At 63.0% G+C, this 230,686-nt stretch carries 204 protein-coding genes, 1 tRNA gene, 1 other RNA gene, 4 pseudogenes and 2 riboswitches (1 of these 212 cut by a window edge); of the genes and pseudogenes, 59 read left to right on the top strand and 151 right to left on the bottom strand.

Going from position 1 to position 230,686, the window contains the following annotated elements; all coding sequences use genetic code 11:
* On the bottom strand, positions 1–543 hold the 5' portion of the coding sequence (locus JM946_RS27275) for a class I SAM-dependent rRNA methyltransferase (RefSeq protein WP_203170605.1). It extends 687 nt beyond the left edge of the window; 543 of the gene's 1,230 nt are visible here — the first part of the coding sequence; its start codon is at positions 541–543; its stop codon lies beyond the left edge, outside the window.
* Positions 544–561: 18 nt separating this feature from the next.
* On the opposite strand from JM946_RS27275, the gene JM946_RS27270 reads away from it, so the two are divergent.
* On the top strand, positions 562–2,646 hold the full coding sequence (locus JM946_RS27270) for a thioredoxin domain-containing protein (protein ID WP_203170604.1): 2,085 nt from the start codon (positions 562–564) through the stop codon (positions 2,644–2,646).
* Positions 2,647–2,652: 6 nt separating this feature from the next.
* Here JM946_RS27270 and JM946_RS27265 read toward each other — a convergent pair whose 3' ends face one another.
* From JM946_RS27265 to JM946_RS27245, 5 genes are all read right to left on the bottom strand, one after another.
* The gene (locus tag JM946_RS27265; RefSeq protein WP_203170603.1) at positions 2,653–3,057 is read right to left on the bottom strand and encodes a TfoX/Sxy family protein; all 405 of its coding nucleotides are present in this window, start codon (positions 3,055–3,057) and stop codon (positions 2,653–2,655) included.
* Between the two features lie 274 nt (positions 3,058–3,331).
* Positions 3,332–3,781, bottom strand: a complete 450-nt coding sequence (locus JM946_RS27260) for an HIT family protein (RefSeq protein WP_203170602.1) — start codon at positions 3,779–3,781, stop codon at positions 3,332–3,334.
* Positions 3,778–4,122: a DMT family protein gene (locus tag JM946_RS27255; protein WP_322110989.1), complete on the bottom strand. Its 345-nt coding sequence runs from the start codon at positions 4,120–4,122 to the stop codon at positions 3,778–3,780. Before JM946_RS27255 ends, JM946_RS27260 begins: the two co-directional genes overlap by 4 nt.
* Before the next feature lie 94 nt (positions 4,123–4,216).
* Positions 4,217–4,933, bottom strand: a complete 717-nt coding sequence (locus tag JM946_RS27250; protein ID WP_203170601.1) for a 2-phosphosulfolactate phosphatase — start codon at positions 4,931–4,933, stop codon at positions 4,217–4,219.
* Positions 4,934–4,963: 30 nt separating this feature from the next.
* Positions 4,964–6,205, bottom strand: coding sequence for a type III PLP-dependent enzyme (locus tag JM946_RS27245; protein ID WP_230980040.1), 1,242 nt, complete (start codon positions 6,203–6,205; stop codon positions 4,964–4,966).
* A gap of 294 nt (positions 6,206–6,499) precedes the next feature.
* On the opposite strand from JM946_RS27245, the gene JM946_RS27240 reads away from it, so the two are divergent.
* On the top strand, positions 6,500–7,996 hold the full coding sequence (locus tag JM946_RS27240) for an AAA family ATPase (protein ID WP_203170599.1): 1,497 nt from the start codon (positions 6,500–6,502) through the stop codon (positions 7,994–7,996).
* Here JM946_RS27240 and JM946_RS27235 read toward each other — a convergent pair.
* From JM946_RS27235 to gcvT, 7 genes are all read right to left on the bottom strand, one after another.
* Positions 7,993–9,036: an L-threonylcarbamoyladenylate synthase gene (locus JM946_RS27235; protein WP_203170598.1), complete on the bottom strand. Its 1,044-nt coding sequence runs from the start codon at positions 9,034–9,036 to the stop codon at positions 7,993–7,995. The two genes, JM946_RS27240 and JM946_RS27235, sit on opposite strands and share 4 nt — an antisense overlap.
* Before the next feature lie 72 nt (positions 9,037–9,108).
* Positions 9,109–11,961, bottom strand: a complete 2,853-nt coding sequence (locus JM946_RS27230) for a trypsin-like peptidase domain-containing protein (protein WP_203170597.1) — start codon at positions 11,959–11,961, stop codon at positions 9,109–9,111.
* A 46-nt stretch (positions 11,962–12,007) separates the two neighbouring features.
* Positions 12,008–12,382: a diacylglycerol kinase gene (locus JM946_RS27225; RefSeq protein WP_203170596.1), complete on the bottom strand. Its 375-nt coding sequence runs from the start codon at positions 12,380–12,382 to the stop codon at positions 12,008–12,010.
* The gene (gene gcvPB, locus JM946_RS27220) at positions 12,379–13,839 is read right to left on the bottom strand and encodes an aminomethyl-transferring glycine dehydrogenase subunit GcvPB (protein ID WP_407700608.1); all 1,461 of its coding nucleotides are present in this window, start codon (positions 13,837–13,839) and stop codon (positions 12,379–12,381) included. The genes JM946_RS27225 and gcvPB overlap by 4 nt, the downstream gene beginning before the upstream one ends.
* 5 nt (positions 13,840–13,844) lie before the next feature.
* Positions 13,845–15,212, bottom strand: a complete 1,368-nt coding sequence (gene gcvPA, locus JM946_RS27215; RefSeq protein ID WP_203170594.1) for an aminomethyl-transferring glycine dehydrogenase subunit GcvPA — start codon at positions 15,210–15,212, stop codon at positions 13,845–13,847.
* Positions 15,213–15,220: 8 nt separating this feature from the next.
* The gene (gcvH, locus tag JM946_RS27210) at positions 15,221–15,613 is read right to left on the bottom strand and encodes a glycine cleavage system protein GcvH (protein WP_203170593.1); all 393 of its coding nucleotides are present in this window, start codon (positions 15,611–15,613) and stop codon (positions 15,221–15,223) included.
* Between the two features lie 50 nt (positions 15,614–15,663).
* Positions 15,664–16,746 (bottom strand): glycine cleavage system aminomethyltransferase GcvT, encoded by a 1,083-nt coding sequence (gene gcvT, locus JM946_RS27205; RefSeq protein WP_203170592.1) that lies wholly within the window; start codon positions 16,744–16,746, stop codon positions 15,664–15,666.
* A gap of 61 nt (positions 16,747–16,807) precedes the next feature.
* A riboswitch (glycine riboswitch) is annotated at positions 16,808–16,924 on the bottom strand.
* A 32-nt stretch (positions 16,925–16,956) separates the two neighbouring features.
* Positions 16,957–17,044, bottom strand: a riboswitch (glycine riboswitch).
* Between the two features lie 80 nt (positions 17,045–17,124).
* Between gcvT and ispG the strand changes: the two genes are divergently transcribed.
* The 3 genes from ispG to JM946_RS27190 are packed head-to-tail and all read left to right on the top strand — an operon-like array spanning position 17,125 to position 19,161.
* Positions 17,125–18,351: a flavodoxin-dependent (E)-4-hydroxy-3-methylbut-2-enyl-diphosphate synthase gene (gene ispG, locus JM946_RS27200; protein ID WP_203170591.1), complete on the top strand. Its 1,227-nt coding sequence runs from the start codon at positions 17,125–17,127 to the stop codon at positions 18,349–18,351.
* Positions 18,348–18,689, top strand: coding sequence for a 4a-hydroxytetrahydrobiopterin dehydratase (locus tag JM946_RS27195; protein ID WP_203170590.1), 342 nt, complete (start codon positions 18,348–18,350; stop codon positions 18,687–18,689). The genes ispG and JM946_RS27195 overlap by 4 nt, the downstream gene beginning before the upstream one ends.
* A 46-nt stretch (positions 18,690–18,735) precedes the next feature.
* Positions 18,736–19,161, top strand: coding sequence for a hypothetical protein (locus JM946_RS27190; RefSeq protein WP_203170589.1), 426 nt, complete (start codon positions 18,736–18,738; stop codon positions 19,159–19,161).
* A 15-nt stretch (positions 19,162–19,176) separates the two neighbouring features.
* Here JM946_RS27190 and JM946_RS27185 read toward each other — a convergent pair whose 3' ends face one another.
* Genes JM946_RS27185 through JM946_RS27155 form a run of 7 tightly spaced genes read right to left on the bottom strand, consistent with a single transcriptional unit; the run spans position 19,177 to position 27,882 of the window.
* Positions 19,177–20,163 (bottom strand): alpha-L-glutamate ligase-like protein, encoded by a 987-nt coding sequence (locus JM946_RS27185; RefSeq protein WP_203170588.1) that lies wholly within the window; start codon positions 20,161–20,163, stop codon positions 19,177–19,179.
* Positions 20,163–21,695 (bottom strand): inactive transglutaminase family protein, encoded by a 1,533-nt coding sequence (locus JM946_RS27180; protein WP_203170587.1) that lies wholly within the window; start codon positions 21,693–21,695, stop codon positions 20,163–20,165. Before JM946_RS27180 ends, JM946_RS27185 begins: the two co-directional genes overlap by 1 nt.
* The gene (locus tag JM946_RS27175) at positions 21,692–23,365 is read right to left on the bottom strand and encodes an acyl-CoA dehydrogenase family protein (protein WP_203170586.1); all 1,674 of its coding nucleotides are present in this window, start codon (positions 23,363–23,365) and stop codon (positions 21,692–21,694) included. Before JM946_RS27175 ends, JM946_RS27180 begins: the two co-directional genes overlap by 4 nt.
* Before the next feature lie 42 nt (positions 23,366–23,407).
* Positions 23,408–24,661, bottom strand: coding sequence for a UbiH/UbiF/VisC/COQ6 family ubiquinone biosynthesis hydroxylase (locus JM946_RS27170; protein ID WP_203170585.1), 1,254 nt, complete (start codon positions 24,659–24,661; stop codon positions 23,408–23,410).
* Complete coding sequence (ubiH, locus tag JM946_RS27165) at positions 24,658–25,938, bottom strand: 2-octaprenyl-6-methoxyphenyl hydroxylase (protein ID WP_203170584.1); 1,281 nt, start codon at positions 25,936–25,938, stop codon at positions 24,658–24,660. The genes JM946_RS27170 and ubiH overlap by 4 nt, the downstream gene beginning before the upstream one ends.
* On the bottom strand, positions 25,935–27,239 hold the full coding sequence (gene pepP, locus JM946_RS27160) for a Xaa-Pro aminopeptidase (protein WP_203170583.1): 1,305 nt from the start codon (positions 27,237–27,239) through the stop codon (positions 25,935–25,937). Before pepP ends, ubiH begins: the two co-directional genes overlap by 4 nt.
* A gap of 25 nt (positions 27,240–27,264) precedes the next feature.
* Positions 27,265–27,882: a UPF0149 family protein gene (locus JM946_RS27155; RefSeq protein ID WP_203170582.1), complete on the bottom strand. Its 618-nt coding sequence runs from the start codon at positions 27,880–27,882 to the stop codon at positions 27,265–27,267.
* Between the two features lie 293 nt (positions 27,883–28,175).
* Here JM946_RS27155 and JM946_RS27150 point away from each other — a divergent pair, with 293 nt between their 5' ends.
* The 6 genes from JM946_RS27150 to rpiA all read left to right on the top strand — a co-directional run bounded on the left by JM946_RS27150 (position 28,176) and on the right by rpiA (position 31,194).
* Entirely contained in the window at positions 28,176–28,409 is a 234-nt protein-coding gene (locus JM946_RS27150; RefSeq protein ID WP_203170581.1) for a TIGR02449 family protein, read from the top strand.
* Positions 28,406–28,717, top strand: a complete 312-nt coding sequence (locus JM946_RS27145; RefSeq protein ID WP_230980008.1) for a cell division protein ZapA — start codon at positions 28,406–28,408, stop codon at positions 28,715–28,717. Before JM946_RS27150 ends, JM946_RS27145 begins: the two co-directional genes overlap by 4 nt.
* 202 nt (positions 28,718–28,919) lie before the next feature.
* A non-coding RNA gene (ssrS, locus tag JM946_RS27140) (6S RNA) lies at positions 28,920–29,106 on the top strand.
* A 19-nt stretch (positions 29,107–29,125) separates the two neighbouring features.
* Positions 29,126–29,746 carry a 5-formyltetrahydrofolate cyclo-ligase gene (locus tag JM946_RS27135; RefSeq protein ID WP_322110994.1) on the top strand — a complete coding sequence of 207 codons (621 nt, stop codon included), beginning with the start codon at positions 29,126–29,128 and terminating at the stop codon, positions 29,744–29,746.
* A 10-nt stretch (positions 29,747–29,756) separates the two neighbouring features.
* Positions 29,757–30,218 carry an EVE domain-containing protein gene (locus JM946_RS27130; protein ID WP_203170579.1) on the top strand — a complete coding sequence of 154 codons (462 nt, stop codon included), beginning with the start codon at positions 29,757–29,759 and terminating at the stop codon, positions 30,216–30,218.
* 322 nt (positions 30,219–30,540) lie between these two features.
* Positions 30,541–31,194: a ribose-5-phosphate isomerase RpiA gene (rpiA, locus tag JM946_RS27125; RefSeq protein ID WP_203170578.1), complete on the top strand. Its 654-nt coding sequence runs from the start codon at positions 30,541–30,543 to the stop codon at positions 31,192–31,194.
* On the opposite strand, the gene JM946_RS27120 is transcribed toward rpiA, so the two are convergent.
* From JM946_RS27120 to rplM, 4 genes are all read right to left on the bottom strand, one after another.
* Positions 31,157–32,215, bottom strand: a complete 1,059-nt coding sequence (locus JM946_RS27120; RefSeq protein ID WP_230980007.1) for a quinone-dependent dihydroorotate dehydrogenase — start codon at positions 32,213–32,215, stop codon at positions 31,157–31,159. The two genes, rpiA and JM946_RS27120, sit on opposite strands and share 38 nt — an antisense overlap.
* A 789-nt stretch (positions 32,216–33,004) precedes the next feature.
* Positions 33,005–33,078: transfer RNA gene (locus JM946_RS27115), tRNA-Gln, on the bottom strand.
* A 9-nt stretch (positions 33,079–33,087) separates the two neighbouring features.
* Positions 33,088–33,480 (bottom strand): 30S ribosomal protein S9, encoded by a 393-nt coding sequence (rpsI, locus tag JM946_RS27110; RefSeq protein ID WP_203170577.1) that lies wholly within the window; start codon positions 33,478–33,480, stop codon positions 33,088–33,090.
* 23 nt (positions 33,481–33,503) lie between these two features.
* Entirely contained in the window at positions 33,504–33,932 is a 429-nt protein-coding gene (gene rplM, locus JM946_RS27105) for a 50S ribosomal protein L13 (protein ID WP_203170576.1), read from the bottom strand.
* Positions 33,933–34,180: 248 nt separating this feature from the next.
* Here rplM and coq7 point away from each other — a divergent pair, with 248 nt between their 5' ends.
* Both coq7 and crp read left to right on the top strand, forming a co-directional pair.
* Positions 34,181–34,810, top strand: a complete 630-nt coding sequence (gene coq7 / locus JM946_RS27100; protein WP_407700607.1) for a 2-polyprenyl-3-methyl-6-methoxy-1,4-benzoquinone monooxygenase — start codon at positions 34,181–34,183, stop codon at positions 34,808–34,810.
* A gap of 187 nt (positions 34,811–34,997) precedes the next feature.
* Positions 34,998–35,633: pseudogene (gene crp / locus JM946_RS27095) on the top strand (cAMP-activated global transcriptional regulator CRP); the annotation flags it as partial.
* A gap of 242 nt (positions 35,634–35,875) precedes the next feature.
* On the opposite strand, the gene rpe reads toward crp, so the two are convergent.
* Positions 35,876–36,559 (bottom strand): ribulose-phosphate 3-epimerase, encoded by a 684-nt coding sequence (gene rpe / locus JM946_RS27090; RefSeq protein WP_203170573.1) that lies wholly within the window; start codon positions 36,557–36,559, stop codon positions 35,876–35,878.
* An 18-nt stretch (positions 36,560–36,577) separates the two neighbouring features.
* The gene (gene djlA, locus JM946_RS27085) at positions 36,578–37,417 is read right to left on the bottom strand and encodes a co-chaperone DjlA (protein ID WP_203170572.1); all 840 of its coding nucleotides are present in this window, start codon (positions 37,415–37,417) and stop codon (positions 36,578–36,580) included.
* A 174-nt stretch (positions 37,418–37,591) separates the two neighbouring features.
* Here djlA and JM946_RS27080 point away from each other — a divergent pair, with 174 nt between their 5' ends.
* Together JM946_RS27080 and JM946_RS27075 are read left to right on the top strand one after the other, a co-directional pair.
* Positions 37,592–38,485 (top strand): phosphoribosylaminoimidazolesuccinocarboxamide synthase, encoded by an 894-nt coding sequence (locus JM946_RS27080; RefSeq protein ID WP_322110988.1) that lies wholly within the window; start codon positions 37,592–37,594, stop codon positions 38,483–38,485.
* A 32-nt stretch (positions 38,486–38,517) separates the two neighbouring features.
* Entirely contained in the window at positions 38,518–39,510 is a 993-nt protein-coding gene (locus tag JM946_RS27075) for a sensor histidine kinase (RefSeq protein ID WP_203170571.1), read from the top strand.
* On the opposite strand, the gene JM946_RS27070 is transcribed toward JM946_RS27075, so the two are convergent.
* On the bottom strand, positions 39,470–40,294 hold the full coding sequence (locus tag JM946_RS27070; protein ID WP_203170570.1) for a cobalamin-binding protein: 825 nt from the start codon (positions 40,292–40,294) through the stop codon (positions 39,470–39,472). The two genes, JM946_RS27075 and JM946_RS27070, sit on opposite strands and share 41 nt — an antisense overlap.
* Positions 40,295–40,321: 27 nt before the next feature.
* Here JM946_RS27070 and JM946_RS27065 point away from each other — a divergent pair, with 27 nt between their 5' ends.
* Entirely contained in the window at positions 40,322–41,725 is a 1,404-nt protein-coding gene (locus JM946_RS27065; RefSeq protein WP_203170569.1) for a YihY/virulence factor BrkB family protein, read from the top strand.
* A gap of 15 nt (positions 41,726–41,740) precedes the next feature.
* Here JM946_RS27065 and pmbA read toward each other — a convergent pair whose 3' ends face one another.
* Positions 41,741–43,099 carry a metalloprotease PmbA gene (gene pmbA / locus JM946_RS27060; RefSeq protein ID WP_203170568.1) on the bottom strand — a complete coding sequence of 453 codons (1,359 nt, stop codon included), beginning with the start codon at positions 43,097–43,099 and terminating at the stop codon, positions 41,741–41,743.
* A gap of 80 nt (positions 43,100–43,179) precedes the next feature.
* Here pmbA and yjgA point away from each other — a divergent pair, with 80 nt between their 5' ends.
* The 4 genes from yjgA (at position 43,180) to JM946_RS27040 (ending at position 46,839) form a co-directional block, all read left to right on the top strand.
* On the top strand, positions 43,180–43,704 hold the full coding sequence (gene yjgA, locus JM946_RS27055; protein ID WP_203170567.1) for a ribosome biogenesis factor YjgA: 525 nt from the start codon (positions 43,180–43,182) through the stop codon (positions 43,702–43,704).
* Positions 43,705–43,718: 14 nt separating this feature from the next.
* Positions 43,719–44,225, top strand: a complete 507-nt coding sequence (purE, locus tag JM946_RS27050) for a 5-(carboxyamino)imidazole ribonucleotide mutase (RefSeq protein ID WP_203170566.1) — start codon at positions 43,719–43,721, stop codon at positions 44,223–44,225.
* The gene (locus JM946_RS27045; RefSeq protein ID WP_203170565.1) at positions 44,222–45,304 is read left to right on the top strand and encodes a 5-(carboxyamino)imidazole ribonucleotide synthase; all 1,083 of its coding nucleotides are present in this window, start codon (positions 44,222–44,224) and stop codon (positions 45,302–45,304) included. Before purE ends, JM946_RS27045 begins: the two co-directional genes overlap by 4 nt.
* Positions 45,305–45,447: 143 nt before the next feature.
* Positions 45,448–46,839, top strand: coding sequence for an AAA family ATPase (locus tag JM946_RS27040; RefSeq protein WP_203170564.1), 1,392 nt, complete (start codon positions 45,448–45,450; stop codon positions 46,837–46,839).
* Positions 46,840–47,218: 379 nt separating this feature from the next.
* Here the strand turns inward: JM946_RS27040 and JM946_RS27035 are convergent, their stop codons facing one another.
* From JM946_RS27035 to JM946_RS30770, 7 genes are all read right to left on the bottom strand, one after another.
* Entirely contained in the window at positions 47,219–47,446 is a 228-nt protein-coding gene (locus JM946_RS27035; protein ID WP_203170563.1) for a hypothetical protein, read from the bottom strand.
* A gap of 95 nt (positions 47,447–47,541) precedes the next feature.
* Complete coding sequence (tldD, locus tag JM946_RS27030; RefSeq protein ID WP_203170562.1) at positions 47,542–49,050, bottom strand: metalloprotease TldD; 1,509 nt, start codon at positions 49,048–49,050, stop codon at positions 47,542–47,544.
* Positions 49,051–49,103: 53 nt separating this feature from the next.
* Complete coding sequence (locus tag JM946_RS27025) at positions 49,104–49,952, bottom strand: carbon-nitrogen hydrolase family protein (protein ID WP_203170751.1); 849 nt, start codon at positions 49,950–49,952, stop codon at positions 49,104–49,106.
* Between the two features lie 9 nt (positions 49,953–49,961).
* Complete coding sequence (locus JM946_RS27020) at positions 49,962–53,954, bottom strand: YhdP family protein (RefSeq protein ID WP_203170561.1); 3,993 nt, start codon at positions 53,952–53,954, stop codon at positions 49,962–49,964.
* Between the two features lie 48 nt (positions 53,955–54,002).
* The gene (gene rng / locus JM946_RS27015; RefSeq protein ID WP_203170560.1) at positions 54,003–55,487 is read right to left on the bottom strand and encodes a ribonuclease G; all 1,485 of its coding nucleotides are present in this window, start codon (positions 55,485–55,487) and stop codon (positions 54,003–54,005) included.
* Positions 55,484–56,098: a Maf family protein gene (locus tag JM946_RS27010; RefSeq protein WP_203170559.1), complete on the bottom strand. Its 615-nt coding sequence runs from the start codon at positions 56,096–56,098 to the stop codon at positions 55,484–55,486. Before JM946_RS27010 ends, rng begins: the two co-directional genes overlap by 4 nt.
* Before the next feature lie 91 nt (positions 56,099–56,189).
* Positions 56,190–57,131 (bottom strand): O-acetyl-ADP-ribose deacetylase, encoded by a 942-nt coding sequence (locus JM946_RS30770; RefSeq protein ID WP_230980006.1) that lies wholly within the window; start codon positions 57,129–57,131, stop codon positions 56,190–56,192.
* 135 nt (positions 57,132–57,266) lie between these two features.
* On the opposite strand from JM946_RS30770, the gene JM946_RS27000 reads away from it, so the two are divergent.
* Positions 57,267–58,073, top strand: coding sequence for a serine/threonine protein kinase (locus tag JM946_RS27000; RefSeq protein WP_203170558.1), 807 nt, complete (start codon positions 57,267–57,269; stop codon positions 58,071–58,073).
* Between the two features lie 2 nt (positions 58,074–58,075).
* Here JM946_RS27000 and rlmH read toward each other — a convergent pair whose 3' ends face one another.
* Genes rlmH through holA form a run of 4 tightly spaced genes read right to left on the bottom strand, consistent with a single transcriptional unit; the run spans position 58,076 to position 60,791 of the window.
* A complete protein-coding gene (rlmH, locus tag JM946_RS26995) occupies positions 58,076–58,546 on the bottom strand; it encodes a 23S rRNA (pseudouridine(1915)-N(3))-methyltransferase RlmH (RefSeq protein ID WP_203170557.1) in 471 nt (156 codons plus the stop codon).
* A gap of 22 nt (positions 58,547–58,568) precedes the next feature.
* Complete coding sequence (gene rsfS, locus JM946_RS26990; RefSeq protein WP_230980005.1) at positions 58,569–59,102, bottom strand: ribosome silencing factor; 534 nt, start codon at positions 59,100–59,102, stop codon at positions 58,569–58,571.
* 2 nt (positions 59,103–59,104) lie between these two features.
* Complete coding sequence (nadD, locus tag JM946_RS26985; RefSeq protein ID WP_203170556.1) at positions 59,105–59,752, bottom strand: nicotinate-nucleotide adenylyltransferase; 648 nt, start codon at positions 59,750–59,752, stop codon at positions 59,105–59,107.
* A 16-nt stretch (positions 59,753–59,768) separates the two neighbouring features.
* A complete protein-coding gene (holA, locus tag JM946_RS26980) occupies positions 59,769–60,791 on the bottom strand; it encodes a DNA polymerase III subunit delta (protein ID WP_203170555.1) in 1,023 nt (340 codons plus the stop codon).
* A gap of 265 nt (positions 60,792–61,056) precedes the next feature.
* Between holA and JM946_RS26975 the strand changes: the two genes are divergently transcribed.
* Positions 61,057–61,371 (top strand): hypothetical protein, encoded by a 315-nt coding sequence (locus tag JM946_RS26975; protein ID WP_203170554.1) that lies wholly within the window; start codon positions 61,057–61,059, stop codon positions 61,369–61,371.
* A 92-nt stretch (positions 61,372–61,463) separates the two neighbouring features.
* A complete protein-coding gene (locus JM946_RS26970) occupies positions 61,464–63,464 on the top strand; it encodes a TonB-dependent receptor (protein ID WP_203170553.1) in 2,001 nt (666 codons plus the stop codon).
* Between the two features lie 99 nt (positions 63,465–63,563).
* Here JM946_RS26970 and JM946_RS26965 read toward each other — a convergent pair whose 3' ends face one another.
* Positions 63,564–65,195, bottom strand: coding sequence for a methyl-accepting chemotaxis protein (locus JM946_RS26965; protein ID WP_218043133.1), 1,632 nt, complete (start codon positions 65,193–65,195; stop codon positions 63,564–63,566).
* Positions 65,196–65,400: 205 nt separating this feature from the next.
* Here JM946_RS26965 and JM946_RS26960 point away from each other — a divergent pair, with 205 nt between their 5' ends.
* The 3 genes and pseudogenes from JM946_RS26960 to JM946_RS26945 all read left to right on the top strand — a co-directional run bounded on the left by JM946_RS26960 (position 65,401) and on the right by JM946_RS26945 (position 69,052).
* The gene (locus tag JM946_RS26960; protein WP_203170551.1) at positions 65,401–66,747 is read left to right on the top strand and encodes a transaminase; all 1,347 of its coding nucleotides are present in this window, start codon (positions 65,401–65,403) and stop codon (positions 66,745–66,747) included.
* 8 nt (positions 66,748–66,755) lie between these two features.
* Positions 66,756–68,116: pseudogene (locus tag JM946_RS31815) on the top strand (glutamine synthetase family protein).
* 9 nt (positions 68,117–68,125) lie between these two features.
* A complete protein-coding gene (locus tag JM946_RS26945; RefSeq protein ID WP_203170548.1) occupies positions 68,126–69,052 on the top strand; it encodes a LysR family transcriptional regulator in 927 nt (308 codons plus the stop codon).
* Between the two features lies 1 nt (position 69,053).
* On the opposite strand, the gene JM946_RS26940 is transcribed toward JM946_RS26945, so the two are convergent.
* Complete coding sequence (locus JM946_RS26940) at positions 69,054–69,965, bottom strand: DMT family transporter (RefSeq protein WP_203170547.1); 912 nt, start codon at positions 69,963–69,965, stop codon at positions 69,054–69,056.
* Positions 69,966–70,150: 185 nt separating this feature from the next.
* Between JM946_RS26940 and pip the strand changes: the two genes are divergently transcribed.
* Positions 70,151–71,224 (top strand): prolyl aminopeptidase, encoded by a 1,074-nt coding sequence (pip, locus tag JM946_RS26935; RefSeq protein ID WP_230980004.1) that lies wholly within the window; start codon positions 70,151–70,153, stop codon positions 71,222–71,224.
* A gap of 13 nt (positions 71,225–71,237) precedes the next feature.
* Here the strand turns inward: pip and JM946_RS26930 are convergent, their stop codons facing one another.
* From JM946_RS26930 to JM946_RS31420, 18 genes are all read right to left on the bottom strand, one after another.
* Positions 71,238–71,726 carry a hypothetical protein gene (locus tag JM946_RS26930; protein WP_203170546.1) on the bottom strand — a complete coding sequence of 163 codons (489 nt, stop codon included), beginning with the start codon at positions 71,724–71,726 and terminating at the stop codon, positions 71,238–71,240.
* Entirely contained in the window at positions 71,726–72,226 is a 501-nt protein-coding gene (locus tag JM946_RS26925) for an LPS-assembly lipoprotein LptE (RefSeq protein ID WP_203170545.1), read from the bottom strand. The genes JM946_RS26930 and JM946_RS26925 overlap by 1 nt, the downstream gene beginning before the upstream one ends.
* 55 nt (positions 72,227–72,281) lie before the next feature.
* Entirely contained in the window at positions 72,282–73,379 is a 1,098-nt protein-coding gene (locus JM946_RS26920; protein WP_203170544.1) for a GGDEF domain-containing response regulator, read from the bottom strand.
* Positions 73,380–73,514: 135 nt separating this feature from the next.
* A complete protein-coding gene (locus JM946_RS26915) occupies positions 73,515–74,288 on the bottom strand; it encodes a class II aldolase/adducin family protein (protein WP_203170543.1) in 774 nt (257 codons plus the stop codon).
* A 77-nt stretch (positions 74,289–74,365) separates the two neighbouring features.
* The gene (gene leuS, locus JM946_RS26910; RefSeq protein ID WP_203170542.1) at positions 74,366–76,981 is read right to left on the bottom strand and encodes a leucine--tRNA ligase; all 2,616 of its coding nucleotides are present in this window, start codon (positions 76,979–76,981) and stop codon (positions 74,366–74,368) included.
* A 191-nt stretch (positions 76,982–77,172) separates the two neighbouring features.
* Entirely contained in the window at positions 77,173–78,900 is a 1,728-nt protein-coding gene (locus tag JM946_RS26905; RefSeq protein WP_203170541.1) for an ATP-binding protein, read from the bottom strand.
* Positions 78,901–79,039: 139 nt separating this feature from the next.
* On the bottom strand, positions 79,040–80,755 hold the full coding sequence (locus JM946_RS31430) for a methyl-accepting chemotaxis protein (protein ID WP_203170540.1): 1,716 nt from the start codon (positions 80,753–80,755) through the stop codon (positions 79,040–79,042).
* A gap of 241 nt (positions 80,756–80,996) precedes the next feature.
* Positions 80,997–82,643 (bottom strand): carboxylesterase/lipase family protein, encoded by a 1,647-nt coding sequence (locus JM946_RS26895; RefSeq protein WP_203170539.1) that lies wholly within the window; start codon positions 82,641–82,643, stop codon positions 80,997–80,999.
* A 128-nt stretch (positions 82,644–82,771) separates the two neighbouring features.
* Complete coding sequence (locus tag JM946_RS26890) at positions 82,772–85,012, bottom strand: TonB-dependent receptor (protein WP_203170538.1); 2,241 nt, start codon at positions 85,010–85,012, stop codon at positions 82,772–82,774.
* 265 nt (positions 85,013–85,277) lie between these two features.
* Complete coding sequence (locus JM946_RS26885) at positions 85,278–86,165, bottom strand: HDOD domain-containing protein (RefSeq protein ID WP_203170537.1); 888 nt, start codon at positions 86,163–86,165, stop codon at positions 85,278–85,280.
* Positions 86,166–86,274: 109 nt separating this feature from the next.
* Positions 86,275–87,390 carry a protein-glutamate methylesterase/protein-glutamine glutaminase gene (locus tag JM946_RS26880; protein ID WP_203170536.1) on the bottom strand — a complete coding sequence of 372 codons (1,116 nt, stop codon included), beginning with the start codon at positions 87,388–87,390 and terminating at the stop codon, positions 86,275–86,277.
* 18 nt (positions 87,391–87,408) lie between these two features.
* Positions 87,409–88,032 (bottom strand): chemoreceptor glutamine deamidase CheD, encoded by a 624-nt coding sequence (locus tag JM946_RS26875; RefSeq protein ID WP_203170535.1) that lies wholly within the window; start codon positions 88,030–88,032, stop codon positions 87,409–87,411.
* A complete protein-coding gene (locus JM946_RS26870; RefSeq protein WP_203170534.1) occupies positions 88,025–88,906 on the bottom strand; it encodes a CheR family methyltransferase in 882 nt (293 codons plus the stop codon). The genes JM946_RS26875 and JM946_RS26870 overlap by 8 nt, the downstream gene beginning before the upstream one ends.
* A 73-nt stretch (positions 88,907–88,979) precedes the next feature.
* Positions 88,980–89,486 (bottom strand): chemotaxis protein CheW, encoded by a 507-nt coding sequence (locus tag JM946_RS26865; RefSeq protein WP_203170533.1) that lies wholly within the window; start codon positions 89,484–89,486, stop codon positions 88,980–88,982.
* A 167-nt stretch (positions 89,487–89,653) separates the two neighbouring features.
* A complete protein-coding gene (locus tag JM946_RS31090) occupies positions 89,654–91,387 on the bottom strand; it encodes a methyl-accepting chemotaxis protein (protein ID WP_203170532.1) in 1,734 nt (577 codons plus the stop codon).
* 146 nt (positions 91,388–91,533) lie between these two features.
* Positions 91,534–93,618 (bottom strand): chemotaxis protein CheA, encoded by a 2,085-nt coding sequence (locus tag JM946_RS31425; RefSeq protein ID WP_203170531.1) that lies wholly within the window; start codon positions 93,616–93,618, stop codon positions 91,534–91,536.
* A gap of 7 nt (positions 93,619–93,625) precedes the next feature.
* Positions 93,626–93,988, bottom strand: a complete 363-nt coding sequence (locus tag JM946_RS26850) for a response regulator (RefSeq protein WP_203170530.1) — start codon at positions 93,986–93,988, stop codon at positions 93,626–93,628.
* Entirely contained in the window at positions 93,985–95,604 is a 1,620-nt protein-coding gene (locus JM946_RS31420; protein WP_203170529.1) for an STAS domain-containing protein, read from the bottom strand. Before JM946_RS31420 ends, JM946_RS26850 begins: the two co-directional genes overlap by 4 nt.
* A 230-nt stretch (positions 95,605–95,834) precedes the next feature.
* Here JM946_RS31420 and fliK point away from each other — a divergent pair, with 230 nt between their 5' ends.
* Entirely contained in the window at positions 95,835–97,085 is a 1,251-nt protein-coding gene (gene fliK, locus JM946_RS31415) for a flagellar hook-length control protein FliK (RefSeq protein ID WP_203170528.1), read from the top strand.
* Positions 97,082–97,429, top strand: a complete 348-nt coding sequence (locus JM946_RS26835; protein WP_203170527.1) for an EscU/YscU/HrcU family type III secretion system export apparatus switch protein — start codon at positions 97,082–97,084, stop codon at positions 97,427–97,429. Before fliK ends, JM946_RS26835 begins: the two co-directional genes overlap by 4 nt.
* Before the next feature lie 56 nt (positions 97,430–97,485).
* Here JM946_RS26835 and JM946_RS26830 read toward each other — a convergent pair whose 3' ends face one another.
* From JM946_RS26830 to flhA, 15 genes are all read right to left on the bottom strand, one after another.
* A complete protein-coding gene (locus JM946_RS26830) occupies positions 97,486–98,049 on the bottom strand; it encodes a DUF2802 domain-containing protein (RefSeq protein WP_203170526.1) in 564 nt (187 codons plus the stop codon).
* A 182-nt stretch (positions 98,050–98,231) separates the two neighbouring features.
* Positions 98,232–98,591, bottom strand: a complete 360-nt coding sequence (locus JM946_RS26825; protein ID WP_218043132.1) for an Hpt domain-containing protein — start codon at positions 98,589–98,591, stop codon at positions 98,232–98,234.
* A gap of 82 nt (positions 98,592–98,673) precedes the next feature.
* Positions 98,674–101,256 (bottom strand): serine/threonine-protein kinase, encoded by a 2,583-nt coding sequence (locus tag JM946_RS26820; RefSeq protein ID WP_203170524.1) that lies wholly within the window; start codon positions 101,254–101,256, stop codon positions 98,674–98,676.
* Positions 101,257–101,439: 183 nt separating this feature from the next.
* Positions 101,440–101,952, bottom strand: a complete 513-nt coding sequence (locus JM946_RS26815; protein ID WP_203170523.1) for a GNAT family N-acetyltransferase — start codon at positions 101,950–101,952, stop codon at positions 101,440–101,442.
* Between the two features lie 31 nt (positions 101,953–101,983).
* On the bottom strand, positions 101,984–103,087 hold the full coding sequence (locus JM946_RS26810; RefSeq protein ID WP_203170522.1) for a glycosyltransferase family 4 protein: 1,104 nt from the start codon (positions 103,085–103,087) through the stop codon (positions 101,984–101,986).
* Positions 103,088–103,119: 32 nt separating this feature from the next.
* Complete coding sequence (locus JM946_RS26805; protein WP_203170521.1) at positions 103,120–103,947, bottom strand: PIG-L deacetylase family protein; 828 nt, start codon at positions 103,945–103,947, stop codon at positions 103,120–103,122.
* On the bottom strand, positions 103,944–105,224 hold the full coding sequence (locus tag JM946_RS26800) for an oligosaccharide flippase family protein (RefSeq protein WP_203170520.1): 1,281 nt from the start codon (positions 105,222–105,224) through the stop codon (positions 103,944–103,946). The genes JM946_RS26805 and JM946_RS26800 overlap by 4 nt, the downstream gene beginning before the upstream one ends.
* A gap of 139 nt (positions 105,225–105,363) precedes the next feature.
* Entirely contained in the window at positions 105,364–106,347 is a 984-nt protein-coding gene (gene motD / locus JM946_RS26795) for a flagellar motor protein MotD (protein WP_203170519.1), read from the bottom strand.
* Between the two features lie 115 nt (positions 106,348–106,462).
* Entirely contained in the window at positions 106,463–107,203 is a 741-nt protein-coding gene (locus JM946_RS26790) for a flagellar motor protein (protein WP_203170518.1), read from the bottom strand.
* A gap of 80 nt (positions 107,204–107,283) precedes the next feature.
* Positions 107,284–108,024 (bottom strand): protein phosphatase CheZ, encoded by a 741-nt coding sequence (locus JM946_RS26785; RefSeq protein ID WP_203170517.1) that lies wholly within the window; start codon positions 108,022–108,024, stop codon positions 107,284–107,286.
* 43 nt (positions 108,025–108,067) lie between these two features.
* On the bottom strand, positions 108,068–108,454 hold the full coding sequence (gene cheY / locus JM946_RS26780) for a chemotaxis response regulator CheY (RefSeq protein WP_322110986.1): 387 nt from the start codon (positions 108,452–108,454) through the stop codon (positions 108,068–108,070).
* 18 nt (positions 108,455–108,472) lie between these two features.
* Positions 108,473–109,216 carry an RNA polymerase sigma factor FliA gene (locus tag JM946_RS26775; RefSeq protein WP_203170516.1) on the bottom strand — a complete coding sequence of 248 codons (744 nt, stop codon included), beginning with the start codon at positions 109,214–109,216 and terminating at the stop codon, positions 108,473–108,475.
* Positions 109,213–110,085, bottom strand: coding sequence for a MinD/ParA family protein (locus JM946_RS26770; RefSeq protein ID WP_203170515.1), 873 nt, complete (start codon positions 110,083–110,085; stop codon positions 109,213–109,215). Before JM946_RS26770 ends, JM946_RS26775 begins: the two co-directional genes overlap by 4 nt.
* A 57-nt stretch (positions 110,086–110,142) precedes the next feature.
* A complete protein-coding gene (gene flhF / locus JM946_RS26765; RefSeq protein ID WP_203170514.1) occupies positions 110,143–111,582 on the bottom strand; it encodes a flagellar biosynthesis protein FlhF in 1,440 nt (479 codons plus the stop codon).
* A gap of 13 nt (positions 111,583–111,595) precedes the next feature.
* Positions 111,596–113,695: a flagellar biosynthesis protein FlhA gene (gene flhA, locus JM946_RS26760; protein ID WP_230980003.1), complete on the bottom strand. Its 2,100-nt coding sequence runs from the start codon at positions 113,693–113,695 to the stop codon at positions 111,596–111,598.
* Positions 113,696–114,790: 1,095 nt separating this feature from the next.
* Between flhA and JM946_RS26755 the strand changes: the two genes are divergently transcribed.
* On the top strand, positions 114,791–116,038 hold the full coding sequence (locus tag JM946_RS26755) for an MORN repeat-containing protein (protein WP_203170513.1): 1,248 nt from the start codon (positions 114,791–114,793) through the stop codon (positions 116,036–116,038).
* Between the two features lie 3 nt (positions 116,039–116,041).
* Here the strand turns inward: JM946_RS26755 and flhB are convergent, their stop codons facing one another.
* The 13 genes and pseudogenes from flhB to JM946_RS26690 all read right to left on the bottom strand — a co-directional run bounded on the left by flhB (position 116,042) and on the right by JM946_RS26690 (position 126,663).
* Positions 116,042–117,157 (bottom strand): flagellar biosynthesis protein FlhB, encoded by a 1,116-nt coding sequence (gene flhB, locus JM946_RS26750; protein ID WP_203170512.1) that lies wholly within the window; start codon positions 117,155–117,157, stop codon positions 116,042–116,044.
* Positions 117,158–117,169: 12 nt separating this feature from the next.
* Complete coding sequence (fliR, locus tag JM946_RS26745; RefSeq protein WP_203170511.1) at positions 117,170–117,952, bottom strand: flagellar biosynthetic protein FliR; 783 nt, start codon at positions 117,950–117,952, stop codon at positions 117,170–117,172.
* A 10-nt stretch (positions 117,953–117,962) separates the two neighbouring features.
* Positions 117,963–118,232 (bottom strand): flagellar biosynthesis protein FliQ, encoded by a 270-nt coding sequence (gene fliQ, locus JM946_RS26740; protein WP_203170510.1) that lies wholly within the window; start codon positions 118,230–118,232, stop codon positions 117,963–117,965.
* Positions 118,229–118,996, bottom strand: coding sequence for a flagellar type III secretion system pore protein FliP (gene fliP / locus JM946_RS26735; protein WP_203170509.1), 768 nt, complete (start codon positions 118,994–118,996; stop codon positions 118,229–118,231). The genes fliQ and fliP overlap by 4 nt, the downstream gene beginning before the upstream one ends.
* Entirely contained in the window at positions 118,996–119,517 is a 522-nt protein-coding gene (gene fliO / locus JM946_RS31410) for a flagellar biosynthetic protein FliO (RefSeq protein WP_218043130.1), read from the bottom strand. The genes fliP and fliO overlap by 1 nt, the downstream gene beginning before the upstream one ends.
* A 12-nt stretch (positions 119,518–119,529) precedes the next feature.
* A pseudogene (gene fliN / locus JM946_RS26725) lies at positions 119,530–119,790 on the bottom strand (flagellar motor switch protein FliN); the annotation flags it as partial.
* A gap of 127 nt (positions 119,791–119,917) precedes the next feature.
* Positions 119,918–120,922, bottom strand: a complete 1,005-nt coding sequence (fliM, locus tag JM946_RS26720) for a flagellar motor switch protein FliM (protein ID WP_203170507.1) — start codon at positions 120,920–120,922, stop codon at positions 119,918–119,920.
* Between the two features lie 22 nt (positions 120,923–120,944).
* On the bottom strand, positions 120,945–121,436 hold the full coding sequence (locus tag JM946_RS26715; protein WP_203170506.1) for a flagellar basal body-associated FliL family protein: 492 nt from the start codon (positions 121,434–121,436) through the stop codon (positions 120,945–120,947).
* Between the two features lie 237 nt (positions 121,437–121,673).
* On the bottom strand, positions 121,674–122,195 hold the full coding sequence (locus JM946_RS26710) for a GNAT family N-acetyltransferase (protein WP_203170505.1): 522 nt from the start codon (positions 122,193–122,195) through the stop codon (positions 121,674–121,676).
* 12 nt (positions 122,196–122,207) lie between these two features.
* On the bottom strand, positions 122,208–122,588 hold the full coding sequence (gene crcB / locus JM946_RS26705) for a fluoride efflux transporter CrcB (RefSeq protein ID WP_203170503.1): 381 nt from the start codon (positions 122,586–122,588) through the stop codon (positions 122,208–122,210).
* A gap of 153 nt (positions 122,589–122,741) precedes the next feature.
* Positions 122,742–124,385 (bottom strand): family 43 glycosylhydrolase, encoded by a 1,644-nt coding sequence (locus JM946_RS26700; protein WP_203170501.1) that lies wholly within the window; start codon positions 124,383–124,385, stop codon positions 122,742–122,744.
* A gap of 140 nt (positions 124,386–124,525) precedes the next feature.
* Positions 124,526–125,122, bottom strand: coding sequence for a 2-hydroxychromene-2-carboxylate isomerase (locus JM946_RS26695; RefSeq protein ID WP_203170500.1), 597 nt, complete (start codon positions 125,120–125,122; stop codon positions 124,526–124,528).
* An 80-nt stretch (positions 125,123–125,202) separates the two neighbouring features.
* On the bottom strand, positions 125,203–126,663 hold the full coding sequence (locus JM946_RS26690; protein ID WP_203170498.1) for an FAD-binding oxidoreductase: 1,461 nt from the start codon (positions 126,661–126,663) through the stop codon (positions 125,203–125,205).
* A gap of 126 nt (positions 126,664–126,789) precedes the next feature.
* On the opposite strand from JM946_RS26690, the gene JM946_RS26685 reads away from it, so the two are divergent.
* The 3 genes from JM946_RS26685 to JM946_RS26675 all read left to right on the top strand — a co-directional run bounded on the left by JM946_RS26685 (position 126,790) and on the right by JM946_RS26675 (position 129,407).
* Positions 126,790–127,530: a helix-turn-helix domain-containing protein gene (locus JM946_RS26685; protein ID WP_203170497.1), complete on the top strand. Its 741-nt coding sequence runs from the start codon at positions 126,790–126,792 to the stop codon at positions 127,528–127,530.
* Between the two features lie 117 nt (positions 127,531–127,647).
* Positions 127,648–128,493 carry an alpha/beta fold hydrolase gene (locus JM946_RS26680; RefSeq protein ID WP_203170496.1) on the top strand — a complete coding sequence of 282 codons (846 nt, stop codon included), beginning with the start codon at positions 127,648–127,650 and terminating at the stop codon, positions 128,491–128,493.
* Between the two features lie 146 nt (positions 128,494–128,639).
* Positions 128,640–129,407: a hypothetical protein gene (locus JM946_RS26675; protein WP_203170495.1), complete on the top strand. Its 768-nt coding sequence runs from the start codon at positions 128,640–128,642 to the stop codon at positions 129,405–129,407.
* A 4-nt stretch (positions 129,408–129,411) separates the two neighbouring features.
* Here JM946_RS26675 and JM946_RS26670 read toward each other — a convergent pair whose 3' ends face one another.
* The 26 genes from JM946_RS26670 to flgB all read right to left on the bottom strand — a co-directional run bounded on the left by JM946_RS26670 (position 129,412) and on the right by flgB (position 154,447).
* Entirely contained in the window at positions 129,412–130,302 is an 891-nt protein-coding gene (locus JM946_RS26670) for a flagellar hook-length control protein FliK (RefSeq protein WP_203170494.1), read from the bottom strand.
* 44 nt (positions 130,303–130,346) lie between these two features.
* Entirely contained in the window at positions 130,347–130,784 is a 438-nt protein-coding gene (fliJ, locus tag JM946_RS26665) for a flagellar export protein FliJ (protein ID WP_203170493.1), read from the bottom strand.
* Positions 130,785–130,789: 5 nt separating this feature from the next.
* On the bottom strand, positions 130,790–132,148 hold the full coding sequence (fliI, locus tag JM946_RS26660) for a flagellar protein export ATPase FliI (protein ID WP_322110984.1): 1,359 nt from the start codon (positions 132,146–132,148) through the stop codon (positions 130,790–130,792).
* Positions 132,145–132,846 (bottom strand): flagellar assembly protein FliH, encoded by a 702-nt coding sequence (locus JM946_RS26655; RefSeq protein ID WP_203170492.1) that lies wholly within the window; start codon positions 132,844–132,846, stop codon positions 132,145–132,147. The genes fliI and JM946_RS26655 overlap by 4 nt, the downstream gene beginning before the upstream one ends.
* Positions 132,843–133,859, bottom strand: coding sequence for a flagellar motor switch protein FliG (gene fliG / locus JM946_RS26650; protein WP_203170490.1), 1,017 nt, complete (start codon positions 133,857–133,859; stop codon positions 132,843–132,845). Before fliG ends, JM946_RS26655 begins: the two co-directional genes overlap by 4 nt.
* On the bottom strand, positions 133,852–135,570 hold the full coding sequence (fliF, locus tag JM946_RS26645; protein ID WP_203170488.1) for a flagellar basal-body MS-ring/collar protein FliF: 1,719 nt from the start codon (positions 135,568–135,570) through the stop codon (positions 133,852–133,854). Before fliF ends, fliG begins: the two co-directional genes overlap by 8 nt.
* Before the next feature lie 74 nt (positions 135,571–135,644).
* A complete protein-coding gene (gene fliE, locus JM946_RS26640; protein WP_203170486.1) occupies positions 135,645–136,001 on the bottom strand; it encodes a flagellar hook-basal body complex protein FliE in 357 nt (118 codons plus the stop codon).
* Between the two features lie 11 nt (positions 136,002–136,012).
* Positions 136,013–137,149 (bottom strand): sigma-54 interaction domain-containing protein, encoded by a 1,137-nt coding sequence (locus JM946_RS26635; RefSeq protein WP_322110983.1) that lies wholly within the window; start codon positions 137,147–137,149, stop codon positions 136,013–136,015.
* A 190-nt stretch (positions 137,150–137,339) separates the two neighbouring features.
* Positions 137,340–138,845, bottom strand: coding sequence for a sigma-54 interaction domain-containing protein (locus tag JM946_RS26630; RefSeq protein WP_203170484.1), 1,506 nt, complete (start codon positions 138,843–138,845; stop codon positions 137,340–137,342).
* Between the two features lie 313 nt (positions 138,846–139,158).
* Entirely contained in the window at positions 139,159–139,725 is a 567-nt protein-coding gene (locus JM946_RS26625; protein ID WP_203170482.1) for a PilZ domain-containing protein, read from the bottom strand.
* A 5-nt stretch (positions 139,726–139,730) separates the two neighbouring features.
* Positions 139,731–140,072, bottom strand: a complete 342-nt coding sequence (locus tag JM946_RS26620) for a hypothetical protein (RefSeq protein ID WP_203170480.1) — start codon at positions 140,070–140,072, stop codon at positions 139,731–139,733.
* On the bottom strand, positions 140,069–140,473 hold the full coding sequence (gene fliS, locus JM946_RS26615) for a flagellar export chaperone FliS (RefSeq protein ID WP_203170478.1): 405 nt from the start codon (positions 140,471–140,473) through the stop codon (positions 140,069–140,071). The genes JM946_RS26620 and fliS overlap by 4 nt, the downstream gene beginning before the upstream one ends.
* Before the next feature lie 86 nt (positions 140,474–140,559).
* Positions 140,560–141,927 carry a flagellar filament capping protein FliD gene (gene fliD / locus JM946_RS26610; protein WP_203170476.1) on the bottom strand — a complete coding sequence of 456 codons (1,368 nt, stop codon included), beginning with the start codon at positions 141,925–141,927 and terminating at the stop codon, positions 140,560–140,562.
* A gap of 16 nt (positions 141,928–141,943) precedes the next feature.
* Entirely contained in the window at positions 141,944–142,318 is a 375-nt protein-coding gene (locus tag JM946_RS26605) for a flagellar protein FlaG (protein ID WP_203170475.1), read from the bottom strand.
* 6 nt (positions 142,319–142,324) lie between these two features.
* Positions 142,325–143,767 (bottom strand): flagellin N-terminal helical domain-containing protein, encoded by a 1,443-nt coding sequence (locus JM946_RS31405; protein WP_203170474.1) that lies wholly within the window; start codon positions 143,765–143,767, stop codon positions 142,325–142,327.
* A 233-nt stretch (positions 143,768–144,000) separates the two neighbouring features.
* The gene (gene flgL, locus JM946_RS26595; RefSeq protein WP_203170473.1) at positions 144,001–145,209 is read right to left on the bottom strand and encodes a flagellar hook-associated protein FlgL; all 1,209 of its coding nucleotides are present in this window, start codon (positions 145,207–145,209) and stop codon (positions 144,001–144,003) included.
* A 6-nt stretch (positions 145,210–145,215) separates the two neighbouring features.
* A complete protein-coding gene (gene flgK / locus JM946_RS26590) occupies positions 145,216–147,105 on the bottom strand; it encodes a flagellar hook-associated protein FlgK (protein WP_203170472.1) in 1,890 nt (629 codons plus the stop codon).
* Between the two features lie 40 nt (positions 147,106–147,145).
* Positions 147,146–148,102, bottom strand: a complete 957-nt coding sequence (flgJ, locus tag JM946_RS26585) for a flagellar assembly peptidoglycan hydrolase FlgJ (protein ID WP_203170471.1) — start codon at positions 148,100–148,102, stop codon at positions 147,146–147,148.
* A gap of 12 nt (positions 148,103–148,114) precedes the next feature.
* Complete coding sequence (locus JM946_RS26580) at positions 148,115–149,239, bottom strand: flagellar basal body P-ring protein FlgI (RefSeq protein WP_230980002.1); 1,125 nt, start codon at positions 149,237–149,239, stop codon at positions 148,115–148,117.
* A gap of 30 nt (positions 149,240–149,269) precedes the next feature.
* Positions 149,270–149,935 carry a flagellar basal body L-ring protein FlgH gene (gene flgH, locus JM946_RS26575; protein ID WP_203170470.1) on the bottom strand — a complete coding sequence of 222 codons (666 nt, stop codon included), beginning with the start codon at positions 149,933–149,935 and terminating at the stop codon, positions 149,270–149,272.
* Between the two features lie 18 nt (positions 149,936–149,953).
* Entirely contained in the window at positions 149,954–150,739 is a 786-nt protein-coding gene (gene flgG / locus JM946_RS26570) for a flagellar basal-body rod protein FlgG (protein ID WP_203170469.1), read from the bottom strand.
* A gap of 36 nt (positions 150,740–150,775) precedes the next feature.
* The gene (flgF, locus tag JM946_RS26565; RefSeq protein WP_203170468.1) at positions 150,776–151,519 is read right to left on the bottom strand and encodes a flagellar basal-body rod protein FlgF; all 744 of its coding nucleotides are present in this window, start codon (positions 151,517–151,519) and stop codon (positions 150,776–150,778) included.
* Positions 151,520–151,558: 39 nt separating this feature from the next.
* Positions 151,559–152,782, bottom strand: a complete 1,224-nt coding sequence (flgE, locus tag JM946_RS26560; RefSeq protein ID WP_203170466.1) for a flagellar hook protein FlgE — start codon at positions 152,780–152,782, stop codon at positions 151,559–151,561.
* Between the two features lie 123 nt (positions 152,783–152,905).
* Positions 152,906–153,580: a flagellar hook assembly protein FlgD gene (locus tag JM946_RS26555; protein ID WP_203170464.1), complete on the bottom strand. Its 675-nt coding sequence runs from the start codon at positions 153,578–153,580 to the stop codon at positions 152,906–152,908.
* A gap of 24 nt (positions 153,581–153,604) precedes the next feature.
* A complete protein-coding gene (gene flgC / locus JM946_RS26550) occupies positions 153,605–154,018 on the bottom strand; it encodes a flagellar basal body rod protein FlgC (RefSeq protein WP_203170462.1) in 414 nt (137 codons plus the stop codon).
* A gap of 18 nt (positions 154,019–154,036) precedes the next feature.
* The gene (flgB, locus tag JM946_RS26545; RefSeq protein WP_203170460.1) at positions 154,037–154,447 is read right to left on the bottom strand and encodes a flagellar basal body rod protein FlgB; all 411 of its coding nucleotides are present in this window, start codon (positions 154,445–154,447) and stop codon (positions 154,037–154,039) included.
* A gap of 614 nt (positions 154,448–155,061) precedes the next feature.
* Here flgB and flgA point away from each other — a divergent pair.
* From flgA to JM946_RS26530, 3 genes are all read left to right on the top strand, one after another.
* Positions 155,062–155,682: a flagellar basal body P-ring formation chaperone FlgA gene (gene flgA, locus JM946_RS26540; RefSeq protein WP_269141126.1), complete on the top strand. Its 621-nt coding sequence runs from the start codon at positions 155,062–155,064 to the stop codon at positions 155,680–155,682.
* Between the two features lie 292 nt (positions 155,683–155,974).
* Positions 155,975–156,286: a flagellar biosynthesis anti-sigma factor FlgM gene (flgM, locus tag JM946_RS26535; protein WP_203170456.1), complete on the top strand. Its 312-nt coding sequence runs from the start codon at positions 155,975–155,977 to the stop codon at positions 156,284–156,286.
* An 18-nt stretch (positions 156,287–156,304) separates the two neighbouring features.
* A complete protein-coding gene (locus JM946_RS26530) occupies positions 156,305–156,790 on the top strand; it encodes a flagella synthesis protein FlgN (protein ID WP_203170455.1) in 486 nt (161 codons plus the stop codon).
* A 9-nt stretch (positions 156,791–156,799) separates the two neighbouring features.
* Here the strand turns inward: JM946_RS26530 and JM946_RS26525 are convergent, their stop codons facing one another.
* The 5 genes from JM946_RS26525 to JM946_RS26505 all read right to left on the bottom strand — a co-directional run bounded on the left by JM946_RS26525 (position 156,800) and on the right by JM946_RS26505 (position 160,347).
* Complete coding sequence (locus tag JM946_RS26525) at positions 156,800–157,102, bottom strand: hypothetical protein (protein ID WP_203170453.1); 303 nt, start codon at positions 157,100–157,102, stop codon at positions 156,800–156,802.
* A 14-nt stretch (positions 157,103–157,116) separates the two neighbouring features.
* On the bottom strand, positions 157,117–157,311 hold the full coding sequence (locus JM946_RS26520) for a hypothetical protein (protein ID WP_203170452.1): 195 nt from the start codon (positions 157,309–157,311) through the stop codon (positions 157,117–157,119).
* 108 nt (positions 157,312–157,419) lie between these two features.
* Positions 157,420–157,620: a hemin uptake protein HemP gene (gene hemP / locus JM946_RS26515; protein WP_203170450.1), complete on the bottom strand. Its 201-nt coding sequence runs from the start codon at positions 157,618–157,620 to the stop codon at positions 157,420–157,422.
* A gap of 90 nt (positions 157,621–157,710) precedes the next feature.
* Positions 157,711–158,856, bottom strand: a complete 1,146-nt coding sequence (locus JM946_RS26510) for a DUF6607 family protein (RefSeq protein ID WP_203170449.1) — start codon at positions 158,854–158,856, stop codon at positions 157,711–157,713.
* A gap of 105 nt (positions 158,857–158,961) precedes the next feature.
* Complete coding sequence (locus JM946_RS26505; protein WP_269141125.1) at positions 158,962–160,347, bottom strand: L-serine ammonia-lyase; 1,386 nt, start codon at positions 160,345–160,347, stop codon at positions 158,962–158,964.
* Between the two features lie 204 nt (positions 160,348–160,551).
* Between JM946_RS26505 and JM946_RS26500 the strand changes: the two genes are divergently transcribed.
* The 4 genes from JM946_RS26500 to JM946_RS26485 are packed head-to-tail and all read left to right on the top strand — an operon-like array spanning position 160,552 to position 163,937.
* Positions 160,552–161,178, top strand: coding sequence for a PepSY-associated TM helix domain-containing protein (locus JM946_RS26500; protein WP_407700606.1), 627 nt, complete (start codon positions 160,552–160,554; stop codon positions 161,176–161,178).
* Positions 161,179–161,186: 8 nt separating this feature from the next.
* Positions 161,187–161,705, top strand: coding sequence for a DUF2271 domain-containing protein (locus JM946_RS26495; RefSeq protein WP_203170446.1), 519 nt, complete (start codon positions 161,187–161,189; stop codon positions 161,703–161,705).
* A gap of 21 nt (positions 161,706–161,726) precedes the next feature.
* Complete coding sequence (locus JM946_RS26490) at positions 161,727–162,533, top strand: DUF4198 domain-containing protein (RefSeq protein ID WP_203170444.1); 807 nt, start codon at positions 161,727–161,729, stop codon at positions 162,531–162,533.
* A 21-nt stretch (positions 162,534–162,554) separates the two neighbouring features.
* Complete coding sequence (locus JM946_RS26485) at positions 162,555–163,937, top strand: sulfite reductase subunit alpha (protein WP_203170442.1); 1,383 nt, start codon at positions 162,555–162,557, stop codon at positions 163,935–163,937.
* Here JM946_RS26485 and JM946_RS26480 read toward each other — a convergent pair.
* The gene (locus JM946_RS26480; RefSeq protein WP_203170441.1) at positions 163,934–164,284 is read right to left on the bottom strand and encodes a DUF4870 family protein; all 351 of its coding nucleotides are present in this window, start codon (positions 164,282–164,284) and stop codon (positions 163,934–163,936) included. The genes JM946_RS26485 and JM946_RS26480 overlap by 4 nt on opposite strands.
* 206 nt (positions 164,285–164,490) lie before the next feature.
* Between JM946_RS26480 and JM946_RS26475 the strand changes: the two genes are divergently transcribed.
* Positions 164,491–164,682 (top strand): hypothetical protein, encoded by a 192-nt coding sequence (locus JM946_RS26475; protein ID WP_203170440.1) that lies wholly within the window; start codon positions 164,491–164,493, stop codon positions 164,680–164,682.
* 7 nt (positions 164,683–164,689) lie between these two features.
* Here the strand turns inward: JM946_RS26475 and moeB are convergent, their stop codons facing one another.
* Entirely contained in the window at positions 164,690–165,826 is a 1,137-nt protein-coding gene (gene moeB, locus JM946_RS26470) for a molybdopterin-synthase adenylyltransferase MoeB (protein ID WP_203170439.1), read from the bottom strand.
* Positions 165,827–166,131: 305 nt separating this feature from the next.
* On the opposite strand from moeB, the pseudogene JM946_RS31400 reads away from it, so the two are divergent.
* Positions 166,132–166,893: pseudogene (locus JM946_RS31400) on the top strand (helix-turn-helix domain-containing protein); the annotation flags it as partial.
* 138 nt (positions 166,894–167,031) lie between these two features.
* On the opposite strand, the gene JM946_RS30705 reads toward JM946_RS31400, so the two are convergent.
* Positions 167,032–167,535, bottom strand: a complete 504-nt coding sequence (locus JM946_RS30705; protein WP_203170438.1) for an asparaginase domain-containing protein — start codon at positions 167,533–167,535, stop codon at positions 167,032–167,034.
* A 285-nt stretch (positions 167,536–167,820) separates the two neighbouring features.
* Between JM946_RS30705 and JM946_RS26460 the strand changes: the two genes are divergently transcribed.
* Complete coding sequence (locus tag JM946_RS26460; protein ID WP_203170437.1) at positions 167,821–168,852, top strand: aldo/keto reductase; 1,032 nt, start codon at positions 167,821–167,823, stop codon at positions 168,850–168,852.
* A gap of 57 nt (positions 168,853–168,909) precedes the next feature.
* On the opposite strand, the gene JM946_RS26455 is transcribed toward JM946_RS26460, so the two are convergent.
* The 3 genes from JM946_RS26455 to JM946_RS26445 form a co-directional block, all read right to left on the bottom strand.
* Complete coding sequence (locus JM946_RS26455; protein ID WP_203170436.1) at positions 168,910–170,613, bottom strand: N-acyl-D-amino-acid deacylase family protein; 1,704 nt, start codon at positions 170,611–170,613, stop codon at positions 168,910–168,912.
* Positions 170,614–170,688: 75 nt separating this feature from the next.
* On the bottom strand, positions 170,689–172,563 hold the full coding sequence (locus JM946_RS26450; RefSeq protein WP_203170435.1) for a hybrid sensor histidine kinase/response regulator: 1,875 nt from the start codon (positions 172,561–172,563) through the stop codon (positions 170,689–170,691).
* 288 nt (positions 172,564–172,851) lie between these two features.
* Positions 172,852–173,184 carry a thioredoxin family protein gene (locus tag JM946_RS26445; RefSeq protein ID WP_203170433.1) on the bottom strand — a complete coding sequence of 111 codons (333 nt, stop codon included), beginning with the start codon at positions 173,182–173,184 and terminating at the stop codon, positions 172,852–172,854.
* Positions 173,185–173,335: 151 nt separating this feature from the next.
* Between JM946_RS26445 and JM946_RS26440 the strand changes: the two genes are divergently transcribed.
* Positions 173,336–174,178, top strand: a complete 843-nt coding sequence (locus JM946_RS26440; RefSeq protein WP_203170432.1) for a polysaccharide deacetylase family protein — start codon at positions 173,336–173,338, stop codon at positions 174,176–174,178.
* Here the strand turns inward: JM946_RS26440 and JM946_RS26435 are convergent.
* The 6 genes from JM946_RS26435 to JM946_RS26410 all read right to left on the bottom strand — a co-directional run bounded on the left by JM946_RS26435 (position 174,096) and on the right by JM946_RS26410 (position 180,417).
* Positions 174,096–175,052 (bottom strand): GlxA family transcriptional regulator, encoded by a 957-nt coding sequence (locus JM946_RS26435; RefSeq protein WP_203170430.1) that lies wholly within the window; start codon positions 175,050–175,052, stop codon positions 174,096–174,098. The two genes, JM946_RS26440 and JM946_RS26435, sit on opposite strands and share 83 nt — an antisense overlap.
* A 79-nt stretch (positions 175,053–175,131) precedes the next feature.
* Entirely contained in the window at positions 175,132–175,689 is a 558-nt protein-coding gene (locus JM946_RS26430) for an isochorismatase family protein (RefSeq protein WP_203170429.1), read from the bottom strand.
* A gap of 118 nt (positions 175,690–175,807) precedes the next feature.
* Complete coding sequence (locus tag JM946_RS26425; protein WP_203170428.1) at positions 175,808–177,049, bottom strand: sugar phosphate isomerase/epimerase family protein; 1,242 nt, start codon at positions 177,047–177,049, stop codon at positions 175,808–175,810.
* Between the two features lie 48 nt (positions 177,050–177,097).
* Positions 177,098–177,442 (bottom strand): ArsC family reductase, encoded by a 345-nt coding sequence (locus JM946_RS26420; RefSeq protein WP_203170427.1) that lies wholly within the window; start codon positions 177,440–177,442, stop codon positions 177,098–177,100.
* A gap of 15 nt (positions 177,443–177,457) precedes the next feature.
* Entirely contained in the window at positions 177,458–179,257 is a 1,800-nt protein-coding gene (locus tag JM946_RS26415; RefSeq protein WP_203170426.1) for a DUF885 domain-containing protein, read from the bottom strand.
* 83 nt (positions 179,258–179,340) lie between these two features.
* Positions 179,341–180,417: a cyclic nucleotide-binding domain-containing protein gene (locus JM946_RS26410; protein WP_203170425.1), complete on the bottom strand. Its 1,077-nt coding sequence runs from the start codon at positions 180,415–180,417 to the stop codon at positions 179,341–179,343.
* A gap of 253 nt (positions 180,418–180,670) precedes the next feature.
* Between JM946_RS26410 and JM946_RS26405 the strand changes: the two genes are divergently transcribed.
* Together JM946_RS26405 and JM946_RS26400 are read left to right on the top strand one after the other, a co-directional pair.
* Entirely contained in the window at positions 180,671–182,848 is a 2,178-nt protein-coding gene (locus JM946_RS26405) for a DUF6600 domain-containing protein (RefSeq protein WP_203170424.1), read from the top strand.
* Between the two features lie 218 nt (positions 182,849–183,066).
* Complete coding sequence (locus JM946_RS26400) at positions 183,067–184,965, top strand: DUF3413 domain-containing protein (RefSeq protein ID WP_203170423.1); 1,899 nt, start codon at positions 183,067–183,069, stop codon at positions 184,963–184,965.
* Here the strand turns inward: JM946_RS26400 and JM946_RS26395 are convergent.
* Positions 184,909–187,275 (bottom strand): Tex family protein, encoded by a 2,367-nt coding sequence (locus JM946_RS26395; RefSeq protein ID WP_203170422.1) that lies wholly within the window; start codon positions 187,273–187,275, stop codon positions 184,909–184,911. The two genes, JM946_RS26400 and JM946_RS26395, sit on opposite strands and share 57 nt — an antisense overlap.
* Positions 187,276–187,468: 193 nt before the next feature.
* On the opposite strand from JM946_RS26395, the gene JM946_RS26390 reads away from it, so the two are divergent.
* On the top strand, positions 187,469–188,791 hold the full coding sequence (locus JM946_RS26390; RefSeq protein WP_203170421.1) for a serine hydrolase domain-containing protein: 1,323 nt from the start codon (positions 187,469–187,471) through the stop codon (positions 188,789–188,791).
* A 162-nt stretch (positions 188,792–188,953) separates the two neighbouring features.
* On the opposite strand, the gene JM946_RS26385 is transcribed toward JM946_RS26390, so the two are convergent.
* Positions 188,954–191,320, bottom strand: a complete 2,367-nt coding sequence (locus JM946_RS26385; RefSeq protein ID WP_203170420.1) for a TonB-dependent receptor — start codon at positions 191,318–191,320, stop codon at positions 188,954–188,956.
* A gap of 167 nt (positions 191,321–191,487) precedes the next feature.
* Complete coding sequence (locus tag JM946_RS26380) at positions 191,488–193,521, bottom strand: tetratricopeptide repeat-containing sulfotransferase family protein (protein WP_203170418.1); 2,034 nt, start codon at positions 193,519–193,521, stop codon at positions 191,488–191,490.
* Between the two features lie 79 nt (positions 193,522–193,600).
* Between JM946_RS26380 and JM946_RS26375 the strand changes: the two genes are divergently transcribed.
* The 3 genes from JM946_RS26375 to JM946_RS26365 all read left to right on the top strand — a co-directional run bounded on the left by JM946_RS26375 (position 193,601) and on the right by JM946_RS26365 (position 196,948).
* Positions 193,601–195,199: an amidohydrolase gene (locus tag JM946_RS26375; protein ID WP_407700604.1), complete on the top strand. Its 1,599-nt coding sequence runs from the start codon at positions 193,601–193,603 to the stop codon at positions 195,197–195,199.
* On the top strand, positions 195,199–196,449 hold the full coding sequence (locus JM946_RS26370) for an amidohydrolase family protein (RefSeq protein ID WP_203170414.1): 1,251 nt from the start codon (positions 195,199–195,201) through the stop codon (positions 196,447–196,449). The genes JM946_RS26375 and JM946_RS26370 overlap by 1 nt, the downstream gene beginning before the upstream one ends.
* Positions 196,450–196,531: 82 nt before the next feature.
* Entirely contained in the window at positions 196,532–196,948 is a 417-nt protein-coding gene (locus JM946_RS26365; protein ID WP_203170413.1) for an EF-hand domain-containing protein, read from the top strand.
* Positions 196,949–196,956: 8 nt separating this feature from the next.
* On the opposite strand, the gene JM946_RS26360 is transcribed toward JM946_RS26365, so the two are convergent.
* Complete coding sequence (locus JM946_RS26360) at positions 196,957–198,228, bottom strand: hypothetical protein (protein ID WP_203170412.1); 1,272 nt, start codon at positions 198,226–198,228, stop codon at positions 196,957–196,959.
* A gap of 204 nt (positions 198,229–198,432) precedes the next feature.
* On the opposite strand from JM946_RS26360, the gene JM946_RS26355 reads away from it, so the two are divergent.
* Positions 198,433–200,409, top strand: a complete 1,977-nt coding sequence (locus JM946_RS26355; protein ID WP_203170411.1) for a TonB-dependent receptor plug domain-containing protein — start codon at positions 198,433–198,435, stop codon at positions 200,407–200,409.
* Positions 200,410–200,733: 324 nt separating this feature from the next.
* Here JM946_RS26355 and JM946_RS26350 read toward each other — a convergent pair whose 3' ends face one another.
* The 15 genes from JM946_RS26350 to ssb all read right to left on the bottom strand — a co-directional run bounded on the left by JM946_RS26350 (position 200,734) and on the right by ssb (position 218,322).
* The gene (locus JM946_RS26350; RefSeq protein ID WP_203170410.1) at positions 200,734–201,873 is read right to left on the bottom strand and encodes a fatty acid desaturase; all 1,140 of its coding nucleotides are present in this window, start codon (positions 201,871–201,873) and stop codon (positions 200,734–200,736) included.
* 193 nt (positions 201,874–202,066) lie between these two features.
* Positions 202,067–203,125, bottom strand: a complete 1,059-nt coding sequence (locus tag JM946_RS26345) for a cell division protein FtsA (RefSeq protein ID WP_203170409.1) — start codon at positions 203,123–203,125, stop codon at positions 202,067–202,069.
* Between the two features lie 4 nt (positions 203,126–203,129).
* Positions 203,130–204,608: a peptidoglycan recognition protein family protein gene (locus JM946_RS26340; RefSeq protein ID WP_203170408.1), complete on the bottom strand. Its 1,479-nt coding sequence runs from the start codon at positions 204,606–204,608 to the stop codon at positions 203,130–203,132.
* 111 nt (positions 204,609–204,719) lie between these two features.
* Complete coding sequence (locus JM946_RS26335) at positions 204,720–206,315, bottom strand: sialidase family protein (protein WP_203170407.1); 1,596 nt, start codon at positions 206,313–206,315, stop codon at positions 204,720–204,722.
* Positions 206,312–208,603, bottom strand: coding sequence for a TonB-dependent receptor (locus JM946_RS26330; protein WP_203170406.1), 2,292 nt, complete (start codon positions 208,601–208,603; stop codon positions 206,312–206,314). The genes JM946_RS26335 and JM946_RS26330 overlap by 4 nt, the downstream gene beginning before the upstream one ends.
* A gap of 121 nt (positions 208,604–208,724) precedes the next feature.
* Positions 208,725–209,162 carry a hypothetical protein gene (locus JM946_RS26325; protein ID WP_203170405.1) on the bottom strand — a complete coding sequence of 146 codons (438 nt, stop codon included), beginning with the start codon at positions 209,160–209,162 and terminating at the stop codon, positions 208,725–208,727.
* Positions 209,163–209,308: 146 nt separating this feature from the next.
* Positions 209,309–210,586: a dicarboxylate/amino acid:cation symporter gene (locus JM946_RS26320; protein ID WP_203170403.1), complete on the bottom strand. Its 1,278-nt coding sequence runs from the start codon at positions 210,584–210,586 to the stop codon at positions 209,309–209,311.
* A 10-nt stretch (positions 210,587–210,596) separates the two neighbouring features.
* Positions 210,597–211,379: an undecaprenyl-diphosphate phosphatase gene (locus JM946_RS26315; protein WP_203170401.1), complete on the bottom strand. Its 783-nt coding sequence runs from the start codon at positions 211,377–211,379 to the stop codon at positions 210,597–210,599.
* Between the two features lie 91 nt (positions 211,380–211,470).
* Positions 211,471–212,118: an FMN-binding negative transcriptional regulator gene (locus tag JM946_RS26310; RefSeq protein ID WP_203170400.1), complete on the bottom strand. Its 648-nt coding sequence runs from the start codon at positions 212,116–212,118 to the stop codon at positions 211,471–211,473.
* 109 nt (positions 212,119–212,227) lie between these two features.
* Complete coding sequence (gene lnt, locus JM946_RS26305; RefSeq protein WP_203170398.1) at positions 212,228–213,799, bottom strand: apolipoprotein N-acyltransferase; 1,572 nt, start codon at positions 213,797–213,799, stop codon at positions 212,228–212,230.
* A 76-nt stretch (positions 213,800–213,875) separates the two neighbouring features.
* Positions 213,876–214,736, bottom strand: coding sequence for an HlyC/CorC family transporter (locus JM946_RS26300; RefSeq protein ID WP_203170397.1), 861 nt, complete (start codon positions 214,734–214,736; stop codon positions 213,876–213,878).
* Positions 214,729–215,199: an rRNA maturation RNase YbeY gene (gene ybeY / locus JM946_RS26295; protein ID WP_203170740.1), complete on the bottom strand. Its 471-nt coding sequence runs from the start codon at positions 215,197–215,199 to the stop codon at positions 214,729–214,731. Before ybeY ends, JM946_RS26300 begins: the two co-directional genes overlap by 8 nt.
* 20 nt (positions 215,200–215,219) lie before the next feature.
* Positions 215,220–216,266 (bottom strand): PhoH family protein, encoded by a 1,047-nt coding sequence (locus JM946_RS26290; protein WP_203170395.1) that lies wholly within the window; start codon positions 216,264–216,266, stop codon positions 215,220–215,222.
* Complete coding sequence (miaB, locus tag JM946_RS26285) at positions 216,263–217,639, bottom strand: tRNA (N6-isopentenyl adenosine(37)-C2)-methylthiotransferase MiaB (protein ID WP_203170393.1); 1,377 nt, start codon at positions 217,637–217,639, stop codon at positions 216,263–216,265. The genes JM946_RS26290 and miaB overlap by 4 nt, the downstream gene beginning before the upstream one ends.
* A 203-nt stretch (positions 217,640–217,842) precedes the next feature.
* Positions 217,843–218,322 carry a single-stranded DNA-binding protein gene (gene ssb, locus JM946_RS26280; RefSeq protein ID WP_203170391.1) on the bottom strand — a complete coding sequence of 160 codons (480 nt, stop codon included), beginning with the start codon at positions 218,320–218,322 and terminating at the stop codon, positions 217,843–217,845.
* Between the two features lie 247 nt (positions 218,323–218,569).
* Here ssb and uvrA point away from each other — a divergent pair, with 247 nt between their 5' ends.
* The 6 genes from uvrA (at position 218,570) to JM946_RS26250 (ending at position 227,228) form a co-directional block, all read left to right on the top strand.
* Positions 218,570–221,425 carry an excinuclease ABC subunit UvrA gene (gene uvrA / locus JM946_RS26275; protein WP_203170390.1) on the top strand — a complete coding sequence of 952 codons (2,856 nt, stop codon included), beginning with the start codon at positions 218,570–218,572 and terminating at the stop codon, positions 221,423–221,425.
* A 123-nt stretch (positions 221,426–221,548) separates the two neighbouring features.
* Entirely contained in the window at positions 221,549–222,556 is a 1,008-nt protein-coding gene (locus JM946_RS31395; protein ID WP_203170389.1) for an adenylyltransferase/cytidyltransferase family protein, read from the top strand.
* A complete protein-coding gene (locus JM946_RS26265) occupies positions 222,553–223,149 on the top strand; it encodes a class I SAM-dependent methyltransferase (RefSeq protein ID WP_203170388.1) in 597 nt (198 codons plus the stop codon). Before JM946_RS31395 ends, JM946_RS26265 begins: the two co-directional genes overlap by 4 nt.
* The gene (locus JM946_RS26260; RefSeq protein ID WP_203170387.1) at positions 223,146–224,483 is read left to right on the top strand and encodes a hypothetical protein; all 1,338 of its coding nucleotides are present in this window, start codon (positions 223,146–223,148) and stop codon (positions 224,481–224,483) included. The genes JM946_RS26265 and JM946_RS26260 overlap by 4 nt, the downstream gene beginning before the upstream one ends.
* On the top strand, positions 224,483–225,172 hold the full coding sequence (locus JM946_RS26255; RefSeq protein WP_203170386.1) for a YidC/Oxa1 family membrane protein insertase: 690 nt from the start codon (positions 224,483–224,485) through the stop codon (positions 225,170–225,172). Before JM946_RS26260 ends, JM946_RS26255 begins: the two co-directional genes overlap by 1 nt.
* Before the next feature lie 4 nt (positions 225,173–225,176).
* Positions 225,177–227,228, top strand: a complete 2,052-nt coding sequence (locus JM946_RS26250) for a sulfatase-like hydrolase/transferase (protein ID WP_203170385.1) — start codon at positions 225,177–225,179, stop codon at positions 227,226–227,228.
* 7 nt (positions 227,229–227,235) lie between these two features.
* Here JM946_RS26250 and JM946_RS26245 read toward each other — a convergent pair whose 3' ends face one another.
* Both JM946_RS26245 and JM946_RS26240 read right to left on the bottom strand, forming a co-directional pair.
* Positions 227,236–227,748, bottom strand: coding sequence for a GNAT family N-acetyltransferase (locus JM946_RS26245; protein ID WP_203170384.1), 513 nt, complete (start codon positions 227,746–227,748; stop codon positions 227,236–227,238).
* Positions 227,749–227,955: 207 nt separating this feature from the next.
* Positions 227,956–228,222 (bottom strand): hypothetical protein, encoded by a 267-nt coding sequence (locus JM946_RS26240; protein ID WP_203170383.1) that lies wholly within the window; start codon positions 228,220–228,222, stop codon positions 227,956–227,958.
* 170 nt (positions 228,223–228,392) lie between these two features.
* Here JM946_RS26240 and JM946_RS31065 point away from each other — a divergent pair, with 170 nt between their 5' ends.
* Complete coding sequence (locus JM946_RS31065; protein ID WP_203170382.1) at positions 228,393–229,247, top strand: 2-keto-4-pentenoate hydratase; 855 nt, start codon at positions 228,393–228,395, stop codon at positions 229,245–229,247.
* Between the two features lie 25 nt (positions 229,248–229,272).
* Positions 229,273–230,610 carry a Xaa-Pro dipeptidase gene (pepQ, locus tag JM946_RS26230; RefSeq protein WP_203170381.1) on the top strand — a complete coding sequence of 446 codons (1,338 nt, stop codon included), beginning with the start codon at positions 229,273–229,275 and terminating at the stop codon, positions 230,608–230,610.
* Positions 230,611–230,686: the final 76 nt, after the last annotated feature.

The raw sequence follows: 230,686 nt of genomic DNA, 5'->3' as shown, positions 1-230,686 counted from the left end.
GCCTTCCAGATCGCGCACCCCGCCATCGTTCTTCCACACCAGCGCCGCGGGATCGATGACCTTTTTCACGGCCGCCTCGATCTGCGGACGCAGGGCTTCCATGCCGGCGGTGGCGATCTGCCCGACCACCACGTCGCCGAATCGGTCCAGCACCAGGCCCGGCAAGCCATCGGACTCGCCGTACACCAGCCGATAGAACGGCTGCTGATACAGCGAGCGACGCAGCGATTGCGCCACCTGCAAGCGATGCACGAGCAGCGACTTGTCGGGCGCGAAGTTGGCGTTGCGACCGAGAATGCGCGCGCTGATCAGCGAGTGCGGATTCACATAGGCATAGCCCAGGAAGCGGTCGCGGTCGGACACGACACGGCACAATGCGCCGGGCTTGAAAGCCGTCAGCGGCGTGCGCGCGGTGTCCACTTCGTTGGAAAACACCCACATATGGCCAGCGGCCAGACGACGGTCCTCGCCGCGCTTCAAGCGCAACTCCGGCAGCTCGGCGGGCGTAACGTGGGGAGTCGGTGTGTCGGGGGCGGTGTTCATTTAGAGTGGGCGCATTCTATGCACGAATCATCACATCGCAACCGTCCCCGCAATCGACTGGCGGACGAAACCAGCCCGTACCTGCTGCAGCACGCCGCCAACCCGGTGGATTGGTATCCCTGGGGCGAGGAGGCTCTGGAGCGCGCGCGCCGCGAAAACAAGCCGATTTTGCTATCCATCGGCTACTCGGCCTGTCACTGGTGCCACGTCATGGCGCATGAGTCCTTCGAGGATCCGGCCAGCGCGGCGGTGATGAACGAGCTGTTCGTGAACATCAAGGTGGACCGCGAGGAGCGCCCCGACCTGGACCGCATCTACCAGATTGCGCAACAGATGCTGACCCAGCGCGGCGGCGGCTGGCCCCTGACGATGTTTCTCTCCCCGCGCGACCAGCGGCCTTTCTTCGGCGGCACTTACTTCCCCAAGGAAGCGCGCCACGGGCTGCCCGCGTTCACCGATCTGTTGCAGCGGGTGGCGCAGTTCTATCGCGAACGCGGCGACGACATCGCCCAGCAAAGCGCAGCTTTGCAGCAGGCCTTCGATCAATTGCACTCCCCGCCCGCCGCCGGCGACACGGCGCTGACGACGGCGCCGATTCGCGCCGCGCGCGAGCAACTGGCCGCTGCGTTCGATCAGCAATTCGGCGGTTTCGGAGGCGCACCGAAATTCCCTCATCCCAGCAATATCGAGTTCCTGTTGCGCCAATGGCGCGCGACCGCAGGCGCGGACGAGCCCGATCTGCATTCGCTCTTCATGGCCACGCTCACGCTCAAGCGCATGGCGGATGGCGGCATCTACGATCAGCTGGGCGGCGGCTTCGCTCGGTACAGCGTCGATGCGTATTGGATGATCCCGCACTTCGAGAAAATGCTGTACGACAACGGGCAGCTGCTGCGGATCTATGCGCATGCGGCGCTGGCCACCGGTGAGCCCTTGTTCGGCCGCGTCGCTGGCGCAACGGCAGATTGGATGATTCGCGACATGCAGTCGCCCGAAGGCGGTTTCTGGTCGGCGCTCGATGCCGACTCCGAAGGCCACGAAGGCTGGTTCTACGTGTGGCAACCGGACGAAGTGGCGACACTGCTCGATGCCGATGATTACGCCGTGTTCTCCCGTCGCTTCGGCCTGGATCGGCCCGCGAACTTCGAAGACATCGCCTGGCATCTGCATGTGTTTCGTCCCGAGGAAGAGATCGCTCAGGAATTGCACATCGAGCCGGCCGAAGTGGACCGGCGCATCGCTCGCGCGCGCCAGATTCTGCTCGAAGCTCGCAATCGTCGCGTGTGGCCGGGTCGTGACGAAAAGGTGCTCACGTCCTGGAACGGTCTGGCGATCGGCGGGCTGGCGGTCGCAGCTCGTGCGCTTCGGCGCGCCGATCTGGCCGATGCGGCGAGTCGAGCCGTGGATTTCATTCGGCAGCAATGCTGGCGCGACGGTCGGTTGCTGGCCGCGTTCAAGGACGGCCGCGCACGCTTCGCCGCGTATCTCGACGACTACGCATTTCTGCTCGACGGCGTCCTGGAATTGCTGCAAACCCGCTGGCGCAGCGACGATCTGCAATTCGCGACCGAGCTGGCCGAAGCGCTGCTCACGCACTTCGAGGATCGCGAGTCGGGCGGTTTCTTTTTCACCGCCGACGATCACGAACAGCTGATGCATCGATCCCGCTCGTTCAGCGACGAAGCTTTGCCCGCCGGCAACGCCATCGCTGCGCAGGTGCTCACACGGCTCGGGCTGCTGCTGGGTGAGACCAGATATCTGGATGCCGCGGCGAAGACGTTACGAGCCGCTTGGCCTGCCTTGCAGCACTACCCTCATGCACACACAGCGCTGCTCGTGGCCTTGGAAGAACATCTCGAGCCGCCGGAGATCGTGTTCGTGCGCGGCGAAACCCAAGAAGCTGAAAGCTGGCGCGATGCGCTCGCCAACGTCTACGCGCCGCGAAGGCTGGTATTCGCGATCCCCGCCGACGCATCGGCGCTGCCGGCTGCGATCGCCGACAAGAAGCCTCTGGATGAAACCGCGGCTTATGTATGTCGCGGAGTGACGTGCTCGGCACCGGTGCGCTCGCTGGCCGCACTTGTCGCGCTCACTCGGAGCTAGCGCCGGTTATTTCTTCTCTTTCTCGCGCCGCTTGGCCTGTTTCATGTGGCGCGAACGTTCGATGCCCGCCATCTGTTTGGCGCGCGCCGATTCGATAGCGGCGGTGAGCGCGCGCTCACCCCAGATCTTCAGCTGCTCGGCGTCCTGCACGACGTCCGAGGGCACTTCGTGATGATCGGTGGTGAGGTCGAACGCGTTCGGATACGGCTTGAACTGCGGCATGCCGCGCGCGACATAATCGTCCAGATTGCTCTTGTCGGTGTGCAGATAAAGCTTGTCGCCCATCACGATGGCGAGCAGACGCTCGTCGATGAACACACCGACGCCGCCGAAAATCGCACGACTGGAAATTCGCCCGAGCGGCGCGAGCTGTTCTGCAACGTAACTGGCCAGGCTCGACTTGACCCGCATATCGAGCTACTCACTCTTCCTGAATGCTTCCGAGCAGCGCATCCCTTCGTGGCATGCCGATGCATGGGGGGTGTCGCTGAAACTGGCGCGAGGACAGTGCGGCATGATTGTGGTGCATAGCTGCAAATCCTCCCCAGGACCGGGAGTTTACCTCGCAACCTCACCCTGTAAACCGCCAACCGTCAGCAACCGGCGACAGTGTGCGCCAGTCCACACGCGCTCACCGCACGAAACCCCTTGAAAAAAAGCGCCGGAGAGAATTTGCCAGTGAGAATTATAGCGCGGCGCCGAGCCGGCCCAGGTGCTGGCGAATTAAGTCACGCCGCGCGCCATGCAGCTGCGCGTCGAATGCCGGCGCCTGCTGCCAGTCGTAGCCCCAGGGATTGTTGGCGCGCATGGCTTCGGGCTCATCGGCATAACGTGGATGCACGTGAGCGTGCAATGCGGGCTCCACGTTGCCGAAAATGGCGTAATTGATTCGCACCGCACCGGTCGCGGCCAGCACCGCTTCGCCGAGCAAGCCGAGCTCGGACAGAAACAAGTCGCGCTGCTCACGCTCGAGCGCATTCAAATGCGGCACCACCGGGTCCGGCAGCAGCAGACAATAGCCAGGCAGCACCTGGCGCTGGCCCATCACCGCCCATCCCGAGCGCAAGCGCGCCACCACTGAAGGGTCGTCTCCGCGACGGCAGCTCTCGACGAGGCGATGAATGGCGGTGCTCATTTGCGAAACACAAAATATACGGCGCCCAACATGCACAGCGCCGCCCACAGATAGTCGAGCTTGAGCGGCTGGCGCATGTAGAGCATGACAAAGGGCACGAACACCGTCAGCGTGATCACTTCCTGCAGGATCTTCAACTGCGGCAGGCTCATGACGGTGTAGCCGATGCGGTTGGCCGGCACTTGCAACAGATACTCGAACAGCGCGATGCCCCAGCTGAGCAGCGCCGCGACGATCCAGGGCTTTTGATTGAGCTCTTTGAGGTGCGCATACCAGGCGAACGTCATGAACACGTTCGACAGGGTCAGCAGCAGGATGGTCCGAACGACAGGGTTGGTCACGATGCTTGAATCGTTGCGTCAGGGCGAATCGAGCTGGACTGGTCCTAGATCTGGGTCCTAGATCTGGGTCCTAGATTGGGTCCTAGATTGGGTCCTAGATTGGGTCCTGGAGTGGGGCCTTGGGCACATCGATCTTGCGCAAGCGAGCCGGCGCGCCGCTCGCATCGCGCGCAAGGACGAAATCGAACTCGTCGGTTCGCGTGCACAGATCGAAGTCGCGCTCGGGCGCCCAATCGCAAGCCGGGTCGAAGAACTTCTGCGCGCTGGGCGCTTTTCTCAGCAGCTCGCGGACTCCGCCGACCGGCATCGGCTCGCCGAGCAATCGCGAGCGCAACAGCTCGGCGCACAGATCGTCCTCGGCGCAGTTCTCGCGAGCTTCGTGACCCATGCGCACCAATGTCACGACTTCAGGCTGGAGCGACTGCAGATAACGAACGATGGCGCCGGCGTTGACCAGCGCCCCGGTGATGGTCGGCACCGACTCCGGCACCGCGGTGAGTCCCTGAGTGCCGGCGTGAGTGGTGTGGATGATCGTGCGGCCGGCGACCTCGAGCTTTTCCAGATCGCTGGGTGAATTGCCGCAATCGAAACCGGGAAGTGGCCTGGCGTGGCGCTCGCCGATCAGCAGCCAATCCGGATGCTGGCGCTTCAGTTCGCGCGCGTCATCGACTTCGGCGACGGCAATGACGGTCGCCGCCCCGCGAGAGAATGCGTAGGCGGCGACCGAAAAGGCGCGGAACACATCGATGACGACGGCGATGCCCTGCGCAGCTTGCGCTCCGGCAACGTGATCGAGGACCTTAACCTGCAAGGAGAGATCTCCCAACGCAGGCCGCCCTGTTCAGGCGGCCCGGCCTCGACCGCCGCCGGCAGCCTTGCGCTGCAGGCGAACCACGCGTCGCGCGTCGGCCGTCTCGTTCATCACCACGACCTTGGCGCGCGTGAAGAAATTGAAGTCGGTGGCGGACGCCCAGGTGTAAGCGCCCATCATGCGGCCCACCACCAGGTCACCCACTTCCAGCTCCGGCAACATGATGCTTTCGTCGATCACGTCGATGGAGTCGCAGGTCGGTCCTGCGAGCACGCTCTCGTGCAACTCGCCACCTTCACGCAGCACCGATACCGGATACTTGGCGTGGTCGAACATCTGACCGCTGTACGAGCCGTACAGACCGTCGTCGAGGTAATACCACCAGCGACCATCGCGCTTGGCCTTGCCCATCACCGACGACACCGCGATCGCGGCAGGCGCGGCGATGTAGCGGCCCGGCTCGGCGATGACTCGCACGTGCGGCGGCAGCTTGGCGAGCGCAGCGCGAATCGGACGACAGAACTCGTCGATCGGCGTCACGCTGTCGTTGTAAGCCACCGGGAAACCGCCACCGATGTCGAGCACGTCGAGCGACGGCAGCCCCGCCAGCACGGCTTCCGCCATGATGTTGGTGCATGCGTGTACGGCTTCGACGTACTTCGCCGGGTCGGTCGCCTGGGAGCCGACGTGGAAAGACAAACCGCGTACGCGCACGCCGAGACGGCGAGCCTGTTCGATCATGCCGAGCACGTCGCCAGCGGCGCAGCCGAACTTCTTCGACAGATCGACCACAGCGTTGGGGCTGCGGAACGACACGCGAATCAGGATCTCGGCGCGCTTGCGATAGCGCACGAACTTCTTCAGCTCGTCCGGGTTGTCGGCGACGAACGTGGTGACGCCGTAACGAAGCGCGTCGCGAATGTCGCTGTCGCGCTTGATCGGGTGCGTGTGAATGCAGCGGCTCGGGGCGATACCCTGCTGCTTCACCAGCTCCACCTCACCGGTCGTCGCGAGGTCGAAATAAGCTCCCTCGTCGCGTAAGCAAGCCACGACCGCGGCGTGCGGCAGCGGCTTGAGCGCGTAGTGGAGATCGACGCCAGGCAAAGCGGCTTTGAGCGCGCGGTACTGGCGACGCACCTGCTCGCAGTCGACCACCAGCAGCGGCGAGCCGAAACGCGCGACGAGCGCACGGATCTCAGCTTCGGTCAGGGTGGTGGAATCGAAGGAGTGGGCCGGAGAAACGGCGAGTGACTGCTTGGCTGCGCGGGGCAACACCTGTTGGGCACCTCTCAAAGCTGCGAACACTTAACCAACCAACAAGAGCGACAGATGTCTTGAACGTCTGAAGCTCTCACAAGTTCTGGTCGAGCGGCACTGCAGCTTACGCGTGGTGCTCTCTTACACAGGCCGGCGCGAAATTTAGCAAAAATGCCCGGCGATGCAAGAAGCGCGTCACAGTTTTTATCCGCGTGGGCGAAAAAAATTCTGGACGGCGAATTGCAGCACGTCCACCAGCGCGCCTCGCCTGCTCTCTTACGTGCGGCACAAGGAGTTAGATTCACCACAATGGCTGCGACGACGGACACGCGCCGGGAGCTGGAAGCGCTGCTGAAAAGTCGCGTTCCACTGATCGTCATCGAAACGCGCGACGAGCCGCGCGCGCTGGCACTGCTCTCTTCGCTGGCGCCCCAGCTCGCCTCCCCGGTGCACACGCCGGTGTTTCAGTGGACTGTCACGGAAGGTTTGCGTCGGCTCGACATAGATCTGGGCGGCGCTCAGCAACACAATGCCGAGCCGTCGGCGGTGCTCAAATCGCTGCGCGCAACGCCGACTGCCGGCGTGTACGTCCTGCTCGACTTCCATCCGTTCCTCACCGATCCGGTGAACGTGCGCCTGCTGAAAGACATCTGTCAGGACTACGACCGCCTGCCTCGCCACGTGGTGCTCATCAGTCATGAGATTCAGCTGCCGCGCGAGCTCGAGCATTTCTGCGCGCGACTGAGCCTGACGTTTCCAGATCGCGCCGAGCGCCACGAGATCGTCGAGCGCGTCGCCGCCGACTGGGCGCGCGCTTACGGCAAACGTGTAAAAACAGATCGCAAGTCGCTGGAGTTGCTCGTAGAAAATCTCGGCGGGCTGTCTACCAGCGACACCGAGCGACTGGCGCGCAAAGTGATTTTCGACGACGGCGCCCTGTTGCCATCGGATCTGCCGGCGGTGATGCAGGCGAAATATGAACTGTTGAATCGCGGCGGCGTGCTGGCGTTCGAGTACGACACTGCGCAGTTCGCCGATCTCGGCGGCATGACGCGTCTGAAGGATTGGCTTCGAGTGCGCAAGGCCGCGTTCGACGGCAGCGCGCCTCACCTGGAAGCGCCCAAGGGTGTGCTGCTGCTCGGCGTTCAGGGCTGCGGCAAGAGCGTCGCCGCCAAAGCAGCCGCCGGCATCTACGGCGTGCCCCTGCTGCGCCTGGACTTCGCAACCATCCACAACAAGTACATCGGCGAGTCGGAGCGCAACCTGCGCGAGTCGCTGGCCACCGCGGAGACGATGTCGCCGTGCGTGCTATGGATCGACGAAATCGAGAAAGGCGTGTCGGTGGGCAACGGCGACAACGGCACGTCACGCCGCCTGCTCGGCACCTTCCTGACCTGGCTCGCCGAAAGAAAAGCGCGCGTGTTCGTGGTCGCGACCTCGAACGACATTTCCTCGCTGCCGCCGGAGTTGGTGCGCAAGGGCCGACTCGACGAGATCTTCTTTGTCGATCTCCCGGGCGCGACCGTCCGCGAAGACATCCTCCGCATTCACGCCAAGAAGCGCCATCTGGAGCTCTCGGATAACCACGTCCGACAACTCGCCGTTGCCTGCGAGGGTTTCTCCGGCGCGGAGATCGAGCAGGCCGTGGTTTCGGCGGTGTACGCCGCTCATGCCTCGGGTTCGCCGGCGACCGCCCCGCACATACTTCAAGAAATCAGGGCCACGCGACCGCTGTCGGTCACCATGGAAGAAAAGATCAGCGAGCTGCGCTCGTGGGCAGCCGAGCGCACGGTTCCTGCGGACTAGGTCGGCCCGCCTTCTTCGCCGAAATCGGCGACCCAGGCGGCGATGTCCTGATCGTACGTGACGATGTTCTCGGCGCTCGCGGAGCGACGCAGGCGATCGCGAACGGCGTCCCACTTTTCGCCTTCGGGAACTTCTTCGACCAGGATGATCTTGGCGCTCGCTTTATCGAGCGTGCGCAGATTCGCATATAGATTGCGCGCGTAGACGTCGGGGCGAATGCCGGCATTGATCCAGGTCATGAACGGATTCGCGGTGCCCGGCGGCCGCTGCGCCAACACGGCGACTTTCTCGTGATTGGCGGTGAACTCGTTCATCACCGTTTCCAAACGCCGGCTCGGCACCACATTCACCGGCGTCGTCGGCGAATAATGCCGGGAAGTCGAGCCAGGCACGCGCGGTGCGCTGGGATTCGGGCCCATCTGGATGGTCGGCACCACCGCCTTGAGCTGCGAGAAACTGATGCTTCCCGGCCGCAACACGCGCGGCCCATCGGCCAGACAGCTGATGATGGTGGACTCCAGACCGACTTTGCAGTCGCCACCGTCGAGCACCCATTTCACTTCGTCACCAAACTCCTCGCGCACATGTTCGGCGCGCGTCGGGCTCACGTGACCGTATCTGTTCGCCGAGGGTGCGGCGATGCCGCCGCCGAACGCGTTGAGCAATTGTTGAGCGACAGGATGATTCGGCACGCGAATCGCTACTGTGTCTTGCCCACCGGTGATCACATCGTTGACCGCCGGCGCGCGCTTGGCCACCAGAGTCAGCGGCCCCGGCCAGAAAGCATCGGCGAGTTTCTTCGCCTCGGGCGTCATCTCGCGCACCCAGCGCTGCAGATAACGCGGATGATCGATGTGGACGATCACCGGATGTGTCGACGGCCGGCCCTTGATGCGGAAAATTTTACGCACCGCATCCGGATTGTTGGCGTTCGCGCCCAGGCCGTACACCGTCTCGGTGGGAAACGCCACCAGCTCGCCAGCGCGCAGCGCTTCGACGGCCTCCTGGATTTCCTGTTGTAGAACTCGTCCTATAGCCATGGGAGCAATGATAGCAAGTGGGGCCCCTGCCGATGCTGCGGGGGCCATTCCGATCCCGGCATTGCGGCTCGATTATTCCAACGCCGTCCGGGTCCAGCCTTGCGCCGTCCGGCGCAGCTCGTAAGTCGGCCAGAAACGTTTGTCGAGCTTCAGTGTCATGACTTCCACCGAGCCGTTCCAGGTCACAGTCCGCAATCTGAGCGAGCTGCGATCTTCCCGGCCGCTGACCGCCTGGATAAAGGCGTCCAGGTCCGCCACCGGCTTGCCGTCGACTTCGACGATGCGCCGGCCCGCCCACAGCTGATAACGCGTGGCCGGAGAGCCATAAGAGAAATACGCAACGAACACGCCGTCCGGCTCGATGCCACGCTGAGCCGCCAGCGCGCGGTGCGGCTTCTGCAGCACTGCGCCCGCCCACACCACGATCCGATCCAGATCGCGGCCACCGAGCGCCACCGTGGGCACCTCGATCGCCTGCTCGGCCTTGTCGCGCCAGACGGTGACTCGCACCGACGGCTTCTGCACGCTTCGCTCGACTTCGCGGAAGCGATTCACGATGGCGCCGTCGATGTCCAGAATCAGATCGCCCGAGCGCAGCAGACCGTCCGCCGGCGAGCCGCCCACGGTGCGCACCACGCTGAGCACCTGACGACGCTCGGGGCTGTGTTGTTCCAAACGGCGGATCCATTGATCCGGCAAATCCTGCTTGCGCGCGACCGCCAGCGGCACCGGCTGCAACTCCACCTCGAGCGAATGCAGCGTCCGGCCCTCGCGTAACAAAGGCAACATTTCCTGCACCAATTCGGCCGGAATACCGCGATTCTCCTGTGCGACGTCGCGGCCGGCCTCATAAGCGAAGCTGGCCCACGTGGCGATCACCGCGCCGCTCTTGTCCACCAGCACGCCGTCGTAGTCACCCGGCCCGTTGACCAGAGAAATGGTTTCGAGATTCGACTCGCGGAACTGCAGCGTGCGCGACAGCGGATATCCCACAGGGTCCACCGAAGCGACCGTCGCCGAACGCGATTGCACCTTGCCGTCGGGGCGCATGCCGACCGCCCACACTTCCTGGCCCGGCTGCACGTCCACCACCTTCAACGTGGCCGCCCTGGCAGGCGTCGCGCCGATCAGCTTCGGGTCATAGGAGACCGCTGCAAGATTGTGCAAGGGATGGATATATTCGACGCGTCCCGGCACTTCGATCGAGCCCGCGAAGGTCAGACGCACGTCGCCCAACGGCCCCGGCACTGTGTTGCGATCAACGATCACCAAGCCGCGCTCGGCGTCAACGATCATGCCGGTGCCGTAGTAACTGCGCTCGGTGATGCCCGACACCGAATACGGCATGTCGAAGTTCACCAGCACCAGCGAGGGCGCCAGCTTGTTGATCAAGGGATCGGAAGTCTTCGCAAACGTCGTGGTGGCTGGCTCGGGCGCCTTCGCCTCGCCATTGCCACCCCACGGCGTGCACGGCCAGGTGCCGAGCTTGTCGTCCCGTTTGCAGATGCGCGCCGGGAACCAGCGACGATCCATGCGAACGCTGCGCCACTGCGCGGTCTTCGGATCGTCGATGGTGAAATAACGTAGCGTGATGCGCTCGCCGTGCGCGAGCTTGCCAAGCGCCTGCTCCAGATCGCCCAGACCGTTGATGGGCTCGCCGCCTGCTTCGCTGATCACTGCGCCGCGCGGCATGCCGGCCGCGCCTAGAATGTAACCGGGGTTGGCGACATATACGCCCTTGATCGGCACGTTGATGTGTCGCGCCTGCTGCCACGACAGGTTGTGAACGATGGCGTCGCCCACTTCCAGGAATTCGTCCGGCATCACTTCATACATGTTCTGGATGGGCAGCTCGTGCTGCAGCACCTGCCCGCCGCGCTCCACCGTAAGTTTCACCGTCTTGCCCACGCCGTCGTCCAGCGTGCTTGCGAGCAGCGAAAAATCGGCGGTCAGCTGACCGTTGATCCGCACCAGCACGTCGCCAGGCTCGAGCACGTTCTCGGCCGCCGAGCCACGCTGCACTTCCGACACCACCAGCATGCCGGTGCTGTTTGGAAACTTCTTGCGAACCTCGATCTCCGATTCGTTGCGCAGTCCGAGACGACGCACCTCGTCGAACGGCGTGTACACGAACACGGTCTGCAGCGTGCCGCGACTGACCTGCTCGCCCTTCTGAATCGCATCGAGCGCGCGCGTCACTCGATCCAGCGGCAAATAGAAACTCGACGCAGCAGCCGAGCTGCCGCCGGCGTTGAGCGCGAGCACGCGGCCATCGATATCGATGACCGGCGAGCCGGACGAGCCGCCCGAAGTGCTGGAAGCGGCCTGGTAATAGAAGGTGTTGAAGTCGTTGTACTTGCCGAGGCCGTAATTCGGCGCCTCGCGATCCAGACGCGCCAGGGTGCCCGCCAGGATGGACAACTGCTCGCCGGCGTCGTTGCCGATGACGCGAATCTCACGTCCGACCTGGGCGCCCTGCGGATGCAACTTCAATTCGGTGGGTTTGATGAAACGCAGCTTCGAGGGGTCATAACGATAGAAGCCGAAGTCGTGCACCGGGTCGCGATACACCGGGTACAACGTGACTTCCTCCCGATTCAGAAACACCGCGGTGGCGGTCACCGGGCCCGGCGTCACCACGTGACGATTGGTGAGAATCAGGCCGCGCTGTGCGTCGACGACGAAGCCGGTGGCCTGGCTCGACATGTTCCATTCGGTATCGAAGGCGCGCGCCAGATCGACCTGAATGGTGACCACGCCGCTCGCGACCCGTTCGAGGGTGCGCGTCCAGCGCGAATCTTCCGCATCGGCGACCGGCACCGCCGTGTGGGGTACCGCTGCAGGAGGCGAGCCCTGAGGCTCTTGGGAGTGCGAAGGCAGGCAGGCGAGCAGCAGCAGTCCGGCAACGGCAAAAGTTCTATGCATGAGTGAACCGCATTGACCAAGCTGTAAGGAGCCGTGGTCTGCAGGTTCAGCCCAGCAGCAGGAACCCCCAGATCACGACCAGGACGCCGAAGGATAGCAGCACCGCGGTCGAGCCGACGTCCTTGGCCAGCCCGGACAGCTCGTGTCGCTCCAGGCCGATGCGGTCCACCACGGTTTCTATGCCCGTGTTCAGCAGCTCCACGATCAGCACCAGCAGCACCGAGCTGATCAATAAAGCCTTTTCCACCGGCGACTTGCCGAGGTAGGCGCCGAGCGGCAGCAACACCACCGCCAGCGCCACCTCCTGCCTGAACGCCGCTTCGCTACGGAACGCGCCCTGGAAACCCTTCCATGAGTTGACAAAAGCCAGCAGCAGCCGGCGCATGCCGGCCAGCTTGGGGCGGCCCGTGATGGCATTCATTCAGAGCTTCTCATCCCGTAGGTCAAATCGAGCTGCTTGGCGGCCCGCACGTCGTCCAGGCGCCGCACCGGCAATGTATAAGGCGCGCCCTTGACCTTGGCCGCGTCCTGCTCGGCCTCGGCCTGAATCGCAATCAGCGCCTCGACGAAGGCATCCAGCTCCTCCTTGGCTTCGGTCTCGGTGGGCTCGATCAGCAGGCACTCCGGCACCAGCAGCGGGAAGTACGTGGTCGGTGCATGGAAGCCGTAATCGAGCAGCCGCTTGGCGAAGTCCATCGCGTTCACGCCCAGCTCCTTGGCCTGACGCTTCATGGTGATGATGAACTCGTGGCTGGCGCGCCGTTCCGGATAGGCCGCCTCGAAGCCGGCCTTCTTCAAGCGGGCCAGCAGATAGTTGGCGTTGAGCGCCGAGAACTCCGCGACCCGATGCATGCCCTGGCGGCCGAGCATGCGCATATAAACATATGCACGCAACAGCACCCCGGCGTTGCCCATGAACGCCGACAGGCGGCCAATGGTCTGCGGCAGATCGTTCTCGTCGAGCCAGCGATATTGGTCTCCGTCCTTACCCACCGTGGGAATGGGCAGGAACGGCAGCAGTCGCTGCCCCACACCCACCGCACCCGAGCCCGGCCCTCCGCCACCGTGCGGCGTCGAGAAGGTCTTGTGCAGATTCATGTGGATCACGTCGAAGCCCATGTCGCCCGGGCGCACCTTGCCCAGAATCGCGTTGAGATTGGCGCCGTCGTAATACAGCAGGCCGCCCGCCTCGTGCACCAGTTTCGCGACTTCCTGAATGCGCCGCTCGAACACACCGAGCGTGGACGGATTGGTGAGCATGATGCCAGCGGTTTTCGGCCCGAGCGCGCCCTTGAGCGCTTCGATATCGATGTCGCCGTTCGGCAGCGAAGGAATCTCCACCACCGTGCAGCCACACATCGTCGCGGTGGCCGGGTTGGTACCGTGCGCGGCATCGGGCACGATGATTTCGGTTCGCTGCAGATCGTTTCGTGCGCGGTGATACGCACGAATCATCGCGACGCCCGCGAACTCGCCCTGCGCGCCGGCCATCGGCGTGAGGGACACGCCTTTCATGCCGGTGACTTCTTTCAACATCTCCTGCAGTTCATACAGGCAGGTGAGGAAGCCCTGGCTCACCGAGCTCGGCGCGAGCGGATGACGGCCGAGAAACTCGGGCAACATCGCGAACGCATTACACGCGCGCGGGTTGTATTTCATCGTGCACGAGCCGAGCGGATAGAAGTGCGTGTCGATCGAGAAATTCAGCTGCGACAGCCGCGTGAAATGACGCACGGCCTGCAATTCGGACACTTCCGGCAGCGCCGCCCGCTTGCGACGACGAAACTTCTCCGGCACTTCCGCACTGGCGCCTTGCGGATACTGGCCGACGGCGCTACGCCCGCTGCGCGAGTGCTTGAAGATCAAGGGTTCACGGATATTGCTCACGGCTTGCGCTCCAGAACATCGGCCAAAGCCAGGGCATACGCGTCCAGATCCGCATCGGTGCGCATCTCCGTGGCGCACACGAGCAGCGCGTTGTCCAGCTCGGGATAGAGTTTCGACAAATCCAGTCCACCGACGATGTTGCGTTTGGCCAAGGCGTCGAGCACGTCGCCCACCCGGGTCGGCAGCTGTAACACAGCTTCATGAAAACGGTAACCGTCGAACACGACTTTCACGCCGGGAATGCGCGTGAGCTTGTCGACCAGCTTGTTGGCTTGCCCTTGCGAGGTCGCGGCGACCGCTTCCAGACCGGCGGCGCCCAACAGCGACATATGAATGGTCGCCGCCGTCACCAGCAGACCCTGGTTGGTGCAGATGTTGGACGTCGCCTTGCTGCGACGGATGTGCTGCTCGCGAGCCTGCAGCGTCAGCGTGAAGCCCTGCTTGCCGTCGAGATCGACCGTGCGGCCGATGATCCGGCCCGGCATCTGGCGCACATGTTCCATGCGCGTGGTCATGAAGCCGAAGTACGGGCCGCCCGAGGACAACGGCACGCCCAGCGGCTGGCCGTCGCCGACCACGATGTCGACACCCTTGGCGCCCCACTCGCCCGGCGGCTTGAACAACGCCAGCGACAGCGGATTCACCACTGCGATCACCAGCGCGTTGTTGGCATGCGCCCAGTCGGTGATGGCGTCGACGTCTTCCATCTGGCCGAAGAAATTCGGCTGCTGGACCACGACTGCAGTGATGTCCTCGCCCTTCAATGCTTCGAGCTGCGAAAACTGCAGCGTGCCCTTGCCCGCTTCATACGGGAGCACCGTGAAGCTGAGGTTTTGACCTTCAACGACAGCGCGCGCCACGGACAGATAAGTCGGGTTCACCGTCGTCGGTACCACGATGCGAGCCGACTTCGATTTGCGATGCGCGCGCACCGCCATCAAGCAAGCTTCCGCCAGCGCTGAAGCGCCGTCGTAGAGCGAAGCGTTCGAGACTTCCATGCCCGTCAGGCTGCTCATCATCGTTTGATATTCGTACAGCAGCTGCAGCGTGCCCTGGCTCGCTTCCGCCTGATACGGCGTGTATGCGCTGTAGAACTCGCCGCGCGTCACGATGGCCCAGACGGCTGCGGGAATGTGATGTTCGTAAGCGCCCGCACCCAGGAAGTTCAGCGGACGACCGTCCTGCTGAGCACGCTCCTGCATGAGACGCCCGACTTCCATTTCGCTCAGTGCATCGGGAATGCCGGCCAGCGCTTTTGTGCGCAGCGCCGCCGGGATTTCGTCGAAGAGCGCGTCGATGCTCGGCGCGCCGATGGCGGCCAGCATTTCGCTGATCTCTGATTCGGTGTGAGGAATGAACGGCATGGCGGCACTCAGTGGGCGTCGGCGACGACTTTCTCGTAAGCCTTGGCGTCGAGCAGCTGCTGCAGCTCGTCGGTGTTGCTCGGCTTGATCTTGAACAGCCAGCCGGCGCCGTACGGATCGCTGTTGACCAGTTCGGGGGAGCCGCTCAGCGCGTCGTTGGCGGCAACCACTTCGCCGGACACCGGGCTATAAACATCGGACGCGGCCTTCACTGATTCCACGACCGCGGCCGCGCCGCCCTTGCTGAGCGACTTGCCCACTTCCGGCACTTCGACGAACACCAGGTCGCCGAGCGCGCCCTGCGCATGATCGGAAATGCCGATGGTGACCGTGCCGTCGCTCTCGACGCGCGCCCACTCGTGAGAATCCAGATATTTCAGGTCGGCGGGAATGTTGGCCATGACGAAATCCTTGAAGTGACTGATGTCTGGTGACTGATGACTAGGAAGAATCAGGAAACGAGGGGCTTGCCGTTGCGGACGAACGGGTACTTCACGACGCGCGCCGCGAGCAATTTGCCGCGGATATCGACCTCGACGCGATCGCCAGTCGCTGCAGGCACGCGCGCGAATGCGATGGACTTTTCCATCGTCGGCGAGAAGGTGCCGCTGGTGATTTCACCGTCCCCGGCAGGAGTGACGACGCGCTGATGACCGCGCAGCACGCCGCGATCGTCGAGAATCAAGCCGACCAGCTTGCGCGGCACGCCTCCGGCGCGTTGCGCTTCCAACGGGGCACGGCCGACGAAATCGCGTTCCGGCGGATCGAACGCCACCGTCCAGGTCAGGCCCGATTCGAGCGGCGACAGGTTTTCATCCATGTCGTTGCCATAAAGATTCATGCCGGCTTCGAGTCGCAACGTGTCGCGCGCGCCGAGGCCACACTGCGCGACACCCGCGGCCTTGAGATCGCTCCAGAACTTCGGAGCGTCGGCCACCGGCATCATGATTTCCCAGCCGTCCTCGCCCGTGTAACCGGTGCGCGAGATGAAGTACTTGCCGAACTCGCGCCCCACGAACGTCTTCAGCTGCAAAGCTTGGTCGGCGTATTGACCGACCAGCGTCGCTGCCTTGGCGCGCGCGTTCGGCCCCTGCACGGCAATCATCGCCAGATCGGTGCGCGGCCGGATCTCCACCTGGAACTGATCGGAAAAGCGCTTCAGCCACGCAATGTCCTTGTCGCGCGTGCCGGCGTTCACGACTACGCGGAACCAGGACTCGTTGATGAAATAAACGATCAGATCGTCGACCACGCCGCCGCGCTCGTTGAGCATGCAGCTGTACAACGCCTTGCCCGATTCCTTGAGCTTGGCGACATCGTTGGCCAGCAGATAGCGCAGGTACTCGCGCACGCGCGCGCCCGTAACATCCGCGATCAGCATGTGGGACACGTCGAACATGCCGGCGTCCCGCCGCACGGCGTGATGTTCTTCGATCTGCGAGCCGTAATTGACCGGCATGTCCCAGCCGCCGAAATCGACCAGGCGTGCGCCAGCGGCGACATGGGTGTCGTACAGGGGAGTCTTGAGGCCCATCGATGCTCCGGGTGACCGTTGTTGGATCAGGTGAAAGCATTGCGCCGAACGCCTGCGCGCTCGACGCCCCTCTGTCCTGATACCTGAGAGATCCGGCGCCGACCCGCTGCGTCGGCCGCCTCTCCCCTTCGGTGAACTGCCGACCTGTGCCTGACAGCTACTCTCCAGAGCCCGCCGAGTAAGCCGCGGCCTTATGTCCGCCAGTCTCACAGGGGCACGCCGTTCATTTGCCTGAGCGTTTCCGGGCGGTTGCGCCTTCGGCGGCGGGGTAGGTCCCGCTCTCTCCGGCCGTGCCTTGCGATGGGTGGGCGTATGGTAGCCGAACGCGATGGCCATTGCTCATGGAGCGGGGCTCGTGGGGTTACAATACCCGCCTCTATGCGCCCCATCCGACGTCATTCCATCCCCGTCCGTATCGGCTCCGTCACTGTCGGCGGCAACGCCCCGGTCGTCGTGCAATCGATGACCAACACCGACACCGCCGATATCGAATCCACCGTCACCCAGGTCAAAGCCCTGGCGCGCGCCGGCTCCGAACTGGTGCGCGTGACCGTCAACACCGATGAAGCGGCCGCCGCCGTTCCTCACATTCGCGACCGGCTCGCGCGGATGGGCGTTCATGTGCCCATCGTCGGCGACTTTCATTTCAACGGTCACAAGCTGCTCAAAGCGCACCCGGCCTGCGCCGAGGCGCTGGCGAAATATCGAATCAACCCGGGCAACGTCGGCCGCGGCAGCAAACGCGATCCGCAGTTCGCCGAAATGATCGAAGTGGCCCTGCGCAACGACAAGCCGGTGCGCATCGGTGTGAACTGGGGCAGCCTGGATCAGGACCTGCTGACGCGCCTGATGGATGAAAACTCCAGGTCGGCCGAACCGATGGATGCGCGTGACGTGACGCGCGAGGCCTTGGTCGTGTCGGCATTGGAATCGGCCACGCGCGCCGAGGAGCTGGGACTCAAATCCGATCGGATCGTGATTTCATGCAAGATCAGCGGTGTGCAGGACCTGATCTCGGTGTATCGAAATCTGGCAAAGCGCTGCGACTATGCACTGCACCTCGGTTTGACCGAGGCTGGCATGGGCTCCAAAGGCATTGTCGCGTCCACCGCCGGCATGGCCGTGCTGCTCCAGGAAGGCATCGGCGACACCATTCGCGTGTCGCTCACGCCCGAGCCCGGCGGCGATCGCACTCAGGAAGTGATCGTCGCGCAGGAAATCCTGCAGACCATGGGACTGCGCTCGTTCATGCCCATGGTGGTCGCCTGCCCCGGCTGTGGCCGCACCACGTCGACCTATTTCCAGGAGCTGGCGCAGAAGATTCAATCTCACATCCGGCATCAGATGCCGGAATGGCGCAAGCAATATGTCGGCGTCGAGGACATGACGGTCGCGGTCATGGGCTGCGTGGTCAACGGGCCTGGCGAGAGCAAGCACGCCAACATCGGCATCAGTCTGCCGGGCACCGGCGAACGGCCGGTGGCGCCGGTTTATGTCGATGGCGAGAAAGGCCCGACCTTGAAGGGCGAGCACATCGCCGAAGAGTTTCAGTCGCTGGTCGAGGAATACATCGCCCGAACCTATGCGCGGAGGGCTTCCGCATGAATGCTCCACTTTCTGAACAGCGCTGCAAGCCTTGCGAAGGCGGCGTCGCGCCGCTGTCGCCGAACGAAGCGCAATCGCTGATGAAGCAGCTGAACGAGCATTGGCAACTGGCCGAGGACGGTCGCAGCATTCGTGGCGAGTGGAAATTTCGCAACTTCTATCAGGCCATGAGTTTCGTGAACGCGGTGGCTCACATTGCCAACACCGAAGATCATCACCCGGATCTGGAGGTCGGCTATGGCTACTGCCGGATGACGTACAATACTCATGCGATCGGCGGCTTGTCGCAGAACGATTTCATCTGCGCCGCCAAAGTGGACGCGCTGCCTCGAACCTGATTCGAACTCGAGTCGAGATCAGGCCTGTAGCTTAAGGAGATCTGTCATGCGCCGAGCTACGTCTCCTCGTACCTGGGTTGCCTGCCTCCTGCTCGGGCTGCTTGCCTCGCTGCCCGCCTCCGCCGTTACCGTGACCGCGCTGTCGTATGACCCCGCGGAAGATCAGCTGGTCATGACCATCGCCTACCGCGGCACTCACGAGAATCACGACTTTTCGGTGCAATGGGCCGAATGCCAGCGCCTCGACGACGCCCGCTCGCAGATCCTCGGCCTGCTGGTCGATAGCGCCGCCAACGATCTAGCCCGCCAGAACTTCACCAAGGAACTGAAGGTCGATCTGCAAGGATTCGCTTGCCGTCCCGCGAAAGTGACCATCCGCACCTCCGCCGGCTTCTTCGCCTCGGTGGACATTCCGCCGCCGCCAAAGAAACAAATCCCTGCGCCCGTCACGGACGCTCGCAACGCGCCGTGATTTAGCAGAGCGACATCAAGCGACCACGGGAATGGCCTCAGTCGCGAGGACCGGCCCAACGGGGTGACGGAACTCGCGCTGAGAAAAGGCGATGCGTTCGGCGGGGGCGGCGGAGAAATCGGCTTTGTCGTCGCAGATCTTCAGGCGCCGTAACAATCCCTGACGATTGGCGATCTGAATCGCGAGGCCCGGCCGGGCGTTCAACTCCAGCACCAGCGGACCGAGATCGCGGTCGAGCACGATGTCGACGCCGATGTAGCCCATGCCGGTCAACTCATAACAGCGCGCGGAAATATCCAGAATCACGTCCCAGTCCGGAATTTTCAGCCCGGAAATGGCGTGCGTCGTATCTGGATGATGCGTGACCACCTGCGTCCCGACCACGCCATCCAGCGTGACCCCCGAGGCCAGGTCGATGCCCGCCCCTACCGCGCCCTGATGCAGATTCGCCTTGCCGTGCGAGGCGCGTGTCGGCAGGCGAACCATGGACATGATGGGATAGCCGCGATACACGATTACGCGAATGTCCGGAACGCCCAGATAGCTGATGCGCTCGAACAGCGGCGAGAAGCGCACCATGTACTCGACGATGACCACGTCCTGCACGCCGCCCAGACTGAACTGACCGTTGATCGCATTGGACAGATGATGATTCAGAAAATCATCGTCCAGCAGCGTGCCGCTGATGGTCCGATAGCGCGACGAGCTGCGACCGGATATCACCACGATGCCGTCGCCGGCGCTGCCATGCGCGGGCTTCAAAGCAAACTCCGGGTGATCGCGCACGATCTCCGGCAGCCGTCGGATGTCGTGCTGCGTCTCGATGACCCCGTACAACTGCGGAACCGCAATGCCTGCGGCGAGCGCCAGCCGCTTGGTTTTCAGCTTGTCGTCCACCAGCGGATACAACCGCCGCGGATTGAACCTGAGGATGTAGTCGCCGTTGCGCTTGTTGAGTCCAAGCACCCCCTCCTGGGCCAGCCCGCGATAGCGGCCGAACATTACGACGCGCTCCGCGATGGCAACAGCGCCTTGAAGCGCCGCAGCTCGAGCAGGCGATAGCCGGTGTAACGACCGGCCAGCAGCGACAGGGCGATGACCAGCAGCAACAACTCGGGGAATACGAAGATCAGATGTTCCAGCCAGACCAGGCCCATGATCACGTAGGCGACCGCCGCGACGATCAGGCTCCCGATGCCTTCCTGCAGCGCTTCGGAAGCGCCGCGCTCCTCCCACACGATGGACATGCGTTCGATGGTCATGGACAGGATCACCATCGGGAACAGCGCGATCGACAAACCCGGCTGGATCTCCAGCTTCTGGCTGAGCACACTGATGCCGGCCATCAGGATGACCACCACCGTGAGCACCGTGGTCAAACGCGGCACCAGCAACAAGCGCAGCTTTTCCAGATAGAACCGGATCAACAAGCCCAACGACACGATCACCGCGAACAACACGATGCCCCACAGCAGCTGCGTCTCGCGGAACGCCAGCGCCACCAGCACCGGCATGAAGGTGCCGAACGTTTTGACGCCGATGAAGTTACGCAGCAGCATGATCACCAAGGCGCCGATCGGGATCATCATCAGCACCGCGTAGACCGCCTGGGTGGCAATCGGCAGCGCGAACAGGGAGAAGTCCATGGCGTGCGAGCCGGTCAACTCGGCGCGCCGCTCCGCCACCACCATGGAGTCCAGCAGGTTCTGCTGAACCGCCAGGGTCACATCCAGATTGCCGCCGCCCTCGAGGCTGGCGATCGGATCGTCGCCGCGCCACCAGATCAGGAAATCCGGTGGCAAGCCCTGCTCCAGGGTCTTGGGATTGAAGTACAGCCACTGCACGCCGTCGTGCACTTCCAGCAGCTGCTGGGATTGCACCGGCCCCGCGACGTTGCGCAGCTGGATGCCATGCGCGATGCGCGCAGGAATCTGCGCGCCAGCGAGAAAGATCGTGGCGAGCTCGGCTTGATTCGAAGGCGCACTGCCCCGGCTCATGAACAGGCTGACGTAAGGGTCGCGCTCGGCGTGATTGATGTGACGAAGCAGCTCGGTCGTGAAACTCGCCACGTCCGCCGACTGACGCCGCACTTCGGCAATCAGTCCCTCCATGGCGATGCGCGACGGCTCATCGAGTACCGGCTGCTCGGGAAACGGCGGAGTCGTGTCCTCGGCCAGCCGCGTCACATCGCGATAGACCTGCGCGCGGTAGTACAGCGTTTGCGGTCCTCTCGCCTCCCGCAGCGTCCATTGCGACTCGCGCCCGGCCTCCACATTGCGGATCGCATGACCAAAGCCGCGCGAAATGAAATTCTCATCCAGGATGGAATAGCCCGGCGTCAGACTCGGAATGCGTAGCGTCGCCTTGACGGCCGCCGGCCCGGGGTCGAAGCGCACCGCGGCCTCGATGGTCCACACGCGCGTCTGTTCCAGCGGCCGCAACGGAAAGCCCAGCACTTGCGACTTGTACGCGAACAGCGCCAAGCCCATCAGCGCCAGCACCGCTGACAGCACATAGATGTGACGATTGTTCATTCGATCAGGCGGGCCGAATCTTCGCTGTTGATATCGACAAGCAGGTCCAGGGGTGCGGCGGCGAACCGGCCCACTGCGGCCGTGTCGGCAGCATTGTTGCTGGCGCCGGCATGCTCGATCAGCAACGCCAGCTGCAACGCGCGTCCCAGAGTCATCGCGAGTCTGCGGGCGTGGGCCTGCAAACGTCGCGGATCGTCATTGTGACTCAGCCACTGCCCGACGTGTTCGACGGCTGCCAGGGCCAGCCGGCCGGCCGCGACCAGACGCGCCTCCCCATTCCCATCATCGACTGCAGTGGAAATACCTTGCTCGATCCGAGCCCGCAATGCCGGCAATCCGACAGCGAGCTCGCCGCGTAACAGGGCATCCAGGGCGAGCACGTTGGTGGTTCCTTCCCAGATCGGCAACACTTGGGTGTCACGTAACAACATCGGCAGACCGGTATCTTCTACATAACCGGCGCCGCCGAACGCTTCTATGCACTCGCTCACAACTGCGACCGCCTGCTTGGCGGTCAGCAGCTTGGCGATGGGGGTGATGAGTCGCAGCAGGGCTCGTTGCGAGTCGCTCAGCTCGCCGGCTTCCTGGCGCCCCATCAACTCCACCAGCTCGAACGCGAGCAGAAACGCGCCACGGGTTTCCGCTTCCAGGCCGGCCAGCGTATCGATGTGTAGCGGCAGTTCTTCCAGCCGCGCGCCAAAGGCGCGACGTTGAGCGGCGTAGGAACGAGCAAGCATCAGCGCCCGACGCATGAAGCTCACCGAAGTTACGCTGTTCCAGGCGCGCGTGACGGTCAGCATCGGCTCGATGTTTTTAGTGCCATGCCGGGTATCGCCCACCAGCTCGGCGTATGCACCCTCGAGCATCAGCTCGGCGGTCGGCACCTTGCGAGTTCCCAGCTTGTCCTTGAGGCGCTCGACACGAATGCCGTTCAAGCTGCCGTCGTCGTTGTGAGTCTCTACATAGAACATCGCGAGCCCGCTGCCGCCCGGGCCATTGCCTTCGGGCCGCGCCAGCGTAAGCGCCATTTGTGACGTAATGGCGGAGGTAAACCATTTCTTGCCGAACAGCCGCCATCGCCCGCCGTCATCGCGCACTGCCCTGGTAAGCGACGCGCCCACATCGGAGCCGCCGGTGGACTCGGTCATCCATTGCCCGCTGGTCCACGCCTGCGCGGGGTCGCGGCTGGTCAAACGAGTGACGGCGCGGTCGATCAATGCTCGATTGCCCGAGACACTCAGCGTGCGCGCGGCGCCGTCCGTCATCGCCAATGGACAGGTATAAACATCCGAGGAAGGATGGAACAGATAGACCGCTGCGAACTGATGGATTCGAGAGTAGCGACCGTGTCGTCGCTCATAAGGGATGGCGATCAACCCGTGGGTCGCCGCGATCTGCGCCGCCCGCTGCCAGAGCGGCGACACTTCGATGCGATCGATGCGATTACCCCACGCATCCCACTGCGTCAGGGTGGGCTCGTTGAGCCGGTCCTGCAGTTGCAATCGATACAACTCGCCGCCCGCCAACGCGCCCAGCTCGCTGAGCGACGGCTCGATCTCGGCCAGTACCTCGGCCGGCAACCGCCGTTGCAGATAGCTGCGCAAAAAGGTGTCGTCGCCATACTGGTTGCCCAGCATCGGCGGGGACTGGATGAAGACTGTGCTTTGCATCCTCCGACCCACCCTGCTTGAAGTTGATGTGCGTCCGACCGCTCAGCGGTGCGTGCGCACCAGAGCCGGGGCGTCGCCGCCCGTCCCCAAGGCGCGCCCCATCAGGAAACGCTTGGCCAGCGCACTGCCGTCGACGATGTTCAATCCGGCGCGGCGCGCCCAGCCGAGACTATCAGCCCGACTGCCGAACAGCTTGTTCAAGCCATCCACCAGCCCCAGGGCCACGGCGTTCTCGCTCTTGCGCCAGCGCTCATAGCGACGCAGGACGCGCCGCTCGCCGAGTTGCGTGGGCTTCAAGCCACGATCCAGCTCGTCGGCCAGCACTTCGACCAGCGCCGCACTGTCCAGAAAACCGAGATTCACACCCTGCCCCGCCAATGGATGAATGGCGTGAGCAGCATCGCCCACCAGCACGAAACGCTCGCGGCAATAATCTTTCGCGTGCGTGAGTCGCAATGGAAATTGTCCGCGCAGACCCGCGAGTTCAACCGTGCCCAAGGTGCAGTCGAGCGCGAGCATCAATTGCTTCGCGACCTGCTCGGGTGCCTCGGCGACGAGACGTTCGGCGTGCTCGGGCGTGGTGGTCCAGACGATGGAACTGCGGCCGTCCGCGAGCGGCAGATAAGCGATCGGCCCATCCGGCAGAAATCTCTGCCACGCGGTCCGCGCATGAGTATGTTGGGTGCGAACGTGAGTGACGAAGGCGCGCTGCTGGTAATCCCAGCCGGTCGTTTCAATGCCGGCCAGTTTGCGGCTCGGTGAATTCGAGCCGTCCGAGCCGATGATCAATGCCGCCTCGATGCGGCGGCCGTCACTCAAGATGGCCGCGGCATGATCTTCGTCGAACTCGAGCCCGGTCAGCTCGCCTCGCAGCAACGTCACACGATTGCGGAAAGCGGCGCTGTCATAGATCGACCAGAGCACGCGGCGGTTCTCGACGATATAACCCAGGTTGGGCTCGCCCGATTCGCTCGCGGAAAAATGAATGGAGCCGGAGCCGCGAGGCTTGCCTTCCGCGTCCCACACGACCATGTCGTCGTAGGCGCTGACGTGCTGAGCGGGCAGCAGCTGCCAGGCGCCGATCTCTCTCAAGATGCGCTCGGAGGCGCGTGAGATGGCCGATACACGCAGGTCGATATCTTCAGCGGCCTCCGGCGGCGGCATCATGGGGGGCTGCGCTTCCAGCACGGCGATGCGCAGATCGGCGAACTGAGGATGGGTTGCGGCCAGCGCGGCGACACACGTGCCGACCAAGCCGCCGCCGATGACCAGGATATGAAAACCTGTCTTCTTCATGGGGGTAAGAGGGGTGCGCCCCGGGCCAGACGGGGCACTCGGCCCGCCGCCCCCAACGATAACTGCGACAACGCATCTTTTGCGGACGGCATGAGATCGAACGCCAGCATGCCCGCGTCACGTAGCAACTTGATGGGACCGAACGGCTGTGAGAACACGCGCACCAGACCATCGGTGAACCGAACGATGTTGCTCCGGTCGGCGGCCCGCCACTCGCGATAGCGCTGCAGCCACACTCCGTCGCCGGCATCGAACTCGGTTGCACCTACAGCGCGACCATCGGCGAGGACCTCTGCAAGGCTGACCGCGTCGCGCAGACCGAGATTGAAGCCCTGCCCCGCGATGGGATGCAACGTCTGCGCAGCGTTGCCCACGATCGCCAGGCGCTCGGCTACGTATTCATCCGAACGCGTCAGCGACAGCGGATACAACTGTCGACTGCCGATGCGCGTGAAACGGCCGAGACGGAATCCAAACGCACTCTGCAGGCGCTCCAGGAATTGGCCATCGCTCAGACCGGTCATTTCTCTGGCGGTGTCGGGACGGAAGGTCCAGATCAGTCCCAGTCGTCCTTCGGTCAGCGGCAACAACGCCAACGGCCCGGCCGGGGTGAACCGCTCGTACGCCACGTGATCGTGGAAGTGTTGCGACAGCACGTTGCTGACCAGCGCGACTTGTTCGTAGTCCCAGGTGCTCGCGCCGATGCCGGCCGATTGCCTCAAGGTGGAACGAGCGCCGTCCGCGGCAACCGCAAGCTTCGCCTCTACCACTCGCACCGTGCCGTCGCCGAGCACGCACTCGATGCGCTGCTGATGCTGTTGCAATTGCATCGACTGCACCTTGGCCGGCGCCAGCACGGTGATGTTCGGCTCGCTGCTCAGCCGTCGCCACAATGCCGCGCCCATGACGCGATTGACGACCACGTGACCGAGCGCGCCGAGGCCCTGCTCCTTGGCGTGGATGCGAGTAAAACCGAAGCGTCCTTGATCGGAGACATGAATGCGACGAATCGCCGTCGCCTCGCGCTCGATCAGCGACCAAACACCCAACGCCTCGAATATGCGTCGACTGCCGTTCGACAAGGCCGTGCTACGGTCGTCGAAGCTGGGTTGATCGGCCGCGCCGAACGGAGCCGCTTCGATCAGCGCAATTCGCAACTGCAGCTGCGCCAACGCCAGCGCGAGGCTCGCACCGACCAGTCCGCCGCCGGCAACGGCGACATCGACGATCAGAGGTTCCGACGTGGGACCCGCTGCAGTGGGACTGGCGTCGCTCATGCGTTCATCAGCTTTTCGATGTCGTCGGCATCCTTCACCAGCGCCGCGGTCAGCACTTCGTTGCCGTCCTTGGTCACCAGCACGTCGTCCTCGATGCGCACTCCGATGTTCCACCAGCGCTTGGGCACGCCCTTGCTGCGGGCGGGAATATAGATACCGGGCTCCACCGTCATGGCCATGCCCGGCTCGAGCACGCGCCATTGATCGCCGATCTTGTAGTCGCCGACATCGTGCACATCCATGCCCAGCCAGTGCCCGGTCCGGTGCATGTAGAAGCGCCGATATTCGCCATCCTTGATCAGGTTGCTCACCTTGCCCTTGAGCAGCCCGAGCTTCACCAGGCCCTGGGTGATCGCCTTCACTGCCGCCTCATGTGGCTCGTTCCAGTGATTGCCGGGCTTGGTCTTTTCGATGGCAGCGTGCTGCGCCTCCAGCACGACTTCATACACGGCGCGTTGTTCAGGCGAGAAACGACCACCGACCGGGAACGTGCGGGTGATGTCCGAGGCGTACAGTTCGTACTCGCAGCCGGCGTCGATCAGCAGCAGGTCGCCGTCGCGCAGCTCCTCGGAGTTTTCGTGATAGTGCAGGATGCAGGTGTTGGCGCCGCTGCCGACGATCGGATGGTATGAGATATCCGCATTGTTCATGCGGAACTCGTGCAGCAGCTCTGCCATCACCTGATATTCCTTGCGGCCCGGCTCGGTGAAGCGCATGGCGCGCTGGTGAGCCGACACCGCGATCCGAGCCGACTCGCGCATCAACTCGACTTCCGGCCGCGATTTGTACAGCCGCATATCGTGCAGGAGATGATCGAGCGCGACGAATTCCTGCGGAGGATGCACACCGGTGCGCGCCTGCGTCTTGAGCGAGTTGACCCAGCCGATCACGCGCTGATCGAACTCCTGATGCAGGCCCATCGTGTAGTACACGCGCGAGCAGTGTTCCATCAATCCCGGAAGGATGTCGTCGATGTCGTTGATAGGAAACGCATCGTCGGCGCCATAGTCGCGCACCGCCCCTTCCGGGCCGGCACGATGACCATCCCAGGTTTCGCGCGCCGGATCGCGCTCGCGCGTGAACAGCACATATTCAGCGGTGCTGCGGCCCGGGATCAGCACCGCGACCGATTCCGGCTCGGCGAAGCCGGTGAGATAGAAAAAATCGCTATCCGGCCGGTAGTGATAACTCACGTCGCTGTTGCGCGTCTTTTCGGGAACGGCGGGCAGGATGGCGATGGCGCCGCGGCCCATCATTTTCATGAGCTGCCGGCGCCGGCGGGCGAATTCGTCTTTGCGCATGAGTAACGCTGATGGCTTCTTGGGATCAATGCAGAGTGTTGTGATCGGGATCCTGATCGGAGTCGAGATCGCTCGGGCCGGAGCCTTCATCCCCCGTGTCGATGCGCTGGGCAGCGGCGGGAATCAGCTCGTCGTGAATCAGCTGCACGCCCACGCGCACGTATTCGACCACCTCGGCATAGGCTTCTTCTTCGCTCTCGCTGCCCTCGCCTTCGAGCTCGACGCTGGCGCGACCGATATGAGTCAAATCGTTGAGGATTTCGTTCACGTTGCCCGGCAGCTGCTGCTGCTTGGGCGGTTGACCGGTGCCGAAGCCATACAAGAAACCCTGGCACCACTGCGACAGACCGCCGGCGCGCGCCGCCAGCGAGATGTCGTCGTCGGGCAGCAGCACCTCGAAATCCATGTCTTCGCCACGCAATGCCTTGAGCGTGTCGGCATACAACAGACGCAGCGCCTGCTGGCTGTCGTCGTCGTTGCGACGATCCTGCTCTGGAATGATTTCTTCCAGCCAGCGCTCCAGCGGATAATGCGGCGAAGTGCACAGCGCGCCGACCAGACAACCGTGGGCCTCCGCCGCCGGCACCGACGATCCGAGCCCTTCCAGGACGCGTACAATTTCTGCGAATGTGACTTGCAGCATCGCCGCTATCTTAGCACTGCTCAAAACTCGGGATCGGCCATTACGCTGTGCAGTCCCTGCTCCGCGTAAGCCCAGGGTGTACATCCATGTACACCCGCTCGGCGGAGCGAAGCATGCTCCGCTGAAAGGCGCCGCCGAGCCCTGCCACGACCCTCGTGCGAGACGATAAAAGGCGTGACTTTTGTCGCTCGCCGCCGCCTGCGGCGGCGGGAACATCCATGTACCGAGGCCGGTACTCTCATCCACGACTCGGTGGTTTGACCCGCTAGGGGGCCGGACGCATAATCGGCCGCATGAATCCCACACCATCCCGAGCCAACGTCGACGCCGAGCTGAAGCTGCTCGAACGACGCGTGGAAGAGCTGGTGGCGCTGGTGGCGCAACTTCAGGAAGAGAACCGCGCCCTGCGCCAGCGACAGGATTCGATGATGACGGAACGCGCCACCCTGCTGCAAAAAAACGAGCAGGTGCGCGCACGGGTGGAAGCGATGATTGGCCGATTGAAGGCGATGGAGCACAACGCATGAGCGACCGCATGGTCCGTGTCAGTGTGCGCATCCTGGAAAAGGAGTACCAGGTCGCCTGCCTGCCCGAAGAGCGCTCGGAGCTGCTCGACTCGGCGGAATTTCTCAACGGCAAGATGCGCGAGATCCGCGATGCCGGCAATATCGTCGGCCTGGACCGGATCGCGGTGATGGCGGCGCTCAACCTTGCGCACGAGCTGCTCAAGCGCAATCGCAACGACGCCATCGAGAGCGAAGTCAGCGACCGCGTACGCCAGATGCGCGAGCGCGTGGAATCGGCCTTGAGCCGAGGCCAGCAATTGCCGCTCTAGTTGAAACGCGACTCCGGCATCCTGCCACTCGCGCTGGGGCGCAGAGGGGAAAGGGCGCGAGTTTTCCCCGCGCTCGCCGCGGCCGTAACAGGCACATCCTTGTGTCTGGGGATTGAAGCTTCGAAAATCACCCTGAGATCGGGTGAACTTGGGACTGCGGATGCGCGTTACGGACGCAGACTCAGAATTGGTTTTGTTATGGCGCTGCCTGCGGTGTTCGACGTGTGTCGGGTTACCTCTCGACCCTAACGTTAATACCCCAGGGATTCGGTTTCGTAGCAGCGGTGTGCAAGTCCGTCTCGAACGGAAAGCCTTAGCTGTTACGGCTGCGTCCCACCTATTGCTCCGTGTCGAGAGCAATGGCTCATGACGGCACAGGCGGGTAGCGCCTCCTCTTCCCCCGCGCAGCTGCTGGATCGCCAGCAGCTGCGACGGTACGTGCGGCAGCAACGCCGCCAGCTCTCCTCCCTCGATCGCGCCGATGCTCATCGGCAATTCGCACGTCTATTGAGCGCCAGCTGGTTGCTTCGCCCCGGGCGACGCGTGGCGGTGTACTTCGCCTATGGGTATGAAGCGGACCTCGATGCCGTGATCCAACTCGCACGCCGTCGCCGCTGCCTGCTCTACCTACCCGTGATCACCGACTTTCGTCGCAGCCGCATGCGCTTCGTACGCTACGACGCCGATAGCGTGATGCGCGTAAACCGGTACGGCATCGCCGAACCTGATCCTCGCCAAGCCGAAATCATTCCGGTACGCCGACTCGATCTGGTGTTGCTGCCGCTGGTCGCGGTCGATGAGCGCGGCTGGCGACTCGGCAGCGGCGCCGGCTTCTACGATCGCGTTCTGCATCACCTGCGCGAAGGTCGTCGCTGGCGACGACCCAAGCTCATCGGCGTGAGCTACGAATGTCAGCGCGTCGCTCGCCTGCAACCCGATCGCTGGGACGTGCCGCTGGACGGGCTGCTGACTGAACGCGGCCTGCGCTATTTCGCACGCCCCGCTGCTCGAGATCTCAGCACCGACTGATGGAGTCGTCATGAACTATTGGTTGATGAAGTCCGAACCTTCGACGTTCGGCATCGATGACCTGGCACGCGCCAGGAACAGCACCTCCGGCTGGGACGGCGTGCGTAATTTCCAGGCGCGCAACTATATGCGCGAGATGAAAAAGGGCGATCTGGTGTTCTTCTATCACTCCAGCTGCCCGGTGCCAGGCATCGCCGGCGTTGCCGTCGTACAACGCGAGGCCTATCCCGACCCCACCCAGTTCGACAGCAAGAGCGATCACTACGATGCGATGAGCGATCCAGACAACCCGCGCTGGTTCATGGTGGATGTGAAGCTCGTCAGGAAGTTCGACACGGTGATCTCGCTGGACGAACTGCGTAAGCACGCCGCCGGCAAGCTCAAGGACATGATCGTGCTCAAACGCGGCAATCGATTGTCGGTCACGCCGGTGACCAAGAGCGAATGGAGCTTCATCGAGTCGCTCGTCTGAGCGCTTCGAGGCGATCTCCATCGCGCATCGCGAGCGAGTGCGTTGAGAACTCGCACAACAAAATTGCACGCGCCTCTTGCTTGCCATTTTTAATTTATGTATATACTGCGCCCGGACTAACTCGACATGGAGATCTAGTATCATGGCAACGAAAGCAAAGAAGTCTGCGAAGAAGAAAGGCGGCAAGAAGAAGGCTGCCAAGAAGAAGTAAGTTCTTCTGAGTAGATGATGATGAAGACTGTGCCCGCGAAAGCGGGCACAGTCGTTTCCGGAGCCTGGAAAAACAGGTGTTTTCGCAGCATCGCCGCACGAGCCACACACCATGAACGCCGATCAATTGAAGCAGCAAGCCGCCCTCGCCGCCCTCGCCCACGTCGAGGAGGACTCCATCCTCGGCATCGGCACCGGCTCCACGGTCGATCACTTCATCGATGCATTGGCCGCGCAAAAGGTGCGCATTCGAGGCGCGATCTCGAGTTCCGAGCGCTCGACCGCTCGCTTGCAGCGTCATGGCATCGACGTTCTCGACCTCAATACCGCCGGTGAGCTGGACCTGTACGTCGACGGCGCCGACGAGTCGGATCGTCACCGACGCCTGATCAAGGGTGGTGGCGGCGCATTGACCCGCGAAAAGATCGTCGCCGCCGCATCGCGGCGCTTCATCTGCATCGCCGACCAATCCAAGCTGGTGAGCGTGCTCGGCAAATTCCCGCTGCCGGTGGAGGTGATCCCGATGGCGCGCTCGTATGTCGCCCGACAATTGGTTGCTTTAGGGGGACAACCGGTCTATCGCGAAGGCTTCGTCACCGACAACGGCAATCAGATCCTCGACGTGCACGGCTTGAGTATCGTCGATCCGGTGCAGATGGAGAGCGACATCAATCAGCTCGCCGGCGTGGTCACCGTTGGCTTGTTCGCGCGCCGGCCTGCGGATCTACTTATCCTGGGTTCGCCGCAGGGCGTGCAGACCTTGTGAACGCCGCCACCGCGGCGACGATCTCCTTCACCAGCCGCGGGCCGCGATAAATCAGGCCGGTGTAGATCTGAATCAGATCTGCACCTGCTTGCAAGGCAGCAACCGCCGCCTCGCCCGAATCGATGCCACCTGCCGCGATCAACGGCACCTGCGCTCCGAGATGCTCACGCAGAACGGGTATCGACTTGAGCGCCAACGGACGAATCGGCGCGCCGCTCAATCCACCCTGCTGTTCGCTGTTCTTCACGCCCTTCACGGCGTCGCGCGTAATGGTGGTATTGGTCGCGATCATTCCATCGATGCGCAACTCGCGAACCAGTCGCGCGATGGCGGCGAAATCTTCGCTCGTCAGATCGGGCGACACCTTAACCAGTATCGGCAGCGCCCTACCGGTACTTGAGGTCAACTGCACTCGCGCCTCGAGGAGTGCGTCGAGGATGGGGCGAAGTTGATCGACCTGTTGCAGCTGACGGAGGTTGGCGGTGTTGGGTGACGAGACGTTCACCGTAACGTAGTCGGCGTGAGGTGCGACCACGCGAAAACATTCGACGTAATTTCGCGCGGCATCTTCGAGCGGAGTCACGGCGTTCTTGCCGATGTTGATGCCGCACGGCCCGGCGAACGTTCTGCTCGCGAGACGCTGCGCGATCGCCTCGGCACCTTCGTTTGGAAAGCCCATTCGATTGATCAATGCTTGCACTTCGGGGAGACGAAACAAACGCGGCGTCGCGTTACCGGTTTGTGGCTGCGCTGTCACGGTGCCGGCTTCGATAAATCCAAAACCCAATGCTCCGAGTGCGTCGATGTGTTTCGCATTTTTATCGAGCCCTGCCGCGAGGCCGACGCGATTCGGGAATCGCAAACCCATCAACGTCACCGCGTCCTGCGCCTTCGACTCATGCCCACCGAGCATTCCCAGGGTGTGCGCCATCTCCAGCATCTGGAACGTCACTGCATGCGCACGTTCACCGTCCATCGAAAACAGGATCGGTCGGACCAATGGGTACAAGGAGTCGATCATGTTGTGTGTCGCTTCTTCGTCGTGCGCGCGCGTGTTTGTGGAGTTGTGATTCTCGCTGCTTCTTTCAGCGAAGTCGAAGAGGCGGGTTGTTCGGCCTCAGTGGCTCGCAGTGCCAGGGCTGGGTGCCTCCTCCCGGCACCGCTGCACCCGCCGCGCTTCGCTATCGCTCGCGCGCTGCTTGTACATCCATGTAGCGCTAATGGGCCGACATCCCTGTCGGTCCCATTTGCCGGGAGGAGGCACCCAGCCCTGACACTGCCGACGCCGCTGTGTAGTTCGAAAGCTCAGACCAAGAGCGGTTGTCGATACCGCCGCAATGCCTGAAAGCTCAACATCAGCCTCGATACCACCGCAGTGTCTGAAAGTCCGGAGCAAAAACAGCTCTTGATACCGGCCCGGTGCTCCGAAAGCTCAGAGCACATCGGCTAATCCAGCCGGCGCTCTCTTCCATTCCGAGCAAGCAGACGAGCTCATTCTTTTAATTCAGCGGCTGCGTTGAACATCGAACGCCGCAGCACACCACTTCGAAAAGCCGGGCTGCCAAAGCAAAGCTGCAGGCTGCGGCTGGGGAGGTATGTTCTCCGGGATCAACAGGGACGTTGACCCATTGGCGCTACATGGAGGTACAAGCAATGCGGCCGCGATAGCGGGCGCGGCGAGTGCAGCGGTGCCGGGAGGACTGACCTCCTCCCAGGCGCTGCCCGCCACCGAGACCGAAGACGAAGCTCTTCAAATCGAAACGCAGGCCCCAAAAACAAACAGGCCCACCGAAGTGGGCCTGTCCGAGTTTGGTTGGGGGACTAGGATTCGAACCTAGGTTGACGGAGTCAGAGTCCGTAGTCCTACCGCTAGACGATCCCCCAGGAGCAGGATTATCGCTTCGAGAACTGCGTACCGCGACGCGCCTTCCGGAAGCCGACCTTCTTACGCTCGACTTCGCGGGCGTCGCGGGTCACATAACCCGCATCGCGCAGCGGCTTGCGCAAGGTCTCGTCGTACTCGATCAACGCACGGGTCAGACCGTGGCGGATGGCGCCGGCCTGGCCGGTGGTGCCGCCGCCCTTCACCGTCACTTCGACGTCGAAGGTGTTGTCCAGGTTCACGGCTTCCAGCGGCTGACGCACGATCATGCGCGCGGTCTTGCGGCCGAAGAACTCATCGAGCGTGCGATCGTTCACGCGGATGTTGCCGGTGCCCTTGCGCAGGAACACCCGGGCGGTGGAGGTCTTGCGGCGGCCGGTGCCGTAGTTGGTGGAAATGGCCATGTCTGAATGCGTACCTTAAGAGATTAAATCTCGAGCGCCTTCGGCTGCTGCGCGGTGTGCGGATGCTTGTCGCCCGCGAACACATGCAGCTTCTTGAACATCTTCCGACCCAGCGGGTTCTTCGGAAGCATGCCCTTCACGGCGAACTCGATGGCGCGCTCGGGGTGCTTGTCGAGCAGCTTTTCCAGGCTGGTGCTCTTCAAGTTACCCATGTAGCCGGTGTGGTGATGGTAGAACTTGTCCGTCAGCTTGCGGCCCGTCACGCGGATCTTGCCGGCGTTGAGGATCACGATGTGATCGCCGGTGTCGCAGTTCGGGGTGTAAGCCGCCTTGTGCTTGCCGCGCAGACGCGTGGCGACCGCCGAGGCCAGACGGCCCAGGGTCTTGCCCGTCGCGTCGATCACGTACCAGTCGCGGCGGACCGTTTGCGCATTGGCGAAGACGGTACTCATTGAAATCTCCGGGAAAACTTGTTGCGCCCTGCCACCCAGGGGGCGAAAAGGCCGGCAAGTCTAATGGACGATTGGAGCCATTGCAAACGCAGTAACTAGCGGATTCTGGGGATTCTGGAAGGAGCGCCCACCGGCCGGGCCAGATTGCCCCAGGCCGGGCCGGCGCGGCCCGGACATATATAATGAATCCCGCCATGACGACCACGACTTCGCACTCTGCCGATGAGGGCGGCGGCCGCCGCTATACCCTGCTCGATCGCCTGCTGGTCCCGGCCGATCAGACCCTCCGCACCCTGTTCGCGAGCCATGTCGCGGCCCGGCCGAATCCGGCCGAAAGCCTGCCCGAAACACCCCAGATCGCCGACAACCCGGCCGCCCGCAGGCATGCCGCCGGGCTGATGCGGGTCAATCACTCCGGCGAAGTGGCCGCTCAAGCGCTCTACCAGGGGCAGGCCTTCGTTTCGCAGACTGCTGCAACCAGGGCTTCACTGATGGAAGCGGCGCGCGAAGAGACCGACCATCTGGCCTGGTGTGCCGAACGCATTCGAGAGTTGGGCGGCCGCACCAGCGTGCTCAATCCGCTGTGGTATGCGGGCTCGTTCAGCATCGGCGCCCTCGCCGGGCTGGCGGGCGATCGCATCAGTCTTGGCTTCGTGGCCGAGACCGAGCGCCAGGTGGTCGAGCATCTGGACGGACACCTGCAGCGGCTGCCGGCCGACGATGTGCGCACTCGAGCCATCATCCAGCAGATGAGCGCCGACGAAGAGCGTCATGGTCGCAATGCCATTCAGGCAGGCGGCCGTGAGTTACCGAAGCCGGTGCGAGCATTGATGAAGCTGACCGCCAAAGTGATGACGCGCACTGCGTATTGGCTGTGAGTAGTGTCCCCGAGTCCTGAACGACTGTGGGGTACACCGTCAAATAGTCGACGTAAAGATTTGCCGTGCAAGGAAAAGCTTGCGGTATTGGGTCATACTGTATTAAAAGGCGCGGCAAGACATATTGTCGTCAAGTCATCCACCTAGAGTCATTTAGTTACAAGCACAAGGCGCATAGGGGCGGGGTATGGAAGAGGGCGCAAGGCCATTGAGCGACATTCCGGCGATCAACCGGTTTTTGAGTTACTGCCGGATTCGCACGGTGCCGTCCAAGACCGTCGTCATCCACGCCGGCGATCTGCCCGATGTGCTCTATTACATCGTCAGCGGCTCGGTGGAAGTGATGATCGAAGACGAGGAAGGCAACGAGATGGTGCTCGCCTACCTCAACAAAGGTCAGTTCTTCGGCGAAATGGGCCTGTTCTACGAACAGCCCACGCGCAGCGCCTGGGTGCGCACGCGCCAGCAGTGCGAACTCGCTGAAATGACCTATCCCCGCTTCCGCCAGCTCGCGGCCGAAAGCCCGGGCCTGGTGTTCGAGCTGGCCACTCAGCTGGCCACGCGTCTGGATCGCACCAATCGCAAGCTCGGCGATCTCGCGTTCGTCGATGTCACGGGCCGTGTGGCGCACGCCATCATGGATCTGTGCAGCGAGCCGGATGCGATGACCCATCCCGAAGGCATGCAGATCAAGGTCAGCCGTCAGGAGCTGTCGCGCCTGGTGGGTTGCTCGCGAGAAATGGCGGGCCGCGTGCTGAAGGTGCTGGAAGATCAAGGCCTGCTGCGCGCCACCGGCAAGACCATCGTGGTGTTCGGCGCTCGTCCCAAGATGAAGACCAAGCCCCCGCTGGCAGCGGCCGCGGGTCGTGCTGGCGCCGCTACGGCCGCCACGTCGCCAGCCAATCGTCGCGATGACGACGATGATGATGACGACGATTTCGACGACGAAGACGAAGAATAGAGGTGACTACTGACTGGTGACTACTGACTGGTCAGAGCAAGAATCCGGAGGGCCGCGCAGCGGCCCTTTCTGTTTCTGACCAGTCATCAGTCAGTAGTCATTGGTCACTTCGTTGCGGCGGCGATCGCCGCCTTCATGTCGGCGATGGTCTTGCGATAGTCCTTCGAGCCGAAAATGGCCGAGCCCGCGACAAACGTATCGGCGCCGGCCGCGGCGATCTCGCCGATGTTGTCGACCTTCACTCCGCCGTCGATCTGCAGGCGAATATCACGTCCGCTGGCCGCGATCATTTCGCGAGTCTTTTTCAACTTGGACAGCGCCGAGGGAATGAACTTCTGGCCGCCGAATCCCGGGTTCACCGACATGAGCAACACCATGTCGACCTTGTCGAGCACGTAATCGAGCACGTTCAGCGGCGTCGCCGGATTGAGCACGATGCCCGGATGGCAGCCGTGTTCGCGAATCAAACCGATGGTGCGATCGACATGCTCGGTGGCTTCCGGATGGAAGCTGATCCAGCTCGCGCCCGCCGCGGCGAAATCCGGAACGATGCGATCCACCGGCTTCACCATCAAATGCACGTCGATGGGCGCGGTGATGCCGTGCTTGCGCAGCGCCTCGCACACCAACGGCCCAATGGTGAGATTGGGCACGTAATGGTTGTCCATCACGTCGAAATGGATGGTGTCGGCGCCGGCGTCGAGTACGGCCTTCACTTCTTCGCCCAGGCGCGCGAAGTCGGCGGAAAGAATCGATGGAGCGATCCACGGTGGATTCTGGGGTTGCATGGGCGGAAACCTCGCTAACTATCGCATCGCGCGCGCTTCACGCAGCACTTCATAGGCCGCGCGCACTTGCCGGGTTTTTTCCTCGGCGACTTTCATCATCGACTCGGGCAGGCCGCGCGCGACCAGCTTGTCGGGGTGATTCTGATTCATCAGGCGACGATACGCCTTGGTGACTTCCGCGTCGGAGGCGCTGCTCGTGATGCCGAGCACTTCATAAGCCTGAGCCACTTTATCGACTCTGCGAGACTGTTGCTCGGGCGGTTGACGAGACGACTGCTGCATCCGCAGAAGCGCCTCCATCTGCACCAGCTCGTACGGCGAGAGCCCCAAGGAATTCGCCACGCGCGCCATCACCTGGCGCGCGTCCGACGTGAAGCTGCCGCTCCACAACGCCGTCTGCAGCTGGATCTGTACGAACATGCGCAGCAACTCGGGGCGCTCGCTCAAGAGTCGGCGCAGCCGACGCAGCGTTCCTTCCAGAGGAAACTCGCGCTCCTTGCCTTGAGTGAACAGATCGATAGCGAACTGCACTTCGCGTTCGCCGAGTTGAAACTCGGTCATGATGGCGCGCGCGGCGCGGATATCATTTTCGGAGACGCGCCCGTCGGCCTTGGCGATGTGGCCCATCACTTGGAACGTGGCGCGGAAAAACGCTTCCTGCACGCCTATCGATGTCGTGGGGCCAGCGTCCGCATCGTCGGCATCGTTGGCGTCGTTGCCACCGCCGAGGCGCCCCACCAGACCGCTTTCGGCCTGCACATCGAACAGGTGTCCGATGAAGGTGCCGAACAATGCGCCGAACGGACCCGCGGTCACCCCGCCGATCAGCGCTCCCAGTGCTTTACCCTGCCAATACATCGACGCTTGAAGCCCTCGTCACCCGCTGCGACAATTCGCACCTAAACTATCAGTTTATGTTTTCGCACTGGCAGTTTAGCCGTCCGACAATGGTAGCAGGCCCGCCCGCCGTCACCATTTGTCGGGCCGCGTTAACAGAATTTCCGCACATCCATACCATCGAGTAAGCCCATTGTGACTCAGCCCTCCCCGCCCCTGCTCGAGTCGCGCCTCAGCGGTCTGACGCGCATCCACCAGGGCAAGGTTCGCGACGTCTACGCTATCGACGAGCGCTCGATGCTGATCGTCACCACCGACCGGCTGAGCGCCTTCGACGTGGTGCTGCCCAACCCGATCCCGGGCAAGGGCGCGGTGCTGACCCGCATTTCACGGTTCTGGTTCGATCGCACCAAGCACATTGTGCCCAATCACATCCTCGACATTCCGCTGCAGAGCGTGGTCAAAGACCCCGCCGAGCGTGCGGCCATCGCCGATCGCAGCATGATCGTGCAGCGGCTCAAGGCGCTGCCCATCGAAGCGGTGGTGCGCGGCTATCTGATCGGCTCGGGTTGGAAGGATTACCAGCAGACCGGCAAGGTGTGCGGCATCGAGCTGCCGCCCGGGCTGCGCCAGGCGGATCGCCTGAGCGAACCGCTGTACACGCCCGCCACCAAGGCGGAGCTCGGCGAACACGACGAGAACATCGACTTCGAGCGCACCGTCGCACTGATCGGTCGCGGCCTGGCGGAGCAAGTGCGTGCGACTGCGCTCGCGCTGTATCAATTCGCCGCGGAATACGCGCGCACGCGCGGCATCATCATCGCCGACACCAAGTTCGAGTTCGGCGTCGACGACGCCGGGCATCTGACCTTGATCGACGAAGCATTGACGCCCGATTCTTCGCGCTTCTGGCCGACCGACACCTACCGTCCCGGCAGCAGCCCGCCGAGCTTCGACAAGCAGTTCGTGCGCGACTATCTCGAAACGTTGACGTGGGACAAGCGCGCGCCCGGCCCGAACCTGCCGGACGAGGTCGTGCAGAAGACTGCGGAAAAATACGCCGAGGCGGAGCGCCGTCTCACCACTTGAACCCGCTGCAACCCGGCCAACGCATAAGTCGCATGCCAAGAACGATCGCATTGATCTATCTGGCGGCCGGGGTGCTCTGGATCTTCCTCACCGACCGCTGGCTGGAATGGCTGGACCTGGAGCCGCGCACTTTGCAGCTCCTGCAGACCAGCAAGGGCTGGCTGGCGATTCTCGGCTCGGCCATCCTGCTCTACATCCTGCTACGGCGACATAAGCGCCGCGACGATGCGGCCGTATCCGCACTGCTAGATTCTCAGCGGGAAGTGCAGCAGATGAACGCGGAATTGGAAAAGCGCGTCGCCGAGCGCACGCGCCAGCTGCAAGCCGCCAATCGCGAGCTCGAATCGTTTGCTTACGCGGTCTCTCACGATCTGCGCGCGCCGCTGCGCAGCCTGTCCGGGTTCAGCCAGATCCTGCAGGAAACAGCGACCGACCGACTCGACGAGAAACAACTGCACTACCTGCGGCGCATTCATGACGCGAGTCAGCGAATGTCCGGGCTGATCGAGGCGCTGCTCAGCTTGTCACGCATCACCACGGCGGACATGGTGGTTCGGCCTGTGAATCTCACGCAGCTCTGCCTGGATGCCGGCGCGGCTCTGCGAGAGAAATTCCCGGGCCACGCAGTCGAATTCGATGTCGCACCGAACCTGCATGTCGAAGGCGATGCGCGCCTGTTGCGCATGGCGATGGATTGTTTGCTCGGCAACGCCTGGAAATACACCATCCGCGCCGCGAAGCCCGCCGTGTCCGTCGGCGTGCAAACTGGTGTCACCGGCGGTCCCATCTACTTCGTGCGTGATAACGGCGTCGGCTTCGACATGGCGTATGCGAACAAGCTGTTCGTGCCGTTTCAGCGACTGCATCCGGAGGCGGAGTTTCAGGGCAGCGGCATCGGACTGGTCACCGCGCAGCGAATCCTTGCGCGTCACAATGGGCGTGTCTGGGCCGAGGCGCAGGTCGATGCCGGCGCCACGTTTTATTTCACGGTCGGCGCGCCGCTGGGGTCTGCTGCCACGCCTTGAAGATCTGGTGAATTTCGCTCACGCCGTCGGTGAGCGCCGCCGGCCCCGGCTGCAAGATGATGGACGATTTGATCTCGTGCAGTTGGCCAGTCGCGACCGCGGGCACTTCGCTCCAACCGGCGCGCGCCGCAACTGACGCGGGCCGAAACTTCTTGCCGCACCACGAACCCAGAATGATATCGGGCGCACGACGCACCACCTCGAGGGGATCGGCGACGATGCGATTCTTGGCCAGCGATTGACGCGAGTGGTCATCGAAACAATCGTCCCCGCCGGCGACCGCGATCAGCTCCGAAACCCAGCGGATGCCCGAGATCATCGGTTCGTCCCATTCCTCGAAGTACACTCGCGGCCGCGCTTCGAATTGCGCCGCTGACGCCCGAATCGTTTCGATGTTCTCGGCCAGCCTGGCGCACAACTGCGCCGCCTTGGCCTCACAGCCGATCATGCCGCCCAGCATACTGATCATGCCGAAGATGCCGGGGATGTCACGGTGATTGAAGATGTGCACGTTCAGGCCGTGCCGCACCAGATCCGAGGCGATGTCGGCCTGCAGGTCCGAAAAACCCAGCACCAGATCCGGCTCCAGCTCGCGAATCCGATCGACTTTGGCGCTGGTGAACGCCGAGACCTTGGGCTTTTCACGCCGGGCGCGCGCCGGCCGCACCGTGAAGCCCGAAATGCCGACGATGCGCCAGTCTTCTTCCAGCAGATACAGGGTCTCGGTGGTCTCCTCGGTGAGGCAGACGATGCGGGAGGGGAAGTTGCCCGAGGTGTAATTCATGACTGAACAATTGCAATCAGCTGAAACTTGCCGCCACAGCGGACGCATGTCACGCTGCTCGAGATGATCGCACCGCTGTTATCACGCCTTGAATGCTGGCTGTTCGAGCCGCCGGAATCCATCATCGGCCGGCCGCTGTGGAAGCTCACACGCATCCTGCGCTATCCGTACGCATTGATCCGCGATATCACTCGTGGCGAGCTCACCCTGCGGGCCATGAGCCTGGTGTACACGACGCTGCTGTCGATCGTGCCCATCATCGCCCTGTCCTTCTCGGTGCTCAAAGGCCTGGGCTACCACCGCGAGCTCGAGCCGGTACTGTACAGCTTCCTGGAGCCGCTCGGCGACCGCGCCTATGAAGTCACCTCGCAGGTGATGGGCTTCGTCGACAACGTCCGCGGCGGCGTGCTGGGCTCCATCGGCTTGATGTTCCTGCTGTACACCTTGATCTCGACGGTGCAGAAGGTCGAGGAAAGCTTCAACTTCGTGTGGCGCGTGGAACAGCCGCGCAGCTTTGGCCGTCGCTTCAGCGAATATTTGAGCGTCATGGTGGTGGGTCCCACCGTCATCGTGGCGGCGCTGGGATTGATCGCGACGCTCGCCAGCACCAGCTTCGTACAGACGCTTTCGGAGTATCGCCCGTTCGATACCGTGCTGCTGGTGCTGGGCAAGATCACTCCCTACCTGCTGGTGTCGGGCGTATTCACATTCATGTATGGCTTCGTGCCGAACACCTCGGTGCGATTGCGAGCCGCGCTGATCGGCGGCGTCTCGGCCGGCGCGGCCTGGGCGTTCAGCGGCATGGTGATGGCGCGCTTCGTTTCCGGTGCGACCACGACCGCGGTCATCTATGCCGGATTCGCCATCGTGATCGTGGCGTTGATCTGGCTGTATGTCTCCTGGCTGATTCTGTTACTCGGCGCACAGCTCGCCTTTTATGTACAGAACCCGCAGTACCTGCGTCCGGGTCGCGGCCTGATCAGCTTGAATTCCAGCATGCGCGAGCGCGTCGCGCTGTCCATCATGTATCTCATCGTGAACGACTACCGCTCGGCGCAACATCGCTGGACAGTGAATCGACTTGCCGAACATCTGGATCTGCCCGGCGCCGCGCTCACTCCCATCATGGACGCGCTGGAGAAACGCAAGCTGCTGTTACTGGCGGAAGACGACACCTGGGTGCCGGCGCGCGATCCTCACGCGATCGAACTGATCGACGTGCTGGATGCCGTGCGCCACGATACGGCGGGACCGCGCCTCGGCAAGGTTAGAGATATCGCACCTGCGGTCGAAGCCGCTCGCACGGCTGAACATGCGTTGCAGAACAGCCTGAAGGGCAAGACGATGGCCGAGCTCGTCGAAGAGGCGCAACACAGCCACGTCGTGCCCACGCCGCGAGCGATCGAAAGCAATACGGCGTCGAGAGGGTGACGCCGCTCGGTGGCATCACTCGCCAGCGATCGTCATCCTCTCCAGCAACACCGAGCCAGTGCGGATACCGCCGCGCTTGTCGACGTCGCTGCCGACGGCGACGATCTCGCGATACATGTCCTTCAAGTTGCCGGCGATGGTGATCTCGTTCACCGGATATTGAATCTCGCCATTCTCGACCCAGAATCCCGCCGCGCCGCGCGAGTAATCGCCAGTCACGCCGTTGATGCCTTGCCCCATCAATTCGGTCACCATCAGGCCGCGATGCATCTTCTTCAGCAGCGCGTTGAAGTCATCCGGACCGGACGACACGATGAGGTTGTGCACGCCACCGGCGTTGCCAGTGGTGTGCAAACCGAGCTTGCGCGCCGAGTAAGTGCTGAGCACATAACCCGTGAGCACGCCGTCCTTGATCAACTCGCGATCGCGTGTGACCACACCTTCACTATCGAACGGCGAGCTGGCGAGCGCCTTGGGAATATGCGGCCGCTCCGAAATCTGCAGCCAGGTTGGAAAGATCTGCTGGCCGGCAGCGTCGAGCAGGAACGAAGCACGACGATACTGACTGCCGCCACGGATCGCGCCGAGGAAATGCCCCATCAAACCGCGCGCCAGTTCAGGAACGAACAGCACGGGGGCGGTCACGGTCGGCAGCTTCTTGGCGTTCAAACGACGCAAAGCGCGCGCTGCGGCTTGTTTACCGATGGCTTCGCCATCTTCCATCTCGCGCCAGTCGCGCACCGAGCTGTACCAATAGTCACGCTGCATCTCGCCGTTTTCCTGAGCGACGACGACGCAACTCAAACTATGAATGGTGCTGGGAAAGCCGCCGAGAAACCCGAGCGAGTTGCCGAACACGCGCAAGCCGCGGTGACTCGACAGCGTGGCGCCTTCGGAGTTGCCAATGCGCTTGTCGGCCTGGAGCGCCGCCGCTTCGCAAGCCACGGCCAGGTCGCGCGCCGCGTCCGGCTCAATGTCCCAGGGATGTGACAAATCCAGATCGGGAAATTCCTTGGCCAGATCTTCCGGATCGGGCAGCCCGGCGCACTCATCCTCGGCCGTGAAGCCTGCGATGCTGAACGCCTTGGCGACAGTCTCACGAATGGCCTGCGGCCGCAGATCGGCCGTGCTCGCGGTGCCTTTGCGCTTGCCGCGATACACGGTGATGCCCATGCCACGATCGCGCTGATATTCGAGCGTCTCGACTTCGCCCAGCCGCGCGGTCACCGACAGCCCGGTATCGACGCTGATGCCGACTTCGGATTCGGTGGCGCCCAGACGCCGCCCCTCCTCGATGGCAAGGGCAACCAGGTCCTGCAGGTCCTGTTGCGAGTGGCTGAGCTGGTTGGAGGTGGTATTGGGAACTTGGGCCATCGCTGGATTGTACAGTAGCGCCCTTGCGTGCCGGCGGCCATGCACGCATCCTTGCGCCCCCGTACCAGTCCTGTCCTGACATGACCGACGACGCCGACGACCACGGCTCCTTCGACGAGCGCCCCAGCAAGAGCGAGCGCAAGCGTCGCAGCGACGACCTGCAGGCGCTGGGCGAGGCGCTGATCGAGCTGTCGGACAGCGAATTGGACGCTCTGCCGCTCCCCGAACAGCTGCGCGACGCCGTGCTGCTGGCGCGCAAGATTACAGCGCACGGCGGCCTGTACCGGCAGAAGCAGTACATCGGCAAGTTGATGCGCAAGATCGACGCCGAGCCGATCCGGGCTGCATTGGAAGCCAGGCGCGACCGCGAGCGCGTCGAAGCCATCCGCTTTCACCGTGTGGAGCAATGGCGCGACCGGCTGCTGCGCGAAGGTCCGGAGGGCGTCGCCGCGTTCAGAACGGAATTCCCGCAGATCGACAGCACCGCCGTGGGCAAGCTGACCGAGCGGGCTCGCAAGGAGCAGCAGACCTCGAAGGAAAAAGTCACACCCGCCGGGCGCGAGCTGTTTCGCCTGTTGCGCGACGCCCTGTCACGCGCCCCCTGATACAATCGCCCCTTATGAAACCGTTAGTTGGCATCATCATGGGCTCGAAGTCCGATTGGGAGACTTTGCAGCCCGCCGCGGACACCCTGCAGCGGCTCGGCATCGCGTTCGAGACGCGCGTGGTTTCCGCCCATCGCACACCGGATCTGCTGTTCGAATACGCCGAAAAGGCGCGAGAGCGCGGCCTCGAAGTGATCATCGCCGGCGCCGGTGGCGCAGCTCACCTGCCAGGCATGACGGCCGCCAAAACCAGCCTGCCGGTGCTCGGCGTGCCGGTGCAGTCGAAAATGCTCAGCGGCATCGACTCGCTGCTGTCCATCGTGCAGATGCCGGCGGGCATCCCGGTCGGCACCCTGGCCATCGGGCAGGCCGGCGCGACCAACGCCGCACTGTTCGCCGCTTCGATTCTGGCCAACAAATACGAGCCGGTGCGCGCCGCGCTCGACAAGTTCCGGGCCGACCAGACCGCCACCGTGCTCGCCAATCCCGACCCGTCCGTCGCTCCCATTCCTCGTCCATGAAAATCGGCATCATCGGTGCGGGCCAGCTGGGACGCATGCTGGCCCTGGCGGGTTATCCGCTGGGTTTGCGTTTCGTGTTCCTGGATCAGAGCAGCGAGGCGCCCGGCGGCCAGGTGGGCCGGATCGTGCCTGGCGCATTCGACGATCCCGCCAAGCTGCAGGAACTGGCGAACCAGGTGGATGTCGTCACCTTCGACGTCGAGAATGTGCCGGTGGCCGCGGTCGAGTCGATCGCGAGCCAGAAACCTTTCCTGCCGCCGGTCAAGGCGCTCGGCGCCTCGCAGGATCGGCTGCATGAAAAAACATTGTTTCAGCAGCTGAAGATTCCGACGCCGCCGTTCGCCGCGGTCGACTCGCTCGAGGACCTGCAGGCGGCGGTGGAAAAAATCGGTTTGCCGGGCGTGCTCAAGACGCGCCGCCTCGGTTACGACGGTCGCGGCCAGTTCTATCTGCGCAAGCCCGCCGACCTCGAAGCGGCCTGGGATGCACTCGGCTCCGTGCCGCTGATCTACGAAGGTTTCGTGGATTTCTCGCGCGAGGTCTCCATCATCGGCGTGCGCAGCACGACGGGAGAAACATTGTTTTATCCGTTGTCGGCGAACACGCATTCGCAGGGCATTCTGCGTTATTCCACCGCGCCGTACCGGAATGCGCCACTGCAGAAGCAGGCGGAAACATACATGCGCCGCCTGTTGAAACATCTGGACTACGCCGGCGTGCTCACCATCGAATTCTTCGTCAAGGGCGGCAAGCTGATCGCCAACGAGATGGCGCCGCGGGTTCACAACTCGGGGCACTGGACCATCGAGGGCGCGCACACCAGCCAGTTCGAAAATCACGTGCGCGCCATTCTGGGCCTGCCGCTCGGCAGCACCCAAGCCCATGGCCACTCGGCCATGATGAACTTCATCGGCACCATCCCGGAGCTCGGGAACATTCTGCGGGTGTCGGGCGTACACTTTCATAGCTACGGTAAAGAACCGCGGCCCAACCGCAAGCTCGGACATTGCACCATCAACGCTCCATCACCGGCCGCCAGAGATCGGGCATTGCAGCAGTTGCTCCGGCTGAAGATGTAACTCGGCGGGATCCGGCCAGCTGGGCGCCGTATTCTGGTTAATCGACCATGGTTTTTTGTGTCCGGGTACGGTTCTTCGTAAACTTGCCCGGCCCTCCCCTGTAGCCACCCGGGCCCGCCGCCACAGGAACAGATCCCTCAAGCATGTATCTCGAACTGTTCAAGCTGCATGAGCTGCCGTTCCGGCTGACCCCGGACCCGCAGTTCCTGTACCTGTCCAAGCACCATGCGCGCGCCAAGGCGTACATGGAATCCACCATCTGGTTCACCGACGGCTTCGTGGTGATCACCGGAGAAATCGGCTCGGGCAAAACCACCCTGATCGAAACCTTCCTGAAGGAACTCGAGAAGGACGTGGTGGTGGCGCAGATCAACCAGACCCAGGTCACCGCCATCGAATTCCTGCAGAGCGTGCTGGTGCAGTTCGGTTTTTCGCCGTTCAAGATGAAAAAGGCCGAGCTGCTGGCGACGCTGAACGAGTTTCTGGTGGAGCAATACGCCAACGGCCGGCGCGTGTTGCTGATCGTCGATGAAGCCCAGAATCTGTCAAACAAAGTGCTGGAAGAGATCCGTCTGCTGTCGGGCGTGGAGACCACGAAAGAGAAGGTCTTGCGCATCATCCTGGCCGGCCAGCCGGAGCTGAACGACAAGCTCAATGCGCCGGGGCTGGTGCAGCTGGCGCAGCGTATCCGCCTGCGCTTCCATCTCACCGCGTTGTCCAAGACGGACATGTCTGCATATATCCAGCACCGTCTGGAAGTGGCGGGCTCGCAGGGTCGGCAGATTTTCGATCCCGAAACATTTCCGCTGATCTATCGCTACACCGGCGGCGTGCCGCGCCTGGTGAACACGCTTGCCGACACCGCCATGATGGCGTCGTTCGCGCAGGATCGTCCCACCGTGACGGTGGACGATGTGAAAGCGGCGATCGAAGAGTTGCAGTGGGTGGAATATGCCGAGCGCTCGGTGAAACTGCAGGCGTTGCATGGCGCGCCGGGCAGCATGAACGGCGGCATGCACAGCGGCAACGGCGCCGAACCGGCCAACGAACGCCGCATCGTGCTCGGTCGCATCCTGGTCGGCTTCAACGGCCAGACCATCGCCGAGCGCGAGCTCACGCCGGGCCGTTTCATCATCGGCCGCACGCCGGACAACGATCTGCAGATCGACAGCAAATACATCAGCCGTCATCACGCGCAGATCATCACTTCGATTCATACATCGGTGCTGGAAGACTTGAACAGCACCAATGGGATCTACGTGCGCTCCAAGCGCGTCCGCCGCCGCATGTTGAACGACGGCGACGTGGTGCAGATCGGCCAGCACGAGATCATGTATTTCGACGAGCGCACCAATCGCAGCCGCACCGCGTTCCACGAGGTGGACGATGAAGTGCAGCTCATGCACGACGGCCCCGACCGCGGCCACGCCGCCACGCTCGCCCAGGACGACGGCGCCCCGCTCGAAGAGCGGGACGAGCACGAAGAAGATCACGAGGAAGACCGTCAGGCCAACGAGCTCGGCTCGGGCCGCTGAGTCCCCACCCCTCCCCAACGAGGAGGGGCTCAGAATTCAACAAGTACCTTTTGCCCTCCGAGCGAAGCGCCGCCGCTTTATGAATTCATGCGGCTGCGGGTTCCTGCTCGAAAAAATATCTTTCTAGTTGTTCGAAAGTTTTTCTAGCCCCTCCCCATCGGGGAGGGGTTGAGGTTAAAAGTTTTTATAGCCCCTCCCCATCGGGAGGGGTTGACGTTAAAAAGTTTTATAGCCCCTCCCCATCGGGGAGGGGTTGGGGTTAAGAAGTTTCATAGCCCCTCCCCAGCGAGGAGGGGTTGGGGTTAAAAAGTTTTTATTGCCCCTCCCCAGCGGGGAGGGCTTTGGGTGGGATCCGACTGGCCAACGAGAGAATCGAAACTCAGACCTTGTCGTCGAGCGAGCGACTGTCGTACTCCGCCTGCTTGGTCCGGTAGTCCTTCCGGCGCAGCCACAACACCAGCCCTCCAATGAGGCTCAGTGCGCCCACCGTGAAAAACACACTGGGCCAGGTCTCGGCGTCGACCAGCCAGGCGGCGGCCAGCAGCGTGACTCCCACCAGCATGTACAGGTAGGGCAGCAGCTCGTAGATCGGACGGGAAATCCACATAGGAAAAAATCGGCAGCCGCGACCGCGCAATCGTAGCAGCGCGGCGCGGCTTGCGGATACCGGGATCGCCGCCAGGACGGCGGCAATCGATCGGGTCAGGCGGCGGTGCCGCCCACCGTGAGGCCATCGATGCGCAGGGTCGGCTGGCCGACGCCCACCGGCACATCCTGCCCTTCCTTGCCGCACGTCCCCACGCCTTCATCCAGCTTCAGATCGTTGCCGACCATGGACACGCGCCGCATGACTTCCGGGCCATTGCCGATCAGCGTGGCGCCGCGCACCGGCGCGCCCAACTTGCCGTTTTCGATCAGATAAGCCTCGCTGGCCGAGAACACGAACTTGCCGGAAGTGATATCCACCTGACCGCCACCGAAGTTGCGGCAGTACAGACCCTTCTGCACCGACCCGATGATTTCCTGCGGATCGTGTTTCCCCGCGAGCATGTATGTATTGGTCATGCGTGGCATGGTCATGTGCGCGAACGATTCGCGCCGGCCGTTGCCCGTCGGCGCAACGCCCATGAGTCGAGCGTTCAGCTTGTCTTGCATATATCCGCGCAGGATGCCGTTCTCGATCAGCGTCGTGCATTGAGTGGGCACGCCTTCATCGTCGATGTTCAGCGAGCCGCGACGTGAGCCGAGCGTGCCGTCGTCGACGATGGTGCAAAGCTCGGACGCCACCTGTTCGCCGATACGCCCGGAGAACGCCGAAGTGCCCTTGCGATTGAAGTCGCCCTCCAATCCGTGCCCCACGGCTTCATGCAACAGCACGCCGGGCCAGCCCGGCCCTAGCACGACCGTCATCGTGCCGGCCGGCGCCGCGACGGCTTCGAGATTGACCAGCGCGCCGCGCACCGCTTCGTGCACCAGCTCTTTCCAACGATCGTTCTCGAGAAACTTCGCGAAGCCATAGCGGCCGCCGGTGCCGGCATAACCCTGCTCGCGCCGGCCATCTTTCTCGACGATCACAGAAACATTCATTCGCACCAGCGGCCGAACGTCCGCGGCGACAGTGCCGTCGCTCGCCATCACGAGCACGACTTCGTGCGAGCCCGACAGACTCGCCATCACTTGCGTCACGCACGAATTCAGGCGGCGCGCTTCGCGATCGATGCGCTCGAGCAGTTGCACCTTGTCCGTGTCCTTCAGACCTTCCAGCGGATCCATCGGCAGATACAACTGATGACCCGCGGTCGAGCGCCACGCCTGCATGCTCTTGTTGGAACCGCTGCGGGCAATCGCGCGAGCGGCCAGAGAAGCTTCGGTCAGCGCCGGCAGCACGATCTCGTCCGAATAAGCGAAGCCGGTCTTCTCGCCCGCCAACGCACGCACCCCCACGCCCTGTTCGATGCTGTGCGAGCCGTCTTTGACGATGCCATCCTCCAGCGACCACGACTCCTCGCGGCTCAGCTGAAAATACAAATCGGCGTAGTCGACGCTGTAGCCCATGACGCTGCCGAGCACGCTGGCGATGCGATCCTCGTCCAGCCCGGAGGGCGCGAGAATGGCCTGACGCGCGACTTCCAGCGGCTGCGATGCGTTGAACGCCTTGGGCAACTCGAGGTGCAAGCGATTGTGGACGACGGAAACGGGCGTGGTGCTCATGGGGCGCGAGACTTCCTGGAGGTCTTGACTGTCCGATAACGACATTATGCCGTTCAGACGGGCGGCACGATGGAAAAACGCCGGTGCGACAGCGCCGGGAACCGTGCGCGCAGTTCTTGTTGCACAGTGCGGTCGATTTCCGCCACTGCAAGCCCGGGCCCGGCCTCGGCGACGCGGGAGACGACCTGGCCCCACGGATCCACGATCAGCGAGTCTCCCCAGGTCTCCCGTCCGTTCGGATGAATACCGCTCTGAGCTGGGGCCAGGACGTAGCACAGATTCTCGACTGCGCGCGCCCGCACCAACAACTCCCAATGAGCCTTACCCGTGGGTGCGGTAAACGCTGAAGGCAGGCTAAGGATTTCCGCCCCTTGCTGCTGCAAGACGCGGAACAGCTCGGGAAAGCGCACGTCGTAACAGATCGCCATGCCGATACTGCCGAAAGGCGTGGGCACGACGCAGGGCTGACTGCCTGGAGCGACAGTAGCAGATTCCCTATAGCGTTCATTGCGCGCCTGGCCGTCGCGATCGGGGACGTCGACGTCGAACAAATGAATCTTGTCGTAGCGAGCGACACAGCGTCCGCGCTCATCGAACACCAGCGACGCAGAGGCCACGCGCTGAGGCTCAGCCTCGACGCGAATTGGAATGGTGCCGCCGATGATCCACAAGCCGAGCTCGCGCGCACAGTGGCCGAGGAACGCTTGTATGGGGCCCTCGCCGGGATTTTCGGCGACCGCCCCTTTGTCGCTCTCCTTGCGCCCCATGATGGCGAAGTTTTCAGGCAGCGCCGCCAGCGTCGCGCCTTCAGCGTGTGCGCGCTCCAACAAGACGCGCGCAGTGGCGAGATTCGCTTCGACCTCCGGCGCCGAGGTCATTTGCAGTACAGCGACTCGAGAAATCGTCACCCTTCAGTCACCCGATGTTGCTTCCGCCTTGGCATCCGCGGCGTCAACGCGCTCGACCACTGGGTCGTCCCAAGGACCGGTGATGCGATAGTAGCCGCGAGTGATGCCCTTGAGGGGCTCTTTGAAAACTTGTGAGAACAGCAGAATCGCCGCGCCGACGACGGGGCCGCCGGCGATCGCGCCGGCGACTGGCAGCGATGCGCCAAGATTGCCCGTGACGACAGCAGTCTGATCGTAATCGCGCGCGCCCAATCCGGTGCGGCCCGCGATGCCGATTTCGGCCGCGGGACCTCGCAGTAACAAATTGCTCGTGTACGCATTGCCATCGCGCAGTTCAAAATCGCCGTGCACGGTATCGAACGCCAGACCCTTTTCAGTCAGATCGCTGAAGTCGAGCGCCAAGCGACGCGGCAAGGCGCCCACGCTGAACAAGCCCAGCACGCGGCCCGCACCGGGCTGCAAATTCACCAACTGTCCCGCTTCCGCTTCGACACGAATCGCGCCTGACGCATGCTCGAGGATGTTGCCGTCGTAACCGCCCTGCCACGCCAGATCTGCCTTGATCGCGCCACGCTTGGCTTCGATGAACGGCGTGTAATTCAACGCCTTCAGCGTGGCAGCGACATCTTTGCTTTCGATGGTTGCAGTCAGCGTCGAATGCTGGCCGTCGACGGTGTTCAACCATTGGCCTCGCGCATCGGCCCGCACCGATTCGGCCATGATCGTGGCGTTGTCGAAACGAATTCCCTGCGGAACGCGCGTCGCCTTCAACTCGACCGCACCGAGAGTTCGCGTTCCCACGCGCATGTCGCTAACGTACACCTGCATGTTTGGCAGGTTGCGCGGATCCATCGGCTCATCCTCTTTCGGAACGCCTTCCGGACGCGGCGCCTTGTTGATGACCAGTCGCTCCATGGTCGCGCGCAGCGGCTGCGAGCCGGTGAATGTTTCAGGAATGAGCACCTGCCCCGTTGCATCCTGGCCGCTGACATCGACGCGCCAGCCGCTCTGCGTCGACTGCAGTACGCCGCGCAGATCAGGGAAGCGATAACCGAACAACTGAAAGTCGGCCACGCGCACGTTGGCCGCCTGCAAATAATCCGATAGCGTCGTGGCGTCGTCGTCCTGAGGCGCCGGTGCGCCCGTGGCCGGCGGGTTCGGGCGCAAGGCCAGCCAATCATCCAGGACGAAACGTTGCACGTTGCCTTCGATGCGCAAGCCTCTATGGCTCGGCAATGCCGGCGCCACCGCGTCCGCACGCACGCCACCGCGATCGAGCGACCATCCCTCCCGACCTTGCCGCAAACGGATCAGTGCGCGCACATCGCCATAAGAGCTGCGGCTCAGCAGTTGCTCGTCATCGATTTCCAAGGCGACCTGCAACGAGCGTTGGTCGCTCGCGCCCTTGCCCAGGGGCTCGGGCAGACCGACACCGAGGCCCAGCAGGTTCGAATCGATCTTGATATTGCGACGGCGCGCTGCTTCGGAATCGGCGCTGGCGATCGGCATGCTCATGTGCCAATCGGTCGCGCCGGTCAACTTCACTGCGTCGGGCAGCGCGAACAAGGTCTGCAGCTGGGTCGCCTCCGCGTGACCGTTGGCCTCCAGCAGCGCAGCCGTGTCACTTTGCTGTTCGATCTTCACGGCCAGCGGCCCGCCGAGAAACCGGCCTTCCAGGTTCGCGCCGGCGATCAATGTGTTCTTCACGGTCAGCTCACCCGTCAGTCCCTGCACCGGCGCGGCGACCTTCTGCATGGTCACAGTGGCGTTGGCGAAACGCGCCGTCACATCGATCTTCCGATCGTCGATTTGCTTGAGCGGCAGCGCGAGTTGCACATCGGCGGTCATCGGTCCGCGTCCGCCCAGGCGAGCAAACGTTTCGCCGAGCTTCGGGCCGAGCGGACTGTCACGCAGGAAGGCAATGCCGGCATCGAGATCGCCGCCCGCGCTCGCCTTGATCGCCAGCTCGCTTTCTTTGAGATCCGGAATCTCGGCCGTCGCCTGATTCACACGAACATTGCCGATCGTGCCCGCCGTCGCGCGCACGCGCATGCCTTGATTGCGAAACTCCACTTCCGCCACCAGGTCACGCGCGGGTGGCCAGCCCTCCTGGTAATTGAACAGCGCCCCTTCGACCTGGGCACGCGCCACGAAAGTGCCTTCGTTCTTGCGGAACGGGAACGAGCGCATCGGGCCTTTGTATTGGAACTCCGCAGTGGAGATACGACCGTCGAGCAGCGCGGCGTCGAACCACTCCAGCGTCTTCGGGCCCATCTTGTCCGCCGGCAGGTATTTATAAGTCGACGCGACTTTCAAATCTTCGCCCTGCGCGAACAGGTCGAGAATCGGCGAGCCGCCATCGCTGGGCAGGGTCAGATGCATACGAGCCACGGCGCGCCCATCATCGCCCTGCACGCGCAGCTGCTCGGTGCTCACGACCCAGCCCGCATCCTCTTTTCGCCAGGAGACCGAACCCTCGACGGAGGATGCGACCAGCCCATGGCGAAACATGCGCGGCAGGTTGAATTCGATGTCTTTGCTCGCCAGGCTCAGTCGCCCGGTCTCATGGTTCGCGTCGAGATCGCCGCTGACGCCCTTGACGCCAGGGACACGCAACACTGGCGCGAATCCCACACCTTCCAGCGTCGCTGCCACGGAGTACTCCGCGGGCGTCTCGGGTGCGGTGCGCGACAACGAGAACTTCACATCCTTCAACGCGCCGTGGGCTTGCATGGCTCGCACGCGCGCCAGAGCTTCGCGCTCGGGCAGATAGGCAAGCAACGGCCAGATGTTCTCGAGCGCGAGATGATCCGCTTCGCCGCTGACCTTGAGCATGCCCTGTTCGTTGCGCGACCAGCGAGCCGCGATTTTCTTCGCTTGCCAGGAAGAATCCGAGCGGGTGGCATCGAGATCCGACAGCGTCACGCTCCACTGATCGTTCGTTTTCTGCGCGTTCAGCGCGAATGCCAGGCGCGAGTAACTCAATGCCTGAGGCACGGGTGGCGGCGGCTCCTCGACGACCGGTGCCGGCTCGGGCTCGATTGGATATTTGGGCGCGGGCCTGGGTTGGGGCTCCTCGTCGTCCTTTGTTCCCGGCGGCTCGAGCGGCGCCGGGCCCGGCAGCGCAATGGTCCACACCGGCAACTCCGTCGTGAGCTGTCCCACATCGACCGAGGCTGACAACTGCAGCAACTCGGCGCCCTTCAGCGCACCACTCACCCGCACGGCGCCGTGGCCGCTTTCCGGCGCCGGCCATGCATCGGGCAGCAGATCGGCCCAGCCGGCGAGATCGAGCTTTTGTCCTTGAACGCTGAAGGTCGAGAGCAAACTGCCGGATTGCTCGATCCGGCCGTCGGCCGCCGCAGAAAACTTCAGCTCCTCGCCCAAGGTCTTGGGCAACGAGGCAGCGCCATGCAGTTCCATCGAATCGGAGCTGCGGGTCAGATCGAAACTCACACCCGACAACGACCAGGGACCGCGCCCGGTGATCTCATCGCGAAAACTCACCACGGCGTCGTCCACTACGAACCGTCCCGTGGGCAATTGCTCCAACGAGATGGGTTTGATCTCGCGCTCTGGCAGCGCGCTCTGTCCCAGCAGCTGAATCTTGCCCTCGCGCGTGCGGATCAGCGCGATCTCAGGAGCATCGAGCGCGAAGCGACCGGCAGTGAGGCGGCCGTTGGCAATGGAATTCCAGAGATCGAAGCCGACGCTGCCGCGCTTGGCGACGAACAACGTGCGAGTGCGATCCGGGGTACGAACCACCGCGTCGTCGAACACCAGCTCCGGCCCGTACAGGCGCAGCCGTGCGCTCAGTGTGCGGAATTCGACGATAAGGCCGCTGCGCTCGCCGATCCACTCCTGCAGCTGTACTCGATATTCCGGCACGCGGCCGACGATGAAACCGAACGTGGCGAACAGCAAACCCACGACAATGGCCAGCACTACCAGCGTGCCGAGCAGCCATTTAAGGATTTTTCGTGGGGGCGGAGCCATTACCGAGCAACATCACCGAACAACATCACCAACAACATGTGGGGCTCATCACATCAAAACCACATCGTACTGATCCTGCTGGTACAGCGCCTCGGTCTGAAGACGGATGGGTTTGCCGGTGTGCACTTCCAGCTCGGCCAGCGCCGCCGACTCTTCATCGAGCAGACGTTCGATCACATCCTGGTGCGCCAGCACCATCAGCTCCTGGAACTGGAACTGGCGGGACTGTCGCAGAATCTCCCGGAAGATTTCGTAACAAACTGTTTCCGTGGTCTTGACGAAGCCGCGGCCTTCGCACGTTGGACAAGGCGAGCACAGCATGTGTTCAAGACTTTCGCGCGTGCGCTTGCGCGTCATCTCCACCAGACCGAGCGGCGACACCGACGAGATATGGTTCTTGGCGTGATCGGCGGCCAGCGCCTTTTCCAACGCCTGCAGCACCTGCTTGCGGTGCTCCTCTTCTTCCATGTCTATGAAGTCGATGATGATGATGCCGCCCAGGTTGCGCAGGCGCAGCTGCCGCGCGATCGCCACGGCCGCTTCCAGGTTGGTGCGGAAAATCGTCTCTTCGAGCGAGCGCTGGCCCACATACGCGCCAGTGTTCACGTCGATGGTGGTCATCGACTCGGTCTGATCGAAGATCAGATGGCCGCCGGACTTGAGCGGCACCTTGCGCTCCAGCGATTTCTGGATCTCGTCCTCGACGCCGTACAGATCGAAGATCGGCCGGTCGCCGCGATACAGCTCGATGCGCTCGGCCATCTCGGGCATGAAGGTGCGCGCGAATTCGATCATGCGCTGGTGCGTCTCGGGCTGATCGACGCTGACATGCTCGATGCCGCTCGACACCACGTCGCGCATGACTCGCACCGGCAATGGCAGATCCTCGTGCACCAGATTGCCCGGCCGGGTGCTGGCGGCTTTCTCGCTGAGCACCGTCCACAGCTTCTGCAGGAACATCATGTCGGCGCGCAACGCGTCTGGCGTCGCGCCCTCAGCAGCAGTACGCACGATATAACCGCCGGGTTCATCGGGCCGGACGAACAGGCTGGCGGCCTCGCGCAGGCGCTGCCGCTCAGCTTCATCTTCGATGCGCGCCGAAATTCCGATGCCACGTCCCTTGGGCATGTACACCAGGTAGCGCGACGGTATGGTGATGAAGGTGGTCAGCCGGGCGCCCTTGGTCCCGAGCGGATCCTTCAACACCTGCACCAATATTTCGCCGCCTTCGCTGACCAGAGTCTGAATATCGGGCGTGCGCCCCTCGTCGACCGGCTGATCCGGGTGGCCGTTCTCGCCTACGGCCGGGTGCACGATGTCGGAGGCGTGCAGAAACGCGGTGCGCTCCAGGCCGATGTCGACGAACGCCGCCTGCATGCCCGGCAGCACTCGTGAGACTCGTCCCTTGTAAATATTGCTGATGAGGCCGCGTTTGTTGGCTCGCTCGAGGAAGATTTCCTGCAGCACGCCGTTTTCGACCAGGGCGGCGCGCGCTTCGCGCGGGCTGATGTTGATGAGGATCTCGGCCGTCATCCTTGAACCTCGCTGATGATCTGATGTGCGGCCAGCAGTTCTGCAGTCTCGAACAACGGCAACCCCATGATGCCGGAATAGCTGCCGGCGATGTGTCGGATGAACACGGCCCCGCGACCCTGGACGGCGTACCCGCCCGCTTTATCGGCCGGTTCGCCGCTGCGCCAGTACGCCCGCATTTCAGCCAGCGTGAGCTCGCGAAAAGTCACATCGCTCACGCTCAAGCGCACGTCACTTCCGGCAGCGCTGCGCATCGCCACTGCCGTATGGACCTGATGCGTGCGTCCGGACAGAAGTTGCAACATGCGCACACAGTCTTGTTCGTCGGCGGGCTTGCCTAGGATGCTGCCGTCGACCACCACGGATGTGTCGGAACCGAGCACCGGCAGGCGCTGCTCCGCCGGCAGACTGTGCCAGAGCGTGTCGGCTTTGAGCGTGGCCAGCCGCGTGACGTATTTTTCTGGCGGCTCGGCGTCACCCACCGATTCGTCGATGTCGACCGGCGCAACCCGGTGCGCCACCCCGATCTGGGCCAGCAAGGCGCTTCTACGGGGAGACGCCGAGGCCAGATAGATCAACGGCTTGGCAGAAGAACTTGGAAGTGCTGACATGCGCCGAAGGATACAGGCCGGCGCGCGTCAGGAACATTGTTCAGGGAAGCAAATTGCTCCCCAGGGCCAAGCGCGGGCTGAGAAGTGCTTCTCAGAATTGCTGGTGGGCGAGAAACACGTCCCGATCGGCTTCGGAGAAGAACACCAGCGACACGCGCTCGATCGCATCGGCCTGCGCCAGTGCCTGGGCAATCGCGCACGACGCCACCGCCGCTGCCTCATCCTTCGGATAGCCATATGCGCCGGTCGAGATGGCGGGAAACGCCACGGAGCCGAGCGAATGATTGGCGGCGAGCATGATGGACTTCTTGTAGCAGGACGCGAGCAACGCCTCGGGGTGCTGATCCCTGCCCCAGACCGGCCCGACCGTATGTATGACATACCGCGCCGGCAAGTTGCCGCCCGTGGTCAGCACCGCTTCGCCGGGCGGCAGGCCGCGGGGATAACAGGTTTCGCGCAACTCCCGGCAGGCCTCGAGGATCTGCTTTCCGCCGCGCCGATGAATGGCGCCATCGACACCGCTGCCGCCGAGCAGTGTGGAGTTCGCCGCGTTCACTACCGCGTCCACACGCAGGCTGGTGATGTCGCCGGTGCGCACTTCGACCCGTCCGTTCAGGAATGTGTGCATGGTTGCCTTGGCGCGATCTTCACCGCGCACCCAGCGCAAGGCGGAGTGCGTCTCCTCGAACATGCGCATCTTGATATCCGCACCTACCGCTTCGCTGATCAGAATCAGGACGTGGCCGGCGGCCGCCAGGTTCCCGGGTTTTAATACTGCGGCCCAGCGCACTTCGCAGGGCACGGCGATATGCACAATATAGTCGCGGAAGCGCTGGATCTCGCTGTAGTCCCAACTGCCGTACGCTTCGCGATAATCGGCGACGATGTCCATGCCGGGAACGTACTGCGCATCGGCGCGGGTCCGATTCAGTAATTCGATCAGCGATTCCGCGGTCACCTCGCCCCAGACTTTGAGCCATATCAGGTTCTCGCTGGCATCGATTGAGTAACTGGACTCCATGACTGTCGCCATACTTTCGATCCCGTGCTGGCCAATGCCGTGGCCGGTTCCTATCATAACCTCGTCCTGTGCGTTTGCATCTGGCAGTGTGACAAGGAATCTGCGAAAGGAATCAACTTGAGGACGATTATCACATCGATGCAGCCGATGCCAAGTCAACCGTTTCCGATCATCCCCGGCTATCGCTTTCTACAAACCATTGCACGCTCGCCCAAGTCCGAGGTGCACGTGGCGTTGTCGGTGGAGTTAGGTCACAACGTCGCCGTCAAAGTGCTACGCACCGGCCCGCTGTCGAGCCTGGAGGCCGGCGAAGAAGCGCGCTTCGAGCGCGAGCGCGAGCTTTTGATGCGCATCAAACATCCGGCCATCGTGGATGTTTACGACTGGGGCCACGGCGAGGACTTTCGTTACATCGTCACCGAATACTTTCCCGGCGGCAGCCTCGAGCTGCGCATTCGCAATTTGATGACAGCGAAAGACAGCGTGGATATTTTTCTGCAGATCGCCGCGGCCCTGCAGGCGTTGCACGCCGCTAACCTATGTCATCGCGATCTGAAGCCCGCCAACGTTATGATGCGGCCCGATGGGCGCATCGTGCTCATCGACTTCGGGCTGGCCAAACATCTGGGGACCTCACACACCAGCGCCGGCGAAGTTCGTGGCTCGCCCTATTACATCAGCCCCGAACAAGCCGAAGGCGCGGACGTCGATCAGCGCAGCGACATCTACAGCCTGGGGATCATGTGCTACGAAATGCTCACCGGCCAACGGCCCTTCAAAGGCCCCTCGGTGATCGCCATCATTCAATCTCACCGCAACGACCCCATCCCCGTGCTGCCCGCGCCGCTCTCGCGCTTCCAACGCTTGATCGACGGGATGCTCGCCAAAGATCCCAACGAACGCTTTCCCACCGTGGCGTCCGCGGTCGCCGAGTTGGCCCGCTTGAAAGTTTGAGATCAGGCTCGGTGGTAGGGATGGCCCTTGATGATCATCACTGCACGATACAAAGCCTCGGCCAACACGACGCGTGCCAAAGCGTGAGGCAGCGTCAGAGCAGATAAGGACCAACGGAAGTCAGCGCGAGCATCAACCTCGGGAGCCAGTCCTTCCGGGCCACCGATGCAGAAGACAACATCGCGGCCGTCGCGAGCACGAGTTTGTAAAAACTGAGCGAGCTGCTCGCTGGACAAAGATCGGCCACCCACCTGCATGGCCACGACATACGCCCCTTGAGGAATGGCGGCGAGCATCTTCTCGCCTTCTTTGGCGATGGCCTGCGACGGAGAGCCGGATGCTGCGCGCTGGCCGAGCGCGATTTCTCTCAGTTCGAGCTTGTAGTCCCTGGTGAAGCGCCCGGCATATTCCTCGAAGCCGGCATTGACCCAGTCGGGCAGTCGCGTGCCGGCGGCGACGACCATCAACCGCATGAGTCAGAGACGGACCACCAAGCTACGCGCTCTGCTCGGCCGCTTCGCGCCGCGCGGCGCTCACGTCCCACAGACTCTCGAGCCGATAGAACTCACGCACCTTGGGCAGCATGATGTGCACGATCACGTCCTGCAGATCGACCAGCACCCACTCGCCGTCGCGCTCGCCTTCGACGCCCATCGGCCGGAAGCCCGCCTTCTTGGCGTGCTCCACGACGCGGTCGGCGATGGAACGCACGTGACGATCGGAGTTGCCGCTGGCGATGATCATGGTGTCGGTGATGTCGGTGAGCTTGTTGACCGCCAGCACTTTGACATTGACCGCTTTCATTTCGTCGAGCGCGTTCTCGACCACGCTGACGACCGGCATCTGTTTGGGTGTCTTGGGCGCGGCGCTCTTGCTCTGCGCGGCTTTTTTCCTGGCCGCCGGAGCCGGCCCCTTGCTCGCCAGCTTCTTGCGGGCGCTGCTCAGCTTGGTCACTTTGGCTTTGGTCGCAGGCGCGGACTTCTTGCTCGCGCCGGAGGATCGGGATGTCTTCGCTCGCTTGACGGCCATGCTCACCTCTTGGCTTGCGTCTTGTAACAGCCGGTCTGCTCGATGATCGCCCGGACCGAATCGGGCATCAGATAGCGCGGATCGCGCCCCATGGCGATCAGCTTGCGCACTTCCGTGGAAGAGATCTCCAACTGCGTCACCGCGTGAATGTAGATGCAACCGGCGCGTTGCTCGTGCAGATCGTTGATGCGGCCCGTGCCGCGATCCACCAGCAGCTCGCCCAACGGCCCCATGCTCGGCGCGCGCCAGCCTGGACGATGCGCCACGACCAGGTGCGCCAGCTCCAGCAGTTCACGCCACTGATGCCATTTCGGCAAGCCCAAAAATGCGTCCATGCCGACGATCAGGCACAGCGAATGGTCGGGAAAGTCCGCTCGCAGCGTCCGCATGGTGTCGACCGAATAGGACAACCCTTCACGGCGGATCTCACGATCGTCGACGGTGAAGCCCGGCTGTCCTTCGGTGGCGGCTTTCACCATGGCGAGGCGTTGCTCGGCATCGGCCACCGTCGTGTCGCGATGGGGCGGCGTGCCCGCGGGCATGAAGCGCATTTCATTCAAGCGCAGCGCCTGCAGCAATTCAAAGGCCGTGCGCAGGTGTCCGAAATGAATCGGATCGAACGTGCCGCCGAAAATTCCAATCGTGGTCATGAGAGGCTCGTCATGGTCAGGCGGCGCTGGCGAGCCTGACGCCGGCGAGCCCTGCCACCAATCGTTCGAACTCCAGCCACGGGTCGCTGCGGATCACGCCCTTGATCATGCGATCGGCGCGCTCGGCGCTGAGCAACAGCTCGCGCACCGTTTTCGGTTTGAGCCGCGACAGGGCATGTTTCATCGCCGGCTGACGATTGCGCCACACATATAAAGCATTCATGGCGCTGTCGGCGCTCTGGCCCCGACGCATCAGGTGCTGGCAACGTGCGATCCACTGCAGATCTTTGTTGAGCGCCCACAGCACGATGGGGGGCTCGAAATCTTCACCCCGCAAACCGTCCAGCACGCGCAGCGCGCGGGTGACATTCCCTTTCATGGCCGCATCGCCCACCTGCAGAACGTCAAAGCGCGCGCTGTCGGCCACGGCGTCGATGATGGTGTCCGCCGTGACCGGGCCGGGCGGCAACAACAACGCCAGCTTTTCGACTTCCTGATGCGCGGCGAGCAGATTGCCTTCCACTCGCTCGGCCAGCAGCGCCGCGGCTTCGGCGTCGGCTTTGAGATTCTGTTTGGCAAGGCGATCGCGAATCCACGCGGGCAGTCGCGCCAGCTCGACCGGCCAGATCTGCACCACCACGCCATGCTTTTCGATGGCGCTGACCCAGCGCGAATTCTGCACGCGGCCATCCATCTTGCCGGTGATGATCAGCACCAGGTTGTCGGCCGAAGGCTCGGCGGCGAGCTCGACGATCGCGTCCGCGCCCTGCTCGCCGGGCGTCGGGTTGGTCATGCGGATCTCGATGATCTTGCGCTCGGAGAACAGCGACATGGCCTTGCTGTTCGACAGCAGCGCCTGCCAGTCGAAGCCGCGCTCCACCACGTTCAACTCACGTTCGGTGAAGCCCTGGCTGCGGGCCCGCGCGCGCACGGCATCGGCCGCTTCATTGACCAATAGCGGTTCGTCGCCGGAGATCAGGTAGATCGGCGCGAGCTGACGCGACAGGCTGGCCGCGAGGTTGTCGCCGGAGAGTTTCACAGCGCGAAGCCAGCGGCGGACACGGGAAGAGCGGTCAAAAACACTCGCGGCAAAATGACTTACGTAAGCGGATGGCTACCTGAGGAGATGGCCGGATTATGGCCCAAGCCGCCCGGCCTCCGCCAGTTGCGCGCGTGCCCCGGGTCTGAGCCCCGGGTTTTTGCCAGGATTGAGCATCAAGCTACTTTGCAAACCGGTGTTGCTCCATTAGCTTACCTGGACGGCGCGCCCGGGCCTGGCGCTCCGCCTGTTTCGATCTGGCGATATGTTCATTTTCCATCTGGCGCGCGATCCTCCGGCCTGGCTGCGATTCGCACTCATCAGCCTGCTGCTGGCGTTCGCCGTGGATTCGGTCGCCCATGTCGTGCATGAGCACGAGACTACGGTCAGCACGACCTTTGCCGCGCACGGCCCGGCCTGCGGCTACTGTGCCGCCTTCGACGGCCTGATCGATGCGCCCAAGCAAAGCTACTCGCCCGTCGCGGCCGTGGTACTGGCCGGTTATGTAGCAACGATCGCTGGCCCTGCTGTTTCTTTCCGCCCGCAGGCTACCGCGCAACCGCGCGGGCCGCCTCGATAACTCGCAGTTCGTCCTTCCTCACCGACGTGAGGCGCCGCTCGTGCCTGGGCTCCTGGCGCGAGGCCACTGCAGTCATCCAGGAATGTTTTCTCATGTGTCGTTCCCGTTCCGTACGCATCGCCGTAGTTGCGATGCTAGTCAGTCATGCTGCCGGAGCCGAGCAAGCCCGCAACGAACCCAGAACCGAAGAGGTCGTGGTGACTTCCACGGCGCTGCGCGAGAACCCGCTCGAAGTGGCGCAGCCCACCGCGGTGGTGGCCGGCGACGAACTGCGTCGTCAGATCGCCGCCAGCATCGGTGAGACCTTGTCGAGCGAGCTGGGTGTCAGCTCCACTTATTTCGGTCCGAGCGCGAGCCGGCCGGTGATCCGGGGCCTGAGCGGCGACCGCGTGCAGGTCCTGCAGGACGGTCTGGCGGCACTGGATGTTTCCAGCCTTAGCCAGGATCACGCGGTGACGCTGGAAACGGTCGTTTCTCAGCAGATCGAAATCATCAAGGGCCCCGCGGCGCTTCTTTATGGCAGTGGAGCCTCCGGCGGCCTGGTCAATGTCGTCAGTACTCGTGTGCCGACGGAAGTCCCCACCAGGGCGTTGACCGGCGCCGCCGAAGTTCGAGGCGACACCGCGAGCGAAGAGCGGACGGGCGCTCTCAGTCTCGATGGCGGCGTGGGCAACTTCGCTTTTCACGCCGACTACTTCGATCGTGAGACCCACGACGTGGATATCTCCGGCTTCACACAATCCGATGCCCTACGCCGCCAGCTCATCGAGGCAGGCGAGGAACCCGACAACGTGCGCGGGCACATCCCCAACACGTGGAGCGAGGCGAGCGGTGGCGCGGTCGGCGGCTCGTATATCGGGCAGCGCGGATTGGGTGGCCTGTCGTACAGCCGATATCAGACGACCTATGGCATTCCAGGTGAAGAGGAAGCCTTCATCGACATGAAACAGGATCGTGTCGACGGCAAGGCCGAGCTCGACCTGGACGGCGCGATCAACAAGCTGCGCCTGACGGGCGCGTACAACGATTACACGCACACTGAATTTGAAGCGCCGGGCGAGCCGGGCACTGTGTTTAGCCAGGATGCCTATGAGTTGCGCTTCACGGCCGACCATGCACTGGGCGGTGGCTGGCGTGGCACCACGGGCCTGCAATACGTCGACCTCGATTTTCAGGCGCTCGGCGCCGAGGCGTTCGTGCCGAGCTCCAAGACACAGACTTTCAGTGTGTTCGCGTTCGAAGAGAAACACTTCGAGCAGTGGACCATCGAACTGGGGGCCCGCGCGGAGCAACAGAAGGTTGACGTGGCGGCGGAGTTGCCCGATTTCGATGAGACTGCGATCAGCTTGTCCGCGGGTACGGTGTGGGAGTTTGCCGACGACCATGCGCTGGCGTTGAACCTCACGCGCACTCAGCGCAATCCGCAGGCGGCGGAGCTGTACGCCGATGGCCCGCACATCGCCGCGCAACGTTATGAAATCGGCGACGCGGATCTGGACCAGGAAGAGTCGGTCACGGCGGACCTTTCATTGCGCCACACCGGCCAGCGCGTGTCCTGGACGTTGAGTGCTTACTACAACGATTACACGGACTATATCTATGCGTCGCCCACCGGCGAGGTGGCTGGTGAGTTGCCGGTGTATGTGTATTTGCAGGGCGGGGCCAAGTTTCATGGCTTCGAGGCAGAATTGAATGTGCCGCTGATCGACGAGGGCCAACGCCATCTGGGCCTGCGACTCGCCTCAGATTACGTTCGCGGCAAGCTCGACAACGGCGAGAACCTGCCCCAGATCCCACCCCTGCGCTTCGGCGCGGGGCTGCACTACGACCAGGACGCCTGGCACGTCGGCGCGCAAGCGTTCTACTACGACAAGCAAGACAAACTCGCGACCAACGAACTGCCAACGGATGGCTTCACGTTGGCCGAAGTGGATGCGAGTTATCGGGTGCCGTTCGGATCAGCGAGTGTGTTTTTGTTCGTGCGCGGGACGAATCTGCTGGATGAGGACGCGCGCCAGCATGCTTCGCCGCTGAAGGACATTGCGCCGTTGGCTGGGCGGTCCTGGCACATCGGGGCCAGAGCAGAGTTCTAGGAATTTGTGTTGTGGTGTTGGTGGTTCGCGGCGGCTGGGAAGGGAGGACTCTACCCGTCGCCGCCGTGAATACCCTCTGCGAGCAAACGTCTCTTCCTCTTATGCCGCCCGAGCAAACGAATCGCGATGTTCGGCGGCGGACGCAGGTTGGGCGTAGCCAGCAGATGAGGTGTGATAACTCATCCGAGCTTGCGACCCGAAGCGGAAGAACGACACCAGCTCCTGCAATCGCTGCGCCTGCTGTTGCATGGACTTCGCGGCGGCGGCGGATTCTTCGACGAGGGCGGCGTTTTGTTGAGTGGCCGTGTCCATGTTGGCGATGGAGTGGTTGATTTGATCGATGCCGGTGGACTGCTCTGAAGTCGCGGCCGCGATCTCAGCCACGATCTCGGTGACTTTGACCACGCCAGTCACGATATCCGACAGCGACTTGCCGGAGTTCCCCACCAGCTGCGAGCCCGACGACACCTTCTCCACCGAGTCGCCGATCAGCTGTTTGATCTCGCGGGCCGCGCTGGCGCTGCGCTGGGCGAGATTGCGAACTTCGCCGGCGACGACAGCGAAACCGCGGCCCTGCTCGCCCGCACGCGCAGCTTCCACCGCCGCATTCAGTGCCAGCAGGTTGGTCTGGAAGGCGATCTCGTCGATGACACTGATGATGTCGACGATGCGCTTACTCGACGCCGTGATCTCGTTCATCGCGCCGACCGCTCGTTGGACGGCGACGCCGCCCTGATCGGCCTGCCCGCGGGTGCCCGCCGCGATGCTGTTCGCATGCTTGGCGTTTTCCGCATTCTGTTTCACCGTCGCGGTCATCTCCTCGATGCTCGCGGCAGTTTCTTCCAGCGCCGCAGCCTGTTCCTGCGTGCGCTGGCTCAGATCATCGCTGCCTTGTGACAGCTGACGTGCAGCCCGGTCAACTTCGGCGGCGCTCTCGCGCACCTGAGTCATGGTCTCGACCAGCTTGGCATCCATGTCCTTCAACGACCGCAATAGCGAGGCGATCTCGTCATCGCCAGCAACGGTGACATCGACACCGAGCTCGCCGCGGCTCACGCGACGGGCGAGATCCTCGGCGCGCGCCAAACCGATGGAGATATGTTTCGTCAGCAGCCAGGCGAACCAGATCGCTACGGCTAGCGCCGCGACGAAACAAGCCAGCATCCAGTTACGATCGATATTCAGCTCGCGCTGGGCCTGCGCGATCATGGCCTCGGCGCCCTTCTGCCGCTCGAGCGCCAGACGTTCGGTGGTCTGATCCATGCGATCGACCACCGACTCCATGAGCTCGACGCGCACCTTGCTGGCGGCCTCGTAGTCGCCGGCCAGCAACAGATCGATCTCTCGCTTGCCCGAGTCGACCAGGTCGGCGCGCTGCTGTTTCACTTCCTCGAGCAGCTGACGCTCGGTGGCGCTCAGCGATTGTTTGCTCAAGGCGTCGGTCAGGTCGTTGATGCGAGCGCGGTTCTGTTTGACCAGCTCGTAGTTGGCCTGAGTGAAGGCGGGGTCCTTGTGAACGTAGGCTTCCAGCCGGAACTGCTGACTCTGCAGCGAGCGCTGGTAGATCTCGTTGATGTGCGTGATGGGGATCAGACTTTCGGCATGCAACTGCTGCATGCGGCTCGAGCTCGCATTGAAGCCGCTGAGCGCCACGCCGCACACCACCAGCATGGCCACAGCCAGCACCCCCAGATTCAGGTACATCCGGGTCTTGATCGTGAACATCGACATTGATTCCTGCCTTGGTTGATCGGACACGCACCGCGCGTACGCGCCGGCCCTGGCAACAATCGCGGCTATGTCCGGGTTAACGGCTGACTCGACCAGGATTGCAATCGATTCAGGGAAGATCTGATGCGGCGGCGGGGATGGTCTATGATCGCCACGCTGCGCGCTCGCCCATCCCGGGGCGCACCGATCCTTCGAGGGGAAGACATTGCAATCTGCCAGCTCGTCCGCCGCCGCGTTGTTGGAGCGCGAGCGGCGTCGTTTCATCGATGAGCATCCGGAATCTTTACGTCGCGACAAGGCCTTGCGCGAGCACTGGCTCAACGGCGTGCCGATGCATTGGATGACCGATTGGCAGCTGCCGGCGCCGCTGGTGCTGCGCGAAGCAGCGGGTGCGAGGCTGGTCGATGTGGACGGACACAGCTATGCGGATTTCTGTCTCGGCGATACCGGAGCGATGTTTGGCCATTCTCCTCCGGCCGTCGCCAGAGCCCTAAGCACTCAGGCGGTGCGGGGATTGACCTGCATGCTGCCGACGGAACTCACCGCACGCGCCGGTGAGCTATTGACTGAGCGATTCGGTCTGCCTTTCTGGCAAATCACCCAGACAGCCACCGACGCGAACCGCGCCGTGCTCAGATGGGCACGAGCGCTGACCGGGCGCAAATGTATCCTGGTGTTCGATGGTTGCTACCACGGCTCGCTCGAAGACACGCTGGTCCGTCTGGAGCAAGGCCGTGTCATCGCACGCCCGGGACAGGTGGGCCAGGTCGCCGACTTCGCCTCGCATGCTCGCGTGGTCGAGTTCAACGATCTCCCGGCGCTCGAAGCGGCGCTCGCCGGTGGCGAAGTCGCATGCCTGCTCGCCGAGCCTGTGATGACGAATGCAGGCATGGTGCTGCCTCAGGATGGATTCTGGTCCGAAGCCCGCAAGCTCTGCGCTCGCCATGGAACGCTGCTCGCCATCGATGAAACTCACACGCTCAGCAGCGGGCCACGCGGCCATGCGCATCGGCTCGGACTCGAGCCCGACTTTCTGGTTGCCGGCAAAGCCATTGCGGGCGGCATGCCCACCGCGGTCTATGGTTTTACTGCCGAGCTCGCGCAGCGCATGGAACAACTGCTCGCCACCAAGCCCGCCGGCCACTCCGGCATGGGCACGACGCTGGCGGCGAACGCGCTAGCAACCGCCGCACTCGTGGCATGCTTGCAGGAGGTGATGACCGATGACGCTTACGAGCACATGCTGAATCTTTCGGCGACGCTCGCCGAAGGACTCAGGAAACGCATCGCGGAGCGCGCCCTGCCCTGGCATGTCATAAGCGTCGGTGCACGCAGCGAGCTGGTTTTTACTCCGACACCCGCGCGGACAGCACGCGAATCGTTGTCGGCAGCATCGCCCACTTTGGAGCGGCTCCTGCACTTGTATCTGCTCAATCGCGGTGTGCTGGTCACGCCGTTTCACAACATGATGCTGGTGAGCCCGGCGACCAGCGCCGCTCAGGTGCAATCGCTGCTCGAGCTCTTGGGTGAATTCCTGCACGAGTTGTCATGACCGCCGCCATGCACGCCGACATCAGTGAGGCACGCGCCTTTCTCGAAGCCCATCCCGATGTAGAAGCCATCGAGCTGTTGATCACCGATCCCGGCGGCGTGGCTCGCGGCAAACTGATCGCACGTGAAGAGCTGCTGTCTCTGTACAGCGAGGGTCGCTGTGTCGCCGGCTCCATTCTCGGTCTCGATGTCACCGGCGAGGATGTGGAAGCCACCGGACTCGTCTGGTCGGTCGGCGACGCCGACCGGATCTGTCGTCCAGTGCCCGGCACATTGGTGCATGCGAACTGGATGTCGCGTCCGGGCGCACAGGTGTTGATGGCGATGTATGAAGCAAATGGCGAGCCTTGTAGCGCCGATCCGCGCCATGCATTGGCTCGCTCGGTGCAGCGTCTACAGGGCATCGGGCTGAGGCCCGTGGTCGCTGCGGAGATCGAGTTTTATCTCGTGGCCAGAGATACACAAGGAAGACTCGCGCCGGCGCCTGGGCTGCTTTCAGGACGCCCGCCGCAGCGACTCGACTCGTACGGCCTGACCAAGCTGCACGACATGGCCCCGCTGTTCGACGACATCTACGCAGCCGCTCGGATCCAGGGGTTGCCGCTGCGAACGCTCATGTCCGAGTACGCGCCCGGGCAATATGAAATCACATTGCTCCATCGCGATGACGCCTTGCGCGCGATCGAGACGCCATCTTGTTCAAACGACTGATTCGCGCCATGGCGCTGAAGCACGGACTGACGGCCTGCTTCATGGCCAAGCCGTTCGCGGATCAAGCCGGCAGCGGCATGCACATGCACGTGAGCGTGCAGGATCGCGATGGCAACAATCTGTTCGCCGCCGACGATCCCGCTGGCAGCCCGATGCTGAGACACGCCATCGGCGGCCTGCAGAAAACCATGGCGGAGAGCATGCTGATCTTCGCCCCGAACGCGAACTCGTATCGTCGCTTCCGTCATCAGAGTTACGCACCGATGGCGCCAACATGGGGCATCAATAATCGTTCGGTGAGCCTGCGCGTGCCGGCCGGCGCACCGGCCAGCCGGCATATCGAACATCGCGTGAGTGGCGCCGATGCCAATCCCTACCTGGTCGCGGCCACCGTGCTCGCCGGGGTGCATGCCGGCATCACGGCGAAGCTCGATCCCGGCCCGCCCATCACCGGCAATGGTTACGGAAGCGGGATCGCCGCCTCGCTGCCCAGAGATTGGCTCGGGGCCCTGCGGGCCGCCGAGAGCTCGACGTTCCTGAGCGAAGCGCTGGGTGAAGCTTTTTTACGGGCCCTTGTAGCGATCAAGACCCAGGAGTGGGACAAGTACCACGCCCTGGTGCCGACAACAGACCACGACTGGTACCTCGATAGCGTATAAACTGCGCGAATGCGTTTCGATCTGACCGATCTCAAGCTGTTCCTGCACGTGGTCGAAGCCGGCAGCATCACCGCCGGCGCCGAGCGCATGCACCTGGCGGTGGCTGCTGCCAGCACTCGAATCCGCAATATGGAAATCGAACTGGGCACGCCGCTGCTGAATCGCGAGCGCCAGGGCGTTCATCCCACACCCGCGGGTCGCACGCTCGTGCATCACGCCCGCCAGATGCTGCAGCAGGCCGAACGCATGCGCGCCGAGCTCGGCGAATACGCGGATGGTTTGAAGGGCCATGTGCGGTTGTTATCGAACACCAATGCGCTGACCGAATTCCTGCCCGAGCCGCTCAGCAATTTTCTGACATCGCATCCCCAGGTGAACATCGATCTGGAGGAGCGCTTGAGCGATGAGATCGTCGCGGCCGTGGCCGATGGCAAAGCCGATATCGGCATCGTCGCCGGCACCGAGGACGTGACCGGGCTGGAAGTGTTCCCGTTTCGCGTGGATCGCTTCGTGCTGGTAACTTCGCCGACGCACGCTCTCGCCGCCAAGGACAGAATCGCGTTCGTCGAAGCGCTGGACAGCGACTTCGTCGGCCTCGACCGCGCCAGCTCGTTACAGCGCTTTCTCTCCGATAAAGCGGAGCGCATCGGGCGACGTTTGAAGCTTCGTGTGCAGCTTCGCAGCTTCGACGCAGTGTGCCGCATGGTCGCAGGCAATGTCGGTGTCGGCGTCGTGCCGGAGACCACAGCCGCGCGCAACATGCGCACCATGGATTTGCATGTCATCGAGCTCAGCGACGAATGGGCGCTGCGTAATCTGATGATCTGCGTGCGCAGCCTGCGCGATCTGCCGATCTATGCGCAGGACCTCGTGAAGTCGCTGGCGCAGCCGCTCGATATGGAAATGTGGGTCTCGCGCGCCGAGGGCCAAAGCTAGATCAAGCGATCGCTGCCACCGGCCGCTCGGAGCGGCTGGTGATCCAGACACCAAGCATCACCACCAGACCGCCCAGGACCGCGCGCCCCGAGAGCGGCTCGCCCAGCACGATGACGCCGGTCAGCACTCCGACCACCGGGATCAGGTTGGTGTAGACACCGACGGCGCTTGCGTCCAGATGACGCAACGATGCGTTGTACAACACATAGGCCAGCCCCGAAGCCATGGCGCCCAGATACAGGATTCCGAGCCAGGCTCGCAACGGCAACGGCGTCAAGCCGTCGCCCGCCGCGACGATTTCGTAGCCGGCCAGCGGCACCAATAACAGCGTGCCCGTGCCCATCACCGCCGTGGTGACCACCATCGAATCGAAGCCGGCGACTCGCTTGGCCAGCGACGTATAAAACGCCCAGCACACCACGGAAGAAAACATCAGGAAGTTGCCGAGCATCGGCGCTTCGCCGCCGCCATTGCCGACGCTGCCGGAAAAGACGATCAGGATGCCGCCCACCGACAACGCGATGCCCAGCCATCGCATGGCGGATGCACGTTCACGCAGCCACAAAACAGCCACCAGTGCGGTCATGGCCGGAATGGACGCCTGAACGAGCGCGCCTTGCGAGGCCGAGACGTACACCATGGCCAGATTGAACGTGAGGTAATACAGGGCCACGCCGACCAGTCCCATCAGCCACATAGTCGACCACGGCAGGCGATCGCCACGCCGGTGCCTGGAAAAAGCCATCGGCAGCAGCACCAAGGTGCCGAGGCCGACGCGCACCAGCGCCAGTGTGAAAGGCGGCCACAGCGCGACCAGATCCTTGGTGACCACGAAAGTACTGCCCCACACCGTCATGGTCAGCAGTAACAGCAGCATGGAGCGGGTCTTGGTGGTGAGAGGCATATCGACCATTGTCGCACGTGCGCCCCTTCCCTATCTCACTGCGAGAGTCGAAAATTGCACTCGCTGAAACATCGGGTCCATGGATGTACCCCGCCACGGCAGTGGCGAGCGACTGGCGAAAGTCGCGCCTTTTGCCGGTCGCACGAGGGTCGTGGCAGGATGCCCGATCCGAGTCAATGAAAGGGTTGGCATGAATGGCTAGCAAGAAGCGAACAACGACGCGGCGCGCTGCCCGCCCCGCGGCGGCGAGCAAACAACGCGACCATGCCCGCCATGCCGTGCTCGCCAAGCGCAAGCGCCCGACCAAGATCGCGAGCGGCCTGCGCACCCTCTATCCGGCGATCAAGCCCTACAAGAGCGGCATGCTGCGCGTTTCCGACGTGCACGAGATCTACTACGAAGAGTGCGGCAATCCCAAAGGCAAGCCGGCCGTGTTCGTGCACGGTGGGCCGGGCGCCGGTTGTGACAACCGGGCGCGCAGCTTTTTCGATCCGGATGCCTATCGCATCATCCTGTTCGACCAGCGCGGCTGCGGCCGGAGCAAGCCGCACGCCAGCCTCGAGGACAACACCACCTGGCATCTGGTCGAAGACATGGAAAAGTTACGCAAACACCTCGGCATCGAACGCTGGCTGGTGTTCGGCGGCTCCTGGGGCTCGACGCTGGGACTGGCCTATTCACAAACCCATCCGGAGCACGTGAGCGAAATCGTTTTGCGCGGCATCTTCACGCTGTCGCAGTTCGAGCTGCGCTGGTTCTATTTCGAAGGCGGCGCCAGCGCATTGTTTCCCGACCACTGGCAGAACTACGTCGCGGCCATTCCGCCGGCCGAGCGCGGCGACATGATCAAGGCTTTCTACAAGCGCCTCACCAGCGAAGACCGTGACACTCGAGTCAAGGCCGCGCGCGCGTGGTCGATCTGGGAAGCGGCCACCAGCTATCTGCACGTCAACGAAGACAATCTGCACAAATGGGGCGAAGAAGATTTCGCGGTCGCCGTGGCGCGTATCGAATGTCACTACTTCGTGAATCGCGGCTTTCTGGAAACCGAGGATCAGTTGCTCCGAAACGTGGACCGGATTCGCCACATTCCAGCGGTGATCGTGCAGGGTCGCTATGACGTGGTGTGCCCGATGCAGACTGCCTGGAAGCTGCATCAGGCGTGGCCGGAAGCGGAGTTTCACATCGCGCCGGACGCGGGGCACTCGGCGTTCGAGGCGGGCAATACGCACCGGCTGATCCTGGCGACGGATCGTTTCCGAGAGTGATTGCCTGGAGCGGCTATCGTTTGCGCCAGGTTGGCTGACCAGCGTCGTCGATGACGCCGCGGTCGACCAGCCAGGCGCGCGCATCGTCTGCGTCCTGCTCGAACCACGCTCGCGCCGAACCGAGGCGGAAGGTGTAGCCCCACGCATCCATGTCCTGGCACATGCGCTCCCGCCCTACGCCGGGCAGCTCGTCCGCCAGCAGGATCTGCAAATAACAAACGCCGTTTTCTTCGTCGTAGTCGCCGCCGGCATCCTTGTCCAACTGCTCGCGGCGTCCATCATCCATGCAAATGAAATGACTCGCCTCGTGCAACAGGGAATGCAAGGGCGTGTCCGGGCGCCAGTAGATCTTCGCGCCGACCAACCCGGCCTCACTGTCGCCCCAATACGAGCCGGGAATCGGCTCATCGACGCCGAGCGACACGCACTCCAGACCGTAGCGACTCAGCAGACCGGTGACGACCTCGACGCCCGCGTCGGTGACCTTCAGAACTTCGGGCATTACAACGAAGCGAGACGACGCACCACGAGCCCGGCCAGATCCCGAGCCAGCGCTTCGCGCAGGATGGCCTGCTCCTTCTGCTTGGCGAGCACGGCGGTTTCGTCGTAGTTGTAGTCGCGCGTGACCTCGACCTTTTGCGGCGGAATCAGCTCTTCGGTACGACCCTCGACGGAATACTCGATGGTATAGAACACCTCGTATTCTTCCGGCGTGTTGCGACCGGAGACGGTGAGCACGCGCTGGCCACTTTCATCTTTGATGATTTTCACCACCGCAGTGGCTTCGTCACGATGGGCGGTAAGCCGCGCACCGGACGCCCGCAGGCTGTCGCGCAGCGCGCGATTGAAGTCGGTATAGCGATCGTCGGTCTCGACATAAGTCGCCGCCATGACCGGCGACAGCCTCGTCGTGCCCTGCAGACGCCAGCCGCAACCCGCCAGCAAGGTGCTCAGACAGGCCGCGATCAGCACCCAGCGATAACGAGGCAGGGACAAGGACATTCGGGAAACTCTCGAAGCGAACGATCCGCAATGTTCGCGGGCCGACGCGTCGCGGTCAACGTGTGGCGTTCTTGCCGACGGCCACCGGCTGGGGGGCTCGCATGGGGGCGGGACTTTTCAGCATGCATTGGCTGTCGACCACGTAGCCATGTCGGCAAACGATGCCGGCATGGGTGGCGACGCTGCGCTGAACGGCCGCGAGCTGCTCGTGACCTGAATGGCCCGGACAGTGTCGGCAGTGCTCGGCTACATTGAGCATTTCGGCAGCATCCACCGGTGCGCCGCCGTTGCCATCGCGCTCCAGGGCCGCCACGCCATAGCTGAAAGCCAGGGGCGCCGCGGCGGTCTCGGCATAGCGGGTCAAAGCCGCCATCATCCGCTCCTTGATCAATGGCGCTTCGATGATGCCCGCTTCGGGCAACACCACCGCAAATACCGCTCCCACGGGCGATTCCAGGCGGCCGATCCAATCGACATGGGCACGCACCGTGGCGTCGATCGCTTGAACGACCTCTTTCAACGTTCCTGCATCGGGCGCGCAGTCGTCGGCCGGCTCTCCGGCGACGCGCACGCCCAAAGTAAGGACCGCCAACTGGCGGCCATAGCGCTGCCCCCGCCGGATCTCGGACAGCAGCCGAGCCTGCAACTCGCTCGGTGAGAACGCGCCTGACTCGACGTCGATGCTCACCGACTGTTCCAACACCGCTTCCTGCGCTTCACGCAGCGAGCGACGCAGGGCGAGCGTATTGAATGCAGCGTAGATGCGAGCGAACAGTTCCGGGTCGGAAACTTTCTTGGTGAGATAGTCGTCGACGCCGGCGAGGTAACCTTGTTCGAAGTCGGTGCTGGCGTCGCGCATGGTCCACATGATGACGTACGTGTCGTCCGCACCCCGGGCGCGCAGTTCCCGAGTCAGCGCCAGACCGTCCATCACCGGCATGTGCCAATCGGTGATCACCAGCGGATACCAATGACGCTCGAGCATATCGAGCGCTTCCTGGCCGTGCGATGCATGCCGGACTTCGAAGCCGGCCGCCGTCAGGCGCCGCGTGATCAACTCGCGATCCTGCGCGTCGTCCTCGACCACCAGGATTCGCGACGGCAACGCACGGGTCAGGACTGACAGCCGCGTTGCCATGACACCCGCTTTCATCTCTTTTCTCTAGCAACCGTACGCGATTTGCACTATGCACGTTGCTTTATCATTGGCGCGCCGTTGAGGCAACCACGGTTTGTACTTTTACGTGGACCAGGCCCCACAAAAACCGGGGTGTCGGTGGAATGCGGATTATTCGCGATAGCCCGGATCGAGGCGGTCCATCTTTCTCAGCAGCGCCGGCCACACCAGCCCGGCGCCGGCGCCACGCGTCACCAGCCGTACGTACTCGGGGACGGTGTCCAGCACGGCTTGTGGAATGTTGATCAGTTCGGCGCTGCCGCCGGCCTGCGCCATGATCTGAATCTCACAAGCGCGCTGCAGGCTGTACATCGCCAGGAAGGCGTCGGAGACGGTGCGGCCGACGGTCAGCAGGCCGTGATTGCGCAGAATCATATGGCGCGTGTCGCCGAGGTGAGCCTGCAAGCGCGCCTTCTCGTCCGGGTTGAGCGCCAGGCCTTCGTAATCGTGATACGACAGGCTCAATGTGATGAAAGTCGCCTGTTGCGAGATCGGCAGCAGGCCGCGCTGCTGGGCCGACACCGCGATGCCTTCCATCGTATGAAGGTGCAGGACGCAACCGGCATCGTCGCGCGCCTCGTGCACGGCGCTGTGGATGGTGTAACCGGCCGGATTGATCTCGTAGGGGCTCGGCAATGTTTTATTGCCGGCGAGGTCGACGCGCACCAGGTTGGATGCGGTGACTTCCTCGAACATCAGTCCATACGGATTGATGAGAAAGTCATGCGTGCCCGGCACGCGCGCCGAGATGTGGGTGAACACCAGGTCGTCCCAACCGAAATGCGCGATGAGACGATAACAGGCTGCCAGATCGACTCGCGTCGCCCACTCCTCGGCCGAGACCTGCTGGCGCACGTTGACCGCGGTCTGCTCTGCAGCTGACATATGCATTCCCCCCCGGGGCTCGATTTCTGCCCAGAGGCTAACGCCGCTGCCGCGAACCGGGCAAGCGCGCCGCGGCTTCAGACCACGACGTTGACCAACTTGCCCTTCACTACGATCACTTTCCGGACCGGCTTGCCTTCGATCCACTTCTGCACAGTGGAGTCGGCCAGCGCCGCCGTACGGATCTGCTCTTCGGTGGCGTTCGCCTCGACCGTGACCTGACTGCGCAGTTTGCCGTTTACTTGTATTACGACGTCGATGCTATCGCGCACCAGCGCCGCCGGATCCGGTTGCGGCCACGGATGATCGATCAGCGGGTCGCCGTGGCCCAGCGCCTGCCACAGCACGTGGCCGGCATGCGGCACGATGGGCGACAACATCTGCACCACGAACTCGAGCGCTTCCTGCCGCACGGCGCGGCCTTGCGGCGAAGCGTCTTCGAACTTCGACAGCGTGTTCATGAATTCCATCACCGCGGCGATGGCGGTGTTGAATACGCGACGGCGACCGAGATCGTCGGTCACCTTCTGCAAGGTGGCGTGCGCGGCGCGGCGGACGTTGCGTTGCTCGTCGGTTAACTCACCGGAAACCCCAGATTTCATGGCAGCGGCGCTCACCAAACCCGCGCTCACATGCTCGTGCACCATGCGCCACAGCCGACGCATGAAACGCGACGCGCCTTCCACGCCGTCGTCGGACCACTCGAGCGTGTCCTCCGGCGGCGCCTTGAACATCATGAACAAGCGCACACTGTCGGCGCCGTACTGTTCCACCAGCTTGGTGGGATCGACGCCGTTGTTCTTGGACTTCGACATGGTGCGCATACCTTCCCAATCGACCGGCTTGCCGTCGATGTTCGCGATCGCACCGATGCGCGCGCCCTTGGCGTCCACTTGGACCGTGACGTCGGCAGGATTGAAATATTCGATCGCGCCCTCGCCGGTGCGACGCGAATAGATGTCGTTGAGCACCATGCCCTGGGTCAGCAGGTTCTGGAACGGCTCTTTGACTTTCACCAGGCCCATGTCGTGCATCACGCGCGTCCAGAAACGCGCGTACAACAAGTGCAGAATGGCGTGCTCGATGCCGCCGATGTACTGATTCACCGGCGACCAATAGTTGGCGCGCTCATCGACCATGGCCTGGTCGTTGCCGGCCGAGGCGAAGCGCAGGAAATACCAGCTCGAGTCGACGAAGGTATCCATCGTGTCCGTCTCGCGCCGCGCCGGGCCGCCGCACTTGGGACATTTGCAATCCAGGAACGAGGCCGTCTTGTTGAGCGGGTTGCCGCTGCCATCGGGCACCAGGCCTTCGGGCAGCACCACCGGCAGATCCTGCTCGGGCACCGGTACGACGTCGCACTTGGGGCAATGAATCAGCGGGATCGGGCAGCCCCAGTAACGCTGACGTGAAATGCCCCAATCGCGCAGGCGCCATTGCACGTGCTTGTCGCCCAGTCCCTTGGCTTTGAGATCGGAGGCGATGGCGTCGAGGGCTTGCTGATGATCGAGGCCGTCGTACTTGCCGGAGTTGATCAACGTGCCGTGTTCGGCGTAATCGGCGCGCCATTCCTTGTCTGAGAACGGCGGCATCTCGCCGGGCGCCTCGATGACTTGTTTGATCGGCAGGCCATACTTCAATGCAAACGCGAAGTCGCGCTCGTCGTGCGCGGGCACGCCCATCACCGCCCCTTCGCCGTAAGTCATGAGCACATAGTTGCCCACCCACACCGGCACCTTCTCGCCCGTGATCGGATGGGTGACGAACAAGCCGGTCGGCATGCCCTTCTTTTCCATCTGCGCGATCTCGGCTTCCTGCTCGGTGCCGAGTTTGCATTCTTCGATGAAGGCAGCGAGCTGAGGATTGGATTGCGCAGCGTAGGTGGCGAGCGGGTGTTCGGCCGCGACGGCAGCGAACGTCACACCCATGAGGGTGTCGGCGCGCGTCGTGAACACGGTGAGCAGACGCTGTTCGCCCTGCAATTCATATGGGAAGCTCAGGCGCACGCCTTCGCTGCGGCCAATCCAGTTGGCCTGCATCGCACGCACGCGCTCGGGCCATCCGGGCATGTCGTTCAGCGCGTCCAGCAGGTCCTGCGCGTAGTCGGTGATGCGCAGGTAGTACATCGGGATCTCACGCTTCTCGACCAGCGCGCCGGTGCGCCAGCCGCGACCGTCGATCACCTGCTCGTTGGCCAGCACGGTCTGATCGATGGGGTCCCAATTGACCACGCCGGTCTTGCGATACGCGATGCCCTTTTCCAGCATCTTCAGGAACAGCCACTGGTTCCAGCGGTAATACTCGGGCTGGCAGGTGGCCAGCTCCCGACCCCAGTCGAGCGCGAAGCCCAGCGACTGCAGCTGGCGCTTCATGTAGTCGATATTCTCGTAGGTCCATTTCGCCGGCGGCACGCCGTTCTTCATGGCCGCGTTCTCGGCCGGCAACCCGAAAGCGTCCCAACCCATCGGCTGCAGCACGTTGTAGCCCTGCATCCTCAGGAAGCGCGTGATCACGTCGCCAATGGTGTAGTTGCGCACGTGCCCCATGTGCAGCCGGCCGCTGGGGTACGGGAACATGCACAGGCAGTAGTAGCTGGGGCGATTCGGATCTTCCTTGACGGCAAAGGCGTTGCGCTCGTTCCAAAAAGCCTGCGCCTCGGCCTCCACGGCGGAGGGTTCGTATTGGGACTGCATCGTTATGGCGGTATGGGGCCCGTCGGGCCCAGTTGAAAGGCGCGAAGGATACCAGAGGCTGTGGGCCGGGCCGGAGATGAAGAGGCGTCGGCGGCGGGCGAGCTCTTTTCCGGAAGCCCGCCGCAGGCGAAACAAGAAAGATCTTGTTCCCCCTCCCGGGCGCGGGAGCCAGGGCTGGGGGTCTTCCGGCGTCAGGTCATGTCGCGAAGGGTGAAGCGAAACTCGGCGCCGCGGCCAGGTTGGGAGTCGGCCCAGATGGCGCCACCGTGGCGTTCGACGATGCGGTTGACGGTGGCCAGGCCGATGCCGGTGCCCTCGAACTCGTCCTGCCGGTGCAACCGCTGAAATACGCCGAACAACTTCCTGGCGTAGCGCATATCGAAGCCAACACCGTTATCGCGCACGAAAATGTAGCGCTGCCCCGGAGCAGCCGTGGCCGAAGCATCCTCGGCGGCCACGACTCCAGTGCCGATCTCGATCACCGGTTGGGGCCGCGGCCGGGAATACTTGACCGCGTTACCGATCAGATTAACGAACACCTGCTGCATCAACTCCGGATCGCAGCAGACCGCCGGCAGCGGATCCACCCGCCACTCGATCTCGCGCCCAGGCGCCTCCTGGCTCACGCGATCGATAGCCAGCTTCACCAGCTCGCTCAAAGCGCAAGGCTCCCGCCGCATCTCGACATGACTGACGCGCGACAGCGCCAACAGCCCATCGATGAGCGCGCTCATATCCCGTGCGCCACGCTGAATCTGTTCCATGTGAATGGCCGGTTCGCGCGCCCCCGGCGGGCCCTTGTGCTCACGAAGCATCTGCACGTGAGCGTGAATCAGCCGCAAAGGCGCGCGCAGGTCGTGGGCGACGGAATAGGAGAACGCTTCGAGCTCGCGATTGGCAATCTCCAACTCGGCGGTGCGCTCGGCGACGCGACGCTCCAGATCCTGGTTCAAGCGCCGGATCTCGCTCTCCATTTCCGCGCGCCGTGCAATCTCATTTTGCAGAGCCTGGTGTTGACGAGCATTCTCATAGGCCACCGCCACCTGGGTGGCGATCGCCCGCGCCACCGCCAAGTCTTCCTCGGTGAAGCCCGGCAGGCCGATGCGATTCAACACGCACAGATAGCCGTACGACTTGGCGACCGACGCGATCGGCACGCCCAACATGGAAACGAAATCGCCGCGCTGAGCCGCATCGCTGTCGACGATGGCTTCTTCCGGCGACATGGGATAGAGCGCCGAGCCGCCGGTCTCGAGGGACTGCAGCAGATCTCGGTGCATGCGCGCGCCGAGCAGTCTCTCCAATTCTTCCGGAGACAGGCCGCTGGAAATCTTGCTCTCGCAGGAACCGCCGACCGTGGTGATCACGAGCCGAGCCACTTGGGCGAGCAGTATGTCGCGCGCGGCATCGCAAGTGGACTCGAGGATGGCGACCGGATCGGTCAGCCCGAACAGGCGACGGCTGAAAGTCACCAGCGCGCTCAAGCGCTCCTGCGCCGGACCTTGCACTGGCTCTGGCGGCGGAGGCGCGCCCCCGGCCGGCTTGGTGGCCAGCGCGGCATTCACCGTCTCGCGCACGATTTCCAAATCGTAGGGCTTGGACAGCGTGCTCCGCACACCTAGCGATCGTGCCATCTCACGCACTTCGCGTTCGTGGTACGACGCTGAACAGAAAATCACCGGCGTGCCCGACATGCTCTCGTCCTGGCGCAGCTTGCGCACCAGTTCGTAACCGTCCATGCGGGGCATCACGATGTCCGTAATCAGCAGATCCGGATGCTCGGTGCGTAACAAATGCAGCGCCTCGATGCCGTCGGCAGCCTGCAACAAGTCGTAGTCGCCGTCGGCGAGCGAGAGCATCAGCAGCTCGCGCGCTTCGGCGTCATCCTCCGCGACCAGTATCTTTCCGCCCTTCGCCACGTCCGAATCCCAGCCTTCGTTATGGAGACAAATTCGTTACACGCTCGCCTGGGGCGCGAGGGAACGCAATCAGTACGTTTCACTGCACAACAGCGTTCCTCATTGAATCCTCTTATACGGAGTTAGGGCAATCCCTCAATCAGAATTCCTGCCACGCGCTGTCGTCGCCGCTGGCCCGGGCGAGCGGCGCCGGCGCCGGACGGGCCGCAACTTTGGCACCCGCGCGTTGCACGGCCGGACGGGCGATCGACCGCACCGATGCGCTCGGCTGGTTCGCGACGGCGAGCTTCACCTGAACGGATGGCGTCGACTGGCCGGCCGTGCGGAAGAAGGAGATCTGCTCCACTAGCTGCTGGGCCTGCTGTTCCATGGATTTGGCCGCCGAAGCCGCCTCTTCCACCAGCGCCGCGTTTTGCTGAGTGGTCTCGTCCATTTGCGTCACGGCATTGTTCACCTGATCGATACCCTGTGCCTGCTCTCCGCTGGCCGCGGCGATCTCGGCTACGATGTCGCTGACTTTTTTGACGCTTTCCATAATCTCGCCGAGCACCTTGCCCGACTCGTCGACCAGCGCGCTGCCGCTGTTCACCTTCTCCACCGAGTCGCCGATGAGATCCTTGATCTCCTTGGCGGCCGTGGCGCTGCGCTGCGCGAGGCTGCGCACTTCACTCGCCACCACCGCGAAGCCACGACCTTGTTCACCGGCGCGCGCCGCTTCCACCGCGGCGTTCAGCGCCAGCAGGTTGGTCTGGAACGCGATCTCGTCGATGACACTGATGATGTCGGCGATCTTGCGGCTGGAATTGTTGATCTCCGCCATCGCCGAGACGGCGCGCGATACGACTTCCCCGCCGCGCTCCGCCTGACCGCGAGCGCCGCTGGCGAGCTGATTCGCCTGGCGCGCGTTGTCCGCGTTCTGTTTCACCGTCGCGGTCATCTCTTCCATGCTCGACGCTGTCTCTTCCAGCGCCGACGCCTGTTCCTGCGTACGCTGTGACAAGTCGTCATTGCCGCGAGACAGCTGTGAAGCCGCGCCTCCGACAGCATCCGACGCCGTACGCACGCCGCCGACGATCTCGTGCAGCTTCTCATCCATGCGCTTCAGCGAATTGAGCAGCACGCCGAATTCGTCGCCGCGGCTGTCGATGCGATGACCCAACTGACCGTCCGCGATTTTCTCGGCGACGCTCATCGCGGTACCGAGGCCGGACATGATGGCGCGCATCAGGAACAACACGAAAGCACCGGCCACAACCAGCCCGATGACGATCGCGGCGACGCTGATCGCACGGCTGGCGCTGAACTCGCTGTGCGCATTGCGCAAAGCTTCCTCGGCGCGATTGAACTGGTGCTTGGCAACTTGTTCGAACGCCTCGCTCAACACGTCGAAGGCGGGGTCGACCTTGTTGACGATCAGGCTGGCGGCGAGATCGTCGTCGTTGGCTCGCAGCGCTGCATCGACCTCTTCGATCACTGACTCCAGACCGAGGTGAGCCTTCTTGAGCACTTCGAAGGTGGCTTTACCGTCAGGGGTCACCTGCGCCGCGCCGTACTCGGTCAGAAGGCGGTCGACTTCCGCCTTGTTCTGCTGCCGCTCCAACTTCACGTGCGCGCGCGTGGCGGGATCGTCGGCCAACACGGCCAGAGAGATGAGCGCCTGTCGATCGAGCTCCCGGGCCTTCAGTTCGCCCACTCCGGAAATCACCAGCACGCGCCGCTCGTACATGTCGTCGAGGTCGTCGACGATGCCGTTCATGCCGTACAAGCCGAGGCCGCCGACGGTCAGCATCGAGACCGCGAGCACCAGCAGGGTGACAATGATACGAGCACGAATACTAAGAGACCCGGAATTCATACGAAACTACCAATGAGTATTCCCATCTCCGGTATCGACACCCTGCAGGCGCGATGAACCTCTTGCAGCGCAATTCAGGGCGCGCCGAGTGCAGCGCTAGGGATTGACCCTAACAAGAGCCGGAAAACGAAAACGCCCGCCGTGCTTGCGAAGGCGGGCGTCGCTCTGCCATGTCAGATGAAAACCGATCGGGACTTTCGTCAACGGCTCCGAACCGCGCAAGGCAGCTGTGTGGCACCGCTCATCGACACGACTCTGTCCTCGGCGGCAGCGCTGGCGAAATGACGCCGACGTTCCAGTTCCATGGTTGCGTACCGTCCGCACGGCGGCGACACACGACTTGCTCGTGCAACTCGAACATCCCGGGCAACAGCCGGGCGGCCGGTTTCGGCACGTCGGCGAAGTACATATAGGCATGACTCGATCCGAACGCCGGCCAATCGGGCTGCTGCTCGGCGGTCGGCTGGCCGGTGCGCACGAAGCTGGTCCAATAATCGATCATCGCCTCGGAGAAATCCGTTTCGGCGCGGCTCTTCGGCAGCTTCGGCCAAAACGGCGGCGTGCGGCTCGCCGTGCCGAAGACGTACGGCAGCTCGGAGCCATGAAAAGCGTGCAGACCGAGCGAATCGGCATTCGGATAGCCGTGATCGAAGATATAAAAGAATGACGGCTTGCCCAGCGCGGTTTGCTTGCGCACCAGGCGCTCGGCGGTCCAGCCATACATCGCATCGCGCGTGATCGCGAGCACCGCCTCTTCCAAGTGCTTGCTGGGATACTGTTTCAAGAACGATTCCGCGAGATCGGCGTACCGCGTGCGGATCTCCGACTCGTACGCGGACTCGCTGGACGGTGTCGGCGGCGCTAGGAAGCGCAGCGAACGAATCTCTCCGCTGTTGAATCCCGCGAGAATCGGCACCGGCGCCTGCTCGCCCCGATCGAACACTTCGGCGATCTGGTGCGGCAGCAGGTGGCCGTCGACCGTTCCCAACGGGAAGTAACCCGCGCGGGCCGCCGCATTGACCACCTCCACGCCGCTCATCGCGCGCAAGGCGGCCACATCGTTGGCGCCAATAGCAGTCGCAAGCTTGATGCCGAGCGCTTCGGCGGGCTGTTCGCCGAACCTGGCTTGCTTCAGTTCGGGTGTCGAAATCATGTAGGCGCTCTGCGCGATCGCCTTGCTGAACAGGCCACGCGCTGGCGGCGACGCCATCAGATACATCACGCTCAACGCGCCCGCCGATTCGCCAGCGATGGTCACGTTCGCCGCATCGCCGCCGAACGCGGCAATGTTTGTTTTCACCCAGCGCAGCGCTTCGATCTGATCGAGCAGACCATAGTTACCGGAAATCTTCTCGGGCGATTCCGCGCTGAGCTCAGGATGCGCGAGATAGCCCAAAGCGCCAAGGCGATAGTTGATGGTTACTACCACCACACCGCGCTGGGCGAGCTTCGTGCCGTCATAGATCGCCTCCGCTCCCGAACCACTCGTGAGCGCGCCGCCATGGATCCAGAAGAACACGGGTGCATCGCGGACGCCCTCTGGGGCCCACACGTTTAGATACAGACAGTCTTCGCTGATCTTAGGGGGCTCGTTGGTGTAGATGCTCCGGCCGAGCGGCCGAGGCTGGATGCAGGAAGGCGAAAAACCGGCGGCGTCGCGTACCCCTTGCCAGGCCGGCAGCGGCACGGGAGGCTTCCACCTCAACTCGCCGACGGGCGGCTGCGCATAAGGAATGCCCTTGAAAGTCAGCACGCCTTTTTTTGTACCGCCTTCGAGCGTGCCCGCCGGCGCGTGCACGATGGGCCCTGCAATCGCAGTTCCGGCAATCAACGCCGCGACGCTGCCTGCGATGGCGCGCAGAATCACGGTTCTCGAGGAATGTGACATTTCTTTTTATCTCCGAGCGCTTCCCGGCGCAGCGATCCACGAGATCGTCGGACATCGATGCGCCCGATGCACGAACCGGGTCGTGCATCGGGCGTGACCGCATTCCCTGGGTCGCTACTCTCTCGATCCTAGAAATCGTACTTCAGTCGCAAGCCGACCGTGCGCGGACGCATGGTGGCGAAACGGCTGGCCAGAAACGTTTCCGGATGGATGTAGATGATCGAATCGTCGTCCAGCAGGTTCTCGGCATAGGCCGTGACCGACAGCGAGCCCATGTTGGCGCCGAGGGTCAGGTTCACGTTGTTGTAACTATCCGTGTAGCCGTAGGTCGGGGCCGTGGTCGCTGGCCTGCCCGGCACGTTCGGGAACTGGTTGGGATACGAATCGACGTGCTGGAAAGCCACGCTCGAGGTGCCCATCCAGCTCGCGCCCAGCGGGAAGTCATATTGCACGAAAGCCGCGCCCTGGAACTTCGGAGCGGTGAGACGTGCATCCATCACGGCGCCGGAGATGGCCGCTTCCTGCGCCGTCAGGTCGTTGACTTTCGCGTCGCTGAAGGACCCGTTCAGGCCGAGCAGCCAGCCGTTGCTCGGGGCCGCCGTGATTTCAAACTCGAAACCCTGGCTGCGCGCGCCGCCGATGTTGGTGGCGAACTGGATCGCATCGGAGACGCGGTTGGCCTGCACCTGGATGTCGGTCCAGTCGATGTAATAAGCCGCCAGGTTGGTGGTCAGACGACCGTTGAACCAGCGGCCCTTGGCGCCGATCTCGTAGTTCTTCAGCGTGTCCGAGTCGGCCCCGTCCGGAATCACCAGGTCGGTCGGATCGATCAGGCTGACGCTGCCGGCCTGGCCGTTGACGATCGGCGTGCGGAACCCGGTCGAGAAGGTCGCATAGGTAGTGAGGTTCGAGGTCGGCGCAAATGACAAGCTGACCTTGTACGACGGATCGTCCTTCTCCACCTTGCGACCGACGGCTGGCGCCGTCTGCGTGATCGGCAGCGGACCGGTCAACCCGCCGAACGCGTAAGCGAAGTACGGAGTGGTATAGCCACCCTCGGTGAAGCCCTGGATCTCGACGCCGCCGTAGCGCAAGCCGCCGGTGACCCACAGCCGATCGGTGAGACGGTAGGTCAACTCGCCAAAGCCGGCGAGCTCGGTGGTGTTGAAATGCGTGTACTGCTTGGAGAAGTACTGATCCGGCAACACCAGGCCGCGCGCCTGCAGGAACGCGGGGTTGGAACGCTGCAGGTAGTCGACGTCGTTGCGCCGGTCGAGATAGAACACGCCGAGCGTCCAATCCCACTTGCCGCCGGCATCCGAAGCGAGGCGCGTTTCCTGTACGAACGTTTCCTGCGAAGCATTCGCGTCCAGGCCGTACGGCACCAGTCCGCCGACCGCCGCGGAGATGTCGACGTAGAACTGCTGATCGAACTCGGACAGCGTCGAGGAACTGGTGAGCTTCGCGCCGCTGAACTGATATTCGAGCGTGGCGTTGTAGTTGGTGATCTTGCCGACGAACAGGTCCGGCTGGTCCGAGAAGCGCTTGTACTCGCCGAGCTCGGGGCTGATCAGCGAAGAGTCCTCCGGCTTGCTGTCTTCGTGCGACACCAGCAGGCGCACCGACAATTCATCGGTCGCCTGCCACAGCGTGATGAAGCGGCCGCCGTAGTCGACCAGCTGGTTGGCGTTCTCGACGCCGGTGCCGAGATTGTCGACCCAGCCTTCCTCGTCGCGATAGAAGCCGACCATGCGCACCGCCAGCTTGTCCTCCACCAGCGGCACGTTGACCATCGCGTTGTAGCGCTGGCGCAGAGCGTCGCCGTCGGTCACGCCGGTATCGATCATGGCCGTGGCGTCGAACCCGGTCAGGTCCGGATTCTTGGTGAGAATGCGCAACGCGCCGGACAGCGAGCCGGAGCCGAACAGCGTGCCCTGCGGGCCGCGCAGGAACTCGATGCGCTCGACGTCGAACAGGTTGGGATCGATCACCGTGGTGTTGCCGATCGAGGAGATGGGCAACTCGTCGACGTAGATGGCGACCGTGCTCTGCAGGTTCGCGTTGTAACCGTTGGTGGCGATGCCACGAGCGGTGAAGTTGTTGAAGTTCTGGCTCGGCTTGTTGAGCACCACGCCCGGCGTTTCACGCGCCAGACCTTCGTAGCCGACGATGCCCTTGGCGGTCAGGTCCTCCTGCGAGAACGCGGTGATACTGAGCGGAACATCCTGCAGACGCTCGCTACGACGGGTGGCCGTGACGACAATTTCTTCCAACTCGTATGTGGGCTGGGGTGAACTCTGCCCCTGCACCACCAGCGGCGACATCAACATTGCGGCCGCGGATGCGGACGTGAACAGCTTGGTCCTCATGTACTCCCCCCTTTTGGGTTCTCCCTGAGCGCCGGTCTGGCGCCGAGCGTGTGTGGATCATGCAACTACGCGGAACCCGTCGTCAACACTCACTCTCACGCGTGTGAAGATTATCGAGACAGCTCACGAATTGCCTGCGAGCGAGCCTTTGTTGGGGAAACGCCACGGCAGATTCAGGGATTTCCTGCAGCCGGCGTAAAGGAAAACGCCCGCCGTTCCAACGAAATGGCGGGCGTTGATGCGATGACCGGGTGTCGGGCGCTGGTCAGTCGCCGAGGGCGGTGCGGAGCGCGCTGATCTCGTCGGCGCAGTCGCGCATCACATGCACGCACTTCTGATTGTCCAGGCCAAGGCGCCAGAACGATTTCACGCCCTGCATGTTCAGCTCGAGATCGGCTTCGTGACCGAAGAAGCCCGCCATCATCGCCGCAACGGTGAGCACATCGGTCACGTCGCGCTCTTCGTTCACGCGCTCGATGTTCTCGTGCTCGCCGATGGCCTCGGCGATGTGATCGGGAAAGCCCCAGTTCTCGACGATGGCCTTGCCGACGTTGGCGTGCCAGTCGCGCAGCAGCTGTTGCATCGTCGCGGGCTCACGAAAGATCGGATGCTTGTGGGCGCGCGCCAAAATATAGATCTTGCCGACATTGTGCAGCAGGCCGGCCAGCATGGATTCGTCGGCGTTGATGCCGGTGCGCGCAGCGACAGCGTAAGCGAGCGCGGCCACGGTGGTGGCCTCCTGCCACAAAGCTTCGAGCTCCTTGGAAATATGTTTGAGCTCGTTGGCCTTGCGCAATTGCGCGATGGCGAAAGACACGGCGGCCGTGCGCACGTTGTTGTGGCCGATGCGATTCACCGCGGTCTTCAGGTCGGCAACCGGGCGCCCGCTGCGATTCAGCGCGGCCGAATTGGCCAGCGTGAACACGCGAGCGGCCAGGCCCGCCTCCGAGCCGACGACGCGAGCGATCTGATCGTTGGAAACGTTCTCGTCCGCCAGCACCTTGCGCACGCGCACCGCGACGTCCGGAAACGAAGGCAGCTCGACTTTGCCGCTGGAAACTTCCTGCGCCAGCTCGCCGACGAATGCGAATGCAGCCGCGTTGTCGCTGGCGCCGGTCAGGGTGGCCTGCAAAGTGGCGTTCGGAGTTGTCATGGTCGCGTTTCGGCAGTCCTACGGAAGTCTGGGCAAACTCTACCGCGGCCGCCATCGGCCAATCTGCGCTGCCGTCCGCATTTCTGAACGGCGCGCCGGAACTGCGGAATCAGCCGTGCGCCAGCTTGCCGTTGGGGTGATCGGCGGTCAGCTGGATCATCTCGGCGGCCACCCGATGCAAAGGCAACACCAACTGCGCGCCGCCGAGTTTGACCGCTGCGCCGGGCATGCCCCACACCACGCTGGTGGCTTCGTCCTGGGCGACCGTCGGAGCTCCGGCCTCCATCATCTCCTTCAGACCGCGGGCGCCATCGTCTCCCATCCCGGTCAGGATCACGCCCACGGCGTTGGGACCGACGTTCTGCGCCACCGAACGAAACATCACATCGACGCTGGGGCGGTGACGATTGACGGGCGGGCCGTTGCTGAGCCGGCAGCGGTAACGAGCGCCGTCGCGCTCCACCAGCAGGTGCTGGTCGCCGGGCGCGATATAGACGTGGCCCGGCAGGATGTACTGGCCATCACTGGCCTCGCACACCGACATCGCCGAGCAACGATTCATGCGCTCCGCGAACGGTTTGCTGAAAGCCGCCGGAATGTGCTGAGAAATCACCACGGCCGGCGCGTCAGCCGGCAGCGACTCGAGCACCTCGCGGATCGCCTCGGTGCCGCCCGTGGATGCGCCAATGGCGATGATTCGATCGGTAGTGCGCAACACGCGCTTGCTGCTGGAGGCCGGCAGGACGGCGTCCGCGCTGTGACGCTGTTCTGGAGTCAACGACTGCAGCACTGCCGCCTTGCGTGGCGCTGCCGTCCGCGCACTTACTCGCGCACTGGCTGCCACCTTCACCTTTGCGATCAACTCTTCAGCGTAGTTCGCAAGACTGCCGGCGACGTCGACCTTGGGCTTGGTGACGAAGTCGATCGCGCCCAGCTCGAGCGCACGCAATGTGACATCGGCGCCCTTCTGGGTCAGCGAGGACACCATCACCACCGGCATGGGCCGCAGCCGCATCAGGTTCTCGAGGAAGGTGATGCCGTCCATGCGCGGCATTTCCACGTCCAGCGTGATGACATCCGGATTGAGCTGCTTGATCTTCTCGCGCGCCGCATACGGATCGGTGGCCGTGCCGACGATCTCGATGTCGCGATCCTGCTTGAGCATCTCGCTCAACAGCTTTCGCACCAGGGCCGAGTCGTCGACGATGAGAAGTTTGATTGCCATGGCGCTGTGCCCGCAGCTTCAGAAGAGGTCGATCTCGCCGGCCACAGGCGTCTTTTCCAGGCCTTTGAGGTACTGCTGTTCGTGCGAAGCGATGTCCCTGCTCGAATTCAGATGACGTACGCGAACGCGGCCCGTCAAAGGGAAGTACTGCACGTGGCGCGGGCAGGTATCGCCCACGTCCTCGGAAGTCACGCGCAAACCTTCGTTCCTGAGGAACTCGCGCACAAAAGTCACATTGTGATCGCCGACGTCGGTCAGCGTCCTCAACACGCGGCCGCCGCCGAAGATTTTCACTTCGAGATCGGCGCGCGTGCCGCCCGCCTTCAGGATGCGGTTGATCAGCTGTTCCATCGAAGCGCTGCCGTAACGCGTGGCACGGCCGGCGGCGCCGGTTTCCCACGTGTCATGACCATTGCCGCTCGGCCGCGGCAACATGAAATGATTCATGCCGCCGATGCCGAGCTTAGGATTGCGGATGCAGGCCGACACGCACGAGCCCAGCACCGTGTCGAGCACTTCGTCGTAAGTGGTCACATAGAAATCGCCCGGCAGCAGCTTGGCGATCACCTGGCCCTGGGAATTGGTGTAGCGGCGGATGTTCTCGAAACCGGGCAGCGGCCGGGCCAATGGCGACTTATCCATTGAGGCCCCCGTTGCGGCGGTAGATGGTCTTGCCGACCAGCTTGAAGGGAGCGGTGCCTGCATGAATGGATTCCGAATGGCCGATGCACAGGTAACCGCCGGGCGCGAGCATGTCGCTGAACCGGCTCACCAGTTTCTCGCGCGTCGGCTGGTCGAAATAGATCATCACGTTGCGGCAGAAGATCACGTCGAACGGGCCTTTCATCGGCCAGGTGTGCAGCAGGTTGAGCGTGCGAAACGTGATCATGGACTTCAGCTCCGGCTTGGCCACCGCGCAGCCCAGGTGCTCGCCGCCGCCCTTCTGAAAGAATCGTTTGAGCCGCTCCTGCGAAACGCTCGACATGCGATCGAGCGGATAGATGCCGGAGGTGGCGGCGGCAACCACGTCGCTGTCGATGTCGGTCGCCAGGATCTTGAAATCGTAACGTGGCGAGGCTGGCAGCACTTCGGCGGCCACCATGGAAATGCAATACGGCTCCTCGCCGGTCGAGCAACCCGCCGACCAGATACGCAGGCGTCGGGAAGCGGCATTGCGCTGCATCGCTTCGGGGAGCATGTACGAGGCCAGCGCCTCGAAATGATGATTCTCGCGAAAGAACGAAGTGACGTTGGTGGTGATCGCGTTGATCAGGCCGACCAGCTCTTCGGGACCCGCCTCGCGCAGGTATTCGCAATACGCTTCGTAGCTCGGCAGCCCGAGCTCGCGCAGCCGCCGCGCCAGTCGCCCCTGCACCAGCTGGCGCTTGTTGGGACCGAGCACGATGCCGGCGTTCTCGCCCACCACGTGGCGGATGAAATCGAACTCGGCGTCACCGAGCTGAGGTCCATAGTGCGCGGCGTCGGAAGTCGAAGCTGAGGAAGCTGGAGTCGGCATATGGACGGGTTCGCGGGTGAACAACGGCTCGCAAGGAAGGCTCCTCGCGAGCCGTCAGTCACTTGTCATCGGCTCAGGCCGCAGGATTCAGCGCCACACCCGTGACGTCGGCCCCGATCAGTTGATCGATGTCGAGCAGCATCACCATGCGACCCGACACTGAAGCCAGACCTTCGATGAACTCGGTGCTCACGTGCGCGCCGAATTCCGGCGCCGGCTTCACATCGTTGGCGGCCACGTCGATCACGTCGGACACGCCGTCGACCACCACGCCGAAATCGCGACGGCCGATGGGCGACTGCACCGACAGCACGATAATGACCGTGAGCGGGGTGTACTCGGCATGCTGCAGGTTGAAGCGCATGCGCAGGTCCACGATCGGCACGATCGAACCGCGCAGGTTCAACACGCCAAGCACGTGGCTGGGCGCCTGCGGAATACGCGTGACCGGAGACCAGCCACGAATCTCCTGCACTCGCAGGATGTCCACGCCGTAGGTCTCATCGCCCAGGGTGAAGGTCAGCACCTGGTTGGAACCGGCCGCGGCGGCGTCGATCTGCGCAGCAACTTGATTGGTCATGAAACAAACTCCAAAGCTGCCTGGTGCATCGCCGGCGACCGGCCGGCGTCAATTGACAGCGCTCATTAGGTTTATCGGCGTGCGCCGGTGCGGAATGAGTAAGACATTCGCTGCATCCGGCGTGCGCCGGCTCCGGTCGCCCGCAGGCGGGCGACCGGAGCTGACGATTAGAAATCGCTCCACTGACTGTCATCGCCGCTGGCGCGAGCCAGAGGCGCTGCGCTCGAGCGAGCGGGTTTGCCCGGGGCGCCCAGGCCAGCCTTGCGGACCGCGGTACGCGGCTTGGCGACAGCGGTCGGAGCGATACGGACGACTTCTGCGGAGGCGTGCGGGCCCGAGCCGGTGATGCCGCTGCCATCGGCCCGGCGGAAATATCCGATCTGCGAGACCAGCGTGGCCGACTGCTGTTCCATGGACTTGCTGGCCGCGGACGCTTCTTCCACCAGCGCAGCGTTCTGCTGCGTGACGTTGTCCATCTGGCTGACGGCGTTGTTGACCTGCTCGATGCCGGCCGACTGTTCTTCGGAAGCGGCGGCGATCTCGGCCACGATGTCGGTGACTTTCTTGACGCTTTCCATGATTTCCGAGAGCGTCTTGCCGGACTCGTCGACCAGCTGCGAGCCGACTTTGACCTTGTCGACCGAGTCGTTGATGAGACCTTTGATCTCCTTCGCGGCACTGGCGCTGCGCTGAGCGAGGTTGCGCACTTCGGTCGCGACCACCGCGAAGCCGCGGCCCTGTTCGCCGGCACGCGCCGCTTCGACCGCCGCGTTCAACGCCAGCAGGTTGGTCTGGAAGGCGATCTCGTCGATCACGCCGATGATGTCGGCGATCTTGCGGCTGGAGTGGTTGATCTCGCCCACCGCTTCGATCGCCCGCTGAACCACGGCGCCGCCCTTCTCCGCCTGTTCGCGAGCGCCCACGGCCAGCTGATTCGCCTGGCGCGCGTTGTCCGCGTTCTGTTTCACTGTGGCGGTCATCTCTTCCATGCTGGACGCTGTTTCTTCCAGCGCGGCCGCTTGTTCCTGCGTGCGCTGAGAAAGATCGTCATTACCGTGCGACAGCTGGCGAGCCGCCGCGCCGACCGCATCCGCGCTGCCGCGCACGCCGCCGACGATTTCCACGAGCTTGCCATCCATGCGCTTGAGCGCTTCGAGCAGGCGACCCAGCTCGTCGCGGCTGTCGACGCGCACGTCGTTGCCCAGCTCGCCATTGGCGATGCGATCGGCGATGTTCACCGCCGCGTTCAGCGTGCTGACGATGGAGCGAATGATCAGGAAACCCAGCAGCGCCGACAGGCCGATGCCAACCACGATGGCGCCGATGATCAGCGCGCTCGCCTTCTTGAAGGAGCTGTCCGCCTCGGTGCGCATCTGCTGCGCCACTTCGATCTGCGTCTTGAGCAGAGTGTCGCCGGCGGAGTTGAGCTTTTCGTAGGCAGGGCGCGCCTTTTCGATCAGCGCGCTTTCAGCCGGGCTGAAGTTGCCAGCCTGTGCGGCCAGCAACGCTTCCTGCACGTGATTGAGCACTTCGCTGCCGTGAGCGCGGAACTGCGCGACGATCTCGCGCTCCTTGTCGGTGAGCTCGGTGGCGTCGAGCTTGCGCAGCAGCTCCTTCACCGCGCCTTCGCGCTCCTGAAGCAGATCCATGGCCGCCCTGATCGCCGAGGCATCCTGCCGGATGACCACTTCCTCGGCTTTTTCGAGCACCGCGCGCTCGTGGGTCTCGATCTCACCGACCCAGCCCGTGGGCATGAAGCGATTGGAGAAGATCGCATCCAGGTCGGAATTGGAGGACTTGGTGCCGCCCAGACCGATGACACCGACCAGGATCATCACGATCCCCGCCAACGCCAGCGTGGTGAACAGCTTGGCCTTAACTGAAATATTCCACGTATTCATGACGACGATTTCCTTAGCTCCGCTTTCTCGAGCCCCAACTTGCTTTTGTGAACCCCAAACATTCCATGCTCGCGCCTGATCCACCCGGCTATCCGTACGGGCACTCCGGTCAGGCGCGTTGCGGCCGCCCGGGCGGCCGCACTAAATCAGGCCGCCATCCTCTGCGTCGCGACGCGAATCAAGCCCGGCACATCCAGGATCAGCGCCACCGCGCCATCGCCCAGGATGGTGGCGCCCGAGACGCCGTCGACGCGCCGGAAATTCGTTTCCAGCGATTTGATGACCACTTGCTGCTGGCCGAGCAGGTCGTCGACGAACAGGCCCACCTTGCGGCCCTCGCCTTCCACGACCATGATCAAACCTTCGTGCAACTGCTTGGTGCGCGGCTCCAGGCCGAACAGTTCGTGCAGGCGGACCACCGGCACGTACGCGTCGCGGAACCAGAACACTTCACCCTGGCCGGCGACGCGATTCACCATGCCCTGCTTCAACTGCAAGGACTCGATGATGGTGATCAGCGGCACGATGTATGTTTCGGTGCCGACCGCCACCGACTGACCGTCGACGATGGCCAACGTCAACGGCAGCGTGATGATGAAGCGCGAGCCCTTGGTGGGCGTGGAGCGCACTTCGATGGTGCCGCCCAGCTCCTTGATATTCCGACGCACCACGTCCATGCCGACGCCGCGGCCGGAAATGTCGGTGGTCTGCTCGGCCGTGGAGAAGCCTGGCAGGAAGATCAGATCGTAGATCTGCTCCTCGCTCAGCGGGTCGTTGGCGCCGACCAGATTGCGCTCGCGCGCCTTCTTGAGAATGCGCTCCTTGTTCAAGCCGCCGCCGTCATCGCCCACTTCGATGGTGATGCTGCCGCCCTTGTGATAAGCGTTGAGGAACACGGTGCCGTTCGGCGTCTTGCCGCCAGCAGCACGCACATCGGGCATTTCGATGCCGTGGTCGACGCTGTTGCGCACGAGGTGCACCAGCGGATCGCCGATCTTTTCCATGACCGTCTTGTCCAGCTCGGTCTGGTCGCCGGTCATCTTCAGATCGACCTGCTTGCCCAGACGCTGGCTCAGATCGCGCACCATGCGCGGGAAGCGGCTGAACACGAAGCTGATCGGCAGCATGCGCACCCGCATGACGCTTTCCTGCAGCTCGCGAACGTTTCTTTCCAAAGCGGCCAGGCCCGAGCGCAACTGCTCGGCGGCCGCGCCGCTGAACTTGCTGCCCAGCTGGGTCAACATGGACTGAGTGATGACCAGCTCGCCGACGGTGTTCATCAGCTCGTCGATCTTTTCGGTGCTGACGCGGATCGAGCCGCCATCGGTCATCTGGCCCGCTTTCGGAGCAGCCTCTACTCCCGCACTCGGTGCAGCCGGTGTTGCAGCCTGGAGCGCCGGCTCGGCGCTCGGCTTGGCATCGGCGATGTTTACTACATTGGAAGGCTTCACTTCCGGGGCCGCAGCCGGCGCGACCGCAGGCGCAGCGGCTACTGGCGCAGTCTCTTCAGTGATCTCCAGGTCGCAATCGCCTTCAGCCCAATCGAACACACTGCTGATGGCTTCGCGCTTCACATCACCGTCGAGCGTGAGCTCCCAGGCGAGATAGCACGATTCGGGTTCGAGCTCTTCCAGCGCCGGCAAGGCATTGCCGTCGAGCTTGACGGTGAGCTGACCGAGCTCGCCCAGTTCGCGCAGCATGCGCAACGGATCGTTGCCGTGCACGAACAGCTGCGGATACGGACGGAACATGATGCGCCAACGGTGCGCGGCGGCCGGCTTCGCTGCTTCGACCGGAGCGGCAGCGGCTGGCGCCGGAGCAGGCGCGGCGGCGGGCTGATTCTTCTGCGCGATCGCCAGTTCCAGATCGAACTGCAGGTCGGCGACCTTCTGTTGATCGATGGCTTCCTTACGCTGCACCGAGCGCAGCATGTCGCGCATCACGTCCACTGACTTCAGCAGCAGATCGGTCACGTGCCGCGTCACCTGCATGCGATTGGCGCGCAGTTCGTCGAGCAACGTTTCGCAGGTGTGAGTGAACGAGGCGACTTCGGAGAAGCCGAAAGTCGCGCTGCCGCCCTTGATGGAGTGAGCGACGCGGAAAATCGTTCCGATCAGCTCCGGCTCGGGCGCGCCCGGGTTGAGCTGGAGCAGAGCCGCCTCCATCGAATCGAGCGCTTCGAAGCTCTCTTCGAAAAAGGCATCGTGAAATTGGGCGAGATCGATGGCCACTTTTGTATTACCTCAGCACGCGATGCATGGTCGCCACGAGTTGCGCCGGATCGAAAGGTTTCACGATCCAGCCGGTGGCGCCGGCGTCCTTGCCTTCTTTCTTACGGTCGGGGCCCGCTTCGGTAGTCAGCATCAGGATGGGAATGTGTCGGTAGGCGGATTCGGCGCGCAGCGCGCGAATCAGCTGGATGCCGTCCATCACTGGCATGTTGACGTCGGAGAGCACCAAATCGAAACCGGATTGCCGCGCGATATCGAGCGCTTCCTGGCCGTCGCCGGCGGAAGTCACATCGAAGCCCGCGCTGGTCAGCGCGATGCGGACCATGTCGCGCATCGAAGGCGAATCGTCGACGGCCAGAATCCGCGTCATGCGGCTACCTCTTTCGGCTGCCAGCGCAGCAGCTCACCCACGCCGAGCAGGCGCACCGCGTCGTGCAGGGCTTGCGATTCGCCGCGCCACACGACGCTCTGATTGCGACCGCTGCGGTCGCGCACGAAGGCGCACAGCAGTTGCATGGTCGCGGTGTCGACACGTTCGACGGCGCTCACGTCGAGAGTCACTTCGGTGCTCTGCTGTGCGAGCGCGCACAAAGACGTTTTAAGCGCTGCGGCATCTTTGACGCTGCAGTTGGCGGCGAGGACGATGAGGGGCTCGACGGGCCGCGGGGGTTCGTTCGCAGCCGGCTCGGCTTCGGCGACTGTTTCTGCCGCGGCCTGCGCCGGCTTCGACGCATGACCAGATTCGCCGCTGTGCACTGAGTCCGGCGCTTCGGGAACGGTCGTTTCGGCGACATGTACCGCCGCGACCGCTTCAACGAAAACGGCTTCGCTCACGGCGTTTGCGGAATCGGCCGCTTCACTAAGTACATTTCCAGCGGCGGCATGCGCCGACTCAGTCACACCATCGACAACGGCTTCGGCCACGCCATGCGTTGGCTCGGCCGCTTCAACAGGAATCTCTACGGCAGCCGCGCCGGCCGACTCAGCCGTTTCATCAAACACGGCGTCGCTCGATGCGCGCGCCGACTCCGACGTCTCAACGAGAGCGGCGTCGGTAGCAGCGGGCGCCAGCTCCGACGTTTCAACGAGAGCGGCTCCGCTCGTGACAGGCGCCAGCTCGGACGCTTCAACGAGAGCGGATTCGCTCGTAGCCGGCGCCAGCTCCGACGCTTCAACGAGAGCGGACTCGCTCGTAGCCGGCGCCAGCTCGGCCGTTTCAACGAGAGCGGACTCGCTCGTAGCCGGCGACGACTCGGACATTTCAACGAGAGCAGATTCGCTCGTAGCCGGCGCCAGCTCGGACGTTTCAACGAGAGCGGATTCCCTCGTAGCCGGCGCCAGCTCGGACGTTTCAACGAGAGCGGATTCGCTCGTAGCCGGCGACGACTCGGATGCTTCAATCAGAGCGATGTTAGCGGCGGCGTGCGTCGACTCAGCCGCTGCATCAAGAATGCTGTCGGTCGCGCTGTGCGCATACACGGACGATTCGACAGAAAGCGCTTCGGCGGCGCTAACCGACTCGGCCGTTTCAGTGAGAACGGTGTCGGCCGCGGCGAACTCGGACGTCGCAACAACCACGGCGTCGGCCCCGGCGAATGCCGACTCAGACGTCTCAATGAGAGCGGCTTCGGTCGTGGCGGACCCGGCCGTCTCAACAAGAACGGCTTCGGCCGCAGCGGACGCGGACGTTGAAAAGAGGTCGGCTTCGACGGCGACCACGGTGTCGGCGGTGGGGTCGACCCATTCGGGGGCAGTGGCAAGGGACGCGTCGGCGTCCATCCAGGCGGACGCCTGGGCAAGAAGCTGCTCGGCGGCGGCGTGCACGGACTCGGCGGTCTCGGCGACGACCGTCTCGGCGCTGGAATCCGCAAACGCAGACGATTCCACGCCAGAGGCATCCATCGACATCACAGGGGAGACAGGCTCAGCAATCAACGCATCAACCGCGACCGGGCTCAATTCATTGACAGACTCGGCAGCAACCACAGCCGGCGTTTCGACGACAACAGCTTCGACGCTCGACGCCTGAACGGCGCGTGCGGCTTTGGCGGATCGTTTGCGCTTGCTGTTTTTCATGAGGCTCTTGTTACTGATTTCACAGATTCGGGATTCATATCGGCATGCAGCATGGTTGCTTTAGATGGGCTTTGAGTGAGCCACGTCGCACTACTTGACCGTGGTCGCCTCAAGCTCCGGGTTTCCCTGCCGTTAAATAAGTGAAGCAGTTCACGTTGGAGTTCGTGCTCACACCGAGCGGCGGCATCATGCGTATCGACCTGGTGGACTTTCGCGGTACCAGCCCGGCCGGGAGCAGCACCCCGAGCCTGCTGTCGGAGTGGCGCGTTGGCGCGCTCCTGCAGGCCGTCGCAGTGCGCGACGCCGCCAGCGGTCAGCTGTGGCTCGACATCGGCGGCCAGCGCCATTCGGCCCGCCTGGCGAACGGCAACAACGCCGGCCCGGCCAACGGCGAGGTGTTACAGGTCCGCGTGTTACGTAACAGCCCGGTGCTGGCGCTGGAGACACTCTCCTCCGCCAGGCCCGTCAGCGCCGACGCAACGGTGGTAGCCGACGCCATGCGCCGCTTCGTTCCACGTCAGGAAAGCGCAGCGTTGATGCTCGCGAATCTTTCCTGGCTGGCGCAGGGAAAGCATGGCGCAGCCCAGTTGCCGAAGGCCGTGACGCAGGCAGCAACTCAACTCTGGCAGGCACTGCCTGATGCCGATTCCCTCAGCGACCCTAAAACATTGGCCAGCGCCATCCAGCGCTCCGGCGCCTTCCTGGAAGCCAACCTCGCCGATACCTCGCGCGGCCTGGCCGACCCCAAAGTGCTGGTCAACGATTTGAAAGCACTGATGCTCACCTTGAGCCGCACCCTTCGCGAGCACGGCGCGCGCCCGCATGCGGCGCATTCCGAGAGCGCAATGAATGCGCCCGTTCCAACAGCTCGCGGACCTTTAGCTGCACTCAACGCAGCACCGGCGACGTTCTCGATGATCGAAGCCGCCGATCAGCAGCTCAATGAACTGGCGCGTCAGACCGACGGCGCAATCGCACGCCTGACCACAACGCAGATCGGCAACGCCGCCCCCGATCCATCGGTGCAGGCGATGCTGGTGGAATTACCGGTGCGTCACGAAGACCGCGCCTCCATGCTCCGACTGCGTATCGAGCACGACGGGTCGCGCAAAGATTCCGGCGGCGGCGACTCGTGGAGCGTGGAAGCAGCGATGGACCTCGGACCGGTCGGCGCACTGCATGCGAAAGTCACATTGACCGGTCATCGCGTCGGGGTGCAACTGCGGGCCGAATCGCCCGGCATCGTCAATGCTTTGTCCGCCCGGGCCGGCGAGCTCGAAGCCATCCTGCGCGATGCGGGACTCGAGATCGATCGGATCGTTTGTTTGCACGGCATGCCCGCTGGCGACACCGGCGCACGCGCCGCCCGACTCTTGGACGTACGAGCATGAGCGAACGTCCTCGCCCTCCGATCGCCGTCGCGCTCCACTACAACGCCAGTGGAAGTGGCGCGCCACGTGTCGTCGCCAAAGGCGGCGGCGACATCGCGGAAAAGATCATCGAGACGGCTCGCGAACACAACGTGCCGCTGCAGGAAGATGCAGCGCTCGCGGGCGCGTTGTCGAAACTGGATATCGGGCAGCAGATTCCCAAAGAGCTTTACGTCGCAGTCGCGCACGTGCTGGCATTTGCCTGGTCCATCGCCGGCAAGGTTCCGCCCGCGCCAGGCGCCGCTCGGCCGGAGCATCAGCCGCCGTCATTGCCCTTGCTTCCTGGCTCGTCCGCGCGCTGGTAACGCCCAAAAAAAATGGCCGCGAGTCCGTGCGGCCGACCGAGGATTTCGTTTCTAAATCAGCCCACCACACTCAGCAGCGAGCCACGCTTGCGACCGGTTGGCTGCGGCTGCGGAGCCTGCGCAACCTGCTGCTGCTGAGGCGCCGCCTGCCAGGACTGCACCGGCTGACGCTCCTGCTGGCGGGCGTGCCAGTTGGCGACTTCGGGTTGCGACTTGGCAGCGTGCAAGCGAGTGAGCAACTCCGCTTCATGACGCGTGATGCCGCAATTCGCGACCAGATCTTCGACGCTCGAACCGTTCTTCGCCATGCGCATGGCGAGGTCATAGCCGCGCGCCTGCGGGGTAGCGACCGCGGCCATCTGCGGCCGACGCGAATCTGTTTCGACACGCTCGCTCATCGATTCGATGCGGGCGCTCATGACACTCACCGTCTCGTGCAGGCTGCGCACTTCAGCGAAGGTGCGTTCCAGCTGTGCACGCAGCGCTTGTGAATCGCGCTCGTCCGCGCGGCGCCAGCGAGTGAACGCCAACGCAAACACCCAGAACGCGCCGATCAGCAGCACGCCGCGGACCGCGATCAGCACGGCCTCGAACGAGGGGTTGGGCAGAATCTCAAACATCGCGACTCCCGTGACTTGGATCACATTCGAACGCGGCCATCGCTTGGGCTGGCGGCGTCAAACCTTTGGCGCGAGCCGCGGGTCTCCACAGAATAGGAGCAGGATGCGTGCCACCGGCGGGCCACGGAGTCCCGACGTCTCCAGGGCGCTGTAAGCTTTTGCGACCTGGTTATCGTTTGGGGTTATTGTTTGGCGCTGCGCTCCGCCCGCAGCCGCTCCAGCGCCGCCCACAACGCTGCTTCTTCGGTATCGAGGCAGCGAGCATGTTCCGTCGCCAGCTCTACGTCACCGGCGCGAGCCGCCTCCTCGATGGCGCCAGCGCAGCGGCTCATCGCCGTCGCCCCAACATTGACGCTCGCACCCTTCAACGCATGCGCTTCGCGCATGATCTGCGTCGAGATACCGGAATTCAGCGCGTCTCTGAGGCGCGTCAGGATCCTTTGCGCGCTGGCGCGAAAGGTCGCAAGCAGCTCGTGCTCGAATTCCAGGTCGCCATCGGTCATTTCGAGCAGGTGCTCGCGATCGAGCACCAGGTCCTTCATCGTCACAGGCTATCGCCCCGTCGATCGTCACTGGACCGCCAGCAAAATCTCAACGCGAGGCCGACGCCATCCTGGGTGTTACTTATTCTCCTGTTTGCATGCGAGCGGCCACCGCCTCGGCCCGCGCCTGCTGCAGAGCCTGACGCATGAAAGCGAAATGCGATGGCCCGGCGTGTCTCTGTAAATGTGCCAAGGCGGCGTCGGTGAGTGCAATGGCGCCATCGACGTCGCCCATGCGGCGCTTGAGTCGCGCGGCGTCGGCCGCGAGCTGCAAGTAGTCGATATCGAATCCTTCGGGCGCCTCGATCGGTCCTTGCTGTGCAAGCGCGCCGCGAGCCGTAGGCAGATCGTTGTCGGCCAGCGCCACATCGATGACTGCGGCAACGTAGGAGTCTGCCTTCTGAGCCGGCGTTCCATAAAAGGTCGGCAATTGCGCCACATGGGCCAATTCGGCCTTGGCTTCAGCGACCTTGCCGAGCGCGACCAGCGCGCGAGCGCGCACGGCGCAGTACTGAACGCCGTTGGGAACAAAACGCCTGCCGAACTCCAGCCAGTTCTCGGCGTACGGTTCGAGCACCTCGAGTGCACGTTCCGGATATCCCTCCTGCAGCAGCCCCGTCGCCTTGTAAACAGCGGTATCGAACTCTACCGCGGTCGGCTTCGCCACATGTTCGGGCGTGAGCACCAGATCGAAATACTCGTGAGCCTGCTGGATCCGGCCTGCCTGATGCAAAACCTGACCATACAGACCGAGGTGAATGCGCGTGTAGAGCGAAACATCGCCGGCATGCTGCCGCAGCAGTTCCACGCCTTTCTCATAATCGCGCAAAGCGTCATCCACCCAGCCCAGGTTCATCTCGCAGAACGCGGCCCATGCATAGCTCGCGCCCAGGTCGCTGAACGCCTGCAGGCCGGCACGCTCGAACACCCGAATCGCGGCTTGAAACTGAGTCACCGCGCGGCGCATGTCACCCTGGGTTCTATACAACTGGCCGAGCGCGAATACCGAGTTGAAGTGACCTGGGTCGTTGGGATAACGCTCCTGGAACAACTTCGTCGCTTCACTCACGAGCCGCATCTCGCGCTCGGGATCTCGCGTGAACTGCGCGATCGTCGTTCCCAACGCGCGTGCCCGTAGCAGTGACGTGTGATCGTTGCGGGCATCGAGAACTTGCAACGCCTCATCGCGCGCCGCGCCCGCTTCTTCGCCTCGGCCCAGCAAGCGCCCCGCCGTGGCCATGCCGATCAAGGCCTCCACGTATTCGTCGCTGTGAGTGAGGTGCAATTCCCGGGAGATTTTCACCGCTTCACGGGACAGCACGCCGGCTCGCTCGAACTCGTTGATATCGAGCAGCAGTCGTGCAACCGTGTTCATCACTTCGATGCGGACCGATGGCGCATCGACAAACTGATGCAACACTTTGTCGCTAGCGTCCACCAGCAACTCGTGGACGGACATGTTGCGCGCTTTGAGCGCATCCGGCTGCAGACGCGTGTTCTTTTCGAACAGCGCCGTAAGGAACGACTGCACGGCGTGCTGTTTGCGAACTTCTTCCTGAGCGATGCGCGTTTGCTCGGCCGCGATCCGCGCTTGCCAGGTCGTAGTCACGATGCCGGCGACCAACGCGACCGCGCCCAGGGACGCTGCGGTCACCGCATATTTGTGCCTGCTCATGAACTTGGTGGCGCGATAGCGCAGCGAATCGCCGCGGGCTCGCACCGGCATGCCGTCGAGATAGTGGCGCAGGTCTTCCGCGAACTGATCGACGCTCGGATAGCGACGCTCGGGCTCCTTGCGTAGCGCCATCAACAGCACGTTGTCGAGATCGCCCTGCAAGGCGCGTTTCATTCGCTTGCGTGAAATCGGGGTGTATCCGGCGTCAGCGGCGCCGGGCCGCGCCCAGGTATCGTTCACCGCGGTGCTCGGTTTGCTCGGTGCCGAGTCGCTGAGAATCTCGACCGCTCGTTCTGCGGCATTGTCCTCGCGATAAGGACTGCGCCCCGTCAGCAGGCGATACAACACCACGCCCAACGAATACACATCGCTGGCGGTCGTGATGGGATCGCCGCGCACCTGTTCCGGACTCGCATACTCCAGCGTCATCACTCGCACGTGAGTGGCGGTCATGTCGGAGACGACGGACTCGGTGGCGGCTTCGGTTTCGAGCAGCTTGGCGATGCCGAAGTCGAGCAGCTTGACCGTGCCGTCCGCGGTCACGAGGATGTTGCCGGGCTTCAGATCCCGGTGCACCACCAGGCGCTGGTGAGCGAAACTCACCGCCGCGCAGACCTGCAGGAACAAGCGAACCCGCTGGGTGACGGTGAGCTGACGCTGTTCGCAATAAAGGTCGATGGGCTGACCGTTGATCAGTTCCATCACCAGATACGGCACCCCCTCCTCAGTCGCGCCGCCATCGATCAGGCGCGCGATGTTGGGATGCTCGAGCTGGGCGAGGATCTGCCGCTCGGAACGAAATCGCCAGGCGACGCGGGACGCGTCGTGATCGACGCGCACCAGTTTGATTGCCACTCGCGCGTGATAATGATCGTCGGCGCGCTCGGCCTGATACACCTCTCCCATACCGCCACGGCCGATCAGCTCGATCAGCCGATATGGCCCCAGGCGCGAGCCAATGCGTAGCTTGGGAAAAATGGGTTCGGTCATGCTGAGAATGCGGCTGCCCACTCTGCGGTGGGATCGAGCGCTATTCTGGCACGAGATAGGCGCAGCGATTGCGGCGCATGCCGCAAAAAATCTGGTTGAACGCCTGCCGGCTCGCACCAGGAACACTGGAGCGCCGGTTTTTTTTACGTTATGGACGCGCGCGTCAGGCAATTGCCTAACGCATCAGCCTTCGAACTCCAGCGCGAACAGCTTCACTTCGTCCTGCTCGGCCATCTCGATCATGCGTTTGAAGTGCATGCCACAGCTGTGCAGCACCTTGATCGAGCGCTCGTTGTCGGGCGAAGTGATAGCCAGAATGCGTGGCAGCCGGTGCTCGCGATGACCGTACTTGAGCACGGCCGAAGCCGCCTCGAGCGCGTAGCCCTTGCCCCAGTGCTCCGGCAGGAACGCGTAGCCGATGTCCGGGTCCGGCAACGTATCGCGCTTGAGCAGTCCACAGGAGCCGACGGCCACGCCGCTGTCCTTGAGCTCCACCAGGAACATGCCGAAGCCGTAGAGCTCGTACATGTGCAGTGGCCCGTTCCGCAGATGATTGCGCGCATCTTCGAGATTGCGCACGTGCTTGTCGCCGATGTAGCGCAGCCACGCAGGCTCGTTGACCAGCCGCAGAATGAACCCGGCGTCTTCGAGCGTCAGCCGGCGCAACACCAGTCGTTCGGTTTCCAGTACGCGCATGGCATCCCCCATTTGGGTTATGCGAGCCATGCTACAGGCTTTCCAGAACCCGCATCAATTCGCTCGCAGTGTGGCTCCAGGTGAAACGCCGCGAGCGCTCCAGGCCCGCGGCCACCTTGGCGGCGCGCAGCTCCCGATCGTTGAGCAGCCGATCGATGCCGGCGGCGATGGCGTCGACCGATTCGGGATTCACCAGCACGGCGGCATCGCCGGCGATCTCCTTGGTGCCGAACCGATCCGAAGTGAGCACCGGGCAAGCGCAGGCCATCGCCTCCATGATGGGCATGCCAACCGACTCGTACAACGACGGCAACAACAGGCCCTCGGCCAGCTGATAGAACGCCGGCAGATCTTTATTCTCGATCCAGCCGGGCCACTTGACCCAGTCGGCGATCTTCTGCCGCTTCGGCTCGTCCAGCTCGTGCTCGGACAGATATCGATTGCCGCCGCCGGCAATCACCAGCGGCACGCCCTGCGCCGGCCCGACCTTGGCGTAGGCCTGGATCAGGCGAGTGAAATTCTTCGGCGGGTACACCGCCCCGCAATACAGGAGAAAACGCTCCGGCAGGCCGAAACGCTTGCGCGTTTGCTCCAACTGCTCGGGCGACAGCCGCGCCCGGAAGCCGTCGCTCAGGCCCGAATAAATGGTGTGGATCCGCTCCCGCGGCACATTCAAATATTTTCTCAAGTGCTCGGTGGTAATTTCCGAGACGGAAATGAGCGCATCGGCCTTGTTAGCGTAGCGCGGCACCAGGTAGCGATGACTGAGCCGGTCGAGGAAGGCCGAGGCCTGGGGCATCGCGTACCAGTCCATGCCGTGACACACCCACGACGTTTTGCATCTGGCGCGCAGCGGAATGGAATATTTTGGATTGAACAGTACGTCGATGCCGTGATCGCGCACCGCGCGCGGCACCTTGATCTGATCCCAATATAGAATCGAGCCGCCTTCCAGCAGTACTTCCTGCACGCCGTCCACGCCCTGATAGGTGCCAAGGCGCTGACGATTGCGAAACAACAGGATGATTTCGTGTCGGCGATTGAGCTCGATCAGCGAGCGCACGACTTCGCGGGTGTACACCTTCACCCCGCCCTCGTGCTGGTCGAAGTGCCGCAACATGATCCCTAAACGCATGGTTTCAACTCAACGCCCGATTCCGTCCGCCGTCAATGGGCTCGAAAGGCAGTGAACTGCTCGCGATACTCGGGCAGCGAGCTGCTGTAAAAAGCTTCGGCATAGCCGCCCCGAGATCCCTCGGGGTTGAGCAAGCCGGCCGATCGATGCGCGTTCAGGCCGATGCTGGCGTGCAGATAGTCACATTGCTGCAGCTGGCTGCGATATTCCTGCAGCGCCTGTTTCTTGATCTCCACCGTGCTGTCGATGCGCACCAGGCAATTGGGAAACAACGGCGTCCACACTTCGTAGCCCATGCACTGGAACTGCAACGACGTGCCCGACGCCGCGTCCAGCAGCACCTGGCTCGCGGCGCGATGGTCGGAGTGCTCTTCCAGATAGAACGGCAAATAAACGATGTCCGGCTGCTGTCTGAGCAGCACTTCGCGCAGCTTCTCCGCCGCCCAAGTGCATTGGTCGAGCGCGCCGTCCTCGGCGTCCAGGCACACCATGCGATTGACCCCCAGCCGGTGCAAGGCCGCACGCGCCTCGGTGGTTCGAAGCTCGATGAACTCCTGCTGCTTGCGTGCGCGCTCCTCGCCATACATCGTGTTTATCTCGCTGTTTCCGTTGCGACCATCCGTGAGAAACACGACCGTAATCTGCGCTCCTCGTTGTGAGTGCAATGCCAACGTGCCACCGCAGCCGATCGCTTCATCGTCCATGTGCGGCGCGAGCACCAGGACTTTTTCGCCGCCCGGCTGCCACACCATGGCCGAATGGTTGTAGACAGCGGAGACTTGCAGCAGCCCTGAGGATTGCAAGTACGGGCGGGCCGCGCGGCTCAGACGTTTCAACAGGACTTTGGTGAGCAGATTCATACGGGCTCGGGCGTGCGCGAAGTCCGGCGCAGGGCGCCGAACAGATTGCCAAAATACAGCAGGTCCACCAGCAGATAGGAACAGACCAGCGCAGCGATGGTCGCTTCGATGCCGAACAGCGGCGTCAGCCCCACCGTCAGCAACACACAAACGACCGTGCCGAGGGCGATGCGGATGGCACGGGCGACGTTCAGATTGGCCGAGAGCATCAGGCGGCCCAGCACGATCTCGATGCCCTGGGCCAGCACGATGGCCGCCATCGCGGCAATGATTGCTTCGGCGCCCGCGAAACGCTCGCCCAGCACCGGCACGAGCAGCGGTGGCACCGCCAGATACATTGCCACGGCAAGCACCAGCGCGAGCCCGAAGCCGATCATGAGCGCCTGGCGTGTCAGTCTTTGAAATCCCGCTGGATCGGCGAAGGCCTGGCACAGACGCGGATACGCCGCGACGCCGATGAACACGAGCGGCAGACACGCAACCTCCACCAGTTTGAGTCCGGTCGTGTAGATGCCAGCGGCGGCCTCTCCCACTTGCAGGGACAACGCGATCACGCCGATCCGGTTGAGCAACTGGCCGAGCAGGCCGGTGGCAGCGAAGGACCACAAGGTACGCGCGCCGTCGAACACGACCTGACGCGTGAGGTTTGGACGCAAGTGCGCCTTGAACGAAGCGGCCGAGCGCAGCGCCAGCACGAACATCAACAGACCGCCGCCGGCGAACGCCGCCGAAGCCGCGTACAGCGACCAATGAAACACCAGGATCAGTACGCCGGTGATGACGAAGGCCGATCCTCTGCCCAGCAGATTGATGACCGCTGGCGGCAACATTCGCTGTTCGGCCATGGCCGGCACGAACAAGGTCGCAGAGAACGCCGCGCCCAGCTGATAAATCGTCATCGAAACGATAATGGCCAGCAGCTGCGGGGAGGGCTTTGTGATCCACAGATAACCGAGCAGCACCACGATCACTAGCAAAGCGATGCAGACCTGCGCCCCGAGCAGATTCGCAATCAATGCCGGCCGGCGCTCCGACGGCAGGCGCCCATACTCACGAACGCCGTACTCATCGATGCCCAGTGTCGCCGCGTAATAAACCAGGCCAGCCAGCGCGAAGCCGTAGCCGTATTCGCCCGTGCCTTCCGGACCGAAGGTGCGCGACACCGCGAGAAACAACAGAAAGTTGAGCAGGTCCGCACCGACGCGGCACGCCAGCAGCGCAATCGCATTGCGCCCGGTTCGACGTCCCAGCGAGGGTTCGGAGGCAGTTGAGTTCATTGACCCGCTTCGAGTAAGACGCTGCAGCGTCTTGTCCGTTATGCCGCGAGTTCGCGTCGCGGGTGGGCTGTTAACGCGCCGCATTCACGGCGGTTCCCTCCCGCAGCACGCGGCTGCGCGACCGGTCATGAACGAAATATTATCTGATGCCGGGCGAGACGGGCGGCATGGGGACTGCTGTCACGGCGGGAGCGACAGTCGCCTGAACTGTGGTGGCGGCGGGTGGGGGCGCGGAGTCGGTTTCCGCCTGGCCGCGCTCCTTGCCGTACTCGCCTTCGGGCAAGCCGCCGCCGCTCAATATCACCAGCAGCACGCGGCGGTTGAGATTGCGGCCCTGCTCGGTGTCGTTGCTCTGGGCCGGCCGATATTCGCCCAGGCCGACGATCGCCAGGCGTCGCGGATCCATGCCGTTCTGAGTGAACAGGTGGACGACGCTCGCGGCGCGCGCCGCCGACAGCTCCCAGTTGGAGTTGAACGCCGCCGAGCGGATCGGCAGGTTGTCGGTGTGACCTTCGACGCGAATCGGATTGGGGAAGGGTTTCAAGGTCAGCGCCAGCTGCCTGAGGATGCCCTGCGCTTGCGGCGACAGAGTCGCCACGCCGCTGGGAAACAGAATGTCGGTGCGAATCTCCACTTCCACCCACACGCCATGCCGGCGCACCACGATCATCTGATCGCGGATCAGCTCGCCCATGGCCCGCTCGACTTCGGCGGCCACGCTCTCAAGCTCGAACATGGCGGCCGCGCTGTGCTCGGCGTCGTATGCGTTGTTCGCAGGATTGCCCGGTCCGTGACTCATCAGATCGGACACTTTCAGCGGCGGGGATTCGAGCATGCTGCGCGGCTGCCCGTCGAGAATGGCCTGCTGCACGATGGTCATGTTGATGTCGGCGCCCGAACCGACGCTCTTCTCACCCACCTGAATCGGCTGCAAGGTACGCGGCGAGCCGCGAAACGCGGCCACCAGCGAGTCGGAAAGGATTCGATACTTGCCCTCGTTGACCGAGGACATGGCGTACATCACCACGAAAAACGCCAGCAGCAGCGTGACCAGATCGCCATAGGGAATGGCCCACGCTTCGTGGTTGGTGTGCTCTTCGTGATGTTGTCGACGACGACCCATAAAATAGAAGTGACTAGTGACTGGTGACTAGTGACTGGTGACTGGTGACTGGTCAGAAAAACGCATGTCGATTCCACCTCTGACTAGTCATTAGTCACTAGTCACTAGTCACTTCTTAATGCAGATAGCCCTGCAGCTTCGCTTCGATGCTGCGCGGATTCTCGCCCTGCGCGATCGAGATCATGCCTTCGATCACCATCTCGCGGGTCTGACTCATGGCCTGGATGGCCACCTTGAGCTTGCTTGCCGCGGGCAGGAAGAACAGGTTGGCGATGCCGATGCCGTAGATGGTCGCGACGAACGCCGCCGCAATGCCGTGACCCAGCTTGGCGGGATCGGCGAGGTTCTGCATCACGGCCATCAAGCCGAGCACCGCGCCGATGATGCCCAAGGTCGGCGCATACACGCCCATGCCTTCGAACACTTTCGCGGCGCGCGTGTCGGCCTGCTCGCGCGTGTGCAGGTCCACTTCGAGCACGTTGCGAATGATGTCCGGCTCGCTGCCATCGACCACCAGCTGCAAGCCCTTTCGCACGAAATCGTCTTGCTCGCGTTCAATCAACGATTCGAGGCCCAGCAAGCCTTGCTTGCGAGCGGTATTGCTCCACTCCACCATCTTGTTGATCATGGTGTGTCGCTGCACGGCCGGCGGCCGGAAAATCCAGGGCAGGATGGACAGCGCGCGTTTCATCACATGCAGCGGCGTCTGCAGACAGATCGCGGCCACGGTCCCGACGATCACGATCATGAAGGCGGCGCCGGACAGCAACGAATGGATGCCCGCGCCCTTGAGCACGGCGCCGACACCGATCGCGCAAAACGCGAGCACCAAACCGACGAGCGAAAGAATGTCCATGGGGCGAGTCTCGATCCTTGCTGCTTAGCAGGTCATCGCACTGGTGAGGTCGATCGCCCTCGAGCGAACCTCACCTCGCATCACATACCGAGCCCGGCGAGCAGAGAATCCACGTCGGACTGGCCGCTGACCGAAGGACCGTTGTCGACCCCCGGCACCGCCGGACCGAAGCCGCGCGACATGGAGTCTTTCATTGCCGGCGCTGCTTGCTGCCCGGTGCGCGACAAGCGCACCAGATCCGCCAGCGCGGTCTCGAGCTCCGACACCAGCTTCATCACGCCGCGAATGATCTGACCCGACAGGTCCTGATAACCCTGAGCCATCAGCACTTCGGTGAGATTGCCGCGCACTTTGTCCATGTCGGCGCGCGAGTCATCGAGGAACGCGTCGAGCTTGACGACCATGGAACGGAACTCTTCGACCTGGATCTGGCGTGCGCGGAACCTGGTCCACATGCCCACGATGTCGTTCGCGCCGCGTGCGGTGCGTTCGGCGAGCGGGCCGCACTGCTCGACCAGGTCCATGGTCTTGTGCGCGGCTTCGTCGGTCATTTTCAACACGTGGTCGAGACGGGCGCGGGCGTCCGGCACTTCCTTTTCGGCCAGATCGACCAGGCGCGAGTCGACGCTGAAGCGATCCAGCGCCGATTGCAGATCGCCGGTCAGCTTGCGCAGTTCGGTGAACAGCGTGCGCTCGCGCCGATGCACGAGCATGTCGAGCTCGGAGAGAAACAATCGCTCGTCGCCGGCGGCCAGCGCGCCCGCCAACGTGGCTATGTTCGAACCGTACTCCGCGCGTAGCGCATCAATGCCTGAAGTCATTTTGGTCAGCTCGATGATTCTCAACAGGGTGTCGCGTGCAGCCTCATGCCGCGCGCTGCTCCAAGATCTTGTCGATCTTTTCCTTGAGCGTGACCGCGGTAAAAGGTTTGATGACGTAGCCGTTCACACCGGCCTGCGCCGCTTCGATGATCTGCTCGCGCTTGGCTTCGGCGGTCAGCATCAGCACCGGCAGCTTGGCCAGCTTCGGATCGCCGCGCACCGCCTTCAACAGGTCCAGGCCGGGCATGCCGGGCATGTTCCAGTCGGTGATCAGGAACTCGATGCCGCCCGACTGCAAAATGGGCAGCGCGGTCTGGCCGTCGTCGGCTTCCTGCACGTTGGCATAGCCGAGATCGTTCAACAGGTTCTTGATGATTCGACGCATCGTCGAGAAGTCGTCGACCACCAGGAACTTCATATCTTTGCTCACTTCAGCTCTCCTAACTCTTCAGATCCGGCTCTCGACGCGGTCCCGCCAATCCGCCAGTCGCGCCTTCAAACGCACCAGTGCCTGTCCATGCAGCTGGCAAACCCTCGATTCGGTCACTTTCAACACCGCGCCGATCTCTTTCAGATTCAGCTCGTCGTCGTAGTACATCGACATCACCAGCCGCTCGCGCTCGGGCAGTTCCTTGATCGCGCCCGCCAGCGCCGAACGGAAACCGTCCTCGGTGGCGTCGAGGAACGGATCCGCGCCCTCATCTTCCACGCGACCCAGCAGCGACTCCTCATCGCCGCTCGAGTCGTCGAGACTCGCCACGCGACAGCTCGCCGCGTCCTGCGCGATGCGGTGGTACTCGTTGAGCGACACACCCATGCGCTCGGCGATCTCGTTATCGCGAGCTTCGCGACCGAACTCCGCCTCGATCTCCCGAATCGCCGCGGCCGCTGCACGCGCCTTGCGATGTACCGAGCGAGGCGCCCAGTCGAGCTTGCGTAACGCATCGAGCATCGCGCCGCGAATGCGAATGCCCGCATACGTCTCGAAACTCGCGCCGCGATCCGCCGTGTAGTTGGACGCAGCCTCCAGCAGGCCGAGCATGCCGGCCTGGATCAGATCGGATACCTCGACCGACGCCGGCAGACGTCCCGCCAGGTGATAAGCAATGCGCTTGACCAACTCGGCATGACGCACCACCAGTGCATCTGTGTTGCTGGACGCGGCGGCCTTGTAAGCGCGCAAGCCGCTCATCGCACCACCTCCAGGCGCACCTGGGGACGACGCACCAGCCGCTCCACGAAAAACTCGAGGTTGCCCCTCGGACCCTCCGGCACAGGCCACTTATCGGCCTTCAACGCCAATTTCTTGAATGCGCGCGAGGCGGGAGCGGCGGGGAATGCGATCACGACGGGACGCTGTTCACGAATCGCCCGGCGCAGGTAGGGGTCTTCAGGGATTTCCCCAACGTATTCCAGGGTGACATCCAGGAAACGAGTGGTGACTCGCTGCAATTTCTCGAACAGAGCGGCGCCCTCGCCGGGTGCACGGGCCATGTTCGCAACCACCTGGAACTTGTTGACGCCGTGATTGCGGCTCAACACCTTGGCCAACGCATAGGCGTCGGTCATGGAAGCGGGCTCGTCACACACCACCAGCAGCACGTGCTGGGCGGCTTGTGTGAACTGGACCACACTGTGCGCGATGCCAGCGGAGGTATCGACGATCAGCGTGTCGACCTTCGAGCTGATGTTACTGAACGCCTGCACCAGGCTCAGATGCCGCGCCGCCGACAAGTTGGCGAGCTCGGCCACGCCCGAGGCGCCCGGCACCACTTGAATGCCATGCGGCGATTCCAGAATGATTTCTTCGAGCGTGCGCTCGCCGTTCAGCACGTGCGCCATGGTGTAGCGAGGCGACAGGCCGAGGAACACGTCGACATTGGCGAGCCCGAGATCGCCGTCGAGCAGCATCACACGACGGCCGGCCGAGGCCAGCGCGGTTGCCAGGTTCACTGACACGCTGGTCTTGCCGACGCCGCCTTTGCCGCCGGTGACTGCAATCACCTGCACCGGCCCGGGGTTGGCCGCGCGTTGCAGTCCGATCGATTGAATGGATTCCATAATTTTCTAAATCAGCTAGTGGTCGAGATCAGCGATGAGAAATGAAAAACGTCAGGTTCATGCGATGGCGTGAGCCACGGTGCCGAAGCGGCGACGTAACAAGTCCTCATCCGCTGAGGCGCCAGACTTACGAGACAAATCGACGGCACGCGCGATCAGCTGATGCGCGCGGGCGGGAGCGAGATCTTCCGGAACGCGCTGTCCTTCGCTGACAAAGGTCACCGGCAGGCGCGCGCGAATCAGAGTGGAAATGGCGCCGCCCAGGCTGGTCGCTTCGTCCAGCTTGGTCAGCATGCAAGTGGTGGCCTGGGCTGGGGCGAAACGCTGCACGGCTTCTTCGATCGCACCGGCCTGCGCGGCAGCGGACAGCACCAGCGATGTTTCGATTCGCTTGCTCGAGGCCGCGATCAACGCGAGTTCCTGCTCCAGGCGCGGATCGCGCGGGCTCAGGCCGGCGGTGTCGATCAGCACCAAACGTTTGTCTTGCACGTGTTCGAGCACACTCGCGAGCTCGGCGGCGCCGTCGATCGCGTAGGCCGGCACGCCCAGCAGGCGGCCGAGCGTTTGAATCTGTTCCTGTGCGCCGATGCGGACCGAATCCGTCGAGATCAGCGCGACATCGCGCGGGCCATGACGGAGCACCCAACGAGCGGCGAGCTTGGCGATCAGCGTCGTCTTGCCGACGCCGGTTGCGCCGACCAGCGCGACCACGCCGCCGCTGTCCATCCAGCGCTCGCCGGTGGTTTCGATTTTGCGAGCCAGGAGGGCCAGGGCCAGGCGATTCGCTTCCGCGAATTCCAGGCGCGTCGGCATCTGGGTCACCAGCTCGGTGGCGAGATCTTGGGCGAGACCGAGCTGCGTGAGTTGTTTGAGCAATTCCGTCTGAATCGGCGAGCGGCGCGCGAGATCGTTCCAGGCCAGAGTGGCCAGCTGTGTTTCCAACATGCGGCGCAGGGTGCGCAGCTCTTCGTTCACGTCGCTGCTCGCGTCGATCAGGTCGAGCGACGGCAGCTCCACGTCGCGCACCGGATCGGATTCGACCGCGTAGCCTCGCATCGATGCGTAGCCGGTGCCTCGGTCGTCCGCAAAGTGCCGGGGCAGCTCGGCGCGCTCGCTCGCGTATTCACTTGTTGGGCGCTTTTTCGAAGCGCCACCGAACAAGGCCGTGTCGTGCTGGGCGCGCGCCGGTGCACTCTTGGAAACATCTCGGCCACTCTGAGCCGGCGCGGCGAAGCTATCTTCCTTGCCGCGGCGATCCGCACCGTACGTATCGACCAGGCCACTCTGAGCCGATGCGCCATAAGAAACATTGCGGCCCGCGCTCGCGGTCAACTGCTCCGTCGCCGCCTCTTCCCCGTCGTAGTCGATGGCGGCGACGACTTCGACGCCACCGGCCACGCGACGGCTGGACAAGATCACTGCGTCCGGACCCTGCGCGTCGCGCACCTGGCGCAACGCTGTCCGCATGTCCGCCGCACGATAATGTTTGATCTTCATAGGTTACAAGCTCTCAACGGCCGACCGCGGTGACCAAACGCACCTTGCGGTTGTCCGGAATCTCATTCCACGCGAGCACGTGCATGTTCGGCACGATGGAGCGCATGAAGCGCGCCAGCGTCTGCCGCAGCTGCGGCGGCACGAGCAGCACCGCCGGCTCACCCGTCAGCTCCTGACGCTGCGCGGCTTCGGCCAGACGGCGCTGCATGCGTTCCGCCAGGCCCGGCTCGAGACCCGGCGTCGCGGCGTTGCTGCCCGACAGCGAATTCGTCAACAGTTGCTCCAGCTCCGGCTCGAGTGTGATCACCGGCAGCTCCGTCGACATGCCCGCGATGTCCTGCACGATCTGGCGGCCCAATGCGACACGAACCTGCGACTGCAGTTGCGCCGGATCCTGCGTGCGAGCCGCGTGCTCGGCGAGCGTCTCGACGATCGTGCGCATGTTTCGAATCGGCACGCGTTCCGCGAGCAGACCTTGCAACGTGCGCACCACGGTGCCCAGCGGCAGCAGGCGAGGCGTCAAATCTTCGACGAGCTTCGGCGCCGTCTTGGCGAGCGTGTTCAACAGGTGCTGCACTTCTTCATGGCCCAGCAGCTCGTGAGCGTGCGTCTGAATCACGTTGCTGAGATGTGTGGCGATCACGGTGCTCGCATCGACCACCGTGTAGCCGAGCGTCTGTGCGTGATCGCGCATCGAAGGTTCGATCCACACCGCTTCCATGCCGAAGGCCGGATCGCGCGCTTCGATGCCGGTCAGCCGCCCGAACACCTTGCCGGGATTGATGGCCAGCTCGCGCTCCGGATAGATCACGCCGTCGCCCACCGGCACGCCGGCCAGGTTGATGCGATACGAGTTCGGCGACAGATCGAGGTTGTCGCGGATGTGGACGGTCTGGACCAGGAATCCCAGATCTTGCGTAAGCTTGCGACGCACGCCGCGAATGCGCGCGAGCAGATCGCCGCCCTGCGCTTTGTCGACCAGCGGCACGAGTCGATAGCCGACTTCCAAGCCGATGATGTCGACCGGCTGCACGTCGTCCCACGTGAGTTCCTTCGCATCATGAGCGGCCGGCGGCGGAGCCGCAGCAGCCGCGGCTGCAGCCATCTCTTCTTGCGTCGGCTGCTGCTGGGCGCGCTTGTGGAGCATCCACGCACCGGCGCCGCAGATCGCGGCCATCATCAGGAACGGCAGGTTCGGCATGCCGGGAATCAAACCCATCACGCCCAGCACGCTCGCCGCGATCGTCAACGCACGAGGCTGACCGAACAACTGCCGCGACAACTCACCGCCCATGTCCTGCGCGCTCGACACGCGAGTGACGATGATGGCCACCGCGGTGGAGAGCAGCAGCGCCGGAATCTGAGCGACCAGACCGTCGCCGATGGCGAGCAGCGTGTAGACGCGAGCGGCGTCGCCAAACGACATGTCGTGAGCCATCATGCCGATGGCGAGACCGCCGACCATATTGATGATCAGGATCAGGATGCCCGCGGTCGCATCGCCGCGAACGAATTTGCTGGCGCCGTCCATCGAGCCGTAGAAGTCGGCTTCCTGACGCACTTCGGCGCGACGGGCGCGGGCGTCTTCCTGAGTGATCAGTCCGGCGTTGAGATCGGCGTCGATGGCCATCTGCTTGCCGGGCATGGCGTCCAGGGTGAAGCGCGCCGTCACTTCGGAGATACGGCCCGAGCCCTTGGTCACCACGATGAAGTTGATGATGGTGAGAATCGCGAACACGATCACACCGACAGCGTAGTTGCCGCCGATCACGAACTCGCCGAACGACGCGATCACCTTGCCCGCTGCGTGCCCACCCGTATGACCGTTGAGGAGCACCACTCGTGTCGAGGCGACGTTCAATGCCAGGCGCAACAACGTGGCGAGCAGCAGCACCGTCGGGAAAATCGCGAATTCCAGCGGCCGCCGCACGTAGAACACGACCATTACCACGATCAACGACAGCGCGATGTTGAACGTGAACAGCACGTCCAGCGCGATCGGCGGCAACGGCAGGATCACCATCGCCAACGCCGCCAACATGGCCACCGGCACTCCGATGCCAGATTGCATCAGTGCTTTCAAATCGAGCTTGGGGGCGATCGCGGCAGCCATCGTGGGTCTGGGTCGTCGGGCGTCGTCAAAAATCCGTTGTCTGGTCCTGGCGTCGGTATTCCGACGCACGCCCTATAGGGTGCAACTCCCTTGCCACGCAGCAGCCGCCACTGCGGGCGCTAGTCACACTTTGAAGATGAGCCGTTAAGGCTCGGACTGATCACGCCGATAGCGCGGCGGCTCGGGTGAGAGGGAGTGTGAACTCAGTCACACCCGCGCAGTGGACAGGGACCTCAGGCGAACGAAGTGCAATCGCCAACCCGCCGGTCTCCATATGTCACTAACGCAGCACAACATTTCATAATATGAATATTTTTCAGTAGAATGGCGCTTGTCGCGATGGAAATTCACAACCGTTGTCGCTTTACCAGATAGGGACGGCAACTTCACCACGGATGGTAGAGTTGCTGCCCAAGGAAGCGCGAGTCGTGCAGGGAAGGCACGGGCGGGCGAGAGTCGGCAGGGAGTCGATGCTCGTTGCGCCGCTGCTCGGATGAGCGGGCTCGTGAAGCTTCCTGAAGTGGGTCGAGCGCCGCTCCCACGGCACGAGACTACTTCGATGAGGACTGCAGCTACATCAAGGATGCTGGCGTTGTTGTCCAGGGAAGCGCGAGTCGTGCATGGATGGCGCGAGGTGAACAGGGACTCGGCATGGAGTCGATGATCTCTTCGCCGCTGCTCAGGATAGGCAGGCTGGCGAACTCTCGAAGTCGGCCACGCGCTGCTCCCACGGCACGAGACGACTTCGGCCACAGGGAAGTGAGAATGAATAGAAGCAGGAAGACAACGGCGTGCGCACGTCGCTCGAGCGCCAGGAAGGCCCAGCTGTCGTGTGAACGCATCACACCACTCAGTCCGCCGCGGGCCGCTAACGGCTGCCCGCGGCGGCATCTCTCAGATCGCACCTTTGCGAGCGCTGTAAAAGGACTGCCCTGCTGGTCACGACAGGCGAGAGAGGCCTAAGCGCGCCCGATCGCGATGTGCATCCCGTGGCGCCGTGCAAGGCGACGACATATCATCGAGATAAGAAGCGCCACAACCGCCACGCTGGATCACGCGATGCCGCTCAGGGAACGAATTGTTACGTTTGTGTTAATGCTGTTCACAGCGGCGGTCGCCGTCGCCGAGCCGAAGACGCTGGCGGATGCAAGCGGATGTAAGTTCGTGCTGCCGCCCGGCATGCCGCCCATCGATGGCATGAAGTGGGACGGCGCCTGCGTCGACGGGTTTCTGAGTGGACCTGGAACGGCCGATCTGGGACCGGTCGCCTACAAAGGCGAGTTCGAGCGCGGCCTGCTCTCCCGCGGCGAAATGTCGACCGTCAAAGGGCACAAATATACTGGTGAGTTCGTCGCCAACGAACCACGCGGCCGCGGTGAGCTGCAGTTTCCGAATGGCTTCACTGTCCGAGGCCAGTTCGAAAATCCAAACACTATCGCAGGCGCCACTGAGATTACCTGGCCGGATGGATCGGTTTACACCGGCGAGACCACCGGCCTGCAGACCATGCACGGCCAGGGCAAGCTCGTCTACGCGGACGGCCAGGTCTACGAAGGCTCTTTCCTGCAGGGCAAGTTTCATGGCCAAGGCAAGATGTCGCGGCCGGGCGGCGAGTCGTACGAAGGTCAGTACGCCCACGGCAACTATGATGGCCACGGCACACTGGTGTTCGGCAACGGCGCCCGCTACGTCGGCGAGTTCGTTAACGGCGAGCGGCAAGGCAAGGGCCGGCTCGAGCATCCCGATCACGCCATCGAGGAAGGCGAATGGAAGGCAAGCCGCCTCGACGGTGAGTGTCACATCAAGTATGCCGTGGGCAGCGAGTACACCGGCCAGTGCTTGAACGGGCAACTCAGCGGTCAGGGCAGGTATCAGGATGCGACCGACGGCTCTGTGTATGAAGGCGCGTTCCTCGCCGACAAGTTCCACGGGCAGGGACGACTCACCCGCTCCGGCTATGTGTATGAAGGCGAGTTCGTCGGCGGCGTTCGCAGCGGCAAGGGCAAGGAAGTCTTCGAAGGCGGCGAGCAGTACGAAGGAACGTTCGCCCGCGGGGTCCGTGAGGGAACCGGAGTGCTTCGAGCCACCCTGGCGGGCGGTTCCGAGCTGAGCTACGAAGGAGCTTTCAAGAATGGCCTGATGCACGGCGCGGGCAAAATGAAACTCGGCGCGGCCCGCTTCGACGGCGAATTCAAGCGAGGCGTGTTCAACAAAGGCCGCATGCTCGGCGAGGATGGGCGCCTGCTCGAAATCGACGTTGAGCAGGACACCGTGTTCGAGATCCGGCCGGACGGCAGCAAGGCGCCGTTCAACCCGGATCTGCCGCCCGATCCGCAAACCTGAGCATCACTCCTCCACCGTCACATCCGGCCGCGGCGGCGGTTGGAAGCCGGAGCGGCTGGCGACGCGGAGCTGGAACACGTAGGTCAGCACTTGCGCGACGGCTTGATAGACGGCGGAGGGAATCTCCCCGCCGATATCGACGTTTCGATACAGCACGCGAGCCAGCGGCGGCGCTTCGAAGATGGGCACGTTGTGCTCGGTGGCGATCTCGCGGATGCGGGCGGCGACGAGGTCGACGCCCTTGGCGACGACGATGGGCGCGCGCATGCGTTTCTCGTCGTAGCGCAGGGCCACCGCGAAGTGCGTCGGGTTGGTGACGATCACGTCGGCCTTCGGCACATCCTGCATCATGCGCTGGCGAGCGAACTGCTGCTGCAACTGGCGGATGCGGCCCTTCACTTCTGGCGAGCCTTCCGACTCCTTGTGCTCTTCCCGGATCTCCTGGCGGCTCATCTTCAGCTGCTTGGCGTGACTCCACAACTGATACGGCACGTCGATGCCGGCGATGATCAGCAGCCCGGCGGTGATGGCGATCAGGGCTTTGCCGGCCAAGCTGATCGTGTGCGCGATGGCTATATCGAGCGGCTCCTGCCCCAGATGCAACAGTGTGGACGCATCGTTCCATAGCACGAGCACGGCGACCAGACCGACGACGCCGAACTTGGCGAGCGCCTTCACCAACTCCACCACCGCACGCGTGGAGAACATGCGCTTCACGCCCGACAGGGGATTCAAGCGATTGAACTGCGGCATCAGCGCTTCAGTGCTGAACGACCAGCCACCGAGCGCGAGCGGCGCAAGCACGGCGGCGAGACAGATGATGCCCAGCACCGGCGCGCAGATTTTCAAGCCATCGATAGCGGCGCTGGCAAACGCCGGCGCCATCTGCGCGGGGTCGAGCGCCTGCTCGCGAGTGAGACTGAAGCACCGCTGCATCAACGTGTACAGCTTGCCCGCGATGCTATCGCCCATCATGTACAACGCCGCCGCGGCCGACATGGTCACCGCCGCCGCACTCAAGTCCCTGGATCTGGGGATCTGACCTTTGCGCCTCGCTTCCTCGAGGCGCTTGGGAGTTGCGCTTTCTGATTTTTCCTGGGCGTCATCGTTCTCTGCCATGGCGTATCACTCCTAGGGCGAGAGCGCGAGCAGGCTTCGGATGACTCCGAACGCCGCTTCCAGAGACCCAGCGAAAGCGCCCATCACGGACGGCAAGGTCAGGTACATGATGATCAGGCCGGCGATCAACGTGATCGGGAAGCCGACCGCAAACAGATTCAACGTGGGCGCCGCGCGGCTCATCACGCCGAACGCGAGATTCACCACGAGCAACGCGGCCATGCCCGGCAACGCCACGGTGAGCGCGCCGGCGAACAGCTGGCTGCCCCACTCCACCAGCCGCCAGATCATATCCGTGCTCAAACCCGCCAAGCCCACCGGCAGCGTCGTGAAGCCCTGCACGAAGATCTCGATCAGCACCAGATGACCGTTGATGGCGAGAAACGTCAGCGTGACCAGAATCATGTAGAGCTGGCCAAGCACCGGCGTGCTGACACCGCGCAGCGGATCGACGTTGAAGGCGAAGCCGAGGCCCATGGTGTTGGCGAGCAACTGCCCGCCCATGGCGAGCGCATCGAAGATCAGCTGCAACGCGAACGCCGTGGCAAAACCGATGAGCAGCTGATGAATCGTCACGATGACCGCGGCGAAGGAGAAGACTGCCACGTTGGCAGGCGGTGGCACGAGCGGCGCGACGATCAACGTGATCGCGCCCGCCAGGAACAACCGCACCCGCGGCGGCACGAAACTCGCGCCGAAGATGGGCGCCATCATGAAACAGGCGCCAATGCGCAGGAATGGCCACAGGTACTGCGCCAGCCACGCCTCCAACTGCCCTGTGGTGATCTCGAGCATCTGGCGTCGACTAGCCGATCAAACCCGGAATGCTCTCGAACAGCTCGCGCGTGTAGCCGACGATGAGCTTGAGCATCCAGGGGCCGGCGATCACCAGCGTCGCCGCCATGCCGATCAGCTTGGGAATGAACGACAGGGTCATTTCGTTGATCTGCGTGGCCGCCTGGAACACGCCCACCAGCAAGCCGATCGCCAGCGCCGCGATCAGCAGCGGCGCCGCGAGCAGCATGGTGATCTCCAGCGCGCGTTGACCGATGGTCATGATGGTTTCAGGCGTCATGTATAGAAACTCGCTGCCAGGGTGCCCATGATCAGGCCCCAGCCGTCGACCAGTACGAACAGCATCAACTTGAAAGGCAACGAGATCAGCACCGGCGAGAGCATCATCATGCCCATGGACATGAGTACGCTGGCCACCACCAGGTCGATGATCACGAATGGAATGAAGATCAGAAAGCCGATTTGAAACGCGGATTTCAGCTCGCTGGTAGCGAACGCCGGCACCAGAATACGCAGCGGCACGTCCTCGGGCTTGTCGAAGCCGTCGCCGCCGGAAATGCGCACGAACGTCGCGATGTCACTTTCACGCGTCTGATCGAGCATGAAGCGCTTCAGCGGCACCGCCCCGGCTTGCATCGCGGTGGTCGCGTCCATGGTGCCCGCCATGTACGGCTGGACCGCTTCAGTATTGATGCGGTCGATCACCGGGCCCATCACGAACAACGTCAGGAACAACGACAACCCGATCAGCACCTGATTGGGCGGCGCCTGGCCCGCGCCCAGCGCCTGACGCAGAATCGCCAGCACAATGACGATACGCGTGAACGAAGTCATCATCAGCACGATGCCCGGCAGCAAGGTCACTGCCGTCATCAGCATCAGGATCTGCAGAGTCAGCGAATACTGCTGACCACCACCGGGGGCGGTACTCACCGTCACCGCCGGGATGCCCTGGGCAAAAGAAACCAACGGCGCCAGCAACAGCAGCGCGGCGAACGCATACCGCGCGAACCCACGGTCGCGCAGCTTGAGGAAGGCGCGCATCACAGGCCGAGGCTCCGCTTCAGAATAGATTTGAAATCCGCGGGGTGCGCAGGCATCGAGCCGTCGACCGCGGGCGTGATGTTGGTAGAGGGTTGAGGAACCACGGGCTCATCGAGCACGTGCAGAGTATTCACACGGCCCGGCGCCACGCCCAGCAACAACTGCTGTTTGCCGACTTGCACCAGCACCACGCGCTCTTTAGTGCCGACGGCAAGATCGGTCACCACCTGCAACGAGCTGTTGCCGAACCGACCGAAGCCGCGCAGGCGGCGCGTCGCCCAGGCGGCGGCAAACACGATGCCCAACACCAGCAGCAGCGACAAAGTCACCTGCATGAGGCTGCCGGCGCCCACCGCCGGCGACTGAGCCGGCTCCGGCGCAGCGAACTTCTCGGCGGCGAGCACCATCGGCGCGGCGAGACACAACACCCCGATCGCAACCGTCACCGCCAGGCCGCGAAGCGCCACGCCACGAATGACGGACAGCATCAAGGTACGCGGCATCAAAACCTTCTGACTCACTTCGACTTCAACTCACTTCAGCTTGCGAATGCGCTCGGACGGCGAGATCACGTCGGTGAGACGGATGCCGAACTTCTCGTTCACCACCACCACTTCGCCGTGCGCGACCAAGGTGCCGTTGACGAACACGTCCAGCGGCTCGCCGGCGGCGCGGTCCAGCTCCACTACCGAACCCTGGTTCAACTGCAACAGGTTGCGGATGGGAATGCGCGTGCGCCCCACTTCCATCGACAGCGTCACCGGCACGTCGAGGATCACGTCCAGGTTCACATCCGACGTTGCGCCGCTCGGCAAGCTGGGCTCCGGCGCGGGCATGCGGTCGCGCTGCTCCTTTGCCAGCAGCTCCTCGAACTGCGCGGCCTGCGCCGCTTCCATCGCTTCTCTACTCATGCTCATGGCTTCAAACCTTCGCGTTCAATATGTCCAGCATGCGCGGACGAATACGGGAAATGCGCTCTTCGACCTGCACGGCCTGCTGGCCGTTGGAAACTCCGAAAGTGCCTTTGAAGATCGGCACGTCCTCGGCGAGGATGGTGGCGCGGCCGGTGAAATCGCACGGCAGGATGTCGCCCGCCTTCAGATCCATCAGCTGCCGCATGGTGATCTTGGAACGGCCCAGCAACGTGGTCAGCTCGACGTCGGCGTCCTCGATTTCTTCCTTCAGCGCGCTCACCCAACGCTCGTCGTGCTCGACGCGGTCGCTCGCCACGCCGGCGTCCAGCAATTCGCGCAGCGGCTCGATCATCGCGTACGGCATGGTGATGTGAACGTCGCCGCCGCCGCCATCGAGCTCCACGTGGAAGCTGGTGACCACGACGATCTCAGTCGGGCTCACGATGTTGGCGAAGTGCGGATTGATCTCGGAATTGAGATATTCGAGGTCCAGCCGCTGCACGTGCGACCAGGCTTCTTTCAGGTCGGCGAAAATATGTTTGAGCAGCATGTGAATGATCCGCTGCTCGGTGGCGGTGAACTCGCGGCCTTCGATCTTGGCGTAACGGCCGCTGCCGCCGAAGAAATTGTCCACGGTGGCGAACACCAGCTTCGGGTCCAGCACGATCAGGCCGGTGCCCCGTAGCGGCACGATCTTCACCAGGTTCAAATTGGTCGGCACGTGCAACGAATGCACGTACTCGCTGAACTTGAGCATCTTGACCGGCGCGACCGCCACTTCCGGCGTCCGACGCAACAGGTTGAACAGGCTGATGCGAAACAGGCGCGCGAAACGCTCGTTGATCATTTCGAGCGTGGGCATGCGCCCGCGCACGATGCGAACCTGATTGGCGAAATCGTAATTGCGCGCCTCGCCGGGCGCGACGGGCGCTTCAGTCTTGACGGCGCCGCTGTCTACTCCGTGAAGTAGAGCATCGATTTCGTCTTGATTCAGAATGTCACTGCCGGACATGGCTCGATCCCGGTGCTGCGGATTACTGCATCACGAAGCTGGTGAAGTACAGCTGCTCGACGTTCTCGGGCCTGCCACCCTCGGCGGCGATCACGGCGGCGACAGCCTGCAGCGCTTCGTTGCGCAGCTGTTCTTTGCCTTCACGCGAGCTCAGCGTCTCGAACGTCTGGCCACCCAGCAGCATCAGCAGATCGTTGCGCAGTTTCGGATCGTGCTGCTTGAGCAGATCGGCCGTGACCGCATCGCGCGTCATCACTTCGATGCTCACCTGCAGAAAACGCATCTGGCCCTTGTTCTGGAAATTGACCACGAACGGCGGATCGAACTTGCTGTAGATGGCTGGAGTCTTGGCGACCGGCTGGCTGGTGGCGGCCTGCGCTTCACCGTTTTTCGCCGTCATGAAGTACACGCCGCCGCCGGTCGCGCCCGCAGCGAGCATCGAGCACAGAACGATCACCAGCATCTTCGATTTGGCAGGCGCCGGGGGAGCATCACCGGCAGGGGCATCGGACATCGCGCATTCCTCGAGAACTTGGTCGCGCTCCAATAAGAGCAAGCGACGTGCCACGCCCCGCAACGAGCGCGCAAGTCATTCATTCCCGAGGAAAATGCGCCAAAAACGCAGTGTGAACTGCGACACATCGCCGAACCGCGACAGAATCTTGGCGCGAACAAGTGTGACGCGCTCCACAAGCACCGCGCACTACGCGTCCGGCGGCGTCAAAGCCTGGACGCGCAGCTGCTGCAGGCTTCAGCCGTCGACCGGGTGTGACGGCGTCTGCAACGTCAGCTGATAGAACGCCAGATCCAGCCAGGTGCCGAACTTGAAGCCGGCCTGGCGGATCGTGCCCGCGTGCACGAACCCCAGCTTCTCATGCATGGCGATGCTGACTTGATTGGTCGCATCGATCCCGCCGACCAGCACATGCAATTCCTGCGCTCGCGCGGCTTCGATCAGTCGCTCCATGAGCGCGACACCCAGGCCCTTGCCGCGATGATCTTTATGGACGTAGACCGAGTGCTCGACGGTGTACTTATAGGCCGGGCGCTCGCGGAACACGCCGTAACTGGCGAAGCCCATCAATGCGCCAGCTTCGTTCTCGACACCGATGACGGGATAGGACTTCGCCTGCTTGGCGCCGAACCACGTCACCATGCTCTCTGGCGTGCGGGGCACGTACTCGTACACCGCCGTCGAGGTGCGAATCTGTTCATTGAGAATGTCGAGAATGGCCGCGCCATGCGCGTCGAGTGTGCAAGCCACGAATTTCATCGCAAATTCCCGTCAGGCGGTCTGAGCCGTCATCTCATAGCCTAGCCATGCAACCAGCAGGCCAGCGACCACACTGACGACCACGTTCGCGATCGCCACTCCCGCCTCGCCCCGCTTCAACAGCAACAGCGTCTCCAGGCCGAAGGCCGAAAACGTGGTGAATCCACCTAACAGGCCGGTGAACAACAACAGCCGCGCATCCGGCGTCAACACGTCCTGCTTCACGGCCATCCCGGCCAGCAGGCCCGCGATCAAACAGCCGATGAGGTTGACCGCCAGGGTGCCGGCGGGAAATCGCCAGCCTGGCGTCTGATGCAACACCCATCCCGACAACTTGAAGCGCGCCATCGAGCCGAGCGCACCGCCGAGAGCGACCAGAAGCAGCGATTTCAAAGTTCACCTCGTCCGCCACAGGCACACAGGCCTGTCTGCGTCAGGCCGCCGTTGCAAGCGCAATTCTATGCGTTTGCGTACGCCGGGGCATCACGAAGTGGTGGCAGGCCGATGCGCCAGCGCGATCGGCCTGCCACGAGGACGAGTCGCCGGTTACGGCTTGATGAGGATGGTTCGCTCCTCGACCACGCCGTGATCGTCGATCACTTTGAGCGAGTATCGGCCCGCGGGTATGTCCGCCGTGCTGAGGTTGTGCTGGTCGCCTTGGAATGTTTCCTCGGCCCACACCAGACCAGACTTGTCAGCGATGCTGACTCTCGCCGTGCCCGAAGCGGGTTTGGCCAGCGTGACCTCAAGCTGCTGCGCGGGATGGCCTGCATCGCTGATCGCGCTCGCGGCCGACAAGCTCGTCGACGAGCTTACAAACTCGAACGCCCACTGCTGATTGAAGCTGACGTTGTCGTTCCAGAACTGCATCACCGCGCCATCGCCCGTTTGGCCGCCGGTATCCAGCGCCTTGCCGTTGGCGCGGTTGACCAGCTTGTAGAACGAGTCGACCGAGACCAGGCTCCATTGCTGATTGAAGCTGGGGCTATCGGCCCATTGCCCCACGGCTGATCCGTCCGCCGTGCGATCCAAGCTGTCCAGATATTTGCCGCCGGTGACCGCGCGCAGCCTGGAGTATCCGCCGGAAGTCGTGAGCACCCAGCGCTGATTCGGACTGCTGCTCGAAGCCCATTGCGCTACATCGGCGCCGTCGGCCGTCGCGCCGAGATTGTCCAGATATTTGCCGTTCGCACGATTGCGCAATCGATAGGTGCCGTTGGCGAGCGTCCCACCTTGCGGCGGCAGATTCACTCCGGCGGCGACCGGCCAACCGTTGCTGAAGCTGACCGTGGTCACCCGCAGCTTGGGGGCGCCGTTGTCGTTGCCATCGTAGAAGTGATACGTCAGCCTGCCTTCGCCGATGCCCACGTGACCCGGTCCGATGTATCGGCCATCGCGGTTCGGCAGGAAAATACTGCCGCCGCCGTTCATCACGCTCGCACCGGACTTGTCGAGATATGGCCCCGTGATGCTGGTCGAGCGACCCACCACTGTGTAGTAGGTGCTGTTGACGCCGTTACAACACAGGCCGCGCTGGAAGAACAGATAATAGTAGCTGCCGTTCTTGTGCAGATACGGCGCTTCGACCTGGCCCGGCACCAGATCCCAGCGACTGGAATTGAGCGGTTTGCCATTGGCGGGATTGAGCTGCAGCAGATCGATGCCGGTCTGCCAGTTACCCCAGGTCAACCAATGGTTGCCACCGTCCACCAGCGGTGCGGGATCGATGGCATTGTTTCCTGCCACGACCAGACCTTGATCGGTCCACGGACCGGCGAGATTGGTCGCTGTCGCCAGTCCGATCGCCGCCGGTGCGCCCTGCCCCGCGCACGAGTAATACAAACGATATTGGCCATTGACGTTGATGACATCCGGCGCCCAGAAGAATCCGTTGAAGCCGGTCACATAGTTGTTGATCCAGCTGGGCCAGGAGCCCACCGGGAACACCGTGGGCTCGACGCGCCAGTCGGTGAAGTTGGCGTTGCTCGAGGACATCGCCCAGATGCCGTCGCCAGTGGTGAAGATCCAATAGCGCCCGTCGACGTTACGAATCGCCCGCGATGGATCGTGACTCGGCGCGACTTGCGCTTCGGAGTGAGCACTGAACAGGAGTAGCGCGCCGACGAACAGCAATAGCAACCAAACCAGGCGCGGAGAATATATCCGGCCGTGCAGCGACAATTCCTTCATTGGAATCTCCCGTGGTGACTTGGAGTGAGGGTCCTTTCGGTGTCGGCCGACGGGATTTATATTGTCTGACAATTTACATCGATGCAAGCGGCACGCGCACCGGGCGTGCCGCCACCCGGGGCTTGCGAATGAAATCGAAATTACCGCGCGGCCCGAGCGGCCCAGTCCAGCGCCTGCTCGAGTCGATCGTTGCCCCAGAACAATTCGCTGCCAACCAGGAAAGAAGGCGCGCCGAAGATGCCGCGCTCCATCGCCTCCGCCGTTTGCGCTTTGAGTTTTTGTTTCGATGCAGGCATTTGCGCGGCCGCCAGGATTGCGGCCGCGTCCTGCCCCACTGTCTCCAAACATCGCGATATGACGGCCGGATCGGAAATCTCAGCGTCCTCGGCGAAGTTCGCGCTGTACACGCCGCGAACGAAATCAGGAATCCAAGGCTCGTCCGCATGACTGCAGACAACGCGCGCGGCGAGCAATCCATTACGTGGAAACCTGGTCGGCCTCCTCAACGATAGATCGAGACCTTCGCAGATGCGCTCCATGTCGCGCCACATGTAGCGTCCCTTCACCGGAAAAACATTGAAAGGCGAATCGTTCCAGCCTTGCTGCTGGAAAATCGGGCCCAGCAGGAACGACCGCCATGCGACCGTGACCCCGCGAGCCGCGGCCAACGACTGGATTCGCATGGCCGCGGGATATGAATAGGTGCTGGCAAACTCGAACCAGAACTCAACCTGCATTGCTTGCTCTCGTTGCTTCGGGCATTACGACCGTAATCCCAAAAGCGTCGAGCCACAAGCGTCGAGTGCCGCAATGCCGCTCAGCGTTGGCCGGCGGCCTCCGGAGCGAATTCCGCAGCGTAGTGTCGATACCAATCGCTCTGAAACACCTGCCGAGGATCGATCTGCCGCTTGGCCGTGAGGAACTCATCGAACATTGGATAGCAAGCCTGCACCTGTTCACGCGTGGCGTGGCGGTGATAGGTCAGGAAGTAGCTGCCGCCGTGATGAATGGCGATGTCGATGAGCCGCCGAAAGGTGTCGGCGGAATTCGCCAGCCCGCGAGCATCGTGATCGACGTGCAGATTGAAAATGACGCAAGCGAACCGCTGGCGCGCCCAGGCGAGCACAGTCTCGCTGTCCGGTTCGATCAGCCGAATCGTGCCATAGATGAAGTCCACGCGATGCCGCAGGAAATCCCGGCGCACATCCTGCATGAACGCCGCCAGGCGGTCGCGCGGCACGTAAAGCTCGGTGATCATTTCCGAGCCCGGCACCGTCGGCTGCAACGCTTCGTCGAGGCGGCCGTGGTAATCATCCAGGTAGATGCTCAACTGGTGAGTGTCGCTCCAATAGATCTGGCCCGAGGACTGCAGGTAAAAAGTCGCGAACTCGTTGAAGGCCCGCTGCTTGTTGCGATGAGCGAGATACAGTAGCCGGCGCCAGTCGGCAGGCAGCAAGCGGATCTGGTTCGGCGGAATCGGCGTCTGCGGATCGACAGGGCGATAGCAAGAGAAGATCCCGCGAACCAGGAAACCGCGATCCTCCGGTGCGGTCGAGAACTGGAAATCACCGTAGAGATAACCGTCACGAATGCGCTCTTCGAAGCCATCGATGATGTACTCCATGCGCGCCAGCTGCACCACGCGCTCCATCTTCTGACGCGGCACGAGACGCAACTTCACCGAAGTGACGACGCCGAACAATCCATAGCCGCCCACGATCAGGCGGAACAGCTGGTAATTGCGGCTGCGACTGCACTCGACCACGGAACCGTCGGCCAGCACCACTTCGAGCGCTTCGATGTCGTTGACGAAAGGCGCATAGGTGAGCCCGCGGCCGTGGATGTTTGCAGCGACCGCTCCGCCGAGCGTCAACCGATCCGCGCCAGTTTGTTTCTGCCGGATTCCCCAGGCGCTCGCACCGTCGCGCTGCTCGACGACGTAGTGACGCATCAGGTCCGGCCAGGTGATTCCGGCCTGCGCGTGGATGATGCCGCGCTCACGATCGAAACCGAGCACCTGGTCCATCGAACGCATGTCGAGCAGCCAGGCATCTTGTGCGAATTGTTGCCCGCCCATGGCGTGACACGAACCGGCGATGCTCATGCTTTCGCCGCGCTCCTCCACCCGATGTACTGCCGATACAACGTCCTCGACTGTACCGGGGACGATGCGCCCCAGTACCCGCGTCCGGTTCAGATGAGAGTGCTTGTCGTTGCAGACTTCGTGTGCGCCGCCTTTCTGCGAGACACTCGTACATGCCTTCGCCAACGCGTTCATGCCCCCGCCTCCGCTGCTCGTATTGACCGAGCGTGCGAGCCCGACCCCGGGATCTGCAACCCGGCTTGCAGAAGTATCGAAATCCAATACTCTGTGGCGCACCCCGTCGAACTGCATGAGGTCCCGATGAGCGAATGCGCGCAGATCATTGCCGTCCTGAAGCGCAGCCTGAAGGCGCGCGGCACCACCTACCGCGATCTGGCCAAGGCGGTGGGCTTGAGCGAGGCGTCGGTGAAGCGCATCTTCGCCGAAGAAACATTTTCGCTGACCCGCCTCGAGCAGATCTGCACGGCGTTGGGCCTGAGCATCGTCGAGGTCGCCAAGATGGCGGCCCAGCAAACCACACCGGGTGGACAGGAGTTGAGCGTCGAGCAGGAGCAGGTGCTCGCGGAAGACTCACGCCTGCTCGCATGCTTTCATCTGCTGATCAACGGTCACAAACCGGCAGCCATCGCCGAGGAGCTCGATCTGAGCGAGCGCGACCTGCGGCGGCTGCTGGTGAAGCTGGACGCGGCCCGCTTGATCGAGCTCCAGCCGAAAATGAAAGTCCGGTTGCGCACCTCGAATGTGATCGTCTGGCGAAGCGATGGGCCGGTGCGTCGGCTCTACGAGCAGCGCGTCAAGCGGGAGTTTCTACAGTCGGACTTTGCCGGCCGCAACGAATTCATCGGTTTCTCCTCCGCCGAGTTGTCGGAAGCGTCGGCAAAGATCCTGACGCGCAAGCTCGAAGGGCTGGCGCGAGATTTCGCCGAGCTGGCGGCGCTCGACGCCGGGGTGCGGGACAAGGGAAAACGCAGCATCGGCCTGCTGCTGGCGTTGCGCCCATGGGTGTTCTCGATGTACGACGGCTTACGCAAGCGAGCCTGATCTCCATACGCTCGATCAAGTCTTTCGGACTCTGCGTCGCCGCGGTTTCAGTCAGGAAACGTACAGTGGTTCCCAGCCAAAACGGCCTCCAATCAACTTCTGAATGAGGGAATGCACATGAACGCTTCGACACGCCCTGGCAGCTACATCACCGCCAAAGACGGTACTCAGCTCTATTACAAGGACTGGGGCAGCGGACAGCCGATCGTGTTCAGTCACGGCTGGCCGCTGAGCTCGGACAGCTGGGAATCGCAGATGCTGTTCCTCGCCTCGCAGGGCTATCGCGTGGTCGCGCACGATCGGCGCGGTCACGGTCGATCGAGCCAGCCGTGGAACGGCAACGAGATGGACACGTATGCAGACGATCTCTCGACCGTCATCGAAACCCTGGATCTGCATCACGCAGTGCTGGTCGGTTTCTCCACCGGTGGCGGCGAAGTCGCCCGTTACATCGGGCGTCATGGCACCAAGCGCGTCAGCAAGGCTGCGCTGATCAGCGCGGTGCCGCCATTGATGCTCAAGACCGCCGCGAATCCCGGCGGCCTGCCCATCGAAGTGTTCGATGGCCTGCGTCAGCAGTCCATTGCGAACCGCTCGCAGCTGTACCTGGATCTCGCGTCGGGACCGTTCTTCGGTTTCAACCGGCCGGGCGCCAAGGTGTCGCAGGGGTTGATCCAGTCGTTCTGGGCGCAGGGCATGCAGGGTGGCCACAAGAACACGTACGACTCGATCGCGGCGTTCTCGGCCACCGACTTCACCGAGGACCTGAAGCGCTTCGACGTGCCGACGCTGATCGTGCATGGCGACGACGATCAGGTCGTGCCCATCGACGCCGCCGGCCGGGCCTCGGCCAAGCTGGTCAAGGACTCCAGGCTGATCGTGTATCCGGGCGCGCCGCACGGCCTGGCGGACACGCACAAGGATCAGCTCAATAACGACCTGCTCCAGTTCATCAAGGAATGAGTCGTCAACGGTGGGTCGCGGACTGTAGTCCGCGGCCCACCGTACATCCACGGACGCCCGCCTTCGGGAAATCGTCAGGGCGGCGTCAGGTGACATCCGTATCATGCCGATGTGCGCACCCAGCGCGCGTTCTTATAACAACAGGCATGAACATCGCGTCGGTTCGGCTCGTGCACACGGCTGCAATGATTGCCGGGTTGGCGGCCGCATCGGGCCTACGCGCCGAACCGAATCGAGCCGAAGAGCTCGAACAGTTGCGCATCAACACTGGCTACATCATCGAGGCCGGCGAGTTCGAAGTGAACATCGTCCCCAGCCACTTCGACTATGCGGATCAGCGCCAACAGGACGTGGAAGCGGAGCTCGAGTACGCGATCACCGACCGGCTGATGGTGGAGATCGAAGTGCCTTATCGCTGGCTAAGCCTCGATGGCCCCGATCAGGATAGCGACGGCGCGCGCAATATCGAACTGGGCGCCAAGTGGCTGATGGCCGAGGGCGAGAGCCATGCTGCCAGCATCGGCGTCGGCGTCGCATTACCGGCAGGTCATGATCGACCGGACATCGCCAGCGACTTGTGGGGCGTGGATGTTTCCATACCGCTGACCTATCGGTTCCCCAACCAGCCGATGAGCCTGCACGTGGAATTCGGCGCCGAATGGCGGGAACAGCAAGGCCTCGAGGAGCAGATGATCAACGTCGCCGTCGAACGCCGGCCTGAAGGAAGCAACGTCACGGTGCAGCTCGGCAGCAATTTCATCCGTGAAGATGGCGACCTCGAGGCGTATCTGATCCCGGCCTTCGAAATCGCGGCGACGCCCGTTCCGTTTCAGTTCGGTTTGGGCGTCGCGGCCGGACTCACGTCCGACTCCGCGGACTGGGGCCTGTTGATGGATTTCGAAGTCGAGTTCTAACCGGTCAGGCGTAGGCGTCGAGCAGGCCGAGTCGCACCTGTGCGGCCGACACTGCGGTCGGGCCCTCTTCCGAAGCAAAGCCGGCCGACGATGCCGAAGCTTGCTGCGGCTGGCCCGACTGCTGACGCGGCGGCTCGCGAGAAACGTTTGCATCCGCCAGCGACAAGCCCTGCGATGCAAACATTTCGCGGAGTCGAGGCAGCGCATCCTGGATCGCGCTGCGCGTATCGGCGTGCTGAGCGCCGAACTGCACGGACGCCTGATCGCCGTTCATGGTGATCCGCACTTCCAACGGGCCGAGATGCTCCGGCGATAGGCGCAGCGATGCTGTGTGCTTGCCCTGCTCCACCATCATGGTCATGCGAGAGCCGATCTCCTCGGCCCACCGAGCGTGGCCGACAGGAACCTGCACAGGTCGAGACTGCGTCAACTCGGGCTGACGTAAAGGCGATGCACTCTCGCTGGTCTTGGGCAACTCGGGGATTTCGAACTTGCCCTCGCCCGACAATTGCTCGGGCTGAATCAGATCGGTCAGCAACTGCGCTTCCGGTGCGACAGCTTGACCCTGCGCCTTGCCAGCTCCCACCGCGATTCCCAGCAACGTTGCGCTCTGTGCGCCAGCCGCGTTCGCCTGTGCCTCGGTCGGCATCACGGGTAGCGACAACGGCATCATGCCGAGCATGTCGGTCGACTCCGGGTCGTTTTCGAGCTCTTCCTCTTTCAGAACAGCTAAGCCAGCGCCCGCTTGCATGGCAGTGGACGCAGGGGCAGACGCAGCAGCACCGGCCAACTGACCGAGCATCGACATGAAATCCACGGCGACGCTCGACGGCGCAGCCGACGACGATGCAGCCGGAGCAGCGGACGCGGGCGTGGAAGTGCTGGCTACTGGCATGGAGCTACCTGCGAAAGGAACACTGGGCGTCATAGTCAATGGATTCAGGGTCGGTTGGTCTTGCGCTGGGCGCGCTCGTCGCTGTCGCGCTGTTCGCGACGGTCGCTCACATGGCGCTCTTCAGCCTGCCAGCGCTCGACCACGTGGCCCAGCGCCTTGGAACGTTTCAGAGCTTCCTGCCACTTCGCACGCTCGCCTTGATGCTCGGCGCGGGCTCGATTCACCAGCGCCTGCTGCTGTTTAATCGCCTCGGCCAGCTTGGCGAGGAATGCCTGGTAGTCGCGCAGCTCCGCCACGCCGATGCCGCGACCTGCCCGCTGCGAGAAGCCTTGCTCGTACTCGCTCTTGTAGCGTTCCAGCTCGACGAGTTTCGCTTCGCCTTCCAGCACGCGCTTTTCGAACGCAGCCACGCTCATCGCGAGCCGCTTCTGCGCCTCCTCGACGATGTGTTGCACTGGTTCCAGGCGTTTGGCGCGCGTCATCTAACTCAGCTGCCTCCGACCAGCGCCTGCAAGCTGGCCAGACTCGCACGATAGTCGACGGACTCATGCACGTTCTGCTGCAGGAACTTCTGCATGCTGGGCCACGCCGCGATGGCCGCGTCGATGCGAGGATCGCTGCCTTTGTTATAGGCGCCGATGGCGATCAGATCCCGGTTCTGCTGATAGGTCGACAATGCCTGTTTGAACTGGCGCGCCATCGCCGCATGTTCCTGCGGCACGATCTCATGCATCACGCGGCTGATGGACGCTTCGATGTCGATAGCCGGATAGTGGCCGGCTTCGGCGTAACGGCGCGTCAACACGATGTGACCGTCGAGAATCGCGCGCGCCGAATCGGCGATCGGGTCCTGCTGATCGTCGCCTTCGCTGAGCACGGTGTAGAACGCAGTGATCGAGCCCGAGCCGCTGTCGCCATTACCGGCGCGCTCCACCAGCTGCGGCAACTTGGCGAACACGGACGGCGGATAGCCCTTGGTCGCGGGCGCTTCACCGATGGCCAGGCCGATCTCACGTTGCGCCTGAGCGAAACGAGTCAGCGAGTCCATGATCAGCAGGACGTTCTTGCCTCGGTCCCGGAAATACTCGGCAATCGCAGTCGCGCGCCACGCGCCATGCAAACGCATCAACGGCGGATTGTCCGCAGGCGAGGCGACCACGATGGAGCGCGCCAGGCCTTCGGGCCCGAGAATGCGCTCGACGAATTCTTTCACTTCGCGACCACGCTCGCCGATCAAACCCACGACGATCACGTCGGCCGTCGTATAACGAGCCATCATGCCGAGCAGAACGCTTTTACCCACGCCGCTGCCGGCGAACAAACCGATACGTTGACCACGGCCAACCGTCAGCAATGCGTTGATGGCGCGCACGCCCACGTCGAGCGGCGCCTCGATGGGCTTGCGCGTCAGTGGATTGATGGGCGCGCCAACCATGCGAATGCGATCGTCACAGTTGAGCGGCCCCATGCCGTCGAGCGGATTGCCGGCGCCGTCGATGATGCGTCCCATGAGCTGCGGACCGACGACCGCCGTGCCGGCGCCGGTGCGAGGAACGACACGCGCGTTCGGTTTGAGACCGTGGATATCGCCGGTCGGCATCAGATACAAACGATCGCCGGAGAATCCTACAACCTCGGCTTCCACGCTATGACCGTTGGTGCCGAGCACGTCGCAACGATCGCCGATCGCAGCCTGACAACCAGCCGCTTCCAGCGTCAAGCCGATCATGCGAGTCAGCACACCCTCGACCGGCGGCGGTTCGAGCCGCTCGACCATGCGGACCGCTCGATTCAGCTGCCTGGCCCAGTTCGGGCCGCGCTTCAATTGCAGGACGGGTGCGTTCATACGGTGCCCGCGTCCGGATCGCTGGCGAGCAAATCGGCGGATGCACTCTCCGCGCTCGCCGCGTCGTCGCCGCGAACCGAGGTCACGCGCTCATCGCCCAGCAATGCGCTGATGACGCTACCAATGCGAGTTTCCAAACGCGCGTCGATTTGCGCGGTGTCGGTCGTTACGCGACATCCGCCCCGGCCCATCACCGGGTCTTCCGCAATCGTCCAAACTCGTTCGCCGCTAGGAGTCGCGAGTTTTTCGCGAACCACCGCGGCGTCTTCAGGATGCAAATGAACGCGCACGTCGCGAGCCGACGCCGGCAGCAGCGCGACCGTCTCACGAATGATCGCGATCACCTGCGACGGATCGATACGCAGCTCGCGACGAACCAGGTGACGACCGATGGTCAATGCCAGCTGCAACAGCTGAGCTTCGACTTCGGGATCGAGCTCCTGCAGCGGACGCGCGAGCGAACTGACGACGGCGTCGAGGCGTTCCACATGCGCCTGCAACTGTTGCAGCTGCGGCCGCATCTCGCGCTCGATGGCTGCAAGCCCTTGGGCGCGACCTTCGGCCATCCCCTTGGCGAACGCCTCGTCGTAGGTGCGTTGCTCCAGATCTTCCAGCTCCTGCACGGTCTTGCCGGCGCGGCGTCCCTGCACGGCCAGGCCGCTGATGCTCGGCAATTCGTAACGCGCCGCAGTCGTCATACGAACTCTTCACCCTTGCCGCCGAGCTGGACGGTGCCGGCTTCGGCCATCTTGCGAACCTGCAACAGAATTTCTTTCTGCGCGGCCTCCACTTCGGACAGCCGCACCGGACCGCGCGACTCCAGGTCGTCCTTGAGCATTTCGGCGGCACGCTGCGACATGTTCCTGAAGATCTTCTGCTTGAGCTCGTCGTCGGCGCCCTTCATGGCCAGCAGCAACTTCTCGCCGGGGACCGCGCGCAGCACTTCCTGCATGCCGCGATCGTCGATCTCCACCAGATCGCCGAACACGAACATCAGGTCCTGGATCTTGCCGCCGAGCGCGTCGTCCACCTTGCGGATGTTCTCGATCAGCGTGGTTTCCTGGCTGGAGTCCAGGAAGTTCATGATCTGCGCCGCGGTCTTCACGCCGCCGATGATGGAGGTCTTGAGCGCGCCGGTCTTGCCGGCGAATTGTTTCTCGATCACTTCGTCGAGCTCATGCAAAGCGGTCGGCTGAATGCCGTCCAGGGTCGCGATGCGCATGATGACGTCGGCCCGCAGCCATTCCGGGAACTGCTGCAGGATTTCCGCCGACTGATCGGCATCGAGGTACGCGAGCACGATGGAAATGATCTGCGGATGTTCCTGCCGGATCAGCTCGGCGACCGCGCGCGAGTCCATCCACTTCAACGCCTCGAGGCCCTTGCTGGAACGACCGAACAGGATGCGATCGATCACGCCGCCGGCTTTGTCCTCGCCGAGCGCGCCGATCAACACCTTGCGCAGATAATCGTCCACGCCGATGCCAAGCGCGGTCTTTTCCTCCAGCTCGCTGGTGAATTCACCGAGCACAGCCTGCACCTCCTGGCGCGAGATGTTCTGCAGCTGGGTCATGGCGGCGCCGATACGCTGCACGTCCTTGGCGCCCATGTGCTTCATGACTTCGGTCGCCTCGGCCTCGCCGAGCGACAGCAACAGAATGGCGGCACGCTCGGTGCCGTTCCGCTTGGTTTCGGATTTTTCCCTACTCATCGTCGCCAACCCAGGTCTTCACCAACTGCGCCACGCGCGCAGGATCTTGCGATACCAGGGCGCGGGCTGCTGCGATCTGTCCGTCATAGTCGAGCGGTGCCGGCGATCCATCGGCCAGCGGCAGTGCCGCGGCGGCCGCTGTCATTGGCATCGCATGCACCGTCTGAATCTGGGCCGGGGTCTTTTCCTGCTTGGGCGGCACACCGATCAAACCTCGGATCAGCGGACGCAACACCGCCAGCACCAGCACCAGCAGCGCGATCAAGCCCACCACCAGTTTGGCGATGTCGCGAATCAGCGGCTGTTCCCATAGCGGAACCTTGTCGACCACGATGTCTTCCGGCTTGGTCTGGCCGCGGAACGATGCGTTCACCACGCTGACGCTGTCCCCGCGCGCTTCGTTGTAACCGATCGCGTCTTTCACCAGGCGAGTCATGTTCTCGATTTGCTCGGCGGTCAGCGATGTTTCCGTCACCGTTCCGTCTTCGGCAGTCGTGCGCAGGTTGTCCACCAGCACCGCCACGGTGAGGCGCTTGAGCCGGCCGGCCGGCATCTTGGTGTACGCCACCGTGCGGTCGATCTCGTAGTTGCGCGTCGATTGCTTGGAGGTGTTATCCGGCGGCGCGACCACAGCCGCGCCATTCGGATTGGCGGCATTCGCAGCTTGACCCTGCGCAGGCGCGCCCGCCGGCAACGCCACGCCGGGCTGCGGCGGCTGATTGGTCAATGCCCCCGGCACTCCCTGCGGACCGGCGCCGTTGCGACTGGTTTCTTCAGAAGTTTGTTCGCTGCGAACGATTCCGCTTTCAGGACGATACTGTTCGCGCGCCTCTTCGGTGGTGGACATCTCGACGTCCGCCACCACCTGCGCACGCACACGGTCACCGCCGACCAACGGAGCCAGCAACTGCTGAACGCGCTGCGTATATCGATCTTCCAGGTCGCGCGCAATTTCCATTTGCTTCTCGCGCTCGGCCATTTCGCTATTGCCATCCGGAGAAGACAACAGACGGCCCTGCTGGTCGACCACCGTGACCTGCTGCGACTCCAGCTCGGGGATGCTCGAGGCCACCAGATTGACGATGGCGGTGACCTGTTCGGACTCGAGTCGACGGCCCGGCTTCATCTGCAGGAACACGGACGCGCTCGGCCTGCGACGATCCCGCACGAACGCGGACTGACGAGGCAACGCGAGATGCACGCGAGCGCCCTCGACAGCCTGCAGGTTGGTGATGGTTCGGGCCAGCTCGGTTTCCAGCGCGTGCTGATAACGCGCGCTTTCCATGAACTGGCTGACGCCGAAGCCCGGATCCTTGGACATCACCGAGAAGCCGCCGTCGCCTTCGGGCAAGCCCTGGCCCGCAAGCTTCAGACGCGCATCGTGCACGCGATCGGCCGGCACGGTGATCGCACCGCTCCCTTCGAGTTTGTATGGAATGCCGTTCGTGTCCAACGCCTGCGCAATCTGCGCAGCGTCCTGCTGACCGAGGTTGCCATACAACAAGCTGTAGGTCGGCTCCTTGGACCACAACACGATGCCCACGCCGGCGGCCACCGCAGCCGCGATGCCGATGAGCGTCGCCAGCGGCTTCAAGCCCGGCGGAATGAGCGTCGGGCGCTGTGGCTGCGACTGAGCCTGCGCCGGCGGCTGCGAAGCAGCCGGCTGCTGCCCGTTCGACGGCAACGGCAATGCAGATGCTTCAGCGCTCATGCTTCACTCCAACCCACCTATCGCCACCCATATACCTGCTGATCTCTAATCTCTTCGCCACTAGCCACCAATCACTAGATGGGCATGTTCATGATTTCCTGGTACGCGTTCACGAAGCGATTGCGCACTTCGGCGACCGCGCGGAAGGACACACTGGCCTTCTGCATTTCCAGCATCACTTGCGACAGTTCGACGCCGGGCACGCCCTGCTCGAACTTGGTGGCCAGGTCCGAAGCGCGCGCCTGCTGCTGACTGACCGAATCCAGACCCTGTTTCAAAACATTGGCGAAGGAGTTGGTCGGCGCCTGCACGGCGTTTTCAACGCCGGCCACCTTGGCGACATCGTTCTGCGGAGCGCCCACGCCCTTGATCTGCGACTGCATGGCGCGGATCTGCGAAAGCACGGCGTCGATCTGTAATGAAGAAGACATGAGTGCTTACCTCAAGCGGCCGGAACCACGAAGCCCGCCTCGCGCAGGCGCTGCAACTTGTAACGAAGCGTGCGCGGGCTGATGCCCAAGCGTCTAGCCGCCGCCTGGCGGTTGCCACCGTCGGAGCGCAGCGCGTCCAGAATCAAATCGCGCTCGGCGCTCGACAGCGAATCGGAGAGACCGCCTTCGGCCGTGCTGCTCTTACGCACGCCTTCCTGAGTCGTCGGTCGCTGAGGCGCGGCGACGAAATCGCGCACAGTCTGGCTGGCTGCGGCCAACGCGGCCGGCAGCGCTTCCAGGCCTTCGATCTCGAGATGGATGTGCTCGGGTTGAATCACCGCGCCGTTGGCGAGAATCAATGCACGCTGCATGACGTTGTCGAGCTCACGCACGTTGCCCGGCCACGGATACAACAACAGCATGTGAGCTGCGTCGGCGCTGAGCGCCGGAATGCGCTCGCCCGCCCGGCAACGAGCCGTCAGCAAACGCATCGCGAGCGGCAGCACATCGTCACGACGGTCGCGCAGCGGCGAGGTCTGCAAAGGGAACACGTTCAAACGATAGTAAAGATCTTCACGAAAGCGACCTGCGGCCACTTCGGTACGCAGGTTACGATTCGTGGTCGCGAGCACACGCACGTCCAACGAGATCGAAGTGCGTCCGCCGAGCCGCTCCACTTCGCGTTCCTGCAGCACACGCAACAGCTTGGCTTGCAAGCCCAGCGGCATCTCGGTCACCTCGTCGAGCAACAGCGTGCCGCCCTGCGCCTGTTCGAACTTGCCGGCGTGGCTGGCGTGCGCGCCGGTGAAGGAGCCCTTCTCGTAGCCGAACAGAATGGCTTCGAGCATGTTCTCCGGGATCGCCGCGCAGTTCACAGCCACGAAGGCGCGATTGGCGCGGGGCGAGTGACGATGGATGAAGCGTGCCAGTACTTCTTTGCCGGTGCCCGACTCGCCCGAGATCAGCACAGTGCAGTCGCTGGCGGCCACGCGACGCGCGAGGTCCGCAAGGCGGCGCGACGTATCAGCAATCGCCACCATGTCGTCAGAGGACGAGAGCAATGCGCGCTGCTCCGCCATCGAGGCGGCGTCGTTGGCTTCTGCCTCGACGCTCTGGTCATCGAACTCTATGTGTGACACTGCGCTCATTACGTGGAATCTCTGTTTGCCGCTACAGAGGGAGCAAGTTCTGTTCCAGCGCAGCAGTGGCGGGGTTTTGCCAGTGAATCCTGTGGAGCCCATCACACCGGCAAGGCTTTGCCGCGGCAAGCATGACCTTCGCGCTGAGGGTTGCCCTGATATGCGCCCCGCAGTGGAATCGGGGCGCCGACCGCGTCCGTCAAAGTTCCGTCGCGGCCGCTTCGTTGAGCATGTGGAACTTGCGCAGCTTCTCCACCAGCGTGGTACGACGCAGCTTCAATAGACGCGCGGCGTGCGCGACGGTGCCGCCGGCCCGGCTCAAGGCTTGTTGAATGAGATCGCGCTCAATGGTGAACAGATGATCGCGCAGGTCGATGCCATCCGGCGGCAGTTGCACGACGGCATCGGTCAACTCGCTTTGCGCCAGCATGGCCATGACCTCACGCTCTTCGTCGACCGCCTCTTCCGCTTCCAGCTCGGACTCGAGCGTCTCGACCGGCAACTGCAGATCCGCACTCAGATCCAGCTCGGCCAGCAGCTCGGCCGGGCGGTACTTGAGCGGCAGATCCGCCACGTCGACCAGGCGATTCGGACACAGAATGGACAGGCGCTCGATCAAGTTGCCGAGCTCGCGCACGTTGCCCGGCCATGGATAGTGCCTGAGCACCTTCAACGCGCGCGACGTGAGTTCCACCCTGCTGCGACCTTCGGCGACGTTGCGGTCGGAGAAGTCGCGCACCAGCATCGGCAAGTCCTCGATGCGAGTCCGCAGCGACGGCATCTCGATGGGGAACACATTCAAGCGATAGAACAGGTCCTCGCGGAAGTTGCCCTTGGCGATGGCCTCCTCGAGATTGCGGTGAGTGGCGGCGATGATGCGCACGTTGCATCGGATCGGCGCGTGATTGCCGACACGCTCGAACACGCGCTCCTGCAGGACGCGTAACAGCTTCACTTGCATCGGCAGGCTCATGTCGCCGATCTCGTCCAGGAACAGGGTGCCACCCTCGGCGATTTCGAAACGACCCTTGCGAGCCGCGATGGCGCCGGTGAAGGAGCCCTTCTCGTGGCCGAACAGCTCGCTCTCCAGCAACTCCGCCGGAATGGCGCCGCAGTTGATGGCGACGAACGGACGCTGCCGACGCGGGCTTGCCTCGTGAACGGCGCGAGCCGCGAGTTCCTTGCCCGTGCCCGACTCGCCCAGGATCAACACGCTCGAATCGTGCGCGGCCACCTGGCGAATCAGGCGCGTCACATCGCGAATGGCCGCCGAGCTGCCCGTTGGCATGGCAACTTCGCCGACTTCGGCGAGCGCAGCCTGCGCCGGGATGCGCAAGGCAGTGCCGAGCACGCTCCGCTTGAACGGAAATGTGAGACGGCGCACACGCGCACCGACCGCGGCGATCAACTGATCCGCCACCGCCGATGAACCATAAGCCACTACTGGGATGTCGCTGAGTTGCTCGCGCAGAGCGGCGCCGAGTTCGACCCAGTCACAGTCGGCGACATCGCCGACCAGCAGCGCCGGAGGATTGTTCGGAGTCTGGATCACGGCGCGCATCAACGCGCAGTGATCGATCAGCAGCGGTTCGAGACTCAGTTCACGTAATACTTCCGCAACCTTTTCCGCCCGCCCAGGGTCGCTGTCGTACACGACGGCTTGCTGGATGGTCAGGCTTCTCGCCTGGGTATCGTTCAAATTCATCAACTACGCCTCGCGCCGAACGCGGAAGTTTGTGTATGCCAGGCATTTTGTGCGTAGCGACGGCCTGCTCTATCAGGCTCTCCCTGAACGCCTCGCGCGCGTGAACTGCTGCCAGAAATTTGGCGGTGTGCTCAGGGTTCGGCTGAGTAAACCAAGGTGGCAACCGCAGAGAAATGTGCACTTGCGCGCACTTTCATCGGGTCAACGCGGCACCGTGGTGATGACGAATCTCTGGCGTGCGCAAATCGCATGCGACTTACGTCACATCGATCTCGAGCGCGCGCCCTTGCGAACTCAACAAAGCGGCGGCGTTTTACTTCTTGGGTTGCCGCACACCGGCGACCTGACGGCGGTGTTTGCGGAAGGCGAGCTTCTCGAGCAGATCGGAAATATGTTCACCCGGAGGCACGAAGCGCACCTTGACCTTACCGTCGGGGCTCACCGAAGCGATGCGACCGAACAGACGCAAGGGCTCGGCCACGCAGTCGCGCAGGAACACTTCGAACACACCTTGATTGCCGAGCGGCGGGAACGGCGCGTTGCCCTGGAACACGCCACCCAAGGCGTTGAAGCGCACCGCCACCGGCTTGGGACGCGGCCGGCTGGCGATCAGCAGCGCGCCCACCATGTCGAGCAGCAGGTTCATTTTCATTTCGAGTCGCAGGATATCCGCGGCGTGCGGCGCGTTCTCGTCCGGCTTTTCGATCTGGCCATGCTCGTCGAGCGCGGCGACCGCCTGCAGCACGCGCAGGTTGCGATCGGCGAAGCTGCCCACCATGGCGGGATCGAAAGGTTCGGGCAATGGCCTCCATGCCGCCGGCAACACGTCTTCGTAGGCCAGCTCTTCGTACAGAATGACTGTGTCTAGTCCTTCATACATAGCAGCTATCTGCTCTGTCGGAGCAGCTCCATCATGCTGTCCACTGCGGCCGAGCTCGGCGTATCGGCCGCGGCGACAGTCGGTCCCTGCGATTGTGGTTGCAAACTCTCAGTCATCGAAACATGCGCGGGCGCGATCTTGGCGACCGCTGCATCGGATTCTGCCATCGCCTGCTGAAGCGCGCCCAGCCACTGACGATCCTGCGGCGAGGCTGACGCCGACAGGTTGTCGAGCAGCTCGCGACGCTCCTGCACCGTCTTCGGTACGTCCTGCCACTGGCCAGTCATGGCCTGCTGGACGAGCTTGTGAGTCGCGGCGAGCACGCCGTCGGCGATGGCGGAGCTCATCTGCTTCGGCCCTCGGGAGCGATCGCGATCCAGGCGCCGCGGATCTCGTGCAACAGCGAGTTGACTTCGTCGAGCATCTCGACCTTGTTCTCGGTGGTGGCGAGCAACAGCCGGCGGCACATGTAATCGTACAGCTCGGCGAGGTTGGCGGCGATCTGTCCGCCATTGCGCAAATCGAGACTGCTGCGCAGCTCACCGATAATGGACACGGCGCGGTTGATGAGCCGGGCCTTTTCCGACGTCTCGTTACGCTGCATGCAGCCACGCGCCGTCGCGATACGCTCCAGCGCGCCATCGAGCAGCATCACGATCAAGCGATGCGGGTCGGAAGCAGCCACGCCGCCGTGCGCAGCTGCGCTCTGATAAGCGGCGAGATTCGAAGACTTTGCGTAACCCAGCATGCTCAAGCGCTCCATCGATCCTTGGTGGAGATAACGGCGCTCGCAAGGGTTACTTGAGTGCCCGAAACCACCGTGTGGCTCACGGTTTAATCAGACGACCACTTGGGCAGCGAATCGATCTGCTGCGTCAAATACGCCGAAGTCGCCGACAACGAAGACAACAGCGTGTCGAGCCGCGTGAACTGTTTCAGATAGGTCTGCTGCACCATCGACATGCGGATGTCGATGTCTTCTTTCTTCTTCTGCAGAGCGCGCTGCTCCGACAGCAAGCTTTCGTTGCGCGTGTCGATGGCCGCGCCATCGGCCAGGCGATCTCCGATCTGCTCGTGCAGCCTCGCGGCCAAACCGGTTGCGGGATTGCCGAACAGGCGACTCACGCCGTCGAAATCGTTGGCCAGCGCGGTGTCGAGCTTGGTCTCGTCGATCGACAGCGTGCCGTCCTTCTGCGTGGTGATGCCGATGGCTGCGAGCGTCTGATAAACATCGCCCGCCTCGGCCACGGGGCTCGACAGCGTGCGGCGGATTTCCGAATCGATGCTGCTCAACATCGCATCGCCCAGCATCGGGCCAGCGGTTTTGCTGGCGGAGTCATAGCCGCCCAAGCGCGTCAGCATGCCACGCAGCGAGTTGTATGCGGCGACGAAGCCCTTGATCTTGTCCTTCGCGGCCGCCTTGTCATAGACGACTTCGACGCCAACGGTGGTGCCCGGTTCGGCCGATTCCAGGTTCAACGACACGCCGTCGATCACACCGGTGACGACGTTGGTAGCGCTGGTGGCGGAATAACCGGCCACGTGGACCAGCGCATCCTGCGCGGCGCGCAACTGAGTGTAGTTGGCCTGATTGGTGCTCGTGTACTCCAGCTGCGATAGCGTGCCCGACTGAGTGACTTGAATCGCGTTCGCTGCGCCGGTCTTGGTCGAGGTCAGCACCAGGTGCGCGCCATCGGCCGCATTGATGATGGAGGCGCTGATGCCGGGATTGTTGGTTGCGGAGTTGATGGCGTTGCGAACATCGGCCAGCGTGTTGCCGGGCTCGCCGATGCTCACGGTGAAACTGCTGCCGCCCAGCGACAAGGTCAGCGAGCCGTTGCCCACCACGCTGGTCGCGCCCGCCGGGAACGCGACCGAGGAAATCTGTTGTGCGCTCGCCAGCCGTTCGACTTCGATATCGTAACGACCCGGCGCGGCGTTCGCCGTGGCGGTGGCGGTGACGATGTCTTCATTGGTGCTGGTGGTCGAACGGCCACTGAACGCGGTCGTGGTTCGCAGACCGTTCAAGGCCGATTGGAAGCTGGACAGCGCGCCCAGCAAAGCACTGGTGGCGGAAATCTGCGTGGAGACACGCTGAGTCGCGCGCGCCAACTGATTGTCCAGCGGTTTGCGTTCCGCCGCCACCAGCTGGGAGACCAGACTGTTCACGTCGATCGAAGAGCCGCCAACCACGCCTGTCATATGTATTCCTTAAGCGTTACACGGTCTGATCGATCAGACCGGTGGGTGCCTTGCCGCCCAGGTTTTGCGCCAGGCGCAGCACTTCTTCCGAGGGGATCTGCCGGATGGTGTCGCCCGTGGTCTTGTCCTTGACAGTGACCACCGTGCGACCGCTGCCCTGGTCGACCCGAAATTCCAAGTAACGATTCATGCTCTGCATGAACGTTTCCAACTGCTCGGCCGCGCGCTTCACCTCGTCGTGCGAAGGCTCGACCGGCGCGCTGTTCGTAACATCCTTCGGCGCTGGCCGCGTCGCTTCGGCAGCCGCGGTCGGCTGCGGAAATGACGGCGAGCGGAGAGGTCTTGCGACCTCCCCGCCCGCTTCGACCTGACTTGCGTCAAGCCTGCTCATCACTCATTAACCACGCAGCAGCGACAGCACGTTCTGCGGAGCCGAGTTGGCCTGCGCGACCATCGCCGTACCCGCCTGCTGCAGGATCTGGGCCTTGGTCATGGCGGCCGTTTCCGACGCGAAGTCCGCGTCCTGGATTCGGCTGCGCGAAGCAGTCAAGTTCTCGGCAGTGGTCTGCAGCGAGGAGACGACCGACTGGAAGCGGTTCTGCGTGGCGCCGAGCGAAGCGCGGGCGCTGCTGATCTGGCTCAGCGCTGCGTCGATCGAGGCCAGCGCGTTACGCGCATTGTCGGCAGTCGTCACGTCGATGGCGCTGATGGCCGTACCGGTCTGCGCGATCGTGTTGGCGCCGGTGCCGAGGCCGGTCACCATCGTGCCGCCGAAAGTGATCGACGTAACGCCGTTCGGCGCGACGTAGTTCACATCGAAGGTCGCAGTGTGGTTGGTCAGACCGCCCAGGCCGTAGCTGGCCAGGTTGGCGCCAGTGGCGCCGCCAGCGGCGAAGTTGGCGACGCTGATGTTACGACCGTCGGCGGCCGTCAGCTCGAGGCCCGCACCGGTGTCCACCGCCGTCACGCCCGTGGCAGCCGACTGCGCGTTGATCGCGGTCAGTGCATTGGCGATGTTGGAAGCGGAGCTGGCCGAGCCGGCGATCGTGATCTGGATGCCGTTGATGGTCAGGGTCGAGTTGCCCGAAGCCGTCACGGTGCCCGCGCCGGTCAGGTTACCCGTCGCAACCGTGGCGTCCGCCGTCGCGGTCAGGCCGTTGATGCCCTGGGAGTTGATCGCGTTGACCAGCACTTTCGCGTCGGTCGCGAGAGTCGCACCGCCCGCGATGGCCACGGCGCCAGCGCCGGTGTCCACGGAGAAAGTGCCGCCGGCGGCGTTGTAGGTCACCGACTGGTTCTGCGCCGAGAAGCCGTTGAACGCACCGAGCGCGCTCGAGCGGGCGTTGGCGATCGAAGAGACCGTGATCTGGTCGGAAGCGGTCGCGTTGGCGCCGACCTGGAAGGTCTGAGCCTGGAACGAACCGTCGAGCAACTTCACGCCGTTGAAGGCGGAAGCCTGGGCGACGCGATCGATTTCCTCGGCGAGCTGCGCCACTTCGGCGTTCAACGCAGCGCGGTCGGAGGCGCTGTTGGACGCGTTGGCGGACTGCACGGCCAGCTCACGCATACGCTGCAGGTTGTTGCCGATCTGGGCGAGGTCGCCTTCGGCCGTCTGCGCCAGAGAGATACCGTCGTTGGCGTTACGAGCAGCGACCGTGAGGCCGTTGATCTGCGAGGTCAGACGGTCGGAGATGGCGAGACCGGCGGCGTCGTCTTTCGCGCTGTTGATGCGCAGACCCGAAGACAGACGCTGCAGGGAGGTCGCCAACTGGTTGGCGGATGTCGACAGGTTACGCTGAGCGTTCAGCGACATCACGTTCGTGTTGATTACAAGTGCCATGAAACTAACTCCTGGTGATTACCTTGCCGCTGAACCCTTGTTCCTCGGCTTTGCATCTCAGCACTTACGGCGTGATGTGCGCCGGACTGCTGTTCGAGTCCTTTATCGGTGCGCCCTGGGGGAACTTGAGGAGCTGTCACTACATCGATGCAAACTGAGCATTCGGTCACAGACAATGCTTTACATTGACGCGCGCAAGGTTAAAACGCCTACGTACCGGCCGCGTGCGCCGATCAGCGCAGATAGTTGAACAGCGACAGGTTGGCGATCTTGGTGTAGGACATCTGCGCTGCCTGCAGTCCCACCAGTTGTTGATTCATTTGTGCGATCGCCTGGGCATAGTCGAGATCGCGCAGATCCGACAATGTGCTCTTCAGGTCGATATCGGTCGCCTCGCGCGAGGCATCGACGCTGTCGATGGTCGCGAGCCGCACACCCACCTGCGCACGCACGCTCAGGAAATGATCGTTCGCTTGATCCAGCTGCTGTAGCGAACCCCGCAACGTCGAGGTGAGTTTGGCGTTCGCAGTGGCGTCGCCCGCCGGCGTGTTGAGGATGTTCACGACCTCGCCGATCGTATCGAAGATGCTTTCGCTACGACTGCGGTTCACTTCGAAGGTATCGCCGGCCGCCGGCGCGCCGGTGATCGTCACGCTCACACCGTTGAACGTGATCGCGCTGCCCGACGTGTAGGTACCGGTGCCAACGACGTTCGGAGGCGCCGCGCTGTCGGTGATCTCATAATCGGTCGGCGATGTGAAAGTGATGGTGTAATCGTCCGGCACCCAGCTCGGCCGATCCACCACCGAACCGATGTCGATGATGCCCGAGCCGGTGTTGCTCATGTTCACGGCGGTCGAGAACGTGCCATTGCCTTCCGGAATGTTCACGAACACTTCGAAGCCGTTGTGACTGTCGGCCACGCGCTGTGTGGTGGAGAGTTGCAACTGCCGGGCGCCCTGGTCCCCGACGTAGTTGATCGGCGTGCCGTCGCCGCCCGAGAACGGCTCGGTGCGGGTCGAGTAGCCCGAGAACAGATATTCGCCATTGCCGTCCTGGCGATTGGCAATGGCCTGCAACTCGTCCAGGCGCGCCGCGAGCTCGGTCGCGATGGAGCGACGATCGGTATCGCTCAACGTGCCGGTGTTACCGGCCTGCACCAGCAGTTCGCGCACGCGCGTCATGACGTTGCTGGTATCGACGAAAGCCTGCTCCTCGAGACTCAGACGGTTCTTGGCCAGCGTGCTGTTCTTGGCGAACTGCTCGGATTCTGACTGCGCGCGCTGCAACTCCTGGATGTGCACGTAGGCAATGGGATCGTCGGCTGGCGTTGAAACGCGCAGGCCGAGCGCAACCTGATTCTGCAGTTTCGCGAGCGCGGACTGCTGATCGATCATCGCGCTCACCGAGCCCATGGAAAAGCCGAGAGTGGAGATGCGCATGCTCGATTACCCGCCGGTGGCCTGGAGCACGGACTGGAAACACGTGTCCGCGACTCGAATCATTTGCGAAATGGCCATGTAGGCCTGCTGATAGCGCAACAGGTTGGCGGCTTCCTCGTCGAGATTGACGCCGGACACCGCGTCCATGGACGCCTGTGCTTCTTCGGCAACCACCTTCTGCGCGGCGGCCGTCACCTGCGCCTGATTGGTCTTGACGCCGATGTCACCGACGAACTGACCGACTGCCGCCGACAGCGAGGTGGTGCCGTTGTTCAACACCGGCTCGGACATCAGACCGGACAGCAGCAGCGCGTTGCGATTGTCGCCGGTACCGTTGCTGTTGTCGCCGACAGTAAAGGTGTCGCCTGCCGCCGGCGTGCCGTTGATCTCAACGCGCCAGCCGTTGGCGTCGATGTTGGCGCCCGGCGTGTACGTGTAGACGGTCGGATCGCCGCTGATCTGATAAGTGGTCGCGCTGGTGAAAGTGATGGTGGCTGCCGTGCGTAACGCCGGGTTGGTGGGATTCAACACCTCGCCCGGGCTGATGGTGGCATTGCCCTGATTGCCCGCACCGGCCTGCGCCACGATGGGCGCTGCCGCCGCGATCTCGGCGGGATCGTTGATCAGCACCCGCATCGGGCTCACCGCGCCCGAGGTCGGCTTGATCTGCAAACTGTCGCCGACGTTGGCCGCGCCGCTGACGACGATGGACAGACCGTCGGCCACGAACGGATCGCCTGCCGTGCCCGTGCCCGTCATCGTCACCGTCGTGCCATCACTGCGGCGCATGGTCCAGCCGCCCGCAGTGTTGGTAAGGATGTAATCGCTGTTGGTCAGCGCGCCGGTATCCGTGCGCGTGACCACGGCGGTGGCGGTGCCGGTGTTGTTCGAATGAGGACGCACATCGACGCCGCCCACCGAGAAGAAGTCGCCGCCCATGTCGCCGTTGAGATCCATGCCGGCGCGGTGCTGCTCGTTCATCACATCCGCCAGCGCGACGCTCATGCGTCCGATGGTGTTACGCGCGGGGTCGAGCATTTCCGAGCGAAAGCTGAGCAGGCCGCCCAAGCTGCCGCCGGAGATGGAGCCGGTGATATCGATGGTGCCGACGCTCGACTGCACCGAGAGGCGCTTGCGAGTTGCATCGTATGGATCGCTGGTCGCGACCACGCGCGCCGGATCGTCGCCAACCACGAGCGGCTGACCGTTGCCGATGAACACGTTCATCTGGTTGTCGTCCGTCCTGGTGACGCTCACGCTGACGTGTTTGGACAACTCATCCAGCAGGCGATCGCGCTGATCGAGCAGATCGTTGGGCGCCTGGCCGGTGTGCGCATGGCCACCGGCGATCTGCTTGTTCAACTCGGCGATGCCGCGCGCCAGCGAGCTGATGGTGTCGGCTTCGGTGGAGATGGAAGCGTTCACCTGGCTGTCGAGACTGCGCAGGCTGGCGTCGTAGCTCTTCAAACGCTCGACCAGCGACTGCGCTTCACTCAGCATGGTCTGACGCGCGGCGATCGAATTCGGCGAATCCGCCACGGCCTGCAGCGAGTTGACGAACTTCTGCATCGTGGCGCTCAGGCCCGTGGTCGAATCGGCAAACAGATTGCTGACGCGCGCCGCCTGGGTCGCATACGTATTCGATTGGTTGAAGGCGCTGGCGGCGCTGCGCGATTGCCCGGCAAGGAAATTGTCATAAGCGCGATTGATCGCGGTGACGTCCGCGCCCGCGCCCACCCAGTTGCCGCCGATGAACTGCGGCGTGCGCGTGGTGAAGTCCGGCAACTGCCGGCTGTAGCCAGGGGTATTGGCGTTGGTGATGTTATGGCTGGTGACATCCAGCGCCCGCTGAAACGCGAGCAAGCCGGAAATGCTGGTGTTCAAAAGGTCTGCCATGACTTCACCGGGAAAGCGGTTGCGGGTGGCTCATCGAATCTCACAACCGACGCAATCCGCCGCTAACGCCGTTTGTCGGCGCGAGCGTGGCGAACTTTAGGTTGTGTTCCGACGAGACGTTGTTGGTCAGAGCGCGCACTTCGTCGGCCACTGCCACGATTTTCTGCGCGTAGTTCGGATCGGTGGCGTAACCGCCGGCTTGCAACGCCGAGGCGAAGCTGGCCACATCGCTACCGGCGCCTCGCGCGTTTTCATAACGGGAGTTGTTGCCGATCAGCCGGGCATAATCGTTGAAGCTGTCGGCCGGAGAAGCGTAAGCACGGAAACGCTCTACTTTGCGGACGGCGACGCCGTCTTCGAATTCAAGAGTCGGCACGCTGGCGGTCGCGCCTTCCCAGCTCGTGCCCGCTTTGATGCCGAACAGGTTATAGCTGCTCGATCCGCTCGAATGCGTCGGCACGGCGCGGCCCCAACCGGTTTCCAGGGCGGCCTGCGCCACCAGAGCACTCGGATCCACACCCAAAGCGCTGCCAGCGCGCTGTGCGTGCGGCCACATCATGCGCACGAAATCTTCCTTGGACTGAGCCAGCGGTTGATGATCTTCGCCGGCAGCAACGTTCTGCGTGCTTGCCGGAAACGTTGCGCTGGACACCGCCTGCGTGGTGGCCGTGGCATCCGGCGCTTTCACCAGACCTGCCTGTGTCAACTGGCGCACCAGCACGTCGGCCAGCCCCAGTCCGCTGCCCTTGGACAATTCGAGCGCGATCTGGTCGTCGAACATGTCCTGGTAGAAATCGCCTTGCGAGCTCGAGAACATCGAACCTTCGCCGAAGGCGCGGTTCGCATCACGCATGCTCTTCAGCATCATTTGCGTGAACAGACTCTCGAACTGCTTGGCCGCCTCCTTCAGTGTCGCCGCGTCCTGCTTGGTGACGGCGTCCGTACGCAGCGACGCCAGCGCGGCGAAATCGAAGGATGAGTTGACGGGGGCTGTCATGGTCGCAACTCTTCAGATGACGATCAGCTCGGCGCGCAGCGCGCCCGCTTCTTTCAGCGCTTCGAGAATGGCGACGAGGTCGCCGGGCGCAGCACCGACCTGATTCACTGCGCGCACGATCTCGTCGAGATTCACGCCGGCGTTGAACACAAACATGCGTGCTTCCGGCTGCTCCACTTGAATATCGGATCGCGGAGTCACGACGGTCTGGCCGTCCGAGAAAGGATTCGGCTGGCTCACGTCGTTGCGCTCGGTGATCGTCACAGACAGCGAGCCATGCGCAACGGCGGCCGGCGTAACGCGAACGGCCGATCCGATCACCACGGTGCCGGTGCGGGAATTCACAATCACGCGCGCGGGCGCTTCGCCGGGCTGGATTTCGATCGCTTCGAGCGTCGATAGATAAGCGATGCGCTGGCTCGGATCGGTCGGCGCCTGGACGCGCACGGACACCGCGTCGATCGCGCGAGCCGTGTCGGGACCGAGCATCTGATTGATGCCGTCCGTCAAACGCGCCGCGGTCGTGAAGTCAGGCGTGTTGAGATTGAGCGTGACATACGGCTCGCTTGCGAAGTTATTCGGAACCGCGCGCTCCACTGTCGCGCCATTCGGCACGCGACCCGAGCTCGGCACGTTCACCGAAATGCGCGAGCCGTCCTTGCCTTGCACGCCGAAGCCGCTGACCACCAGGCTGCCCTGACCGATCGCATACACCTCACCATCGATACCTCGCAGCGGAGTCATCAACAAGCTGCCGCCGCGCAAGCTGGTTGCGTTGCCGATGGAGTCGACGGTGATGTCGATGGTCTGACCGGGCTTGGAGAACGGCGGCAGATCGGCGCGCACCGTGACCGCGGCAACGTTCTTCAACTGCGGATTCACGTTGGCGGGAATCGTCACGCCGAACTTGGCGAGCATGTTTCGAATGCTTTGAATCGTGAATGGCGCCTGGCTGGTCTGATCACCAGTGCCGTCGAGACCGACCACCAAACCGTAGCCCACGAGCTGGTTGCCACGCACGCCGGCCACCGACGCCAGATCTTTGACGCGCTCGGCCCGGGCCGGCACGGAAAACATGGCCGAAGCAGCAAACATTGCGGCCATGGTCAGTGTGGCAAGAACCTTTGTGAGCTTCATCACGCTATCGATCCGTATGGGCGCCGTAAATCAGAACGGCAGCCAGGGAGCATTGAAGAATCGTGCCAACAAGCCCGGCGTGGCGGCGTCGTTGAGCGCGCCCTTGCCGCCATACGCGATTTGCGCGTCGGCAACTTTCAAAGATGAGATGGAGTTATCGGGATCGATGTCGATGGGACGCACGATGCCTTGAATGCGCACGTACTCGCGACCCTGATTGATGGTGATCCATTTCTGGCCCCTGACCAGAAGATTGCCGTTCGGCAGCCGCTGCGCGACCGTCACCGTGATGTCGCCCTCGAGCCGGTTGCTCTGCGCGCTGTCGCCTTCGCCTTCGAACGACGTGCTGTTGTCGACCTGCGCATTGAGGATGGCCGTGCCGTGGCGAGTGACCGGCCGGCCGGCAATGGTCGGTCCCGGCAGCTCGACGCTGGTGGCCTTGCTGGTCGAGGTGCTCGAGCTCTTCTGCGCGTTGGTGCGCTCGTTGAGTCGAATCGTCAGCGTGTCGCCGACTCGACGCGCCACCGCGTTCTCGAACAAGGCGATGTCGTGGCCGGCCTGGAAGATGGCGCCATTGGCATGCTCCTGGGTTGGCGCCGGCTCGGGCCAGGTGGCGGACCAATCCGGCTCTTTCGGCGGCGTGACGCAGCCGCCGAGCATCGAGGCGGCCGCGACGGTCACGAACAGATTGCGCATGGTAATCGCTCAGTCAGCTCAAAGCTGGTTCGTCAGATACGACAGCATCTGATCCGTGGTCGAGATGGCCTTGGAGTTCATCTCGTAAGCACGCTGGGTCTCGATCATGTTGACCAGCTCTTCCACCACGTTGACGTTGGAGGCTTCCAGCGAGCCCTGCTCGATGAAGCCCAGGCCGTTCAAGCCCGGCGTGCCGGTCTGGGGCGCGCCGCTCGCGGCGGACTCGACCAGAATGTTTTCACCGCGCGGCTGCAGGCCGGACGGATTGATGAAGTCGACCAGCTGCAAGGTGCCGACCTGCATCGGATTGGCTTCGCCCGCCATCTGCACGGTGACCACGCCATCCTTGCCGATGGTGACGCTCTGTACGCCGTCCGGGATGGTGATTCCCGGCTGCACGCGATAACCGCTGGCGGTCACGAGTTCGCCCTGCGGGTTCACTTCGAAATTGCCGTCGCGCGTGTAACCCATGGTGCCGTCCGGCAGCAGGATCTGGAAAAAGCCGCGGCCGCTCACCGCCACGTCGAGGCTGTTGCCCGTGGTCTGCATATTGCCTTGGGTGTACTGCTTCTCCGTCGCCACCACGCGCACACCGGTGCCGAGCGACAAGCCGGTCGGAGCGACGGTGTCCTGCGAGGTCGAGCCGCCGACCTGACGCACGTTCTGATACAAGAGGTCCTCGAACACGGCGCGGCTTTTCTTGTAGCCGGTGGTGTTGACGTTGGCGAGGTTGTTGGACGTGACGGACATGCGCGTCTGCTGCGCATCGAGTCCGGTTTTGGCGGCCCACAAAGCTGGATTCATGATGAAACCCTACAAATAACTGATGTTGAGTGGCGATCAGATGCCGCCGCGGAGCAATTGCGCGGCAGTGGCCGCGTTCTCTTCGGCGGTGCGCATCGCCTTCACTTGCAGATCGAAGCGACGCGCCAGCTCGATCATGTTGACCATGGCGTCCGCGGTGTTGACGTTGCTGGTCTCGAGCGAGCCGGTAACGAGCTTCACGCTCGCATCCGCCGGCAGATCGGCGCCCGTGGCGCTACGAAACAAACCGTCTTCGCCACGAACCATCTCCGCATCCGGCGGATTCACCAGCTTGATGCGACCGATCATCGCCGTGGTCTCGGCGCCCTGCCCCAAGGGAATGACTGAAATCGTGCCGTCGGCGCCGATGGTCGCCGACATGTTGGGTGGCACGCTGATCGGGCCGCCCTCGCCCATCACTTGCAATCCCGTGCCCGTCATCAGCATGCCGTTCGGATCGACACGCAGATCGCCGGCACGGGTGTACGCCTCGCGACCGTCCCTGCCGAGCACCGCAATCCAACCCGGACCGTTGATGCCTACATCCAGTTCGCGACCGGTGGCGATCAGTGCGCCTTGGGTCGGATCCCAACCCGTGGTCGAGTTGGTCGCGTAGGCACGGGACGCGTATCCCGAACCGGCCACGGCTCGCGACTGAAACGCGCTCATGTCGGCGCGAAAACCGGTCGTGCTCGCGTTGGCGAGGTTGTGGTTGTTCGCGGTCTGGGCGCGCAAGGTTTCCTTGGCGCCCGACATCGAGATGTAGAGGAAGCGGTCCATTAGTTACTCGATCTCACCTGGAGTGAGTTCCCGGGCGAGTTAGCGAATATTGATGATGGTCTGCGTGATCTGGTCGGCGGTCGAAATCATCTGCGAGTTGGCCTGGAAGTTACGTTGCGCGGTGATCATGTTGACCAGCTGCGCGGTGATGTCGACGTTCGATGCTTCCAACGCGCCCGACTGAATCAGACCGAAGCCGGAATTGCCTGCCTGGCCGTTCAACGGCTGGCCGGAGGCGAAGGTCTGCGCCCAGTTGGTGTCGCCCAGCTGCTGCAGGCCCTGCGGATTGGAGAAGTTCGCGATCGCGACCTGGCCGAGCTGCGTCGACTGACCGTTGGTGAAGCGAGCCTGCACCACACCGGTGGCATCGATGTCGATGCCGATCAGGCGGCCGGTGGTGTATCCGTCCTGCGTGATCGAAGTCATGCTGAAGGTTTCGCCGTACTGGGTGGTGCGGCTCAGATCGAACGTGAGATTCATCGGCGCCGCACCCGTCGAAAGGCCCGCCGCGGCATCGTAAGTCGGCAGCACGAACTGACCGTTGGCCGGCGTCGTCAGATTGCCATTCTGGTCGTACACCAGATGCTGCGTGCCGGCCGGGTTGCCATCGATGGTCATGTGAATGTCCCATTCGTTGGTCGCCGTCTTCACGTAGTACATGCTGGCGGTGTGGGCCGCACCCAGCGAGTCGTACACCGTCATCGATCGCGCGGTGTTGTAGCTCGTTTCATCCGCGGCATCGAACGGCGTCGTGGTCGGCACTGTGGCGGCGGACGGCAGATTGAACACCGTCTCGACTTCGGTCGTCGCCGACGGCGAGCTTTCGGTGGTCACCAGACGCAGATCGGTCATGGTGCTGGTGTTGAAGTTGCCGGTGGCCGAAGGCGGATACACCTGCAGACGCTGGCCGAGGCTGTTCACCACGTAGCCGTCGTTGTTCGGCCGGAACGCGCCGGCGCGGGTGTAGGCCAACGCGCCGCCGTCGTTGACCACGAAGAAACCCTGGCCGCTGATGGCCAGGTCCATGCTGTTGTTGGTGGTGTTGATGTTGCCCTGAGTGAACTGCTGCGACACCGAGGCGACTTTCACGCCGTTACCGTGCGCATTGCGATTCACGCCGAACGGAGACACCGCGAACAGCTCGGCGAACTCGGCGCGCGACTGCTTGAAGCCCGTGGTCGAGGAGTTGGCGATGTTGTTGGCAGTGACGTTCAAGTCCTGCTGAGCCGCATTGAGACCGCTGAGCGCGATACCGAAAGACATGGAGGATGCTCCTAAGACGAAGAATACAAAACCGAACGTTTCGACTACCCTGAGCCCGATGACGTCGCTGGTCGCAAGACCAGCTCGATCGGGATGCTTTGGCGAAGTGTCACAGCGTGACCGTTACTGCACGCGTCGCACGTTGGCCATGGCCACCGGGCCGAGCGCGCTGGTGTTCAAAGTGAGATTGGTGCCGGTGGCGTCGAGACTGACGCTGGACACGCGGCCCGCCATCAGCACCTCGAGCGATCCCGTCTGCCCGCCCACGGTGGCGACGGCTTCGATGTCGTATGTGTCCGACTCGGCCGGGGTGCCGTCGGTGTGCAATCCGTCCCAAGTGAAGTCGCGCACGCCCTCGGCGGTCTCCAGCTGGATCTCACGCACCACGGCGCCGGTGGAGTCGGTGATGCGCACCTGCAGAGACGACGTGCCAGCCGGCACATCGATCTGACCGGTTACGGTGCCGCCCTGGGTGTGATCGAAGCTGTAGGCCGAGACCAGAATGTCGCGACCGATCATGGTGGCGCCGTTCAAGGTCTGGGTGGAGCGCAGCGAGGCGGCCAATGTTTCCAACGAAGTCTGCATCTCCTGCACGCCGGACACGGTGCCGAAGGTGGCGAGCTGCGAAATGAACTCGGTGCCTTCCAGCGGCTTCAGCGGATCCTGATTTCTCAGCTGCGCGGTCATCAGCGTCAGGAACGAATCGATGCCGAGGGTTTGATCCTTCTTGGCCTGCGCTTCGGCGGCTGCCTGCGCCTGCGCGGCCCAGTTCTGGATCGGATCGGTGGTCAGGGACATGGTGGCTCCGATATCTCTTTACGACTACTGGCCCAGCCGCAGCGTGGCCAGCATCATTTCCTTGGCGGTGTTCATCACTTCGACGTTGTTCTGATACGAGCGCGAGGCGGAGATCATGTCGACCATCTCTTCGACGGTGTTCACGTTCGGCGCATACACGTAACCATTGGCGTCGGCGAGCGGGTTACCTGGCTCGTAGCGCGCGGTGGGCGCGGCCTGGTTCTCGAATATTCCTTTCACGGCGACGCCCGCGCTGGTCGCGTCCTTGCCGAGGCCGGTGCGGATGGCTTCGAACAGCGGATGTTTGGCCTTGTAGACCTGATTCGGATCGCCGCTCACGCTGTCGGCGTTGGCGAGGTTGCTGGCGGTGGTGTTGAGGCGCACGGACTGTGCGCTCATGCCGGAGCCGGCGATATTGAATATGTCGAAAGAGGACATGACGTCGTTACCTCTCTATTACTGGCCGCCGGTGATGGCCGTCATGAGGCCGCGGAACTTCGAGTTCAGGAACTGCAGCGTGGCCTGATAACGAACGGTGTTCTCGGCGAAGGCGGCCTGTTCCAATTGCGCGTCCACGGTGTTGCCGTCGAGTGAGGGCGCGAGCGGGGTCCGATATTTCAGTTCGGGCGCGGGTGCGCCGTTAACTTGCTTCGGGCCGATGTGTGCGGCGTTCGTTGTCTGCAGTTGCACGCCGTGCTTGGCGTTGCCACTTGCTTGCGCGAGCGCGCTCTTGAAGTCGATGTCACGGGCGCGGTAGCCCGGCGTGTCGGCGTTCGCGAGATTCGCTGCGAGCAGCTCGGTGCGTTGTGAGCGCAAGTTCAACGCTTGCGCGTGTACTCCGAGATGTTTGTCGATTGCGCTCGTCATCACTGCATCCGTCAGAAAACTGTCTGCGAATGTAGTTAGCAAGGCGCGTGCCACTTTCTCGCGACCCGCATGTTTCCTCGCCGTTTCCTGCCGCGCCATCCCGAGCAAACGAAAATCTCGCGACGTCCATCACGCCGCCGCGGCAAACCCTTGCCGCCCCGGCAGCAGAACGAAGATCAATACGTCCGCATTTCGCGCCGCGCCCGGCTACCTCTCTCTTCTTCCCCGACGCCATCCGTCGCAGCAAACGTGTCGGCGTCGCGCGAGGTGACGCAAACCAACGACGCCTCTTCTCTTCCAACAGCTGCGCCCGCAATCCAACCAGCCGTTCGCAGCTACCGAACAGGCCCAACGCAGAAGCTCGTTTAGGCATCCGCCTGATTTGTCAGCTGCGTCACAGTTCCTACGATGGGTGGGGCATGGGTGCGCACGAACTGGGGCGGTGCGTGGGTTCTGGCATTTGAATTGCTTTATTTCAGGCAGCGTCAATGAGACGACGATTCTCGGCGGTTGATAACGTGATACAGCGCTTCTTGATGTGTGCTTTGGCAGCCCTGCTGTTGGCGGGCCCTGCGCATGCGCAGGCGTCATATGCCAGCGCGAGTATCCAATCGTTGGACGCTATTCAGGCCGCGGCTGAAGAGTTCGTACGGTCTTCCCTGCCGGAAAATTCCGTCAAACATTTCGTGACCGCCAACAAGCTCGACCCGCGCTTGCGCCTGGATGAATGCGCTTCGCCGCTCGAGGCTTTCTCGCAAGGCACGGGAATGAGCTCCGGCCGCATGACCATCGGCGTGCGCTGCCCGAACGCCGCGCCCTGGACCATCTATGTACCGGTGACGATCGAGGTTGAGGTATCCGTCCTCGTGCTCCGCCGACCGCTGGCGCGTCGGTCGCGAGTCGAGATCACGGACGTGGAGCCGCAGGTGCGGCGAGTGGCGGGACGAGCGTCGCTCTTTATCAATGACATCGGCAGCCTGAAGGGTCACCGACTGACTCGCTCCCTGCCGGTCGGCACGGTGCTCACGGTCGACATGCTCAAGCCGGACATCCTGGTTCGTCGCGGTCAGCAGGTAACGCTGATCGCCGCCAACGGTCCGGTGCAGATTCGCGCGCAGGGGCAAGCCCTCACCGAGGGCGCGGCGTCCGAGCGCGTGCGGGTTCAGAATGTGAGCTCGCTCAAGATTGTGGAAGGTGTGGTGGAAAGTGATGGCGTTGTCAGGGTCGGTTCTTGACAGAACGGGCCGTGGACGCGCCGGTTTTCTGACATTGAGGGATTTCCTGTATCGCTACCCCGCGCCGAGGGCCGGAAGCGTGCGGCAGATCCCACTAGGACCGCTCAGCGGGAGTGAATGAAGCCCAGTCGATTTGACCTATTGTCACAGCGGCAACACGCGAATTGCGAGTTTCCCCTAAGGCACCTCTGAGGCCGTGGCCGATGAGGTTGCTAAAGTTCTCAGAATCGCGGCCGTTACACCCTCCGAGCGGCGCGACGTGGTTGTCATTGCCGCAACCGGAGAACTGGACGTGACTACCAAAATCACTGGCTACCAGAACACCCCCGTGCAGGTGGGCGCCGATAAGTCGGTGTCGCGCACGCGTGATGGCGCCGCAAATTCCGCCGAGGTGGCGGCCAAGCCGGCCAATCCCGTGCAGATCACCGACCAGGCCCGCCAGCTGGCGGCGCTGGAACAGACGGTGAATGGCTTGCCGGTGGTGAACGAGGCGAAGGTCGCCCGCATCAGCCAGGCCATCGAAGACGGTAGTTATCAGGTGGTGCCGGAGCGCATCGCCGACAAGTTGCTCCGCATGGATCGCGAACTGGGAGCAGCTCACTAATTCAAGGAGTCAAGGTCCGTGGATCCGGTTGCCTGTCGCGATCATCTCGACAAACTGATCGCTGAAGAATCGAACACGCTCGAACAGCTGCAGACGCTGCTCGACCGTGAACATGAATTGCTGGTAGCCAACGACGTCGAAGCGTTGGATCGCGCGGCCCAGGCGCGACAGAACTGCATCGGCACCTTGCTGCGTATCGAAGACGAGCGCAAGTCGCTGTGCCGTGCGTTGAACGTGCCGGCCGACATGCACGGCCTGGATCGCATCCTCGCGTGGTGCGACCCGTCGAAACAATTGCGCCTCCGTTGGAAACAACTGGGTGAACGCGCCAGTCGCTGTCGCTCGGCCAACGATCGCAACGGCGCGCTGGTCACTGCACGACTCAATCGCGTGCAAGGCATGCTGGACGTGGTCACGGGCCGCGCCGACCAGCCGAAAGTGTACGGCCGTCAGGGCGCGTTCCAGAATCAGCCGCGCACCGGGCGCGTGCTGGTGTCCGTCTAAGAAACGAACTCAGGCGTTGATGTGATTCAAGTCGACGGCTCTTTCGGGAGCCGGCGGCGAATCGCTGTTCGCCACGACGTCTCCCAGCCGCAGCAGGATGCTCGCCGTGAGCGTCTTGCCCTCCTCCTTCAGCATGCGCGTCACCGCCAGGTTCAGCAGCGCATTGGCGATGTATTCCCGTTGAGCGATGGGCACATCGCGCAGCGAGCTTTGAATCCGATGCATCACCGACTGCAGTTGCGCCACTTCCACGCCGCGATCGTCATCCGTCATCACCCGAGTCAGACAGCGGCGGGATACGACTGCATTCATCACGAATCTCTCCTCTAGGACAAGAAACTCAGCGCTTCGGCCAGCGCCTTGCAACCGACGATGGCGGCGAGCACGGCGCTGACGCGAGTGGGAAATGCGGGAAGTGGCACGCGCAACCAACGCTGGCGCGGCGATGCCGAGTAGACGAGTGCGAGAGCCAGCAGCCAGGTCCCAATCGCGAAACTCAGCAACCAAACATGTGTTGTCACAACTACCTCAGCTGGCGCCGATGTTTGTTATTCGGCGCGCGAATGAAGTAGCTGGCTGCGCCATGCGAAGCGCTGGCGCTGGCGGGCTCGGGCCCGGGGGAAGGCCCGTTATTTGGTGAGAATCAGCTTGTTGCTGTTAGTCACACGCAGGCGGTAATAGCCGCCGCTGTGCTCGATCAGAATTTCCCGCGCCTTGCCGAACAGCTCTTCGGAGCGCAGTAAAGGAATCGCCGGCCCGCGAGGCAGCTCGTTGGCCGGCGATCGAAGCTCCGCGGGGCGGAGAGGGGTTTTCGGTTGGTGTTGCAGCATGGGTGCAAATGATAATGCTTCTCAATAACAAAGCAAGCGTCTATTGGACTTTTTTGTTTTTTTGCCGATCGCTCTGAATGGAGCCGCTCCTTAAGGCAAAGCGTCCATGTCTTTCAATGACTTACGTATGACAGCCTGGTTCTGCGCGCTGGCCGCGGCGCCCTGCTCCGCTACGGCATCTGCTTGGGCGAATAGCGGAAAGAACAGACCCAGCTTATCGACGGGCCCCTTCAATGTGACTGCCCCCTGCTGCACGAAAATCCGCGACCATTCGTCGCGCACCTGATCCCAGAATTGTTTGGTCTTTTGGTAGTAAGTGTCCGCCTGTGCAAAGTCGGCGTCGCGAATCCGCTCGTAACGAGCCACACCATATTCACGACCGAGGTAAGGACGCGCCGGGTCCAGTTCACGCGCGGCGGTGAGCACGGTTTTCAGATTGTTTTCTTCCTGCACCCAGCCGGTCGGCGCGACGGTGTGACGATTGGTTCCGACCAGCACTTGATAGTCGTCGCGCACGCTCCACTCGCGACGAGGCAGCGGACGCCAGGTATCGCCGCTCATCCATGTAGAGAAGCTGGCGGAATGTTCCCAACGCCCGACGCTGGCATAGCGCGGCGACTCGTCGACTTGATACACGGTTTGCAGCCACGCGCCCCTGGACTCGGCAGCGTCGAGCTTGCGACGCTCCCAACGATCACGGCCGCGATACTCGACGATGTGCGTCGGCTCGTAGCGCCAGTCCTGCCGCCAATGTTTGGTCACCATGGGCTCGCTGATGGAGCCGTCCTTCTGCACGATGCGCATTTCGAGAATGTGCACCAGGCTGATGTGCTTGCCGTCGTCGCTATCGACGTAAACTTTTTCAGTGCCCCAGGATTGATACGGGGCATTCGGCTTTTCCTGGGTGACGAACGGCACGACTTCCAGAAAGTCGAAAGTGACGCGGTAAGTCCCCGCCATCGCCAGTATCGCGCGCCGGTCGCGCTCTGGTGCTGAGAGCCCTTCCGCGCGCAGTTCCTTCCAGGCTTTGGATGGCTCGAGATCCAGGGTGACCGGCGCGCCCTTGGTCGTGCCGCCGCGTGGCGCCGGCGCACCCGAATCTAACGGCCAGGAGAATGTGTAGCGAGCCGGCGAACCGGTTTGTTGTTTAGGTTTGCCCGCGTACTCGTCTGCATTCGCGGCAGTGACAAATACGGCTGCCGCGATGACAGCCCACCAACGCTCGAATTTGATCATGGCCAACTCCTGAACGCATTCAGCTCGGATCCGACGCGGTCCTGGCGGTGCGCGTCAGTGTAACGAGCCGTCGCTGAGGAGTTAACTCGCCGCAGGAACAGGAGTTCAGCACTCCGGCAGATTCACGGCGAGGCCGCCGAGAGAGGTTTCCTTGTACGAGGACTGCATGTCGGCGCCGGTACGACGCATAGTTTCGATCACGCGATCCAACGTGACGTGATGCGAGCCGTCGCCCATCAACGCGAGGCGCGAAGCATCCACCGCCTTCACGGCGCCGGTCGCATTCCGCTCGATGCAGGGAATCTGCACCAGACCGCCGATGGGATCGCAGGTCAGACCGAGGTTGTGTTCCATGCCGATCTCGGCAGCATTTTCGATCTGCTCGTTGGTGCCGCCCTGCGCAGCAGCCAGACCCGCCGCGGCGATGGAACATGCCACGCCGATCTCTCCCTGACAGCCCACTTCCGCGGCCGAGATGCTCGCATTGGATTTGTACAACGAGCCGATAGCGGCGGCGGTCAGCAGAAAAGTATGGCGTCCTTCGCGCGTACCGTTACAGAAGCGATCGTAATAGCGCAGTACAGCTGGCACCACGCCGGCAGCTCCATTGGTCGGCGCAGTCACGACTTTGCCGCCGGCTGCATTTTCTTCATTGACGGCGAGCGCCCACGCATTGATCCAATCCATGGCGATGAGGCCATCGGCGGAATTGGTTTGTTCGCGCTTCTCCAGCGCGGCGCGCAGCTTTGCGGCTCGACGCTTCACCTGCAGCCCGCCCGGCAGGATGCCTTCCTGACGCAAGCCGCGATCGATGCAGGAATTCATGGCGTCCGAGATGCGATCCAGGCCGGCCAGCACTTCTTCCCGAGAGCGCGCCGCGCATTCGTTACGCATCATCACTTCGGCGATCGTCAGGCCCTGGCTCTCGGCCACTTCCAACAGCTCCGCCGCATTGGAAAATGGCAGCGGAATCGTGGCCGCGGCAGTGGCAGCGGCCGGCGCCTTCGCCTCTTCATCACTGACTACGAAGCCACCACCGACGGAATAGAAAGTCGCTTCGTGTAACAGTTCGCCGGCGCCGTCACGCGCGAACAGCGTCAGAGCATTCGGGTGATACGGCAAGCTTTCCTTGTACTTCCAATGGATGTCGCGCTCCATGCGGAAGTCGATCTCGTGACTTCCGGCCAAGCGGAGCTTGCCGTGTTGGCGCACCTCGTCGATCAGTCTGGCAGCCGCATCCGGATCCACTTGCGCGGGCAACCACCCGGCGAGTCCGGTAGTAACAGCCGTGTCCGTCGCGTGTCCTTTGCCGGTCAGCGCCAGCGAACCAAACAAACTCACCGTGACCTGCGCGACCCTGGCCAACACACCCCGCTGCTCCAGCGACTGCGCGAATCGGCAGGCGGCCGTCATCGGGCCCATGGTGTGCGAGCTCGATGGACCGATGCCGATCTTGAACATGTCGAACACACTGACGGTCGCTGCGCTCAAGAGAGTCCCTCGTCATCCAAATGGGGCCGCAAATATACGCGTTGCGCCTGCAGCCCGGGGTCGTGGCCGAACACACAAACCCGCACAGATTTCGAATTTCTCACGACAGGCTCTTGCCAATGAGAATTGTTCTCATCAATATGTCCGCCCATTACCGGCCCGCGAACTGTCTCGACAAGAACTGACCAACATCGTAGCTCCGTGATTTCTCAGCAAAAAAGCCGGGCGTTCTGGCTCAAGCACCTGCACCAGTGGCATTGGGTCAGCGCCGCCATGTGCCTGGTGGGCATGGTGTTGTTCAGCATCACCGGCTTCACTTTGAACCACGCCTCCTGGATTGGGGCGAAGCCCGAAGTAACAACGCAGGCAGCCGAGATGCCTGCGCCACTGGTTGCGCAACTGCGCCAGCTATGGGAGCGCGAGGGTGACGAGAAAGCAGCGCTGCCTGCGTCGGTCGCCGAATGGCTCGGTGAAAGCCTGTCAGTTCGTGTCGACGGACGCGAGACCGAATGGTCCGATGAAGAGATATACGTGTCGCTGCCCCGCCCCGGCGGCGATGCCTGGCTCACGGTGAACCTGCAAGACGGCGCGGTCACCCACGAACTCACCGATCGCGGCTGGCTGTCTTACTTCAACGATCTGCACAAAGGACGCAACACCGGTTCGGCGTGGAGCCTGTTCATCGACGTGTTCGCATTCGCGGCGCTGGTGTTCGCAGTGACGGGCCTGCTGCTGTTGAAGATGCATGCGGGCAATCGTCCCGGCACCTGGCCCATGGTGGGCTTGGGACTGGTGCTGCCATTGCTGCTGGCCATTTTGTTTATTCACTGAGGTCGAATATGAGATGGATCGCGACACTGGCCGGCGCCGTGCTGCTGATGGGGAGCGCAGCGGCGTCCGCAGCGGAGCTGAATATCAAACTGCAGATTCCCCGCCTCGACGTGGCCGAGTATCACCGTCCCTACATCGCGGTATGGGTCGAGAACCAGGATCAAAGCACCGCCGCGCAACTGGCCGTCTGGTATCAAACCGATCCCAAAAAAGAAGACGGGACCCAATGGCTGAAAGACCTGCGCCAGTGGTGGCGTCGCGGCGGCCGTGAGCTGGATATGCCCATCGACGGCGTCACCGGCGCGACCCGTCCGGTCGGCGAACATGCGCTCAGCTTCAGGAGCACCGACCAGCAACTCGCTCGACTCGCGCCGGGCAAATACAACCTGGTGGTCGAAGCGGCGCGCGAAGTTGGCGGGCGCGAGCTGCTGCGCCTGCCGTTCGAATGGCCGGGAACCCAGAAACAACAGGCGACGGCCCAGGGCAAGACCGAGCTCGGCGCCGTCACGCTCAACGTCGTTCCGTAATTCCAACTCGCGAGAACCATCATGAAAACCGCACTTCGCGTCGTCGCCGTCGCTTCCGCGCTGCTTGCGCCCTTTGCCAGCCACGCGCACAAGATGTGGCTGCTGCCCTCCGCCACCGTATCGACCGTCGATCAATGGATCACGGTGGACGCCGCGGTCTCGAACGATTTGTTCTATTTCAATCACGTGCCGCTGCGTCTGGACAATCTGGCCATCACCGCACCGGACGGTACGAAAGTCACGGCCGAGAATGCGCACACCGGCAAGTATCGCAGCGTGTTCGACGTGCAGCTGAAACAGAACGGGACCTACAAGGTGGCGCTGGTCAATCAGGGCCTGTTCGCCAGCTACGAGGAAAACGGCGCCCGCAAGCGCTGGCGCGGCACCGCCGCCCGGTTCGCTAACGAAGTGCCCGCCGACGCCAAAAATCTGGAAGTGAGCGAATCAGTGGGCCGTGTCGAAACGTTCGTGACCGCCGGCAAGCCGACCGAAGCCGCGCTGAAGCCGGCCAATGTCGGCCTGGAGTTGCTGCCACTGTCTCATCCGAACGATCTGTACGCCGGTGAAACCTCGAAGTTCCGTTTCCTGCTCGACGGCAAACCGGCCGCGAATCTGCAAGTGGTGGTGCAGCCTGGCGGCACGCGCTATCGCAACGAGCAGCAGGAGCAGCAGCTCAAAACCGATGCCAACGGCGAGCTGAGCATCGACTGGCCGACCCCGGGCATGTACTGGCTGGAGACCACGATGCAGGATCAGAAGACATCGTTGAAACAGGCCAAACAACGCCGGCTGAGCTACGTGGCCACCTTCGAAGTGTTGCCGCAATAAGTTCAGGCGGTCCTCACGGCAATGTCCGGGGTCCTCGCCGGCATCAGCGACGCACGCCTTTACTCGGCGTGCGTTGTTGTCCTGCTGTATCTCACGACCTGCGCGTACTTCCTCTGGCCGCGCCGAGGCCCTGCCATCGTCTCGAGCGGCGGCGATCGGGCCGGCGCCCCTACCCTGATCGCGTTCGCGAGCCAGACCGGATTTGCAGCGGACCTGGCCAATCGAACAGCTCAGTCTCTGCAAGCCGCAGGCGCGCCGGTGCTGCTGGCTTCGCTGCAGAACATCGATGAACAGATTCTGCGTCAAGTAAACAGCGCCCTGTTCGTCGTGAGCACCACGGGCGAAGGCGACGCGCCGGATCCCGCCGCGGGTTTCGTAAGAAACATCCTGGACCGCTCCATCCCCCTGAAAGAAATGAGTTACGGAGTGCTCGCGCTCGGCGATCGTGAGTACGACAACTACTGCGCGTTCGGCCATCGCCTCGATCAATGGCTACGCCATCAAGGCGCCACGGCGTTGTTCGACGTGATCGAAGTGGACAACGGCGATGAAGGCGCGTTACGTCACTGGCAACATCAGCTCAGCGTCTTGAGCAACAGCCCCGATCTGCCGGATTGGGAAGCGCCCCGCTACGAACGCTGGCGGCTCACGGCCAGGCGACATGTGAATCCCGGCAGCGCAGGTGACGCGTGTTTTCACATCGAGCTGCAACCACCGGCGGGCGCGAGCGCCCGCTGGCAGGCCGGCGACATCGCAGAGATCGATCCTCGCAATTCAACTTGGGACGCAAAGCCCGAGCCGCTGCCGCATCGTGAATATTCCATCGCATCGCTGCCCGCCGATGGCGCCATTCATTTGCTGGTACGCCAGATGCGTCGCCCCGATGGCGAGCCGGGCCTGGGCAGCGGCTGGTTGACAGCAGGAGCAAAGGTTGGCGATGACATCGCCGTGCGGGTGCGCTCCAATCCCAACTTCCATGCACCCGAAAGCAACGTGCCTCTGATCCTGATCGGTAACGGCACGGGCATCGCCGGCCTGCGCTCACTCATCAAAGCCCGGATCGCTCGAGGCAGGCATCGCAATTGGCTGATCTTCGGCGAGCGCAGTGTCGCTCACGATTGCTTCTATGGCGATGAGCTCGATCGATGGCGAGCTCAGGGACAAGTGGAACGCATCGATCTGGTGTTCTCCCGCGATCAACCGGAACGACGCTATGTCCAGCATCGAGTCCGAGAATGCGCCGATGACTTGCGTCGCTGGGTCGACGAGGGCGCGGCGATCTATGTGTGCGGTAGTTTGCTAGGAATGGCGCCCGCGGTCGACGCCGCACTGTCGGAAGTGCTCGGCGTCGACACACTGGAACAACTGGCGATCGCTGGGCGCTACCGTCGCGATGTTTATTAGAGGCCCCAGCCGAGATAGTTCGGGTAAGGCGCCCGCTCGCCCACGAAACGCAGGCCTTTGACGCAGCGGACGATCCACCACACCGCCAGGGCGAGCAGGATCGGGATGCCGATGAGCACCCAGCTCAACAGGAAGCCCACGGCGCCGATCAACAGTCCCATCCAGAACGTGCGGATCTGCAGCTCGTAATGCGTGCGCAGCCACTGAGGCGCGCCGTCCTTGTAGATGTACGCCATGATCACGCCGACGATGGCGGTGATGCCGTTGATCAGCGCCAGCAGGTAAAGCACGTAGATGACATTGGCGATGGTCGTATTCGACGAACCTTCCGTCATGCTCTGATTCACCTTGGCGCTCCTGAAACTGTGCTGCAGGTCTTGCACGATTGTGCGGCGGGGCACCCCCGCACTCAACCGCATTCGCCGGCAATTTGCCGCCATTGACCTGCATTGTTGCCGGCGGGGAATCAATTACATGCCACGCGCCCCGATGATGGCGGAGCCGCGCCGGCGTAACCTGCCGACACGATCAAGGCAAGAGTAAGGAGACATCCATGCTCGATTTCGAAGACGACATTGTGATCCACATGCCCACTTCCGTGCCGACGGCGCTGCCCGAAGCGATGCAGGCGTTGGAGCAGGCTCGTGAGCGTCGTCGCGCCGAGCTGGCTGGCTGGGAACCGTCGGGCGGCTGGTTGGTGAATCAGCGCAACGTGCGCCAGCCCACTCGCACCGGCACGCGCTGAAGTCGACTCAACCCGCCGGCGCGACCACGAAGGACGCGTCCAGCTCCCTGGCCCAACCGAGTAGGCCACCTTCCAAGTGAGCCACATTCACCAGACCGGCGCGCGTAGCAATGGCGGATGCGGTCATGCTGCGCGCTCCGCTCCGGCAAATGAAAACAGCCTGCCGGTCGCGTGGAATTTCATCTAGCCGCTGCTGCATCTCGCCGACTGGAATATTCACCGCGCCCGGCAGATGCGCGACGGCGAACTCGGCGGGTGCACGCACATCGATGATTGCGACCTTGTTCAACATGGCGCGCAAGTCGGCTGGCGTCAGCCGCTGCACTCGAGCCATCACGTCGGCACTGCACAGCTCGGCCAGATCGGCGGGAGCCTGGATCGTCGGTTGGTCGCCGCACACCGCGCAATCCGTTCTGCGGCTGAAACGAAACTCACCGAAGCGCATGGCCAGCGCGTCGTAAGTCAGCAACCGTCCCAGCAACGGCTCGCCGACGCCCACGATCAACTTGATCGCTTCGGTGGCTTGGATGGTGCCCATCACTCCGGGCAGTACGCCGAGGACGCCTGCCTCCGCGCAATTCGGCACCAGGCCCTCGGCCGGCGGTTCAGGAAACAAACAGCGATAGCACGGGCCCTGCCCTGGCACATACGTCATCGCCTGGCCTTCGAAGCGATGGATGGCCGCCGACACCAGCGGCTTGCCGAGAAGCACGCACGCATCGTTGGAGAGATAGCGCGTCGTGAATCGATCGGTGCCGTCGAGCACCACGTCGTAATTGCTGAAGATCTCGCGCACGTTCGCGGCCCGCAGCTCGACCGGATGCGAGACGAGCTCGATCTCCGGGTTCAACGCCAGCAAACGTTCCTTCGCCGCGTCCGCTTTCGGGCGGCCGACGCTGTTGGTGTCGTACAGCACTTGCCGCTGCAGATTCGACACGTCGACCCGATCGTTGTCGATCACGCCGATCGTGCCCACGCCGGAGGCGGCGAGGTACAGCGCCGCAGGCGAACCCAGGCCGCCGGCGCCGACCAGCAGCACTTTAGCGGCTTTGAGTTTTTGCTGGCCCGGAACCCCGACCTCCCGCAGCGACAGGTGGCGGCTGTAACGCGCGAGATCGGCTGGAGACAACGAGACGGAAGGCATGTTGGACATCCGCTGACCATCACACTTGCGCTGACCGGTGTCAAATGCCGGCCGGCGCCCACGTGTGTTGCTAAATAGTAAAAGGCGGCGTGGCATGGGTTGCGCGTTGTTCCGCTTGCCCCCAGCGCTTTCGGCCCGGGCTCCGGCATGCGGCTCGAGGTCAGATCGATAATTCTCGCGTAGCAGGCCCGCCTATTAGGCCCGCGGACAGCACGTTCGGACGCTGGCTGACATGGAGCGGAGCAGCTCAGCGGGCTTTGCTCGTTGTATCCTGGACACAGCAATGCGGCGCCGGAGACCGACCGATGAACGCCACCAGCCAGCTTCGTCCTGCCGCGGCGACAGCACCGCCGCGAGCACCACAGACCGTCCATGCGTTACTCAACAACTTTTCCGCTGGGATCACTCGCATCGAACCGAGGCCCTACGCAACCGTGTGCATGCACGTCGGGCCGTCGGTCGAAGTGATCTGCGATCGCGGCGGCAGGCTGCGCCATGGGCGTGAAGTCGCAGGCGACCTGGACATCATTCCTGCGCACACGCCGGCGGCATGGGAAACCAAGCAAGGCGGCACCACCCTGGTGATGCGTGTGCCCGATGAGTTGCTGCGACGTGTGGCCGAGGAGCTCGAGATGGATCCGAGCAACATCGAAATCGCCGATCGCTTTCAGTTGCGCGATCCGTTCATCGAGCACATCGGCTGGGCCATGAAGGCCGATCTCGATTCCGGCGGCGCCGGCGGACGTTTGTTCCGCGAGAGCCTCGGCACTGCGCTGGCGGCGCGGCTGTTACAACGTCACAACCGACGCTCGCTGCCGATGCGCGATCCCAAAGGCGGGCTGAGCGCATGGAAGCTCAAGCTGGTGATCTCGCACATCGAAGACAATCTCGAAAGCGAGCTGCCGCTGGCGGAGATCGCCAAAGTGGCGGGCGTGAGTGTGTCGCACTTGAAGACGCTGTTCCGCCGTTCGACTGGCACACCGGTGCACCAGTACATTTTGCGCCGACGTGTGGAGCGAGCGAAGTTGTTACTTCAGGACGAGTCGCTGTCGATCGCGCAGATCGCGTTCGCCACGGGCGTTTGCGCATCAGAGCCACCTGGCTCGGCACATGCGCAAGATCCTGGGCGTTACACCCGCGGCTGCCCGTCGCGACCTGGCGCATGGCCCGACGCGGGAGCAAGCGGCGAACGCCTGACCGGCGGTTTATTCGACTGTCGACACGAAGCGCGCGTGCTCTCGATCCTTGCGCACTTCGTCGCCGCGGAAGACCTGGCCGCTCATTGCCACGTACACCCCTGGCGGCAGGGTTTGTACGGCGGCAAAGGCCATGCCCAGATTGAACATCGCATCGCTCTCCGCGAAGCGAGCGGGTGACAGGGCGCCCGTGAACACGATGGTCTTGCCCGGGATGGCCTTCAGCACCTTGGCGGATTCAGTCATCGTGTCCGTGCCGTGCGTAATCACGACGCGGTCCGTGTCCAGCGCGGCCACGGTTTCGTACATCGCTCGTCGGTCCTGATCGGTGAGATCCAGGCTGTCCTTGCGAAACAACTCGACCACCCGGAACGGTCGCGTGACGTTGGCCACATCGAGCATTTTCTTGACCATCGGTTCGCCGATCTTGTACGCGCTGAGCGCGTCGAAGTAGGCCTTGTCGATGGTGCCGCCGGTGGTGATGACTACGATGGGTGGGACGAGCTTTTGCATCCGCGCAATGTACCAGCCAGACCCGTTGGACTGAAGCCACTGCTTGGCCTTCTCAGATCGGCGTCGGTGGCTGACGCCGTCCGAGGAGGCGACGAACCGCTGACGCTTCTGTTCCGAAAGCCCGACGCAGGCGAAAAATGAAAATGAAGTTCCCCCTCCCGGAATCGGGAGGGGGCAAGGGGGTGGGTATTCCGAGCCCAGCCGAAGGCAAAGGGCCTGTGCCACCAATTCACGAGTCCATGCGTTATAAAGCCCGCACCTTTCATGGCACCTGCGGAGCATCGCGTGGAATACAGGCAATTGGGCGGATCCGGCTTCAAGGTGCCGGTGTTCAGCCTTGGCACCGGCACGTTCGGCGGCAAGGGTGACTTTTTCAAGAGTTGGGGCGACAACGATGTGAAGGCCGCGGCCCGGCTGGTGGACATCAGCCTCGACGCCGGTCTCAACATGTTCGATTCGGCCGATATCTACTCCGATGGCGCCGCCGAGGAGATTCTCGGCGCGGCGCTTCGCGGCAGGCGTGACAAGGTGATCATTTCCACCAAGGCAACCTTCCGCCACGGTGACGGCCCGAACGACGTCGGCTCATCGCGCTTCAATTTACTGCGCGCCGTAGACAAGGCGCTGACACGACTGGGCACCGACTACATCGACATCTTCCAGCTGCACGGCTACGACGCAGCGACGCCCGTCGAAGAAACCCTGCAGACCCTCGACGACCTGGTGCGCGCGGGCAAGATCCGTTACACCGGCGTCTCGAACTTCTCCGGCTGGCATTTGATGAAGTCGCTGGCGGTCGCCGATCGCTACGGCTGGACGCGCTATGTCGCGCACCAGGCCTACTACTCCCTGATCGGCCGTGACTACGAATGGGAACTGATGCCGCTCGGGCTCGAGCAAAAGGTCGGCGCGATCGTCTGGAGTCCGCTGGGCTGGGGCCGCCTGACCGGCAAGATTCGCCGCGGTCAGGCCCTGCCCGAAACTTCGCGGCTGCGCTCGCAACTGAGCATCGATAAGGGCCCCCCGGTCGCCGACGAATATCTCTACAACGTGGTCGACGCGCTCGACGCAGTGGCCAAGGAAACCGGCAAGACCGTGCCGCAGATCGCGTTGAACTGGTTGCTACAGCGGCCCACCGTTGCCAACGTCATCGTCGGCGCACGCAACGAAGAGCAGCTGAAGCAAAACCTCGGCGCACTCGGCTGGAATCTGACCGCGGAACAGGTGAAGAAGCTGGACGAGGCCAGCGCCACACCGCTGGCCTATCCGTACTGGCATCAGCGGGACTTCACCGAGCGCAATCCGCCGCCGGTCTAACTTCGCAGGCACAGGGATGTGCCCGCCGCCGCGAGTGGCAGGATGCCCGAGTCGCTGTCATTCGTGGTAGCCAGGTCCTCGCACGACCTGGCCGGGCTTCGCGCCGGTGTGCTCACCGTCGCGAAGCACCTGCACGCCATTGACGAACACGTGCTGTACGCCAGTCGCATACTGGTGTGGCTTTTCGAACGTGGCGTGGTCCTTGATCGTGGCGGGATCGAACACCACGATGTCCGCGAAACATCGCTGCTTCAGGCAGCCGCGATCCTTCAGTTTGAACGTCTCCGCCGGCAGGCTGGTGAGACGACGAATCGCATCCTGTAGCGTCGTCACCTTCTGATCGCGCACATAGTGGCCGAGGAAGCGAGCGAATGTTCCATAAGCACGCGGGTGCGGATTGCTCAACAGAAACGGCCCTTCCGGCGCCGGCGCTTCCGCATCCGAATCGATGTTGACCCACGGCTGCGACAGGCCGAGCTTCACGTTCTCTTCCGACATCAGGAAATACGCCGTGCCGACGCGCGTGTGATCTTCGATCACCAGGTCGATCGCGGCTTCCTCGGGCGAAACGCCGCGCATCTTCGCGACCTCGGCCAGCGTCTTGCCGGTCAGCGGCTTGAGGTTGTCGGTCTTGAAGCCGATCAGCAGCACGCGATCGGCCGAGCCGGCCGCTTGCAACAGACTTTCGAAGTCGGCGTTCGGATCACGCATCTCCTGCAACACACGCGCGCGGATTTCCGGCTTCTTCAAGCGCTCGACCCACGCATCGATCCCGCCCTCCTGCACCCAGGTAGGCATGGCGGCGTCCAGACCGGTAGCGCCCGCCGTATAGCTGTACATATCCGCCGTGATCTTCAGCCCGGACCTGCGCGCGGCCTCGATCTTGTCGATCGCCTGCTGCATCTTCGGCCAGTTCTTCTGGCCGGCGGCCTTCAGGTGATACACCTGCGCCGGCACATTGGCCTCGCGCGCGATCAGCAACAACTCATCCAGAGCTTCAAGGAAGCGATCGCCTTCGCTGCGCAGGTGAGAAATGTAGGCGCCGCCAAATTCCCCGGCGACTTTGGTCAACGCGATCAGCTCGTCGGTCTTGGCGTAAGACGCCGGTGCGTAGATCAGGGAACTGCCCACACCGAGCGCGCCCTCGCGCATCGCCTGTCGAACCAGCTCTTGCATACGGCCGAGCTCGGCAGGCGTTGGCGCTCGATTCTCATAACCGATTTCGTGCGCGCGAACCGTAGCCGCGCCGACGAACGATGCAACGTTCGGCGAAACGCCGCGCTTCACCAGGTGCTCCAGATACTCGCCCAGCGTGGTCCAGGTGATCTCGTAGCGAATGTCACCTTGCGTCTTGATCATCTCCTCGCGGATGGTCGCGTTCACCGGGCCCATCGACGTGCCTTCGCCGAAAATCTCCAGGGTCACGCCCTGCTTGATGTCGCTCATGGCGCGCCCGTCGTAGATCAACGATTCGGTGGCCCAGGACAGGGTGTTGATGAAGCCCGGCGCCACCGCCAGGCCCCTGGCGTCGAGTTTCTGTTTGGCCTGATAGTCGGTGAGCTTGCCCACCGCGACCACGCGCCCGTTGCGAACAGCCACACCGCCCTTCACCGGGTCGCCACCGCTGCCGTCGTAGATGACGCCGTTATGGACGATCAGGTCGACCTGCTCGGCAGCCACCGCCGAACCGGCCAACCCGAGACACAGAACGATTTTCGCGATGGCGACAAAGGAGCCTATAAAGGGAACGGTGGCGCGCACAGTGACTCCAGCAACGTGGCGAAACGAAGCTGCGACCCTAGCGCAAAAGCCCGCGGGCCGTACAGAGACAGCGCGTCAGCGTTCGAACACTCGTTCCAGGACGCGAGCCAATTCTTCTACTGTGTCCGGCTTGAGCACCAGATCGCGCACGCCGACGTCTTTGGCCGTCTCGCGATCTTCGGCTCGAACGTAGCCGGAGGTCACCACCACCGGCAGTTCGCCACGGATTTCGTGAACTGCGCGGGCAACGTGAAAACCCGACATGCCCGGCATCGACAGGTCGGTGACGACGACGTCGAAATCTCGCGGCCGTTCCCTCAAGGTCTGCAATGCCTGCTCGGCATCGCTGAATCCCGATACCTGATAGCCGGACTTTTGCAGGACACGCGTCACCAGATAGACCAGCGCTTCCTCATCATCGATATACATCACGCGCCGGCCAGCACCTTTCGCTTGCTGGACGGCGGCCTCCTGTGGTGCCGGGCGCGCTTCGGCAGCGGGCTCCACCGCCGGAAAGTACAGCCGAAAGGTCGTGCCACGGCCCGGCTCGCTGGACACGATCACCGAGCCTTCGTGATTGCGCATGATGCCGTCCACCACGCTGAGCCCCAAGCCGGTGCCTCGACCGACCGGCTTGGTAGTGAAGAATGGATCGAACGCGCGATCCAGCGTGGCTCGATCCATGCCGCTGCCCGTGTCGGCGACGGACAGTCGCACGTAGCGTCCCGCCTTGAGCTGCGGCGCGCCGCCCTGCGCCACATGAGCTTCATCCAGCGAAAGGGTGATGCATCCCGCCTTGCCGTCGCCGATGGCGTACGCGGCGTTGGTCACCAGGTTCACGATGACCTGATGGATCTGCGTGGCATCGGCACGCACCGGCGGCAGGCCTTGGGCGAAGTTGCAATTGATCTCGATCAGCGCCGGGAGCGTGGCGCGCAATAGTTTGATCGCCTCCTCAACCGCCGGCTGCAGCTGCAGTATTTCGCGTCGGCATTCGCTCTGTCGGCTGAACGTGAGAATGCGATTCACCAGATCGGTGGCGCGCGCGCTGGCCTTGGCAATCTCGGCCAGCCCGTTCTGCACCGGGTGATCCGACGGCAACTCCTGAATGGCCAGCCGTGTGTTGCCGGTGATCGCCAGCAGAATGTTATTGAAGTCGTGCGCGATACCGCCGGCGAGCGTGCCGAGCGCTTCGATCTTTTGCGCGTGATGCAAGGCTTCTTCCGCTTGCCGGCGCGCGGTGACATCGATGGTCGCGCCGATGAGCCGAGTGGGCTGGCCCTGCTCGTCGCGTTCGATCTCTCCGCTCACCGCGGCCCACTGCGTGGAGCCATCCGGCCGCAGCAGTCGCAACTCCATCGAGATCTCGTGCGCGTCGCTGGCGAGGTATTCGTCCATCATGCGGCCCACCCACTCGCGGTCGTCGGGATGCAGCAGCGCCGTGGCCGAGGCAACCGGCACGAACCCGTGATGGCGACGCTCGCCCCACAGTTTGTACATCGCGCTATCCCACCAGACGATGCGCTTGCGCAGATCCCAAACCCAAGTGCCTATGCGCCCTGCCTTCACCGCCGCGCGCAGGCGTTGTTCGCTGTGACGATTGCGAACATGCCGGACGTGCGAGTCGCCGTGGAGACGAGCTCGTGGGGTAATTGTGACCAACGTGCTCTGCGCATCGTCGGCCGCCACACGCATTTGGAAGAACCGCAACGGAAAGGTACTGCCGTCGAGGCGATGGCCCGTCGCGCGTCGGCGTCGACTGGCGTGCGGATTGTCATCGTTGTCTTCGAGAGGCCGCCAGGCCGGGATCAACTCGTCGATGGCAAGTCGAACCAGATCGCCGGGCTGGCCACCGAACAGGCGAGCCGCGCGTCGATTGCCATCGGTGATGTGTCCCTCGCGGTCGATCAGCAGCGCGGCGGCCGGCCAATGCGCCAGGCGCAACCGCACGACAGGAGATCCTGGTTCATCGCCGGGCCGATCGTCCTCCCCACTCTGGTCGTCACCGTCCCTGCGTGACGAGTGCTGCGACGGTTGGCCACCGCGGCGTCTCGCCCGAACGGATTTCACAGGTCACCTCTGCGGGCCTGGTCGACTTATTTATAATCGCTTCGACAACAAAGGCCCTGCCCGAGTGCGGTCGGACAGGGCCTTTCGTTTCTACTACCACGCGACCGGGCGCGCACGTAGGACTTACCGTGGGCTTGCCCCTTTCCCCAATCCGCGGGGTGGAGGCGATCAGCTCAGCTTCGCATCCAGCAGCGCGGTCAACTCGGCCTTGCGCGGCAATCCGACCTTCTGGCCGACCACTTCGCCGCCCTTGAACAGCATGACTGTCGGCACGCCACGGACACCGAAGCGATACGGCGTCTGATTGTTCTGGTCGACGTCCATGGTGGCCACCGTCAGACGGCCATCGTAGTCGCGCGCGATGTCTTCGATCATGGGCTTCATCGCCTGGCAAGGTCCGCACCAGTCGGCTTCGAACTTCAACAACACCGGGCCGGCCGCGGCCAGCACCTGCTGCTCGAAGCTGGCGTCCGTGACGGCGAGAAACTTCGCATCACTCATGTAGCTCTCCTGGAATTTCCCGTATGGGAGTCAATCGATGAGCCACGATGCGCCTGCCGGTGGCGTCGGGCAATCGCCATTGGCAATGCCGTCAATCGACAACTTGAATCGCCCTTGCGATGATGGCGTCCTCGTCCTGTGGAGCGGGCCCTTGAGCTTGTGTCGAGCCGATCGTTTTCTGCTGACCAGCGCCGCCGTCACGGCCGGCTCGGCGGCGGTCTTCGGCCCCAGTCTGCTGAGCCTCGGCGTGCCGCTCGGCGCGTATGCGGTGATGATGGCGGATGGGGTGTTCCGTCCGGCGTCTCCAATCTTTTATCCGACCCTGGTGCGCGGGCGCACCGACCGGCCGCACGTGGCGCTGACTTTCGACGACGGCCCCGATCCGGAAATCACGCCCGCGGTGCTCGATATGCTGGCCGCTCACAAGGCGCGCGCCACCTTCTTTGTCATCGGCCGCTATCTCGAGAAACATCGAACGCTCGGCGAGCGGATGCACCGTGAAGGTCACGAGTTGGGCAACCATTCCTGGCAGCACTCGTACTTCCAGAACTTCTATCCAGCCTCGGGCCATGGCCGCGAAATCGATCGCTGCGCCCAGTTGATCAAGTCGGTGACGCAATCGAAGTCCGAGCCCTGGTATCGGCCGCCAGTGGGCCTGAAGAGTCCCGCGATGGCCCGCGCCTCGCACAAGCGCAATCTCAAAGTGGTCGCTTGGTCCATTCATTCGCGCGATACGATGATCCGCGATCCAGCTTCGGTGGCGCGCGGCGTGGTCAATCGCATTCGGCCGGGAGACATCGTGCTGCTACATGACGGACACGATCACGAGCAACGTCATCGACCTCTGATCCTGCAAGCGCTGCCGTTGTTGTTACAAGGGCTGCGTGAGCGAGGCCTGAGCTCGGTGACGGTTAGCGAGCTATCTGGCGAAACTCTGCCGGTGGCGTCGGCTCCCAGCGGCGCCAGACTCGCCGCAGATGATGCGCGGAGCTGAAGCCACTGCGCTCGGCCACACGTTCCAACGCCAGGTCGCTGTTCATCACCATCTCGCGCGCCAGCGCCACTCGCAAACGTTGCACGTAATCGAGGGGCGAACAGCCCGCGTGCTCCATGAACAGCCGTCCTAGATTGCGCGCACTCATGCAGGCGATGGCCGCCAGTTTCTCCGAAGACCATTCGGCCGCCGGATTGCGGGCGATAGCGTCCTGCACTTTATGAACGGCGGGATGGATGTGATTTCGGTGCATCAGCCAGGCGGAGAGCTGCGGATCCGCCGTCGTACGCCGCATATAAACAACGAGGTCTCGCGCCACGGCCACTGCGATCTTGTGACCTAACTGCTGGCCGATGAAATGCAGCGCCAGATCGATGCCGGATGTGACACCGGCGCTGGTCATCACCTGACCGTCCTCGACGAAGATGCGATTGGCATGCACCGTGGCGCTCGGCTCCAGCTCGCCAAGCCGTTCGATGTACTCATGATGAGTGGTGCATTCGCGGCCACGCAGCAGTCCGGCCTGTGCGGCCAGCAGACTGCCCGAGCAGACACACATCAGCGTCACTGTCTCGTTGCTGGCGATCTTCGCCAGCCACTGGGTGAGTTGCCGGATCGGCGCCGATTCCAGATCGAGCGAGACGGAGCTGACTCCTGTGATGACGACGATGGAATCGTCTGGCACCGTGGCGGGCAGGCGCTGCAGCTGATGCAGCTGCAGGCCTACGCAAGACCGCAACGAGGTGCTGGTGCCGACGAACTCCAGCTCGTAACTGCCGGGCACCAGCTGGTTCGCGATCCTGAAAGCTTCGGCGGCGCCGGCCACGTCCAGCAGCACCACCTCAGGCAGCAGTGCGAACAGCACTTTTCTCATTCGGAACGCCTCCTTCAGGATCTATCCACTCGAGATGAATCATCCGCTGGGGCCCGTTGAGAATCCCGGCCACAGCCGATCAGATCACCACGGCGTCCGAGCGTTGCACCTGGGCGAAGCGATCCTGCAGCACCAGCTCGGTGCGGTCGCGAATTTCCTGGGCCGTGAACTTGCGGCCCGATCCGGACACCATCGGGAACGTCAACGTCGCGTCCATCGCATAGGTGACACTATAGCCGAGGTCCGAAGCATGACGGGTAGTCGTCTCACAGCACTGTTCGGTGCGAATGCCCGTGACGATCAGGCGCTGAATGCCCGCGGCCCGCAACCAATAGTCGAGGCTCCTGCCGTTCTTGGTCGTGGCAAACATCGCCGAGTGCACCGCCTTGGTGAATACCTCGGTCGGGCGGACATCCAGCTGCGGCAAGGTCTTGATGAGCCCGGACTCGAAGGAAAAAGCGTTCTCCGGGCCCTCTTCATCGACATGGAACACCTGCAGCACCGGTACGGCGGCTTGGTGAGCACGATTCACCAGCCCTTGCAGGCTCTGCAAAAACATTGGCAGCTCGGCCTCGTCCCAATAGGCACGCCGGGTAAACGACTGCTGCACATCGATCACAATCAACGCGGACTTCATGGCGACTCCATGGTTGAGAACATGGAGTCATGTTGCGCGCCGCGACGCTCGCGGACGAGAGCGCCGCTCGACAGCCTGCGGTCAAAAACGGACAGCAGGCGTGGGGCCTCTCCCCGGTTCAGCTGCGATAGGCTTCCCGCCCGACCCCCTGCACAGGGATCCCTTGCGATTTCATCACTTCCTGCTGCAGCGAGTACATGGCCGCAGCCGCCTCGTCGATGGCTTTCACAAACGCCAGCGAGCCCTTGAGAATGGGCGCGAGCCGCGCTTTGTCCTGAATCCGCGCGGGCGGATACTCGTGCTCGACCACCAGGAACGTCTTCGCCGGGTCGATGGACAGCAACTCGCGCGCCGCGAGCTGATGATCCAGCCAATCGACACTGCGATTCTGCAGATAAGCGAGTGGATCGTGCCGCGCGGTGCCCGGCAGCTCGTGTTCGCACAACACGATTTGTTTCTTCCACGCGTTGGCCTGATCGGCCGGGTTCGGTGAAGGCTTGCCGTCGATCCAGTCACCACGTTGCATGGTCTGGCCGCCATAGCCCCACGCGGACACGCCGCGAGCGTCGACGACCTGGCCTTTGACGTGGAAGCCGCCGATCAGAAAACCGTAGCCCTCGTCCTTGAGATATTGGAACAGCGAGCGCGTGTCCTGGCCCATCAGGATGGCGTGCGAGGGATCGTAGTGTATGCGGAATTGATCGCCGACGCCGTGACGCTCGCAGATCTTATGCAACGCAATCCAGGGACCGGGCGCATATGCGATGTTGTTGTGCCAGCGATCGAGCACGTTCCAGCCGGGCATCGGGCACTGCTCGACTCGATAGGTCAGACCGCGAGCCTTGGCCTCCTTGAGCAGCGGGATGAACACCTCCTCGAACATGACCAGGTTCTGATCCATCTCCAGCTGCGGATTGCGGCCGACGAAACCGCACACCGCATCCGTCCCCAGCAACACGGCCGCGTCGAACACGCGCAACATGAAGTCATGTTTCTTGCGACGCGCGGCGGCGTCGGCGACCAGCATGTTGTCGAAATATCCGAGATCGGACAGACCGACGCCGGTTTCTCTCATGGCGGCAAGCACGCGCGAGGCGCGCTGCTTATCGAAGGGCTGGCGCAGATCCAACGTGTTGGCCACCGGGTCGAGCATGGCCTCGGCGGGCACGTCGCTTTCGGTGGGGTGCAGGGCGGCCGAGAGCTGAATGTTCGGCGAGCCGATGTCGCGCGCGAACTGCAGCCATTCCTCGATGGCCAGGTCGGGATCGGCATCCCGCTTGTCCCGCGGCGTCAACTCCTGCAGGGCCGCGGTCAGGATGCTGAGTTTCATGGGCTTGGGGGTAAAGGGGATGGTGCTCATGGCCCGCAGTCTGGCAGATCGTGGAACCGTTTACATCCGCGAACCGGGCTACCCCAGCGCGGTCTGATACTCCGCCGGTTTGAAGCCGACCAGCAGCCTGCCGCCCCGCTCCAGGACGGGGCGTTTGATCATCGACGGCTGCTGGAGCATCAGCGCGATGGCTTTGCGCTCGTTCAGATCGGCGCGCTCGGACTCGGGCAATCTGCGGAACGTGGTGCCGGCGCGGTTCAGCAGGACTTCCCAGCCGACTTGCTTGCACCAGGCTTCCAGCTTGTCGCGCTCGATGCCCGAAGCCTTGTAGTCATGAAATTCATACTGCACGCCGTGCTCGTCCAGCCACGTGCGTGCTTTTTTCATGGTGTCGCAATTCTTGATGCCGTACAGGGCCGTCATGGTCGCGATTGTACTTTACGGCGCCAGCGCCGGTGCCGAGGTGGCCCGCGTAGAGGACTGTGAGTTGATCCAGGCGTGGATGCGCTCGGTCACCACATCCAGCGGCAGCGCGCCACTGAGCAGCAGCTGGTCGTGGAACTCGCGAACGTTGAACTTCTCGCCCAGCGCTTTTTCGGCATCGGCGCGCAGAGCTCGGAAGCGCAGCTCACCGATCTTGTACGCCAGCGCCTGGCCCGGCCAGGAGATGTAGCGCTCCAGTTCGGTCTGAATGTTGTGAGGCGCGAGCGCCGAGTTTTCAGTGAAGCAACGACGCGCCTGTTCGATATCCCAGCCCAGCCAGTGGATGCCGGTGTCGGCCACCAGTCGGCACGCACGCCACATTTCATACGAGTAGCGGCCGAACTTTTCGTAAGGATCGCGGTAGATCCCCATCTCCTCGCCGAGGAACTCCGAATATAACCCCCAGCCTTCGACAAACGCCGTCGGGCTGGTGTTGCGACGGAAGTACGGAATGCCCGTCAGTTCCTGCGACAACGCGATCTGCAAATGATGTCCAGGCACGGCCTCGTGCACGGTGAGCGCGGGCAGCTCGTAGAGCGGACGCTGATCCAGGTGCGACGTGTTGACCATATATCCGCCCGCCTGCCCCTGCCGCATGCTGCCCGTCCAATATCGGCCGGTCGTGTAGCCCTCGGCGATATCGGCAGGCACGGGCCGCACGCCGTACGGCAGCCGCGGCAGTGTGCCGAACAAGCGCGGCAGCTGATCGTCCGCGCGCTTGGCGATCTCGCTGGCCTTCTCCAGCAGATCTTCTGGCGTCTGCGCGTAGAAACGCGGATCGGTGCGGAGCATTTTCAGAAAGTCCGCGAAGCTGCCCTTGAAGCCGGTTTCCGCGATAGTCGTTTCCATCAAGCCGCGGATGCGGGCCACTTCCGACTGGCCAAGGCGATGGATTTCGTCGGGCGTCATTTTCGTCGTGGTCTCACGACGCACGAAAAACTCATAAGACTTTTCGCCGTTGGGCGTGGTCCGCCACGCGAGCTTGGGACGAGCCGCCGGCAGATATTCCTTGGCCATGAACTGGGCGAACTGTTTCTGCACCGGCAGAATCCGATCGCGCACGATGGCCAGCGCCTTGTCGCGATATTCCGCTTGCGCTGTCGCTGGAATGCTCGAGGGCATGCGCGCGAACGGCAGTAGCAACGAGCTGTCTTCGGGCTTGGTCCCGGCCTGCTTGCGAGCGACTTCGAGCACGCGCTCGGCCACGATGCGCGGCTGCGTGTACTTGGTTTTGATGCCTCGACGCAGGTTCGCCAGGTTCTGTTCGTAAAACGTAGGGGTCGCTTCGAGGCGGGCCAGCCACGCGTCGGCATCTTCACGCGAACCGATGGTGGTGGTGCGCGCGAGATAATCGAGCAATGTATGGAAACCACTGTCGTTCTCGAACGGAATGCGCGGCAAATCGAAAGTCAGCTGCTCCGAATGGATCGCGACCACGTTGGTGAGCAGTTGGTGATTCAACGCCGCGTCGGGCGACAGGCGATTCACCTCGATGGCGGCGAGTCGCTGAGCGATGTCCTTGAGTTGTTTTGCGGCGGCCTGCTGAGGTTCCGGCCGCACGTCCGGCAAGCGACGCAGAGCGTTGCGATCGCCTTCCTGGCCGGCGCTGACCGGATCCTCGGTACGAATCAGCTGCTCGTATTCGCCGATCAGCGAGTCCAGGTTGGACTCGGCGGGCGACTGCGCAGCGGCCGCTGCGCACGCGAGCCACAATGCGCCACCGAAGATCCACGCGGCACGGGGCATGCAACCCATGAGGCCATCTCCTTGCGAAAGAAAGACGGCATCTTGGTCCGAGCCTCCGCGAAATTAAAGAGGCCCGGCTGCAACTTTTGCGATCAGCGTGGCGCAGCCAGCTCGGTCGAGCCCAAGCCACCTCTGAGCACGCTGGCCTGGAAGCCACGCTCGGCGAGGATGTATGCGCAGACGGAGCTGCGACGGCCGGTATCGCAACACACGATGTAGTGACGATTGCGATCCAGCGCTTTGAGTTTCAGGCGCAGCGAATGCAAGGGAATGTTGATCGCGCCCTCGGCGCGATAGTGCTCGAACTCCGAAGGCAGACGCACGTCGACCCACTGGCCGCCGTCGAGCGCGACGATGCGCTTGGCGCTGTCGTAGTCGACCCAATCGAGCAGCGGCTCGTGCAGCAGTTTGCGAAAGTCATCCTTGGCCAGGCGCATCAGCACGCCGTCGGTCACCATGGTCACGGTCGCGTTGCGCTTGACCTCGGAGATCAGCGCTTCCTCGCCGAAGGTGTCGCCCATTTTCAATTCGGCGAGCCGCACGCCTTCCTTGTTGAGCGGCGTCTCGCGCGCCACCTGGCAGATGCCTTTGACGACCACGTAGAAATAATCGCCGACGTCGCCCTGCTTGATGACCACTTCACCGGCGCGACAGTCGACGCGCTGCAGGCGCATGAACACTGCCTGGATATTGGCCGGCGGAATCTTGTGAAACGCCTTGGTCTGCAACAGCGCCGTCATCCAGTCGTCGGCGCCGGCGGCGGCGTCCTCGAGCGCGTTCAATTCCAGCACCTTGTAGGCGCCGGTCTGGTCGAGCGTCACCGCGACGTCCAGAAACTCGCTGTCGATCTGCAGATATTCGATGCGGTCGGAGGTGACCACGGCCGAATAAGGCCGCGGCAGCTGATGCACCAGCGGGCTCTTGGCTTTGGGCGTGCCGCTGCGAACCGAGCCGATCACCTCGCCCTCGGCCAGCAGGTCGATGGAGCCGCTGATCAGGTAGAAGGTCTGTTTTTCTTCATCGCCCTCGGTGAACAGCAGGCGGCCCTTGGGCGCCTGCAGGCGAGACACCTTGCGGGCGAAGGCCTGCAGGCTGGTGGGCGTCATGCCGTCGAACGGCGCAAAAGTCCGCAGCAAAGCCAGATCTTTGGGATTCCCGGATAACTCCATGCTCAAATCTTCTTATTCGGCGCTGATCCCTAGGATGATCGGGGCGAGTATCGAGCAGCCGGGCGCGCGCAATCCAGGATGCATCTCACAGTGCGGGGCTCCCTGAACGAGCGGCCCGCGAGATTACGTCGCGTTGCTGACTTCCCCGGCAGCGGGGCGCGGGAAAACCCTGGCCGGGGCAGCCCTGTTCACCTTGAGTTCACCCCCGGGAACGGATCATGCTGACAACCGTTCTAAACGGGGGGTGGGCATCATGATTCCTGGCAAGGCCTCAGCGCCGGCCGCACGCCGACCCAAGGATGGCAACATCGTGGCGAATTCGCTGACACATTGGCTTGCGATCGTCGCCTGCGCTGCTGCGGCCGCAAGCTTCAACGTCGCGCGCGCCCAGGAGCCCGCCGAAGTCATCGAACCGGAGCCGGTGATCGAATCGAACGGCGCCGAGCCCACCGCTGAACCTGTGGTCGAGCCCGAATCCAGCCGCGCTACTCCAGTGGTCGATCCTCCCAGTCGCGTCGCCCGCCTCGGCCACGTCGACGGCGACGTGACAGTGGCGCCCGCCGGCACCGACGAATGGGCTGAAGCTGTGTTGAATCGTCCGCTGACCAGCGGCGATCGATTGTGGGTCGAGCGCGGCGGTCGCGCGGAACTGCAGATCGGCTCCGCAGCCGTGTATCTCGACGGTGACACCGGCTTCGGCTTCATCGAGCTGGACGACGAGGTGCTGCAGGCCAGCCTCACCGAAGGCGCGGCCACCCTGCGCGTTCGTCGACTGGCGGAAGGCGAAACCATCCAGGTGGAAACGCCCCACTCCACCGTGGTCCTGAACAAGGTCGGCGAATATCACCTCGAGGTGGACAAGTCCGGCGACCGCACCATCGTCAAAACACGCAGTGGCGAGGCGCAGGTCACCGGTGGCGGCAGCCAGCGATTCACCGTTCGAGACAACGAGCGCGGCATCTTCTCGGGCGTGGACAGTCTCACCGGCCACATCGACCGGCTCGGCCCACGCACCGCGTTCGAGAACTGGGCCAACGATCGCGACGCGCGCAATGAGCGCTCGAAGTCTTCCCGCTATGTCTCGCGCGACGTGATCGGTTACGAAGATCTGGACGATCACGGCGAGTGGATCAGCGAGCCCGAGTACGGTTACGTATGGCGCCCCACCTATGTGGTTCACAACTGGGCGCCCTACCGCTACGGCCGCTGGGTCTACGTTTCACCGTGGGGCTGGTCCTGGGTCGACGATGCACGCTGGGGCTTCGCGCCGTTTCACTACGGACGCTGGGCTCACATCCGCAATCGGTGGTGCTGGGTGCCCGGCCCACGTCACATCCGACCCGTCTACGCGCCAGCGCTGGTCGGCTGGGTCGGCGGCCCTTCGGTGGGCATCTCGGTGTCGTTCGGCAACGTCGGCTGGTATCCGCTCGGACCTCGCGATCTCTACTATCCCGGCTACCGGCACACGCCGCGATACATCCGCTACGTGAATGTTTCCAACACGTACATCATCAACAACAACTATTTCTACGGCCGCCGTCTGCCGCCGCCGCGCTTCGACCATCGTCACTATCCTGGCGGCGTGACCACGGTGTCGCGCGACTTTTTCGTCGGCGGTCGTCGCATCGGCGATCACTGGGTGCGACTGGACGAAAATCGCTTGCGCAACTATCACGCGGAACGTCAGCCACCGGCGATCGCGCCCTATCGCGAGAGCGTGCTGGGCGGCTCGATTCGCCAGCCACCCCGGGACGCCACCCGGTTCACTCGCGGCGGCGATTATTTCGCCGGTCGCGTGCCGTTCCATCGCGAGCGCACCGCCATCGAAAACAACGGCGGTCGCCCGATCGGCCGCAATCAGCTCATCGATCGCTCCGGGCCCAAGCGAGGTGGCGACTTCCATGTGGTGCGGCCTCGCGTCTCGCCTGGCGAGCTCAACCGTGGCCGACCGGAGGGCGCCGTGGGACTGAGTGGCACTGTCCGCGGGCCCCGTGAGCTCAACAACAACTCGGTACGTGATTGGCAGAACCAACGCAATCGCGAGCGCGTCGAGATCTTGCGAGGCGTGGAGTCATCTCGCCCCGAGCCGCGCCGCAGCGATCATCTGCATCGTCCGCCGAGCAGCACCGTCCAGCCCGGCGGCACAAGCTACTATCGCCCGACGCCAAAGGACTACGCACGGGGCTCGGGTTCGGTCCATCGCAACGAGCCTCGCGAGTCCAGGCAGTATTCGCCGCCGCGTCAATATTCCCAGCCGCGCAGCGAACCGCGCCGCACCTACACTCCGCCGCCCAGGCAGGAGCCGCGCAGCCAGCCGCAACCTCGCGTCGACCGCTCGACACCGAGATCCTCACCCTCCAACAACAACAGCGGCTCGCGAGGCGGCAGCGCCGCACGCCCCTGGAATACGCCTAAATCCCGGCCAGATTGACGCTGGCCTGCTGGCGGATCGAGCACCCGTTCGATCCGCCACCGGAACCCCGAGATCCGGCAAGCGGTTGCTTGCATAATCCGATCGAGCAGCGGGTCGGCGCCTGCATCCGGCCGCTTGTGAGCCGCGAACGGCTCGGAGCCGATGGGGCCGGCTACAATCCGCCCGCTCGATCGGCTTCGGTCCCGCGTGCCTTCAAGTCTCAGCGTGTCTTATCAGTGACATCTTACAAAGAACGACGACATCGTCTCCTGCGCTGGTGGGGAGGGCTGCTGCTCACCACCTTGGTCCTGCTGCTGTTGGTCAGTCTGCGTTACTTCGAGGTCATCGACCTCGACGGCCGGCCTGCATCGCTGCTGTTCCGGGCCAGCATGCTGGTGGGGCACTTCACGACGCTCGCAGCTGTAGCCCTGTTGCCCGCCCTCGTGCTCATCGTCTTATGGCCGCGGCCGCGGCTCGTGATTCCCCTTGGAGTGCTGCTCGGGGCGGCCACTGTCGCCTTGGTGTTGATCGACACCCAGATCTTTCAGCTCTATCGGTTTCACATCAACGCCGGCGTGCTGAACCTGTTGTTCGGCGGCGCCGCGGCCGAGACGTTCGTGTTTTCAGCGGCCATGTACGCGCAGGCGGGTTTGATCGCGGCGGCGATCCTGGCGGCCGTCGGCATCGCATGTGGCTGGTTCTGGCGACGCCTGGCCAGCGCGCCGCAACGCTCGCCAATGCGAAGGGCCATCGTGGCGGTGATCGTCACCTCGCTGTTGAGCTTTCATCTCGTGCACATCTGGGCCGATGCCGTGAGCTACGAGCCCATCCTGGAGCAGACCGAAGTATTGCCGATGCGCTATGCGGCCACCGCGAAACGCATGCTGCGCTCGTACGGTGTGGCCTTGCCCAACGTGCAGGTCGCTCACACCGAGCACAGTGGCAAAGCTTTGTCGTATCCGTTGCAGCCACTGGCCTGCAAGTCGCCGGAGAATCCGCCCAACATCGTGGTGATCGCCATCGATTCCTGGCGATTCGATGAGCTGAATGCCCAGGTGACTCCGAACATCGAGAAGTTCGCGCAACGCTCTGCGCGATTCCTCGATCATTACAGCGGGGGCAATGCCACGCGCATCGGGATGTTCTCGTTGTTCTATTCGATTCCGGGTACGTACTGGCATCGCATCCTCGCAGAGCGCCAGGGACCGGTTCTGATCGAGCAACTATTCCGGCTCAACTATGACGTGCAGGTGTTCCGGAGCGCGCCGCTATACAGCCCCGAGTTCGATCGCACGGTGTTCTCACGCGTCAAAGGCGTGCGCATGCGTTCGGACGGCGACGATCCGGCCGCCTGGGACCGCGATCTCACCAACGATTTCCTGAAGTACCTCGAGACCCGTTCGGCAACCGGGCCGTTCTTCGCGCTGCTGTTCTACGACGCGCCCCACAGCTTCGCACATCCGAAAGATTATCCGCAGCACTTTCAGCCGGCCGCCAGCCACGTGAACTATCTGCAGCTGGACAACGAGACCGATCCCCTGCCGTTGCTGAATCGTTATCGCAACTCGCTGCACTATGTCGATTCGCTGGTGGGTGAAGCGTTCGCCGCGATGGAAGCGCGAGGGCTGCTGGAAAACTCGCTGGTCATCGTCACCGGCGATCATGGGCAGGAGTTCAACGACAACGAGCAGAACTACTGGGGCCACGCCAGCAATTTCACGCGCTATCAGACCGGCGTGCCGTTCCTGTTATATGCGCCGGGACTGGAGCCCAAGACCTACAAGCATCGCACCACGCACTTCGACGTGATGCCGACCGTGTTACACGACTATCTCGGCTGTGACACGCCGTTCCCGACGTACAGCGTCGGCGAGCCGCTGTTCGAGCCGGGCGGACGCGAAATCATTGTGATGAGCGAATACGCGGACTTCGCAATCAAACACGGCAACCAGACCGCCGTGGTGCGCAAGCATCGCATGGAGATTCGAGATGAAGATTATCTCGAGCTCGATACCAGCCTGGCGCCCGACGTGATCGCGGGCGCCCTCGAGCAGAAGGCGCGCTTCGTGAACGGCGATCTACGTTCGCTTCAGCGCTCGGGCGAAGGCGTCCGCCATGGCGCCGGCTCCCACTGACTCCGGCTCGCGCCGCTGCTGCTGACGCTGCGGCGGGCGTGAGTCGCGATCCCGCCGGAAATCGCCGGCGGCATTGTCTCGCACACGCTGCGCCGAGTCTTCAAGGCGCATGGTCAGGGCGATGCGCTTGCGCTGCTGATCCACTTCCAGCACTTTGACCTTGACCACGTCGCCAGCCTTCACCACTTCGCGCGGGTCCTTGACGAACTTGTTAGACATCATGGAGATGTGCACCAGCCCGTCCTGGTGAACGCCGATGTCCACGAACGCGCCGAACGCGGTGACGTTGGTGACCACGCCTTCGAGGATCATGCCCTGTTGCAGGTCCTTGAGCTCCTCGACGCCTTCCTTGAAGGTCGCGGTCTTGAACTCCGGTCGCGGGTCGCGGCCCGGCTTTTCCAGCTCTTTCAGGATGTCCTTGATGGTGGGCACACCGAACTTCTCGTCGGTGTATTTGGCCGGGTCGACTTTCTTCAGGGTCGACAGGTCGCCGATGACTTCGCGCACCGGTTTTTTGAGATCGGCGAGAATGCGCTCGACCACGGCATAGGCTTCCGGGTGCACCGCCGAGGCGTCGAGCGGGTTGTCGCCGTTCATCACGCGCAAGAAGCCGGCCGCTTGCTCGTAAGTCTTGTCACCGAGACGCGGCACCTTCTTGAGGCCCGCACGATTGGCGAACGCACCGTGCTCGTCGCGATAGCGAACGATGTTCTCGGCCAGCGTGCTCGACAAGCCCGAGATGCGCGCCAGCAGCGCGGCCGACGCAGTATTCACATCGACGCCGACGGCGTTCACGCAATCCTCGACCACCGCATCGAGGCTCTTGGCGAGCTTGGTCTGGCTCACATCGTGTTGATACTGACCGACGCCGATGGACTTGGGATCGATCTTCACCAGCTCGGCCAGCGGATCCTGCAAGCGGCGCGCGATCGACACGGCGCCACGCAGGCTCACGTCCAGATCCGGGAATTCCTTCGCCGCGAGCGCCGAGGCCGAGTACACGGACGCGCCCGCCTCCGACACCACGATCTTGGTGAGTTTCAGGTCCGGATGCGCCTTGATCAGATCGCCCGCGAGCTTGTCAGTCTCGCGCGAGGCGGTGCCGTTGCCGATGCTGATCAGATCGACATTGTGCTTCTTGGCCAGCAACGCGAGGTGCGCAATGGTGCGATCCCATTCGTTACGGGGCGCGTGCGGGTACACCGTCGCGGTCTCGAGCAGCTTGCCGGTGCGATCGACGATGGCGACCTTGACGCCCGTACGCAGACCGGGATCGAGGCCCATGGTGGCGCGCGGCCCCGCCGGAGCAGCGAGCAACAGATCGTGCAGGTTGTGGGCGAACACGCGAATCGCCTCTTCTTCCGAACGCTCGCGCAGCGCCGTCAACAATTCAGCTTCGAGCTGCCATGCCAGCTTGACCTGCCACGTCCAGCGCACCGTCTGCAGCAGCCATGCGTCGGCGGGCTGCTTGCGATCGGCGATGTTGTGACGGGCGGCGATCTTCAGCTCGCACGCATTGAACGGCGCCTGGCCGGTGGCCGGCGGCGGCTGCATGTCTTCCGGCAGCTTCAACGAAACCTTGAGCAACTCGTCTTTGCGACCGCGGAACAACGCGAGCGCACGATGCGAAGGCACGGTCTTGATCGTTTCGCTGTACGCGAAGTAGTCGCGAAACTTCGCCGCCGCCTCTTCCTTGCCCTCGGCCACCGTGGACACAACCACGCCGTTGTCCTGAAGGTGCGAGCGGAGATTAGCGAGCAACTCGGCGTCTTCGGCAAATTGCTCAATGAGAATGGTGCGGGCGCCTTCCAGCGCGGCCTTCACATCGGCGACACCGGGGTTGTCGTCGCCCTGCGCATTCTTGAATGCGGGTTTCAGATATTTGGCGGCTTCGACTTCGGGCGTCAGCGAACGGTCGGCGAGCAGCGCGGCGGCGAGCCCATCGAGCCCCGCTTCGCGCGCGATCTGCGCCTTGGTGCGACGCTTGGGCTTGTACGGCAGGTACAGATCTTCCAGGCGCTGCTTGGTCTCGGCAGCCTCGATGCTGGCGCGCAGCTCGGGTGTCAGCTTTTTCTGTTCATCGATGCTGGCGATGATGGCGGCGCGGCGCTCTTCCAGCTCGCGCAGATAAGACAGCCGCTCCTCCAGCGTGCGCAACTGTGTGTCGTCCAGGCCGCCGGTCGCCTCTTTGCGATAGCGCGCGATGAACGGCACCGTCGCGCCTTCATCCAGCAATGCTACGGCGGCGCTGACTTGCTGCGGCTTGGCGCCGAGCTCGGTGGCAATGCGGGATTCAATCGACGGGAGCATGGGGTCCGATCCACAGTGCAAAAACGAAGTCGCGCACTATGAAGAAGCGATCCCGGCACGACAAGGCTTGAGATTCGTGCGGGAGTGTTCTAAGGCAAAGTTCTGTCATGGCGCCCCGCGCGACGGCCGGCGGCGGTATTTTCCCGGCGCCGTTCATCTCGTTTCCATTCAAGGAAGTCTGGGGGATTTCACTGTGCGGACACAACTGAATCCGGCTGCGTCGAGCTGGCGCGCATGCAGCCTGGTTGCGCTGGCCCTGCTGTTCACGATTGCCGCCGACGCGCGCAATCTGTCGCTGCCGGAGGCCAGGCCCGAAAGCGTCGGCTTTTCGTCGGAGCGCCTCAAACGCCTCGACGCTGGCATGAAAGCCATCGTCGACAGCAAACAACTCGCTGGCATCGCCACGGTGGTCGCACGACGCGGCCAGGTCGTGCAGCAGCTCACTTACGGCCAAGCCGACGTGGACGGCGGCAAGGCTATGCAGATGGACAGCATCGTGCGCATTTATTCGATGACCAAGCCCATCACCGGCGTGGCGATGATGATGCTGTACGAACAAGGCAAGTGGAAACCTTCCGATCCGATCTCGCGCCACATCCCCGAATTCAAGGATCTCAAGGTGTTTGCCGGCCACGGCGCCGACGGTCAGCCCACGTTGGTCGCGCCGACGCATGCGCCGACGATGGGCGAGCTGATGTCGCATACCGCCGGCTTCACTTACGGCGTGTTCGGCAGTACGCCGGTGGACAAGCTTTATCAACAGGTGGAGCCGCTCACCGCCACGTCGCTGCAGGACTTCATCGAGCGCATGGCCAAGCTGCCGTTGCTGTATCAGCCGGGCGAAGGCTGGGTGTACAGCGTGGGCGTGGATATCCAGGGTTACCTGGTCGAGAAGCTGTCCGGCCAGCCGTTCCCCGACTTCCTGCGGGAACGCATCTTCGAACCGCTGGGCATGAAGGACACGGCCTTCTATGTACCTGAAGACAAGATGTCCCGGCTGGCCACGATTTATTCCTGGAGCGCCGCAGGTCTGAGGCCGATGCCTCATGACGTGAACGTCAACGAGTTGCCGCGGTTGCCCTCTGGCGGTGGCGGACTCTATTCGACGGCCGCGGATTATCTGCGCTTCGCGCAGATGCTGGCGAACAAAGGTCAGCTCGATGGCAAGCGCCTGCTGGCGCCGAGCACGGTCGCGCTGATGACGGCCAATCATGTACCGGACGTCGTGAAGAATCAGAACGGCAAGTTCGGCATCGGCATGTATCGCATGCAGCCCGGCTTTGGCTTCGGTTACGACGTTGCCGTCTACGAAGAGCCGCTCCGAGTCGGCAGCCCCGCTGGCAAGGGCACCTATCTGTGGGATGGCCTCGCCGGCACGTGGTTCTGGATCGACCCCACCAACGAGGTGGTGTTCCTTGGCATCATCCAACGCCGCGGCGGACCGCCCGGCGCGCCCAACATCGAAGACCTGTCACGCCAGCTCACCTTCCAGGCGCTGGTCGAGCCCGCGAAGTAACTTCCGTGTCGCCCTCCCGTTGAACGCTGGTCGAGCCCGCCAGGCAATTGCTCTATCGCCCCGTCCTTGCAGGCGATCTCTCCTGGCTTTGAAGCCTCCAGAGAAAGAAAAGAATGAACTCCCCCTCCCGTTCCACGGGAGGGGGCCGGGGGTGGGCTCTTCCTAAAACTTCTGCCCGAACTTCAAGCCAATCAGCCTCGGCTGATTAGTCACAATGTACGGCTTCGTGCACATCTCCTCGCGACACTGCGAGAACCTGCTGATGTCCGCACGCTTGTCGAACGCGTTGTTGACGAACAGCTCGGTCGTGAACGACCCGTTGCTGATACCGACCGCAAAATCGGCGATCCCATACGGCCTGTTGTTACCCAAGACCGCCGAATCGAACGGTACCAGCGCCGACCGCGTCTCCGACTGATAAACGAACGCCGCCTGCGCGAACGCGTCGAGCGAACCGATTTCGAAGCGATAGCGGCCGGTGACATTGAATTTGTAGTCGGGCACCACGGGCAGTTCCGTCCCGTCTTTGGCGCCGCGCTGAATCAGCGGACCTTCCGGATCGTGCGGATTGGCGCCAAGGCAGTCGTCGAACGGCAACGGCTCGCCGTTCGCGACGACCTCGCAAAACTCACCGCGCAACTCCGCGTCGAGCACGCTCAATCCGCCCGAGATCAACAAGTGCTCGGTGGCTGCCCATTCGATATCGGTCTCGATGCCGGTGATGCGTGCGCCGCCGGCATTGGTGATATTGGTGAGTCCGTTCTCGCCCAGGAACGAATACTGAAAATCGTCCCAATCGAGCAGGAACACCGCGCCGTTGAAACGCAGGCGGTTGCCCAGCCAGGTGGTCTTCCAGCCGACTTCGTAGTTCTTCAGATAGTCGGCTTCATACGGCGGGAACGTACCGCGGCGATTCACGCCGCCGGGGCGGAATCCTTCCGAGTAGGTCGCGTACATCATGCGCTGGTCGTCGAACTGATAAGTCAGGTTGACCTTGGGAGTGACACCGTCTTCGTCGACGGTCCGATCCAGATTTTTACAAGGCGCGGTGCCGACCGAGGTATACGGCACGAAGCCGGAGCGATCGCCGATCTCATCGCCCGCGAAGACGCTGCACAACGCCTCGCCGCTGGTGCCGCTGCTGCTGTAACCCTCGCCATAGCCGAAGAAGCCTTCCAGGGAGTTCTCGGCTTTGAACCATCGGGCGCCGCCGGTCAGCGTCAAGCGCTCCGTGAGATCGAAGCTGAGCTCGCCGAACACGGCGTAATCCCGGTCCACGCGCTCCTGCTCGGTCAGCCAGATGGTGTCCTCCCAACCGGTCACCTCGTATAACGCCGTGAGGTCGTCGACCTTGTAGTTCTGTTCGATGCCGTGTTGCTGACGCTGGAAGAACAAACCGCCGACGAAACGCACGCGCTTGTCGGAAGGCGTCGAAACACGTAACTCGTGACTGTGACGTTTGTAGCGATCCTTCCATTGGATGTATTGCGTTGGATCGATGGTGACGCCATCGTCGTTGTACAGCGTGTAGCCGTAAGCAATGTCGTAGAATAGCGAGTAGTCGGAGTAGTCCTGCTCCACGTCGACATCGCGCTTCAGATACGAGCCCGCGTACACCACGTCGAGGTTGGCGATCTTGCCTTCGACGGTCAGCGCGGCCTGGGTCCAGCGATCGTCAGCAGTCTCCGGCCGATAGCGCGCCACGTTCAGATCGCCGAGGCTGGGATCGTATGCAAACGCGCCCTTCGACTTCTGCTGCTGATGCATGAGTGTCGGCGTGACCGTCCAGCTCTCATTCAGGTCGATACGCAAGGCGGCGCGTGCACCGTGGGTGTCGACTCCGTTGTAATCCTCTTCGGCGCGGTCGGCGTTATTGATGGTCACTTCGGCCGTCGGATACAAACGATCCCGCGCGACATTGCTGATGTAGCCCGCATCATGCTTGCTCCAGCCGACCAGTCGGATCGCGGCCTTGTCGTTCAACGGCAGGTTGGCGAAGCCCTCGGCGATGTAGCCCGTTTCGCCATCGAGCAGGTTGCCTTCGATGTCGTAGCCCGCCGTGAATTTGGTCGGATCGGGCTTGTTGGTGATGATTCGAACCGTGCCCGCTTGCGAGCTGGCGCCGTACAGCGTGCCTTGCGGGCCGGCGAGCGCTTCCACGCGAGCGATGTCGTATACGTGCACATCGAGCGCGCCCTGGATGGTGGTGATGGGCTGCTCGTCGAGATAAATGCCGACGGTGGGCAGCGAGCCGGAGTGGTTGCCGTTGTCACCGCTGCTCACGCCGCGGAAGAACACCCGGCTGAAACCGGGACCGAACGAAGTATAGGAAAGACTCGGCAGAAACTTGGCGTAATCGTCGAAGTCCGAGACGTGCAGTTCTTCGAGCTTCGCGGTGCCTAGCGCAGTGATGCTCAGCGGCACCTCCTGCAGGTTCTCCTGTCGCTTCTGCGCCGTCACGATTACCTGTTCGAGCACCGCGCCTTCGCTGGTCGTGCTTTGGCCGGTTTGCGCCACCGCGGGGGTCATCGTGACCGACAGCGCGGCGGCCAGGGGAACCGACAGGGATGTTCGACTTTGCCAGGGCCGACGCCAGGAAGGCTCCCGGGGTCGATGTTCTCGAGCATGCCAGCGACGCGTAACCATCTTGCTCTCCCCATGTTGTAGCCGCGCGTGGCCGCGGCGCTTCGATATCACTAGTGCGGTCGAATCAGCCTCTCCGGAACCTCGGGATAGGACTCGAGCACCGGCCCCAATGCCTGCTTCAGGGGCTCGAGCCATGCTTCATAGTGCTGCCAATGATCGACGCCGTCGCGATAGATGGGCCGACGCACCTGTTCGGAGCTCGCCGTGCGCACGGCGCGCTCGTTCTCATAGAAACGCAGGCAACGCTCATCGAACGGCAGCTCGCAGTAGTCGAGCAGCCGGCGCACCTCGGCTTCTGTGTCGGCGACCATCGATTCGTAGATCACTCGATGCACGCGACCGGGCAGGACGGCATCGAAGTGCGCCATCAGTTCGACGTAGTCGCGATAGTAGCGACCGATCTCGACGAGCCCATAAGTAAAGTGCTGGCCGCGCGCGAAATGTTGTTTGAAGCCGGAGAAACAACAGCCCATCGGATGCCGCCGCGCGTCGATGATCTTGGCGCGTGGCAGGATCAGTTGGATCAAGCCGAGGTGCGCGAAATTGTTCGGCATCTTGTCGATGAAGAACGGCGCATCGCTCTTGCGCTGGATGCGCGTGTTGGCGATGTATCGATCGCCGAGCTCACGCAGCTCGTCTGCGGACAGCTCCGCCAGAATCTCTGGATATTTGGAATCGCCGCCGCGGGCGCGACCGCCGCCCAGTGACCGCGCCATATCGATGATGTCGGGCAACTCCATGGTGCCCTCCACCAGCGGGTGACTGGAAAGGATCTGCTCCAGCAACGTCGACCCGGCGCGCGGAAGGCCGACGATGAAGATCGGATCGGGCGCGGACGATCCCGAGCCAGCGTGGGCGCCGAAGAATTCCCTGGTCAGCAACTGCCTGGAACGCAGCATCTGCGCCGAGTTCTCGTCGGCGTCATACTGAACCAAGTCTCGCCGCAGGCGATTGCCCTGCTCGTAGTGCTCGAACGACTGCGCATAGTCGCAAACATCCTCGAATGCTTTGCCCAGCGCGAAATGAAAATGGAACCGGTCTTCGACACTCAGCTCGGCGCGTCGCAGCTGCGCCTGCATGGCCGCGATATCCTGCTCGCTGAAGCGGAACGTTTTCAGATTCGCCAGGCTCCAGTACGCCTCGCCAAGCTGCGGCGACAGTTCGATAGCGTGCCGATAGGTCGCGACACACTCACTCGACTGGCCAGCCGTCTTCAATGCGTGGCCGTAGCTCATCCAGACTTTGGCGTTGCTGGGATATTCCTTCACCACCTCTGCATAAATGTGCAGAGCGCGCTCGTATTCGCCGGCGCGCGCCAGTACGGCCGCTTGCAGATTGCGATAGCCGGGATTGCGTGGGTCGCTGCCGAGCAAACATTCCAGCTGCTGCAACGACTTGTCGAGCTTGTTCTGTCGGTGCAGCACATAGGCATAGTTGTGTCGCGCGCCCTGGAAGCTCGGTGCAAGCTCGAGGCAACGTTCGAGCAACACTTCCGCATCGGCATAACGGCCGAGGCGCGCCGCCACTTCTGCGAACATGCGGATGGCCGCGACATCCGTGGGATGTTGTTTCAGATGTTCGCGCAGCAGCGCTTCGGCGACGGAGATCCGGTTCTCCGCAAGCGCCACACCCGCTTCGAGCAACTGCGGATCGCGCGTCGAATAGCGAATGTGTTGCGCATAGGCGCGATCGGCGCCTTCGGCATCGCCCGCGGCGTTGAGATGGTCAGCTAACGTGCGCCACGCGTCAGGAAAATCGGGCTTGAGCTCCACGGCGCGCCGCAGAGCCGCCACGGCTTGATCGCCCTGGCGGTTCGCTCCCAATGCGAGGCCCAACTCGAAGTGAGCCGCGGCCCATCGAGGCTGCTGTTTGCTGAGCGCCGTCAGAACCTCGATCGCATCAACCAGCGACCCGGAGCTACGCCGCGCCACTCCCAATAGGAGTTGGGCTACCGGATGACCCGGCACGGCTTTGAGAATCTCGCTCGCCTGCTCCGCCGCCGCCGACGGATCTTCCCGCAGCAGATGCCTGGCATGCGCCAGGGCTACTTCCAGAGTCCCGACCGGTTCCGGCGTTGCGCTCATTCGTCAGCTGGCCAGTGACAACACGCGATCCCCACACCACGACATCCCATGATAACGCCGCCCACACCCGCCTTCGCAAATGCTGTTTGCGATGCCCGCGGCGGGTCTTGCGGTAAAGCAGAGCGTCTGCCAGCGCGATCTGATAGATTTTCGCGCTTCGTTTTCTCCAGGGGACACCACAAGAATGCAGCCCACTCATGCGCGCGGCGTGATGCGTCGCCATGTCATGACTCCCTTGCTGGGTGTTTTGTTGAGCGCCTGCGCAACCGCTCCGCAGTCGCAGGCGCCGACTCAGCAAGCAACCACTGCCACGGCGTCGAACACGCCTGCTCCGTATACATCGACCTATCGAGCTCGTGCATCGCAAGCGACGTTGATTCGTGGTGCGACCATTCTCACCGGCACCGGCGCTCGCATCGACAACGGCGATGTGCTCATTGTCGACGGTAAAATCGCCGGTGTCGGTACACAACTGAGCGCGCCGGCCGGCGCCAAGGTCATCGACGCGAAGGGCCGCTGGGTCACGCCCGGCCTGATCGACGTGCACTCGCATCTGGGCGTGTACCCCAGCCCGGACGTGGATGCACACAGTGACGGCAATGAGATGGTCGATCCGGTGACCGCGCAGGCCTGGGCCGAGCACGCGGTGTGGCCGCAGGATCCCGGATTCCAGGCCGCACTCGAAGGCGGCGTCACCACTCTGCAAATCCTGCCGGGCTCGGGCAACCTGATCGGTGGCCGCGGCGTCACGCTCAAGAACGTACACGCTACCACCTACCAGGCGATGAAATTTCCCGGAGCGCCACAGGGCCTGAAAATGGCGTGCGGCGAGAATCCCAAGGGCTACTACGGCGAAAAAGGCCAGGCGCCGATGACGCGCATGGGCAACGTCGCCGGCTATCGCCAGGCGTTCGCCGACGCACAGGCGTATCGAGACGAGTGGGACAAATATCGTCGCGAGCTGGCCGAGTTCGAAAAGAAACAACAGGGCCCGGGCAAGAAAGACGAGCAAGCCAAGCCGCCCTCGCCGCCCAAGCGCGACCTGAAGTCCGAAACTCTGGTGGGCGCCATGAACGGCGAGATCATGGTGCATATCCACTGCTATCGCGCCGACGAGATGGCCATCATGATCGACCTGGCCAGGGAGTTCGGCTTCCAGATCGCTGCCTTTCATCACGCGGTGGAGGCCTACAAGATCGCCGATCTGCTCGCCGAAAACGGCATCTGCGGCGCCGAGTGGGCCGACTGGTGGGGCTTCAAGATGGAAGCCTTCGACGGCGTGATGGAAAACCTCGCGCTCACCGACATGCCGAAGAACGGCTGCGCCGTGGTCCATTCAGATTCGGCGGAAGGTATACAACGACTCAACCAGGAGGCCGCCAAAGCGATGACTCGTGGCGTGCGCATGGGCCTGGATATTTCACGCGAGCATGCGATGAAGTGGCTCACCCTGAACGCGGCGAAGGCGCTGGGCATCGATGAGGTCACCGGCACGCTGGAGGCCGGCAAGATGGGCGACGTGGTGATCTGGAACGGCGATCCGTTCAGCGTGTATGCGCTGGCCGAGCAGGTGTTCATCGACGGCGCGCTGGTCTACGACCGCGCCAATCCGCCGACCCGACCCGCTTCGGACTTCCTGCTTGGCCAATACGACGCGACTGAAGGGAGCGCGCAATAATGAGAACCTTGATCGCTTCTTTGCTGGTGATCTGCGCCAGCAACGCCGTCGCGCAGGACGTTTTGATTCGCGGCGCGACCGTGCACACGGCATCATCCAAAGGCACGCTCACCAACACGGACGTGTTGATTCGGGACGGCAAGATTCACTCCGTGGGCAGCGGACTTTCCGCTGACGGCGCCGTGAGCATCGACGCCAAGGGTCGCGCACTGACTCCGGGCATGTTCGCCGGCTTGAGCACCATCGGTGTGGAGGAAGTCAGCCAGGAAGAAACCGCCAACGACGCTGCGCTCAGCCTCGGAGCGCCAGCCTACGAGATGCAGTGGCGTCCGGAGTTCGATGTTTCCACCGCCTATAACAGCCGCTCGGTGGTCGTGCCTGTCACGCGCATCGAAGGCATGACGTGGACCGTGTTGGCGCCGGGCACCGCACGCGGCAGCAACTTCCTCGCTGGGCAAGGCGCCGCCGTGACTCTCGACGGTCGTCGGGACGCGGTGCTCGACGGTAGCCGCTCGTTGTTCATCAACCTGGGTGGAAAGCTGAACTCGCTGTCCGGCGGCAGTCGAGCCGCGCAATGGATGCTGCTCGAGCAAGCCGTGCACGAAACGCGCAATCGCATCTCCGACGACAAAGCATTGATGCATCCGTTGGGTCGCGAAGTGTTCGGTCGTTATCTCGCCGGCGGCCGGGTGGTCTTCCACGTCGATCGTGCGAACGATATCGTCAAGACCGTCTCGCTGGCCAAGCGTTATGGCATCAAGCCGGTGATCGCCGGCGGCGCCGAGGCTTGGGTGGTGGCGGAAGAGCTGGCCGAAGCGAAGGTGCCGGTCATCCTCGATCCTCTGGCCAACCTGCCAAGCTCGTTCGATCAGATCGGCGCGCGCCTGGACAACGCCGCTCTGTTGCACAGGGCCGGCGTGAAGATCACATTCTCGCAATTCGAGGATAGTCACAACGCGCGCAAGGTGCGACAGACCGCGGGCAACGCCGTCGCTCACGGCATGCCCAAAGAAGCCGCCATCACCGCGTTGACCGCCGATGCCGCGGACATCTTCGGGCTGGGCGCGAGTCGCGGCCGGATCGCTCCGGGGCAAGCCGCGGACCTGGTGTTGTGGAGCGGCGATCCGCTCGATGTGACCAGCGTCGCCGAGCAGGTCTGGATTGCAGGCAAGGCCATCGAAATGCGCTCGCGTCAGCTGGAGCTGCGCGATCGCTATTTCCAGCGGCTGAAGCAGGTGACTTCCAAATAGCCGTCAACCCCGCGGGGCATGTTGCGTTATTCGGTGAACGCTGGAGAACCAGCGCAATCCGAACTCTCTCGAGGAACGCAACATGTCCCGCAAGTTTTTTCCCACCGTTTGCTTGATATTGCTCGGCGCGCCAGCCATGGCGCAGGTGCGCGGTGAAGGAATATTCGAGCGCGCCGATACCAATAACGACGGCTCGATCACGCGCGAAGAATTCGTGGCAGCGCGCCAGGACCAGTTCGCCAAGTTCGATCGCAACTCCGACGGCCACATCGACAGCAGCGATATTCCCAAACGCCTGGCCGCGCGCCGCCAGCGCAGCGGCGGCGCCGACTTCGTGGTCGGCCAGTTCGACGCCGATGGCGATGGCCGAGTCACCAAGGAAGAGTTCGTCAACGGACCGACGTTGATCTTCGATCGCGCCGATACCGACAAGAACAACGTGCTCGATCCGAAGGAGCTGGCGGCGGCTAAACAAGCCGCGCAGAGCCGCCGTCGCTAGCCGGGCATTCACGGCGCCCCGGACCAGATCGAGTCGTTCTTCATCGCGGACACGAATAGCAGGCGCGCGTTCAGACCGGCGCGCGCCATGCCGTCGATTTCATATAGCGACTCGAACGAATCGGCGCCTGCTGCCTTGCTGGCGATCTCCGCGACGCCGGCGCGATGTGACAGGGTTTCAGCCACATGCATCACGCCGTTGTCGCGCGTTCCGGAGATAACGACCACGCGATTGCCGTTCGGCCCCGCGAAAGTCGAAAAGTAGCCGAAGTCACGGAACGCTCCGCCCTCGCTTCCCGTGGGCATGGCGGTACTCACGTAAGTGGTGCCGGTCTGAATGTCGTGCAGCTCATCGAACGATCCGCCCAGCGCCAGCCGTGACTGCGCGAACACTCGGTCGCCCAACATGCCCATGCCGCTGATGTAACCGACATACACAACGTGTGTGGACTTCAGCACGCTCGCATTCAGCTCGGACAACAACGTGACCCGCACCGGCTTGCCTGCGTTCAACACCGGCACGAGGTCCTGCAAGGCGAAGGCGCTCGCCGCCGGCAGGTAGGTGAGGTCGAGATTGCGATAGCGACGCATCTGCTCGGGATTGAGCTGCACGTGATCGAGGAAGTCCTGGTTGGAGTTGATGTAGAACTCGCGCACCAGGCGTTGCACGTTGCTCGCCTCGTCCACTTCGCCCAACAGGAAGTAATCGCCGACCACCACGGTGATGGGCAAGTCATCTTGCAGCAGCGGTTCCCAGATCGCGCTGTGGCGGACCGCGCTCAGATTGCGATCGTGAGCATCGAACGTCAGCACGTACGTGAGCACGGCGCCGCATACGAAGGCAGCGAGCGCCGCCAGCGCCGGCTTCAACCACCGCCGCCGTGGCGGCGACGGCTCGGGTGGCGCAACCTGAACGGGAGGCGCGACCTCCACCACCGGCGGCGCGGGTGCGAGCGTCGCGACCGGCTCCAGCACCAATCGGTATTCACCCTTGGGGATGGTGATGCGAGCGTCGTATTGCGTGAGCGAGCGCGTCGCGAAGTCCTCCAGCCGCCGTCGCAGCTTATGAACATAAACGCGGACCACCGAGTCCTGAGCGACGTCGAAGCTGGCGCTCTTCCCAAACACCTGCAAGGCGATCTCGATTTCTTTGGGCGCCTCGCCCGATAGTGAACGCGCCAGCAGAAATTCGAACAGGCGCGACATTGCGCCGGGCTTGCCGAGCAGCCCGCTGGCGCGAAACAGCTCCGCCTGTCGCTGCAGCTCGTCCACTGCCGTCATGACCGCCCTGTCAGTGGCTGATGAGGTCCTCATCGTAGGGTTTTTAACGTTAAGTAACGTCATCGGAAACAGTAAATTACTGGAGGTTCGCGCGCTTCGGCCACTACTGTGGTCCCCGCTCAGTTTGCCCGAGCCCGAAGCGCCGCGCGGTAACACGTCGGTCACCGAGAGGCTCGCTCCTTCGGCCACTTCGGGGACGCCGCTTTGCTCTCGTATCGCCCGCTCGTCGCAGCTTCGCTGCTCAGCCTGACCGCCTGCGCGCTCGCCGAAGAGGCGGATCCTCTCGAGGAAATTCTGGTCACGGCTCGCAGCATCGAAGATACGTTGCCGGTCGAGCTCGCTCGATACGGTCACGATGTGGAATACGTCAGTGCCGATCGCATTCGGGCGGCGGGCTACGTGGACGCCAGCACCGCTCTGCAGTTCGAGGTGCCGGGCCTGTTCGTCTCACCCGGCAGCGGCCCGTTCGACTATGTGGACGTGTCGCTGCAAGGCTCGCGACCGGGCGACGTGCTGTGGCTGGTGGACGGCGTGCGCATCAGCAACCGCATCTTCAACGAGACCAGCCCGGATACGCTGCCAGCCAGCATGATCGAGCGCATCGAAGTGCTGAAGGGCGGCGAGAGTCTGTTCTATGGCACGCAGGGGGTGGCCGGCGCGATCAATATCGTGACTCGGGGTTTTTCCGAACAGGCCGGCGGCAGCCTCGCGGTGAATTACGACAGCAACGACGGTTATCAGATCGGTGGTTACGCGCGGGGCTCGATCGGCCGACACAAGTTCGTGGTCTACAGCTCGAAGAACCAAGGCGACGGTTATCGGCAGTACGACCGCTTCCAACCCAGCACCACCGATCGCGAGCGCGGCTACGATGTCACCAATGTGGGGCTTAAATACGGCCTGGACTTCAACGACTCGCTGCGGCTCGATCTGCTTTACCACCATACCGATGCGCGGCTCGACAACAACCAGCCCATCAAGACCAAACGCAGTTATAACGATCGCGATGAAGACATCGTCAGCGTCAAGCTGGCGTACGACGCGAGCGAGCATGTGCAACTGGTGGTCAAGGCTTATCTGCACGATTGGGACACGACTTACGCCAACATCCAGAACCGTCCGCTCACGGGCGAGGAAGTGGTGGTGTACGCCCCCGGAACTTACTGGGGCTTTCATGACTACGGCGGCAGCGCGCTGATGAAAGTGCGGCCGGGCGGACTGCTCGATTATCACGTCGGCTACGACTACCAGAACTACAAAGCGCGCGACGACGTGTTCCCCATTGCTGGCGAGACCGAAACGGTGCATGCGGTGTTCGGCGAAGTGCGGACGGCACAGCATGCGTTCGACAACGTCAGTGTGGCTGCTGGCGCTCGCTACAACCGCGGCAGTGGCGGCAAGCACGCGACGGTGTGGAATGTGAGCGGGCGATATACATTCAGCCGCGCGTTGTATCTCGAAGGCGTGGTTGCGACCGCGTTCCTTTTGCCCAGCGCCGAGCAGCTTTACTACATCGGCGAGGATGATTACGCGGGCAACCCCGACCTGGAGCCGGAGCAAAGCCAGAACCTGAATCTTTCTGTCGGCGGCAGCATCGCATCGGATGAAGGCCCGATTGCCTGGCAGCTCACCGGGTTTGCGCGCGATGTCGACAACCTGATCGACATCGGCGCTCCGACGGAAGCGTTCCCCAATGGCCGCTATGAGAATCTTCCTGGCGTCACGGAGGTGCGCGGCCTGGAAGCGTCGCTCAGTGCGCCTGTGACCGGTAGCCTCAGGACCAGCTTCAGTTACACCTACAGCGAGTCACGTCCCGAACGGTCGGATCTGCAAATCTCGCGCGTTCCGGTGAGCTATGCCAAAGGCTCGCTGCACTTCACTCCTTCGCAGCTGCCGCTGGATGCGAGCGCAACTGTCAACTGGGTGGGCGACGTATATCAGCCGCTGCGCACGCTTGGCCGTCGCAACTACGGTAACTATGTGACCCTCAATCTCGCCGCGCGCTGTTTCGTGGGCAGTGCGCATCGCCATCAGGTCGGCGTCAATCTGCAGAACGTGTTCGATGAAGAATATGCAACGCGTCTGGTCGAAGCGCAGCTCGACGACGGCAGCGGGGCGTTCCTTGCGCGGCGCTTGGGAGTGCCGAGAACTTACGGCATCACGTACACCTATGAGTTCTAGCCTGTGAGTTCCGCTCTCACACCGCCCCCTTGGGACCTCCTCATGTGACCACTGAGCCTCGCCGGCCTGCTCATCTCCATCACCAGCATGATCATCGGCTGGCGCCGCCTGCGGGCGTAAGCGGCGTTCCAATTGGCTGCCCGGCCAGTTGTGAATCCTCAGCATCCGCATTTCCCGCGGCTGAAGATCTCCAAGCCTGAACCGTTCGAATTCGACGGGCGCCTGTGGAAGGACGGTGGCGAAAAGCGCCGGGCCCGCACCAGTAAGTCCAAGTAAAAAGGGCGCCCGAAGGCGCCCTTTGTCGGAACGAACCGAACAGCCTGCTCACGCGGCCTGAACGGCGAGCAGGCGAACGCGAAGGTACTGCTGGCGCAGGGACTCTTCGAGCTCGCGCACGCGAGCAAGGAATTCGTTGTGCTCGATATGGTCGATGACGGCTTTCCTGGCCGCTTCGACGCGCTGCTGCTGCAGGGCTGCCCAGCGAGCCAGGGTTTCCTTGTAGTGCTGCACTTCGGTCTCGAGCGACTGGCGGAGCGCAGCCAGGCGGCCGTGGTCCTGCAGCTGGCCGAGCTTCTCTTCGGCCTTTTGCAGCTGACGCTGCACCAGGGCCTGGCGGATCTGGAATTCCGGCACGCGCTTCAACGAGCGCGCCAGGCCCAGGAACTTGCAGGCGGAGATCAGCCACTTGGTCGGATCCCACTGGTACCAGCGGATGCCGTTGCGATAGTCCCACTGAAACAGGTGGTGATAGTTGTGATAGCCCTCGCCCCAGGTGAACAGCGCCAGCAGACCGTTATCGCGGGCGGTGTTCTCGGTGGTGTACGGGCGGCTGCCCCAGTAGTGGGCCAGCGAGTTGATGAAGAACGTGCAATGGTGGCTCACCACCAGGCGCAGGAAGCCGCCCAGCAGCAGGCTGCCCCAGATGTCACCGTGCATCCAGCCCAACAGCAGCGGGACGCCGACGTTCATGCCCACGGCCAGCGGCACGTAGTACTTGTGCTGAAAAGCCACAATGGGATTCGCTTCCAGATCCTTGGCGTTGCGGAAATCCTGCTTGCCGCTCTCGTAGTTACGCAGCATCCAGCCCAGGTGCGAGAACCACAGGCCGCGCTTCGCCGAGTACGGATCATGGTCGACATCGTCGACATGGCGATGATGAGTGCGGTGGGACGACGCCCACACCAGGATGCTGTTCTGAAGCGCCATTGCGCCGAACAGCATGTAAAAAATCTGCAGTGGCTTGGAGGCCTCGTAACTGCGATGCGCCCACAGGCGGTGATAGCCGGCGGTGATGGACATGCCGTTGAGCGCCCACAGCACGAAGAAGCTGACCCATTCGAAGCCGTCGAAGCCGAAGGTCGCCGCGTACCACGGAAATACCGTCACCACCGGAATGGTGGAGATCAAAAACATGATGATCGCGGGCCAGTTCAGCGGCGCGCGTGTGGTCGAGGCATCGGTCATCGGTACTCCATCGGAAGCTTGAGCCATGGATCCTAGCAGGGGTGCGCCAGGATTTCCGCGCAATAATGTCTCAGAGTGACCCGGTCCGTACTTCGTTCGTACTACGGACCGGGTTCAGGGATTGCCCTAAAGGCTAACGCTAAATTGCGTGACGCAGTTCTTTGTTCAAGCGCCGGCCCAACTCTTTTTCGAATCAGCGCTCGGCCAGCGCGGCTACCAACGCGCCACGGGCGGTGGCTGTCAGTGGATCGCTGGCCATGCGCACCTCGCCGATCTGGAACGGCCACGAGCGACGGCGCAACGCCTTCTCGAAGCGGTCCCGGAAGCCGTTGGGCTTGGAGGTGCCGCCGGCCAGCACGATGGGCATGGGCTGATCGTTGCGCGGCAGTTTTTGTGTTTTTTGCACGGCGCGCCCCAGCTCTTCCACCAGCGACTCGATCAGCTTGTCGTAGTAAATGTGCAGCGCCTTGTCGATCTTGTCGCCACCCTCGCGGGTCAGATCCAGCGTCTCCTCCTTGATCGCCTTGACGCGCGTGGCCGGCTCGTTGACCACGGCACCCACGGAAGAATCGATGTAGTCGCCGCCATGCCCCAGGCTCATGGTGAGCGAAGGAATCGACAGGTACGAGATCGCGACGTTACACATGCCGCCGCCACAGGAGATGCCGATACCGGTGAAGCCTTCCTTCGCGAGCTCCGCCAGCACCACCGCGAGACCTTCGTTCACGGCGAGCGGCGTGTAACCGCGGCCTTTCAGATAACGTTTGATGGTCTCTTCGTGATACGTGAGCTCATGGCCTGTCTCGGTCGCGGCCGCCGGCACGGAGAACGCCAGCAACTCACCGGGATTGCGCGACACCGGCACGAGCGTGCTGAGCACCGTTTCCAGCACATGCGTGGCCATGGGCTCGCTCGGATTCAGGATTCCCTTGGCCATCGGCCGGCGCACGTTGGCATTGAAGATGTGCGCAAACTTTTCCGAAGCATCGCCGTAGACGATCAAGCGATCGTCCTCGCGGTAGAACGGCGTGCGATTCGCCTTGAGTCCTTGCTCGTGCAACGCCGAGTACGGCACGTCGAAAAACGCATTGAGCTGCGATTCGGTGTGCGGCGAGACGTTGTCGCCACGCGCGGAAACTACCTTGCTGGTGCCCACATCGAGGCCGATGCGGGTGCGGGTCCCGCTTTGGCTCTGGCCGGTGTGGCTGCCGGAGCCCGACGATTCCGAGCCGTGGTCGTTACGATCGTCCATAGCGTTACCCTCTTCTGTCTGCAGTCTGTGGAGCCGGTGTCTCCAACTCCGGCTCTGCCGAAGTGGGAGTGGGAATGGCGGCGCGCCAGCGGCGATACTGCGCCTGACGCTCGCGCCGTAAATCATCGAGTGACATCGCGCGCTCACGCGCCTCGTCGGCCAGTTGGCGCTCGGCCGCGATCAGGCCGGGCCAGCGCTCGCCCATGGTGCGCAGGAACTCGCTGTCGTAGTTGAAGCCGAACAGCGAAACGCTCGGCAGCGTTTGCGAATACAGATCGGGCAAGCCAAACGCCTCGAACGGAAAGCCGCGCGCCCAGTCCAGGTGATATCCGATGAGCCCGCGCTTGGGCGACACGCTCACCAGCCCGTGCGTCACGCACATCTCCGGCGCGATCGAAAATCGCTGCCGCAAGTAGTGTGTGAGATTGCGACCCGCGATCAGTTGCGCCCGCGTGATCGGCAGCGTGCGCCCGCCTTCCCAGCGCGATTCGAACGATACGCCCAGGAACGCCGAATTCAGATCCAGATAAACCTCACCGCCTCTGGACCACACGCCATGCCCGGCGTGATTGGCGCGGCTCTCGTCGTCGACGACGCGATACACGCGACCGAAGCGATCGATCAGGTAGTTATAGGCCTGCTCGCGCCTCACGAAGCGCAGCAGCGCCTCCGAGCCTCTGCGCAACTCTTTCTCGTAGTCGGGTTCGAGCGGCCACAAGTCGCTTTCGGACGTATGGAAAAGAATGCCAATCGGCCGCGAATGCCGGGTCGGCAACAGCTGACCGGCGCGCGAATGCACTCGGTAATTACGCGGCGCGCCCTTCACGGTGTACGCGGTCTCGATGCGCAAACCGTTGCTATACAGCTCCCAGTCCGGGCCGCGGTCCGCCAGCCACAACATGCTCGGCACGATGCCGAGATCCTCGGCCTCGAGCGGCTCCGCGACAGGCGCCTGATTCACAGTCACATCAGCTTCGACAGGCGCGGCAGTCAGCGTCGGCTGCACCGCCAGCGGCGCAGTCGCGGATTCGATGGCAGTGGCATTCGCCTCTGTAGACGAGCCAACGGTGGACGCCATGGGCTCGGGTGCATCGCTGCTCCACTTATTGACTTGCCAAGCGATGATGGCAACCAGCACCGGCACGAACAACAGAGCCGCAGCAGTGGTGCCGACCACCACGCGACGCGCGGTTTTGCGAGCCGCGAGAGTGCGATTCGCGACCGCCTCGTCGGCGACTCCGTCGAGCGCCAGCAAGCCTTTCAATCGATACCAGGCGCGGCGGGCAGGCGGGATGGGTACGAACTGCACGAGGGCGCTCTTGTCGCCCTCCTTGTTCAGCGCGCCCTGCAGATAGCGCAGCTTCACCACTGGATCGTCGATGTCATCCGTGATGCGTGTGAGCTCCTCGCCGCATTCGCGGCTCACGGGAGGCCGCTCGCGCCGATAGCGCTCGGTCGGCGAGCCACTCGCTGCAGCCGTCATGAGCCGGCCATCCATCCAACGAAAACAATGGGATGCACGTTATGCCTGCGAACATTCTGCGTTGCAATCAGGGATTACAGTCGCATTATGTCCGGCGAAACAGTACCCAGTTCACGATCCCGCCAATTCTTTGGCGGTGAGCACGCCGGACAGGGCAATCCGTGAACCGTCGGTCGCGTATCGATATGCGCGAGGCTTCTCGCCCATCCACTTCGGATCGATGGCGAAGCGCAGCGCCTCCTCGGGCGCTGCTGCGAATGCATAGGCTTCGGACTGAACGCCGAGTTCCTCCAGTCGCTCGCGGAGCTCGGATTGCGCGGTGATCGAATCCGTCGCGATCGTGACGATCTTGAGGGCGGGTCGTTGCTTCTGCACCGCCGCCAGGTTGCTCAATGACTTCATGCAATAGACGCATTCCAGGTCCCATAGCACCACCCAGAACTCCGAGCCCGCGTGCCGTTGTTCGATTTTGCTGAGGGTGTCGCGGCTGAAGGGTTTGATCGCGTCATCGCGCTTGGCGTCCCCGAGCCTGGCCACCTCGATGCCATCGGCAGTGCGCCAGACGATCAGCATCGACGAGTCGTTGCTCAGCATCCGCGGCTGATCCGATTCACCTTGCGTTTGCAATGAGGGGCCGGCGGTGAAACTGCGACCACCATCGTTGGACAGCCAGGATTCGACGCGCGTGGCCGTGCCGTCGAAACGTTTCCAGGCGATAGCAACGGTGCTTCCTCGCACCGCAATGTCCGCATGCACGGCGCCAGCCGGAAGCGCCTGCACTCCTTCGGGATCCGAGCCAGTCAGCCGTCCATAGAAAGCGCGGCCTTCGCCCTTCACTTGGTTGAACCAGACAGCGTGCCGCGCACCGTTCGGCGCGAACGCGAGCGACGGGCCGTGATGCGGACAAGCGTCGATCCTCCAACGATCGGTGGTCGCTCGCTCCACTACGATGTTCTTGCCGTCAGGCTGCAGCACTGCGAATGCGTGATCACGTTCGTTCGGCGGGAATACATGTCGCCACATTGCTGTCGCGCGCCCTTTCGCATTCAACGCCAGCGCGATTCGACAGCACTCGCAGCTGTGATCGACGAGTTTGTAATCGCCGCGCCAGGTGGCGCCCTGATCGTCCGAGTACGCGTAGTAGACCGCGGCGCCAGCGTAATCCTGCTTTGCCGCTTGAGCCGCGCCGAGATCGCGTTTGTCGATCCAAGCCACCCAAACTCGACCCGCGCCATCGACCAGCATCGATTCGAACCGGTGCGTGATGAGCTGGCGATCGCGATGAATCACGCTGGGCGCCGACCAGCTCTTGCCACCGTCGAGCGAGCGCGTAAAACGAATATCGCCGGTGAATCTCTGCGAGGTGGGCGAGGTCCAGGTCACGTAAATTTCATTGCGCGGGCCGAACGCCAGCTTGGGCCGATTCTCACCGTCGGCCGACACCGGCTCCGGCTTCGATGTGACCCGAATGGCTGGTTGCCAGGTGGCGCCCTCGTCGTCCGAGCGTTGCAGGATCACGTGCGCGTTCTTGTCGACAGGCTCGGTGCGCACCACCCAAAGACGTTTCTGGTGATCGAACGCCGCAGTCGTTCCCAGTGCGCGGCCATGTGACATCGCCGCCAAGACCGGCTGCGTCAGCAGGGTCAGCACCAAACAAAGAAACACTGGCAGCGTGCGCCGCCCGTACCTGTGAGTCGACCGGATCATGGTGTGCCCTCGAACGACCAGCGCGCTTCCACGAAAGCAGTGCGGCCGGGATACGGATGCATTTGATACGCACGCTCGTCGGTGAGATTGTCCACTCCGAGAGCCAGCTCGATGTTGCTTGCAGTCGTGTACGCGACACGGGCGTCCAGCATCGTGAATCGCGACACGCCGCCATAGGTGTCGGGGTTGATATCGCTGTTATCGAGCTGACCGAACATCCGGCCCGAGTAGCGCACTCCCAGACTGGCCAGCCAGTCTTCCGTGGGCCGCCATATCGTTTGCAGATTGCCGCGCCACTTCGGGATCCGTGGCCAGAGCTTGCCCACCGAGACTGGAAAGTTGTCGTTCTCGAGAATCCTGGCGCGGGCATACGCAAGACTGCCGTCGAACGTCAACGCTTCGACGCCGGGCAGCGCGATACTGAACGCCGTCTCGATCCCTCGGGTGCGCACACGATCGACGTTCTGCACGTTGGTGACATTCGGGGTCACCGTGATATTGGTCTGACTGAAGATGCTGTCGCGCACGTCGTCCTGGAACAAAGTGGCGCGTACCTTGCCCCACGGCAGCCAATGTTCGACGGTGAAATCCACCGAGTCGGAGCGTTCGGGCTGCAGGTTCGGGTCGTTGACCACGATGACGCCGGCCCGACTTGCGCCTTGAAACAACTCCGGCACCGTGGGGAAGCGCACGCCTCGCCCAACGCTGAGCCGCAGCGTCCATTCGCTGTTGGGCACATAGGCAAGCGATGCTTTAGGGGACACCGCGCTGTCCTTGCGCTCTGGATAGCTCACTTCGTCCGCGCCGATGCGTTGCCCGCCGCCGAACGCCTCCCAGTCCTCGTAGCGAACGCCCAGAGTCAGCGACCATTGCTCGGCCAGTTGCCATTCATCCTGCAGATACCAGGCTTGCAGCCGCGTCTTGCCGTACACGAACTGCGGCACCTGTGCATTGAGGATGTCGTACACCGGATTCGCCAACTCGTATTCGTTGCGATGGAAGCCGAGCGCCAATGTATGGTTGCCTCCCAGCCAGTCGTCCGCGACCGGCGTGTAGACACCCTGGATTTCGAACGTTTGCCAACCGGTATCGTCACGCTCGGAGTTGAGCGCTCGAGTCTCGTCGTCTGCTGGCACGTCCAGGAAGCCCTCGATGAGCGAGTCCTCGAGAATGTCGTAACGCGAATAGACCAGCGATGCGTTCCAGCCCTCGCCGCGAGTGGTTCGTAACGTCGTGCCCCACTGCCGATGCTCTTCATCCCGTGAACTGGGCAAGAACGCGGTCGCCGGCACGTTGAAAGTGATGCCGTCCGCGATCACTCGGCCCGACCATACCTCGTTCCCGGCCGCGTCACGCATGAACGTGCGGTTCTCTTGTTCCGTGTCATTGCGCCACAGTGCGATGAAACCTTCCGCCTCGAGCCAGTCGGTAATTGCATAGCCGCCGCGCAACTTCACCTGATCCTGGATGGTGTGATCGATGGCGCCGGAGTTCGCGCCGAACACGGCGCGGCGGCGGCCTTGCGGATCGCGATCGAAGCGCACACCCGACACGGGCGTCGCGTCGCCTGTCACAGTGGGGAACGCCCCGGCAGAGTTCGCCGAGACCGTGTAGTACTGCATCGGATGACCTGTCGCGTCCTGCCGATTCGCAGCCAGCGTGAACCAGGCGCCGTTGTCGAAACGATCGCCGAGGAACGCGGACACCTGCCAGCCGTCGTAGTCTTCCTCCAGACCATACTCATCGAAGTGCTCGCTGAAGGCGGTGCTCCGCACGCTCATGGTGAAGTCATCCGGCCGCCGAGTGCGGATGGCGACGGTGGTGCCAATCGAGTTGCCCGGATACGTGGCCGAGTACGGCCCATACAACACATCGACGCGCTCGATCTCTTCAGGCGCAATCATGTTCCAGCGGGGCGCATCGAAGCGACCGAGGAAATTCGACAGCAGATAGCCGTCCATGAACACCAGCCCGCGAGCCGGCTGCAACGTGGAAAAGCTGCGGCCGCCGATCAAGGCGTTGCGGTCGCCGATGTAACGTTTACGAATGGTGATGTTGGGCAGATAGTTCAGCGCATCCTCGGGGTTGAAAAGATTCTGAGCACGCAACTCCTCGGCCGTCTTCGACGCCGTGGTGTTGGGCACTTCGACGCCGCCTGCCCGCTCGCGCAGGCCGGTGACTGTGATTGCATCGATCAGTTTGTCCGTCGCCACGCCTTGCGCGCAGACGCAGACAGGCGCGCCGGCAGTCAGTATTGCCGCCGTCGCCAGAAATGTTCGGGTGTCCATGAATCGACTCCATGACCATCGCCGCCGTGATTCAAATCACGACACTTGAGGGCACGGATCGGTCAGGAGGAGCAACTATGCCGCGCAACCTGCCGGTCCGGGCGCCCTCGCTTGTGCAATGTCAGGAGAGGCTGGGCGGACCGCGAATGAGATCGGTGCGGATCGGGCCGACTCGAAAGGTCGGCGAGGACGGGAGTTCGAAACGTTCGTCGCGCGGCGTCGCGTCAACGTTGCTGACATAGGCGATCGCACCAGGGGCGGCCGAAGCCACCAGCGAGAACGGACAAGGCGCATTGTCCTGCGAATGCGAAGGCGACGCTTGATCGGCATCGCCACCGTGATGCATGCCCTGATGATGTTCGGCATGCGCCTGCTGCTCTGCGCTCTGCACCTCGCCAAACATTCGCTTGCCGAGCGGCTGTACGACGCCCGACGGGCAGAACATGAACTGCAGTCGCCCCGCCTCCACCGACAGCATGAAGCCAGCCGGGATCAGCGCCCGCGCGACGAGCAGCGGGAGGATCCAAAGGCTCAGCAGCTTGAAGTAGTGACGGCGCATGACAGCGAACTGCAGTATACGCCCGAAGCGCCGCGGGCGAGCATCACCAAAGTCAGGTGAGCGCCATCATTCTGGGGGGAATGGCCAGGGCAAATTGTCCAGGGTGCGCAGCGCGGGGCCGAAGCACGGCCCCGAACGCGCCGGCTTCAGCTCAGCCGACTTTCGCTGGAAGCAACCATCGGCTCGCCAGCGCCATCGCCATTGGAAGGTTGCAACTCGCCCTCCCACTTGGAGACCACCGCCGTCGCGATGCTGTTGCCAACCACGTTGGTGGCCGAGCGCCCCATGTCGAGGAAATGATCGATCCCGAGCAGCAACAACATGCCTGCTTCGGGAATATTGAACTGCGGCAAGGTCGCCGCGATCACCACCAGCGATGCACGCGGCACGCCCGCGATGCCCTTGGAGGTGAGCATCAGGATCGCCAGCATGACGATCTGCTGCCCGATACTCAGCTCGATGCCGTACACCTGCGCAATGAACATCACCGCGAACGTGCAATACATCATGGAGCCGTCGAGATTGAACGAGTAGCCCACCGGCAGCACGAAGCTGGCCACGCGGTTGCTGCAACCAAAGCGCTCGAGCTCCTCCAGCGTCTTCGGATACGCGGCTTCGGAGCTCGCGGTGGAGAACGCCAGGATCACCGGCTCGCGAATACGTCGTATCAGATTCACGACGCGAGGCCCGATGACGACCGCGCCCAACACGATGAGCACGATCCACAGCACCAGCAGCGCGAAATAGAACTCACCCATGAACAGGCCGTACACGCGGATGATGCCCAGACCTTCCTTGGCCACCGTACTGGCGAGCGCGCCGAACACCGCGAGCGGCGCGAAGTTCATCACGTAGCCGGTGACCTTCAGCATGATGTGCGCGACCACGTCGAGCACCTCGATGACGCTCTTGCTGCGCTCGCCGAGCGCCGCCATGGCCGTGCCGAAGAACAGCGAGAACACCACGATCTGCAGGATCTCGTTGCGCGCCATCGCATCGATAACGCTGGTCGGGATGGTGTGCGCGATGAAGTTGGTCAGCGACAAACCTTCGGTGGTCACGCCCGAAGCCGCATCCGCCTCGGGAATCGGCAACTGCATGGCTTTGCCCGGTTCGAAGATCTGCACCAGGATCAAGCCCAGGGTCAGTGAGATCAGCGAGGCGCCGATGAACCAGGCCAGCGCCTTGCCGCCGACTCGCCCCACCGTCGCGATGTCGCCCATCTTGGCGATGCCGACCACCAGGGTGGAGAACACCAACGGCGCGATGATCATCTTGATCAGGCGCAGGAACACCGTGGGCAACAGTGACGCGGCTTCGGCGTAACCGGCGCTGTTCTCCGGGAAATAGGCGTACGCGATATAGCCGCTCGCGATGCCGAGCACCAGGCCGATAATGATCCAGCGAGTGAGGCGGTTCGGCATCGACTGTCCTCTACACGGCGACCAGCAACACAATGCCCAGTGCGATCCGGTACCAGGCGAACACGGTGAAACGATGCGTCTGGATATACTGCAGCAGCCACTTCACCGCGACGAAGGCGACCACCGCCGAGACCGCGAAGCCCAGCGCCAGCTCGCCGAAATTTTCCTGCGCCATCGAGCCGGCTTCATACATTTTCAGCGACTCATAGGCGGTGGCGGCGAACATGGTCGGAATGCCGACCAGGAATGCGAACTCGGCGGCGGCCGGTCGTGACGTCATGCCTGCAAGCATGGCTGCGAAGATCGTGGCTGCCGAACGCGACGTGCCGGGAAACACCGCCGCCAGGATCTGCGCCGCGCCGACCCAGGTCGCCACGCCCCAGGTCAACTGCTCACGCGGCGGCTGCCGCCCCGCATACGCTTCGACAGCGAAGATCACCAGTCCGCCGATGATCAGTGCCCACGCGATCGGCGCCACTGTCTCTGGCAATTCCAGGCCCATGGCCTTGGCTGCGAAACCGCCCGCCACGGTGATCAGGAACGCCCACGTCAGCTTGTAGAGATAGTCGCGATTCTCCGGCTGCGCAAAATTGACACTCAGATTCCACAGCCGTCGCCAGTAGATCACCACCACCGCCAGGATCGCGCCGGCCTGAATGGCGATCGTGAACAGATCCGAGCGTCGCCCCAGCCAGTGTTGCGCGATCAGGAGATGACCGGTACTGGAAATGGGCAGGAATTCGGTGATGCCTTCGATGATCCCCAGCAGGATGACCTGTAAAAAATTGTCCACTCGTCCCCGTCACCGTTCAAAGGCACATCGGCCAATGATACTGACCAGCGGGGTTGGGGGACAGGGTTTAGATCTTCCGGCGACTTTGGCTTCAGCCGCGGCCAGGATTGAAGTCGCGCATCCAGCTTTGTAGCTCGGCGCCGCCGCCGTGAGCCAGGCCAGCCATGATGTCGCGAAACACGTCGTCGCGTTCATCCTGGCCCAGCTTGAACCTGGCCCGCACATTGCGGACATTGGCGCGAAAGCCGATGACGCCGCGAGCTAACGACGCATAGCGCGCGCCCATGTCGTCGACCTTCCATGCGACCGTGTCAACTGCGCGCGGCGCCTGCTTTTCCATCGTATACACCAGCTCTCGCAAATGAGCTTCGATGGCGGCGGGCTGCTCGAAAAATTCCACGTCCACGAAGAACTGAACGCTGGCGTAGTTCCAGGTGGGCGCCTGAGTCTTGTCCTGCATCCACGAAGGCGAGATGTAACCGTGCGTGCCGAGTACCAGCATCACTGCCTTCGGGTCTTGCATCAGCAGTTTGAACTGATCGTTGGAACGCGCGAAATGACCGACCAGGCGCCCGATGCGCCCGTCGGGCCCGGTCTCGGCGAGGATGGGTAACAGCGTGGCGCGAAAGTTGTCTTCGGCGGCAGAGCCGGAGACCACCCATGCCAATGGTTGAGCTTGCACCAGCCGCAACAGATCGGCGTCGCCACGCGCCGCGAATCGATCGATCCTGGAATCCATACGTCCCCAACAGATTGCATACAAACTCTATCGAGCTCGAACCCGGGCGGCGTTCGAATCTGGATCGTTTATTACAGCGGCCGGGCCAGGCACGCCAGCTATAAGCGCATCAGCGCTTGGACGTAGAGGACTTGCGCGCGAGCAGAGGCCATAAGCCCGCGGCAAGTAACAGGAAGCTCACGATGATGACGGGCCAGTTGCCGACCTTCGCATAAGGCGTCAAGCCGACTCGAGGCTGCACTTCTCCGGTCAGCACGCCCGGTTCGAAGCGAGGAAAGGTTTTTTCAACACGACCATTGGAACTGATGATGGCGGAGATGCCATCGTTCGCCGCGCGCAGCAATTGCCGGCCCGCTTCGAGCGCACGCATGCGGCTGATCTGCAAGTGCTGATGTGCGGCGGTGGAATCGCCGAACCAAGCGTCGTTGGTCACATTCACCAGCAAGGTCGCGGTCTTCAACACTTCCAGTTGTTCCGACGCGTAGGCGTCCTCGTAACAAATCGTCAGCGCGAGTTTCTGGCCGGCGGCGTCCAGCGGATCCGGGTTGTCGACGCCTGCTCTGAAGCCGCTGTAGGGCAATTCCATGCCTCGCAGCCAATCCGAAACCCACTGCGGCACCGGCGGGAAGTATTCGCTGAGCGGCACCAGGCGACGTTTTGCGTACCACTGCGGTTCCTTGTCGAGCGCCAGCACAGCGTTGAAGTACACCCGCTCCTCGAAGTCGTAGCGCACGATGCCCATCACCAGGGCCGAGCCAGCCGCATGCGCCGCGGTCCACTCGCGACTCAACACGTCGGTGAATTCGTGCGACAGGCCCGGCAACGCCGCTTCCGGCCAGATGATCAGCTTGGCGCCTAGATGCTGACGCGTGAGCCCGCTGTAGAGCGCCACGGTTTTATCGCGCTGCTCGACTTCCCACTTCATGGATTGCGGCACGGCCCCTTGCACGATGGCAACGCTCACCGGCTCGCCGATCGTTCGAGTCCACTCCTTGTCATGCAAGGCCAGGCCGACGAGCCACGTGGCTGCGACGACAGCAGCGGCGGCGATGCGAATATTCTTAGTGCCGAGGATCAGCGCGGTAACGGCGCCAGCACACAACGTCACAGCGAGACTGACAGTATAGACGCCGCCCACCGGCGCGAAAGCTGCGAGCCAGGTGTCCGTTTGTGTGTAACCCAGCGCCAGCCACGGGAAGCCACTGAGAAACCAGCCGCGAAACCACTCGAGAAGCACAATGGCCGCCGGCAGCACCATCAACCATCGGATCCAGCCCTGCGCTGGAATCCAGCGCTTCAGCGCGTAGCCGAGCAACGCCATGTACGCCGCCATGATGGCGACCAACGCCAGCATCACGAACAGGGTCAACCAGATCGGCGCATTACCGATCGTGTGGATGCTGTTATACAGCCAGTAAGTCCCGGCAAGGTAAGTGCCGGCGGTAAACAGAAAACCGCGCTTGGCAGCCTGCCGCGGCGTCGCGTCTTCCCACGCCAGAAATAAAAATGCAAAGCACAGGACGGCCAGCGGCCAGACATTGAATGGCGCGAACGCGAGCGAGGTCCCGGCGCCGACCGGCAAAGACGCATGCGTGTAATATTTGAACGCACGCACGCTCGGGCCGAGCGCTTTGTCCAGTAGCGACGGAGTGGCCGCCAGTTCACCCTTCGAGGTATTCATTGCAGGCGCTCGATTTCAGCGAGCTTGGCCTCGCGGCAGTCATGATCATGACAAGGGCCGGTCGCCCCGCTTCGCTTCAGATCTGATCTTCGTTGGGCTCGATATCGCGCGGCGTGATCACACGCAGCAGGTCGAGCCGGCGGCGATCGGCGCGCAATACTTTGAATTCGAGCCCGCCCATCGCAAAAGATTCACCGCGGCGTGGCAGCCGGCCCAGGTTGCTGATCGCCAGCCCGCCGATGGTGTCGAACTCCTCGTCGCTGAAATCGCAACCGAAGTAGCTATTGAACTCGTCGATGCGGGTCTGCGCCTTGACGGTGAACTGCCGCTCGCCTTCCTTGCGGATGTCCAGGTCGTCGTCGGTGTCGTATTCGTCGCCGATGTCGCCGACGATCTGCTCGAGCACGTCCTCGATGGTCACCAGGCCCGACACGCCGCCGTACTCGTCGACCACGATGGCCATGTGATGATGGCTGACGCGGAATTCCTTGAGCAGCACGTTGAGACGTTTGCTCTCGGGAATGAACACTGCCGGCCGCAGACATTCCTTGATGTCGAAATTGGAACGGGTGCCCTCGGCGAAATAGCGCAACAGATCCTTGGCCAACAGAATGCCGACGATCTGATCGCGATCCTCGCCGATGACCGGATAGCGCGAGTGGCCGTGCTCGACCACCATGGGCAGGATGGCCTCCGGGGGATCGTCGCGATTGACGATGATCATCTGCGAGCGCGGCACCATGATGTCGCGCACCTGCAGCTCGACCACGCGCAACACGCCTTCGAACATCGCGTGCGCGTCCGGGTCGATGATGCCCCGCTCGCGCGCCTGACCGAGCACTTCATTCAGGTCTTCCAGGTCGCGCGGCTCGCCGCTCAGCGAGCCGGTGATCCGTCGCAGCCAGCTGCCGGCGTGATGACTGTGCTCTTCAGGCATACGGGTTGTCATATCCAAGTAGCGCCAGAATCTTCACTTCACGGGCTTCCATCACGCTGGCGTCCCGATCGTTCTCGTGATCGAAGCCCAACAAATGCAGGACGCCGTGGACCACCATGTGGGCCCAGTGCGCCTGCGCCGGTTTGCCCTGCTCTCGCGCCTCACGCGCCACCACCGGCGCGCAGATGGCGAGATCGCCGAGCTCTGCAAAGTCTTTGGCAAAAAATCGCGAGGGCACGCCCTTGTCTCCCGGCGCCAGCGGCGCGGCGGGGAACGACAGGACGTTGGTGGGTTTGTCTTTGCTCCGCCAGGTGCGATTGAGGCGGCGGCTCTCGGCGGCGCCGACCACGCGGATGGTCAGGGCAAGCTGTCCCTCACCGCGAGGGGCATGGTGGGCGCAGGCAGCCTGCGCCCACCGATTCAGACTTCGGGCATGCGGTACGCCGCGACGCGAACTTGCCATTTGCACGGTCACGGCCAATTTCAAGCTCCATCGCCTCCAGGTCGGTCCGGCGCGGCGGCGGTTTTGCTTTCATACGCCTGCACGATCCGCTGCACCAGCGGATGCCGGACCACGTCACGCGAGGTGAAATAACTGAACGCCACGCCGTCGACGCCCGGCAGCACGTTCATCACGTGCTTCAGACCCGATAGCTGCTGCCTGGGCAGGTCGGTCTGAGTGATGTCGCCGGTGACCACGGCCTTGGAGCCGAACCCCATGCGCGTCAGAAACATTTTCATCTGCTCGACCGACGTGTTCTGCGCTTCGTCGAGAATGATGAAGGAGTCGTTGAGAGAACGGCCGCGCATGAACGCCAGCGGCGCGATCTCGATCACCTGACGTTCGATGGCGCGCGCCACACGATCGAAGCCCATCATGTCGTACAGCGCGTCGTACATGGGGCGCAGATAGGGATCCACTTTCTGGCCGATATCGCCCGGCAGAAAGCCGAGGCGCTCGCCCGCTTCCACCGCCGGCCGCACCAGCACGATCCGCCGGACACGATCCGTCTGCAGCGCCTCGACCGCGCACGCCACGGCGAGATAGGTCTTGCCGGTGCCGGCCGGACCGATGCCGAAGGTCAGGTCGTTGGTATGGATGTTGTGCAGATACTGTCTTTGATTCGGACCCCGCCCGCGGATGCCGCCGCGTTGGGTGTGGATCGTCACCTCGTCCGACGGACGGGGCGCGACCAGGACTGGCGCTGTTGTTGTTTCTTCCATCCCTGCCTCCTGCACCGCCAGGTGCACACGTTCCGGTGTGATTGCTTCTTTTGACGACAGCTCGAACAAACGTCGCAGCACGCGCTCGGCTGCGTTGGCCGCCGCGGCGTTGCCGGACACCTCCAGATGGCCGCCACGGCGATTCACCTGCACCTTGAGCCGCTGCTCGACGTGACGCAGGTTCTCGTCCATGGGACCGACGAAATTGGCGAGCCGGTTGTTGTCCACTGGCTCGAACGCGAGCTCGCGCGTTGCTGGAGATGCTGCGTTCAAAGCCGTGCCACGCCCGGTCTCACGCGAACTCATTGGGCAGCCACGGCCAGCTCCGCCGCGGCTGGGATGGAAGAAGCAACGCCAGCGCCCACCAGGCGGCCACGCAGCGAATTCGGCATGGCTTCGGTGATCAGCACGTCGGCGAACTGATTGATGAGCGAGTGCGGGCCATCGAAATTGACCCAGCGCATGTTCTCGGTCCTGCCGGCCAGTTGCCTCGCGTCCTTCTTCGCGGGCCGCTCGACCAGCACGCGCTGCACGCTGCCGACCATGCGGCGACTGATCTCCATGGCTTGGCTGTTGATGCGTGCTTGCAGGATCTCCAGCCGCTGGTGTTTCTCTTCCTGAGTGACATCGTCCGGCAGCGACGCCGCCGGCGTGCCGGGGCGACGGCTGTAGATGAAGCTGAAGGATTGATCGAAGCCCACCTCCGCGATCAGGTTCATGGTGGCTTCGAAATCGCGCTCGGTCTCGCCGGGGAACCCGACGATGAAATCCGAGGAGATGCTGATGTCGGGGCGCACCGCGCGCAGCTTGCGGATCTTCTGCTTGTACTCGAGAGCGGTGTAGCCGCGCTTCATCGCGGCGAGAATGCGATCCGAGCCCGCTTGCACAGGAAGATGCAGATAGTTCGCGAGCTGCGGCACGTCCCGATAAGCCTCGATCAGCGAGTCCTTGAACTCGACCGGGTGTGATGTCGTGAAGCGGATGCGCTCGATGCCGGGCACATCGGCCACGCAATAAATCAACGTGCCGAGATCGCAAGGCGTTCCATCGTCCATCGGCCCGTTATAGGCGTTGACGTTCTGACCCAGCAGGTTGATTTCTTTCACGCCCTGGTCGGCTAGCGCGCGGATCTCGTCCATTACCGACTCGAACGGCCGGCTGACTTCCTCGCCGCGCGTGTAGGGGACGACGCAGAAGGTGCAGTACTTGCTGCAGCCCTCCATGATCGACACGAACGCCGTCGCGCCCTCGGCGCGCGGCGCCGGCAAATGGTCGAACTTCTCGATCTCCGGGAAGGTCACGTCGACCACAGAGCGGCCGGCCGAGCGGATCTCGCGAATCATGTCCGGCAAGCGGTGCAGGGTCTGTGGGCCGAACACCAGGTCCACATAGGGCGCGCGCTTGGTGATGCCGTCGCCTTCCTGGCTGGCCACGCACCCGCCCACGCCGATCAGCAGGCCGGGATTGGCCTTTTTCAGCTGCTTCCAGCCGCCCAGCTGGGAGAACACCTTCTCCTGCGCCTTTTCGCGCACCGAGCAGGTGTTGAGCAGCAGCAGGTCGGCCTGCGCCGGATCTTCAGTGAGTTCGTACCCTTCGGCCTCGCGCAGCACGTCCACCATCCGGGCGGAGTCGTACTCATTCATCTGGCAGCCGAAAGTGCGGATAAAGACGCGAGGCATTGGGTTGGGAGAGCGGACAGACGCGCGATTGCTGGAGACCAATAAGGATAAGGTCCGCGCCCGGCCTTTTCCACCGGCGAACCTCGGGATCTTCGCCCGTAAATGGGGCAATGCTTTACGAATTCAAGCGATTACGTTCAACCCACCAGCTTTTGTCAGATGCTGGCGGGCTCCAGCCGTTCGCAGCGGCCGCTCGCCAGGGCTTAGAACGGGATGTCGTCGTCGAAACCGCCGTCATCGGCCGGCGGAGGCGCGGAACGCTCGCTCTGGGCGGGCCGGGACGGAGCGCGACGTGGCTGCTCGTCGTCGCCGCCGTAGCCGCCACCACCCCCACCACCGCCGCCGCCGCGACCGCCGAGCATCTGCATGTTCTGCGCGATGATCTCGGTGGTGTAACGGTCCTTGCCTTCCTTGTCCTGCCACTTGCGGGTGCGCAGCGAGCCTTCGATGTACACCTGCGAGCCCTTGCGCAGGTATTCGGCCGCGATTTCGCCCAGCTTGTCGTAGAGCACGACGGCATGCCACTCGGTGCGCTCCTGCTGATCGCCGGTCTGCTTGTCCTTCCAGGACTCGGAGGTGGCGATGCGGATGTTGGTCACGGCCTTGCCGCTGGGCATGTAGCGCGTGTCCGGGTCCGCTCCCAGATTGCCCACCAAAATGACTTTGTTGATACCGCGCGCCATGACTAGCGAACCTCGAATTCAGTGAAGGCGGCGATTGTAAACAGCCGGCGCGGCCTTCGCGAACAATCTTCGTGAGCCTAACCTCCAGTTATTCAGCGTCCCGCCGCCGGCCGATTCGTGCTTGGCCGGCTGCCGCCGATCCGCCCGGATGGGCGGGAATCCCTGCCTGAAGATGACCAGGTTTTGCGCCGAAGTTCCCCGGCCTCGTATATTGAACGGTCCCCATTCGACGCCACGTACGGTACCCATGCCTTCCATCGTCATCCGCGGCGCCCGCACTCACAACTTGCGCAACATCGATCTCGAGTTGCCGCGGGATCAGTTGATCGTATTCACCGGCCTGTCGGGCTCGGGCAAGTCGTCGCTGGCGTTCGACACCATCTATGCCGAGGGCCAGCGGCGCTATGTCGAATCGCTGTCGGCGTACGCGCGGCAATTCCTGTCGATGATGGAAAAGCCCGACATCGATTCCATCGAGGGCCTGTCGCCGGCCATCGCCATCGAGCAAAAGTCGACATCTCACAACCCGCGCTCGACCGTCGGCACGGTAACGGAGATTTACGATCACCTGCGTCTGCTGTTTGCGCGCGTCGGTACGCCGCGCTGCCCGGATCACGGCACCGATCTTTCCGCCCAGACGGTGAGTCAGATGGTCGATCAGGTGATGCGTCTTCCCGAGGGAACGCCGGTGCTGCTGCTGGCGCCACTGATTGACGATCGCAAAGGCGAGCACGCACAGGTGTTCGAACAACTGCGCGCCCAGGGTTTCGTGCGCGCTCGCGTCGACGGTCACGTGGTCGAGCTGGACGCCGTACCTAAACTCGATCCCAAGAAGAAACACAGCATCGATGCGGTGGTCGACCGTTTGAAAGTGCGATCCGATGTGGCGCAGCGTCTCGCGGAATCGTTCGAAACCGCGTTGCGCATGGCGGACGGCGTGGCGCGCATCTCCTTCATGGACGATCCGACACGTGAAGAGCTGGTGTTCTCCGACAAGTTCGCATGCACCATCTGCGGCTACGCCATCGCCGACCTCGAGCCGAAGCTGTTTTCCTTCAACAACCCGGCGGGCGCCTGCCCCACCTGCTCCGGCTTGGGCGTGCAACAGTTCTTCGATCCCTCGCGCGTGGTCCACCATCCGAATCTGTCATTGGCCGGTGGCGCGATTCGCGGTTGGGATCGCCGCAACGCTTATTACTTCGCGCTGATGCAGTCGCTGGCCAAGCACTACAAGTTCGATGTCGAAGAGCAGTGGCAGGACCTGTCCGCCAAGGTGCGGAAAATCGTGCTGTACGGCAGTGGCGAAGAGAAGATCGATTTCAAATACGTCAATGCCAACGGCGGCACCTTGCGTCGCGCGCACAAGTGGGAAGGCGTGATTCCGAACCTGGAACGGCGCTATCGCGAGACCGAGTCGGTGGCCGTGCGGGAAGAGCTTTCCAAATATCTCAGCAATCAGCCCTGCCCCGAGTGCCAAGGCACACGGCTCAATCGGGCCGCGCGCCACGTGTTTGTCGCAGAGCGCAGCTTGCCGGATCTGGCGCGGCTGGCCGTTGGAGATGCTTTGAGCTTCAGCGCCGATTTGAAGCTCGAAGGCTGGCGCGGCGAGATCGCCGGCAAGATCGTCAAGGAGATTGGCGAGCGGCTGCGCTTTCTCAGCGACGTCGGCCTCGACTATCTGACGTTGGATCGCAGCGCCGATACTTTGTCGGGCGGCGAAGCGCAACGCATTCGACTGGCGAGCCAGATCGGCTCGGGCCTGGTCGGCTGTATGTATATTCTCGATGAGCCTTCCATCGGCCTGCATCAGCGCGACAACGATCGCCTGCTGCTCACGTTGAATCGGCTGCGCGACCTGGGCAACACCGTGCTGGTCGTCGAGCACGACGAAGATGCGATTCGTCACGCCGATCACGTGGTCGATCTTGGCCCCGGCGCAGGCGTGCACGGCGGTCTGGTGATCGCGCAAGGCTCGCCACAAGAAATCGCCGCGAACCCGGAATCGATCACCGGGCAATATCTCTCCGGCAAGCGCGAGATTGCGGTTCCCGCCGTGCGGACACCGGTGCAGGACGATCGCTATCTCCGCATCGTCAATGCGCGCGGTAACAACTTGAAAGGCGTAACGGTCGACATTCCGCTGGGCGTGATGACGTGCGTGACGGGCGTCTCCGGCTCGGGCAAGTCGACGCTGGTGAACGACACGCTGTATCAATTCGTCGCGCGGCAACTCAACGATGCGTCCACCGATCCCGCGCCGAGCGACGGCATCGAAGGCCTGGACAATATCGATCGCGTCATCGATATCGATCAAAGCCCCATCGGTCGTACGCCCCGTTCCAACCCTGCCACCTACACGGGATTGTTCACGCCGATTCGCGAGATCTTCGCCGGCGTGCCGGAAGCACGTTCGCGCGGCTACGAAGCCGGGCGCTTCAGCTTCAATGTAAAGGGCGGTCGCTGCGAGGCCTGCCAGGGCGACGGCGTCATCAAGGTGGAGATGCACTTCCTGCCGGACGTGTACGTGCCGTGCGATGTTTGCAAGGGCAAGCGCTACAACCGCGAGACCCTGGAGATTCGTTACAAGGGCAAGAACATCAGCGAAGTGCTGGAGATGACGGTCGAAGACGCGTTGGAGTTCTTTCGCCACGCGCCGGTCATCGCACCCAAGCTGCAGACCTTGATGGACGTGGGCCTGTCCTATATCCGCCTCGGCCAGAACGCCACGACCCTTTCCGGCGGCGAAGCGCAGCGCGTGAAGCTCGCCAAGGAGCTTTCCAAGCGTTCCACCGGCCGCACGCTGTATATCCTCGACGAGCCCACCACCGGCCTGCACTTCTTCGACATCGAACAGCTGCTCGGCGTCCTGCATCGCCTGCGCGATGAAGGCAACACCATCGTCGTGATCGAGCACAACCTCGACGTCATCAAAACCGCCGACTGGATCATCGACCTCGGCCCCGAAGGCGGCGGCGGCGGCGGCACCATTGTCGCCACCGGCACCCCCGAACAGATCGCTCAGGTGAAGGGCTCGTACACGGGCAAGTATCTGAAGCCCATCCTGGACAAGAAGAAGCAACCGGCGGTGCGCAAAAGAGCCTAGGCCGCGCAGCGAAGCGCTTGGCGCATGTGACCTCCCTCACACCGAATCCGGCGGCGTTATGACTTAATACCGCCGATAAGCGGCCGCACTCCCGGTCGAATCGGTCCAAGCGAGATAGCTCACGTGCGCGTTTACACCACTGGCGTATTCGACATCCTTCATCGCGGGCATCTGAACATCCTGACCCAGGCGGCCGCACTGGGCGAGCTGACGGTCGGCATCATGAGCGACCAGGGCGTGGAGGAAACCAAGGGCGCGCGGCCCATCCTCACCCTCGAGGAGCGCGATGCCCAGATCCGCTCGCTGCCCTTCGTCGCCGAAGTCATTCATTACACCGACGTGGACCAGCGTCCCAACTACGCCGCCCTGCGACCGGACATTGTCGTGCAAGGCGACGACTGGCTGTTCTCGGCCGATCGCACGCCAGCGCTGAACTTCCTGCGCGACCATGGCATCCGTCTGGTGCTGCTGCCGCGCACGCAGGGGATCTCCACTACCGAAATCCGCAAACGAGTCGAACGCTCGCGTCGGCGTGACGAGCAGTTCCTGCGCGATCGACTGCGCATGGTGCCGATCGAGCAGCTGAAGCGCTTCGAAGCTCACGAAGAAGCCAAGGTCGAACGGCTGATTGCCAAGATCCGCGCCGATCGCACCTTCTTCAATCCGATCTCCGTGGTGCGTGAAATGATCGTCATCGACGGCGCCAATCGTTTCGAAGCCCTGCGCCGCCTCGGAGCCCAAGCCGTGCCCTGCGTCGTCTACGACTACTCCGAAGTCGATCTGCTCGGCAACGTACACTTCGTCAACAACGGAACGGTCACACGGCTGTCGGAATTCGCGCGAGAGGTCGGTGAACCGGTGGAGTTCCCGCGTCGCAGCCCCGAAGACATCCGCGCCGCGGCCGAGAGCGGCAAACTCATTCCCAACGGCGAAACGTTTCATCGCGTGCCCCAGAGCGTGATCCGGCTGCCCATTCCGCTGGCCAGCCTGATGTCCAGCGAGCCATTCGACTTGACCGCCTATCTCGAGCGCAGCATTTCGAGCGGCCAGATCCGCTTCTACGCATCTGGCGTGTACGTGTGCGACGAATGGCGCGGAGCCAACGAATCACCGAGCGCCCTCACAGCATGAGTACGCAAACCGCCTCGGACTTCTGGAAAGCACAGACGGAATACCCGTTTGCGTTCACGCGCAAGCGTCGCATCTACGAGCTCAACTACCTGGTGCCGCGCCTGGCCAAAGTCGCGGGCAAACGCCTGCTCGACTTGGGCTGCGGCGACGGCTCGTTGCTGGAATGTTTGCTGCGTCTGACCGATTTCGAAGAATTCCACGGTTACGACATCGCGGCCGATCTGCTGCGAGACATCGATCCGCGCATTCACACTGCGGTGTTCGACATCGCCCAGCCCGGCGAATTGCCGGAGGTAGACGCCGCCATTGTCGCGGGCGTCATCCAGTACGTTTTCGACGACGCCGTGGTCGATGCTCTGTTCGCTCGATTGACAGCACCGATCGTGTGGGTGCGCTCGACTTGCACGTTGCAGCCGCAGGCCGAACGGGTCGTCAAGGACGGTTACGCGTCCAACTATCGAACGCTCCCTGAAACCATCGCGCTGCTGTCGCGGCATCACCAGGTCACCGCGGTGGATCGCATCTATCCGGACGAACTGGAATCGGCGTTCGGCACCAAACAGTTCTATTTCGAAGCGCGGCGGACCAGATGATGCGCCGAGCGGATGGACCTGCGAAGCTCTGGCCGATCGGACTGTGGCTGCTGGCGCATGCCGCACCGGCGGCTGCATACATCGACCCGGGCACCGGCAGCGCGCTCTTCTATGTCGTCTCCGGCCTCGTGGTCTCCATCTATTTCGGTGTGCGCGGCCTGTACTACCGCGTGCTCGAAGCGATCTTCCGCATCCGTCACAAGGACCAGCGCTGCGATCTGGCCATCCACTGCGAAGATCCTCGCTACGAGATCACTTTCCTGCCGGTGCTGAAAGAGCTGGTTGCGCGCGGCGTCGAGCCGACGTTCTTCACCATGTACGAACGCGACAGTTCGTTCGAACCGTTGCCGCCGCAGGTCACCCATCGAGCCATTGCGGCGGGCATGGTTGGCTATGCGTATCTGAACAATGTCGAAGCCAACGTGCTCATCACCACCACTCCGCAGCTGGATGTGATGACATTTCGACGCTCGCCCAGGGTGAAACATTATTCGATCGTGCAGCATGCGTTGGGCGAATCGCGCTACGTGCGCCCGTACGCGTACGACTTTTACGACTCGGTCCTGTGCTGCGGCGAGATCCTCAAGGAAAATATCCGCAAGATCGAGGCCATTCGCGGGCTACCCGCCAAGCAGCTCTACGCAACCGGCCTGCCCCACTACGAAGAATTGCTGAAGAGTCGCCAGGTCGCGCCGCCCCCGGACGGTGACACGATCGTGTTGGTAGCGCCGAGTTGGGGACCGTTCAGCATGTTCGAATCGTTCGGCGTGGATTTCATCGAAACCATCGCCCGGCAGTATCGCGTCATCGTGCGGCCGCACCCTCAGATGAAGGTGTCGCAGCCCGAGCTCTACGCCAGAGTTCTGGCCGTGCACGGTGTGCACGTCGACACGACCCGCACACCCGTAGAGTCGATGGCCAAGGCTCATGTGCTGTTGAGCGATATTTCAGGCATCGCTCATGAATTCGCCTTCATTTACGAGCGACCGGTGTTGATCATCGATCAGCGGCGCATCGTGGGCGGAACCGAAGGCGATCTGCTCGGAGGCGATAGCGAGCTGAAGGATCGCTGCCGCGAGTTCATCGTGCCGGTGCCTCCGTCCGAGATCAACAACATCTGCACTCACATTGGTCAGGCGCTCGCGAATCACTCGCCAGCGCGACTCGCCGAGGTTCGTGCTCAGCTCGTCTATAACTTCGGCGCCGCGAGCCGAGTCGCAGCCGAACAGATCTCGGAGATTCTGGTGCGCGAGCGCGCCAATGCCTCGCCCGCCAAGCGTCGCTTCGGATACTCCGCCGTGCCGGAAGGCTTGGGCGCGCAAGGAGCTCCTTGATGCTCGAAGTTCTCGACCAGGTCTTGCTGCAGCCGTTGTTGCTGATCTATGGGTCGGTCTGGATCCTGCCGCAGCCAGGTCTGCAGCTCATCGCATTCAGCGTGCTGCTCAATCTGGCGCTGTTGCCGCTGTATTATCAAATGGAACAACGCTCGAAGGCGGCGCGCGCCATCCGGCAGCGCGTGGCCAGCGAAGTCGCGCGCATGAAACGTCACTTTCGCGGTCGCGAGCGGTACTTCTACATTCGCACGGTGTATCGGCACTATCGTTATCATCCGATTTCCGAAGTGCTCGGGTCGGCCGACTTGCTGGTACAGATCGTGGTGTTCCTCACGGTGTATCGCTTTCTTTCCGGCCTCGAAGTCCTGGTCGGTGCGCCGTTCGGTCCGATTGCCGATCTGAGTCGCCCCGATGGCCTGCTGGGCGGCGTGAACGTGCTGCCGCTGCTGATGACAGCCATCAATGCGGCGTCCGTTTACTACTACGTAGAAGATCGCGGCAAACGCCTGCAGGCATGGCTGCTCGCGGCCCTGTTCCTGGTGCTGCTATATCGGAGCCCCGCCGCGCTCACGCTGTACTGGACCCTGAACAACCTGTTCTCACTGGTCCGCAACGTCGTGCAAAGAAAGTTCGCGGCCAACGGCCGGCTGTCGTTGTTACCTTTCGAGCGGCTTGCCGCGCAGCGTTGACATCATGGACCTGCCTGTATTTCTGCTCGCCACGTTGACGCTGCTGCTGATATTTCGCGTTCTCAGCTCGTCTCGTTTGCGCATACCGGACGGACTGCGGCTGGCGCTTGGCATGCTGGCCATCTACGCCGTCCTCATCACCGCCCTGTGGTACGACTTCAGGCCCGGGGTCCTGCTCGGTGTGGCCGTTGCGGCAGCGATTGGAACTGTCGGCATGTACGGAGATGGACTGACGCGCCTCACGGACGCCTTGGGCCGGATGCGCTTGCCGCTTTACCTGCTGTCGGTCGCTGCGATGTCGGCGTTGATCCTGCTGGTCGTGCCCATCACGACGTTTCTCACCTCGCCCGGCGAGCTGAATCTGCATCTCGGCTACCTGGTCTCGGTCAATGCGCGCGATGCCATGTTGATGGTCTATGTCGCGGCCATGCTGTACATGCTGGCGTTCACAGCGAGAATGCGCACATTGCTCACCGTGCTCGCCTTGACCGCGCTGGTGCTGACAATCATCTATACCTACGCGGCGCCGCTGGGATATCCCGCCATGGCGGGGCTGACGCTGGAACAAGTTCCACAATCCACTGCCACGATCCGCTGGCGAGCGGTATTCGATGGCGCGCTCATTCTGCTCATCACGCCCGCCTTGTGCTGGGCACTGCTGCGTTTCAAGGCGCGTCAATTTCTCATCGGGATCGTGCTGGTCAAGCTTTCTCTGGCCATCGTCGTCGCCGCCAGGATCAGCACGGATCGCGTCGGCGAGGCTGGCGGAGCTGAAGGCGGCCTGGTCGCCTCGGAGCGCCCGTTACAGTTTTCGCGGACCGAGCCCAACGTTCTGATCGTGTTTCTGGATCGGTTCATGGGCTCGTTCGTCGAATCGATTTTGCAAGACCATCCCGATCTGAATCAGCGGCTCAGCGGCTTCACCTGGTATCCACGCACCATCGCGGCAGGCTACAACTCCATCGCCGGCGTCCATCCCATGCTCGGCGGCTATGACTACACACCGTTGGAGATGAACACGCGGCATCAACCGCTCAGCAAGTTGTCCGCCGAAGCTTTCTCGATCCTGCCTTACAACTTCGCCAGGCATGGCTATCGCGTAAACATGGTCGGGCCGCGCGGGATGGGATTCACTCTGGAAGGCGATTGCCGCTCGCTGCAGATCGAGGGCGTGACGTGCAGTCACGTGCCGATGTCGGGCGTGAAGTCCCGCGCCGAACAGTTGGGTTTCGGCCTCAACGATCTCGCCATGGCCAACTATGCGGATCTGCTGGTCCTGCTCGGCTCGATGCGCAGCGCGCCGTATGCATTGAAGGCAGTGCTGTACGAGAGAGGCCCGTGGCGGCCATTCATGGATCAATCGGCTGCCACGACCTTCCGGGAGTGGGCGCAGCTGCAGAGTTTCGCGGAGATATCGTCGACCAGCGCCGAGCAATCCAACTTCAACTTCATTTCCAACCTGCTGCCGCATCAACCCGTTTACATGGGCGAAGATTGCCTGCCGCGGAGCGAGCCTTACGAAGTCTCCAAAGAAGAACTGCAACGCCGTGGCTTCAACCATCTGCTTACCTTGCAGCATTATGTAGCCGCCCGCTGCTCGTTGCTTGCCGTCGCGGATTACCTGGATTTTCTGAAGAGCTCGGGCGTCTACGACAACACCAAGATCGTCATCGTCTCGGACCATGGCATCGCTGCGTCGGTTGCGGACCATTCTTCGCGCGCCATCGCCGGAGGCACCACGGCCAGCAAATACGTCGGCAGTCGCTCGGTGCTGCTGGTAAAGGAACGCAATGCAAGCGGCAATCTGCAAGTATCCGAAACGTTCACGCCCAACGCCGAAGTGCCGCGAATCGTGTGCGAGGAAATCGCCGGGTGCGTCAATCCGTACCTGAACAACAAACCCATCGTCACCGACGGGCGCGACGATCCCTTCTACGTTTCCATCGTGCCCTGGCAATTCACGGCTCAGAAACCGCAGGCGTTCGTCATCCAGACGCAGTTCGTCGTCAGGGGCAAGGATCCCTACGACGCCAGCGGCTGGTCAGAGCTGGAATAGGGCCAGTTCAGCGCGATCGCTGACGGTTCGCCGAAGTGAACGTTTGATGCACTTCGCCGTGGGCGACGCGCTCGGTGAATTTACCGCCGGTGTATTCCATCAGAATGGCGCGCCAGAAACTTACCGCGCCTTTGTTGTGTACGAACTCGGTGATCTCCCAAGTGCCGGCGAAGCGGTTGAAGATCAGCTGAGCGGCGTCGCGGCCGATGCCCAAGCGGCGCGAGCGGGTGGTGATAAAGAATTCGGCCAGGTGGAAGTCGATCTGATCGCGGCGGTTGCGCGGCGGGCGGCTGACCAGAGCGAAGCCGGCGGGCTGCTCGTCCTTGAGGATGATGAGCGGATAGGAGCTGTCATCGGCGAACCACCGGGCCATGAGCTCCGCCTGCACCTCGCTGGTGGCGGGGAATACGCCGGTGTTCATGCTCATCTGCGACAGGTCTTCCAGGTACGCAGGATACTGAGCCTGGATCCATTGGCGGTCGCGGGGAGATTTCAATGCATCGCGAATGCTGACAGGCACGGCTTGCTGGCGATTCCCTTGCCACCTCCGACTGATGAATCGCAACTCGAGAATCGACGACTACGTTACTGCGAAACGGCAGGCGCCGATATCGGTGATCCCCGCGCGCGTGCCTGCAGTAAACCCCTCAAAGCAACCGGGCGGGATGTACCCGCCCGGTGCTGGTGGGAACAGATTGGAATCCGCTCCCAAACTCGCCAAGCTCGATTACTGAGCCGGAGGCGTCTCACCGGCAGGAGCCGTGGCGCTGTCGGCAGCAGCTTCGCCGGCGGCGGCAGCGGCGTCACCGGCGGCAGCGGCCGCGTCGGTGGCAGCTTCGCCAGCGGAGGCAGCGGCATCGCCAGCAGCAGCGGCGGCGTCAGAAGCCTCGGCGGCAGATTCCTGAGCGGCTTCAGCCGGAGCTTCTTCCTTCTTGGCGCAAGCGGCGAGCGACAGCGACAGAGCCAAAGCAGCGAGAATCATTTTGATGTTCATGTGAACGATCACCCCAGTGTGATGATAGGTTGATGGACAGCAACAGTCTGATGGCTCGCGCCACCATTCCTATGCAGCGGGCGCAGTCTAAGATGTTTCACCTACGTTTGAAACACTCGCGAGCCATGCCAGTAACAACGTCGCCGCGTAAAGACATGTCAGCAACTCCCGTGAAAACCAGTGTCGCGCGCGTGCTTGCGCCGATGTCATTGATCTGTCTCGTGCTGAGCGGCTGCAGTCTGCCGCAGCAACGCATCGTTGACGAAATAGTGACATCGTGGCGCGAGCAGCGCACGCTGCCCAACATTGACGAAACATTGACAATTGCAGAAGCGTATCGCGTGCAAACGCGCAGCGTGCGCGCAAAATTGCACAACGCGAATCCAGCAGGCTTCAAAGCAGGCCTCACTTCACCACCGGCGCAAGCGCGCTTCAAAACAGACAGTGCGGTTGCAGGTGTGCTGTTCAAAGAAGGGGCGTTGCAATCGTCGGACACTGTGAGTCTGCGCGAGCTGCGTGGACTTCACGTCGAAGTCGAGATCGCCATGCGCATCGGCACTCCGATCGAAGAGCCGCTCCCCGATGTCGCAGCGCTGCGTGCTCACATCGACGGCATCGCGGCGGCAATCGAGCTGCCCAATCTCGACTACTCGCAGCCGCAGACGCTCGATGCGATCGACATCGTCGCCACCAATGTCGCGGCGGCGAGTTACATCGTCGGCGAGTTCATTCCACCTCGACAGCGCGATCCAAACGCCGTCGACGTGAAGCTCGCCTGCAACGGCAAACAGATGTTCACCGGCAAGGGTACCGATTCGCTCGGCGATCAATGGCGCGCGGCGCTGTGGCTGGTGAACAAGATGCTCGAGCAAGGCTGGCGGATCGAGCGGGGACAGATTCTGCTCACGGGCGCGCTCGGGCGCATGCTGCCCGCCGCGACAGGGCGCTGTGTGGCCAGTTACCATGCGAGCGATGCGCCCGACGGGATTCCGTGGGCCTCGCTTGAAATCAACGTGACCGAATAGCCCACGCCGCCTCGGAACAACGCTCATGAACGCTCAATCGAACGCCTCCCTGCAACCCTTGTACGCCGCGCACCTGGACATCCAGCGCCGCCACACCGACGAGGCGCTGGCCGCGACCGGCTTCGACGCGCTGGCCATCTATGCCGGCGCTCAGCACATGCAGTTCCTCGACGACCAGCCCTACCCGTTCAAACCGAATCCGCACTTCCGCTGGTGGACGCCGCTCGCCGAGGCCGCCGATTGCTGGATCGTGTATCGACCGGGACAGCGCTTGCAGCTGATCTTCCTGCAGCCGGCGGACTATTGGTACAAGCCGCCCGAGGTGCCGAACGATTTCTGGACCGACGCATTCGATATCAAGATCATCCGCGAAGCGTCGGAAGCCAAGGCGCATCTCGCCGGGCTCACGCGCTGTGCATTCATCGGCGAGTGGCGCGAAGAATTTACCGACTGGGGTTTCACCGGTCGCAATCCTGAGCCGCTGATGCATCGCTTGCATTACGTACGCGCGTTCAAGACTGAATACGAAGTTGAATGCATGCGGCGCGCATCTCGTACTGCCGCCCGCGCGCACAAAGCTGCGGAAGCTGCGTTTCGCAGTGGCGCATCCGAATACGAGATCCAGATGGCATATATCAGCGCGTCGGGACAGACCGAGAACGAGCTGCCTTATCCCAACATCGTGTGTCTCAACGCCAACACGGCGGTACTGCATTATCAGAATCTGGAACGCACTCCACCCGCCGAGATGCGCTCATTCCTGATCGATGCCGGTGCGCAGTTGCATGGTTATGCAGTCGACATCACTCGCACCTACTCGCAGCGTGACGACGACTACGCCGCGATGATCAAGGCGATGGACGAGCAGCAGCTAGGCCTGTGCTCGGAAGTTCGCGCTGGCGTCGATTACGCCGAGATACATCTGAGCGCCCATCGGCGCATCGCGAAGATTCTGCGCGACTTCGATGTCATCACTGCCTCGCCGGAGGAGGCCCTGGCCAGCGGACTGAGCAGCGTGTTCTTCCCGCACGGCATCGGTCATCTGCTCGGCCTGCAAGTTCACGACGTCGCGGGCTTCACGGTCAGCCCGGATGGCAAGCAGAAGGCGCGCCCGCCGGGACACCCGTACTTGCGACTTACGCGCACGCTCGAGCCGGGCTTCGTGGTTACGATAGAGCCCGGGTTGTATTTCATCGATCAGCTCTTGGATAAAGCGCGCACGTCGCCGCTTGGCAAGCAGATCAACTGGCAGCAGGTGGAGCGGTTCAAACCGTACGGCGGCGTTCGCGTGGAAGACGATGTCGTTTGTACGTCGGACGAACCGGAGAATCTGACCCGTCCGGCGTTCGCTAACGCGAACTAGATCCGTTCGGCGCGCGCAGCGTCGGAGCCCCCCACCATCCCGCCCCACCCACCCACAGAAACGCAGCGGGTTGAAA

This window comes from Steroidobacter gossypii (genome assembly GCF_016801985.1).
GTDB lineage: Bacteria > Pseudomonadota > Gammaproteobacteria > Steroidobacterales > Steroidobacteraceae > Steroidobacter > Steroidobacter gossypii.
This window is presented reverse-complemented; position numbering and strand designations above follow the sequence as displayed.

What these genes read in the sequence shown, in the direction of transcription:
- JM946_RS27185 (WP_203170588.1), bottom strand. Translation starts at nt 20,163, where the DNA reads ATGTTCGGCCGCTATCGCGGGCTGGCCCAGGAGGGGGTGCTTGGACTC.
- gcvH (WP_203170593.1), bottom strand. Translation starts at nt 15,613, where the DNA reads ATGGCCAACATTCCCGCCGACCTGAAATATCTGGATTCTCACGAGTGG.
- JM946_RS26250 (WP_203170385.1), top strand. Translation starts at nt 225,177, where the DNA reads ATGGACCTGCCTGTATTTCTGCTCGCCACGTTGACGCTGCTGCTGATA.
- JM946_RS26445 (WP_203170433.1), bottom strand. Translation starts at nt 173,184, where the DNA reads ATGAGTGATGCGAAGTTTCTCGCCGTCACGGACGCCAGCTTCGAGCAG.
- fliI (WP_322110984.1), bottom strand. Translation starts at nt 132,148, where the DNA reads ATGAACGCACCCGTCCTGCAATTGAAGCGCGGCCCGAACTGGGCCAGG.
- pepP (WP_203170583.1), bottom strand. Translation starts at nt 27,239, where the DNA reads ATGCGCAAAGACGAATTCGCCCGCCGGCGCCGGCAGCTCATGAAAATG.
- JM946_RS26370 (WP_203170414.1), top strand. Translation starts at nt 195,199, where the DNA reads ATGAGAACCTTGATCGCTTCTTTGCTGGTGATCTGCGCCAGCAACGCC.
- rsfS (WP_230980005.1), bottom strand. Translation starts at nt 59,102, where the DNA reads ATGGCCGTCAAGCGAGCGAAGACATCCCGATCCTCCGGCGCGAGCAAG.
- fliM (WP_203170507.1), bottom strand. Translation starts at nt 120,922, where the DNA reads ATGTCCGGCAGTGACATTCTGAATCAAGACGAAATCGATGCTCTACTT.
- JM946_RS26680 (WP_203170496.1), top strand. Translation starts at nt 127,648, where the DNA reads ATGAACGCTTCGACACGCCCTGGCAGCTACATCACCGCCAAAGACGGT.
- fliE (WP_203170486.1), bottom strand. Translation starts at nt 136,001, where the DNA reads ATGTCTTCTTCATTACAGATCGACGCCGTGCTTTCGCAGATCCGCGCC.
- JM946_RS26865 (WP_203170533.1), bottom strand. Translation starts at nt 89,486, where the DNA reads ATGACCAATCAAGTTGCTGCGCAGATCGACGCCGCCGCGGCCGGTTCC.
- JM946_RS26340 (WP_203170408.1), bottom strand. Translation starts at nt 204,608, where the DNA reads ATGACGGCTGCAGCGAGTGGCTCGCCGACCGAGCGCTATCGGCGCGAG.
- JM946_RS26695 (WP_203170500.1), bottom strand. Translation starts at nt 125,122, where the DNA reads ATGCAGGTTGAGTTCTGGTTCGAGTTTGCCAGCACCTATTCATATCCC.
- gcvT (WP_203170592.1), bottom strand. Translation starts at nt 16,746, where the DNA reads ATGGGCCTCAAGACTCCCCTGTACGACACCCATGTCGCCGCTGGCGCA.
- JM946_RS26890 (WP_203170538.1), bottom strand. Translation starts at nt 85,012, where the DNA reads ATGAGGACCAAGCTGTTCACGTCCGCATCCGCGGCCGCAATGTTGATG.
- ssb (WP_203170391.1), bottom strand. Translation starts at nt 218,322, where the DNA reads ATGGCGCGCGGTATCAACAAAGTCATTTTGGTGGGCAATCTGGGAGCG.
- fliR (WP_203170511.1), bottom strand. Translation starts at nt 117,952, where the DNA reads ATGCTCGAGATCACCACAGGGCAGTTGGAGGCGTGGCTGGCGCAGTAC.
- uvrA (WP_203170390.1), top strand. Translation starts at nt 218,570, where the DNA reads ATGCCTTCCATCGTCATCCGCGGCGCCCGCACTCACAACTTGCGCAAC.
- JM946_RS26525 (WP_203170453.1), bottom strand. Translation starts at nt 157,102, where the DNA reads ATGAATGCAGTCGTATCCCGCCGCTGTCTGACTCGGGTGATGACGGAT.
- JM946_RS26330 (WP_203170406.1), bottom strand. Translation starts at nt 208,603, where the DNA reads ATGGACACCCGAACATTTCTGGCGACGGCGGCAATACTGACTGCCGGC.
- JM946_RS31405 (WP_203170474.1), bottom strand. Translation starts at nt 143,767, where the DNA reads ATGGCACTTGTAATCAACACGAACGTGATGTCGCTGAACGCTCAGCGT.
- JM946_RS31430 (WP_203170540.1), bottom strand. Translation starts at nt 80,755, where the DNA reads ATGAATTCCGGGTCTCTTAGTATTCGTGCTCGTATCATTGTCACCCTG.
- flgJ (WP_203170471.1), bottom strand. Translation starts at nt 148,102, where the DNA reads ATGACAGCCCCCGTCAACTCATCCTTCGATTTCGCCGCGCTGGCGTCG.
- fliS (WP_203170478.1), bottom strand. Translation starts at nt 140,473, where the DNA reads ATGCTGGGTTACGCAAAGTCTTCGAATCTCGCCGCTTATCAGAGCGCA.
- JM946_RS26490 (WP_203170444.1), top strand. Translation starts at nt 161,727, where the DNA reads ATGAAAACCGCACTTCGCGTCGTCGCCGTCGCTTCCGCGCTGCTTGCG.
- flgE (WP_203170466.1), bottom strand. Translation starts at nt 152,782, where the DNA reads ATGTCTTTCGGTATCGCGCTCAGCGGTCTCAATGCGGCTCAGCAGGAC.
- ybeY (WP_203170740.1), bottom strand. Translation starts at nt 215,199, where the DNA reads ATGGCAAGTTCGCGTCGCGGCGTACCGCATGCCCGAAGTCTGAATCGG.
- JM946_RS26800 (WP_203170520.1), bottom strand. Translation starts at nt 105,224, where the DNA reads ATGAACTCAACTGCCTCCGAACCCTCGCTGGGACGTCGAACCGGGCGC.
- JM946_RS26495 (WP_203170446.1), top strand. Translation starts at nt 161,187, where the DNA reads ATGAGATGGATCGCGACACTGGCCGGCGCCGTGCTGCTGATGGGGAGC.
- JM946_RS26510 (WP_203170449.1), bottom strand. Translation starts at nt 158,856, where the DNA reads ATGATCAAATTCGAGCGTTGGTGGGCTGTCATCGCGGCAGCCGTATTT.
- flgL (WP_203170473.1), bottom strand. Translation starts at nt 145,209, where the DNA reads ATGCGCATCTCCACTCTCGGCTTTTCCATGGGCTCGGTGAGCGCGATG.
- JM946_RS27240 (WP_203170599.1), top strand. Translation starts at nt 6,500, where the DNA reads ATGGCTGCGACGACGGACACGCGCCGGGAGCTGGAAGCGCTGCTGAAA.
- JM946_RS26940 (WP_203170547.1), bottom strand. Translation starts at nt 69,965, where the DNA reads ATGGTCGATATGCCTCTCACCACCAAGACCCGCTCCATGCTGCTGTTA.
- JM946_RS26435 (WP_203170430.1), bottom strand. Translation starts at nt 175,052, where the DNA reads ATGAGAAAAGTGCTGTTCGCACTGCTGCCTGAGGTGGTGCTGCTGGAC.
- JM946_RS27230 (WP_203170597.1), bottom strand. Translation starts at nt 11,961, where the DNA reads ATGCATAGAACTTTTGCCGTTGCCGGACTGCTGCTGCTCGCCTGCCTG.
- JM946_RS26785 (WP_203170517.1), bottom strand. Translation starts at nt 108,024, where the DNA reads ATGACTTCAGGCATTGATGCGCTACGCGCGGAGTACGGTTCGAACATA.
- fliD (WP_203170476.1), bottom strand. Translation starts at nt 141,927, where the DNA reads ATGACAGGCGTGGTTGGCGGCTCTTCGATCGACGTGAACAGTCTGGTC.
- JM946_RS27020 (WP_203170561.1), bottom strand. Translation starts at nt 53,954, where the DNA reads ATGGCTCCGCCCCCACGAAAAATCCTTAAATGGCTGCTCGGCACGCTG.
- flgK (WP_203170472.1), bottom strand. Translation starts at nt 147,105, where the DNA reads ATGGCAGACCTTTTGAACACCAGCATTTCCGGCTTGCTCGCGTTTCAG.
- flgB (WP_203170460.1), bottom strand. Translation starts at nt 154,447, where the DNA reads ATGACGAGCGCAATCGACAAACATCTCGGAGTACACGCGCAAGCGTTG.
- JM946_RS26775 (WP_203170516.1), bottom strand. Translation starts at nt 109,216, where the DNA reads ATGAGCGGCTTGCGCGCTTACAAGGCCGCCGCGTCCAGCAACACAGAT.
- JM946_RS26380 (WP_203170418.1), bottom strand. Translation starts at nt 193,521, where the DNA reads ATGAGCGCAACGCCGGAACCGGTCGGGACTCTGGAAGTAGCCCTGGCG.
- JM946_RS26790 (WP_203170518.1), bottom strand. Translation starts at nt 107,203, where the DNA reads ATGGACATTCTTTCGCTCGTCGGTTTGGTGCTCGCGTTTTGCGCGATC.
- JM946_RS26320 (WP_203170403.1), bottom strand. Translation starts at nt 210,586, where the DNA reads ATGCCGAACCGCCTCACTCGCTGGATCATTATCGGCCTGGTGCTCGGC.
- JM946_RS30705 (WP_203170438.1), bottom strand. Translation starts at nt 167,535, where the DNA reads ATGCAAAAGCTCGTCCCACCCATCGTAGTCATCACCACCGGCGGCACC.
- JM946_RS26885 (WP_203170537.1), bottom strand. Translation starts at nt 86,165, where the DNA reads ATGACAACTCCGAACGCCACTTTGCAGGCCACCCTGACCGGCGCCAGC.
- JM946_RS27045 (WP_203170565.1), top strand. Translation starts at nt 44,222, where the DNA reads ATGAAAATCGGCATCATCGGTGCGGGCCAGCTGGGACGCATGCTGGCC.
- JM946_RS26385 (WP_203170420.1), bottom strand. Translation starts at nt 191,320, where the DNA reads ATGACCCCCGCGGTGGCGCAAACCGGCCAAAGCACGACCAGCGAAGGC.
- JM946_RS27270 (WP_203170604.1), top strand. Translation starts at nt 562, where the DNA reads ATGCACGAATCATCACATCGCAACCGTCCCCGCAATCGACTGGCGGAC.
- JM946_RS26825 (WP_218043132.1), bottom strand. Translation starts at nt 98,591, where the DNA reads ATGAAGGACCTGGTGCTCGATCGCGAGCACCTGCTCGAAATGACCGAT.
- JM946_RS26925 (WP_203170545.1), bottom strand. Translation starts at nt 72,226, where the DNA reads ATGTCCTTGTCCCTGCCTCGTTATCGCTGGGTGCTGATCGCGGCCTGT.
- pip (WP_230980004.1), top strand. Translation starts at nt 70,151, where the DNA reads ATGGCTAGCAAGAAGCGAACAACGACGCGGCGCGCTGCCCGCCCCGCG.
- JM946_RS26260 (WP_203170387.1), top strand. Translation starts at nt 223,146, where the DNA reads ATGATGCGCCGAGCGGATGGACCTGCGAAGCTCTGGCCGATCGGACTG.
- moeB (WP_203170439.1), bottom strand. Translation starts at nt 165,826, where the DNA reads ATGCCTTCCGTCTCGTTGTCTCCAGCCGATCTCGCGCGTTACAGCCGC.
- JM946_RS26345 (WP_203170409.1), bottom strand. Translation starts at nt 203,125, where the DNA reads ATGGACGATCGTAACGACCACGGCTCGGAATCGTCGGGCTCCGGCAGC.
- ispG (WP_203170591.1), top strand. Translation starts at nt 17,125, where the DNA reads ATGCGCCCCATCCGACGTCATTCCATCCCCGTCCGTATCGGCTCCGTC.
- JM946_RS27265 (WP_203170603.1), bottom strand. Translation starts at nt 3,057, where the DNA reads ATGCGGGTCAAGTCGAGCCTGGCCAGTTACGTTGCAGAACAGCTCGCG.
- rpsI (WP_203170577.1), bottom strand. Translation starts at nt 33,480, where the DNA reads ATGGCCATTTCCACCAACTACGGCACCGGCCGCCGCAAGACCTCCACC.
- JM946_RS26620 (WP_203170480.1), bottom strand. Translation starts at nt 140,072, where the DNA reads ATGAGCTCCGCCATCGCCGACGGCGTGCTCGCCGCGACTCACAAGCTC.
- JM946_RS26975 (WP_203170554.1), top strand. Translation starts at nt 61,057, where the DNA reads ATGTTCATTTTCCATCTGGCGCGCGATCCTCCGGCCTGGCTGCGATTC.
- ubiH (WP_203170584.1), bottom strand. Translation starts at nt 25,938, where the DNA reads ATGAGCGACGCCAGTCCCACTGCAGCGGGTCCCACGTCGGAACCTCTG.
- miaB (WP_203170393.1), bottom strand. Translation starts at nt 217,639, where the DNA reads ATGCCTCGCGTCTTTATCCGCACTTTCGGCTGCCAGATGAATGAGTAC.
- JM946_RS27130 (WP_203170579.1), top strand. Translation starts at nt 29,757, where the DNA reads ATGAACTATTGGTTGATGAAGTCCGAACCTTCGACGTTCGGCATCGAT.
- pmbA (WP_203170568.1), bottom strand. Translation starts at nt 43,099, where the DNA reads ATGGCCCAAGTTCCCAATACCACCTCCAACCAGCTCAGCCACTCGCAA.
- JM946_RS26850 (WP_203170530.1), bottom strand. Translation starts at nt 93,988, where the DNA reads ATGACGCGGATTCTGGCCGTCGACGATTCGCCTTCGATGCGCGACATG.
- JM946_RS26810 (WP_203170522.1), bottom strand. Translation starts at nt 103,087, where the DNA reads ATGCGTTTAGGGATCATGTTGCGGCACTTCGACCAGCACGAGGGCGGG.
- flhA (WP_230980003.1), bottom strand. Translation starts at nt 113,695, where the DNA reads ATGGCTGCCGCGATCGCCCCCAAGCTCGATTTGAAAGCACTGATGCAA.
- flgG (WP_203170469.1), bottom strand. Translation starts at nt 150,739, where the DNA reads ATGAATCCAGCTTTGTGGGCCGCCAAAACCGGACTCGATGCGCAGCAG.
- JM946_RS26655 (WP_203170492.1), bottom strand. Translation starts at nt 132,846, where the DNA reads ATGACGACTGCGGCGCGTTACGAATTGCCGAGCATCAGCGGCCTGGCC.
- JM946_RS26605 (WP_203170475.1), bottom strand. Translation starts at nt 142,318, where the DNA reads ATGAGCAGGCTTGACGCAAGTCAGGTCGAAGCGGGCGGGGAGGTCGCA.
- JM946_RS26265 (WP_203170388.1), top strand. Translation starts at nt 222,553, where the DNA reads ATGAGTACGCAAACCGCCTCGGACTTCTGGAAAGCACAGACGGAATAC.
- JM946_RS27010 (WP_203170559.1), bottom strand. Translation starts at nt 56,098, where the DNA reads ATGTCAGCACTTCCAAGTTCTTCTGCCAAGCCGTTGATCTATCTGGCC.
- JM946_RS26360 (WP_203170412.1), bottom strand. Translation starts at nt 198,228, where the DNA reads ATGACGGCAGTGGACGAGCTGCAGCGACAGGCGGAGCTGTTTCGCGCC.
- JM946_RS26375 (WP_407700604.1), top strand. Translation starts at nt 193,601, where the DNA reads ATGCTGTTTGCGATGCCCGCGGCGGGTCTTGCGGTAAAGCAGAGCGTC.
- JM946_RS26485 (WP_203170442.1), top strand. Translation starts at nt 162,555, where the DNA reads ATGTCCGGGGTCCTCGCCGGCATCAGCGACGCACGCCTTTACTCGGCG.
- JM946_RS26580 (WP_230980002.1), bottom strand. Translation starts at nt 149,239, where the DNA reads ATGAAGCTCACAAAGGTTCTTGCCACACTGACCATGGCCGCAATGTTT.
- JM946_RS26675 (WP_203170495.1), top strand. Translation starts at nt 128,640, where the DNA reads ATGAACATCGCGTCGGTTCGGCTCGTGCACACGGCTGCAATGATTGCC.
- hemP (WP_203170450.1), bottom strand. Translation starts at nt 157,620, where the DNA reads ATGCTGCAACACCAACCGAAAACCCCTCTCCGCCCCGCGGAGCTTCGA.
- rplM (WP_203170576.1), bottom strand. Translation starts at nt 33,932, where the DNA reads ATGAGTACCGTCTTCGCCAATGCGCAAACGGTCCGCCGCGACTGGTAC.
- flhF (WP_203170514.1), bottom strand. Translation starts at nt 111,582, where the DNA reads ATGAAGATCAAACATTATCGTGCGGCGGACATGCGGACAGCGTTGCGC.
- gcvPA (WP_203170594.1), bottom strand. Translation starts at nt 15,212, where the DNA reads ATGCCGTTCATTCCTCACACCGAATCAGAGATCAGCGAAATGCTGGCC.
- JM946_RS26820 (WP_203170524.1), bottom strand. Translation starts at nt 101,256, where the DNA reads ATGACCGAACCCATTTTTCCCAAGCTACGCATTGGCTCGCGCCTGGGG.
- JM946_RS26425 (WP_203170428.1), bottom strand. Translation starts at nt 177,049, where the DNA reads ATGAGCACCATCCCCTTTACCCCCAAGCCCATGAAACTCAGCATCCTG.
- JM946_RS27170 (WP_203170585.1), bottom strand. Translation starts at nt 24,661, where the DNA reads ATGAAGAAGACAGGTTTTCATATCCTGGTCATCGGCGGCGGCTTGGTC.
- JM946_RS27225 (WP_203170596.1), bottom strand. Translation starts at nt 12,382, where the DNA reads ATGAATGCCATCACGGGCCGCCCCAAGCTGGCCGGCATGCGCCGGCTG.
- JM946_RS26895 (WP_203170539.1), bottom strand. Translation starts at nt 82,643, where the DNA reads ATGTCACATTCCTCGAGAACCGTGATTCTGCGCGCCATCGCAGGCAGC.
- JM946_RS26475 (WP_203170440.1), top strand. Translation starts at nt 164,491, where the DNA reads ATGCTCGATTTCGAAGACGACATTGTGATCCACATGCCCACTTCCGTG.
- rpiA (WP_203170578.1), top strand. Translation starts at nt 30,541, where the DNA reads ATGAACGCCGATCAATTGAAGCAGCAAGCCGCCCTCGCCGCCCTCGCC.
- JM946_RS26290 (WP_203170395.1), bottom strand. Translation starts at nt 216,266, where the DNA reads ATGAGTTCGCGTGAGACCGGGCGTGGCACGGCTTTGAACGCAGCATCT.
- JM946_RS26970 (WP_203170553.1), top strand. Translation starts at nt 61,464, where the DNA reads ATGTGTCGTTCCCGTTCCGTACGCATCGCCGTAGTTGCGATGCTAGTC.
- JM946_RS26685 (WP_203170497.1), top strand. Translation starts at nt 126,790, where the DNA reads ATGAGCGAATGCGCGCAGATCATTGCCGTCCTGAAGCGCAGCCTGAAG.
- JM946_RS26930 (WP_203170546.1), bottom strand. Translation starts at nt 71,726, where the DNA reads ATGCCCGAAGTTCTGAAGGTCACCGACGCGGGCGTCGAGGTCGTCACC.
- JM946_RS26945 (WP_203170548.1), top strand. Translation starts at nt 68,126, where the DNA reads ATGCGTTTCGATCTGACCGATCTCAAGCTGTTCCTGCACGTGGTCGAA.
- JM946_RS26920 (WP_203170544.1), bottom strand. Translation starts at nt 73,379, where the DNA reads ATGAAAGCGGGTGTCATGGCAACGCGGCTGTCAGTCCTGACCCGTGCG.
- tldD (WP_203170562.1), bottom strand. Translation starts at nt 49,050, where the DNA reads ATGAGCACCACGCCCGTTTCCGTCGTCCACAATCGCTTGCACCTCGAG.
- flhB (WP_203170512.1), bottom strand. Translation starts at nt 117,157, where the DNA reads ATGGCAGAGAACGATGACGCCCAGGAAAAATCAGAAAGCGCAACTCCC.
- JM946_RS26815 (WP_203170523.1), bottom strand. Translation starts at nt 101,952, where the DNA reads ATGCGCGTACTGGAAACCGAACGACTGGTGTTGCGCCGGCTGACGCTC.
- flgC (WP_203170462.1), bottom strand. Translation starts at nt 154,018, where the DNA reads ATGTCCTCTTTCGACATATTCAATATCGCCGGCTCCGGCATGAGCGCA.
- JM946_RS26430 (WP_203170429.1), bottom strand. Translation starts at nt 175,689, where the DNA reads ATGAAGTCCGCGTTGATTGTGATCGATGTGCAGCAGTCGTTTACCCGG.
- JM946_RS27070 (WP_203170570.1), bottom strand. Translation starts at nt 40,294, where the DNA reads ATGAATTACACCTCGGGCAACTTCCCCTCCCGCATCGTCTGCCTCACC.
- JM946_RS26310 (WP_203170400.1), bottom strand. Translation starts at nt 212,118, where the DNA reads ATGGATTCCAGGATCGATCGATTCGCGGCGCGTGGCGACGCCGATCTG.
- JM946_RS26365 (WP_203170413.1), top strand. Translation starts at nt 196,532, where the DNA reads ATGTCCCGCAAGTTTTTTCCCACCGTTTGCTTGATATTGCTCGGCGCG.
- JM946_RS26670 (WP_203170494.1), bottom strand. Translation starts at nt 130,302, where the DNA reads ATGCCAGTAGCCAGCACTTCCACGCCCGCGTCCGCTGCTCCGGCTGCA.
- JM946_RS26630 (WP_203170484.1), bottom strand. Translation starts at nt 138,845, where the DNA reads ATGAATTTGAACGATACCCAGGCGAGAAGCCTGACCATCCAGCAAGCC.
- JM946_RS26555 (WP_203170464.1), bottom strand. Translation starts at nt 153,580, where the DNA reads ATGTCCCTGACCACCGATCCGATCCAGAACTGGGCCGCGCAGGCGCAG.
- leuS (WP_203170542.1), bottom strand. Translation starts at nt 76,981, where the DNA reads ATGCAGTCCCAATACGAACCCTCCGCCGTGGAGGCCGAGGCGCAGGCT.
- lnt (WP_203170398.1), bottom strand. Translation starts at nt 213,799, where the DNA reads ATGAATACCTCGAAGGGTGAACTGGCGGCCACTCCGTCGCTACTGGAC.
- JM946_RS26710 (WP_203170505.1), bottom strand. Translation starts at nt 122,195, where the DNA reads ATGAAATTCGTGGCTTGCACACTCGACGCGCATGGCGCGGCCATTCTC.
- JM946_RS27150 (WP_203170581.1), top strand. Translation starts at nt 28,176, where the DNA reads ATGAATCCCACACCATCCCGAGCCAACGTCGACGCCGAGCTGAAGCTG.
- JM946_RS26405 (WP_203170424.1), top strand. Translation starts at nt 180,671, where the DNA reads ATGATTCCTGGCAAGGCCTCAGCGCCGGCCGCACGCCGACCCAAGGAT.
- JM946_RS27075 (WP_203170571.1), top strand. Translation starts at nt 38,518, where the DNA reads ATGCCAAGAACGATCGCATTGATCTATCTGGCGGCCGGGGTGCTCTGG.
- JM946_RS27040 (WP_203170564.1), top strand. Translation starts at nt 45,448, where the DNA reads ATGTATCTCGAACTGTTCAAGCTGCATGAGCTGCCGTTCCGGCTGACC.
- JM946_RS26770 (WP_203170515.1), bottom strand. Translation starts at nt 110,085, where the DNA reads ATGGAATCCATTCAATCGATCGGACTGCAACGCGCGGCCAACCCCGGG.
- JM946_RS26715 (WP_203170506.1), bottom strand. Translation starts at nt 121,436, where the DNA reads ATGTCCGATGCCCCTGCCGGTGATGCTCCCCCGGCGCCTGCCAAATCG.
- rlmH (WP_203170557.1), bottom strand. Translation starts at nt 58,546, where the DNA reads ATGCGGTTGATGGTCGTCGCCGCCGGCACGCGACTGCCCGACTGGGTC.
- JM946_RS26915 (WP_203170543.1), bottom strand. Translation starts at nt 74,288, where the DNA reads ATGTCAGCTGCAGAGCAGACCGCGGTCAACGTGCGCCAGCAGGTCTCG.
- JM946_RS26690 (WP_203170498.1), bottom strand. Translation starts at nt 126,663, where the DNA reads ATGAACGCGTTGGCGAAGGCATGTACGAGTGTCTCGCAGAAAGGCGGC.
- motD (WP_203170519.1), bottom strand. Translation starts at nt 106,347, where the DNA reads ATGGGTCGTCGTCGACAACATCACGAAGAGCACACCAACCACGAAGCG.
- JM946_RS26755 (WP_203170513.1), top strand. Translation starts at nt 114,791, where the DNA reads ATGCTGTTCACAGCGGCGGTCGCCGTCGCCGAGCCGAAGACGCTGGCG.
- JM946_RS26870 (WP_203170534.1), bottom strand. Translation starts at nt 88,906, where the DNA reads ATGCCGACTCCAGCTTCCTCAGCTTCGACTTCCGACGCCGCGCACTAT.
- nadD (WP_203170556.1), bottom strand. Translation starts at nt 59,752, where the DNA reads ATGACCACGATTGGAATTTTCGGCGGCACGTTCGATCCGATTCATTTC.
- JM946_RS27260 (WP_203170602.1), bottom strand. Translation starts at nt 3,781, where the DNA reads ATGAGCACCGCCATTCATCGCCTCGTCGAGAGCTGCCGTCGCGGAGAC.
- JM946_RS27000 (WP_203170558.1), top strand. Translation starts at nt 57,267, where the DNA reads ATGCCAAGTCAACCGTTTCCGATCATCCCCGGCTATCGCTTTCTACAA.
- JM946_RS27190 (WP_203170589.1), top strand. Translation starts at nt 18,736, where the DNA reads ATGCGCCGAGCTACGTCTCCTCGTACCTGGGTTGCCTGCCTCCTGCTC.
- pepQ (WP_203170381.1), top strand. Translation starts at nt 229,273, where the DNA reads ATGAACGCTCAATCGAACGCCTCCCTGCAACCCTTGTACGCCGCGCAC.
- JM946_RS26240 (WP_203170383.1), bottom strand. Translation starts at nt 228,222, where the DNA reads ATGAACATCAAAATGATTCTCGCTGCTTTGGCTCTGTCGCTGTCGCTC.
- JM946_RS26625 (WP_203170482.1), bottom strand. Translation starts at nt 139,725, where the DNA reads ATGTATGAAGGACTAGACACAGTCATTCTGTACGAAGAGCTGGCCTAC.
- JM946_RS26635 (WP_322110983.1), bottom strand. Translation starts at nt 137,149, where the DNA reads ATGAGCGCAGTGTCACACATAGAGTTCGATGACCAGAGCGTCGAGGCA.
- JM946_RS26410 (WP_203170425.1), bottom strand. Translation starts at nt 180,417, where the DNA reads ATGGAGTTATCCGGGAATCCCAAAGATCTGGCTTTGCTGCGGACTTTT.
- JM946_RS26350 (WP_203170410.1), bottom strand. Translation starts at nt 201,873, where the DNA reads ATGACCGATGCCTCGACCACACGCGCGCCGCTGAACTGGCCCGCGATC.
- JM946_RS31090 (WP_203170532.1), bottom strand. Translation starts at nt 91,387, where the DNA reads ATGAATACGTGGAATATTTCAGTTAAGGCCAAGCTGTTCACCACGCTG.
- fliF (WP_203170488.1), bottom strand. Translation starts at nt 135,570, where the DNA reads ATGAGCGCTGAAGCATCTGCATTGCCGTTGCCGTCGAACGGGCAGCAG.
- JM946_RS26395 (WP_203170422.1), bottom strand. Translation starts at nt 187,275, where the DNA reads ATGCTCCCGTCGATTGAATCCCGCATTGCCACCGAGCTCGGCGCCAAG.
- JM946_RS27180 (WP_203170587.1), bottom strand. Translation starts at nt 21,695, where the DNA reads ATGAACAATCGTCACATCTATGTGCTGTCAGCGGTGCTGGCGCTGATG.
- JM946_RS26830 (WP_203170526.1), bottom strand. Translation starts at nt 98,049, where the DNA reads ATGTTTGAGATTCTGCCCAACCCCTCGTTCGAGGCCGTGCTGATCGCG.
- rng (WP_203170560.1), bottom strand. Translation starts at nt 55,487, where the DNA reads ATGACGGCCGAGATCCTCATCAACATCAGCCCGCGCGAAGCGCGCGCC.
- JM946_RS27155 (WP_203170582.1), bottom strand. Translation starts at nt 27,882, where the DNA reads ATGCTGCAAGTCACATTCGCAGAAATTGTACGCGTCCTGGAAGGGCTC.
- JM946_RS26805 (WP_203170521.1), bottom strand. Translation starts at nt 103,947, where the DNA reads ATGAATCTGCTCACCAAAGTCCTGTTGAAACGTCTGAGCCGCGCGGCC.
- JM946_RS30770 (WP_230980006.1), bottom strand. Translation starts at nt 57,131, where the DNA reads ATGGCGACAGTCATGGAGTCCAGTTACTCAATCGATGCCAGCGAGAAC.
- JM946_RS26300 (WP_203170397.1), bottom strand. Translation starts at nt 214,736, where the DNA reads ATGCCTGAAGAGCACAGTCATCACGCCGGCAGCTGGCTGCGACGGATC.
- JM946_RS26420 (WP_203170427.1), bottom strand. Translation starts at nt 177,442, where the DNA reads ATGACGGCCCTGTACGGCATCAAGAATTGCGACACCATGAAAAAAGCA.
- yjgA (WP_203170567.1), top strand. Translation starts at nt 43,180, where the DNA reads ATGACCGACGACGCCGACGACCACGGCTCCTTCGACGAGCGCCCCAGC.
- JM946_RS27145 (WP_230980008.1), top strand. Translation starts at nt 28,406, where the DNA reads ATGAGCGACCGCATGGTCCGTGTCAGTGTGCGCATCCTGGAAAAGGAG.
- JM946_RS26255 (WP_203170386.1), top strand. Translation starts at nt 224,483, where the DNA reads ATGCTCGAAGTTCTCGACCAGGTCTTGCTGCAGCCGTTGTTGCTGATC.
- fliQ (WP_203170510.1), bottom strand. Translation starts at nt 118,232, where the DNA reads ATGACGCCTGAAACCATCATGACCATCGGTCAACGCGCGCTGGAGATC.
- rpe (WP_203170573.1), bottom strand. Translation starts at nt 36,559, where the DNA reads ATGCAACCCCAGAATCCACCGTGGATCGCTCCATCGATTCTTTCCGCC.
- JM946_RS26965 (WP_218043133.1), bottom strand. Translation starts at nt 65,195, where the DNA reads ATGTCGATGTTCACGATCAAGACCCGGATGTACCTGAATCTGGGGGTG.
- JM946_RS26700 (WP_203170501.1), bottom strand. Translation starts at nt 124,385, where the DNA reads ATGAAGGAATTGTCGCTGCACGGCCGGATATATTCTCCGCGCCTGGTT.
- flgH (WP_203170470.1), bottom strand. Translation starts at nt 149,935, where the DNA reads ATGCGCAATCTGTTCGTGACCGTCGCGGCCGCCTCGATGCTCGGCGGC.
- JM946_RS26335 (WP_203170407.1), bottom strand. Translation starts at nt 206,315, where the DNA reads ATGATCCGGTCGACTCACAGGTACGGGCGGCGCACGCTGCCAGTGTTT.
- djlA (WP_203170572.1), bottom strand. Translation starts at nt 37,417, where the DNA reads ATGTATTGGCAGGGTAAAGCACTGGGAGCGCTGATCGGCGGGGTGACC.
- JM946_RS26835 (WP_203170527.1), top strand. Translation starts at nt 97,082, where the DNA reads ATGAGCGAACGTCCTCGCCCTCCGATCGCCGTCGCGCTCCACTACAAC.
- JM946_RS27235 (WP_203170598.1), bottom strand. Translation starts at nt 9,036, where the DNA reads ATGGCTATAGGACGAGTTCTACAACAGGAAATCCAGGAGGCCGTCGAA.
- fliG (WP_203170490.1), bottom strand. Translation starts at nt 133,859, where the DNA reads ATGAGTAGGGAAAAATCCGAAACCAAGCGGAACGGCACCGAGCGTGCC.
- JM946_RS27120 (WP_230980007.1), bottom strand. Translation starts at nt 32,215, where the DNA reads ATGATCGACTCCTTGTACCCATTGGTCCGACCGATCCTGTTTTCGATG.
- fliP (WP_203170509.1), bottom strand. Translation starts at nt 118,996, where the DNA reads ATGCGCGCCTTCCTCAAGCTGCGCGACCGTGGGTTCGCGCGGTATGCG.
- JM946_RS26325 (WP_203170405.1), bottom strand. Translation starts at nt 209,162, where the DNA reads ATGCGCCGTCACTACTTCAAGCTGCTGAGCCTTTGGATCCTCCCGCTG.
- JM946_RS26415 (WP_203170426.1), bottom strand. Translation starts at nt 179,257, where the DNA reads ATGGGTTGCATGCCCCGTGCCGCGTGGATCTTCGGTGGCGCATTGTGG.
- fliJ (WP_203170493.1), bottom strand. Translation starts at nt 130,784, where the DNA reads ATGACGCGCGCCAAACGCCTGGAACCAGTGCAACACATCGTCGAGGAG.
- JM946_RS26875 (WP_203170535.1), bottom strand. Translation starts at nt 88,032, where the DNA reads ATGGATAAGTCGCCATTGGCCCGGCCGCTGCCCGGTTTCGAGAACATC.
- JM946_RS27195 (WP_203170590.1), top strand. Translation starts at nt 18,348, where the DNA reads ATGAATGCTCCACTTTCTGAACAGCGCTGCAAGCCTTGCGAAGGCGGC.
- JM946_RS27175 (WP_203170586.1), bottom strand. Translation starts at nt 23,365, where the DNA reads ATGCAAAGCACAGTCTTCATCCAGTCCCCGCCGATGCTGGGCAACCAG.
- flgF (WP_203170468.1), bottom strand. Translation starts at nt 151,519, where the DNA reads ATGGACCGCTTCCTCTACATCTCGATGTCGGGCGCCAAGGAAACCTTG.
- JM946_RS27035 (WP_203170563.1), bottom strand. Translation starts at nt 47,446, where the DNA reads ATGTGGATTTCCCGTCCGATCTACGAGCTGCTGCCCTACCTGTACATG.
- purE (WP_203170566.1), top strand. Translation starts at nt 43,719, where the DNA reads ATGAAACCGTTAGTTGGCATCATCATGGGCTCGAAGTCCGATTGGGAG.
- JM946_RS26880 (WP_203170536.1), bottom strand. Translation starts at nt 87,390, where the DNA reads ATGGCAATCAAACTTCTCATCGTCGACGACTCGGCCCTGGTGCGAAAG.